This is a genomic window from Chryseobacterium sp. SIMBA_038 (genome assembly GCF_046535115.1).
Lineage (GTDB): Bacteria > Bacteroidota > Bacteroidia > Flavobacteriales > Weeksellaceae > Chryseobacterium.
This window is the reverse complement of the sequence record NZ_JAWRXH010000003.1, coordinates 346,030-576,715: the sequence shown is the minus strand read 5'-3', so window position 1 is coordinate 576,715 and position 230,686 is coordinate 346,030. Positions and strand designations below refer to the sequence as shown.

Here is a 230,686-nt window from a genome sequence, read left to right as displayed (position 1 = left end):
TGCGTATGCTTCAACCAAATTTGCTGTTATAGGACTTTCCGAAGCATTGGCGGAAGAAGTAAAAGCGTTCAATGTAAAAGTCACCGTTGTTGCCCCGGGATTTTTCAGAACCGACTTTCTAAACAAAGGCACTGATTTAATTTGTAAAAATCCAATATCCGAATATCGTATTGAAACTTTGTTGAATTGGCTAAATGAAAACAATGGCAAGCAGACAGGCGACCCGAAAAAATTAGCTAATCATTTGATTGAAATTACCAATCTGGAAAATCCTCCAATTCATCTTTTAATGGGACAAGATGCTTATCAAATCATCGCAGAAAAACGAAATGCAGAAAACGAAGAATTTGAAGTTTGGAAAGAACTGACATTTTCAACCAATATGGATACTACAAAAGATTAGGTGTTTTTAAATAAAAATGGCTTAAAAATAAAAAATGGGAAAACAAAAAATATGGTTTGTAACAGGAGCATCAAAAGGAATGGGGCTGTTACTGACAAAATTATTATTGGATAAAGGCGAAAAAGTTGCTGCTGCTTCTAGAAATACAAATCAATTAGAACAAAGTGTTGGCATTGAAAGCGATAATTTTCTGCCGATTCAATTAGATATTACTAACAGCGAAGATGTTAAACAGGCAATAAACAAAACAGTTGAACATTTTGGAGGATTAGATGTAGCCGTTAATAATGCAGGATTTTCATATATCGGTAGTTTGGAAGAATTAACCGATGATGAATTTAGAAAAGCATTGGACGTAAATTTATTCGGAACGGTGAATGTGATCAGGGCTTCAATGGCACAATTTAGAAAACAGCGTTCTGGGCATATTATCAATATAGCTTCTGCGGCAGGCTATATTGCAGGTGCACATATCGGAAGTTATGTTACATCAAAATTTGCAATGGTAGGTCTTACTGAATCATTGGCATTAGAAACTGCACCGCTTAATGTGAAAGCTACGGTTGTGCTGCCGGGTTCTTTCAGAACTAATTTTCTTGATAAAGGCTCAATAACTTACACAAGGCACAGAATAGAAGCATACGGTAGTGATCAAACGTTTCAAAGCTATTCAGAAAGAGCGGGAACACAGCCGGGAGACCCTAGAAAATTAGTAACTGAATTGTTTAATTTAGCTAATATGGAAAACCCACCTGTACATTTAATTTTAGGGGCGGATAGTTTTAAAATGATAAATGATAAGATGGCTAAAAACTTAGTAGAATTTGAAGCATTTAAGCACATTTCTACATCCACTAATTTAGAATAACTTTACTAAATGGAAAAACCATATAACATAAAATCGATTTCGGAGTATCATAGTTTGTTAGGTGTTGAAAAACCGAAACACCCTTTGATTGGCTTAATAAATCACGAGAATATAAGAAACTACAACGATGAAAGATTAAAAAATAAAACCTATAACTTTTTTACGATTAGCCGAAAAATCAACTATGACGGAACAATGAAGTACGGTCAGCAATATTACGATTTTCAGGAAGGTGCAATGGTATTTCACGCACCCAAACAAGTTATTGTATCTGAATTAGCGGATAATGTACAGTTGAGAGGCTGGACAATGTTAATACACCCCGATTTTTTAAGAACCTACCCTTTGGATAAAAATATTCAACAATTTGGTTTCTTTTCCTATGCTGTAAATGAAGCGTTGCATTTGTCTGATGAAGAATCAAAAATAATTGAAAGCGTAATGGATACTATCCGTAAAGAGTACATTTCGGGCATTGATGTTTACAGTCAGGATATCTTGATTTCTCAAATAGAATTACTTTTGAATTATTGCAACCGATTTTACAATCGTCAATTTATCACAAGGAAAGCGGTTAATAATGATTTGCTGGTTAGGTTTGAAAAATTATTGGCAGACTATATCAACAATGGACACCTACAGCAAAAAGGCATTCCGTCCGTTCAGTTTTTTTCTAACAAATTAAATATGTCTGCAAATTATCTGAGTGATATGTTGAGAAATCTTACAGGGCAAAGTACCCAACAACATATACAAGACATAATAATTGAAAGGGCAAAGTACATTCTCACTACAACAAATCTCACCGTTAGCGAAATTGCGTTTGAACTCGGCTTTGAATACTCTCAGTCTTTCAGTAAATTATTTAAAAATAAGACTAATCAAACACCTTTGGAGTTTCGGACTTCATTCAATTAAATATATAACAGTGAATAAAAATCTATGTATTTATCACCTCATGTCAAAAGAGTAAGTTAATGGCTGGTTCCCAGATAAGAAAACAAGAATAATCAACGTTGTTACATTTAAAACATTACCTGATTTAAACTTCCAAAAATTTTTTGAAATAAAAAGGATGCTAAAAAGCATCCTTCATTTGTTTATTAATCCAGTCAACATCTTTTTTTTCGTAAAGATGATAATCAAACCATTCCAAAATTCTGATCGACAAATCCTTTTGAGCCGGTACTTTCCCCAAAGAATGATTCTCATTCCTGTAGTTCAGCAAAACAACAGGCTTTCGATATTTACGTAAAACATTAAATATCGATATACTTTCCTGAGGATCGACATTTGTGTCGGCGGTACCCGCCCACAAAAGCATTGGCGCATTGATATTTGAAGCGGCATAAATCGGATTGTTGTCCAGATACTTTTGCCTCTGATTGACAAAACTCCCTTTCATTCTAAACTGTCCCTCTTCATAACGCCAGTAATCAGGTGAATTAAAATTATAATTCAGGGCATAAGAAGTATGAACAATATCCGATACGGAATTACCGGAAACAAAAGCAGAAAACCGATTGCTGTGACTTGCAATGAAGTTGGTTTCATAACCTCCGAACGACTGTCCTATCATTCCCACTTTGCTCATATCGGCGTAAGAAAACTTCTGCAATTCATCCAAAACATTATCAATGCATAGAAGAGCTGACAATCCGGGACCACGATCGCCGTAGGTTATATCAGGAAACATTACCAGATATCCCGATTCCAAAAGAAGTCTGGGATTAATGCCTCTGTTGTTTTTAAAAGTGGGTATCAAAAACTTGTTCATGAACCTTTGCTGCTTTTCATATACTGACAACACTACAGGATACTTTTTCGCAGGATCAAAATTTGCAGGCAGATACAAACTCGCTTCAATCTCCTCATTATTCGCTCCCCGATACTTCAAGGCAACTTTTTTAATCAATCCCAATTGTGAATCTGCACTATTGGATTTATATATAGCAACAGCATTCTTTGAGTCATTCTTGTATCTGATTGTAAAAGCCTTGTTGTAGTTGTCTTCAATCCAGAAAAAAGACCTGTAATCCGTATCAGCACCAAAAACCTGAATACGATCCGATGTTTCGGGAATAACCGTTTTTAATTGATTTTTGTTCAGAAATACATAGCTTGAAGTAAGAGCTTTACTATTCTTCCCAACGAGAATCAAATTTTTGTCCTGCTCCAAATACTCTGACAATCGGTACACACCCACCCCACTATGTATCACCTGAGGTTTGTACATTTCAATCTCTTCGGCTTCCACCGTCATCAGTTTCTTTTTTTTCAAACTCTTTAAATCCTGCTCCCAGATTTCATTTTTAAAAGTCCAGATAATCCTGTTATTTGAAGTGTAATAAGGCGACGAACCGTCACCCCAGCCCATATTCGTGGAAGTCAAATTCCCTGTATCAAATTTCACCCATCCTTCCCCGGTTTTGATCAAAAGAGATTTCCCCAAAGGATCGAAATTCATATGACCGTCATCAAAAGGCAAAAGAACATCCTTGCCGGTCTTAGAGTTCCACAGATAAATTTCTTTTTTGTGGAAACCGAACTGATCGTCATGGACATCGACCATGCTTTTGTCAATTCTCATTTTCAGGAACAAATTGTTTTTTCCTATTGCCGTGTACCCTGTAAAATTCTGATCAAAATCCAAAATTTTACCCGACTCAGGATACCATAAAACTTCCCTGATTGTATTTTGCTCCGTCGTATAATTCCTTAAATTCTGTTCCTTTCCATACCAGATATCTACAACAGAATTCTCTTTGGGCTTAACTTTCTGAAATCTCAGATAAACAGCAGCTCCATCAGACGACGGATTAATTTTCAAATTTGAAAAACCCTGCAAACCATCATCTTTAAGCTCAATAGCCTGAGCATCTCTCCTCACCCAATAAACACGAAGTCCCGTACTTGTTTTCGTTGTCACCACAAATCCTCCAAGATCAGAGTCGGATTCAACTGCGTCGTAAAATTCCTGTTTCGATGACCATAGCTTTACTCTGCTTTTTCCCTGATCCGTCAATTCATATACATGATTTTCACCATTCAGAATATCTTTTGTCAAAACCAAAACCGAATTGTTCCCTGTCGCCCATCGGATAACAGATTCAATCTGCTGAACAGGTTTAAAATTTGAATCGTAAATCTCCATTTTGTTACTCTGACCGGAATTAGAATGGACAAGCAGCAAACCGTCCTTTTTCATATACTCTATCCTCGAAACGTCTTTTTTTTCGGTTACCGAACCCGATTTCAAATCAATGATCTGCAAAACACCGGCAGTAAGCACAGCCGCCCTATCCGGACTGATAAAATAATAACCGTTCACTTTCTCTCTGACAATCTTCCTGAAAGGAGCCTTCGTTTCAATAATGGTCAGCGTTTTGGGCTTGCTTTCATAAGCTGTGTTAAAAGCTGCATACCTTCCGTCAGGAGAAGGGTAAACAGACATTACTTCCTCAGCGGATTCCGTCAGCTGTTTAAGATGATCCATATTGTGTTGTGCCTGCAGTCGTGGCAGTGTAGAAGTCAGCAATACAAAGAGTATCACGCAGACCAATTGTTGTACTAGTTTCATATCCCTCAATTTAATAACCTGTATTCTGCGGATTAAGATTAGGATTCACCAAAAGTTCCTTCTGCGGAAGCGGCCACTGCGAATGAAAGCTTTTCCAGTTTGGCTTCACGGAAGTGAGCCCGTCAAGCATACCCCAACGTTTGAGGTCGAAAAACCGAATGCCGTGTTCCGTAAAAAATTCCCTCCTCTTCTCTTCTTTCAACTGGATCATTGCCGCCGAAACAGTAAGTCCCATACTCAATGCAGGCAAACCCGCCCGTTGTCTTGAACGATTGATCAAAATAACCGCTTCACTCACTTTGTTCTGCTGCAATAAGCTTTCTGCCTGCATAAAATACACTTCGTCCAGACGGTAAACAATTGAATACTCAGTAGCATTGTTTACGGCAAGATTTTTATATTTCGCAGGCTTGTAATTGATCTGCTGACCGAAAGGAACCGCAGTAAAATAATGAACACGTCGAAGATCACCTGTTGAAAAAGAATTGACAAGATCAGGATTCATCGCAAAAGAAGTCGGTGCCGACGTAAAATTATACAATGAAGCTTCCTTCGTTGCATCATTGCTGTTTTTAGGTTTAAGCTGCCAGATGATGTGACCGCCCGTCTTCTGAAAAACTTTGCTGATATCATTCTGATAAGACAAACCCGGAGCCTGAACAATTGTAGTACAGATCACATCCGTTTCATTCCATTTTTTGAGAAGCATCTTCATCCTGGCCAACGCAACATAACCCGCATATTTGTTCGGATAAATCCTTTCACTGTTTCTGTAAGCAGAAGGAAGCAAATTGACCGCTTCGGAAAGATCGGTTTCCACCCTCGTCAAAAATTCATCTTTGGGCATTCTCGAAAGCTTGCTGTTGATCACATAATCCGTTGTAGCCGTATATGGAATTTCACCGAAAATCTGGTACAGATCCATATACAACATCGATCTTACCAACAACGCCTCGCCTCTTATCCTGTCTTTTACGGCAACCGACAACGATTTGGAGTTGGCAACGCCTTCCATAATACTGTTGGCATGATAAACCTGCTGATACGTACTCGTCCATAAAGCAGTAACCGCCGTATTGGTGGGTAATTGCTGATTGATGTAAAGATCCAGCACACCGTTGGAGGCACTGGTGTAAACACAAGTCAGATCATCGGTATAGGTTCCGAGCAAAGCACCCATTCCGTTAATCCCTCCCGAATACATGGAAGTTTCCCACAAGCTGGAATACAATCCCGCCAAAGCAGCTTCGGCAGTCTGCTCATCCTCGAATACCAGTTCGGACGGAATCTGGTTGTTCGGATAATCGGTCTCAATCATTTTCTCACACGAAATCGTAATGGACAACACCATCATCACAATGGATACGGTGATCCCATATTTTATTTTTAAGTTCATAATCTTTTTCTTTAATTTTAATTTCATTTTTTCCGCTTTACAACGCCTTACTTAAAATGTCAGCTGAAATCCCACAGCATAGGTTTTAAGCGGAGGCAGATAGCCTGTCAGCAGAAACTCCGGATCAAGCCCGAAATACTTTGTAATCGTCAGCAGATTCTGACCCTGCACATAGATCATCGCTTCTTTGATTCCAAAACGGCTCACCGGAATACTGTAATTCAGCTGAACATTTTTAAGACGGACAAAAGAAGCATCACCCACGGCAGCCGTCGAGTTCTGAAAGAAAGAATGCAGTGAGCTTTTCGCCGCAACAGTTCCCGAACTGTACGGCATATACGTTCCTGTCGGATTGGATGCCGACCATACGTCAAGCACTTCAACAGGCTGATTGTTCATTGAACCCGGAATAAGCATCTGTCGGTTGTAGTTCCAGTTTCTCTGCTTTACAAACTGCCACAGAAAAGAAGCAGACCACTGCCCATACCTGAAATTATTCGACCATCCCCCGAAAAACCTGACCCCAAGTCTCTCGATCACCTTATTGTCATCAGGAGACGTAATCTTTCCATCGTTGTTGTAATCCGTAAACTGATACAATCCCGTATCAGGATTAATACCTGCATACTGATAGACCTTTACCAACGTTGTCGGATAACCGATCACATATTGATTGGTATACGTAGATCCTTCAAGATTCGGAAACTCCAGCAATTTGCTGTCAGGTACCGAAAGATTCAATGAAGTATCATATTTGAATTTTCCACCCTTGAAAACCTGTACGGAAGTTTCAAACTCCCAGCCCGTATTCTGTACCTTAGCAGGAAGATTCGACTGTATCGATGAAAAACCTGTCGTGGCAGGAAGCGGTATTCCCACCAGCTGGTTGGAAGAAGTATTTTCATAATAAGCAGCCGAAAGATTCCAGCGGCTCTTAAAAAACGAAACCTCTGCGGCAACCTCTTTCTTCAACGTCTTCTCCCAACTGAAATCAGGATTGTACAACCGTGAAGGATTCAATGCCGTAATAGTATTATAGATATTGGAAGACACCGTATACGTATCCAGATACTGGTAATCACCTATCCTGTCATTTCCCGAAGTCCCGATACTTCCTCTCAGTTTGGCAAAACTCAGCCATGAGATATTTTTCATCCACTTTTCGTCCGACATCACCCATGCCGCACCGACAGCTCCAAAGTTTCCAAAACGATTTTCAGGACCAAACCTGCTGGAACCGTCCCTTCTGCCGGTCACATTGATGATATATCTTTTCAGGAACTTGTAGTTCAGCCTTGCAAAGACTGCGGTATAATTGTACTGATTCCTAACCTGATCACTGATAATCTTGGTCTTGGCGGCACCGATATTCTGAATCAGTGCATTGCTTTCAAAACCAAGTCCCTGCATCGAAGACTGATTGGTTTCAGATTTCTGCAAAGTGGCACCGATCAGTACATCAAAACTGTGATTCCCAAAAGTATAGGCACCCGTTATCTGAGGTTCAAGGATATAAGACAGAATCGAACTGTTGTTTTTGGACGAAGTAGAATTGGCACTCGTCAGATTTGCTGCAGGATTCGACATCGTATGCGGACGCAAGGAAAACTCTTCAAAATTCTGATGGGTAATACCCCCGTTGAACTTTAAAGAAATAAACGGAAAAAGTTTGTACGAAATCTGAGTTCCCGAATTAATAAAACTTGTAGAATTCAGATACTCACTTTTAAAAGCCCCGAGAGGATTCGTAAACGTGCTGTTCTCCCAGTTCAGGGAACCGTCAGGCTTATATAACGACGGCGCATTCGGACTCAGCGTGATACTTCTGCCCGTCACATCACTGTTCAGGACATTGTTGTCCTGAAAAGACAGCGTATTCGTCAGATTTACTTCCAGTCTGCGATCAGGTGTCCTGTAACTGAAATTCCCCGTCAGATTATTCGACTTATACTGAAAAACCGCCGGCAGAACCGTAGACTGCTCCGTATGCCCATAGCTGATAAGATAAGATGTGGTTTCAGATCCGCCACTCAGCGAAAGCTGCACCACAGAAGATTCGGCAGTCTTACCGATCAGTTCCTTCTGCCAGTCCGTTTCCCTCTCCTGACTCCAGGTATTCAGATCATACGCATTTGCAGGAATTGCAGAAATCCCGTCATTCTGAAAAGCAGTACGACGCATTCTCAGATAATCGGAAGTCCCCATCATCTGAAGACGGTTCGTCACCGTACTCAATGAATACGAAGTATTCAATTTAAGATCAGTTCTCCCCTTCTTCCCTTTCTTGGTCGTCACGATAATCACCCCGTTCGCTCCACGACTTCCATAGATCGCAGTAGCATCGGCATCCTTCAGCACCTCAAAACTCTCGATGTCATTCGGATTGATCGCATTCAGCGGACTCACCGAAGCATACGGAAGAATCGCAGCACTGTAAATAGACGGAGTTTCAGAAATCACTGGAATCCCGTCAATTATATACAACGGTTCATTCCCATCCCTTCGGATACTGTTCTTTCCCCTTATCTGAATATCGAACCCACCTCCCGGAGTCCCCGAGTTCTGAGTAATCGAAACCCCCGCCATTCGACCTTGCGCAGAAGCCAGAACATTAGTCACAGGCTGATTCTCAATATCCTTCACTCCAATCCGAGAAATACTTCCCGTCCTCTCCTTATCCTTAACCTTATAATATCCCGCATTCAGTACCACCTCCTCAATCCCCTGCACCTTCCCGGAACCAGAATCAGAACCAGAACCAGAACCAACCTCATCACCTCCACTTCCACTTCCAACAACCATCCCAACATCAACAACAGACCGATTCCCCAAAGAAACCCTCCGTTCAGAATAATCAGGATGCCTAAAGACCAGAACAGCACTCCCACCTCCATTCCCGTTCCCATTCCCATCCCTATTCTCAATCACATTCCCACCCCCATCATCTCCGGAAATCTCTAACCGATAAACACCTTGAGAATTAGTAACCGAAGTCTGGTCACTTCCTATTTGAGAAACACTGACTCCCGAAAGAGGTAAAATCTGATCTCCTTTAACAACCGTAACCTTTCCCGTAACGGTCTTGGTCTGAGCCTGAACTAAACCGCAAACAGCGGTTAATATCAAGGCAAAGCCCATACTTCCTATAGTATTATAGGATTTTTTCATAGTTTTGTAAAGTTTTTAATTAAACGATTCAATAATCATTGCTCCTTCCAAATTGTTTTAGTCGACTTATGGGAAGGGGCTTTTTTTTATTGAATACTTTTCTCCACAGGCTGAGCCTGTCGAAGTACTATTTCATTTTTCTATATTATCACTACCGAATTCATGTATTTGAAAACAAAACTTTCCTAAGTGCCTTTCAGTACAAAAAAAAAGACATGGTAAGGTCTAAACCAATGACCAAAAGACACCGGAAAGCATTAATTAATATGAATGAAAATTGTGTCCCGTGAAAGCTTAAAAAAAGCCGCAATAGGTTGTACACCCTACTGTATCATGCATTTCTAAATGAGAAACATTTACTGAAAATTAAAACAGCTCTAACCATCTGACCAATGCAGACCGTTCACATTTTTTATTTTTTGTATTAAATTCCCTTCGTGCTGAAAAATTATTTGGAAAATTAAAAGAAAGCCTGTACTTTTAAGGTGTGAGTTTAAAACGTAGTCTGACTTTCCTTTTACTATTAAAGGAATTTCGGAGTGTGGCGGTTATTAGTGAGGCTCTACCTCATCTTCCTGCATTATTGCGGGGAGTTATGGTATAGAGCTGTAAGTTTTTTATCTGCAATGCTTACGGACTACTCCGGTGGGCAAATAAGCAGCATGGTTGAAAATGTCGTCCTCATAAAATATTGTTTAATATTTGGAACGATGCTTTACAGAATAAGATTATGACATGCAAAAAAGCATGGGACGGTCTCATACTAAAGAGTCAAGGGCGACCAAACCCACTATAAACCAAAGTTTAAAGTTTCCATCTAAAGTACGTGAGAACCGCCCACATGCCGTATACAAAAGTAAGAAACTTTTAGACATGGAGCGATTTCACGAGTTTCTCGATGGAAAATTGGTCGTTTTGACTCGAGAAGACATCGTTTTATTAAACCTTTTAGGTTAATAATCAATTCGCTTTCACAAATATAAGAATAAAATTAAAATATCCAACTAGTTGGATAAAATAATTAATAATTGATGGAGAAAAATTTTACTATTGAAATAACTCAATTTGATTTTGATTTAATAAATCATATCAAAAATCTGAGAGAAAGTGCAGGCTACTCAAAAGAAGAGCTGAGTCTTAAGATGGGGTTGGCAAAATCATTTGTTGGAAACGTAGAATCGTACACGCAACGTCACAAATATTCTACACGCCACATTGCATTGTTGGCTAAAGCTTTTGGATTTCACAATCTTTCTGAATTGATGAATTTCCCTACTCCAGAGTTCGATAAAATAAGAGTTTCGTTAAAGCAAACCTATAATCAAAGCGAGACGAAGGTTGTCGAAGTGAAAGTTTTAAAAATTGAACCCAAGTAAATCGTAATTAAATGGCAGAAAATCTATGGGTATTAAAGAGTGTTTTGGAGAAAGATAAATCTTCACAAACAATTGAAAGCTATGAGGATAGCATTACGGAATATTACAATTATGATAATTTTGTTCAAAATTCAAGGCAGATCAAAGGAAATGATACTGTCATAATTATTGACAAAGAAAAAATTCTTGGATTTGCGCAAATAGGTGAAATTCACTCAAAAAAAGGCATTAAAACATTTCGAAGGTGTCCTATATGTCTAAGCACAAACATTACAATTAGAAACAAAAAAACACCAGTATATAGATGTAATAAAAAACATGAGTTTGATTCAACTATTGATGAAATACGCGATGTGACTAAATATAAAGCTATGTTAATAAATTTTATTTCTATTAGCCATGAATCGCAAAATTTAAAACAGCTGCGTCCATATTACATACAAGGTTATAATCAAAACCTGTCAATGCAGCGATTGGATTACAAAACTTTAGATCTATTTGATAATATTAAAGAGAATCTTCGTTCTGATAATTCCAGAACTTTTTTAGACGAGAATGAAAATATTCAAGATATGTATAACTATTTTCCTGATTCAAATGATGAAAGAGAAGATGTTTTGAGAGAAATTAAAGCTAGGCGAGGTCAAGAAGAGTTTAGAAAAAAACTACTAGATCTATACCAAAATAAGTGTGCAATTACAGATTGTAAAGTCATAGAGATTCTAGAGGCTGCACATATTAGTCCGTACCGGGGAGTGAAAGATAATCATCAATCAAACGGTCTTCTTTTACGGGCAGATATTCATACACTTTTTGATCTTAATTTAATAGCTATTAATCCTAAAAGTTTTGAGGTTGAATTATCCTCTAACCTTCTGACTTCTGAATATTTTATTTTCAATAACAAAAAATTGACAAAAGAAACAATTAGCTTAATATCTGTAGAAGCACTACATCAAAAATGGAAACAATTTAAAAGTGGTTATGTTCTTGAGATTTATAAGTAATAATTTTAATTTACATATATATCTAGGAACAACTATTTCTACTAAAACAATAAAATACATGGTCATTATTGCTTAGCTTAGTTTAAACTAAAAAAATATCAATTTATTCATATTAAACGGAGATCTCAGTATTTATAGGGAGTTATTGCAAGTAGAATAAAAAAGTTTATACAATGGTATATTTTCTACAAAAAACAAAACGGTAAAATTTCTACTCAGCAATTAAGTCATTCAAGTAAATTATGAAAAATGATATCATACTGCATTTAAACTATTGTTTATAGTGCTAATAGTATCGCTAATTAGTTGATCCTCAAAAGTCATCCATTCAACTTCCAATCAAACACCAAATTTTACAAATTACTTCTTAAAAAACACCAACTATTTTTCACCACGCTACCGCATCAATAAATTTATCTCGGAGTAATTATTTTCGATTTAAATTTAATACTTATGAAAATTCACTAATTACCTTCTGAAAAAATTCTAAAATAAAAATAGTACATTATTAATTGTCAAAAAATTTTCAGATGTCTGATTTATAAAAAACAATACAAATTTGCAATCGGCATTTACTTTCAGACAGCTAATGCTAAATCCGATCTCTTCAAATCTTTATTTCCATATAAAACAAAACTATCTTTATTGTGTTGCAACTCCATTGCTAATAAGATATCATCATCGTGTTTATCAAAGTGGCTATCAATTTGTTTATCAAAATTTATCATCATATTATTAAATGCGTCTTGTATTGTAATATCTGAATTAAAAAAATTAATTAAGCAATAATTTTCGCATTCAATATAGACTGAGTTCTTATCTTCGTACGTAGCAAAAGTATCTTTATTACAGCCAACATATGCAGAACAACCTTCAGCAATAAGCTTACCACCTAAAGTAATAGCTGTACTGCAGGCAGGTGTATAAAAAAGTGATTTATTAAAATGCGAAATGTTTTCACAACTTACATAAATGGAATTTTTTGTTAACAATTGTTCTTCATTTCCATGAGAAAGTCCAACAAAGACAAAATGCTTACCATCTAGGTGAAAAATTATATTTTCTTCGGAACAATCAAGTCCTCTTACTGGCAAAACAATTACTCCCTTTAGATTAGAAAGTATCTCATTAACTGTCTCAAAGCTTTCTTGAAAATATTCGCCTAAATCATCATCATTGTCATCGTACGCTATAATAACATTAGTCATTTAATAATAATTTTTGGCGGCTAAATAATTCAATGGCTAATTTTAGTAAGCTTTTTTCGAAATCTAAACCGATTTCTGTCTGCTTTCTTATACTTTCTAAAATATCGTTCATAGTATAATTCTGACCTTCTTTAGTTTTTAACATTATCTGCGTTCTTTTCTCTATTGGATGTCGCATTATCCACTCTTCAATTACTGCATCAACTCTGAGACTAGTATTTAAAACGGCATCATCAACTAAACTTATAATCCTAGATGAATCAGAAGTGAATGTTTCTAGTTTAAATAAATCTCTATTGATCAACATTTTCAGTTCATCTTCAGAAAATTCTGAGATACTATTTGCGGAAATAAGGACTACATATATTAGAGATGTTTTTTCTCTTATTTTTTCAAAAACTTCCAAACCAGAGATATCATTAACATCTTTAAAGTTTTTATCTAGAAGCACAACCATTTTTTGTCCCAAATTATCTAATATGTAAGCTAATCCTTCTTGTGAGTGTTTAAATAGAAGTACATTTTCTTCTAAATATTTTGCCTTAAGCATAATAATTAGGGGATAATCTTCATCCATATCGTCGTGAACGATTATAATTTTTGTTGGATTTGTTATTGAAGTATTCATAATTTACTAAATGGTATGGTTATCTTAAAAGTTGCTCCAGTAGGCTTAAATTCGTTTTCAATCACTTCGATTTTTCCATTTAAAGATTTTAATATTGTACTTACTATATATAATCCTACACCTGCTCCACCTTGCTCCGCAGTTCTTGTATTAAACAAACCAAAAACCCATTCTTTATCATCTTCTTTTATCCCATAACCATTATCAGAGAAATAGATTACAAAATTATTAAGATCAAGAAAACCTGTACATTTAATTATCTTAGTATTATTATTCTTCAAGGCTTTAATAGAATTTGAAACCAAATTTTGAAAAATATCTTGAAAAGCTTTTTTATTAGTCTCTATTACAAAATTATCTTTAATATCAATTTCCAATATAATGTTTTCTTTACGGAATAAAGAATCATATTGATTCTGTAATAAATCTGTTATCAAGTGAGATATATTAAACTCCTCGATTGACTCATCTATATTAGCAAAACTTAACATAAAATCAGTAACAGATATTAATGTATTCATTTCGTTATAAATTAAAGTCGCATATTGTATATAATACTTATCAAATGCTGCATTTGGATAGGTGTCCTTTATAAACTCGGCAAGGTGTTTTACTTTAGCGATTGATGTTCGGACTGCATGTGTTATCATTGATGCGTACTCTTGCATAGAAATAAGACTGTATAGCACTTTTTCTTTACGTTCAACCTCTTTTTGAAATTTCTTTTGTTCTGAAACACTTCTGTTTATAAGACCATGAATATTCATCACCTTACTTTTTAATTCGCTAACAATGCGATTAATAGATGGATTCTCTAATTCCTTGGTCTCCTTTACTAAATGCTCCAGTTCCTTTTCAAAATCTCGGATACCTCTACCTGTATCAATCAACTCTTTTTCAACTTTGGTTCGTTGAAATGTACGTTCATATATTTTAAGTTCTTCAAATGCTTTAAGTTGAGCAAGAATAAATTCTTTAAGCTCAGTATACTCTTCGTTAGCCGTGAAATCCTGTCGGTTCGTTGCGTCAATAATCTTGGGATTGTTTTCTTTAGTAATATCAACCACTCCGATTACTTCGCGAGTTCCAATAGTATCAAAAGTTCCCCTCCAACGGCGTTTATCTATTCCTAAAATGTCTCTACGTTTATCAGTGTCTGATTCATATTCTGCAAAAGGCGTTGCTATTACACCATCTCTATAAATTTTAATTCCATCTATTCGAGTGTCATCATTTTTATATGCTGCATTATACCTTCTTTTTGCAGATTCGTTAAAGTAAAAAATCTTGATTTTTACAGGACCAAATTTCTTTATAGGTATTTGTTTTTTCTCTATCTGACCAGAAGAATTATTAAAATAAAGTGTTTCTTGAACTTTATTTGATTCATCGAATGATATCTCTGCGTGATGGGAATAATATTTTATCGGTTCAGCTTTTATCTGATGATCTGTGAACTTAACAAAGTCATTTGATCTAATCCAAATATCAAAAGGGGGATTAAGCGGATAAAAAGGGGAAACTAACTTTGATAATTCTTTAGATAATCTTTCAATATCATTTTCTGTCCAAATTTCATTTATTTTAGTTATGATAATTGATGTACCATGTTCTTCCTTTAAACCCTCTTCGAAAGAATATTTGTTTTCAATCTCTGTAAATAATGATAGTTGTAGTGCTTTTTCTGAGCTCTTAGCTAAATTTTCATACTCATCCCAATTAATTTTAACTTTCAACCACTCTCCAACATCTTTCTCTTTAGTTTTAATTTCAACTCGTTCACCTAGCTTATCAACAGCAAATCTACCTATACCCTTTTCGCCGACATATTTTCTATTAAATGGAGCATCTGAGTATAATTTTGTACGTTTGCTATTAGTTCCAACTACCATCCACTTATCACGGATGTCTTTAAAGGACATACCTGTGCCATTATCCGCAATTATTATTTTACTTCCGACCGAAGCTTCTGATACATTTTCAAAATCAATATAGACTGTTGATGAATTCGCATCATAGCAATTTTTTACAAGTTCATATACGGCAGTAATTCGGTCTGTAATTAAATCACGACCCAAAAGCCTAAATGTATTGACATCAAAGCGCCATTTTAATATTTGATCAGTTGTAGGCATAACCTATTGTCTATTATTAATTTCTTGCAGATGCTGTTTAATACTTTTAGCTATTGCTACACCTAGCTCTACAGGAACAGCGTTACCAATTTGTCTTGCTATAGCAGGTGATGACATTGGTTTTGACGGATCTATGAAGTCATAATTCTCAGGAAAACTTTGAAATATTGCAGCTTCTCTTAAAGAGATTGCTCTATCCTGCTGCGGATGCCCAAATCTTCCATTTCCTAAACCAGTACAATAGGTAGTCATTGTTGGGGCAACATCGTCCCATTTCATTCTACCGTATACGCTTCTAAAAGATTTTCCTGATTCTTTTTTATGACATTCAAGCCAAAGACTTTCGTCCCAATCTTTCCAAGAACCACCTTCTTTTGTTGCCTGAATTCTTTTTTTATTTAAGTCATTTAACTTTCTTGCACGATGAAGCATATCATTTGGATGGGAAATTCCATCTTCGATAATAGGAAGATGCCCGATAGCATCTTTTACAGTAGTATATTTATTATTTTGAACCGTTTTATCAATTAATTTTATATCACCTAATCTAGATGCTAACAGCAAGAGCCTTTTTCGCCTTTGCGCAACACCAAAATCTTGCGCATTAACAACAGACCATGAAACATGATAATTATTTTCCTTTAGCTTTTCAACAAAATCATTAAAAACCTTCCCTTTATCAAATGTAACTAATAGTGGAACATTCTCCATAGATACTATATCAGGGAGGGTCTCCTCAATTAATCTTGCAAAAGAATAAAGAAGTTTCCATTTTTCATCTTGAGTCTTAATTTTATTTTTATTTGAACTTCTACTATTATAAATAGAGAAAGGTTGGCAAGGAGCGCATCCTACTAATATTTTGCGTTTCGTTTGATCAAATTTAGCATTTAGTTGTTCACTTGTAACATCAGTAATATCTTCGTGATAAAATTTCGCATTATTATTTTTTTCAAATGCATACTTGCATGAATTGTCGAAGTCTATTCCAGCCTCAACTTTAAAATTCTCTTTGACAAAGCCATGAGTTAATCCTCCTACTCCGCAAAAAAGATCAACTACAGAAAAGTCTTCTATATTAATACTCTTATCCTCTAATAGCATATTGATTTTTACAAATTAATTATACAAAATAACGTTTTTTTTTAAACCTGCAAAAGAAAACGGACTAAAATTTCCAGAACAGTCTTTTTATTATGTAATTTTAGGATTAAAAACAGATTATATTTATTTAAAGCATCTTATTATTGCCTTCTTTAAAAATAAAGAACCTTTTACAAGTGAAAAAAATTCCCACTATCCTAAAAATAACGTATTCACGAATAGCGTATGTGGCGAAGAAACCAAATTAATATCAAATTTTAATGAAGGTTCTATCCTAGAACTGGCATTATGTATTCGAAATGAAATCTGCCAACCTTCATTCAATGTTACAAGTAACGTTGTTGTAGAATTATTTTGATAGACTACTTCAATAAGCCTTGTGGGTAATTTTAATTTTGGGACTTTTGCTTTAGGTTTTACATTGGCAAACGGCAAATTTAAAGTGCCTTGCAAATTATACGCCTGAATCTCTACCTTTCCTTTGCCTTTTATAACTTTATAGAAATCCTGGTTCCCGATCAGATATTGAACTAATCTTTGGGCAACAATTCCCGGATTATCACGGTCTAAAGCAATCAATTCATCTTTGAATGCGTCTAATACGGGTAAATAGACGGATGAATGATAATCTCCAAGACTAGCCCAAGTTTTAGTAGCCTTACTCTCTTTCCGTAATTGTGTTAGCCCATTAAAAATAGGCTTAATCACTGTAAAATAGTTTTCTGAACAAGGAGTTCCCAGCCACTTTTCGCCAAAATCAATATCATTTGATAGTCTCGAATGCTTAACCGCACGATGGTTATTTTTAGCAGAAATTCCAATTTCCCATTTTTGTAATGATCTTATTGCTAAGACATCACGAACATCCCCCGACTGCCCTGCTTTATCAGCAACAATTTCAAGTTCCAAAATATCTTCCTCATTGATACCGTTTGAAAGGCGTGGCTCTAAATCTAATAAAAAGTTAACTGAGAAACTTGCATTTAACATATATTGGCTTCTTTCTTTTTCACCGAAACTTTCAAAACAACTTATAGCTGTTTTATAAGAAACATTATCAACGATTGAAACTTTAGTTACCAACTTTAATTTTTCATAAAATTCCAGTAATAGCGCATATTCGAATGCTTTTCCATTGATGGTCTGAGTTGCTATTTTTGCCATTATGCAGTAACTTTATTTACTATTTCCTGTAATTTTTGGATCACATTATTGCCATCAACTTTCGATATTTTTTTTATACCGTCCTTCGTTTTTAAGCTACTAAGGTCTTTGTAAATTTTATGCGCTAATATTTTACCCATTTCCACAGGTACAGCGTTCCCAATCATTTTATACCCGGCAACTACACTTTTGTATTCAAAAATGAAATTATCCGGGAATGTTTGGATGCGTGCACATTCACGAACACTGAGCCTACGGTATAGTTTCTCTTTACCTTTCTTAAATTCACGTACATCTTGTGCGACAAGAGTCATTTTAGGTGCTTGTGGATGCAATGGTGCATGCCTCCCTCCGGCTTGGATCGTGAATGAAACTTCATCCCATGACCTCACCCTATTCCTAGACATATAAATAGATGAAAAACCACCAATCATATATTCATGATTAAGGACTTTACATTTCGTCCCATTTGTGAAATTCCCCTCTTTAGCAGGCAATACTGTATTTTTCAGATCACCAATTGCCTTATCTAAAGTAACTTTATCTTCGATGGTCGTTCCTTTAGGGAACTCGAATTTGCGTTTTAAATCTTTGCGGTAACCGATAAAGAAAACTCTTTTCCTATCTTGTGGAACACCATAATCAGATACGTTCAAAAGTTGGAAAGATAAATCATATCCGATTTCCGTAAACATTTGTTTAATATTTTCCAAAGCTTCTTTATGTGCAGGTAATAACATACCTGACACATTTTCTGCTAAAAAAAACTTAGGCTTTTTATCTGCTAAGATTCGCATAAATTCATAAAAAAGCTGACCTCTCTTATCGGCAATGCCCTTTTTCGAACCAGCTTCAGACCAACTCTGACAAGGAGGACCTCCAATAATTCCATCACAATCAGGAACTTCTGCTGAAGGTATATTAACAATACTTCGTTTATCTAAAATTGTATGAGTATGGTTCTTCTCATATGTTGCCCAAATATCTTTATCATATTCATTTGCCCAAACAACATCAAAACCTGCCTGCTCAAAACCTAAATCCAAGCCTCCTGCACCTGCAAAAAAAGACACTACTTTCATAATTATACTCCCTAAATTTGTTTACAAAATTACCTATTAAAAAACAATTGGCCAAACTAAAATATCTGCGATACCGCTACTTTATCATTTGTGCACCGAAAAGGTCAGTCAAATTTTTCAGCTAAACAAATATAATCGGCTAATACGACAAAACGTGACGTATTATTTGCAGTAGCTAAAACTTATTGATACAAAGCGTAAAATTTTATGATAATAGTTTAAGTTCACTTGCAATATCTCTGGTTAATTTTGATAGAGGTCTTTTTGAAAAATCATTTTCCTGAATATAATTTCCAAAAACCATCCGCCTGACGTCATCTTCACTACTGAATAGGGTTCCATTATACTTATCGTAAAGCTCCTTTATGTAATCGTCATTATATATTACAGATTTTATAATAATTTCGTTTACATAATCTTTATGCAAGTTGTAAAGTTCAGTCAGTCTAAATGTTTTTATATTTTTAAATGCCGCCTTTGTCTTTTGGTTATTAATATTACTCAACTCATGCTTTCTAAAATTTATCCGGTAAGCACTACTTTTACCATTTATAAAATTTATATTCTTTGGTGTCAATGAAAAAACAATATTGTTTGAAAAACCTTCAATATATGGATGTATGTTATCATCAAGATTAAATTTTTTAGAACCTTTTAAATTAGAATTGCATATGTGGCAACTAGGCACAAGATTATAAAAACTCAAAGCTAAATATGGATAACGAGCTTTGTCAAAAAAGTGATCAAATTCAAATCTCGTTCCCTTCTTAGTATCTGTACCTAATATGAAGGTATAATTTCTATTACAGTAAGGACAAACATTTATCGAAATTTTTCGAGCTAAATCGTAAGCCTTCCATTTATCATAATTTTTATAATAAAAAGCTTTTAAAATATCATCTCTGTATGTTTTGTCTTTGCCTCCTTTCACAAAAGTATGAACAGTGTTTAAAATATTGTGATGATCTTTTTCAAATCTATCTCTAAACTTCTGAAGCTCATTAGGTGTAGCAGTTAAAATGGAAAATTGATTACTATCCTTCATTACACTTACTTTGAGATCCTTATACATATTACACAAATCTGGATTTGTAGCGGATAAATTAATTTCATTATCCAATAAATCAATTAAAGTATCTTCCTTCCCCCTTTTTATGGTCAAAATTTCATAGTGATGAGATAAAATTTTATTTACGTTCTTTAATTCAATCTTGATCATTTAATTTTTTTTCTATTGCGTCTAATCTTTCGTGAATATCTAGATTATATCTATCATTATAGATTTGCATCAGTTTAATTTTTAGAATAGGTTCACCGATTTGATGAATTAGTTTTCTTATTTCGCTCCTATCTTCAAATGGCAAATCTTGTCTTTTTGTTAGTTTATCAATAATAGTATTAATCTTATAACTTGCAAAATCTCCTATTAATCCGTCATGGACAAAAAATGAATCAGACAATAGAGTATGAATATTTGCTCCAAATGTATCCTTTTGCTCATTGAGACTATCCTTCACTACAGTAATTTCTTCACCTTTGCTATCAACCCCCTTTTCTAAAAAAATAGTATTGTAACTTAGCAAATCGGAAGCTGGTATTGGAGAGTTTGTTGTAAAGATTAATTGTAAATTTCTTTGCCTTCCAATCTTATTAATAAATATTATTGGTAAAAAATCTAATAATTCTTTTAAAAATCTTTTTTGCCACTCTGGATGCAAATACAAGTCACCTTCATCAATAATTATCAAAAGGTTCTCCTTTAAATTATCTAAAAGTTCCTCACCATCCACTATGGAGTAAAATCTTGAAAATATGTTGAAAAAAGCCCTTTCACCACTACTCATATTTCGCCATCTAAAATTAAAAAATGGTCTTATAATTACTGAATCTTGATAAAGTGACATAAAGTCTTCAAAAGTTTTAAAGTTATTGTTATTTATAATCATAACTAACTCTTCACCCTCAAATGATAAATTTTCAACTTGACTTATTATTTCAACCGAACTGATCATTTGTATCAATTTACTAATACTTTCAAAGTGACTCTTGTCGTCTTCAGTAAAACCATATTCAGAAAAAAATGTTTTTATAACTTGTATCTTTTTTAAAACTTCATTAACCGTAAATTTTTCAGTATCTTTTGATAAAATATCAACTAGTTCTATTTCTTTTAGAAATTGATGAGATAAATAAAAATCCGTAACAAAGCTTAAATAAATATTTAAAATCAAAAAATGCTTTGACCTATAAAGTGCATAAGACTTGCCTCTGTACATTTTTTTTTCTCTACTCACGACATTATTTATGTAATCTTTTAATTGACCGTCAGGCAAATTGTAATTAAAAGGAGTACTAAAATAATTATTTTTTATTCCTATATATAGTTTTGTTGGAATTGTAAATGGAAGCTTATGTGAATTGAAAAATTTATAAATAAATCTGACTTGACGATGAATTTCATTAATTAAGAAACTTGATAATGAATTATTATTACTACTTAAAACAGTCAAACCCTTTGTTTTAATTTCTCTATCATAATCTGCCAATAGTAAGTTGTTTGTAGAAATATCGTAAATCCCACTCAAATCAAAATATCCACCAGGAGAATCAAAGATGTTTGAGAAAAAGACTAGATCAGTATTGTCAAGTCCTCTAAAATCATAACCTAGATTTACAGTATAAGGCTCCCTAACCCCTTGTCCCGTAAGAATTTGAGTTCTAATGGAAATAGTGTTGATTTTAAAATTAAACTTTGATAAATCACTTTTTATACTTAATCCTTCCGTGATGTGAATTGTAAATTCGTCATTGTATTTGGTTACAAAAATAATGGGCGAATTCAGAGGCATACCATCTGCAAAGCAATTCATTATAAATTTTAAGATGGAAGTCTTTCCTGATCCGTTTTGACCGATTATGGATGTGACGTTAACAAACTTTGTAGAATCCTCTCCGTTTGAATAATGGTTTTTTATAAATCTGGCATTTTCTTCAACTTCCAAAGTTTGCCAATCTGCATGATATCTAAATATATATTCACTCCCAAAATTTAGATTTTGATTTACTATTTTATTATGCTCCTTTATAAAGAGAAAAACAAGTTCCATACTTTTACTTTTTCCAGTTATTTAATTTTTTATTTTTATCTTAAAATGCTGTCCTTTACTTTAAGCAGTAAGACAATTCTCAATTATCTTGTAAACGATTTTGATCCAACAACAGACTGTATTTCCAAAATATTTTTTACCTGATAATAAACTATTTATACACTATCACCAATAAGATTCTCTATTTTTAGTACTACATCTTCTATATTTTTATATTCCTCGTAAATATTTGCAGATTGTTCCTCTACTGAAATTAGGTGTTCCGAGGGTTTTAGTTTAATCATATAGCTATTAACCATCAAAGATGGATTGTTATCCCAACCGATCTCGAAGTGATAATTAACCTTTTCCAAATTTTTAAAATAAAACTTTTTAATATAAAAAGTAATTAGTTCATTAAAATATCCAATTGTTGATGAAGAATTGAGCTGATATGCGTAATGATCATTAAATAACTGTATTAAATTTTCCCTGCCAAAATTAAAGATTTCAGGAGACCTGATATATAACTCTTTGTAGTGCAATGAATCAAAATTTATGTTTTCTATTACATTGCTTGTGATATACTTCTGAATAATATTATTTAATGATGTTTCCAGATTATTATTATCATAATCAGTATCCAAAATCAAATTTTTAAGAATTTGACTTTTGTTATTATCATTAAAAATCTGTCTCCAGTTTTCATCTCTTTCTCGAACAGTTCCGAAAGTATTTTTTAAAAATGATTTCTTATTATCAGATTTTGAAATAAAATAATCTCCTTTGGTAAGAAGACTTCTTTGCAATAAAAAGGCTTCGTGACTTAAAATTTCTTTCCTAAATAAAAAATCTAACTTATCAAAAAAAACTTTAAAGTTAATTAAATCTTTACCTGAAAAATTTAGAATAAAATTTATTTGTCCATAGAAGTAAGGATGCTTTTCAGCAATTAAAATAGCTTCTACCCAGGCTGTATCTTTTTTTTGTAACAGTTGACATTTTACAATCTCTTCGTCTTTCTGGGTTTTACGAAAAGATGTTTCAGCTATTAAATTGGTTTGAAAAATTAATGACCTTGAAAGGTCTAGTGAATCAAGCAATATTTCGATTGAAAGTAAATTATTTTTAAAATCATCAGGAGAGTCTACGTAAGAATTAAAAATTAAATTTGAAATTATTCGGTTATAATCACCAAAACAACCCAATTCCTCTTCAGAATATTGTACTAGATACTTGTTAATTCGTAATACATAGCGTTGTATTGCAAAGAAATACAGTCTATTCCACCAACTTTTTGAAATTATACCGTCAGAAAAATAAAACTCGCTAAAAGATTCACAAAAGTCATTTTGATGATAGAAAGTGAAATATTCATCCAATACTAAATCTAAAATTTGCATATTAGACACGCCGGTAGTTTCCACTTTGCATAGTTCTAAAAATCTAAAATAGCTTTCAAGATTATTTTTGAAAATGTCATTATCAAAGAATTTTTCAAAATCAAAGTCAACAGACCTGTTAACAAGTAAATCTACTACTTCTGAATTAAGATACAACTCCGTAGGTTTTTTTTTGATGATAGAATTTTCTTTTGCTACATAATCTTTGATAAAATGACTTAGAAAACTCAGCTTGAAATATTCAAAGTAACTGGCATCAATTTCATAACTATTTTTGCTTTTGGCATTCCAAAAAATATCATTCCAGGAGATGTCAAAATTCTTGCTGTATTCGATCCACAAATCATCTTCTATTAAATCTTCCAGTTCAATTTTACTAAACAACCAAGCTTTAAAATTCTCAAAATCAGACAATTGCTTTCCTCTCGCATTCATTTTCACATAAAGATCATCTGAAAGATTAAAATCTTTCAAATCTAAAAAATCAAAGTAAATCAAATTTTCAATCGTGAGACCCTCATACAATCTTGATAAATCTTCTGCTGAATAGTTACGTTCAACAATCAATTGATGAAATTCTTCAATAACATTGAGCATAGAATTCACCGTAGGGTCATTCAGCCATGTATTAGAAAAACTTTCCTGATTGATAATCTCCTCTTTTAAATCTGTATTAAACTCTAGTTTGTCGGCATTGCATAATAACTGAATAAAACCTTCCGAACTTTTCCTAGTTTTGTATTTGAAATTTTTTAAGATGGATAAATCCTCTACCTTTCCTAGTCTCTTTATAAAGTACAAGTGTATGAGAAACAAGGTTGTCAATCTTTGCTGTCCATCTAAAGGAATCAGATAAACTAACTTTTGATCTTCAATTTTTTTTTCGTCAACAAAAGTTTCCCCAACAGTTAGATCAATAGAATTAGCATAAGTTTTTATACTTTGCAATAAGGCTTCTATGGCTTTTTTATTTCTCTTAAACTCTTCTTCATTCCTTAGACCAAAAATTTTTCCGTAAATAAAGTCAAGGCCTAATCTTTCTTTGAAATCAAGAGCATTGATAATTGCTTCAATGAACTTTTTCCTAATGATAGGAATCTTACCGTAATTTCTGCCTTGTGCGTAATCTCTTTGGATAGATGGTATTTCAACTCCCTGATCATTGAGAAGTTTCCAAAATGTATAATTTGATATTGACATTATTTAGTTTTTAGTTCGGTAAGAATTCTTTTAGTCTTTCTTCAATCCTTTTTTTATAAGTTTCTCCATCCTTATTTGTCCAGTGGGTGAAAGAAAGATGATCATTGAATGTTTTATTAAAAGCATTCAGAGTTTCGATTGGTATAAAAACAGGTATTTCTGAATCAGTTTGTCCATTTCTATCAAATCTCAAGATTTTTTTCCTTTTTTCTTCAAATAGATCATTTTGCAAGGCACTGTTGGTATGTATGTCTAGTAGTAGCAGATTGTTTAGTTGGTGTGTCCTTTTTGAAAATAGCTCGATCAGCATATTTATTTTTTCATTTAAAGTCTCATCCTCTTTCAAGTCTTCAAACGATTTTTTATTTTTTAAATCATTTACAACATTCACTTCCTGACGCTCTCTGCCTTCATACTGAAAATTAACTTGCTCTTCAAACCAATTTTTATAAAGTCCGAAATCTGTAATTTCTTTAGGACTTTGAGGGATAATATGTTCTATGCTCCATTTCATTCTTACATATAGTTCAAAAGGAAATTTGTTTTCAGAAATATTATTTATATAGTATAATACATTATGAAGTAACAAAACCCTTTGTGTCTCAACCTTATGTTTTTCAAAATGTAGATTTTCAAGTTTATAAATCTTGTAACTATTTTTATTGTCATCTTTCGCTTCTTTTTCAAAAGTCTTAATAATCCACGATTTGAGTATAGACTTGGTATCATTTTTATTTTTACCCTTGACCTCTCGAATTATTTCGTCAAGATTTTTGATATGCGAATTTGTCAAATAACCAATATAGTGGTAAAGTTCAGGATTTTTAAACCAGTCAACAATTTTGTTATAAAGCTGTGTTACTCTTTCCCATTCATCAGCAAATGAAGAAGACTGTTCTGTATTCTGGTTGTAATTTTTCTCGTAGTATCTATAAGCATAAAGATCATCCTGCATTTTCTCTTTATTAAGATGCAGATCAAACAGATAATCTATTCTTGTTCCTTCTATGTATAAGCTTTCATTAGGTTGTATGAAATACCAAAAACGATCATCCTGCAAAGATTTTTCAATAGCATCCCATTCCAGAGCAAACTGATTAACTTTGAGATCTGCCAATTCCTGAACTTCTTTTCTTTTGATATCTAAAATAAAAAGTGCCTTAATCAATTCAGAGCTTGTAAGCTTTATTTTACCCTTATTATTATTGAGGAAAACTTCAATTACCTTATCATTATTCATTGCTGAATCTAGTGAATACCAAATCACTTTAACATGGTTTAATAGTTTATTTACAAAATTATTAACAGATTTTTTATCTGTCAATATTATTTCACACCATTTACGAATAAAGAGGCTAACTACAAAAAAATGATAAACATCTACGGTATCGTGATCTTTGTGTTCTTCTATAAAAACCGACCAAAGTTCATTGACTCTATTCATATCACTGTAATCTCGTTCAGTAACATCTAAATCCTGAAGTGCCTCTATATTAAAATTGAAAAGTTCTGGGAGTTTTGTTTTGAGAAAAGCGCCACTGCGGGTTCTGGTTGAGAAATCAATTTCATACTTCCAAGTAGAATCTACCGCACCAATAGAATCTAAGTAAGACAAGAGTAAAAATAATGTAGTAGTTCTTTGTTGCCCATCTATCACTTCATTACTTATAACCACTTCAACAATTTCTCCATCTACTTGTAACTCTTTGGTTTCAGTACTGGTTGGTTTTAGAATTAGAGGTTGAAGACAATACAATCCTGATTCTGTCTTATAATCATTGATATCATTTAGGAGCTCTAATATTTCTTTCTTCCCCCATTTGTACCCTCTCTGATAATTGCCGATCTCAAAGGTTTTACCGCTTAGCTGACTGATAGGCAAAAGTAAAATAGTATTTTTATTCACATTTAGTTTTGTTTGTCTAATTGTAAAGCATTTTGATAGCTTTGTTGAGTACCTGAAAAGTTATTGGAGCAATTTTAATATGTACGATACTTTAACGACATTTTGAAGTCTTTGCATTATATATTTTCACCCGAGTTTATAACGAATATACTTCCAAATATTCTACCTCAAAGTCTATAACGTCTGTGAGATTTTTTCTCCAAGATTCTTCTTTTTCTGCAATTTTTCAAATATGCTGCATTGTTGCATAATTAAATATGCTCTTTAACAAAAACAATTTTTCAAATATATTGAAAAATATGTTTCACAATTACGTGAACCAGTAATCTTATTCTTTTTTCGAAAAAAATTTAAAGATTATTTCTTAATCTTACTCATTTTAGTAAAATCAATAACTATTACTATTTTACAAAGCATTTTTTTACATTAATTCTAATATTTGGTGATACGTTCATTTAATTTCTTTTACTAGTAAAATATATACTTTGCAACCTTTTTTCTAATACATAGTAAGCCAAGCCCAGCAATGTTTTAGAAATGTGGTTGCTCCAAACTCCGCAAAAATGCATTTCCGACCACAGGGAGGAATTGCATTTTTGCCGCCCTATTTTTTTTAAACTTAAACAAAGAAACCTGCAAAGTCAACTGACCTTACAGGTTGCTAAAAAAATTACATCCAATTTACTTACCCCTTTCTCCAGAATTCCCCAAAACTTCTAAAGCACTCCTATTTCTTCTTCGGATTCTTAAACGAAAACAAAATTCTCCCTGTCTCCTTATCAAAACGCATATAACCCTGATACTTCTTCCCCAACTCACTAATTAATCCACTTATATATGCCGTCTCCCCTACTATCAATTTCTCTATCTGCCATTTCCGAAGATACTTCCCTCTGAACATCGTGGGAACTTCGTAAACCCATTCCTCTTGAGAACTTTTCCGAAAATCTTTCAAAATTCGATCAAACAAAAACTCAACTGCTTGTTTGTCCGTACTGAACTGCAACGTCGCTGAAAACAGTCTGCCCTTCTTCGACAACATATTTTCAACAAACAGGCGTTTTCCTTCACGAAGAATCTTCCGTTGTTCCGAGCTCAACGTCACCCCGCAAATCACCTGCGGAATCCTGACAAAATCCATTCTTAACGAAATCAACTCATTGGTCAGCCTGTCCATACTTACCAACGACGAAACCAACTCCCCTGTCGCTTCATCAACCAACTCCACCACCCTTCCCATGTTTCCAAATTTCAAAAGGTTCATCTTGTCTTCCTTCGAAAATCGGTGACCACCAAACATCTTTTCAAAATCAGGTCTGTCCTGTACCCGATGAATACACACCAACACCTCACCCCTATTATCCAGTCTTAACTGCAAGCGAGCATCAATCGTATTTATAGAATTCTCATTCCTCAAAAGTATCGGAATCAACATCGGTGTCTTGTATCCTGTCAACAAAGATTCCAACGCACCTATACTTTCCAACTTTTTCCGATCAAGACCGATCTCAGCCAATCTTTCCCAGGGAACATTTTCAATCTGATATCGGTAGTTAAAATTACTCCGTAGTACGGAAGAATCGTCTTTAAAATCATTGTTCACAACAGAAGCTTCCCTGTCGGCATATTTTTTATTTCTGAAAGTTTCTACCGTTTCGATTGCAACGGCATACTTTTCCAAATCCTTTCTTTCCTCATCCGAAGAAGACTCAACATAGTTCTGCAAACTTATTGCAGTTTCTCTCGCCCAATATTCCCGCACTTTGAAAAATGAATACTCGGCAGGATTTTTCAGCTGATGATAAAAGTCCGCATAGAAATTCAAAAAAGAATCTTCCGAAGATTCGACACGGATTACGGTATCCGATTTATTTCTGTCAGGAAGCACATCAACAAGATTTCCGTATTGATTGACTTCCTGCACGATGCCGACCGAATTGTTACGGTGACGCAGTACCAACAAAGTACTCACTTCTGAATTTGCTGTATTGTTTCCTATTTTGTTCATGATGACTATTTTTATTTGTTTATTATTCTACTCAACATCTTCCCTCCACAAAAACCCACTCTTTGGCTGTATCAAATCCATATGATTCCACAACTCACTAAAAATCTCTTCAATCTGCTTTTCTGAAAGTTTGTTTAAAAGGATGGCATTCCTATAATCATCGTACATTATTATTTCTCGACTTGGAAAACTTCCTGTTGCTATTCTCACTACACTTCTTCCGCTCCCGGTACACAGATGCAACGTGCTGTCGTCCCATCCCTCATGACCGAGAATCAAAGTTTCATCCATGGCGACAGCTCCCGAAAAAGCTTTGTTTACAGTATCATCTTCAAAACTCAATTTTGCCAGACGGTTACACTTCTCTATTCCTTCATACTCCGCCATTTTTCTGGCAAACATAATCTGCTCAATATTCCCTTTGGGATTCTCAATCCCAAACAGCAAAGATTCAACTGAAAATTTCACTTTGGTCTTCATATTTTTACGCATTGCTTTAATTTTTTTTTAGTCAGTTCCCATCTTGTAAGATTAAACACGGTGCCGATAACCCTACACTGGGGAACTTTATGGTATTTAACTTTTGAGGATTAGAGATAGTATTCTGAAACTTCTCCCTCTTTAACTTTTCTCTTTCTTTCAGGATTTGAATTTTATTAGTAACCGCAAAAATTACTGCAGGTTTTCCAGAAATTTCTTTCCTCTTTTGGACTCTACAAATGCGCAGCGTATTTTTGCAGCTCGATCTTCACGATTTGATCCCGACCAACTTTTCAGATATCGTACACTATTGAGAAATTCCTCAGAAATTCCAAACTGAAGGCAAAGAAGCATTGAACCCATTTCGGCGATTAATTCCTCAAAAGAATAACTTGCTTTATCATCATGCCCTTGCAGATTTCTGTTGAGTCTTGTTTCGTGCCCGGTCCAATGTAAAATTTCATGAAACAAGGTGCTGTAATATTTTGAAGCTGAAATAAAATATTGCTTTTTCGGAAGCATCACGAAATCAGATCCAGGAGAATAAAAAGCAATTTCATGAATAGAATAACGCAAATTGAGATTTCCGTTTTTAATGATACGATAAACGAACTTTTCGCAATTTTCAATTTCTAAAATTTCCGGCTTTTCTTGATCGTCAATTTCAAAACTGATATTAATTTCTTCTAAATTTTCGATCTGTTCAGAATTAAAAACAACATAATTTCTGGCACATGGAATTTTGATAACATTTCTTTTTTCATCATCGTTCATCATTGCCACAATTTCTGCACTGATAATTTTACCGCTTTCCTTATCTTTAAAAACATAGGTGAAAAATTCGATTAAGCATCCCTTGGAACCTTTCTTTAATCGTCCTCCTGCTTTCGTAATACTGTTAAAAGTTGCATATCTTGCCGATGAAAATTTCTTCACGATCGTATCCAAATAAAGCGCTAAAATATTGTAGCCCTGATAACGTGTCCCTGTAAACAAATTTGATGGATATACAGCGCTCAGGTCGCTGTACATTTCCCAATCTTTTGCATTGACTTTATCAAGGTTCTCCAAAATTCTCCCAATGAATAAATCAGGTTTACTTTCCTTTTTGCCGGTTGAAACTTTTTTGTTTTCTGTAATATTTTGCATGATGTTACTTTTTAAATTAATATTAAATTGCTTTGAAATAATGTGATTTGATGAGTCTTTGTTACAAATGACCCTCATCGAGAAAAGAGTAATAGTGCTCAGAAGTCAGAATAATGTGATCGAGTACAGAGAAATCTAAAAACTTTGCCGCTTCTTTAATTTTCTCCGTTATTTTAATGTCTTCTCTTGAAGGCTTTAGATTTCCGGAAGGATGATTATGACAAACAATAATTGCACTTGCATTGCATAACAAAGCGCCTTGCATCACAATTCTGACATCCACTAACGTGGAACTGATTCCGCATTCTGATATTTTTTTGATGCCTAACACTTTATTTTTCTGGTCTAGATACAATGCGTAAAAACTTTCTTTGTAGTCGATCTGTTCCGCATCAAAATGGGCTCTGAACACTTCCGAAACATCATAGGAACTCATCACTGTTTTATCTGCGTTCCCTTTTCTTGAATAGCTTAATTTAATTTCGTTGACGATATTATAATTCATCTTTTTTGCTCCGAGTACGGCGGAGACCTATTTTTCCCGCACTTACATTAAAAATCTGTTGATTCTGTAAATTGCAGATTGAAGGAAATTTTGATCTTTTCTATTCTTTTTACTTAGGGTCCTATCATTTTAAACTGATTTATACCAAAAGAATAAGGATGATCTAAATTTCAATGAACTGCATTTGCATCTTGTGAGGTTTCTGACTTTTCTATGCAGATTACCATTCAGGCAGGCACAAGGAAAACTGCAATCAATTCCTTGAAAACAATAAGAAAGAACATTGATAAAGCTTGAAATATTTTTGTGGAGGGCTTGGAAAGCTCTGCTTTGCGGATACCCAAAAAGATTTTTTTACGCAGAGACAACGGAATATATTTGCTATAGAAAATCGGGTTACCTCAATGGCAAACGTTTTCTTTCAATTTACTACTGAATAATTTTGGTATTTAGAAAATATGCGCACTAATTCACTTGAATCTAAGAACAGATATTTCTTCTAAATTCATATATGCTTCATCAATTTTTTAAATCAATAAATATATCCCAACTCCATCAAAGAATTAAGTACATAAAAAAAACCGCTTTACAGCGGTTTCGTTTTATTGTCTTATTATTTTTACAAATTCACTTAATGAATTTCTGTCGATTAAATTTTGCAAAGTATGAACAAATTTATTAAGTTCTCTATTTAAAATATTCTGATACTCTTTTCCATTCTTTTTATATTCTTCAGGAAGTAGTTCTTTGATAGCATAATTAATTCCCGTCAGAGTTGTCGGAAAATCATGAATTTTAATTTCACCGGAACTAAGTTTTTCAACATTTACGTGGAATTTTCGATCCCTGCCCGAACATTTGATGACAGCCTCTTTAACACCAATCTTTTTTTTGATCATTTCAAATTGCATATTAATATCATCATCAATCCTATTTGGTATTATTATATCAAAACTACATGTTGTGAAGTTCGTACCTTCGATTTCTAAATCGCCGTCTGTTATTATTTTAGAGCAAATCGCTTTCACAAAGTTTTCAAAATAACCGTAAGCTAATGTATTTGAAGGAAAAAAATTAAAATCATTTGGATCGGTTTGTAAAAAGAAATCTTTAATTTCATCCACTTTTTCTTCAAGATCTTCATCACTATATCTCGAGAAAAAAATCCCATCTAAATCACTGACCTTTTTCACATCTTTATGAACCAAAAAGCATGTCCGCTGTAATCCAAGCCTGCCTATAAACAGTCCGAGTTCAAACAAAATATTATCTCTTGCCTGTAAGTAGGTCTTTTTCCTAACAACAACCTTATCATCAGGGGTGCCAATTAAAATTCCAAAATCAAATTTTAATGGTGCTTTCATTAAATCATGTAAAAAATTATGATTTAATTCAAAAACAGATCTATCCCACAAATTATCATCCCAAATTACAACATCGAAATCTTTTTTAAGCAAACGCTTAACTTGTTCAGCTGTTTCTTTTTCTTCAGATGAACTTCCAATAAAAATTCTCTTTTTCATACTACAAAAATCTTAAAGCAGTTGTGTTAGGTAATAAATCTTGGTAGACGTCCACTATTTCTTGATATAAGAGCCTTAAAAGTCTAATTTTCTCAGGTTTGTTATAAAATATATATTCAGTACCATCGATGGATTTTATAGAATTTCTATAAACTTCGTTTTCAGATATTTTTTTAAACTCCTGGTGAAGAACATACACTAACTGATAATAAGATAAATTAAAATATTGATGAATTGGGATGTTATAACATATCGAACAAATATCAAAACTTGAGAATCCTTTTAAATTTTGTTGAGAATCTGCTTTTAGTGTTTTAGTAAAACGTATCATTTTTTTTAACCTACCACCTGTCTCTTTACTTTTTTTATTGATTAAACTTATTTTAAGAAATGGAAAATCCACTGCCAGACTTTCATTTTTTTTCTTGTCGTAAATTTGTATTCCTCTTAAAATTTCATCTTCATTAAATTCAGAATCAACAGTTCTATACCAAGAAGCAGTGACTACATCTACAATTCTATTCGGCTCAGTTGGATTTACTTCAATGGATTTTGGCTTATCAATGTCCACATTTTTGTAGGTGCTAAACAAAACAACTTCTGCATTCAAACGCAATAGTCTTAAGTCAGTATTTGAATTGCCGGAGTAAGGCGTTCCATTAATAACATTTAAAAGTTTTTGCTTTTGACTGAATGACATATTTGGCTCAGAGAAATATCTGTTGCTGAAATTTTGAGCAATCTCATGGCTATAGAAAGAACTTGTAAGCTGAATCAGATCAATATCACTATGCCCTTTTATATGAGTATTGCTCATTACAGAACCTTGATATCTATAATCCACTGAGGAATTATTTTTCTTAAGATGACCTTTAACTTTATCTCCAGCTTCAATAGTCCTCTCGGTATATCTAGCCTCAACACCGTTCATTGATCTTTTAATATATTCAAGAACTTCTGTTCCTGATGACTTCAGTTGTCCAAGCTCATCGCTAAAAGACTTCTCAAACAATAATGACTCATTGATAGAATCAGGATTGCTTCTTTGCTTCACATTTTGAATTAAATTTGAGTAATTTTTTCTCATACTATAATATTTTAAATTTTTTATCCTTTACTTTTTTTTGGATCTTTCGATCTTGGATAAGTTCTTTCTTCCTGAAATTCGCCAGAATTTTTATGAATCCTGAGCGAACCACCGTTATGACTTACAATAAAATCCTTAGCTGATTTTATAGCCTCGATCTTATTTGTATCAAAAACTTTGGAAGACCTTTCTGCTCCTTCCTTTTTTAACTTGTACTTCCCATCTTCTTGGGTCAAATGAAAATTTTCCATAATAATGAAATTTAAATTTTAATAGCTTACGGAGCTAAGTTTACCGAGAATGGATGTTGAAATTTGTGAAAGAGAAATATTATAGTATTTTTGTAACACAAAAAAGTGGTTTCCATTCTAAACAAACCACTTTGCTTCAGAGAACAAAAGTCCTATCGGTCAGAGGTTGGGACTTTTGTCTTTTTTAAAACCTTTATCAAACAATCAAGTTTATAGTCTGAAATTTCAGTCGGCTTTAATATAAAGCAAATATATAATTTTTTTTTCATCCACCAGTATTTATTAACTTAATTTTAAAATATTATTAAAATATCTAATTACAATATATTTATATAGGTCGTTATAATTAGTAAAAAAATATTTGATTATAAATTGCATAAAAAATAAACACACACATATATACTCTCTATGCATGTAAAAAACCACACCCAATTGTTAGTAATGTATATATGGGTAAAGTGATTATCACTCCACTATTTCCGATGTATTTTTATGAAACCAAAAAAAACTCTAAATAAAAAAACAAACCCCAGTTATTGATATAACTGGGGTTTGTTTTTTTATTTTGTTAAATACCTCTTTCGGGATTATTTAACTTCGCTAAAACTTTATTTAGGATGACTTTCTCTTCTAGCTTACTTTGCTTTTCTTTGGTACTTTTTCTACGTTTCTCAGCCTGATAAATTAAATCTTCTAACGACATTTGGAAACTTACATAAAAACCTCTAGTATACCTGCTATAAGTCTTAAGTCCCCAATTTTGCTTTAATTCATTCTTAATCTTTTTTGTTTGGTATTCGCTGTTATATTTTTGAATATTTGGATCGAGTTCAGAAATATCCATAGATTTAGCTTTGCCGCTCATTCTCGACAACCAAAATTTGTTATCAATCTTACAATAGGTTTTTCTGCCGAGGATACTTTTAATTGCTAGAAATCCCAATAGACTAACTTTTTCAAATTCTGACTTTTGATTTTTGTAGAAGTCCCAAAAGGTTGCTATATTCAGACCACATTTGGGTGAGTCTTTATAATCATGGTAGAGTTTTTCCCCGATCTTTAAACACTCATGTTCATTGCCTAGTTTTACACTAAAAAATTCTGCACTTGATGTAATAAGTTCGAGATCATCACCAAATTCTAATTTTAAAGAATGGTGGTAAAGAGCATAGTAAAGTATATTCTTCAGTACTTTAGTAGAATCAGTCAAAAAACCATCTAGTAGAGTCACCGGAAAATTAAAATATTCTGGTTTGTTCAAAATAACTGTAATTATTTAACAAAGATAATTCATAAATATTAAACTCTTCTGTATGTAAAATTTATACCAAAATTAAACTGACAAAAATTGTTTACTACTATGTAATTAATAAATCATTTTAATTTGAGTATAGTCCTTAAATTAATTTGTGATGGTTAGATTTAAAAATAAAGAATTAAAAATTAGGGATAAACGATTCATTTTCTCTTAATTTACAAATAAAAACTCATATCATCGGATAAATAACAGAAACGGCGAAGATTTTTATTTTCCCACCGTCAATAATTGACCCTACAATAATTTGTGTGTTTATTTATTCAAGTAATTCACCCATCCCGAATAAGGCTAAACCTTTACCATACTGTTCTTCAACAGCTTTATTTGCTGCATTAATATATTCTCCTGTTATCGGATCAACAACCGTTCTCAAAGGTCTTTTGCCCTTTTCAGTACCAATAAGCTTTACGATGGCATCTGCAACATCCTGTGGATTGGTTTGATGAGCTTGAATAAGCCCGCCAAGAGCTGTCATCATCTTCTCGGGAATTTCTGCAATAGCACCATACCCTTCAAATACGGATTGATCTGAAGCATAACCAGTCTTTAGCGACATTTCAGTTGGAAAAGCGCCAGGTTCTACAATGGCAACATCTATTCCGAGGCGCTTAACTTCGTAGTGGAGTCCTTCGCTCAGTCCTTCCAATCCAAACTTCGAAGCGGCATAAACCGTTGCAAAAGGAAACGAAACCCTTCCAAATCCGCTGGTCACATTAATGATCAGCCCGTCTTCCTGTTTACGCATTACCGGTAAAACCTGTTTAATGAATCTCCATGGTGCAAATACATTCACATCAAACATTGCCTGTACGTCGGCAGTTGTAAAGCTTTCGGCTACACCATTCATTGAAAACCCTGCGTTATTGACCAATATATCAATAGCACCTTCTTTTGCAATAATAGTTTCTATAGCTTGATTTACGCTTTCATCGTCCGTAATTGTAACATCCAGAACATTTACATTTTCAATTGCTGAGAGCTCTTGTGCTTTTTCTGCATTTTTACCAACGGTATCTCTCATTGTTGCATAAACTTGATGTCCTAATGCTGCAACACTGTGTGCAGTAAGCCAACCAAAACCACTATTTGTACCTGTAATCAATACTACTTTTTTGCTCATCTTTTTATTTTTTAAATGACTGATGCAAAGGTTGGTGAACTGAGTCGGAAAACATTTACCATTTGGTAAAAAGCATCATTTAACGATATTTTTCCTAATTCTGCTAAGAGATTGCTGGGTAATCCCCAAATAAGAAGCCACCTGTGAAAGAGGAACACGATTCACAAGTCCCGGAAATTGACTGATGAACGACAAATAACGGGTTGTTGCATCCTCAGATACCAAAGGACTTCTGCGTTCGAGAGCTTTCATCAGACAGTTTTTGACAATAAGATTCTCCATATCTTTCCAGCCGACAATAGTATTTCCAATTTCGTCCCAGTTCTTTTTCGAAAAAACAAGCAATTCACAATCTGTTATAGCTTGGATATACTCCGAAGCGACCATTTGTGCCTCAAATCTTTGTTGATCAGAAACAAAATTATTCTCTTCAACAAAAGAGTGTGTAATCTCTTCGCTCTTATTATTATAATAACAGAATCGGGTAACTCCTTTAAGAAGAAATCCAACGTACCGCGGAATTTTACCTGCTTCTGAAAAATATTCATCTTTGCGAAGTTCCATTGTTTCCGCCTTGCTTAATATCAATTCAATCTGCTGACTGTTTAAATTACCGAACTGTAATATATAATTCACAAATTCTTCCATTTTACAAATTTCAGGTTTATCATTGAAAACCAATTTACCATATGTTAAAAAAATATCGCTGAACAAAAAACAATTTTTAAAATATCAATTATCAACTAATCAATCGCCCATAGTAGTGAAATACTGCTTGGTTAAGCGTATGATTTACGAGTAATCTCGGGTAAAAATCTAAATGCGATAAATAATTCCTGATCAATTTTTTCTTAATAAATCAACCATCTGTAAAATAATTTTATCCTCAATTGGGATACAAACAGTCTGAATCTGGATACAACTATCGATTCTTAAATAGTCATCTTTGCTGCATCAACTTTCAAACAATTAAAATTATGCAGACATATGAAAACAAGGTAGCTCTGATATCGGGGGCAAATACAGGTGTAGGATTTCAGATTGCTAAAGCACTCATTGAGAATGGATATATTGTGTATGTAGGCTCCCGTGACAAAAAAAAGGGCGAAGCTGCAACTGATCAACTTGGGGAATATGCACGCGCAATCCAGCTTGATATTACCGACCCTGAATCAATTAAAGCAGCAGTAGAAACAGTTGAGCGTGAATATGGATATTTGACACTGCTCGTAAATAATGCTGCGGTTTCTCACGCCGGTGAACAAGGTCGTACCATGGAAGAGATTCTGGACTCTCAACGCGCTTCAATTGTACCTATTACTGAATTGAAAACAGTCTGGGAGACGAATGTGTTTGGAACGCTTGCTTTAACTCAGGCTTTTATTCCATTATTGCATAGAGCAAAAAAAGCCCGGATTGTGACCATCTCAAGTGCTTTAGGGTCATTGACAATTAATTCAAATCCGGAAAACCCATATCGTTCCAGTTTTGACGCAGTCTACGGTGCTTCAAAAACTGCACTTAACGGTATTTTTCTTTCATTGGCAATCGATCTGGAAAAAACCGATATCAAGGTTCACTTGGTAAGTCCAGGATTTACCGCGACGGCACTCAATAACTTTCAGGGAACAGACTCCGTTGAGGTAGGCTCCATAGAGCCAATCAGGGTGGCTTTAGCTGAAGATCTTCCGACAGGTAGTTTTACAGGCCCTGAAAATTTCAGCGGAAATGATAATAATCTTGCGTGGTAATTTTTAAAACAAAAACCTATGATCAAATATCGTAGGTTTTTTTTACATTTATTATTATGAAAAGCAAAGAAGATAATTTGATACGCTTCATATCAATATCGGAAAGTCATCAAGCCTTTGGATTGCCTACCCCGCAACATCCAATGATAAGTCTTGTTCATTTCAATCAAGACAATCCTTTCAATATGGCAATGGCGCCTATATATAATGTTCTGAGTTTCTATAAAATCACCTTCATTACCAGGAATAGAGGAAGGCTGAAATATGGCCGTGATTACTACGATTACGATGAAGGTAGTATGCTGTTTTTGGCACCCAACCAATTGGTCGGAAGCACTGATTACAACAGTGAAACTCACTGTTATATTTTGCTGATTCACCCGGATTTTCTGCTTGGTCATCCCATAGCAAGGAAAATAAAAGATTATAGCTACTTTTTATACTCATCCAACGAAGCATTGCATCTTTCGGACTCTGAAAAAGAGATTATACTATCCATTTACAAAATAATGGAACAGGAACTCAGCCAACGTATTGATGAATTTAGCGAAGAGGTGGTAATTGCTCAAATTGAATTGTTGCTGAGCTATGTTAATAGATTTTACAAACGTCAGTTTATTACCAGAAAAATACCCAACAATGACATTCTTCAGAAGACCGAGACAATTCTTGATGATTACTTGAACAGTCAGGAAACTTTAAATCAAGGATTACCAACTGTCCAATATATTTCGGATAAGCTGAATATTTCACCCGGATACCTCAGCGACGTCTTACGTTCACTCATAGGAAAAAACACACAGCAATACATACGGGAGAAACTTACTGAAAAAGGAAAAGAGAGACTTACCAATACCAATTTTACTGTATCCCAAATAGCGTATGAATTGGGTTTTGAACATCCACAGTCTTTCAGCAAAATGTTCAAAACAGCAACCGGTCTTACTCCTTTGGAATTTCGCACCTCATTTAATTAATCTACGACAAATTATATTTGGCAGGAGAAAATAATTTGATTTGCAAGGTTTTCAAAAATTATGCACTTCAGGATACATAGAGCTGAGTCACTATCAATTCAAAATACGATCATTAAAATTAAAAAAACTCCTAAAAAGTAATTTTAGGAGTTCTTTAATGTATCAATAAAGTAAATTATTCCGTAATTCTTTCCAGAGTTTCGAATTTACCATAAGAAGCTCTCAATTTAACCAATTGATCTGCTACAACTACTGTACTTTGCGGACATAAATTTCCACTTTGCAAAGCTTCCTGATAAGCATCAATTGCAGCTTTTTCACCAAAAACAACATTCTCCAAAGTGGATTCTGCATGATCACCTCCAAAAGAATTTTTGATATCGATCCATGTTCTGTGCAATGCTCCTGCAGTTGTTGAGCTGTCATCCGGATTACCTCCTCTTTCGGTAATTAATCCCATCAGATCCGATTTCATCGTTTGAGATTCACGTACCATCTGGTCATAATCATTTTTTAGTCCGCTGTATGAATCCCATACTTTTTCTTCTACCTTAGCAAATCCTTGGATTCTGTCATTTGTAATGTTTAATAAATCATTCAGTGTCGATACTGTTTTACTGTTGTCCATAATAATATTTTTTGTTAGTGTACTCATGTATTTACAATGACTGTACCATGTGGTACCACCTCAAATGCTAAAGTTTTCTTAAATAAAGAAATTGCACAATCTTTTTTACACAGTAAGATATGAGTTGACGGAGTGTATAAAAAAATATTTATTCTCCAATTAAAATCTCCATCCGGTTAATTAATGAGCGTTCGTTACTTTCTCCTCAAAGTTATTACCAATTAGAATTCAGACGGCAAGCTCAAGGTAGATATCAATTTCAATCCAGATACTGAATGCTAATGCAAACAATAAAGTGTACCATAGCAAATCAATCTGTTTCCTCAGCTGTATTCCAAAAACGGCAACAAAGAAAAGAGGGCAGGTTATGAGATAAGTTAGAATAGCTGTACCAAAGACAACAAAAATATCATAGTAATAATCGCCCAACAATAGTGTAATTGCAAAGTGTATACACCAAACAACCAACGGCAATACGATGCATAAAATCCACTTCCAAAGTTTTTTCATCTGCAGTTTTTCTGCTACCTGACGATAATTTTTGATAAGCAGAAATGCAATCACAATACATAACAGAATAAGTATTGCAATCTGGATCAATTTGTATCGAGCAACATCTTCCCTCGTATTAACATAATCCGTTTTTATAACGCTTTCATTTTCAAACAGCTGTTTTTTTGTACGCTCACCGTTAACAAACGTTACTTTACTTGAAAACTTACCATTGTTATTTTGAAAAGTCCAGACAGAATCTTCAATACCCTTTTTATATAATCCTGTAATAACTACTCTCCCATCCTTTTTCCTAATAAATTTTCCATCCAAACGCCCACCATTGAATCGTACAGAATCCACTCCTTCAGGTGTTCTTATGTTTAAATAAGTGATTGTTCCAGGCTTAACTAATTGTACTCCATTGCCAATCATCAGCGAGACGGAATAATCCAAATTTTTAATGGCATCGTTCTTATTGTAGTCATCATATTTTATTGGCTGTTTTGACAAATCAAGCTCTTCGATTTTGACGACCAGTAATGAATCAAATCTGTAGTACTGCAAATGCTCGTAATCAATGATGTCAATAAGTTTGTTAGACTTCAAAAGTACATATTGCGGCTGATCAAATCTTTGTGTATATCTAGGTTTGCTTGTAGAATAAAATGAGAAAATCGCAATTGCTCCGATGATGTAAGGATTAGTTCTCTTCTGCCATAATGAATGTTCAGATCTCTGCTGATTTTTGTTCAGACTAATCCATGCTGCAAATAAAACGGGTAGAACAAAAAGATCCGTCAGATCAACCGTTCTTTCAATAACAAAAAATGTTTCACTAAAAAAATCGATAAACGGCTGGGAATAAGTACTTTTCCAATAAACAAAAAATAATGCCGTGGCAATGAAAATTGCAGATCTGTATCTCGGAAGCAAAACAGACCAAAAAATAGGAAATATAAAAAGCCCGCACAAATCTGACAGTTTTCCGGTAACGTGATTATGATAAGTTGTTTTAAGATAAAAATCATTCAGAATCAATAATCCTAAACATAAAATAAATGGGAAAGAAACTATTGGATTCAGACGTTGTTGCATAGTATTGAATTGGTATCGATCTTAAAACTAAATATTATCTCCTAACTTCTTTAAAATTAGATAAAAAACAATAGGCGATAATAAAAAGGTACAATTATTTTTAAGGATAAATCTTAAGACTATTCTTTCGTCAGTTCCACTCATCATCTGATAAGATCACAGTAAGATATTTCCTAACCAGAGTTATATAATGAATTATTTGGCTGATAGAATGATAATATTTTTCCCGGATTGTACAAAGTGACCGTTTCCTCGGTAGTGGATTGTTTTAGGATATTTTGGAACTTTTGCCACATGAGCTTTTACAATCTCAAAAATAAAAAAATTATAATCATTGACCAGCTTACTGTCATATAAACGACATTCGAAATTGGCATAACAGTTAACCAACAATGGTGCATTTACCATTTCTCCTTCTGCAGTATTCAAGTTAAACTCTTCAAATTTATCGATTTCCGTACCACTGCAATTTCCTATTGAAACCACTGTCTTGGACAACTCCAATGTTGGTAGGTTGATTACGCATTCTTTACTTTTTCTTATTAATTCGAAACTATGATTTCCACCAGAGATCATGCATCCAATTAATGAGGGAACAAATTCCATAATAGTGTACCATCCTAAAGTCATTACATTTCTTTCCTCTTTGAATGCAGATGTTAAAAGAACCGTAGGACTTGGTTCCAGATAATGACGAACATCTTCGATAGGATAATTTACTTTTTTATATTTTTTCATGATATAGTTTGCGCCATTACGGTCATTTCAAACAAGTCAATTTAATCTTTATTAATCCTTGCAATCCATTGAGTGAAAGCTTCAACGGCTGATCGTATAAACTTTTTGTTTTCTTCTTTTTTGATTTTACCTTCATCGTCAAACCATTCAGATATATTTGCAATATAAACTTCAGGTTGCTGCATTACTAATAAATTTAGAAAAACAAAACACTGGCGGAGATGATGATTAGCTCCAAATGCAGCAATATTTCCGGGTGAACTGCTAAATACTGCAGCCGGCTTATTATCCCATACATTTTGATCAGATGGTCTTGAGCCAATATCTACTGCATTTTTTAAACATCCCGGTATCGATCGGTTATATTCCGGGGTAATAAAAATAAATGCGTTTAATCCTTTAATTTTATTTCTGAAAACGGTGTATTCTTCAGGAACATTGTTAAAGTCGTCAAAATCCTGATTATAAACAGGAAGGTTATCGATGGACACGATTTCAAATTCAAATCCTCCGAGCTGGATATCTGCCACAGCATTCGCAATTTTTTTAGAAAAAGATTCTTTACGAAGACTGCCTACTATAATACCAATTTTATTTTCCATTGATCAATGATTTATGTCGTTGGTTCAATAACTACGCCATTCAAAATATATTTATTTCCAATCTACTTTTACATTGATTAAATTAATACATGATGAAATAAAAAGAGAGCTACATTTAGAGCTCTCCTTTATTTCAATCACTAATTTGTTATTTTGGGGTGGCTGCCTTATCATAGATTATTGATTCGTTCTTTAATTCATTCCAGAACTCCGAAGGTATATCAACCTCTAAAGCTTTGGCATTAGCAATAGCTTGCTCTGATTTTCCAGCTCCGGGAATGATCGATACAAACTCTTCTGCAGCCAAAACAAATTGAATTGAAGCATCTACAAGATCGACCTGATGCCTTTCAGCAATAATTTGTAACTTTTTATATTTCTCAGCAATATCTTTCGGTATCTGATCCTTATAATTATATCGTTTTCTTCCGGCTATATATCCTGAATTAAAACCGGCACCTGATACCAATTGGACACTCGCTTTTTTTACTGCGGGAAGAAGCCTGTCGACAGCATCTTCGTGCTCCAATATGGAATATTGTGTTGCAGAGAGACATATATCAGGATCTGCAGAATCAAGGCAGTCTAAAATTGGTTCAATTTTATTGACCCCCATTCCCCATGCTTTGATGACACCTTCATCCCGCAAAGCGGACAGAACTTTGAATGCACCGTTTTGAGCTTGTTTTAAAAAATATGGATAACGGTCTCCCACTTGATCTTCCGAAAGGTCATGAACATAAATGATATCAAAATATGGTAAGCCTGTTCTTTCCAGACTGTCCTCAATAGACCTTTTGATACCATCAGCCGTATAATCGTGTTTAAAATCATAATGAAACGGATTTTTCCACATGGTAGGCGGTACCTGATCCTTTGGAACCTCCTTGAACAGGCGACCAACTTTTGTGGAGAATACAAAATCTTCCCTTTTTTGAGACCGGAGATATTCCCCAAACCTCTTTTCACTTTTGGTCAATCCATACCATGGTGATGTATCAAAATATCTGATACCTTCATCCCAGGCAGATGATAAGATATCCCGCGCTTCATTATCCGAAATATCATTAAAAGCTGTTCCTATAGCGACCCCTCCCAATCCAATCTGATGTTTTTTTTCTAAAATTTCATTTTTCATATTAACTCATTAATTATTAGTGTTAGTACAAAGATGATGCAAACTATACGTTAGTCCGAGTAGTAATAGAGTTGGAAGATAGCTATTTCAAATATCTAAATGTAATAATGACTTTTTCAATTGTCTTTCAAATTGGTACGCTGTTGGTAACCAGTTCACCTAAACTTATAGTAAAAGAATTACAAGATCAATAATCTCAATGCCGAAAAAAACATATAATAAAGATGACTGAAAATCAGGAATCTTAAATGGAATATTTAAAATACAGAAATGTGAATATTATTTTATTTGACAAAGATGTTTCTCAGGAAACCATCAACAAAAATGCAGAAAACCTGAATATTGCTCAGCTTAATCTCTCAGATTTTAATGAAAGAATGGGTAAAAACTATGATCTCATATGCAAATTTACGAATGAGAATACCCGTTTTTTTCTAAAACAGGAATTAAGATATCCTGAAAATACAAACACCATCGCCAGCCAAATTAATTGGCTCCTAATGTGGAAAAGGGAAATCAACGACAGAGTCTATTTTAAAATATTCTTCAACGATATTGCACGGGAATTTGAAGAAATAAATCGATATAATTCCCCATACGTCCAGAAGGATAATATATACTATAAAATGGTTGACGATTTTAAAAGAAAGTATACAGATTACGCTCCTTTAGGATTTTTAAGCGAAGATGATGAAAAATACATAAAAGAAGAAATCAACAAAAAATTCTTACAAAAAATCAATTGAAATTAAAATCTTACTTTTATTACTTGTAGTTCCATTTGCAACTTATAGATGTAATATCTCATCATCTTAATTTATGACAATAGCTAAAGAAAAATTTTCAGCATTGGAATCGGAGATCAATCTCAGAGCTACTAATTTTGCAGCTGTTTTGGTATGGATTATTGTTGCATTATTTGCTGGTCTTGCCATGATCTGGGTAGACCAATTAATACGCCCCGATTTTCTTGAATATTACAGTAACAACATTCTAGATTTTTCAGCATCAATTATAATCATATTTTTATCAGCAGCAACGAGTTTCTTTCTTGCACGTTATCTTTTAACCAGAAAGTACAATAAATATACTGTATCGGTAAATGACCAGGGAGCTTTTATATTTGATCGCTATGGTAAAATTTCAGAACAGGTTCTTTATACTGATTTACACGCCACAACAGAAAAATATGATTCAGATATTAGTTTAGAATTCAACAGGAAATTAAACAAACAATGGTTTATCATTTATAAAAAAACAGAGTCAAATGAAGTCACAAAATACAATCTCAGGTTTCAGAAGGACTTTTATGCACTAAATAATAATTACGAGCTTTATCAACATTTCCTGAGAGGAGTACAAATATTTCGTCCTGATATTAAAATACATTATCATACGGCAATACACTTCAAAATAATATCACCAGGCGCACTGACTGAAAAGCAAAAAAAGAGTGATAAGATCTTTAAAAATGTATTTAATATTGTTCTGTGTATCATCCTACTATTTTTTATTTATGTGATATGGATGTTCATTCAAATATTCTCAAAATAAAAATTCCTATCTTCTATTTTTTAAATCTTAAAAAATGCCGTTACATAATTTAAAAACATTATTTTTAAAATATGGAAAAACGAGATCTTTTAATTATTGAATACCTTTCAAAAGGATTTAAAACCACCGAAATAAGTCAAAAGTTAATGACAGAGCATTCAATTAAGGTCAGCAAGATTCTCATTGAAAAAAGACTAAAAACATTAAGAACAAAGTTTCAGGCAAAAACACTTTTCCAATTAGCAGTCATTCTAAAAAACGAAAACATTATCTAATACTATGATCCTAAATATAATCAGGCATCATTAAAAACAGAGGTCTATGAAAAAGCTAATTATATTTTTTGCATTCGCATCTTTTATATCAAATGCTCAAAGCCGATTTATCAAATTAGATTCAGCTAAATTGATCAAACATGTGGAAAGCTTCATCTGGTTAACCGAAGTTAACTATGTGGCAGATAAAAATAGTTTTGACTGGGGTTACAACAATTACCAATTTGTTAATCCTAAAAATGAAAAAGATCTGTTTACAATCAGATTTGAACGAAGAGCTGATGGGTTTGATATAGTCAGAGTCAGTTGAACTTTTGATAGTCTTTTTAAAATCTGGAAAAGTGATTTCGATAGAAAAGCTGATGCTGACACAGTTAAAAACACAGGTTTTGCAATAGATGGCCGAACAAGATTTAACAAAAATAAAGATAGTAATTACTTGAGCATCAGCAGTTTATAGGTCATTGCCTTTACATACTTTATTTTTTTTTGTTTTTAAAATCTTTAATTTCATCTTACTACTCCTATACGAAACTTAATAAACTAATTGTTTCACATTCAAAGTGTATAATGCTATCAAAAATTTCAAACTTATTCATACATGATGATTAATAAATTACCGGAGATTTTAACAAAAGAAAAATATAATGAGAAGGACATCGAATTTTGAAATGCGTTATTCAATTTGGACAAGAACATAATCACCGATAACAATGCAGAATTCCTTACAACCATTTACCAGTCCACAAAACATCTCGACATCCGAAATAAAATATTAAAATTGTTGTATGATTTTAACTTTTCTGCCTTAAAGGAATTCTTTCTCAGCTCCTACAAAAAAGAGCGCTATCTGGATATGAAAATTTATGCTTTGCGGGGACTTTCACAATTTATTGAAGAAAAAGAAACTTTGGAGCAGGTAAACATTCAATACGATGCAATGCCTGATGCGTTTAAAGACCATTATACCGTTGATGAAACTGGTGAGATCGTAATGCTGAAAAGTCATTCAGAGACAAAAAGAATTATGGATAAATATTGGGAAAACGAAAAGAAAAATCTAGGGTAAATTTTAAAATCTAAGTTCATTTAAAGAGATTAGAATAATAATCAGCTCTCTTGATCCTTTTGCGGGAAGTCGATGATGAAGTAATTATTTTAGTATGTCTTTTGATATATCTAAACCATATTAAGAAAATACAGCAATTATGTTAAAAAAAGGAGACCATGTAAAGTGGAGGTTTCAGAATGGTGAAACACACGGTATTATAACTACAGTTCATACCAAAGATTTTGTTTTCATGAATAGACAAAGACGGGCATCTGAGGCTGAGCCACAGTATGAAGTCATCAGCGAAAAAACGGGAAAGAAAGCAGCCCATAAAGCTTCCGCACTAAAAAAGATTTAAATTACCAGAAGCTAAAAGTTAAGGACTTAAGCTCTATTTGCAATTTTCTGCGTAAGATAGATATAATTAAACATACAAAATGTCGCTATTACCCCGAAAGTATGCCATAAAAAATGTGTTCCGATATTGAGCTACTCCCACTTATCAGCGATACGAAAAGTAAGTGCAAAAGCAAATGACAGTAATGCAAATCCCACCCATTTCCCGGCTTTCCATTGCGTATAAATTAAATATCGTAAAACCGAGAAGAGAACAAATGATGCCATCATTCCATAATTTAAATTGATAAAAAGAGATGTATTATCAAGCAAAATCCAGTTTCTTAAAGCAAACATGAGAATTATATATACAAGAACTACAAAGACAGCATAAAACAATTTGGTGCTCTTCGCTATAAAGTAAAATCCTGCAGACAAGCATAGCAACATAATAGGTAGCCAATCCATCACAATAAATACCGACCATTGTCGGAATGAGTGATAAAACGTTCCACCAATAGCACCAATGTATAATAATATCAAGCAATAAACTAAAAATGGATACTCTTTAAAATGATCTTTGATTCTAATAGTCCAAAAAATAGCTGTGATGAGAAAAAACATCGCAGTAACTGCATTTAAAGGCTCAGGAAAAAGCTGACTCATATCTGTTTCCTTATAGAATATCCCTCCGTCCGGCGGCGATTGATTTATTGACATTCTTTTTATTTTTATTTCTTGGTGCAATATGCAAAGAGAACTCTTTCAATTAACTATTATTAAGATTAATGACAAGTTCTGCCATTTAAATTATCATAATGTTTACAACCATAAAAAAGTAAACTGTCAAAAATGACAGCTTACTTTTATTGTTAAATAAATTTTAATCATTTCAGAGCAGACTTCACTTTCTCAGACTCCTTCAAATGGTTTTCCAAAGTCGGAAGTGTTTTAGTTGCAAATGCTTTTACGTTAGCATCTGTACCATCTGTAGACTCCTTTTTAAATGCTGCAATATCTTTTTTATGATCGTTAACCATCATGTCGACATAAGCCTTGTCAAAATCGGCTCCTTTCTTTGCTTTTAGATCATCATGCATCTTTTGTTGTGAAGCATCTAAGGATGCGGGTAAGGAATAATTTACACTTCCCGCCCATTTTTTTAGTTCTTCGTTGGCAGCTTTATGATCTTTTGCAATCATTTGCCCTAAAGATTTCACAGAAGCATTGGTAGCATTTGCAGCAGCAAGTTCTCCCATCATAACTTCCATCATTCCCCCTTTAGCAGCAGCATCAACAAAAGTTTTGTCTTGAGTACTTAATGCTTTTGCATCAGGAACTGTACTTGAAACTGTAGCAGAATCATTAAGAGTCTGTGGGGAATCCATTGGAGCTGTTGAAGACATATCCGTTGAATCTGCGGAACTGTTTGTAGAAACAGAATCCTTTTTGTTGCAAGATACCATGGCAGCAACTGCCAACAATGTAAGAATTGAATTTTTCATAATAATTATTTGGTTGGTTAAAATTAAAAGCATTTTTATTATCTGCTTTGTGCTACAACTAACAATTTGTCTGCCAAAGATTTTGAGATAATAAATAGACAATCTACATCAGGTAAGTCTCAAATTTTTAATTGCCTTAACCCACTCTTTTCTCTCACAACGTCCTAAACTTCTTAAATCCCTGAAACGGTACATATGGAAAAAAACTAACTCTCAAAAAACAATAATTATGGACAACCATAAATTAACAGACGAACATATAATTTACGAAAATAACTGCCGAAAAATGTTCGTTGGACAGATAATTTGTGCTGTCATTTATGGAGAACTAAAGCACTATGCTGATGAAGACGGAAATAATATAAATCCAGAGCCATCTTACAAAACAAAGTATGAAGAAATTGACACTCTTGACCATTCTATTTATTTCAAAACAGAAGACAAAACTATTTACGTCTTTTGGGATAATACATTTATTTGCTACGGGCTGCAGTCGAAACAACTTGACCTAACAGAAACAACTAATGACTATGAACAAAAATGGGATGTTTCAAACGATACAAAATGGCATGGATTTATAGGACAAAAAATCACCGACTTTAAAATATTGTGGAAAGAAACGCGGACTTCAAACCTTGACGGTTCAAATAAAATTTATACAATATATCCGCAAACATTTGAAATTATTGTAGAAAACGGAAAATCAATTTTTGTATTAGCTTCTGAACTTAAAGAACACATAGACGAATATTATTCTCAAATGGACAATTGACTTGTCACAACAAATATAGATTTGCTCAAGAAATTAGAAAATATTGAACGACAAAATAAAGATAAACACAATTTTAAAAATTCTATATAGGCAAAAATATTCAGACAATAGAATGACATCCTGTAACAAGAGGTTCACTAGAAATTTGTATTTTAGTTGTAGGTTTCGGCTTCAATTTGCTCACTATCATCAATCCATGAAACGTTATTTATAGATTAAACTAAATCTCCAAAAACGATTTATATTTGATATGTATACGTTAGATAACTCTTTTAATTTGAATATTGATGGAAAACAACCTTGTTACATTCAATCATCAACAGTACAAATAAACCCCAACAAATGTCAGGGCTCCTATTTTTAGTCAATAATTTTTAGGGGTTGGAATACTAAAATTCTTTCCAATTTCTAACATTTATCTCAATTTATTTTGGTCGAAAATTCATTGACAAGTAATCGGGCTTTCGGCACTGAAGCTAGAAAATCATTAGCTTGATCTCTGTAGCCCAATGACATGATAACCGAGGCATGAAGACCCTTTTCTGACAAGCCTAAAACTTCATCGAACAATTTCGGATCAAACCCTTCCATTGGTGTTGCATCCACTTTAAGCTCCGCAGCAGCAATTAAGCCTGTTCCCAAACCGATATAGGCTTGTTTATCCGACCAGATCGTATTTTGTTCTGGCGTCTGGGTAGAAAAATAATCGATTAACGTATCCTCCAGCATTTTCAACGCTCCTTTTTCTAAATCTCGTTGTCGTTCCATCATCTCAACATATTCTGTGATGTAATCCGCGGTTATTTCATTGAATCCTGCAAAGACCAATAAGTGGGAAGAAGCATGGATCTGTGCATTGAATGAACCCTCGCCCAACCTTTGCCTTACCTCCGGGTTAGTAATGACAAACAATCGGTAAGGTTGTAATCCGCAGGACGAGGCGGTGAGATTGATTGCTTCAACAATTTGATCGACCTTATCTTCGCTGACCTTCTCATCTGAGTATTTTTTGACAGCATAACGCCATTTCAGGTTTTTGATTAATTCCATTTTGTTATTTATAAATTGAATGGGCAAAGTTATATCTTCAATGTGTATCTTTGTAACTAAGTGACAAAAAGTTATAGTGACAAACCGGTAACCAAGTGAATGGTATGGAACAAGAATTTGATTTAGTTAAGGATTGCAGCCAAAAAATATTGGCAATTAGTGATACAATGGAAATTTTAAACGGAAAATGGAAAATGTCCATCATTGCGTGTCTGTGCTATAAGCCAATGCGCTATTCTGAATTGCTGAAAGAGGTGAAAGGTATTTCCGGAAAGATGCTCAGTCGTGAATTAAAGGATCTTGAAATAAATGAATTGATCAATCGTCATGTCCTGAACACGGCACCAGTTGCAGTGGAATACCAGATAACAGACTACGGAAAATCACTGAAACAACTGACCAATACGATTGCAGATTGGGGATTTATCCATAGAAAGCGTATTATTTCCGGAATGAAGTTAAAAACTTAAAAGCAAATTATAAAATGATTTGTACACAAGCCGAACTATTAAAATAATCTTCTACGTACTTCTATAATAAATGGCCAACAATCATAAGTCAATTTACAGTGCACTTGCAGCCAATCTCTTAATAGCACTCACTAAATTCATCGCAGGAGCATTTACAAACAGCTCCTCCATGATCTCTGAAGGTATTCATTCAACAGTTGATACAACCAATCAGCTGTTATTATTGTATGGATTGAAAAGGAGCAGGAAACCGGCAGATGAATCCCATCCTTTCGGCTATGGCAAGGAGCTCTATTTCTGGTCGTTTGTTGTTTCTATATTGATATTTGGTCTTGGTGGGGCTCTGTCTATCTATCAGGGAATTTCGCACATCATAGAACCTGAAGTGATGAAAGATCCGTTCTGGAACTACATCGTTTTAGTGCTCTCACTTATTTTTGAAGGAACTTCCCTATTTATCGCCGTCAAAGAATTTAATAAGACCCGTAACGGTATGAAATGGTGGGATGCCATCATCAAAAGTAAAGATCCTGCAAGCTTTCTCGTCGTTTTCGAAGATGGTGCGGCAGTGGCAGGTTTGATCGTGGTGATGATATTGATGGGGATTAGCCACTCATTTCAGATTCCGGAATTGGATGGGCTTGCATCAGTCATTGTAGGATTGATCCTGGTATTTGTCTCTTTTATTCTTGCCAGAGAAAGCAGAAGCTTATTGATGGGTGAAGGGATAGCCCCCGAAACGAGAGAAAAGATCGCGAAACTGGCTGAGAAAGATATCGCTGTGGTCAAAACAAAAAGTATCCTATCTACTTATCAGTCACCGGAGGAAGTTGTACTGATGCTCATCATTGATTTTGAAGACCATCTTGATACTGAAGATATCACCGAAGCCATACATCGCATCCGTGAACATATCAAAAATGAATTTCCATTGGTTCATTTTGTCATTATTCAGCCGGAATAATTAATACCATCAGACTTTGGGATTTTTCGTTCCACGGAAAACCGTATCCAAGATACGGTGAGCTATTAAAAAACTTTTGCTAATATAAATCCGATAATCAATGCAAGAACAAATACAATAATAATCTTGACATAATCGGTTTTGCTGCTTAGGATTTCCTGATTCAGCCTTATATTTTCCTTTTTTAAGGTTTCCAGATCAACCTTTAAAGAAGCAGTCCTTTCATTGATGGCCGACTGGACATTTTTTTCGTGCAAGGCAGCAATCTCTTTTTTGTAGCTTTCCATTTCTGCCTGGCGTTGTTTCTGCTGCTCCTGAAAATTCTTCTGAAGATCTTCCAGTTGTTTGCCTGAAGTCACCTGAAGCTTTTGGAATTCCTCGTTTCTAACTTTCAGTTGGTCTGTAAAGGTTTTGTTATGGTTGTCTACCTGCTCTTTATAAGTTTTCTGAGCTTCAGCGAATTCTTCATTTTTCTTCTTCAACTGTTTTTCTAAAGTCTCTACCTGTTCCGAAAACTGCTTGGTGACATCCTTTTTGACCTCATCAATGAGGAGGGCCCTTGAATTGGATCGTTCGTGGGATAATTTTTCAGCAATGGTATGCAATCCTGCACCATAATCATGTGGTAAATGAAAACGCTTGTCGGCCAGCTTATCCAATAATGTTTCATCTACCGTATGACCGATAGCCGTAACAGTTACCGATTTCATTGTTATGAATAATTCGGATAAGCTCAGGTCATTAAAAGTTTCCATACTCTGCCTGTCACCTCCTCCCCTCACCAATGCAACAATATCGTAATCCAATGCTGAAATTTCTTTCAGTATAGAAATGATTGCTGTTGAAGAAGTGATATTGCAGCTGTGGTTATCAACATCAAAATATTGTGATGAAACATCCAGCCCTTCTGAAAAGTCCTTTTGCACGATCGCATTATTACCATAGATATTGGCGACTTTGACCTTTTCATCTTTAAGCATTTTATCTCTGATAAGCGTCTCAAGGTCCTTCGATCCAACTTTAAGTTTTTTCTGGATGAGTTCATATTTCTGCAACTCCTCCTCAGATATCGATCTTTCTTCCTGCTGAACGATTTCATCAACGACAAAACGCAGTTCAATCGAAGAATTCTTAATGCTCTTCTCAATAAAACCTCTGAGCGTATACACTTCATTATTGGTGATCTTACTCCTGAGCAAAGAAGAAATACGAATCCCTATCGAAGTGTTATCACCTTCTGAGAACAAAAGGTCATAATAATAATTCCCGTAGGATTTGCCACCACCATAGGCATATCTACCCTTCAGATAGATCAGATTGACCGTTGCATTCAGCTTCAGTGCATTACTGAAGATACCTATTACTGATGCCGGTGAATAGACCGGATAAGTTACTTCGTTGTCCTCCATTGATAAGATGATCATTTAGATCAAGATCGGATACAAAGATATTGCTTATGGGCATTGCTTGCAAAGGTTGAGGTAAATAGCAGCGATAAATACAAATTAAAAAATGAGACTGATGTAATGGGAGCAAAAAACTTTGCAAATGAAACGGAATTGCAATAAAAGAAATAAATAGATATGAGTTGGATCGTTTTACGGAAATCCGTAAAAAATGAACTATCAGGTTTAGTACTTTTGCTTGCATACATTTTTTAATCATGAAAAACTTTACTCTATTCTCAGTCCTATTTTTAATTTTATCCTGCAGCGCACCTACCCAAAGAAATACCCTCAAGTTCAATAAACATGACTATATAGGGGAATGGCCTTTCTCTGTCAATGAGATCGAGGTATACTGTTCGGGATACAAAGAGATCTATGGAAGAACTAACAACGGAAAGATCTATGCTCTCAATGGATCAGCGAAAGGAGCATCTCATAATGATCCGTCCATCAGCAAGGTTGAGGAGATCTGGCTGGATGATCCTAAATGGGCAGGTCTTAAGATATCCTATGGGGATTTTATAACGCAAGGTTTGACGATCTGCGAGAATAAGTAATTCCGTAAATACATTGATTACAATTATTTTATTATAACAATACCCTAGAAACGTCAGGTTTTTTTGTGATAAGCAATAATCAAGACTTTGGATATTCAAAAATCTTCCGTTTGTGGTTTTTTAATTTTTTCTGGTAGAAAATTAATCGGTTAGTAGACAGATTCAGAAACTCACAAGCATCCCGTTAGCCCAATATGAAGCATGGAGACCTTTTTCTGATAAGCTTAAAACCTCGGCAAACAATTTCGAATTTAAGAGAAATTTTATATTAAAGATAAAACAAAATCAGTATCGATAAATAACTTGGCCTACCAATAAAGCTCAGCTAAAATTAACAATTTATAGTTATGAAAATAGATATTATAACGAAAGAAGACCTGCAAGAATTCAAAACAGAATTGCTGGAAGAAATTAAAAACCTGTTTCAAATCAAAAACACCGAAAAGAAATTATGGCTGCGCTCAACGGAGGTCAAAGAACTTCTGAAAATTTCTACCGGAACATTACAGAACCTTCGTGTTAGTGGAACTTTGTCCTACACTCGTATCGGAGGTACGTTGTATTATAATTACAAGGACATCGAGCAGTTACTAAATAGTAAACCTAGTTAATTATTTCATTCTTGAACTTTTAACTGCGATAATCTAAATGGATATCAATAATTATTATTAAGCAAATGAACTATATCAAACATCTAACAGCTTTCTTTGTGAAAGTGGCTCAGGAGAATACGATAAATCCCACACATGTCAGCCTGTATATGGCTCTATTTCAATTCTGGAATTTCAATCGTTTTAAGAATCCAATCAATATCTCCAGAGATGAACTTATGCGAATTAGCAAAATACAATCAAAGGCCACGTATCATAAATGTATCAAAGATCTACATTCTTTAGGGTATTTTGATTACCAGCCTTCGTACAATCCATTTGAAGGTAGTCAAGTTTATATGTTTGATTTTGCCGGGGAATTAAAACCAACACCTAAGGCAAAAAGAATAGTATAGACATGAAGTTAAGTAAGAATAGATTGCAAAGACCATTGAAACCTGAATATATCAATCATCCAAGATTGGAATTTTTTTTAAATTAAATTGGACAAAATTCCGGAATTATTAATAACAGAAAAAGCGGACTAAGCCGCTTTCTATTTCTTTAATAAAAAATGAAATGAAATTTTCTAAATAAGTTTTAATAATTCCTCAGCCACCTTTTCAGAAGAAGCAGGATTTTGTCCCATAATCAATCTTCCGTCAACTATAGCATAGGGACTCCAATCTTCGATCTTACTGTACACTCCACCATTCTTCTTCAGCATATCTTCTACCAGAAAAGGAACAACATCAGTTAACTGTACCGCCTCTTCCTCAGTATTGGTGAATCCAGTCACATTTTTATCCTTTACCAGATACTCGCCGTCTATTTTCACATCTTTCAAAACCCCGGGAGCGTGGCACACAAATGCTACAGGCTTATCACTACTGTAGAAATCAACGATAAGCTGCTGCGAAACTTTATCTTCCGCCAAATCCCACAAAGGGCCATGTCCGCCCGGATAAAATACCGCATCAAAGTCTTCACTTTTAACTTCCGATAACTGATGTGTATTTTTTAATTTGTCCTTTAATGCATGGTCACCATCCATTCTGCGTGTAGCATCAGTCTGAGATGAAGGATCTTCACTTTTCGGATCAATTGGTGGTTGACCGCCCTTTGGAGATGCTAGTGTAATTTCTACCCCTTTATCGGACAATGCATAATAAGGAGCTGCTAATTCTTCTGTCCAGAATCCTGTCTTTAAACCTGTATTTCCTAATTCATCGTGACTCGTAAGTACGAATAAAACTTTTTTGCTCATTTTTATATCTCTTTAATTTAGTATTACAAAGTTGGAATTTTTCTATGTTTTAAGCGCAGGATCTAAATCACTATTTTCATGTGATCCGGATCACACTTTTTCTGATATGCAGACAAATTAAAATTACTTTATTTGTCATAGAGTTCCTTTATTTTGAAATACGCTTAGACTTTCTATCTTGTTATTGATAGTCTTATATACAATCTCAACCGAAAAACTTGACAGTTCATACAGTACAAACTTTAGTCCATCCTTAGAAGTTTCACTGATGACCTTTCCTTTGGCCAAAGCCAATTCGCATTGAGATTGCGTGGGTAGATTTTTAAAATCGTAGTACGAAATAGACATTAAACTATTATTTAATTTTATTTTTTATGATATTACAGTTCACTCACTAAACGAAAAGTCAAATTAATTCGCTCTTTCATATACAAAGCAGATTTAGCGATACGATGCTCCCAGTTTTCCTGCAAATCACCTTTCATCAAAAGCAAAGAACCATGTGGAAGTGGAATGCTGTATCTGCTTTGATGATGATTCAGTTTTCTAAAGTCAAACTTTCGAGTCTGTCCCAGGCTGAGTGATGCAATGACCGGTCTGTCACCGTATCTGCTTTCCTTGTCCCTGTGCCATGCCACAGAATCATTATTGTCCCGGTATAGATTCAGCAATACTGAATTAAATTCGTGACCAAAAACTTCTTCAATTTTTTTCTTTAAAGAAAGCAATTCAGGCGTCCAGGCATTTACCTCGAATTCACTTCCTCCTAATTTGTAGGACTTTTCACTGTCACCATACCATGCTGTCAGACGTGGAGTCAAAACTTTTTTGTCATAGATGGTTTGAGTCCGTTGCTTCCATGGAGTATTGTCAAGAAGTTGAGAAAAAAGCTGATCTGATTCGTCTAATGTCAAAAAATGTTCCCTGAACTCCAACAAGTCTTTTGGAAAATCATAAAATTCTTCTGCGCTAAATAAACTGAGTTGACCCATTGTTTTATTAACTTTTTTTATTATTTTTGAGTATCCCACAATGGGATTTTTTCATCATTTGTGTTTTTAAGCTTTCCCAGCAGGAAGGCTTTTTTCATATTTAATCAAAAATATATTCTCTACTAAATATTTTTATTAGAACTTCTGATCTCAGATCTTATTTCCTCGAACATGCTTCTTATCTCTTGGTATTCCAAGTTTTCAATTCTCAGTTCCTGGGTGTTGATGCTGCATGCAAACTCCCAGATCTCGTACACTTCTGACCATTTGATTTCATACGGTTCATAGAAAGAATTGTCAGAACTAACAAAACTTCCCGAATCATTCTGCTTGGAATATCTTTTGTAAACAATACCGTCTTTCGTGATAAAGATGTAGGTTTTTCCTTTTTTCAGATCCTTTTTATCCTCAAGATATTTTCCTACAATATAAGTTCCGTCATTATAAGGAGGCATGGAATCGCCATCTGCAGGAAACGCACGGAACTTTCCGTTTCTTAAAAAAGGAAGTGAAAGGTGTTGTAGTCCCTCCACAAATTCAGGATCATTATACCCGCTGAGGTATCCCATACTTGCTTTTTGGGGAACGATTTCAATTCTGTTTTCTCCTGTATGATCAACTTTCATTGGCAACAAAATTCTGTTGTTGGGAAGGTTGACGACATCATCCAGCGGGTACTTTCGCAAATCAACGGTTAGCAGCAAATCAATACTTACTTTATAGTATTTGGAAAGCTTAACCAACAGTTCAATAGGCGGCTCCGACCTTCCGTCTTCATAGGTGGCATACCTACCACGGGTGATTGAAATTTCATCACCCACCTTTTGTTGGGATGCTTTCATTTTGTCTCTTAAAAACCTGATGTTTTCTGAAAAAATTGACATTGCTATAAATTATAGCAACAAATATACAATAATTTGTAATAAAACGTAATAATTTTACAGCATGGAAAGAGCAATTGCACATATGGATTTGGATACTTTCTTTGTTTCCTGTGAGCGGCTGAGAGACTCTGTATTAGAGAAAAAGCCCGTAATCATTGGAGGTGGAGATCGTGGTGTAGTTGCCTCTTGCTCCTATGAGGCAAGAAAATTTGGCGTTCGTTCTGCCATGCCTTTAAAAATGGCTATTCGTTTATGTCCTGAAGCTCAAGTGATCAAAGGAGATATGGAATATTATTCCAATATGTCGCATCTAGTTACTGAAATCATTCAGGAAAAAGTGCCTGTTTTAGAGAAAGCCAGTGTAGATGAATTTTATCTTGATCTTTCTGGAATGGATCAATTTTTCGGATGCTATCAGTGGACAACTGAGGTTGCAAAGTCAGTCATGAAAAATACAGGTTTGCCGATAAGTTTTGCACTCTCTTCCAATAAAACAGTTTCAAAAATAGGAACAGGAGAAGCGAAGCCAACTGGAAAATTAGAATTAATAACACAGAATATCCAACCATTTTTAAATCCTCTTTCTATCAAAAAAATCCCAATGGTGGGTGACGTGACCTTCGAGTTACTTTCCAGATTAGGGGTTAGAAAAATAGAAACCCTGTCTAAGATGCCAGTTGATGTATTGCAGCAGCTTATTGGAAAAAATGGACTTACCCTTTGGAAAAAAGCGAATGGTATTGATGAAACTCCAGTGGTTTCTTATTCAGAACAAAAATCAATATCTACGGAAAATACTTTTTCTAAAGATACGATTGATATGCAGAAACTCGAAAGCACTCTTTCAGGAATGGTAGAACAGCTCTGTTATCAGCTGAGACACGAGAAATGGCTAACCTCAACGGTATCTGTAAGAATCAGGTATGCTAATTTCGATACAGAATTAAAACAATGCAAAGTTCCTTACACTTCAGCAGATCACACCTTGCTCAAGTATGTTTTGGAACTATTTAAGAAAGTGTATACCAGAAGAATGAGGATTCGTCTCGTAGGAGTCAAATTTACAGGACTTGTGCCGGGATGCTATCAGTTGGATCTTTATGAAGATACGGAAGAATGGATGTCATTATATCAGACCATGGATTATCTAAAGGATAGGTTCGGTCCTTCCAGTATTGGCAGAGCATCAAGTCTATTATATTAATTTTTATTATGTTTCTCAATTGCCACACTTACCACAGCTTACGTTATGGAACTATCTCTGTTGAAGATCTGGTTCAGCTGGCTGTTGACCATCAATTAAAAGTTCTGGCATTGACCGATATTAATACGGTGACTGGAATTTATCAGTTTTACAAGCTTTGTCAGGATAATGGTATTAAACCTATTGTTGGAGTTGATGTGCGGGTTGAAAATGAGCAATATTACATGTGCTTAGCTAAAAATCCCAAAGGTATTGCTGAAGTGAACAGACTGTTGACTCATCATAATTGTGAAGGAATTGAAATTCCAAAAGCAAATCCTCCGCTGGAAAATTGTTTTGTGATCTATCCATTACAAAACATTCCTGAAAAATTGTTGGAGCACGAATTTATAGGAATCAAACAGGATGAGTTAAATCTTCTAATCAATCCTAAACTGAAATCTTTAATTCATAAAATGGTCATTCTGCATCCGGTAACCTTTAAAATCGAGGAAGAATTTGAGCTTCACAAGATACTAAGAGCAATAGATGCTAATATTTTACTGAGCAGACTTACGGAAAAAGATTACTGTAAGAAAAATGAAACTTTTATTCCTAAAAAACTACTTTTAAATCAATTCGAACATTATCCTGAGATCATTGAAAATACGAAGCATATAGTCAATGAATGCAGTTTTGATTTTGATTTCAAGACACCAAAAAACAAAAAGCATTTTACTGATAGTAAAGAGAATGATTTTAAATTGTTGGTAAAGCTGGCTTATGAAGGCTTAGCCAGAAGATACCCTGATCATAATCAGCAAGCAAAAGACAGAGTTGAAAAAGAACTGACAGTGATTAATCAGCTTAATTTCTGTGGCTATTTTTTGATTACGTGGGATATTATTCAGTACAGCAATCGAATGGGTTTTATGCATGTCGGGAGAGGAAGTGGTGCCAACAGTATTATTGCTTATTGTCTGGGAATTTCTGATATATGTCCTTTAGAACTGGACTTATATTTTGAACGATTTCTCAACCTTAATCGTAAATCTCCTCCGGATTTTGATATTGACTGGAGTTGGAAGAACCGCGATACCATTTTGGAATATATTTTTGGCAAGTATGGTAAAGACCACGTTGCTTTTTGTGGAACCAATGTAGAATTCAAGAGAAAATCGAGATTCCGAGAGCTTGGAAAAGTATTTGGACTTCCAAAAGACGAACTGGATCAGCTTTCGAAAAAATCAAAAGAACAGCATGACCAAAATTCAGTTGTTCAGGAGATTTATAAATATGAGCAGTTATTGGTAGGATTTCCCAACCAGAGAAGTATGCATTCCTGCGGAATCCTGATTTCTGAGGAACCCATCATCAATTATTCTGCTTTAGAATTTCCTCCCAAAGAATTTCCTATCGTACAATTCGATATGTATACCGCAGAAGATATTGGATTGGAAAAATTTGATATTCTTTCACAAAGAGGATTGGGAACCATCAAAGATACGGTTCAGTTGATTGAAGAAAAAAGAGGAATAATGGTAGATATAGAAGATACAAGAATTTCGAAGAATGAAACCCTATGTAATGAATTTCTAAGCATTGGAAAAACAATCGGTTGTTTCTATATTGAATCTCCTGCTATGCGTGGATTATTAAGAAGACTCAAATGTGATAATTATAAAGTTTTGGTTGCTGCCTCTTCCATAATTCGTCCAGGGGTCGCTCAGAGCGGTATGATGAAAGAATACATCTTTCGTCATAACCATCCAGGTCAATTTGAATATTTCCATGAAGTGTTTGAAAAAGAATTGGGTGAAACTTACGGCATTATGGTGTATCAGGAAGACGTTATAAAAATCGCCATGCATTTTGGTGGTGTTTCTGCTGCCAATGGTGATGTTCTACGCAGAGCCATGAGTGGAAAGGGACGTTCTCTCTCTGCTTTACAGAAATTAAAAGATGAATTCTTTGAATCCTGTAAGACAAAAGGGCATCCTGAACAATTGTCTCAGGAAGTCTATCGGCAGATTGAATCTTTTGCAGGTTATTCTTTTTGTAAAGCCCACTCCGCTTCTTATGCTGTTGAAAGTTATCAGAGTTTGTACCTAAAAGCATACTACCCTATTGAATTTATGGTCTCAGCAATTAACAATGGCGGAGGGTTTTACAGAACTGAAGTCTATGTTCATGAAACCAAAATGTCGGGTGCAACTATTCACAATCCATGTGTCAACCTCAGCGAATTCCACACGACAGTATATGGAACAGATGTTTACTTAGGGCTTATGCATGTTGAAAAACTTGAAGCTTCGGTTAAACTTTTTATTCCTGAAGAAAGGAAAGAACATGGTGATTACAAATCCTTGGAAGATTTTGTCAAAAGAGTAAGCATTGGCATCGAGACTTTACAGATATTGATTTTTGTAGGTGCTTTCAGATTTACAGGAAAACAAAAGCGTGAGTTATTAATTGAAGCGAGATTTCTTTTATCAAAGAATCAGTACAAAACGAAAATCATATCGTTGTTTGATGAACCTCAGAAAGATTACCAATTACCAGTTATTGAAAGAAATCCTTTTGAAGATGCTTTTGATGAAATTGAAATATTGGGTTTTCCGGTTTCTTATTCCATTTTTGATTTACTAAAAACCAAGTACAGAGGTCACGTATTGGTTAAAGACCTTTTTAATTACCACAAAAAACAAGTAAAAATGCTGGCTTATTTGATTTCAAGAAAACATGTCCCTATTAAAAAGAGAGGTCATCTTGGACAAAAAGACGATATGTATTTCGGAACCTGGATTGATGCTGAAGGACAATATTTTGATACCGCTCATTTTCCGGACAGTCTTCGACAATTCCCCTTTAAAGAAGGAGGTATTTACCTTCTGCTGGGAACTGTGGAGGTAGACTATCATTTCCCAACCATTACAATCACAAAAATGTCTAAAATGCCACTCATTGCCGATCCTAGATATTCTATGGATGAAGATAAAGCAAAGAAAGTGGAAAACAGTCTTCGTGAAGATGTAATTATGACTTCCAGAAAACCTTATCCGCAAGAATATGAAATTGGACTTCCACGAAGAAAATGATCTAGAATATAAAGCTCAATAAAAAGCAACAATCTCTTACACGAAACTCAAAGCGATCATCGTTGATGAAACAAGTCCCGATCACAATTCCGTAATCGTATGTTTTGAAGATGGCAAAAATAAAAAGCATTATAAGGTTAAATGTTCATTCAATCCTTTTGTACATACAATGAGAAAGAGGAACAGCTGGGAAATAGTTATCAAATGGGACAGTGAAATTTACACCGATGAAAAATCCGGAAACAAATCGTATTTTACTTATTTCCTATTTGACAAAGCCTTTGAGATAAACTCACCCTACGGAAAAAATGATTGTATTGGATTTATTAAGAATGATAGATAAATAAATAAGTAGCTTTGTTACTTCAAAATTTCACTTCTGATTCTGCTCAAGGATTGTGGCGTTATTTTAAGATACGATGCGATATGTTGTTGCGGAACTTGCAAACTTAGTTCGGGATAGCGTTTAACAAATTCAAGATATTTGGTCTTTGCGCTTCCAAAATTTAAAAAATCATTATCCTTCAATTTATTTAGTAATGTAGATTCTGAAACACTCTTGAAAAAAATAAGCAGATTGGGAATTTCATGCATTAGTTTTTCAAAAACTGTAAAGCAGATCCAACATATTTTTGAAGAGATTACAGAGTCAATTGAATCTGCAGCAGGTTGTGCAGAATAATAACTTATCATATCTGCAAAGAACCGGTTTTCTCTAATGAAATATTTTGTCACGTCATTACCTTTTTCATCCCTGTGGTAAACTCTCAGGATTCCCTTCTCTACAAATACGATTTTATCGGCCGGATTTCCGGATTCTTGAAAATATTCTCCTGATTTTAGTTCTTTTATCCGGAAGGAATTTGCGACAATTTCAATATCTCTTTCAGAAAGAACACCGCCGAAAGATAATGCTTGTACTAATTTTTCCATTTAAATAACAATTTTACTTTCCAATACGCTTTCAGCACATGAAAGAATGGCTTCTTTCGCTGATAGCGGTTGCCAATTTAAGTCTTTTGCGGCTTTGCCCGAATTAATCTTTCGTGTTACATTTTCAAGCAATACAGGTTTCAATAATGGTTGAAAAATAGAAAATATTTTTGTAATGAAATCAGGAAGTAAAAAGGTGGGTATTGTTCTTTCAGGATATTGCTGTTTCAGGATTTGTGCGATTTCTTTATAATTGTAATGTCCGGCAGAAGCAATATATCTATTATTTGCAGCTTGCGGCATTTCCATAGCTTTTATTAATAAATCAGCCACAGATCGAACATCTACAATATCAAACTCAATTTTAGGTAACGCAGGAAGGCTTCCATTAAGAAGACCTATGATAATATTTGCAGATGTTCCGTAATCATTATCTATTACGGGTCCTAAAATAGCAGCAGGACAAATAGTAGTGAATTCCAACTTTGATTCTTCTTCAAAAAAATCCCATGCAGCTTTTTCAGCAATAGTTTTGCTTCTATAATAAGCTGTTGTATCTTTAAGATTAGATTCATCTGTCCAATCATCTTCATCAAAGACACTACTCAATTCCTCTTTTGTTTTACCGTAGGTTATGGTGCCCAAAGCAGAAACCATAACTACTCGCTTTACACTGTTTGCAGTAGCGGCTTTCAAAATATTTAACGTACCCCTTTTAGCTGGTTCGATCAGATCGTTTTCGTGTTTAGGGAGCTCGCGAGGAAAAGGTGAAGCAATGTGCAGTACATAATCTACATCTTTTGTGAGATCAAGCCAGATTTCTTCATCGCTTAAATCCGCTTCTGCAAAAGTTAGATTGTTAATGTTGGGTGAGTACTTTCCTATTGTTTCTCTAATAGAACTAATTCGATCCTTGCTTCTCAATGTTCCAATTACATCGAAATCTTTATTTAAAAGTCGAATAGTTGTGTGAGAACCTAAGAATCCTGTAACACCTGTTAATAATACTTTTTTATTACTCATATCCTAAAACTTTTTACAAAGTTCCAAATCAATTAATGCTCAGCAATTAACAATTGGTAAAAAATAACATAGTCTATTGCAAAACTGCTTATTGAATAAAATTTTTATAATGAATAAGAACCTAACATTCCGATATTGTGAAAACCGGATGCAAAGCCTAAACCAATTGCAGATATGATCAATGCTATTTCCATATCACATCATAGTCGAGTCGATAGTCAATTTTATTTTTTGTCCAGCTCAGTCTTAAAGTATAACCTCCGGCTTTTAATAGTGCTTTAGGAATAGTGAATGACTGATTACCATCTAATTTTATCACTTTTTTGATGTCTAAATTCTGGTCGTCTGATCTGTTTAAAACAAAACTGAACGTAGAATTTGTATTGTTAATATCCTGAGAAAATTTCAGAGTAATTCCGTCTGCTGACTGAGTATAAACCGGTTTTTCTGCTAGATTGTCTGCTCGTTTTTTAGCATCAATCACATTCTGATACTGAAGTTCTTCTTCGTAATAATATTCAGTTACCAGTTCGGAGTTTTTTTGCCCGTTCGGAAACAAGAATAACATTGATAAAATAAATATAATAAAAGAGGCAAGGGCTAAAACAATACCGTGTCCCCAAGTGAAATTTTTCATAATTTAAAATTTAAAACTGTAATTCAAAAAAACCTTCAAAATATGTTTGATAAGAGTCGACCAATTTTCCTTCATGTTGTAAACTCCAATGGTAACATTTTGTTTAGACAAATTCAATATATCCTCACTAAAAGATCTACTCTTTCATTTCGTCATCAAAAAGTATACGCACTGCCGGAGATTCATCATCTTCAAACTGGCCTCTGCGGGCGTTAATAATAAAGATAACGAGAAAAACAACCGCTAACGAAACGCTGCACAAGATCATTAAATATAAAATATCCATATTGCGACAAATTTATTTTTTTAGGAAATCTTCCGGTTAATTATACTGATCATTTTGATTATAACATCACCGGTTCGGAAGTTTTTTGAACAACTTCAGGTTCGATGAAGTCATCATCCTCATACTTTTTTATTCGCTTTTTATTAAAATATCTGCGTCCCAGAATCCAGGTGGACACTGTTGTAAAAGAAATGACTGTGATGGAACTCATTGGCATCAGGATAGCGGCAAACAAGGGTGAAATATTTCCGGTGACCGCAAAACTAAGACCCACAATATTATAAAGAATACTGATACCGAATGTCATTTTTACAACGGTGATCGAACCTTTGCAGACATTAAGATAATCATCAAGCCTTGAAACCCTGTCACCGTTCATAATCACATCAGAAGACGGTGTGAAGCTGTTGGTATCGTCGGAAACGGCAATCCCGACATTACTTTGCTTCAATGCTCCTGCATCGTTCAGTCCGTCTCCGAGCATGGCCACTTTCATTCCGCCGTCCTGAAGTTTCTGAATATAATTGAGCTTATCCTCGGGAGTTTGATTAAAAGCCATGGAAGCAACATTCGGGATGATTGTTTTCAGCTGACTTTCTTCGGAAGAATTGTCTCCGCTCAGGATAAATATCTTGTACAGGTTTAATTTGGCGAACAACTCTTTAAGATTTTCACGGTATTCATTTTTAAATACAAACTTCCCAAAAAAGAGCCCGTTTTTACTAATATAGACAGCAGTTTCAAGATTTTTCGATTCCCGTCCAATATATTTAGCTGATCCTATCTTGTATAAATTTCCACGAACATAAGCCTGATATCCCTTTCCTGAGATTTCAGAAAAATTTTCAACAGGAAAATAATCATCATTACAATCAATAAATTCATAGAGAGACTTTGACAAAGGGTGATTAGAGTTTTTCAGTAAAGTCTTTACATTCAACATATCAAATTCCTGCATTTCAATACCTTCAAATTTGATATTGGTTTTTTTCCTTTCGGTGATAGTTCCTGTTTTATCAAAAACAATAACGTCCAATTTTGAAATCTTCTCAATCGTCAACGTATCTTTTACGTAAAATTTATTTCTGCCCAGGATTCTCATAACATGTCCGAACGTAAAAGGCGAGGAAAGAGCCAATGCACATGGACATGCGATAATCAAAATTGCAGATACTACCTGATACATTTTCTCCAGATCAATAAAATACCAGTAGGTTCCGGCAATAATTGCGATCCCTACAATGATGAACGTAAAATATTTACTAATCTCATTGATCAGAGTATCAAGTCCTGTCTCATGCTTCTTAAAAGCTTCTTTGTTCCAGAGCTGAGTCAGATAACTCTGGTCTACATTTTTAATCACCTCCAATTCCAAAGACGATCCGATCTGCTTTCCACCCGCATAAATTTTATCACCGGGTTGCTTGCTGACGCTTTCACTTTCTCCGGTAATAAAACTGTTGTCAATATTACCGTCTCCATTGATCAATACGGCATCAACCGGTATGATCTCTTGGTTTCTGACCAGAATTCTGTCTCCTATTTTAACCTCAGATAACAAAATATTTTCCTGCTTTCCTCCAAAATCAACCTTAGTGACAGCAATCGGATAAAATGATTTATAGTCTCGATCATAAGACAGAGAACTATATGTTCTTTTCTGAAACATTTTCCCCATAAGCATGAAGAAGAGAAGTCCGCATAAAGTATCAAAGTATCCTGCACCATAATCTGTCAAAACCTCATAGACACTTCGTCCAAATAACACAAAAATCCCGAGAACAATGGGAACGTCAATATTGACGATCTTATTTTTCAATCCATACCACGCGGATTTATAATAATCTGAAGCCGAATAAAATACTACCGGAAGCGCTAACAAAAACATCAGGAATCTAAATAAGCCTTTGTAATGCTCCATCCAAAAATCTTCTCCCCCGATATATTCGGGAAATGCGAGAAACATTCCGTTTCCAAAACCGAATCCCGCAATGGCCAACTTTACGAGCAGTGATTTGTCCAAATGATCTTCATTTTTGTCGGCGGTTTCCAGGGTTATTGCCGGCCTATAGCCCAAATTGGTTAAAAATTTGGCTAATTCACTTAATTTCAAATTATTATGATTGAATGAAACCTTTACGGTTTTACGGGTAAAGTTTACCTGAGAATACTTTACATCCTTATTCAAAATATGAAGGCTTTCCAATAACCATATACAGGAAGAACAGTGGATGACAGGAATCTTAAAAGTAACAAGACTTGTACTTCCTTCCGAGAAGTCGGTAATCCTGTCAAATATTTCGGGAGTATCAAGATAATTAAATTGAGAAGTATTTTCATCACTCGGACGAATTCCCGCTTTTTTGTTTAGCTCGTAAAAATTTGTGAGATTATTGGTGTTCAATATTTCGTAGACCGATCTGCAGCCGTTGCAGCAAAAAATCTTTTCATCAAAAGGTATGCGTATCTTTTGAATATCCAGCCCGCAGTGAAAACAGTTTTCAATCATATGCCCAAATTATTGATACAAAATTATAACAATTTACATACGTACTGGTTGGTTTTATTTATTTTCTTTTATGATACTTATCATACTAATCAGTATGTAATTGAAATGTTACAACCTTGATCTTCTTACTACATAAATCAACAAGTTACAGACGTTTTAATGTTCATCAATAAGTAAGCAATATAAATTCTAATAGTTTATTCACTGCAGATCCACTCATTAAGATCATTAACATTTCTGTAAATAAAAGAGCAGTCTTCAACATTTTCATAAGTGTTTTTAATGATATTCTTGGATCTTTCACCTGCGGTATCATTATCCAGAAAAAGTGAAATTTTACTGTAATCCGATAATAAATTTTGGGCTTTAAAAAGCATGGTTACTGAATTCAAAATGAGACAATCGGAATAATCCAGCTTATCTGTCATCATTTTTTTGTAGGTCAGAAAATCAAAAAAGCCTTCGAAGACTACAATTTCATTTTCACTGTTCAGAATATTTTTATGCAGCGTTATATCTTTTTTTCCAAGACATATTTTTGCATATTGATTTCGGATTTCGAAACCTCCGGAATTGTTTTGAAAACCTACACCGAAATATGCTCTACTTTTTATTTGATAATGCACTTCTCTGACCCAATGCCTCTGCTCCGACACCTTCCTGGATTTTAAATACCTGATCAATGCGGGATGCTGAATCTCAGAAACTTTAGTAATATTGTAACGATGTGCTACCTGTTTTTCCGAACCTGAATGCTTTTCACTTATCACAATTCTATTTATATTTTCCAGAAAATTCAAAGCATCGGACACAGAGCATTTGTTGATTTGTCTCACTATAGAAATAATGTCGTAGCTTACCCCTGTTCCAAAATCAAATGCAGTATTTTTCACATAATCTACGAAAAAGCTCGGTGTTCTTTCTTCTCTGTCCAGAGCAAAATAAAATGCAGATCTGCCGTTTTCCTTGGCCGGAGAAAGACTAAACGACTCTAAAAGCATTCTAATGGAAATTCTTTGTTTGGCTTCTTCACAATTCATTTTTTTTCTTTTTAAGCAATTACTCAATCTGCTGTTTCTTTAAAATAGAAAAGACTTTATTCTTTTTTTTAGTTATGTTTTACAAATTACCCAAACCTAAGTTAAAGAGGGCTTAGTTACCATTTTTGATCGAGTGTAATTCCGAAATAGACATGAGCGAAAATCCGAACAAAACATGAGTGCCTTTCCGAAAAAACAGTCTCTTTCACATGACAGCAATTCCGAATTATGATGTAATAAAGGCAATACTTATCCACAACTTATATTATTATCACTGAAAGATGAGCGCAATTCCGAAAAAAGATTCTTTGAGGGTATATCTCTTTCATATTTTTTAGTTAAACGAGTGCAATTCCGAAATTGAGATGAGTGCAATTCCGAAGTGCGAATGAGCGCAAATCCGACTACACAATTACCGGATAACCATTAGGCAGCAGCTTCCCCATTTTTGTTTCTCGATACAACATAATAATTAGTTCCTGAATTTTGTATAAGAATTTGATCCCCTCATAATCTGTCGTTTTCTCCTTCCCTGCTCGTGACGTTCTTTTAAACTCCGAAAAAGCTTTCTCTATCATTTCTCTTGTTTGAGGTATCATTTTGTATTGATATTCGAATTGCTGTATTTCCTGTTCAAGAAGATTATATCTCTTTCGTAGATAACGCAATCTGTTGGTAATATCAGACTGCTTTGCCGAATCCTCCACTATCCGAGTCTGATCTGCGGGTAATCTGATCTGATAAGGAATGATAGAAATCAAATCATTTGAATATTTGAAATTGAATGACAGATTGTTAAAATTGTGAAGACTTGCCTTGGCAGGTTTCAAAAATTTAAAACAAAAATCATTTGCAGATTTGTAATTGAGTCCAAATTTTTTATTCAGTGTAGAAAGTCTGACTGTAGTTCCGTGATCGGGTATTTTTGCAAGCCAGATTGCGAAAATCACGTGTTTGTTATTTCGAATATTATACACCAGGTTGTAGAGTATATAATTGTATTCGGGTATCACCATTAATTTTTTCAGCCAATAACTGCTTATCAGAAATGTGGTGTACCCTCTCTCGTCATAACTCGGAGAAGATATAAGACCTCCGAAGGTCTTGATTTCCTTGCCTTTTGAATTCGTAGATTTATACCATCCCATTTTGAATTTGGTCAAAAATTCATAGGCATCAATAACCTGTTTGGTAGAACCACTTGGGGAAATTTTATTATTCCTTATTTTTATGCATGCAAAAACATTGTTGTCCGTTTCAAATTCTTCATCAAAAAGAGATAGTTGCTTGGGTCTGTCTTCGGGACGAAACTGTTCGTTTGCTATGATGATGATAATATTGAAGATTACTCTGAGGGCATTAATTGGAATATCTGCAGCTTCAGAATCTCCAAAAATAAAATCATCCACAAAATGATTGCCCAACCTTATTTGTTCGGGAATACGATCATTCCTGCTTTCAAACTTTTTCCTGATGAGTCTCAGATCTTTATCATAAAAAGACATAGTGTACAAATTTGATTTTTATCATTTGATTTCTGCTTGTATACCAACTTTAAATTTTGATATTTGAGTTATCCTATTTATCTCGTTGGAAATTATTACCATGTATATCACTGCTTTAATCTTTTTTCTTGACTTCAGTGAAAGCCATAATTTTCGACGAAAGCTCATTGTTATTGATTTTAATTGCGAGAAATGGAAGTATGCTTTTTAACGAAAGCTTCCAGTCTGCGATCGGTCGGTCTGCGCCATTTCTCCATTCATTTTCAAGCCAGTCTTTGTACTTAAGAATAATGGCTTCGTCCAAATGAGATGTATAGATATCGAATGTTTTTGCATGGCCTATAAATTCTTCCAATGTAGGTCGTTTGAATTCGTTAATATTTTGATTTGCTGTCAAAGTTTCGACCGTATTATCATTAGGAGCAGATAGAAAATCTTTTTCATATTGCATTGACGGATCATGTGACAAGAGATTATCTGTTTCGTCTGTAAAAAAGGAATATTCAGCGATACGATCTTCCGTTATGCCTTTTCTTTCAAACTCATCAATCGAATAATTCAACAGCAAACGGTAAAAACTTGGATGTCCGTTTCTGGTTTCAAACATAATTAAACCATGGTCACAAAGTTTTTGTTTAATTGATTTTACTGTTTTTCTTGTCAGACTCAAGTCCCTGCTCAGAATTAAATCCGAAACTTTAAAATCATATCTACCGTTTTCATATCCTGTCTTTAACAGATAAACGTACACCGCTACAACGTTGGCTCCGAGTTTTGACTTCTTGTTAAATTCCCAAAACTTATCCAAAAGTTCAAGATAATACATCACTTCTTTTTTCCAAATAACTGCAAAGCCAACTCCTTATCGATAATGATGATATTTCCGTTTTGAATAATTGCTTTATCAAGTATACCTGACGACTTTACCTCTGAAGCTTTCGAAACCGAACAACCAAGAATCTTCGCCAAGCCTTTAAGTCCGTATTCGTACTTCTTTTCTGAACTGATTTCTTTTGTGAGTAAAAGAAATTCTTCAACGGTGAGTTTCCAGATTGGAGTTTGAGGATCAATCTTTTTCATGAAATCGTATTTATATTTTTAAAGATAACTGTAGTTGTATTTACAAAGAGACTTCTCTAATCTTCGATATGAAGCAGATATTGTTACCTGTTTCTATAACTTTTTTGACCGTACATGCAAGAAGGCTTCGGCTGCTATTTCCGAATTTGATTTGCTACTGTTTTGCAACAACCACAAATCAATCTTTTTTCTTTCGAAGAACAATACTTTTCCCCCGGGTTTCGAATAGGGAATTTGCGCTGTATGTACCAACTTGTAAATGTAAGACCTGGTAAATCCGGTGTAATCCGATAGCTCCTCTACATTTAAAATTTCTTTTAAACCGAAAATAAACTTCTCAATACGATTTAGTTTCTGGATAATAATGTCGTTTTCCATAAATTCATTATTGATTTGATAGAACAAAAGTCAACATGAAAAACAACATATACAATACAAGCAAATCACTACAGTCTAAATAGTTATAAATAAGATTGATAACAAGTATAAGAATTCACTGGTACTACATTTCAAATGTTTTTAATTGAATTTGTTATTTGAAATCACCATTTATTAAACAGCAATGTAAAATGTATGTAAAATTTTAGTGTATGATTCATGTTTAATAAGCCCAGTCAATCTTATGGGATAATAATCGAGAAGATTCTATCAACAACTCTTTTATTTCATTGATTTATATATACAAATTTTGGGAGCAATTGAACTGCATACCGAAATGCAAACCTTGCAGTACATCTTATAAAAATAATTATCTTTAATTACCATAATTTTCACAATGTTAACAACCATACCCAAGCAGGAAATTGAAGATCGAATAAAAGCAATTGAATTCGATAAGAAAGCTCCTTTATCAATTTCCAAAAGACTGACATCACCTCATGAAATCACGACCGATACAAAGAATTGGTTTGAATCATCCAACAACTATTGGGAAAGGAAATCAAAAGACAAATTTGTATTTCCTTTATCAATTGACAAAAAATCTTTGTCAAGAGCTTTAAATATTGTTGATTCATTGGTGAAACTTTTTGAATACAGAGGTCATATATTTAAAAAAGATGCTAACAGCAATAATGTCATTCTTATGTCCGGACGGGAAATTAACATAAGTATGAGGAATGTAGGTAAATATCAGGATAATGATGACGGATCATACAGATCAAGAGATTTTGTAATGACAGATGTTTTGTGTGTTCAGATCTATGAAGACACCTGGCATCGAAAAGAATGGAAAGACACACCCTATTCTACACTGGAAGATAAGTTGATCAGAGTGGTCGCTTATACAGAGTTGTTCGCAGAGTATTCTCGAGAATATCACTTGCAGTTGGAGGAAAGATGGCGCAAGGATGCGATTATAAGAGAGCAGGAGCTTGAGAAAAAGAGAGAGGCTGAAAGAGAACAAGAAAAAATAAAACAATTGATCATTGATGCTGAAGCTTTTGATAAAGCACAGAAAGTTGAAAATTACTTATTAGAGCGGAAGGTTTATATGGAAAGGAACAATTTATATACCGATGATGAGCAAAAGTATTATGAATGGGGAATAAAACAAATACAAAACATAAATCCATTATTGGTCAAAAAATCCTGCGATCCTCTCCAAAATTAAAGATAATACGACTAGAAAAATACATATAATCCACATCTCAAATATTATATTAAGTATATAATATTGCTTGCTTTATGTAAAAGTGCTACATCCTGGCAATTTTCTAAATTATATTTTTAGGTCTAATTGAGGAATCAATTCAGATGCCTCTTTCATTTTCTGATCAACAATTTTGGCATAAATTGCGGTTGTTCTAATTTCTCTATGTCCTAACCTCTTTGAGACAGTATAAATATCAGCCCCATTTTCAAGCAGGAGCACGGCATTAGTATGTCTTGCGCTGTGAAAAGTAATATGCTTATTTACCTCTGCCCTATTGCACCAACGTACAATTTCATTATTGAAGCTTACACCATATTTTAATCCTTTAAAAACGCGATCCTGCCCGGACTTTCTATCTCCTAAAATTTCCCTTGCTTGCTTTGAAATATAAAGATATTCTACTCCGTCAGTCTTTTCCTGTCTAAAATTGACCCTGCTAATTTCGCCTTCCTCTCTGACTTCAGACCAGATCAGAGCATTAATATCAGACCATCTTAATCCTGTTAAGCATGAGAATATAAATGCTTTCTTCAAAACTTCATATTTGCAGGAAGCTTTAGCAAGCCTCTGAAGTTCCTGATATGTTAAATATTCACGTTGACTTTCTGACTGCTCAAAGGATTTCACTCTTGTGGCATAATTTATCGATAAATAACCCTCATCAAATGCATTTCTTAAGCACGCCTTGAATTTATTAAAATATGAATATTTAGAATTAAGAGATAGCGGAAGATCACTTTTGGTCTTAGCTTCGTTGTCAATGTAGTTCTTTACTTTTTTAATAAAATTCTCGTCTATCTCTTCAAAAAGAAAATTTTGCGGAATCACCTTTTTAAGATGCACTAATGTGGAAGTCCAGTTTCCATAATTATTTACCGAATTGATTTTTTCTTCTGTTATTTCGGAAAAGTAGTCAAGAAATCTTTTTTTATCTTTTGCTGTATTTCTAATTTTAAATTTACCTTGAACATATTCAGCTTTTCTGATTGCTAAAATATTTTCACCAAGTTTTTGAATTTCTTTATTTTCCTTTTTCTCAGCAGGTGTCTTCGGGTTATTATGAAGGTAAAGCTTCAAAAATTCAAAATCTCTGATATGAATACGCTTTCCATTTTCATCAACGCTTGAGCCTTTATAGAACTCAACATACAGACTTAATCGTCCATCATTTAATTTTCTATGCTTTAAAGTAATTAACATAACCAATTTATTAAATTTGTACAACTTTGTACAACTCCTCATTCACAAGATCTAAAAAGTTGTACAAACGTTGTACAAATATATAAAATAAAGGTTAATAACAGAAAACAAAATTCACATAACCAACTGTTAATCAAAGAAAAGGAAGAAAAAGAAACTATAAGAAAACATATTTATTTGCCGATACAAAACTTAGAAAAAATATTCCCCAACACCTCATCATTGGTCACTTCACCAGAAATTTCACCAAGATATTCCAAAGCATTTCTCAATTCATAAGCCAGTAATTCTGTAGAAATCTGAAAAGTAATCGCTTCCTTCACTTTATTCACAGCATCCAAAGACTTTCCTAAAGCTTCAAAGTGACGCTGATTGGTAATCACAACGTTATTTTCTGCAGATTTTAACTGTTCAACATAAGAAGATAACTCGTTTTTAAGGTCTTGAATATTTTGATTTTCAACGGCTGAAATTTTAATAAAATCAAATTCCTGAGAAATTTCGTTTCTGAAAATAGTTTCGACTTTTTCGTAGGTTGTCGGAGAAACTTCATCAATTTTTGTAGCACAAATAATCAGTTTTAAATCGTCGCGTTGCAATGATTTAATCATTTCAATATCGTCAGAAAAATCTTCCGTAGCAGCATCGGCTAAGTAGACCAAAATATTGGCATTTTCAACTTTTTCTTTGGCTTTTTTAACCCCGATTGCTTCAATTTCATCTTCTGTCTCACGTAATCCAGCCGTGTCTATTAGGCGGAAAGCATGACCTTTAATATGCAGAATTTCTTCAATTGTATCTCTCGTTGTTCCGGCAATGCTACTGACGATTGCTCTTTCTTCTTTTAATAAAGCATTCAGTAAAGTCGATTTTCCGGCATTGGGTTTTCCGATAATGGCAACGGCTGTTCCGTTTTTGATAGCATTTCCGTATTGGAAACTTTCGATCAGAGAATTTAATTTTAATTCAATTTTATCAAGCAACTGATTCAAAGCAGATCGGTCGGCAAATTCTACGTCTTCTTCCGCAAAATCAAGTTCCAGTTCAATTAAAGAAACAAAATTAAGTAAGTCGGTTCTTAAAAACGATATTTCATTCGTAATTCCACCTTTCAACTGATTGATTGCTACTTTTCTGGAAGCCTCATTTTCCGAAGCAATCACATCTGCAATCGCTTCAGCCTGAGAAAGATCAATTCTACCATTAATGAAAGCACGAAGCGTAAATTCTCCTGCTTTCGCCATTCTTGCTCCATTTTTGGTCAAGGTTTCAAGAATACGTTTTCCAATGTGCGGAGAACCGTGAAAAGCAATTTCCACAGAATTTTCAGTCGTAAAACTTTTCGGTGCCAGGAAAATAGACAGCATCACCTCATCAATCGCTTCATCACCATCCATAAAATAGCCGTAATGAATCGTATGAGACTTTTGTTTCGCCAAATTTTTCTTAGGAAAAGACTTCTGAACGACAGATAAAGCATCGTTCCCCGAAACTCTGATAATGCCTAAAGCACCTACTCCATTGGCCGTAGCCAGTGCACAAATGGTATCGTTATTCATGGTGCAAATTTACGATTTTTAATGGCACAGAACTATATCGTTTATCTATTGTGCTTATTTTTAGGAGCTATTTCCCGCTTTCCGTTACAATCTTTTTTTTCAAAAAAGGATTTTCTCTACAATCGGGGCTAGGGCATTCGTCACAGCATTACTTTTTGTCATTGCAAGGAGCGAAGCAATCTCTTAATAATCTTAACAACTTAAATAAATCTTAATGTTTAATTTTTTAACCATTAAGGTTCTTTTAAGACTTTAAGAAAGTTAAAAGTTGAGATTGCTTCGTCGCTTCGCTCCTCGCAATGACGATTTTCAGTGAAATTACATCTGTTTTACTCCCAATAATTTAATTTTCTCAAGCCATTTTTGGCGTTGTTTATCATCCGAAGTTCTTATAATTCCTACATAAGTAACTTTAACAGGTTTTATTCCACAAAATTCTAATACAGATTTTTTAAGTTGGTTCACACTCGGTCTTCCAAAGAAAATCCTATAGTAAAAACTTGGTTGATCTAATGTTGTGATGATATGAGCCGATTTTCCCTTCAACAATTTATCCCACCAAACTGAGTTTTCTCTGTATCTGAATGCAAAACCTGGCAGAAAAAGTCGGTCAATAAAACCTTTTGTGATGGCAGGTAAACCACCCCACCAAACAGGATGAATCCAAACTAAATGATCAGCCCATTGAATCTTTTCCCAAGCGTTAATTAAATCAGGCTCCAATTCTATTCTTTTTTGATATCCAAATTGCAGATTCGGATTGAAGTCTAAATCTGCAATTACAATTTCCTGAACTTCAGCTCCCGACTGCAACGCTCCGTCTTTATACGCTTTTGCAATTCCAAAGTTGAAAGAATCTTTGTTGGGATGACCATTAATGATTAGTATTTTTTTCATTCCGTTACTTGTATATTGATGGTTTCATAAGCATTTAATGATTCAAATAATGAAGAATCTCGATAAAGTTGATGACTGAAATAAATTTGAGTCTCATGATTATTTTTCAACAATTCTTCTACATGCAAAACAGCCGATAATGCGGTTAATTCAGCTTGTCCTTTTGTACTTTGTAAGCTTATTTTCTTATTCCCATTTTTAGTTTTTACTACAATTTCAAAAACTGACTGATCTCCATTTCCACTTGATCCGAAAATCATTTTTCTTTCCTTTAAAGATAAGATATTAAACAGTTTAATTTTCTGAAATGCACCCAACAACCAAGTAATAAATTTTGAATTATAAGTCATTTTTACCCTGACATTCGGTATTTTTTCAATTTGATTTAAAATATACAGATCAGGAACATCAAAATTATACGCCTGTCGTTTACTAATTCCAAAAGAAAATTCAAATGGTTCAGAATCTAGAAAATGTTTGATAGAAACAGGTTGGTTATTTTGATAATTGACAAAAGGTTTAGCCACATTTTCTGCCATAAAATGAGCCGAACTTTCTCCCGCCAGATCTTTCACAGAATAATAAACGAAAAGTTCAACACTTTGAATATCTTTCATTTCTATAGAAAATGAATTGATCAATCCGCTTACAATTCCGCCCATCCAACCTGAACTGAAAACGATTCTGCTGTTGATTGGTTGCTTTTTAGCAAAATCATAAGCTTTTGTAAGAGCCGGAGTCGGTTTTGTAATATCTAGGTAATCTATTTGATTTTCAATCGCGAAACGAAGAACATGATCGTCTTTATCATTCACAGAAAGGATGACCACATCGATTTTTTTATCGAGAATTATTTGAAATGTTTGAGGTTTTGTAACATCAATGATTAAATCATTTTCCGTTTTTCCTTGCTTTCTACCTCCGATGAAAATATTACTATTTGGATTTCTCGATGCAAATATGCGAGCAATGGTTTTTCCTACCATCCCATTTCCGCCGATAATTAAAATATTTGACTTCATATATTTTTTTCACAAAACTATAAAGCCAAAACTTCAATGTATAGGACAAATGTCTAAAAAGAAATCTCTTTTCGGATTCGGCTTAAATGTCGCTGTGTAATTCCCAAATAAGAAGCCAAATATTGTAGCGGAATTTCCTGAATATAATTAGGTTGATTTTCTAACAAAGTAACATACCGCTGTTTTGCATTGTCTCTTTGCAACTGAAAAAAACGTTTTTCCAATTCAAGATATTCCTGCTCGGCAATTATTTTTAAAAACTTCATCCAATTCGGATGTTTTTGAACCAATTCATCAATTTTATCTTTCTTTAAAATCAACAGATCAGCATCAGAAATAGCCTGCATCGTTTCCACACTTGGAGCACCGGAAATAAATGATGAATAGGAAGCCAACAAATCGTTAGGAAATCTGAAACAATACGTACTATCCTTTCCTTCCTCAGAAATATAATAAGAACGGAAAATTCCAGATCTGATTAATGCAATTTCTTTACATTTTTCACCTTCCTGTATAAAAATCTCGTTTTTATTCACTTTTCTGACTTCAAAAAGTTGGGAAAAATCTTCAATTTCATGTTCTGAAAATATATTAAAACTGCGAAAGAAATCCTGTATCATTTTAGACTGTGTGTAACTTTTTATCAAAAATAAGCAAAACTCAAAGGTTTAGTCATTAAAAAACAAAAATCACTTCATGAACTGAAGTGATTACCGCTTTTGAATTTACTAAGTATATATGAAGATATGAAAATGATGTCTTTTTGTTGATACAAAGATAGATCACGTCATATTTTAACCACTCAGGGGAATCCCTAGAAATTTATCCGTGAAAATACGGTTGTTTATATAAAAAAGCCTTGTAACAAGAGTCACAAGGCTTTTAAAATTTATCTAATATCTATTAATTAAAGTGGACTTACCAATTCTAAGAACCATTCTTTAACCTCACCTTCCAAATATGGAGAAATTTTTTCTTCACATGTTTGGTGATATTGATTTAACCAAGCTATTTCATTTTCTGAAAGAATTTCTTTCACGATCGTATCTTTAAAGAATGGACAGAAAGTCAATGTTTCAAATTCATAGAAAGTTCCGTGAATTGTTGTTTCTGCTTCTTTTACAGCGATCAAGTTCTCATGACGGATTCCGTAATCTCCTTCTAAATAATAACCCGGCTCGTTTGAACAAACCATTCCTACCAAAAGATCCTGAGGATTCAAATCTTTTCTGATATTTTGAGGACCTTCATGAACGTTCATGAAACTTCCCACACCGTGACCAGTTCCGTGGTTGAAGTCTTTTCCTTCCATCCACAATGGAAGCCTTGCGATTGCGTCAAGATGAACTCCTTTTGTTCCTTTCGGGAATTTCACCATCGATAAACGGATCAATCCTTGTAAAACTAAAGTCGAATTTCGTTTAAAATCATCAGAAACAGCTCCTAAAGAAAACGTTCTTGTAATATCCGTTGTTCCTTCAAGATACTGACCTCCTGAATCTACCAAAATACTTGCGTCGTTCGTAACCTCTTTGCTGCCTTCACTTTTCGCAGAATAATGCATGATCGCACCGTTATCTTTATATCCAACAATGCTTCCGAAGCTTTCGCCAACAAAATTTTCACCTTCTGCACGGAAACCTCTCAGTTTTTCGCCGATAGAAAACTCGGTCATTGCTTCTTTTCCGGCAGTGTGTCTTAGCCAATATAGGAATTTCACCATTGCAACACCATCTCTCACCATTACTTTTCTGAAACCTTCCAACTCAGTTTCGTTTTTCTGAGCTTTCATTAAGTTTCCGGGAACGGCAGCTTTGATGAATTGATTGTAAGATTTTAAAGCATCATAAATCGATTGATTACTGTTTGGAGAAACTAAAACCGTTTCGTTTTTAACCGTATTCAAATGATTGTAGAATTCTTCGTAAGGCATCATTTTTACGAAAGACTCATCCATTTGCTTTCTCGCTTCAACTTCTAATTTTTCAAGATCTGTGAATAAGATTGCATCATTTTTAGTGATAATAATATAACCTAAAAATACAGGATTACTTTCAACATCACTACCTCTTAAATTTAAAGTCCAAGCTACATCATCCAAGCTTGAAATGATATGAACCGTCACTTCCTGATCTTCCATTTTCTGTCGGATTGCAGAAATTTTATCTGTAACCGACTTTCCAGCCCATTTTACAGGATGCACGAATATTGGATTTTTTGAAGGTGTTCCTCTGTCTGTCCAAATGGTTTTTAAAAGAGGAAGATCAACAATCGTTATGTTTTTTGAATTTAATTTTTGAGAAAGCAATTCCCAGTTTGCGTGAGAAGTTGCTACAGCATTTACCGCTACTTTTCCGCTAGTTGGAATTTCTGAAATGATCCAGTCAATATAGTTGGGAGTTCCTTCCATACCGTCTTTGAAAAGATCGATTCCTGAACCGTCCAATTCCAGAGCAGCTTGTGTGAAATATCTTCCGTCCGTCCAAAGTCCGGCTTTATTTTGAGTAACAACCACAAAACCTGCTGAACCTAAAAATCCCGATAACCAAGACCTTTCCTGCCATTCTTCAGGCAGATATTCACTCATATGCGGATCTGCAGAATATACTATAAATGCATCAACATTATTTTTCTGCATTTCTTCACGAAGCGCAGCTACTTTTTCCTTTGAAGTCATTTTTTTATTTTTAAAACACCGAAAGTTACAAAATTTTTGAGTTTTGGAGGATGATTATATGAGTTTTTTAAACGCAAGGTTCGCAAGTTTTTTTTCAATTATTGAAAATGTTTTTCGATCGCAAAGGCGTTTCACTCAGCGAAGATTGAAAGTTTTTTGTCATCTATATTTGCATTAGTAAAACATAGGATGACTGGTATTTATAATTGTGACTACCACCCTAGCCCAGATAGAAACGGTTACCCCGCAACAAGCATTGGAAAAGGCGTTGGCGTGAGGAGTATGAGTGGATAGCTGGATTTAGCTTCTAAAAAATAAAATAATTGGAGATTGCTTCACTTTCGGTTCGCAATGACAGTTTTTGTGCGTTATCATACTCAAAAACAGCTTATAACATTATTAAGAATTTTCAATCATTTAAGACAATCAAACAACATTTAGGTACCACAAATATCAATTATTATTAAAAATTTAACTTTTTGGAAAGATTCTTGCTACATTTTACATTATGGAGAGTCAGAATTACAAAAATCACAGGAAATTTTATCCACCTCATCATTTCATTTATCTTCCATTATTAATTCTGTTGGAAGTTTTTGGAATCTATAAAATTTTTAATGACGAGGAACACAAGTTGACTTGGATACTGTTTTCGATTGTTATTTTTCTGATTTTTTATCTGGCTTTTATGCTTAGGCAACATTATGCCATTGGATTGCAAAACCGTTTGGTAAGGCTTGAATTTAAACAAAGATATTTTGAGATCTTCAGTCAGAGATCAGATGAAGTGGAGGAAAAATTAAGTTTTAGTCAGATCGCAGCACTCAGATTTGCTTACGATGATGAATTTAAAGACCTTTTATATAAGGCTTTACATGAAAAAATTTCAGGAGACGAAATTAAAAGATCCATTAAAAACTGGCGACCAGACCAGCACAGAATTTAGAATAATAAACATCAAAAAATAAATTATCATGAAAAAATTATCATTATACAGTATGACGATATTCAGTTTGTTATTATTAACGAGCTGTGAAGCAGTAGAAACAATCTTTAAAGCTGGAATGTGGTGGGGAATAATAGTAGTGGTAGGCGTAATAGCTATTATTTTGTGGCTATTTTCTAGGGGTAAGAACTCTTAACCAGATTTTATATGGACAATTCAGACTTAGACATCATTTCTCACCTCAAACCTTCTAAGATTGTTAAAATTATGAAAGATCCGGAGGCTTCTGCAAGGGCGGTAAATCTAATTTACACGTCCGACGCAGAATCTGCGGGTATTATTCGTAAAAAAAAGGGTAAAAAATACTCTTATTTTAAAGACGGAGAACGAATTAAGGATAAGGAAGAAATTAAACGAATCAATGGATTGGTCATTCCTCCGGCATGGGAAAATGTATGGATCTGCGCTTTGGATAACGGACATCTTCAGGCGACAGGTTTTGATGCTAAAAAAAGAAAACAATACCGCTACCACCCTCTTTGGAGCGCGTTGAGAAATCATACTAAATTTTACAGAATGTTGCAGTTCGGATATGCCTTACCTGAAATTCGTCTGCATATTGAACAGGATTTAGCGTTAAGAAATTTCGAAAAAAGAAAAATTTTAGCCTTGATTGTAAGTTTGATGCAACGCACCAACATTCGAATTGGAAATAATGCTTACGAAAAACTGTATGGTTCTTTTGGTTTAACTACTTTAAAAGATAAACATGTTAAAATTAAAGGACAAAAGATGACTTTTTCGTTCAAGGGCAAAAAAGGAATTATGCACAATATTGATCTTAAAAGCAGAAGACTTTCGAGATTGGTTCAAAAATGTAAGGATATTCCGGGGAAAGAACTTTTTCAGTTTTTAGATGAGGATGATAATCGCCATTCTATTGATTCGGGGATGGTGAATAATTACATTAAAGAAATCAGTGGTGAAGATTTTACGGCAAAAGATTTCAGAACATGGTCTGGAACGGTGAATGCTTTAATTGCTTTTAAAGAAATCGGTTATGCAGAAAGCAATTCTGAATACAAAAAGAAAGTAAAAGAAGCGTTAGAAATGGTTGCTTCTCATCTTGGAAATACGAGCACGGTTTGCAGAAAATATTATGTTCATCCTTTAGTTATTAATCTTTACGAGAATAATTCCATCAAAAAATATCTTGATGAATTAGAAAAGATTGAAGAAAATGATGGTAAAGCAGATCTTACTCAGGAAGAAAAGCTTGTTTTAAAAATCCTTGAAACTGAAAAAATGTAAGGTTAAAAGTGAATTGTTAATGGTCAATTTGCTTCGCTGTCAATTTTTCAGCTAAGTTAAAATAGATATTAATTCCCAGGAACAATTGGCGGAAAATTTTCACCTTCCGTCATCTCTATTACCTGTGCGTTTTCATCAAAAGAAACATCAACAGCTCCTGATAAAAATTCAGCTAAATTTTCAGCACATTTTTGTGCAAGTGATGTAAGTTTAAAAGGATGATATCCCATAGGCATCGTTGTGGTTCCATCATCTTTCATGATCTCATAAGTCCCTTTTATTAAACTTTTACAGTTTTTCTGATTAATATTAATCTGGAATTTATTTTTATCAACGAAATGTAATACATCAGGTTTCGTATTGTCTTTATTTAAAAAAAGCTTGCCTTCTTTATAATTTTTCATATCAAAATACCACTTTGAGCCTTTTAAAGTGCCATTCAACAATCGATCTTCGGGAGTCTTATATTCTTCTATTTGTGGCTTTAAAGGAATTTCTTCCATAGTTTTTTTCTTACGCTGTGCAAAAGCAGTTTGTGAAAAGCATAAAAGAATAAGAATTATTTTTTTCATTTTATAATATTGTAAGGATAAATCAAATATATCATTATTATAAACAATAAAATTGAAATAGTTTCTATCGATTTTTTGTCCAAATTAAATGTTGTAAATTTGTATCATTAGCAAATTAAAAAATAATACAACGTAATATGTCAAAAGCAATTTCGCAAGTACCATTTGCAGTAAATGAACCGGTAAATTCTTACGCACCGGGAACTCCAGAAGTTAAAAGCCTTATCGCTCAATACAAAAAAATGTGGGCAGAGAAGATAGAAATCCCAATGGTTATCGATGGTAAAGAAGTAAAAACTGGTGATACAGTTCAGCTTCAGTCGCCTCAGGATCATGCTCATGATTTCGGTTTTTACCACAGAGGTACAATGCAACATGTAGATGATGCCATCAATTCTGCATTAGCTGCTAAAAAAGAATGGAATGAGTTAGGTTGGGAACACCGTGCTGCAATCTTTTTAAAAGCTGCTGATCTATTGGCAGGACCTTACAGAGATGTAATCAACGCGGCTACAATGATCGGACAGTCTAAGAACGTTCATCAGGCTGAAATTGATGCAGCTTGTGAGTTCATCGATTTCTTGAGATTCAACGTAGAATTTATGACAGAAATGTATTCTGAGCAGCCGGTTTCTGATGCAGGAATCTGGAATCGTGTAGAATACAGACCATTAGAAGGATTTGTTTTTGCGGTAACTCCGTTCAACTTTACGGCTATTTCAGGAAACTTGCCAACTTGTATGGCAATGCTTGGAAACGTAGTGGTTTGGAAGCCTTCTGATAAGCAAATCTATTCTGCAAAAGTAATCATGGACGTTCTTATCGAAGCTGGTCTTCCAAAAGGAGTTATTAACATGATCTTTACAGACGGAAAAGAAACTGCTGAGAAAGTGTTGGCACACAGAGATTTTGCCGGACTTCACTTTACAGGTTCTACAAAAGTGTTCCAAGGAATGTGGAAAATGATTGGTGATAATATTCATAACTACAGAACATACCCAAGAATTGTTGGAGAAACTGGTGGAAAAGATTTCGTTATCGCTCACCCTTCTGCTAATGTAGAAGCTGTTGCAACTGGTTTGGTAAGAGGTTCTTTCGAATACCAAGGTCAGAAATGTTCTGCTGCTTCTAGAGCTTATATTCCTAAATCTCTTTGGGCTGATGTGAAAAAAGTAATGGAAACTCAGATCGCTTCAATTAAAATTGGTTCTCCTGAAGATCCTTCAAACTTTGTAAACGCAGTTATCGATAAAAATTCTTTCGAAAAATGTAAAGGATATATCGACAGAGCGAATGCATCAAGCGAAGCAAACGTTGTGATTGGTGGAAAAGTAGATGATTCTAAAGGATGGTTTGTAAATCCTACAGTAATCGAAACAACAAATCCTCAGTACGAAAGTATGGTTGAAGAAATCTTTGGACCTATCTTATCTGTTTTTGTTTACGAAGATGCAGACTGGTCAGAAACATTGAAAATTGTTGATTCTTCTTCTCCTTATTCATTAACAGGTTCTGTGTTCGCACAAGATCGTTATGCAGTAAATGAAGCTTTCAAAGCATTGGAAAATGCATCCGGAAACTTCTACATCAATGACAAACCAACTGGTGCAGTTGTTGGTCAGCAGCCTTTCGGAGGTGGTAGAGCTTCAGGAACTAATGATAAAGCAGGTTCTAAAATGAACTTACTAAGATGGACGTCTGTAAGATCTATTAAAGAAACTTTTGTTTCTCCTAAAGATTACAAATATCCATACCTAGGATAATAAAAGATAATTGATCATTGATAAATGATATACAGCCTCGGAATTTCGATTTCGGGGCTTTTTTATTTTTTTATTTATAATTGATAAATGGCTTTAAAAATTAAATATTATTTTGAAAACTAATTATTCTTCTATATTACAATCAATTTTTAACAAATTTTAAACTATTTTATTGATATTTTAATAATTAACAAACCTATTTCGGAATAGTTATTGAATACTTACTTATACACCAAAGGATAAATATTATGAAAAAGTTTTTGTTATTAAGTTTAGGTTTAGGAATAATTGCAGTGAGCTGCGGAACTAAAGAATCATCAATGTCGTCAAGTAGCTCCGATTCAGCTGCAGTAGATGCTAATACAATGCAATCTTCAAAATCTACTACAGACTCGACAGTTACCACGACAAATCCTGATAGTATCAAGATTAAGATGGACAGTGTTACTGCTCCTGCAACCAAATAAAGTAAAACATTAAGTCTAACTTTAACACGGAAAATCCACAGATGAAAGCTCTGTGGATTTTTTTATGCCCGTTTTTGAATATCTTAATTTTTTAATAGGATTTTATCCTATTCTTGGTTAAGTCGCCCCTTTGGGGCTCCCTGTTTGATTGGAGATTTATTTAAACATCTTTTATCTTTTATCTTTTATCTTTTATCTTTTATCTTTTATCTTTTATCTTTTATCTTTTATCTTTTATCTTTTAATCATTATATTTGATTACTACTAAACAATTAAAGAAATTATTATGAAAAAACTATGGATCGGAGCCGTTTTAGGCTTATTTTTTTTAGGAAGCTGTGCCGATAAAAAAGCAAACAGAGAAGAATTTAAAGATGAGCATGATAAAAGTGCGATGAGAAACGATATGGGAGATTCTGCCGTTGCTAATTCTGAACATGCCCCTGCCGACACAATGAAAGTAAAAACAGACACTGTAAAAACTAAATAAATAAAACAAAACCGCAGAAATTCTGCGGTTTTGCACTTAAAAAAACTTGACTGAAAAAACCGGGCAATCATCCCGATTGTATTGTATACGAACTTTATTGTTCTATTCTCCGCCTAAATAAATAAACGTATTTACAACCAAATACGCAGACCTGTTATCCAGAGAATCTCCGCTTCCACCTGTAGGAACAGTTGCAATCCCCGCCAACGAGTGTGTATGTGCTCCTCCGGTTGCTGTATTACCCATGATACCAACTCCACCCCAAGAGGTAGGCGTACTGTTACCCTGATAGTTTCCGGATCCGTTATTTCCTACCGTTGTTCCTCCTAAAAGAAAACCACCTTGTCCTGCAGCGTGGCTGTGTGCTCCACCACTCTCGGCGATACCGCTTACAACACCTACAAAATTAATATTAGGTAGATTTGATCGCTTAAGCGTTAATAAATTTTCTCCGCCTTCACTTCCTAGCATTTCGGTACCACTTCTACTTTTCAGCACTCTATCTGTAGCATCCGGTAAGCTTTCTGTAAAACCCAAACTTACCGCAGCCGACTGTGCTTCTGCTGGAAGTGTGGAAATATTTCTTCCATTCAATAAATACCATCCATTATGGTCAAATGATTTTACTGAATTTTTGATATCACCTGAACTTTTAGCATTCAGCGTCTTTTCATCTCCCTGCATCATTTTCTGCCAGATTTTTCCGTCGAAAAAATAAAGTCCGGGAGAAGTTACATTCGTTGTTTTTAAAGTTACTGAATTTACCGGAGCGGTTGCATAAACAATAGTTCCTGCATGTAAATCTGAGTATTTAGCATCTCCTGCTCTCATTTGATCTCCCGTAAGTCTCGGGGGCAAAATACCTTCCGCTGTTGATCCGTCGCGCTTTTTTGCGGCTACATCCAAGCTCGCTATTGGTTCAGCCGTATTAATTCCTATCTGCGCAAAGGCAAGATTTGATAATACAGATGCCATAACGACTGTTAAAGTTGTCTTCATCCGTTTAATTTGTTACTAGTTTAATGGTTATTGATTGGCGCAAAATACTCCTCAATATTTTACACCAGCTAGTAGTTTTTGGTTTTAGTGTTTAGGTGTGGTGTTACAAGACGTCCTTTAAAATTTCTAGAAAAATTGTGACAAACTGCAGTATAAATATTCGTCCCGTAAAACTGAGGCAAATATATGAAAGTGACCATCTTACGTAAAACAAATGGCTGTCTGTTTTCAGGAAAATAGAAAGAACCCGTTCATATTCAATTCATATGTTTAATTATTTTCCTGAAAATGAACACTATTATCTAATTGATTTTCAGCATCAAGCAATTTAATATAAGCAGAAGGAGAAAAATCGGTAACTGCCTTAAAGATCGAAGCAAATTTACTGTGAGAAGAAAAACCGCACTCTTCTGCCAGAATACTGATCTTATATTGCCTGTATTTTTCGTCATTAATGAGCTTATCAATGATATAATTAATTCTCAATCTATTGATATATGATTTAAAGTCAGCGCTTTTATGCTGGTTGATAACATAAGAAAGATATTTCGTATTCGTATTGAGCTCTCCCGAAAGGAAGGGAAGAGACATGTTTTTGTTGTTGTATAAATTTCCTTTTTCAAAATCATTAAGAAGTTCCAGAAGCTTGGTTTCTGTTTCCGCCGTCATCAAAGATTCAGTGCGTTTTTTACCGGTTTCATTTTCTTTATCATCAAGTTCTTCAACAGAAATATTGGAAAAATCGACATTCTGAGATTCTTCTTTATCTTTTTCAGTGAATTTTTGCTGACTTCTAATGATACTTCTAAGTTTTGAACGCTGTTTTTTCTGTTTTGATCTAAAAAATATGAACAATCCGCCCAACGCAATACACAAAATGACAATCGCAATGTTTTTCGCAATACTGATCTGAACATTTCTCTTACTAGATACTTCCGTATTTAGTTTTTCATTGGCAAACGCATTGTTTTTAGCATTAATCTGCTCATAGATCTTCACATATTTTACAGCGTATAATGAAGCATTTTCGGCATCTTCTATTCCCTCATAATAATCATTAATATTAGCATAAACACCTTTTCTGAGGTCTAACTGATGATTGTTTTCAGCAATTTTTTCAGCTTTAGTAAGATAAATTTCAGCTTCTTTCCATTGTTTTTGCTTTAAACGTATTCCGCCCAATCCATTATAGATCCATCCTAAAAGACATGATGGTTCTTTAAGCAAAACTTCGGCTTTTTTATAATAATTTTCGGCAAGATCATATTTATTCTGTTTAAAATAAACATCTCCCAGCAAACGGTAGGAAGCTGCGGTAACAACCTCCTCTCCTATTATTCCGACTTTTTCAAAAAAACTTAATGAGGTTTCAAGATATTTTACAGCATTTGAATAATTTCCAAGTTCCATTTCATAATGAGCCAATTCTTGGTTAAGAACTCCCTGAGTTTCGTTGTATCTCTTCGGATCCTGTATTTTTTTCGCTATTTCAAAACCTTTTATGATATATTTTTTTGATCTTTCATGAAGACCAACCAATCTGTATTGAAGGGCAAGAAATTCAGTGATACGGGAAGCAAGATCCGGATTGTTTACTTTAGCAACCATTACATCAGCATTTTCTGCATAACAGATCGCTTTCTTAAAATCTCCATTCTTTTGGTATAAATTGGCAGAAAGCATCAGGCTTTGGGCTTTATGCAAAGGACCTTTGGAAGACTGGTAAATTGAGTCTGCGGTTTTCAGCGCGCCCGATATATTTTTTTGAGATATTTTTGCTAACGTTTCATCATTGATACAGTCAATATGACTTTGAGCATATATTGGAGCCGTTGTGATTAAGAAAAACACAAGACTTTTCAGAATTTTGAGCATAAATTAATAAATTATTATTTGGATTTTATAATAATTCATCATTATCATGGTGTGTATTTTTAGTTTTTACAAAAGTAGCGATATTTTATTTTTTATTAAAACATTCTTAATGTTTAATTTTTTTAATTATAATTCATTTTTAAATTAATTTTAGTAATAAGACATGAATAGTAAATCCTTCTTTTCAAAAGAATTATTATTTCTGAAGAAAAGTAGTGTAACTATTTTTTATCTATATCGACTCATGTGTTTACATAATTATTACATTTGTAACAATAAAAAGTATACATGAAAAAATTAGCAATACTCTCTTCCCTATTTATCGGGGTTCTTGCATTCGCGCAGGGAATTAAATTTGAAGATTCCAACTTCGCTACTATTTTAGCAAAAGCTAAGAAAGAAAAAAAAATTGTATTTGTTGACGCCTATACAACCTGGTGTGGTCCTTGTAAGCTAATGGCGAAGAATATTTTTCCACTTCAAACGGTTGGAGATTATTATAATTCCCACTTTATCAATGCAAAAATTGATATGGAGAAAGGTGAAGGTATTGATATTGCAAAAAAATATGGTGTAAAAGCATTTCCAACCTACTTGTTTATTGATGGAAACGGAGAAGAAGTACACAGAACTTTAGGATATGTAGAAGAAAAAGATTTTCTACAGTTTGCAAAAGATGCAGAAGATCCAAGCAAAAGATTGGGCGCTTTAAAGCAAAAATTCGAAAAAGGAGAAAAAGATCCTGAATTTCTAAAAAACCTTGCAAAACTTACAATTTATACAGATTCTGAGTTTGCAGCAAAAGTTTTGGATCGAAAGTTCAAGCAAAATCCCAATTTAGATCAGGAGGATATGGAAATGTTACTTTCAGGAACGAGAAGTTCAGATGGTTCTTTCTATAAATTATTTCAGGAAAGGAAGGCTGATATCATAAAAGTATTTCCTGAAAGTGATTATAATAAATTTGATAAGAGTATAAAGACTGGTACCATTCTTAAAAACGCTTATAATATTGATACAAAATCTTATAACGATACTTACTTCTTTACAGAAGCTCAGAAATTTTTAAGTAAAGAAGAAGCTGAAAAGGCCTTAGGAAAATCAAAATCTACCAGAGCTTTATTGGCTAAAGATTTTACAAATTATGAAAAATTAAGTTTAGCTCTTTACAAAGATACTTCTACTGCAAGTTCAGACGAATTAAACTCAGTTGCTTGGAATTTCTTTGAAAATGTAAATACAAAATCTTCTCTGGAAAAAGCGCTTGTTTGGGCTCAGGAATCTGTAAAGAAAAACGAAAATTATGCGAACACAGATACAGTAGCTAATCTTTACAACAAAGTTGGAGATAAAAACAATGCTAAAATTTGGGCAGAAAAAGCGATCGAACTTGCGAAAAGTAAGGGAGAAGATTTTTCTGACACCGAGAAATTATTAAACAGTCTGTAAACAGACCGGTTATATATTATAAAAAGACGAGCTAAATTGCTCGTCTTTTTTTATAAAGATGATATTCTAATGATTAATTATTATATACTAAAACCTGCATTTTGGTAAGCAAAGCTTCATTATCTCCATTATATCCAGTATAATTACTTGGATCATGATTCACCCTTTGATCACCAGACCAAGCCGAATATTGAACTTTAAAAGTATAAGTTCCTGCAGAAAGTGTTACTGCCTTTAAAAATGTTACAGGAGCAGGAACATTACTTAAGCCAGTTCCTGACGCTGGAGTACCGGATTCACCAGATGAAGTATATGCCGAAGATATTTTCGTTCCATTTTGCAGCAAACTAAATACACCTTGCGTACCTACACCACCTTGTACAACTGACCTAATTGCGTATCCTAGAATATTAAACAAAAAGGTTTGAGATCTACCTGTTGGTACTGTTAAGGTTATTGTAACTCCCGGTACATCAGCTGTTGTACCTTGAGGAATATTCAATGCTGTAGTGCCTTGTACATAATTTGCGGAGGAAACTGTTCCGCTTACTGTATTAAGTGTTTGCCAGCTTGGTGCACTTCCGGATCCATTAGAAGATAGAATCTGCCCTGCAGTACCGGCGCTCCCAGCTGTAGAACCATTACCTCCTACGTTTAGTTCATTGGTAACCTGTAAAGAACCATTCACATGTAGAGTTTTTTGTGGAGTTTCTGTTTTTATTCCAACTTGAGCGTTTGCAAGTATAGCCATAGTTGTTAGCAATAGAATTGTTAAAATGTGTTTTTTCATCACTTAGTTGTTTAAAAGAATTGTGTTTAAAAATTTTAGGCAAAAAGAAGAAAAATTAGAATAAGCTCCAAAAAATCGATATACCATTTATATACTACTTTCCCATAAACAACTGAATTACAATTAATTAATTTTAAGCGATATATTTCACTAAAAAATGATATTTTAATTAAAATTATTAATTTTAATTATGATATACATACTATATATTCTAACTAATTTTCGAATATTAGATTTATTTTTTTAATGCTAAATTATTTGATCTAAAAAAAAACACATAAAAAAAACAAAAAGACAAATCAAATAATGATTTGTCTTTTTGTTTAAAATGATATAAAATTTGTTATTATTTAGCTTTTAAGGCCGAAACATCAGCTTGAAGTTCTTTTATCTTCTTGTTTTGTTCTTCAATAAGTTTTTGCTGCTCTTTAATGGCGTTAATCAAAGTATAAGTAAGTTCAGAAGAATCATATTGACGTTGATCACTAAAATCATCTGATTTTATTTTGGTAACCGTTGTCGGTAAAATTTTCTCAATTTCCTGTGCAATTACGCCTGTATATGTTTTTCCGTCTTCACTATAACCACCTTTTCCGTTATATTGAAAGGTAACCGTATTAATTTTCAAGATCTCAGGAAGTCCCTTTGTATAGGGCTGTACATTTTTTTTCATTCTGCTATCTGAAAAAGTATTCCAGGTACCACCTCCTACTTTATCCGCTGTACCGTTGACACTTAGCATAGAAGTAGGTGCGGTTGTATTGATTCCAATATCTCCATTTGGTCTTACCGTAAATCTTTTTAAATAATTTCCTCCATTACTATATAAAATATGAAAATTACTGTCCGTTACGTTTGTACTGTTCTGAACACTACCTATTCCCCATGTGGCACCTCCCGCATTATAAGAATTAAAACCAATATACGCTGTATTATTTAACGCCACCGGTGAGGTATTAATAATACGGAGCTGAGTCGCTTCGGATGTTCCTATTGGCTGTGCAACATCTAATCTCACACCAGGTGTTGAGGTTCCTATTCCGACATTTCCAGTTCCTTTAATACGCATTAACTCATTAGAGCTTGCTCCCCCAGTAACTGCTGCAAAGAATACATGATCTGTAGTGGTTCTGTCTGCCTGATAGCGTAAAATTCCGGAATTGACTCCAAAACCGTAAAATTCATGATCATTATCTCCTGTTTCATACATTACAATTTTACGGTTAACCACTGCATTTGCGAACTGTAATGGTCCGTGGGGAGTTGTTGTTCCAATTCCAACCCTATTATTCAGGGCATCTACGGAAAGAGTGCTTCCGTCTACAGAAAAACCATTAACAGCATTTGATGAAAAAGCCAAGGTATTTGTGCCCTGTGTTACAAGCCTGTTCCCTGTAAGACTACCATCTGCGTTGTAAATATTAACATCAGGAACTAAATTGGTTTTCAGCTTAACCCATGAGGTACCATCAAAGAAATAATATCCCACAGCATCAATATTAATAGCTACTCCTGTTTGTGTACCTGCAGGGAGAGCATTTACATAGATTAATGTTGAAGTAGGTGCCGTAGTCATATTCTGTGCTCTTTCTCTATCTACCCGTGGTATCAAAAGCCCATCGATATTAGTATTAGATCCTGTTGCATTCTTTGCTGTAATTTCTAATGTAGAAGCAGGTGTTGATGTATTAATACCTACTTGTCCGTTACTATGTACAGAGAATAGGGAAAAAGCAACAATAAAAGGTAATGTTATCCGTTTCATATTAGTTTTATTTTAGGTTATTATGGTAAATTTACAAATTTTTAACAAACATTCAATTAAAATATATTAATATGAATATATAAGTCGCAAATTTAAAATTAAATACCGTCAATATTGATAATTGATTTATAATATAAACTGATTACTAATATTTTTAAAATAAAATACACTAAAACATAAATTTTAATATTTCAGTTTATTAAAAAAATACGTATTAATACAAAAAAGAAAGAATTTCAATTAGTCATAATCTTGATTCTATATTATTTTTTCAATAAAAATCAAGTTTTAAAAATTGTATAATTTCAACCTAAAACAACAAAAGTATTTATTTTTTACTTCAAGAAATTTAAAGAAAATCAATAAAATAAAAAAAACAAAAGACGAACCGATGCTCGTCTTTTATTCTGAAGATTGTATAACTTGTTATTGTTATTTAGTTGAATAATAGAACTTGTAAATTATCATTTTTATGTGCTTTTAGAATCAGTATTAATCTATCCTTACAATATTAAGCGCAAAAGAGGCAACTATATTGGTAGAAGCTGGAGTAGACCCAAAACTAAGACCATCAAAAGTTAACGTATCTCCTGCATTCATTTTCACCACTGTTGAATGGGTATTGGAAATTGATGACGGCCCACCACTTGTCTCTGGTAATGGAACTTTCATATTTGATGTAAGACCAAATTGAGCTCCGTTTAAACTTACTCTTAGAAGCGACAGATACCCATCTCCATTATCTTCCGTGTTGGCTCTTTGAGGGAAATTACCTACAAAATCTACCTTATACAAACCCGTAGCCGAAGCAGTAAAAGTATTACTTGCAAACTCGTTTAAATTATCAAAAGTCTCTGCCGTTGTCCCAATATTTGTAAAGGTATTATTAACCGTTATTGTGATAGTGCCGCTAGCTCTCACCGCACTTATATTACTAGAAGTTTGAGATTGCACTACTCCGGTGCTATTTACAACTAAAGTACCAGTTTTACCCGATGCAGTCTGCAAACCCTCTAATCTTAAAGGATTTGTTCCGTTTATATGTAATGTATTAGTGGGAGCGGAAGTACCTATACCCACAAACCCATTTGAAGCAATCCTAACACGTTCTATATAATTAGAGCCTGTAGAATTTCCGATGAAAAATTCTTCTAAAGCTCCTGCAGTACGAATACTTCCTATACCCCAGGTTGCACCTCCACCTGTAGGTCCCGTATTAGAAAATCCTAGAAGCGAAAAATTTCCAGTTGCAGCAGGAGAAGTATTTCTTAAAGCCAAAATTGGGAGCGAATTAGTACTTACAGGCGCATCGAATAACATATACCTATTGGAAGTAGGAGTTGTACTTACTACCTGGAACTTATTTTCCGGAGCTGCAGTACCAATCCCAACTCTGTCGTTTGCAGCATCTACTGATAAGGTAGTTCCATCTACTGAAAATGCATTAACTGCAGTTCCCGTAAATGCTAAGGTATTTGCTGCCTGTGTTACAATTCTGTTTCCGGTAAGAGAACCGTCCGAGTTATAAATATTAAGATTTGCAGCCGGTGTCTGCCAGGTAGGAGCGGCACTTGCTCCTGCTGAAGTAAGAACCTGACCGGTCGTACCCGCACTTCCTGCCGTGGAGGCATTACCTCCTACATTCAATTCATTAGTTATCTGTAAACCACCATTAACATGTAATTTTTTTTGAGGGGTCTCAGTTCCAATTCCGGTATTTCCCGTATTGGGTCTTATTGTAAATACCTTACCAAACAACCCTCCACTACTATATAATATATTAAAATTATTATCTGTTGTCGTTGCACTGTTCTGAATACTACCTAAAGCCCAAGTCGCTCCTCCTCCGTTATAAGAATTGAATCCCATATAGGCAGTATTATTTGTTGCCACCGGAGAGGTGTTGATGATTCTAAACTGAGTAGCTTCTGATGTTCCAATAGCTTGTGCTACATCTAGCTTAACTCCAGGCGCAGTTGTTCCAATCCCAACTCTATCGTTTGCTGCATCTACTGATAGCGTGGTTCCGTCTACTGAAAAAGCATTCGCTGCAGTTCCCGTAAATGCTAACGTATTGGCTGCCTGTGTTACAATTCTGTTTCCGGTAAGAGAACCATCTGTATTATAAATATTTACAGAAGAAAAAGTAGAATTCGATGGATTATGCAATTTTACCCATGCCGTTCCATTAAAATAATAATATCCTTCCGCGTCAACATTCACTGTGGCACCTGCTTGCGTCCCAGTAACAGCATTGTTTACATAGATCATTGTAGAAACGGGAACTGATGCCATACTTTGAGCCCTCAGCCTATCTACACGGGGAACTAAAAGTCCGTCTACATTAGCGGTAGCACCTGTTGCATTTTTAGCAATAATATCTAGTGTTGAGGTAGGTGTAGTAGTATTAATACCTACCTGGGCGTTGCTTTTTATAGTAAATAGTGAAAAAGCAATAATAAGGGGTAATGATATTCGTTTCATCTTTTTTTAGTTTTATCCTTATAAAAGTACAAAATATAAATACACAATAAATAAAAAAAATACCAATTATGTAATTTTAAATTACAAAAAAGTCACAATAATCAGATATAAATTAATTATTATCAATAATTAACACATTTATTATTATTTATTTTAATTCAAAAAAATGTGACTTGAAATACCTTTTTTTAAGAATTTATCGATATTAGTTTCATATTTTACTAAAAAAACAATAACAATAAATCTCTATATTGTTATTTATATTATCTGTTTAAGAGGAATTTATTCGAACTATTCGTTTGTTTAAAATTGTTATTTTTTTCTTTATTTTTAGTAAAAAAATTAATGATTTTATCATAAAACAACATGCTGACACCTTAAAAAAATGCCTGAATTTTGCTATTAAAATCATTAAAACAGGCAAAACATTAAAATAATTGCCACTTTTATAAAATAACACTTATAAATCCACTTAAAATTTTATTATTTATGAGAGATCTTGAGACTATAAATAATGGCTAAAACTACAACAAGCCGATATGAATATCTTTTTATTAATTATGAATATCCGAAATCGTTCTGAATTAAAACAACTTAAGCTAAAAAAAATATAGTTTTAAAGTTGATTAAAAACCATATAAAAAACCAGCTATCGCAATAGCCGGTTTCATTTGTGTAATTAGAATCTGATATATAGAATTTAGGTTAATTAATATTTCGCTGATTTTTATATTAAATCATCTGGATCCTAATGAAAATAAATCAATAATTAATTTTCTGCTTTAAAGATTGAATAACAACATGTTACCATAATTTGAAAATTTATCATTTTAATTATTTTTTTTCTTTGAAGCCAACACATCAGCCTGAAGCTCTTTTATCAGCTTGGTTTGTTCTTCATTAAGCTTTTTTTGCTCTTCAATGAGCTTTTGCTGTTCTTTAATAGCATTAATTAAAGTATATGTAATTTCTGAAGAATCATATTTACGTTGGTCGTCAAAATCATTTGATTTTATTTTCGTTACAGTTCCCGGTAAAACTTTCTCGATCTCCTGAGCAATTACCCCTGTATATGTTTTTCCGTCGTCACTATAACCTCCTTTTCCATTATACTGAAAGGTAACTGTATTTATTTTTAAAATTTCAGGAAGTCCTTTTGTGTAAGGATGCACATTTTTTTTCATTCTGCTATCGGAAAAAGTTCCCCAGCTACCGCCTCCTATTTTGTCTGCTGTACCGTTAACACTTAAAAGAGAAGTAGGAGCATTGGTCCCAACACCTACAAATCCTCCGGCAGTAACTCTTAAACGCTCCGTATATGCACCTCCAGAAATACTACTACCAAGGAAAAATTCTTCTGCAGTAGCAGTACGTACACTACCTATTCCCCAGTTTGCTCCTCCACCTGTAGGACCTGTATTAGAAAAACCTATAAGAGCAAAATTTCCTGTTGCCGTAGGAGAAGTATTTCTAACGGCCATGATCGGAAATGAATTATTACTTGCAGGCCCGTCAATTAATGTAAATCTATTATTAACAGCTGCCGTAGTTACAACATGGAATTTATTTTCCGGAGCGGCAATTCCAATACCCACATTTCCTGTACTTTGTGTTTGCAAAACAATATTACCAATATTTTTTGCATTAAGAGTAAGATCTGCATTAGCATTTGTTCCTATAGACTGAATACCAGACCATCCAATTCCCACTCCCTGAGTAAGATTATTAGCCAAAACCGAAGCGATCCCTTGAAATTGATTGGCATTTGTAGCATCTACTATGGTTAGTTTACTTGTAGGTGCTGCACTTCCTATCCCTACTCTATTATTCGATGCATCTACAGAGAATGTAGTTCCATCTACAGAAAATGCATTCGTTGCAGTTCCATTAAATGATAATGTATTAGTACCTTGAGTAACCGCTCTGTTTCCTGTAAGAGAACCATCCGCATTATAGATATTAAGATTAGCAGGAACATTTTGCCAGCTTGGTGCAGCTCCTGCCCCACCAGATACAAGCATCTGGCCTGACGTACCCGCACTTCCTGCTGTAGTGGCATTTCCTCCAACATTTAATTCACTTGTAATCTGCAAATCTCCGTTAACATGCAATTTCTTTTGAGGTGTAGCAGTTCCGATACCTATAAGACCCGCTGAAGTAATTCTCAGACGCTCTAGGTAAGCACTACCTAAAGAATTTCCAAAGAAAAAATCTTCCTCAGACGCAGCAGTACGGATAGTACCTATCCCCCAAGCTGCTCCTCCACTTGTAGGACCAGCATTGGTGAATCCCAAAAGAGCATAATTCCCTGTTGCCGCAGGAGAAGAGTTTCTTAATGCCATGATTACCTGTTGATTATTACCTGAAGACCCATCAACCAATGTAAATCTATTGGAAACCGCTGCTGTACTTACTACATGAAATCTATTTTCTGGAGTTGCAGTTCCAACCCCAATTCTATCATTAGCAGCATCTACTGATAAAGTTGTTCCATCTACTGAAAATGCATTTGTTGCAGTTCCGGTAAATGCCAACGTATTAGCTGCCTGGGTTACAACTCTGTTTGCCGTAAGAGTACCATTTGCATTGTAAATATTAACAGAAGGCGCTGCTGTTTGCCAAGTAGGAGCTGCTCCTGATCCACCGGAAGTAAGTATCTGACCTATTGTACCTGCACTTCCTGCCGAAGTAGCATTTCCTCCAACATTTAATTCACTGGTTACTTGTAGGTCTCCATTTACATGTAAGGCTTTCTGAGGAGTTGCAGTTCCCAGCCCTAATCTGTTATTAGCTGCATCTACTGATAAAGTTGTACCGTCTACCGAGAATGCATTTGTTGCTGTTCCTGTGAATGCTAAGGTATTGGCAGCCTGAGTTACAATCCTGTTTCCTGTAAGAGAACCATCTGCATTATAAATATTAACAGAAGGTGCTGCGGTTTGCCAGGTAGGAGCTACTCCAGGACCGGCCGAAGTAAGTATTTGCCCAGTTGTACCGGCGGAACCGGCAGTAGTTGCATTACCTCCTACATTTAATTCATTTGTCAATTGCATATCTCCATTAATATGAAGCTTTTTCTGAGGTGTTACAGTACCAATACCTACATTACCACTAGGTAAGATATTGAAAAACTTCTGAAAAGAACCTCCATTACTATAAGCAATCTGGAAATTATTATCAATTGCTGTTGCACTGTTTTGCTGAGATCCTATTCCCCAACTTGCACCACCACTCCCGTTAGAAGGACTAAAACCAAGATAGGAAGTGTTATTAGCAGCTACAGGAGACGTATTTCTTAATACAACCAAAGGCACTTCTCCAACACTTGCAGGTGCATCAAATAAATTATACCTTCCTGCACTTGATGTAGCACTTACAACATGTAGTTTAGTTTCCGGGCTTGCAGTTCCTAATCCTACTCTATCGTTTGCCGCATCTACAGATAACGTAGCCCCATCTACTGAGAATGCATTTGTTGCCGTACCGTTAAAAGCTAAAGTATTGGCTCCCTGAGTAACAATTCTGTTTCCTGTAAGCGTACCATCTGCATTGTAAATGTTGACATTAGCGGCAGGTGTTTGCCAAGTAGGTGCAGCTCCCGCACCTCCAGAAGTCAATATTTGTCCAGTAGTACCGGCAGAACCTGCAGTAGCCGCATTACCTCCTACATTTAATTCATTAGTTACCTGTAAAGCTCCTGTAACATGTAATGCTTTTTGAGGAGTTGTAGTTCCTATACCTACATTTCCATTAGAGTGAACACGCATTTTTTCAGTTACAGCAGCACCTCCTAGTCCTGTCCAGAAAGATATAACTCCGCTTGTAGCAGCGTCAGGTCCCCACGATAAAAGCCTTGTTTGTGGTGCTATAAGAGTTGCATAATCAAGACCTCCAGCTGAAGTTTTATTTAAAGCTGTTTGTCCATTAAAAGCTACAGCCCCTCCTCTTACATCTAATTTCTCAACCGGAGCAGTAGTTCCAACTCCTAACCTATCATTAGCAGCGTCTACTGAAAGGGTATTTCCGTCTACTGAAAAAGCGTTTGTTGCTGTTCCTGTAAAAGCTAAAGTATTAGCTCCCTGAGTTACCGTTCTATTTCCTGTAAGTGTTCCATCTGCATTGTAGATGTTTACAGATGTCGGAGTCACAGGTGTCTGCCAGCTGGGAGCTACTCCAGGACCAGCTGAAGTAAGTATTTGCCCAGTTGTACCAGCAGAACCTGCTGTAGTTGCATTACCTCCTACATTTAATTCATTTGTCAATTGCATATCTCCATTAATATGAAGCTTTTTCTGAGGAGTTACAGTACCAATACCTACATTACCACTAGGTAAGATATTGAAAAACTTCTGAAAAGAACCTCCATTACTATAAGCAATCTGGAAATTATTATCAATTGCTGTTGCACTGTTTTGCTGAGATCCTATTCCCCAACTTGCACCACCACTCCCGTTAGAAGGACTAAAACCAAGATAGGAAGTGTTATTAGCAGCTACAGGAGACGTATTTCTTAATACAACCAAAGGCACTTCTCCAACACTTGCAGGTGCATCAAATAAATTATACCTTCCTGCACTTGATGTAGCACTTACAACATGTAGTTTAGTTTCCGGGGCTGCGGTTCCTAATCCTACTCTATTATTAGCTGCGTCTACAGATAAAGTAGTTCCGTCCACAGAAAATGCATTTATCGAAGTTCCATTAAATGCTAATGTATTAGCCGCCTGAGTTACTGTTCTATTTCCCGTAAGAGTACCATCTGCATTGTAAATATTAACAGAAGCTGATGCAGGGGTCGTTAATTTGACCCAAACACCACCACTGAAAAAATAATACCCTGTAGCATCAATATTTACTGCGGTACCCAATTGCGTTCCTGTTGCAATACTGTTTACAAAAATTAATGTGGAGGTAGGAACCGATGCCATACTTTGCGCTCTTTGTCGATCTACCCTTGGAACCAATAGTCCATCAACATTAGGGGTAGTTCCTGTTGCATTTTTGGCAGTAATATCCATTGTAGAAGCAGGAGTAGTAGTATTAACTCCTACCTGTGCATTTATGGTTGATAAAAAACCTGATAAAGCAATTAAAAGAGGGAGTGTTTGTTTTCTCATCACATTTTATTTTTTTAGATTAATAATACGATTACTGTTATCTAAAAATAATAAAAATATATTTACAATTATTAATTTTATATTTATAAATAATATTAATTACGAATAATATAAATAAATTAACAATTAATATTAAATAATTATAAAATAAATATTTAATATATTCAGTTAGGAAAAAGGTTATTTTGATACAGTTTTTAAATATGAAAATTAAAAAAATATAAGACCTCTATAAAATGTTAATTTTTTTAACATTTTCAACACAGAAAATTATCTTTTAAAACATCAACAAAAATGTTAAAATGGTAGACTTTATTATTGATATTTTTTTAGCGTTTTTCAATTTAAAAAACAGATTAAACATTTAAACAGGAAAATTTTATTCACTGAATACTGTCTCTAAGGTAAAAAAAAATGTTAAGTTCAGATTTTTAACTCTTTTAATTTTAATATATTGATAAAAAAATCTACACTAATTCTGACATATTTTAGTTTTCATAAAATAAAGAAAACATAGTTTAAAACAAATAAACCGAATAAAAATATTCGGTTTATTTGTTAATTAATCTAAAAGATCAAGTTATAGAAATACTTTATTAATAAAGTGATTTATTTTTTAGTTTAACCTAGTAATAACAGCTACGTACTGCCTTGTAACATTTCCATTATTTGTTACATTAATAGTTGATGAATTAGGCATTGTTACCGTATAATTTAAAGAATTACCATCTGCTCCATCTTGGCAATTAGGCTTCCCTGTCCAAGTAACAACAGTAGAAGTTCGAGTAGGCTCACTGATTGTCGGAACCTTGCTTGTACCATTACTTAAAAGCCCATTCAACCCTCTAATCGCAAAATTACTGTTTGCAACATATGTACTTACAAAAAATTCCATAATCGTATTATAAGCACAACCATCACCAACCGTTACTACAAATCTATATACACCACCATCCGTCAAACCATTAATCAATGTAGCAGTAGCACCACTTCCAACAACAACTGCTGAAGTAGAAGTTACACCCATATAAGTATTAGAAGCAGCTTTTACCAAATTACCGTTAGCATCAGAAAAAACAGGTGTAACAAGTGTTGATCCCGGAGCCACATTCATAGTCCTTACTCTCGCCGTACCTGAAACATCTAGTGTACTTGTAGGCGCTGTAGTTCCAACACCTAGGTTTCCACTGCCAGTAAGCACCATACCCGGTGCATCTGCTGCGGTAGAAGCAGCATGGAACTGAAGAAGCCCACCGCTTATCCCTAAGCCATAAAAATCTGTACCCGCCGCATCATTATAAACCGCCAATTTTTTTCCGGCAACATCCGTTACACTACTTCCTACGGAAGCTCCTAAATCTAATTTACTATTTGGTGTCGTAGTACCAATCCCCACATTCCCTGTATTTGGTCTTATTGTAAATAGTTTATTGTAACTAGCACCACCACTGTATAATATATGAAAGTTACTGTCAGTAGCACTCGTACTATTCTGAATAGAACCTATTCCCCAAGTTGCTCCACCTCCGTTATAAGAGTTAAATCCCATATATGCTGTATTATTAACAGCTACAGGAGATGTATTAAGTATACGCAGCTGAGTAGCTTCTGATGTGCCGATTGCCTGTGCAACATCTAATTTTACACCTGGAGAAGTAGTTCCAACCCCGACTTTATCATTAGCAGCATCTACCGATAAAGTAGATCCGTCAACAGAAAAAGCATTAGCTGCAGTTCCGTTAAATGCTAAAGTATTTGCTCCCTGAGTTACAACTCTATTTCCCGTAAGAGAACCGTCAGAATTATAGATATTAACACTTGAACCTGTTCCTGTTCCCAACTTTACCCAAGCAGTACCATTAAAAGAGTAATGACCTACAGCATCAATATTTACTGCAGTACCTGTTTGTGTTCCTGTAGCAATACTGTTTACAAAAATTAATGTAGAAGTAGGAACTCCGGTCATATTTTGTGCTCTTTCTCTATCTACTCTTGGAACTAAAAGTCCATCTACATTTTTTGATGTACCTGTAGCATTCTTTGCCGTAATATCTAATGTGGATGAAGGAGAAGCCACATTAATACCCACCTGCGCGTTTACGTTAATTGAATATGCTGAAGCAGCAAATACAATAGATAATACTATTTTTTTCATTTCTAAATTGTTGCGTGTTTTATTTATGCCACAAAGAGAATGAAAAAGATAACTTAACTCCAAAAAAGTAGTACACCATTGATATACCATTTTTTAATATATTAAAAATCAATATTTTACAATTTTAAATTACAGATAAATTATAGAAAGTAGTATATAAATGGTATATGAAAAACATGTCCTAAATATGTGAATAAAACTAATATTGTCATTAATTTCATGATTTTATTCGTCTTGATGTTAAAATCATGAAAAAAAATCCATTAAATTATATCTCTTGATAGAGATATGAAAACTTAACCTGTCTTATAATTATTAAAATAAACCAAATAAGATATAATTTGAAATAATATTTTATTTACAATCTATATAAAGGATATACATCAACTAAAAACATTTATTTAATGAAAATAAAAACTCAAATAATTTTCATATTCTATTAGAAATTGAGATTTTGTATTTTTATAACATCACAAAATTCTTTTTATATTTATTTTATTTAAAAGAAAAGCAGCCTATTTAAAATAAAATCTATTTAATAATCATTTTACTATTATAAAAACAAAAAAGTGGACATTCCTGCCCACTTTAATTTATTATTTGATTAAAATTTTAATATTCAAATAAAATACTTCCCCAAGTGAATCCACTACCGAAAGCTGAAAGAAGAACTAAATCTCCTCTTTTGATTTTACCTAACTCAATCGCTTCACTTAAAGCAATTGGAATAGATGCAGCGGTCGTATTTCCGTATTTCTGGATGTTATTGTGAATTTTTTCATCCGGCAATCCGAATTTCTGCTGAACAAACTGAGCAATTCTCAAATTCGCCTGATGCGGAATAAACATATCAAGATCTTCAATCGTTTTTCCTGCTTTATCTAAAGCTTCCTGCATCGTTTCAGGAAATCTTGTTACTGCATGCTTGAATACGAAATTACCGTTCATAATCGGATATACTTCTTTATTCGTCACATTTTCAGGCTCTTTTCTCATTCTGTCGCTCCATCCGTATTTAGAACCTGGGAACTGAGTACATAATTCGTCTGCATATTTTCCTTCAGAATGCATATTCATCGCTAAAATATCACCTGCATTGGCATCTTCACTTGCAGAAAGTACAACCGCACCAGCTCCATCTCCGAAAATTACAGAAACACCTCTTCCTTCATCAGAAAAATCTAATCCGAAAGAATGAATTTCAGCCCCAACAACCAATATATTTTTATACGTTCCCGATTTAATGAAAGCATTCGCAACACTCATCGCATAAACAAACCCTGAACATTGGTTTCTTACATCCAAAGCACCAATTGTATCACAACCTAACATATCCTGAAGTAAAACTCCACATCCCGGAAAATAATAATCCGGAGAAAGTGTTGCAAAAATGATATAGTCAATGTCTTTTGCTGTTAAACCTGCTTTTTCAAGTGCTTTTTCAGAAGCTTTAAAACCTAAATAAGCCGTAGTTTCCTGAGAATCATTTCTGTTTTTACGGTGTCTTCTTTCTTTAATACCCGTTCTTTCCGTGATCCATTCATCATTTGTGGTCATTAATTTAGCTAGATCATCATTCGTTACAACATTATCCGGCACATAAAATCCGATCCCTTTTATTGTACTTTTAATCATATAGTTTTTTAATTTTGGCAAAGATAAAACTTATTTAACACATAGTTTTTCAAAATATTAGTATTTTTACTTTATGCCAATTGATACGATATACAGAGACTCCCAGTGCGAATGGGTAGATGTAGAAGCTCCCACAGCGGAAGATATGAAATTTCTTCATGAAAGATATGAGATCAACAATCTCCTTTTAGAAGATACCTTAGACCCTAATCATTTACCAAAATATGAAGAGGACGGAAACGTGAAGTTCTTCCTCTTCCGTGAAAGCACTGAATTAGAGAGAAAAAACCTCAACACCATCAGCGATATCAGCACCAAAATTGGTGTTTTTCTTTTGGGTAATACCATTATTACCGTCCACAGGATGAAAACCAAAAGCATCAATGAAACAAAAAAGCAGCTTTCTTGCTCAACAACTGAAACAACTACGCAGAATATTGCTTTAAAGATCGCTTTATTGATGATGAAAAGTTTCGATGACGAGTCTGTAAGCTTAATGGAAACAATGGATAATATTGAGAATGAGATCTTTCTTAAAAATACAAATCACACCAATCAGATCCGAAGATTATACAAGCTGAAAAGAAAATCGGGGTTAAATTCCAGAGTGTTAACGATTTCTACAGATGCGATTGATAAATTTAAGCTTTTAGGATTACAGGATTCTGAAGTTGTCGATTTAAAGGATAAACATAAAGATGTTGTGGCAGATTTTGATCATTTAAACATACAGATCACCAACTTAATCGGGATGTTTTTAGCCCTTTCCGACCAAAAAGCGAATCAGGTGATGAAAGTTTTAGCGATTTATTCAGTTTATTTTTTACCAATTACCTTTATTGCAGGGGTTTACGGGATGAATTTCGATAATATGCCGGAACTGCATACGAAACATGGGTATTTTTACACTTTAGGCTTAATGGCTTTAATTGTAATCTGTACTTTTATATATGCAAGAAGAAAACAGTGGTAAAATCACTTAATGATTAGGGTGAAAATACGTATGTTTTTAAGATTGATTTTAATTAATTTTATACAGTAAATTTAATGTCATTGCGAGGAGCGAAGCGACGAAGTAATCTATTAATGTTCTTAATCTTTTAATGAAACCTAATGTTGTAAATTTTGAACCATTAAGTTTTTAATTAAGAATTTAAGAATATTAAGTTCAGTAATAATTTTTAAGAGATTGCTTCGTCGCTTCGCTCCTCGCAATGACACCAAACTTAGCGTTTATCCAATACAGCCAAAAAAAACTAAAAACCACCAAAACCATCATGAAAACCGAAATTCTTAACAAAATTCTTGATGAAAATGTACTTTCTCAGGAATCGAAAGACAAGCTCTCAGCTTTGCATGAAAATATTTCGTCCAAGGAATTTTCTGATCTTCTGGATGCTCACGGAAATCAATATGTAGAATTTGTGCAGGAAGGCGGTGGCGTTTGGGGAAGCGCATTGGTAGGCTATCTGTATGGTTTGGAAATCTTCGGCATTCGTTTTCTGAAAATTGCGGGAACGAGTGCCGGAGCCATCAATACGATGTTGATTGCAGCGTGCAGGACTAAAGAAGAAGCCAAAAGTGAGGTGATAAGAGAAATCCTTTTCAATTGGAACTTCGCCGATTTTATGGATGGGAAAACGTATATAAAAACTACCATTCATGCGATGCTGAATAACAAGAATTTTCTGAAAATAAATACCATTATTGCAACTGTTCTCATGATCATTCTGGTCATTATTCCGTTTGCGCTTTCTTCTGAAACGACTTTGAAGGCGAAACTGCTTTTCCTTGTTCCGCTCATTCCGATTATCATTGTGTTTTTTTGTGTTAAAAAGTTTTATAATGATTTCAGGAAACAAAACAGCGGACTTAATCCCGGAAAGGTTTTCCTAGATCAAATGACCGATGTGATGAACGGGTTTGGAATAAAAACCGTGGCAGAACTTAATGATAAATTTGTCCAAAAGGAACGTCAGCTTAACCTCAACTACCGTTACGGAAATGAGCAGGAATATTATGCCATCGCTCTGAACAGTATTGAAGAAATTAAGGTTAATAATTTAGAACATATCGACCAGACCCGTTACAGAATATTCTACGAAAGTGCCGTTAATAATGATTATTATAAAAACAATCCGTTCTATTTATTAAAATCAGAATACATTGTTATTACCACCGATATTAATGCTAAAATTAAGGTTGAACTTCCCACGATGGCCAATTTATACTGGTCTGAGGAGGAAATGAAACGTATCAGTCCAGCTGAGTTTGTGCGTGCTTCCATGTCGGTTCCTTTCTTTTTTCAGCCTTTTCAAAAGATGATCGATAAGAGTGATGATTCTGTGAAATACGCATGGAAATTCTGGATGAACACCAAGCCGGAAGACATTTACCCTTCCGGAGTTTTTATTGACGGCGGAAGTATTTCTAATTTCCCGATCGATCTTTTTCATTCGAGTGATGTTTTTTATCCGAGAATGCCTTTGTTTGGGGTACAGCTCACCAGCGACTCCGATATTCTGTCCGAAAAGGGGAAAACCAGCGAACAAATCCTGAAAACACCTTTCTCATTTGCAGGAAATATCCTCAGTACTTTAAAAGGTTTTAATGATAAATCTTTCCTTACGAAACATACTTTTTACCATTCTTTCAGCATTCAAACCGTGAATTGCGGTGAAAGCAGCTGGTTGAATTTCTTCATGAAAAGAGAGGAAAAAGAAGATCTTTTCAACAGAGGTTTTGTGGCCGCGCTGGATTTCCTCAATCAATTCGACTGGGAAAAATACAAATGCGAAAGAATGATGCTTTCTATGAAGGAGAAAAAGATTTTGAAGGAAGAGGATACGAAGACGGTGGGATAAGGAAATTTGAGTATTTTTAGCTCTTAATTATTTTTTAAAATAAATGAAAAAAAGATATTTTTTTATTCTAGGAGTTTTAATGATTCTAATTTTCATTTCAATTCCTATTATTCATGTTTTCAAAACTAAATGGGGAGAATCTGAAAATAAAATTACTATTCCAAATGGGTATACTAATGATGCTAGCCAGTTAAATTTAACCAAAATAGATACCTTAATAAAAGTTCCGGAAACTAAACCTGAAATAGAAAAACAGCTTCGCCAAATATTAAAATATGCAAAGGAAAAGAATTTAAAAATTTCAATTGCAGGTGCACAACACAGTATGGGAGGGCATTCTATTTATCCGAACGGAATTCTTCTCAATATGCTTCCTTACAAACAAATGGGGCTGGATACAAAAAATAATATTCTTACTATCGGTTCGGGTGCACTTTGGGAAGATGCTATCAAATATCTCGACAAGCACGGAAAATCAATTGCTGTGATGCAGGCTTTTAGTTCATTTTCAGTAGGTGGTTCTATGAGTGTAAATGGACATGGCTGGCAAAAAGATTCGCCTCCAATTTCTTCAAGTGTACTCTCATTTACTTTAATGAAAGAGAATGGAGAAGTGATTAATTGCAGTAGAAATGAAAATCCTGAACTTTTCAAATTAGTGATTGGAGGATATGGGCTTTTCGGAATCATTCTCGATGTCAAGTTAAAAGTAGTTGATAATCTTGCTTTACAATATAAATACATTCGTTTAAGTTCAGACAATTATGTTGATTATTATAAGAAATTCATTTCAGATAATCCGAATGTGAACTTAGTTTTTGGCAGATTAAAAATATCCAATAAACGTTTTCTGGAAAATGCAACGATTAATTATTTTGAAAAAACAGATGAAAAACCGTTATCACTTCCTGCACAAGATGCAAAAAATGAAGAAACAAAACGTCTAGTTTTTAGAAGTACTGTGAACAGCGAATATGGAAAAAGACTTCGTTGGGATTTGGAAACAGGAATGAACAGAGTTACAAAAAATGCTGTTTATTCGAGAAATGAATTATTGAACGACCATGTTTCCCTAATAGAAAATAAAGATCCAAATTCTACAGATCTGTTGCAGGAATATTTTATTCCAGCACGAAATTTTAACCAATTTATAGAAGATATAAAACCTATTTTAAAATTTTCTCAAATTGACTTACTCAACATCACCATTCGAGCTGTAAATAAAGATGAAGATAGCTATATGAACTATGCAAAGGAAGATGTCTTTGGCTTTGTTTTTTTGTTTAATCAAAAGAAAACAGATCAGCAAGAACATAAAATGAAAATTCTTACCAATAAATTAGTTGATGAAGCTCTTAAGAATGAAGGAACTTTTTATCTACCTTATCGACTTCACATAGACCGAGTAAAGATGAGAAAAGTTTATCCTCAAACTGATTCGTTTTTTCAACTCAAAAAAAAATATGATCCTAAAGAAATCTTTGAGAATAAGTTTTATCTCCATTATAAATAAAAAAATCTAATGACGAAATATATCTGCCAATGTTGCGGCGAAGAAAAAGAAGATTGGCCCGCAATAGCTTATTCTGCTCCATATCCGTATTTTCAATTGTCTGAAGAAGAATTGGAGAATTCTGAATTAACTTCAGATTTATGTATCATAAAATATTCTGATGAAACGTGCTACTTTATCCGAGCAGTTCTTGTACAGGAAGTGAATGATAGTTGCCAAGATCTTGAATATGGAATTTGGGTTTCATTAAGTGAGAAAAGCTTTAATGAATATGTTGAAAATTATGACAATAAAGATTTCGAAGGAGGATATTTCGGATGGCTTTCCAACTATCTTCCTAATTATGAATTTGAAAAAAGTATTCCTACCGATGTACTTGTCAATAATAAAATAGGAAGACCTTTTATTCATCCTCATGAAGGTTTTGAACATGCTTTTGTTGAAGATTTTTATAATGGAATTTCAAAAGAGGAAGCGGAGAAAAGGATTAATAAAATTCTAAAAAACTAATAATGGCAAGTTGCTTTATTATATTTAAAGATGGAAGATGTTTCTCAAGAAGATGGACAGGATATGATTGTATCATTAAAATTGCCATCCATGAATTATATCTGATTGAAAATGGAAAAGAGCTTGCGGCATGGCTGGAATTACAGATTCCTCCTGACGATGAAAACGAGTATGAAAGAGCAGAAAGTGGATATGGTTTTTACAGTGAACGAACAGACGAATGGATTAACAGAGATCTGGACACACGAAGTCTTACAGAAGAAAACCAAAAATTGTTCTGGAAAGCTATCGAAAACGGACGTCCAAAAGTACATGATCCAGAATTACCAGATTATACTGATCTAAATCCAGAATATTTTGAAATTTTTTATGAAATGTACAGACTTTCTGAGGAAGGAGCTCCACCGCTGGAATACTCCCACTGGGGAAGAGTAACGGAATGTAATTTCAAAAATGGGCCGGGCTGGGAAACAGAAATAAATGAATAAATTAATGCAGGAGCAATCTCTAAAAACTTATTGTTAAAATGAGATTCCTCCTGCATCGGCATGACAAAATCAAGGTCTACAACCCATCAATAAGCTCCAAATACAAAGGCACACTCTTTTCAATCGTCTCTTTGGAAGCATCCTGTTCAATTCCGTAAAAGACAAACGGTTCTTTGTAATCGGCTTTTATGTAATCGAAAGTCAGTTCAAAAGGAGTTGTTAATTCTTTCATTGTGTATTTATATTTCCCGGATGGGCTGTAGCCTTCTTCATCAATTCCGGCGGTGATTGCCAAAGAGATCTTCTTCCCTCCTACTTTGTAACCGCTTTTGCTTCCGTACGCCCAACCGTATAACAAGACCTCATCAAACCATTTCTTTAAAAGTGGCGGACTGCTAAACCAATAAAACGGAAATTGAAAAACTATTTTATCATAAGATTCTATCAATTGTTGTTCTTTTAGAATATCGAGCTTTTCATCTGGATATTCTTGGTATAATTGGTGAACTGTATATTTTTCGGGATATTTATTTAATTCATCGATCCATCTTTTATTGATTACAGATTTTTCGATAGTTGGATGAATGACAATAACTAATGTTTTCATTATATTTAAATTTCTACTACAAAAATAATATATGTAACTTACATTATAAACAGTAGTATCCCATTGTACGGTACTATAAAAAATGTAAGTAATGACTAAAATAAAGGAAACATCAACCAATTTTGCCAACAAAAAAGCACTTTCAAATGAGTGCCTTGAAATTTATGCTTCAAACGTCATTGGCGGACAATGGTCTTTGGCGATCTGCTGTTATCTCATCAACGGAAAACTAAGATTCGGTGAACTGAGAAAACGTCTTCAAAATATTACAGAACGCATGCTCACTCTTCAGCTTCGAAAACTGGAAGAAGATAGAATCATTACAAGAACCGTTTTCGCAGAAGTTCCTCCCCGCGTTGAATATGAACTGACTGAAATTGGTTATAAACTAAAACCTATCATTGAAGAACTCGAAAAATGGGGAAAAGAACATAAAGAAATCCTTAATACAGAAGAGTATAATTAACTAAAATAAGCTAATACAAATCATTATTAAACATTCACTTATCGTTAATAATTTTCGTAATTTTAAGTATTATTAAACACAAAATAAACTAATTACGATATGAAAAATTCAATTCTTTTATTCCTGTTTTTTGCAGTGATCTGCTTTGGAAATTCACTTAATGCTCAAAAAATAACAGATGGCCAGACCATAGATGTCAACGGCATGAGTGTTACTTTTAATATTACGAATAAAGAAAGCATTGAAGCTGGCGGAAAACCCTATGACCGCTACAAAGTTTCTGCTACGGTAAAAAATACGTCAGATAAATCCTATAATATCAGATTGTCTTCTTATCCGCAAATCGTCACCAATATTGGGCTTGTGGAATTAGACTGCATCAACGCAACCGGAGCAAAACTGACCTCAAAAAAAATCGAACTGAAAATGAAAGCGCAGATGATCAATGTAACTTATTCTGCTTATGATAAATCCGGAAAATTCACCAACGGGATTATTCCTGTGACGGGAAGTTATTATTTTGATGCCGGTGATACGATTAGTGATAATGCTATTTTTATTGTTCCACAGGGGCAGGCGCCTGATGTTTCTGTGAGAAGTTTGAAGTAAAACAATTCTTTTTTCCTCAAAAATATAACTTCACGTTGTCGGATTTTCCGACTATCTAAATCAAAACAGTTTGGCTTCGTCGGAAAGTCCGACAAAAAGAATATAAATAAGTTTAAATTCTCGGAAATTCCGATCATAAGAAATTAAACAAGTTCAGGCCGTCGGATTCTCCGACGGCCTGAACTTGTTTTTAGTGTAAAAATTCAAAAACTTATACCTTATTCCACATCGGATTATGCTTCAAAACATCCTTAAAAACAGGACAACTTTCATCATGGCATCCTTTTAAAAACCCAATGCTCATCAGGAATTCGTTGACAATTTCACCGCCAGTAAACTTGAATGTTTTTTTGAATATTTTCATCCATTCCTGTAATGTTTTTGGGTGATGATGCTCCAGCCATTTTTCGAAAGAGCCGAATTCTTTTTGTAATGTGATGATGGTTTTGGCATTTTCGATCGCGGCGTTTACTTTTAATTTATTTCTGATAATTCCGGGATCGGCCAAAAGTCTTTCACGGTCTTCTTCTGTATAAGCCGCCACTTTTTGAATATCAAAATTATCGTAAGCTTTTCTGAAAGTTTCTTCTTTCTTTAAAATAGTTTCCCAGCTCAATCCTGCCTGATTGATTTCCATAATTAATCTTCCGAACAATTCATTATCATCATGAATCGGAAATCCGTAATGGTTATCGTGGTAATTTTTGTGAAGCTCTCTCCTACTTTCTGGCTGCATTCCTGCTATGGCTGAACAATAACTCATTTTAATAAATTTTCTGTTTTGGTTAAAAACTTTTCTAAAGCTTCTTTCATATCAATTCCCGTTCGGTCTGCTAAGATAATCAGCCACCAGATATTTTCGCCTAATTTATGTTCAAGTTCTTCTGCAGCATTTGATTTTCCCCATGTTTTTTCATGCGACATTACGTCTCTTCCCACCAATCCCGCATCTGTAAGATAAGCTAAAGCGTCCTGTTCTAAAGTCCATTCTTTGCCATTTTGCTGAATTTCCAATTGATGGTATTTTTCTCTGATTTCCAAAGAGCGTTTTATGATTTCGTCGAAATTATTCTGACTCATTATTTTAGGTTTTAATAGGATAAAGATAAGGTTCTATTTTGACAACTGTTTGTCAGCAGTGTTTTTCATTTTAATTTGTTTAAAATTTATATCAATTAAAACCAAAATAATTTGAGCCTAAAATTTAATAAAAAGAATCTCAATTGTATAAAATAATCGCCACAATATCAATCATGCAAAATCATATTCTACAAACATTCATATTTAATAAAAAATTCAAACATAAGAGATAATTTTTGATTTATCTTTGCCAATATTAATAGATTTAAGTAAAAAAATATAAAATTTCAATCTAAAATAAGCTATGGCTAAAAATCTACTCTTCCTTATCTTTCTGTATTCTACCACAATATGGGCACAAAAAACTGATGATACTTTTGAACAGTTGTATATGAAAACGATATCCGAAACAGCTGCAAAAGATATGTCTCGTGCATTGAAAATTGCGGATTCCATGACTAAAGCCGCAACAACTCCCGAACATACAGGCAGAGGATTAATGTTGAGTGCCAGTCTTTATTTTCAACAAATGAAGTATGAAAAAAGCTTGCCTTTCGCTGAAAAAGCAAAAGATATATTCAATACTACAGAAAATTACGAACTACAGGCAAAAATTCATGGACTTTTAGCTACAGAATACAGATCTATGGCGCTTAATCATAAATCTAAAAAATATGCTGATGAGGGGTTAAAAATTGCTGATAACATACAGGATATACAAAAGAAAATGCAGGTAAAAGCCCTTTTCTGTCAGGAACTTGCTTATTACGACATTAACCAAAAAAAATACACAAGTGCAGAAAATAACCTGAAAGCTTCTTTGAATTATCTGTCAAAAGTTCCCGGGGATAAAATAACTCTCGGCAAATCTTATCAGCTTTTAGCCGAAGTTTATTGTATGTATCTTAATAATTACCCACTTGCAGAAGAATATTATTGGAAAGCTATAAAAATTCTACCTGAGTCCAACCCCTCTACTGCACTTTCCTATGATGGACTTGGCAAAGTAAAATATTTCCAAAAAAAATATGATGAATCTGAAAAATATTTTTTAAAAGCTTTAGAATTTGCAGAACACTCTGATCATCCGGAGTTGAAAAGAAGAGTCTACAGCAGTATGGCAGAGTTGTACGAAAAAACAAATCAATATCAAAAAGCTGTTGTTTACAGAAAAAAATACGTTGAAGTTTTTAATAAAATACAAGACAAATACAAAAATACAGTTGATAAAGATTATAATAAAATTGATACCGAAAATCAACAATATGCAAGCTGGAACAGTATAAAAAATATTGTTATCGGCATTGCTTCTCTGTTAATTTTGAGTCTTATCATCATCTTTCTCATCAATAAAAAGAAGCACAAAGCTGAATATTTAAAATTCAAAAATATTATTGATCATTACAAAGAGAAAGAAGAATATGTTCTGGAATCCAAAATTATAACCTCAGAAATTGAGGAAAAAGAAACGGAAGAAGAAAATATTTCAGAAGAAATTGATACCGAAAATAAACAGACTGATATTGCCATCAACAAAGAAACTGAGGCAAAAATTCTGGAACAGCTTGATCATTTTGAAAAAGATGAGATGTTCAATAACAGTTATATTTCGCTTTCTTTTTTAGCAACGGAATTCAGTACAAACAGCAAGTACATTTCTTATGTTGTTAAAAAGCACAAAAATGTAGATTTCAAAAGCTACATTAATAAGTTGAGAATCAATTATATTATTCACAAGCTGAATACCTCCCCAAAATACAGAAAATATAAGGTAAGTGCTTTGGCTGAAGAGTGTGGTTTTTCATCTCACAGTAAATTTGCCACCATTTTTAAATCGATTACCGGAATTTCACCGTCTACTTTTATTTCTTTTATCGAGCAGGAAGAAGCAAATAAGAAATAATTTTTATCAAATTAAATAACTCTTAGATAAAGTCTGCATCATTTTTTGGTGCAGACTTTTTTATGTCTTTTAAGTAGTAAAAAAATAATCACTAAACAAAGAGTTATAATTTATTTTAATTAAATTTAAAATACTAAAAATCAACACCTTAAAATCTTAAAACTTATCCTTTTCGGAAAACAGAAAGGTAATTTCTTTTTAAAGCTAATATCTCAGAATAACTTTGCGGAGTAACTCAAACATGATAAAAACTTTAAAAAACATGAAAAAAAAATCATTACTTCCCCTTTGTTTACTTTCTGTGTTTTGGGCTCAGGCTCAAATAGGTATTAACACTGCAAATCCTACCTCAACATTCGACATTACTGCAAAAAATGCAACCGGTACAACCAATAATGTAGATGGTCTTTTAATCCCGAGAGTTGACAGGCAAAGAGCCCAAAGCATGGCCTCTGTACCAACTTCTACCTTGATTTACATAAATGACCCTGCAACAGGAACATTGGCCGGAACTGCCATTAATATTGATGCCACAGGATATTACTATTTTAATGGCACAGTCTGGGCAAAACTAAATCCATCTTCATCAACCACCAGTTTTGAAAATATTTATAATGCAAATGGTACACTTACAGGAAACAGAATTGTAACACAGGGAACAAACTTTCTACGTTTTACACCAACCATTACGCATGGTTTCTCTGTAAACGGAACCACCCTTTCAGTAGATGGAGAAAATAACAGAGTCGGCATCGGAACCACTACTCCACAGAAAAAATTACATGTAACAGGCACTTTACAGGTTACCAATGAGATAAATGTAGGAGGCACCGGAACAACAACTGGAAGCGCAGGTACAAATGGACAAATCCTTACTTCCGGAGGAGCTGCAACAGCACCAAGTTGGGAAAACCCTGTCAATCTTTATGTTGCAAACGGAGCACTTACCGGCAACCGTGTTGTAACCCAGGGAACAAATACATTACGTTTTAATCCTACCGTTGTTAATGGTTTTTCCGTCGACGGAGTAACATTTTCTGTTGACGGCGCTGCTAACAAAGTCGGCATCGGAACAAATGCTCCGGAAACCAAACTGCATGTAGTTTCTAATGTGGAAAGTTCAGGCAGATATAATCTTATAGATGCTACTGCAAGTACAGACCAATATTTTATTCTTGCTTTGAGAAACACCTCTCCCATGGCAGTTGGAAACTATTCTCTTTTAGGATTTACCAATAGTGGCCCTGCCAATGGAGGAGCCAACTGGGCGATAGGTTCTCTCCGCACAGGAGTCGGAGTACAAACCGGAGCTCAGGAAGATTTCTTTGTAGGAGCCTCTACAGGAGGTGGTTTGCTTGAACGTTTAAGAATAAAATCAAGCTCAGGAAATGTTGGTATCGGAGTTTCTAATCCTCTCTACAGATTAGATGTGGAAGGAGTTATTAATGCTTCCGGAAATGTAAGAGCAAATGGCGTTGTTTTGACCTCTGATGCCCGTCTGAAACAAGACATTCATGATACTTCTTATGGTTTAAATACCGTCATGGCACTTCGTCCGGTAGAATATCAGAAGAAAAATAGTATTCAGGATAAAAATTATAACAAGCATGAAATTGGTTTCCTTGCTCAGGATATTGCTAAAGTGCTACCATCTCTTGTTACAAGTGGTTCGGACGAATATAAAACACTCGCTGTTTCGTATACAGAACTTATCCCCGTTCTTGCAAAAGCGATACAGGAACAGCAAAAACAAATCACTCAGTTAAAAATTGAAAACGAAAAGCTTGCAGATGCTGTAAAACGCACACAAATCTCAGAAAAAGATTACACAGCCTTAATTCAACAAGTAAAAGACATGCAGAAAATATTGGGTATGAAGAAAACAGAATCAGGCATCAAAATAGCGTCTAAATAATATGAAAAAATAATTGATTCTAATACACAAATGCAATACAAGCATCCTATATTTTTCAAACTCTGTTCCCAAAATAAGTGTGAAAAATATTTAAATTCAAAAAGAACAAAAGTTCAAAGTCATGTTTAATTATGTGGTTATTACAACTGCCTAATTTTCGAATGCTCTTTTTTAAGGGCATTCTTTTTTTTCCTTTTTTGAATTAATATTTTTAAAAAAAACTACTATTTTAATGATTCAAATATAAAAACTATCACCATAAACAGAATTACACTTCATTTTAAATCGAATATACAACATACTAGAAATCAAATTTTTAAACTCTAAAAACTTTCTCTTTTCCGAAAACGAAAACAGTACTTCTTTCCAGGCAATAAGTCTCTGAATACATTTGCAAAGTAATGTCACACATAATTAAACAACCACGACAATGAAAAAAATTACTTTACTTTTTTCCTTTTTTATCTTTGGCGGAATCAACTCGCAAGTGGGAATAGGAAACACGAGTCCTAAGGTAAATCTTGATGCAAGAGCTGCCACGGGAAATTCAGCTATTGCTTTCGGAAATACAAATCAAACCGCACCCACGGCCGGAGGCGGAGCCATGAAATATGATACAGGACAATTGTTCTACAGCAACGGAACATCATGGATTCCTTTATTAGAAAAACAGGCAGGTGTTTTTATCCCAAGAGTAGTGGCTTCCAGGAAAAAAACCGATACCCAGACAATGGGGCCTACCAATACCAACGAAACGTATATCTGGAATTTTCAGAATGCCATAATAGACGATGGAAACTGGAATTCAACTGCAATTGGGTATACAGTTCCTACCACAGGGTTTTATCAAATATCATTATTCGGAAAAATCTCTGTAAATGCAACTAATAATTCTTCGAACTGGACGATAAATGTGTATAATGGTGTTACAGAGAGCAGATATATTGTATCTACTCAGGCTATACCAACAGCAGGTGGTTCTATGGCAACCGGAGGAACATTAACTTTATATCTTACCGCGGGACAGGTCGTAAAACTTGGATCAGCACATTGTGATGGATGTGGAGCTGCAAAAACCTACACCGTTAGCCCGGACGCATCATTTACGATCACCCAACTAAGCAACTCATAAAATAAACACGTTTAACATAAAATTGAAGACAATGAAAAACAAGTTTATTTTATTACTATCATTTATCTCCTGCATATCTTTTGCACAGGTAGGACAAGTAGGAATAAATACAGCCGCCCCAAAAGTACATTTGGATGCAAGAGGTGCGACAGGAAATTCAGCCATAGCTTTTGGAGATACCAATCAGACCGCTTCTACAGCAGAAGCCGGAGCAATGAAGTACGATAACAGCGTAAATAATAACGGAATCTATTACAGTGACGGCATAGTTTGGCAGCAACTCATCGCATCAGGTACAGCTTCTCTTCCTAAAGTTGTGGCCGCCGGAAAAAAAAATGCTGATGAAACATTCTCTACCAATACATCAGACACTCATGTATGGCTTTTTCAGAATATTATCCTTAATGACGGTAACTGGAATTCAGCTGCAAACAGTTACACTGTTCCCAAAGACGGTCTTTATCAGATGTCCCTTGGCGCGCCTTTAAGGCCTACTCAACTAAACAATACTTCGGAGTACACTATTTTCGTATATGATTCCACAGGTACTATAGAAACACGGTCTTTTGTTTTCAGATCAATTGATATGTCTGTTGGTGGTGGTGCTTTCCGTGGAGGAACGATGACATTAGATTTAAAGAAAGACCAAATCGTTAAATTCGGTTCTACTCATTGCGCGATAGGATGTCTTGGTAATACTGTAGGATTTACAATTGGTTCGAGCGCTTTATTTACTATCGTTCAACTTTAGAAAATCCCTCATTTATAGATTGTAATGGAATTCCCCTCACTTTTCATTATAATTAAAAATACAAATGTCTATATAAAATTATTAGGATTCGATGTTTTCAATGTTAGTCAATCCCAGAGTTAGGTTATTAGTAAGTCTGTTCTTTTTTGAACAGGCTTTTTTATTTAAATATTATCTACTTAATCAAAAATAGGATATCAGTTTTTAATATTCATTAAAATTACTGATCCATTATTCTATTTTTGAAGAGATTGTTTATATTCGTTGGGCGTAATTTCTGTTTTCTTTTTAAATAATTTACTGAAAGACTGCGGATGCTCAAAACCGAGCTGATAAGCTGTTTCAGAAACCGAAAATTGAGATTCCGAAAGATATTCTTTAGCCTTTTCGATCAATTTATCATGAATATGCTGTTGCGCATTCTGTCCTGTATGATGGCGAAGCATATCACTCAAATATCTTGGCGTAAGGTTGAGTTGTGACGCTACAAATTCAACTGTCGGAAGCCCTTTTATTCCTTTTTCTTTATCGAAAAAATCATTCAGAAGATCTTCCATTTTAGACAACAAATCATTATTGACAGATTTTCTGGTGATAAATTGTCTGTTATAAAAACGATTGCTGTAAGTCAGCAACAATTCTATCTGAGAAATAATAACATCCTGACTGAACTGGTCTATCCTTTCATTCAATTCATTCTGAATATTTTCAAAAACATCAGAAATCGTTTTCTTTTCCTTTTCAGAAAGGTACAAAGCTTCCGCAGCAGAATAGGAAAAAAAAGTATAGTCTTTTATTTTCTTCAATAGAGAATAAGGTCTGATGAAATCGGGATGAATATGTAAAGACATTCCACTGTAATCGGCTTCTTCATTATCCATTCTGAGGATCTGACCGGGTGACACGAAAGACATTCCGCCATTTTCGAAATCATAATATCCTTGTCCGTACCGGATTTTTCCGTTGAATTTTGTTTTAAATGAAATTTTATAGAAATCCGATTTCGTTCCATTTTTAAAACTTTTAGGATCAAAACGTGTTTCTCCGTAATCAATAATACTGATCAAAGGATGCAACGGCGCCGAGATGCCCATTGCTTCATGCAAAACCGACAAAGATCGAAAATGAACTGGTGATTGGCTGGTTTTCATACTACAAATATAAGTTGAGATTGTGACAACTGTTTGTCTGGAGGGAAAAATTTTGGATGGATGTTGGAAGCGCGAAGCTAGAAGTATAAAGGCCACAAATTAACTTCAAGCTTCCGTCTTCTGACTTCTGACCTTTAAAACTTAAAATCCGATTTTATTTTCTGTACCTGAGCTTCGGCTCCGATTTCTGCTCTTTCGTTATATAAAGCATTGGCGTCTTTTCCTGCAACATATCTTAACTGATCTTTTCCGTCTGTAGCTGCTTCATAAACAACATTGGCAATATCTTCCGGTGTGGAATAATTTGCAACCTGTTCCGGACTGTATCCTTCCTGAACTTTACTCATTAATTTTTGATAAGCGTCATGTTGAGCTCCATCCAGAGAACGTCCGGCAAAATCGGTTTGTATTCCTCCGGGAGCTACTATTTTTACTTTAATTCCAAATTGGGCTAATTCGTAACCCATACATTCTGAAAATCCGTCAACCGCAAATTTTGTTGCGCTGTAAATGGAGCATGTTGGAAAACCAATCAATCCAAAACTTGAAGTAATATTGATCAAAACACCCTCTTTTCTTTCTCTGAAATAAGGTGTAAAAGCTTTTGTAATTCTGATAACTCCCATCAAATTGGTTTCAATCTGCAATTTGATCTGATCATCCGTAAAAGCTTCCAAAGGTCCTACCAAACCGTATCCGGCGTTATTTAAAGCTACATCCACCTTATAGTTTTCAAGAACATAATCAATCGTTTCTTTAAGTTCTTGTGGATTGGCAACATCAAGCTTTAAAACCGTTACGTTTTCCAGTTGGGTAAGCTCTGTTTCGGCTTCGGGATTTCTCATGGTTGCAATCACATTCCAGCCTTTACTTTGAAATAATTTCGCAGTTGCTTTTCCTAAACCTGATGAGGTTCCTGTGATAAAAATTGTTTTTTGCATTATAGTAAATTTTATACTGCAAAGTTGCTCAGAAGTCAGGATTTAAAAGTAGCCAAATTGAGTTTGGTTGTAGCTGTTTTGACGAAAATGGATTTTTTTGAAAACTATACTAAAAATAAGTATTTTAGCGATTAAAGTCACCAATGATAATTTGGCTTTCATATTTAAATAAAATTTAAAATGCTTCGATTATTTTTTCTACTCTTCATAATCATTTCAATAAACACTTTATCAGCTCAAACTATTCAGGAGTATGATAAAATTTTGAAAATCGAAAACCTGAAATTCAATACCAATGAGATTAGGGTTTATAAAAAATATGCTATTTCGACAGGTTTAGAACTATTCAGATTTTATCAAGACGACAAAGAAAACTGGAAAGCTGAACTTTATAAAACTTTTGTCATTTCAGGAAATAAAGAGGACAAGATTATTGTAGATAAAACAATATTAAATTCATTAAAAAATCCAAAATTAATTTGGGCTCAAATTTTAGATACTGATGTTGTTTGTCTTTCTAAATGGGAAACTTTTAAATATAAATTAAAAAAGCATATGCATGACTATGAAGTAATTGATGGAGAAGTTACATCTTCAACACAAACTACTCGTATTATGGATGGTATTTCATATACTGTAAAAATTAAAACTGGAGAAAATGAAAATGAATTTTCCTATTCAAATCCTGAAGATTATCTAAAAACATATCCTAACGTCGATGAATTAATTTCATTTAAAGAACTATTAGATCTATTAAAAAAAGACTTTAAAATATTCTCTAAATAAACCGTAGTTTTGTAAAGATGCCAATCACCAGAACCTATACTAATTTTTATAAAACAATTGTAGTCATTCTACTTTTGGCTTTCTCGTTGTCGCCATGTTCTGTAAAAAGAGATATTTTAGGTGTTTTTGACATTCAGCATCTCAGTACTTTAAACAAAGTAAAAACAACAGTTAGCCCAACGGTAAATTGTGATTTTGCTCATCATAATTTTTCTTCAAAAACTTCAGTTTCAAAGGCAGATTTTAAGTTTAATGAAGTTTTTACTTTTAAATTAAACTCAGTTTTACATTTTTCTGAGAATATTATTTTTCAAAACAAATATTCCGGAACGACTAGCGGAAACAGTCCGCCAAAATATATTTTATTTAAACAATTGAGGTTGAATTTGGTTTAGATTAAGTTCTAAGATCATTTTTTTAACAATCAATTATTTAGTAAAATATCAATTCAATGAAAAATAATACCAATCAGCCTACTGATATGGCTGGTTTATATACGTTGTCGATCCGTATGGTTATCGGGTGGACTTACTTCTCAGCTTTTTGGCGCAGACTCGTTCTTGAAAACAAACTCGATCCAGATGAAGCAGGATATATCGGAGAAAAATTTAATCATTTTTTACCCAATGCTTTAGGCATCAAACCTATTATCGAATATTTGGTGACCCATCCTGAAGCTCTGCACACTTCGATGGTTACTTTTACCATTGTTGAAGCGGTTGTCGGATTGTTTATTATTTTAGGGTTATTCACCAGATTAATGAGCATCGGGATTTTTGGTCTTGCGATGGGAATTTTATTAGGTTCAGGCTGGATAGGAACAACCTGTTTGGATGAATGGCAAATAGGAGTTCTGGGAATTGCAGGTGGATTTACCTTATTTTTAACAGGAAGCGGTTCTTATTCACTGGATCAATATTTCTTGAAAAAAGACTTTAATTTCACTCAGAAAATAGGGTTCAAATGGTTAGGTTCAGGGACATTTCCTATTTTGAATCCTAAGCTTTTTGTATTGATCGGATCACTCCTTATTTTTGGACTTACGCTTTATACCAATCAACATTTTCATGGTGGAGTTTGGGGAACTTTGCATAATAAATCGGTAAAACCAAAGATTGAAATTTCTAATATTTCGCTTAAAAATTCAGATTTAAAGTTTGAGGTTTACAGAACGGAAGGTGTGGATGTTTATGGCTCTTTCCTCATCGGAATTCATATTTTAAATGAAAAAGGAGATATTTTAAAAACATTAGATCAAACCGAACTTTCAAAGTTTTCAAAAGAAAATATTAACAATCATTATGTAGCAAAAGTGAAAAATGGTAAATATAGTTTGATTATTCCGCTTGGAGCAAAAGCTGATTTAACCATTAAAATTGATGAGATTTTTGCTCAAAAAGATGAGATTCATACGTTGAAATTAATTGATATTAGTGGAATTGAATGGACGGCGAGAATTAAATGATAGTTTTTTTGAACCATTAAGGTTTTGTTAAGATGTTAAAAATATTAAGTTTAGATCCTTCGACTTCGCTCAGGATGACATTGCTAATACTAACTGCATTATTCTAACCGTAAATTTTTAGCGATGTCATGCTGAGCGGAGTCGAAGCATTTCCATTAAATAAAACCTTTTCCCACAAAAAATCCTCCGAAAAATTTCGGAGGATTTGTATTTATTTCAATAAAATTTAGTGTACACCACTTAAATCTATTTTTTCTTTGCTTTTTCGCTCTTTTACTAATAAGATAAACGGAATACAAACCAGGAAAGCAATTCCTAAATAAAGGAAAACATCCATGTAAGACAACACTGTTGCCTGTTTTGTGACCGTAAGATCCAGCATTTTGTAGGCTGCATTCATTGCTGCATCGGGAGTCATTCCTTTTGCTATGAAACTTGCTTTTAAACCTGCCAATCTTTGCTGGACATCAAAATCATTGGAATCTAAATGGGAAACCAAGTTAACTCTGTATTTCTGGCTGGCATTCGCAATAAATGTTGTGATAGCCGCGATCCCGAAAGATCCACCTAACTGTCTCATCATCCCTGTAAATGCTGCTCCTTGTCCAATTTCCTGACCTTTCAAAGTACTTAATGATAAAGAGGTAATTGGAATAAACAATAATCCTAATCCTGCTCCTCTTACCATCAACATCCAGAAGAATGCATCTTTACCGGTATCCGGAGTTAGAATTTTATATCCCCAGAAGCTATAAACGAAAAACGTAAATAATCCTAACGATACTAAAATCTGCTGTTTTACTCCTTTCGAAAGCAACTTACCAATAATTGGCATCATGAAAGCGGTTGTTAATGCCGCCGGAATCATTAACGCTCCTGATTCTAAAGCCGTCCACCCCAAGATACTCTGAGTATATAAAGGAACAATAAATGTTGAACCATACAACCCAAATCCTAATACAAAGGACATCACCGTTCCGATTCTTAAATTACTGTTTTTCAAAACCCTAAGTTCTACAATCGGATATTTAAACGTAAGTTCTCGCCAGAGGAATAATATAAATCCTAAGACTGCTGATACGGTAAATAATACAATCCATCCACTCGCAAACCAGTCTTCTTCATGACCTCTTTCTAAGATATATTGTAATGAACCTACGGTAATCGCCAATAAAGCAATTCCTAACCAGTCTACATCTGAAGCTTTACGTTTTTCAGCATATTTCGGACTTTTTATAAACTGTAATGTCATTAAAGTCGCTGCAATCCCGATTGGAATATTAATATAGAAAATATACGGCCAACTAAAATTATCAACAATATAACCTCCTAATGGCGGACCTAACGTCGGGCCAATAATTACTCCCAAACCATAAATAGCCTGAGCCATACTTCTTTTTTCAATCGGATAAGATTCTGTGATAATGGTCTGTGATGTTACCAATAAGGCTCCACCTCCAATTCCCTGACATAATCTAAAGAATACCAACTCCCAAATATTATCTGCATTACCACATAAAAATGAGAACACAGTAAATATGATAATAGAAGCGGCAAAGTAATTTCTTCGTCCGAACTGTTGAGAAAGCCAACTCGTCATCGGCACCACAATTACGTTACCAATGGCATACGCCGTAATTACCCAACCCACTTCAGAAAGTGTAGATCCCAGGTTACCTTTCATCTCGTTCAGGGCAACGTTCACAATCGTGGAATCCACAATTTCAAGCAAAGCACAAAGAATAGCCGTGATCGTAATGATCACTCTTCGGGCTCCATATTCTACTAATGAATCTTCCATAGTTTTTTATAGGTATTAAAAAATTAAGAGATTATGAGATCTAGAAATTTTAGAAATAAGAACAAGCATTTTTACGAACTAACTTTGTTCTTTATTAAGCTCAGCAAATTATTAAATATTTAAATAATTCAAATCAAGCATCAATTTCTAAATCCCTTAATTCCTTATTATTTTTAATTATTTTTTAAAAGTGAATTGTCAGTTATTAATCAACTCCATGGTCAATTTTACGACTTCATTTTCCAACTTCATGATTGATTTTCATCTACAAAACCGATATCAACTTCGTTTGTCAGTTTTCAACTTCATATACTTCTCCATTGAACTCCATCTGCAACATCATCTTCATGACCTCATTTCCTTCTTCATCACTGAATCCTTCCACAAGATCGGCATCAAACTTCATCATCAACTTTACTGCTTCATTTTCTTTTCACAATTGACTTGCTTCAGCAAAATTGACAATCCACTTATTTAAATATTATTTCAAAGAAACTTCGGCTTTCACGTTCATTCCTGTTCTTAGTCTTTTAGCAACGTTTGGATCCAGTTTTACAAAGTCAATTTTCACAGGAAGTCTTTGTACAACTTTTACGAAGTTACCACTCGCGTTATCCGGAGGAAGAATAGAGAATGTAGAACCTGTAGCCGGAGAGAATGAACTTACGACTCCATCAAATTCTGTGTCTGGGAAAGCATCGATTTCGATTTTTACTTTCTGACCTTCTACCATTTTGTCAACCTGAGTTTCTTTAAAGTTAGCAACAACCCATTTTTGATCATTTTTAACTAAGCTGAATAACTGAGATCCTGCCTGTAAATACTGTCCTGCCTGAATTGGAACTTTTCCAACAAATCCGTCTTCCGGAGCAAGGATGATTGTGTAAGAAAGATTCAATCTTGCATTTTCTACGTCAACTTCTCTTTGTTTAGCTACTGAACCTGCAACACTGATTTGTTGAGAACTTGCAGCCGTTTGAGAAGAAGCGATGCCTGTTTGTTGAGCAATTTGATTTCTCTGATCAACCAAAACCTGTAATTGTCTGTCTGCAGATTGTTTTGCAGCTAAAGCCTGCTCATATTGTTGTTCTGTAATTGAGTGGTCTTTTACCAAAACAGAATATCTTTTCAAATCCTGATTTGTTTTCCAAACGTTTACTTTTGCAGCTTCGATTTGAGCATTTGCCGTTGTAACAGCCGCTTGTGAGCTTCCTATATTTTTAGACGTTGCTGTAGTACTTGCCTGAGCATTTGAAATATTGCTTTTTGCAGTCGTTAAAGCTGCTTCAGCCTGTACCAAAGCCATTTTTTGATCTCTGTTATCAAGGATAACCAAAGTATCTCCTTTTTTAACGAACTGATTATCTTTTACTTTCACCTGCGTTACATATCCTGAAACTTTAGAAATCACAGGACTCATGTTAGAAGCAATCTGAGCATCGTCAGTTTCTTCATGAAGCTGTCCGTAAGAATATGTTCTGTATCCGTAGATCCCTCCCACTACTACGACAACCGCTAAAATGATTGGGAAAACTAAACTTTTTTTCTTTTTAGGTTCAGTTACTGGTGTATTATTATTTTCCATTTTTGGTCTTAATCTTATTTAATTGTTAAAGTTCCTGTAGTTTGTAATAGTTTTCTGTAAGCCAATGCTGCATCTGCTTTTGCATTAATAACTCCAACATTTGAAGAAATCTGTGCTGCATCTGCATCCAACAATTCGGTCATGGTAGCCAAACCGTTGTCATATTTATTTTTTGTAATTCTGTAGTTTTCATTAGCCTGTTCAGCAGCTTTTTCATACACTGCGATTCTCTTTTTAGAATAATCTGTGTTTTGATATTCTCTGTTTACGTCAAGCTTAATATTGTCATTCAATAATTCATCGTTGGCAGCTAATTGCTTTTCTCTTGCCTGAGACTGTCTTAATGAAGAATTTTCTTTCCAAAGATTTGATAGATTATAAGAGATCCCAACTCCAACATTTACTGCATTGTAAAGGGTAAGAAATTTTGGAATATCTGCAGCTACATAACCACCTGTGAATGCAATTGAAGGAAGATTTTCAGCTTTTGCCGATTTAGATCCCAACTCAGCCGCTTTTCTTTGTTGAGCCAAAGCCTGTAAATCTTTACGGTTTTCTCTGGCTTCGTTTACATAGAAGTCAACTGCTTTTACATCAGAACCTTCGTCGATATAATTTTGATCAACTTCAATTTCCGTATTATCAGCTAATCCTAATAAAAGATCCATGTTGATATTGGCAATATTGTAGTTGTTTTTTGCTTCCAATAATTGCAATTCGATATTTGAAGTCTGAAGATTTGCCTTTAAACGGTCGTTTCTAGCGATAACTCCATTATTTTCAAGTTTAAGAAAAGTCTCGTCTCTTTTTTGAGAAGCAGTAAGATTTTCTTCTAAAACTTTAATTGACTGATTCGCCTTAAATAAATTATTATAAGCCTGAGCAACATTGTAAGCGATTGCTATTTTATCATTTTCTGTGCTTAATTTTGATGCTTCCACCAAATATTTTGCAGACTGAATACCATATTTAATTCTTCCACCATTGTAGATCGGAACACTAAGATTCACAGATCCATAAGCAACCTGATGTACTGTCGGGCTTTCTGCACCAGCACCTGATCCGGTCGAAAGTTTCAGATCAATCGTTGGTTTAATGGGAAGATACATATAGCTTCCGGAAACTTTCAATTCAGGAAGTTGTTTGTTCTTTGCTTCCAAAAGATCTGCGGTAGCTTCTTCAATTTTAGCTGCATCAATCTTTAGGCTCTTGCTGTTTTGGATTCCCAACTGCACAGCTTCATCGAGGGTGAGTTGTTTTTTCTCCTGAGCATTTATGTTTGCAATTCCTATAAATAGAGAAAGTGCAAGAACTGAATTATTTATTCTCTTCATAACCTAAAAGGTCTTTTAGTATATATTTAATATGTTTATTGAGTTCCGTGTAATATTTTTCATCAAAAACCTCTTCATCTTCAGTATCATTTAAAAATTCTTTATACATTTCTTTTGCATTGGATGCATAGAATAATGTCCCACTTACTGTTGTATGAAGCAGATAAATAGGAGGATTTTTTGTGAAGACACCTTTCTCTAAACCACTTTCTAAAATCTTTGAATACATGGCAATAAAACCCATTTTCGTTTGTTTAAGAAACTCAACGATCTGAGGATTCTCTGCATGTAACTGCTCTCTCTGCATGATTCTGTAAAAACATTTTTGATGTCTTATTCTTCCTGCAAACTGATCTACTATTTTTTCTATTTTTTCCCATTCATTAATGTCGGTTCTTTCCAAAATATCCTTGGAAAAGAATTGCCCTTCACTCATTCTGTATTCAACTAATTTTTCGTACAGTTTTTCTTTAGAACCAAAATAGTAAGATATCATAGAAATATTTACATTCGCGGCTTTTGCGATCTCCCGGGTGGAAGTTCCCTCAAAACCCTTCTCAGCAAAGAGCTTCTCGGCAGCGAACAATATATTTTCTTCTTTTGAAATCATTATACTCTCATTTTTCAAGGTGCAAATTTACACAAGATTTTCAATAAATCAAACGATTGATTGATTATTTAATTAAAAATTTAATATTCCTTAATGTAACTCACTGAATAGTATTAGATTTCCGTTAATTAAATTTAAACTGATATGAATAAAACATTATTAATTCTATCTATTGAATTATCCATTTTAAATAGAGACTATCCCCAAAATGTTAATCTGAGAAAGAAAATTGTGCTAAAAATGAATGATAAATAATTCTCTTTTAATGAAAAAAATAAACTCCGACAATAATGCCGGAGTTTATTTTTATGTGCTTTTATGAATATATCTTGATAATTTTATTCCTAAATCTGTCCAGATTATTTTAGGATTTCCGTTTCGGGTTAAATGTAAATCGGCTGTTGAAATTTCTTCCAGAATACTTTCGATATTGGCTCCGCTGATGAATTTTGAAAATCCTGCCCAGTTAAAACCGTTGGCGTCAATTTTTTTGTAAACAAGAGCTTCCGACTGATAATTTTGAAGTAAGGCCAATCTGAAAATCTCAGAACAGTAATTCAAAAAATTCTTTTGTTTTTCTCTGTTCCAGCCTGCAATTTCTCTTGCCCAAAGAATAATACTTTTAAGAAATTCAGGTTTCTTTTTCACCATAAATGCATCACGAACCCATTGAACAAATAATTTTTCAAACTCATCGCTTTTATTTTCTGAGTTTAAAAGCTTGATGGCATCATTCAAATCTCCCTGAGCCTGGTGAACAATTTCTCTAACCTTTTCATCAGATACAGAAAAATTCTTTTTAAGATAATTTTCTATGTCGTTATCATTAATTCTTGGGATCTCCACAACCTGCGTTCTGGAAAGAATTGTCGGAAGAATATCATTAATATCTTCAGCTGTAAGGAGAATAATTGTCTTTGCAGGTGGTTCCTCCAAAAATTTCAGGAACTTGTTGGAAGCTGCAATATTCATTTTATCTGCTCTCCAGACAATCAAAATTTTAGTTCCGCCTTCAAAGCTTTTAAGAGAGAATTTTTGATTTTGATCATCAACTTCATCTGCAGAAATAAAGAGTTGCTTATTTTCAGACTCCAGAAAAGCCGTCCAATCATCATAGCTTGCATACGGTGAAGCCATGATCATCTCTCTGAATTCTTCAAACTTATTTTTGCTTAAAGAGTTTCTGTTATCCGTAAAAACCGGGAAGCTGAAATGCAGATCAAGGTGATTTAAATGTTCCACTTTTGATGCTGCGTGCTCGTTTTCACCTTTCAAAATTTCTTTTGCATATGCCAAAACAATGGGGAGCGTTCCGTAACCCTCTTTTCCTATGAAAAGCTGGGCGTGGCTCACTCTATTTTCAGCGATACTGTCTTTAAGAAGTTTTTTCAGATTTTCCTGTCCGGCGATGTTCTCCCAATTCATGTTCCAAAGATAAAAAATCTTCGCTCAATTTTTAAAAATTAAACTCGATTTAATATTCAGAAAAACTATTGGCATTAATTTTTCATTGAAAATCTACATTATATTATAGGCTACATCAATAATTCAATTAGAATAAAATTTAAATTAAATTGCACGCAATTTAATTTTTAACAATAAATTTGCTTAACAATTTTCAATCAAAAAATTGCATCGTTTTAAATTTGCAATCATCAAAATAAATAAAAATGAATACAGAACTGGAACAGAAAATAAGAGAAATATTTGAAAAGCAAAAAGCTTTCTTTAAAACCAATCAAACTAAAGATATTGAATTCAGAAAAACTCAACTGAGAAAATTCAGAGAAGTATTTTTAAGTCATACTGATGCTCTTTGTGAAGCTTTAGATATAGATTTAGGGAAAAGCCGTAAGGAAGCAGAATATGTAGAAATCCAGATCGTTGTCAGTGAGCTTGATTATCTTTTAGAAAATGTTGACGAATGGGCAAAACCCGTTCCAGCAGAATCAAAACCACACTCTTCGGGAGCAGAAGTGACGAGTAAAATAATTCATGAACCTTATGGTGTTAATTATATTATTGGCCCTTTCAACTACCCTGTTCAGTTGACTTTCAGTCCGCTAATCGGAGCTTTGATCGCGGGAAATACAGCTATCTTAAAGCCTTCTGAAAATACACCTCATGTAGCGAAAGTTCTTGAAGATATTGTAAAAGAATCATTCGACGAAGCTTATGTAGCCGTAGTTCAGGGAGCTATTGAAGAAAACACTTTATTATTAAGCCTTCCATTTGACTATATTTTCTTTACAGGAAGTCCAAATGTTGGAAAAATCGTCATGAAAGCTGCGGCTGAACAATTAATCCCGCTAACTCTTGAATTGGGAGGAAAATCGCCAACAATTGTCCATAAAGATGCAGATCTTGACAAAGCCGTTGCAAGAATTTCTTACGGAAAATGGATCAATTGCGGGCAAACTTGCGTTGCTCCAGACTATATTTACATTCATGAATCTGTGAAGGATGCTTTTATTGAAAAATTTAAAGCTTATTTAAAAACAACTTACCCAGATGGATCTTTGGGGAAAATCGGAAAAATTGTTAATCAGAATCAAATTAAAAACCTTGCAGGTTACCTTGATGTAGCTCCGGAAAAAGTAATTTATGGCGGAAATTATGATCTTGAAAGTCGCCATTTCGAAGCTACTTTAATGGATAACGTAACTTGGGATGATAAAGTGATGCAACAGGAAATTTTCGGACCGATACTTCCAATTATGACATATTCTGATATTGATGAAGCTTTAGAGGAAATAAATAATCGTCCGAAGCCATTAGCATTATATATTTTCAGCGAAAATCAGGAATTTGCAGATGATATTCTGAACCGTACAACGAGCGGCGATGCAGAAATCAACAGTACAATTGTGCATGTTGGTTCTCATTATTTGCCTTTTGGTGGTGTAGGAACTTCCGGAATGGGAAAATATCACGGGAAATACAGCTTTGAAAACTTTAGTCACACAAGATCTGTGCTTCAGGTGAAATAATTTTTATCTTAATTAAAACTATATAAAGGTTGCTCTCATACGATGAGCAGCCTTTTTGATTTAATAAAATTGGCATTTCAAATTACTGAAAATTAGATTTTTTGCTTAAAGAGAAGCCCTTAACAAACTTTAACCTCATGAAACTTTTACAATTCATTAATATTTAAGATATTTGCGCATTATTTTAAAAATAAAGAATGAAAAAAATCTTTGTACTATCATTCATATCAGTTGGATACTTCCTTAATGCGCAGAGTCTGAGTAACTCACCTTATGCAACTTACGGAATTGGAGATGTAAAATATGATAATACGATTGAAACTGCTTCTATGGGAGGGATCTCCACAGCTTATATAAGTGACTTTACGAGTAGTTTCAACTTCGCAAACCCTGCAAATAATGCTAATTTCGAGCTTACAAGTATTAAACTGGAAGCTACCAACGAAAATAATTATTTCAAAACTGATTATAATAATACGAAGTCTACAAAACATTCTACGTATTTATCTAATATTTCATTGGCCTTTCCTTTATCTCCAAAGGTAAAGATGGGACTTTCTTATCAGCCGTACAGCTCTAAAAGCTATGACATCCTAAATTCTACAACTAGAGATAGTGACGGGGTCGTAATAGCTAACAGATTTAGAGGATCAGGTACATTGAACGCTGCACAGATTGCATTATCTTATAAAGTAGCAGATCAGTTCTCAGTGGGAGCTAGAGCTAATTATTACTTCGGTAATCTTTATGATACGAACGAGATTGCTTATTCTAATGCAGAGTTGATCAACGGTTATGAAACTAAAAACAGTATTAAAAACTTCAACTTTACATTAGGAGCAAGTTATCAAAAACTGGATACTCGTAACGACCGTAAGCTGACAATTGGTGCTACTACTACTTTTGGTAACACAAGTAATATGATGACTGACTATAAAAACAGTACATATTATTACACTACCGGAGATGTAAAAACCGGAGAGAGTATTATTGAAGAAAAAAGTACAAGCTCTAAAAACCTTTTACCTATACAGGCGTCTGTCGGTGTCGGATACGGTGAGGAAAACAAGTGGTTCCTTTCCGGTCAGGTAGACTATAAAAAAGGAGAATCAATTACCTATTTCGGAAAAAGTTTAGATCTAGAGGATTCTTACAGAATTTCTGCCGGAGGTTGGTATTTACCTAACTACAACAACTTTAGAAATTATTTTTCAAGAGTTGTCTACAGATATGGTGCTTTCTATGAAAAAGGAGCTCTAAAAATTGCAGGAACAAATATCAATAAATTTGGTATTTCTGCCGGAGTACTTCTTCCATTCAAAACAAGCAGCATAACAAGAATGAGCGGTCTTGAACTTGGTTTAGAAGTTGGAAAAAGAGGAACACTTGACAATAACCTGATTAATCAGAATTATGTTAACTTAAAAGTTGGTTTCAATTTTGCTGATAAGTGGTTCAGAAAGCGTTTACTTGAATAAAAAATGAAGTTTATAAAAAACATATCATATAAAAATATAGCATACCTTTTTAGTTGTGCTATATTTTTTGTTTTGACATCTTGTGAAGAGGATCTTACCAAATCCAAAGGCCTTCAAAGCAAAAACTTTCCTTCAACGATTATTTATGATGCTAAAATTGTTCAAAGAGATTCCGGTTTTATAAGCATGAAAGCGCTCGCTCCTATCATCGAAAAATATGAATTGATAGACAGTCCATATACTGTTGCTAGAAAAGGAATTAATATAGAATTTTTCGACAAGAAGAAACCTAAAGTTCCCGGAAGAATCACCGCGAAATATGCCCGAATTTTTGAATATAAAAAGTTCTATGAAGCAAAAGGCGATGTAAGAATCACTACAAATGAAGGCCAAAGGTTTGCTATGCAAAGTATTTTTTGGGATCAGAAAAAACAAAGAATATTTACGCGTGATACCGTCTTTGTAACAATGGAAGACGGATCTACTCTTATCGGAGCCAATGGAATGACGGCAAAAGATGACTTTTCTGAATATACTTTCTATAAAAATTCAGGAAACTTTAGTACTAAAAAGTTAGCTGAATCTAAAAAATAAATATCTGCTATGATCTTGCATGCAATAGGATTAATGTCTGGAACCAGCCTGGATGGCTTGGATATCTGCTATGCAACATTCGAGAAAGAGGAAACCTGGAGTTTTCAGATTATAAAGGCAGAAACAATTCCTTATCCCAAAATTTGGGAAGATAAACTCCGCAATTCGATTCATCTTTCTGCAGAAGAATTATTAGAACTTCATTCGGAATACGGTTTTTATTTAGGAAAACTTACTCAAGATTTCATTCAAAAATTTGAATTGAAAAATATTGACCTGATCTCATCCCATGGTCACACGGTTTTTCATCAACCTCAAAAGAAATTCACTTTACAAATTGGAGATGGAAGAGCTATTAAGATCGAAACTGACTTACCTGTAATTTATGATTTCAGATCTCAAGACGTTTTGATGGGTGGAAATGGGGCGCCTTTAGTTCCGATTGGTGATGAATTATTATTTTCTCAATACAATGCCTGTCTTAATTTAGGCGGTTTTTCTAATATTTCATTAAAAATCAATAACGAAAGAATAGCTTTTGACATTGCTCCCGTTAATATTGTTCTGAATAAATTAGTTCAAAAATTTAATAAAAGCTTCGATGAAAACGGAGATTTAGCGAAAACAGGAAAAATTGATGCCGAATTATTATTAAAACTTAATTCATTAGATTTCTACCAACAGTTCCATCCAAAATCATTGGGAATTGAGTGGTGTAACGAAAATATTTTCTCTTTATTTGAGAATATTGAAACGATTGATGTTTTAGCAACATTCACAGAACATGTGGCTCAGCAAATTTCTAAAGTTATTAATGAAAATAACTTAAAAAATATTCTTTTTACAGGCGGTGGAACTTATAATATTTATTTAATTAAAAAAATACGAGAAAAAACCACAGCCGAAATCATCATTCCTGAAAAAGAAATCATAGATTATAAAGAAGCACTGATCTTCGCTTTTATGGGTGTTTTGAGGCTTAATAATGAGATTAATGTGCTTGCTTCTGCAACGGGAAGTTCACAGGATCACAGCTCCGGAATTATCATTAATTAATTGCTATTTTTTACCTTGAGCCGCTGAGATAATCAGATCTGATACTTCTTTTGGATGAGTAATGTAAACACAATGACTGGCACCAGCTACTTCTATAGTTACACTTTTTGCTCTTTTGGCGTACATTCTTTCCAAATATGGGTTGATTATTCTATCTGATTTAGCTACAACATACCAACTTGGTTTTGTTTTCCATGCAGGATTTTTAATAATAGCTTTAAATGCAACATCCGCTGTAGGAGTCTGTGAAATCGCCATAAAACTTGCCATATCTTTTGTCACCCCACCCGCAAAATCTTCCGGAAATTTTTTCGGATCTATATAGTCAAATCCATCCTCGCCTTTTATCATAGATTTATAAGCTGGTGGATAAAGTTTTCCATTATTTCCTTCAGATTCTCCTTCATCCGGGGCATGAGCAGCTACGTAAACCAATCCGGCAACTTTTGGATTGTTTCCCGCAGTTGTTATGATAGCACCACCGTAACTATGGCCTACTAAAATACATTGACCGTCTAGCTGATCAATGATTCGATTGACACTCTCAACATCACTTTCATAAGATGTCAACGCCTGCTGTGTAACGGTAACATTATACCCTTTTTTGACCAGAATATCATAGACATTTTTCCATCCGGAACCGTCCACAAATGCACCATGCACAAGTACAATATTTTTTACTGACTGAGAATTTTGTGCGTAAGAGTAATTTGATAAAGAAATTACTACAATCAGCAATAATATATTGATCTTTTTTAAAATTGATCTAGATTTCATATGTGCTTATTTAATTTACTAACTAAGTTACTAAAAAAATGAAATCAAAATCAATCATAAAAAAAGTCCTGAGAACTTCAGGACTTTCTATTATTTATAAGCTTCGATCTTATCCGTTAAGGTATTGATGAAGTTTTGTAGAGGTTTTTCTACCATCATTTTGATAAATGGATTGAATTTTCCTTCAAAAAGCATCTGTACTTCAGTCTGATTTTCGCTGATCGGGTTTAAAGTTGCGGTTAAAGCAAAATCTAAACTTGAACTTGCAGACTTTAAAACTGCTTTCTGCTCTGTAACTTCATCTATTTTTAAAGCGATTTCCGGCATTCCCTGTAACCCGAATTTAAAGCCATCTTCTCTGGTTTCAAACTTTTGAAGACCGTCCGGCATAAAATCTTTATAATTTTCAGGGGTTTTTAGTATTTCGGATAATTCTTTAGATGATTTATTGACAATAATCTTTCGTCCTTCTAAATTCATTTTTTATTTTTGTATTTAAATTCTTAATTAATTACAAATGTATAAAGTTTTTGTGAACGAAAAAAAATTATTGCTGTCTAAGCAATCCGAAGAGCTCGAAAAAAAGATCAGCTACGAAAGTTTCACAACTTTGGAGATCGCTTTGGATCTTTTGGAGAATACATCTGTAAAAGAAATAAATGTATTCGGTGAAAATATTGATGAGATCTGGGCTGAGTTTCAAAATCTTTTTAGAATAATTGAGGCTGCGGGTGGATTAGTAAATAACGAAAAAGGCGATATGCTTTTCATCAAAAGACTCGGAAAATGGGATCTTCCGAAAGGTAAAATGGAAAAAGGAGAATCCAGAGAAGAGTCTGCAGTTAGAGAAATTGAGGAAGAAACAGGGCTGAGTAATGTTGAATTGGTAGATTTCATCAACACAACTTACCATATTTACATTGAAAGAAATGGTGATAAAGTCCTGAAATGCACGCATTGGTTTGACATGAACTTCTTTGGAGAAGACACTTCAAAACCTCAGATCGAAGAAGGTATTACCGAAGTAGCCTGGAAAAACACCACTCAAATAGAAAATGAGGTTTTCCCAAGCACTTTTAAAAATATTGAACTGATTGTAAAAGAATTCTGGAGTTCGAAGACTAAATAAAGTCGATCGCTTTTTCCAGAGAAATTCCTCTTGAAGCTTTTAATAGAATATTTTCTGATTGAATGTTATTCAGTTTTAAATATTCTATTAATTCTGCTGTATTAAGAAAAGCTGATGCTGAAGAATTAATATTTTTAAAATGTCCACCAACAGTTATTATTTCATTAAAACCAAGATCCTGAGCTAATTTCAGGATGTTTTGATGTTCCTTTTCACTCTCCTCTCCTAGTTCCAACATATCACCAATAATGATTGTTTTTGAACCTTCAAAAGTGATAAAATTATGCAAAGAAGCCGTCATAGAGCTTGGATTGGCGTTGTAGGTATCAAGAACCAATGTTCTATCCTCTTTTTTAACGATTTGAGAACGCATATTCGTTGGCGTATAATTTTGAATGGCTTGTTTAATTTTTTCAAAATCAATTCCAAAATGTAAGCCTAAACTCGCAGCAGCACAAAGATTAGTAAAATTGTATTCTCCTGTAAGCTTTGACAGCGCTTTATTGTTCTGGTAAAATAATCCTACAAAATGTTCTTCGGAAATAGATTCAAAATTATAATCTGAACTTTCTTTTCCAAAAGTAATTTTTGGCTGATAAGTCTCTGTTTTTTCTGACTGAATTGGATCATTTTCATTGACTAAAATAGTCTGATGCTGCTTTTTCAGATAATCATACAGTTCAGATTTACCTTTTATAACTCCTTCAAAGCCGCCAAAACCTTCCAGATGCGCCTTTCCAAAATTGGTAATATATCCAAAATTAGGTTGGCAAATGGTACAAAGTAATTCGATTTCTTTTTGATGATTGGCTCCCATTTCGATAACAGCCATTTCATGTTCAGGCTTGATAGAAAGTATCGTCAATGGAACACCAATGTGATTGTTGAGATTGCCATAAGTATACTGCACGTTGTATTTCTCAGAAAGAACAGCGTGAATAATTTCTTTCGTTGTGGTTTTCCCGTTGCTTCCCGTAAGTCCAATAATAGGAATCTGTAATTGATTTCTATGATGAATCGCCAGTTCTTGCAAAAACTCCAACGTAGAAGGAACATAGAAAATATTTTTGTCTTTATTTTCAAAATCTTGTTGCTCCACAATTACAGCTAAAGCACCTTCATTTATTGCTTTTTCAGCAAAGGTGGCAGCATTGAAATTTTCCCCGGAAAAGGCAAAGAAAATGTCATCTTTTCCTATTTTTCTGCTGTCTATGGTAACTCTGTTAGATTGTAAAAATAAAGAGTAAAACTGTTCTATATTCATAGTTCAAAAATAAAAAAACCTTCCAATAGTTTGGAAGGTTTTTGAAATTATTTTTGATAAATATTATCTTCTAGTTCTAGCTTTGTCATTAGCTCTAGCATCCTGTGCAACACGGAATCCGATCCATCCGTAAGCTTTACCTTGGCTCTTGTATCTTCTTTGACCCGGATCCAACCAATAAGCTGTATCTTGCCAAGAACCACCTTTTACTACTCTAACATCGTTGTTCATAGCAGAAGTTCTGTCCTTAGTATCTTTTTGCAATACAACTTTTCCGTTAGCATTTACAATAAACCTTGTTTTAGGAGAATTGTACATGTCGAAACCAGCAGCAGAATCACTTGCAGTTCTATAATCTAAAGATGATTGTCTGTCACCATCTCTATAGTCTCTGTAATCAGCAACAGTTTCTCTTTCAAACTGACCCGGTAAGTTTTTGTAAACCAATCTACCATCAGCTAAAGTATCATACTTAATGTTGCTTTCGTCAACCATTTTATAAGTTCCGTCTCCGTTCTTCACAACAGCTTGAGGCATGTTTCCTCTGTAGTAGTTGAAATCACTGAAGTTTTCGTCGATAATTGGTCTGTAAACATCGGCAGTCCATTCTGAAACGTTACCGTACATACCATAGATACCTAGGTCGTTAGAAGGATATGCTCTTACGTCTGCAGTTCTTGCAGCGCCGTCATTTTTCCATCCTGCGATACCTGAATAATCACCAGTACCCATTTTGAAATTTTCAAGGTACATACCTCTATCTTTTCCTTTAGTACCTCTTAGCAATTCAATTTCAGGTTTTTTACCTTTATATTGATTGTATTCTCTATTTTTAGCCATCCCAAGAGCTGCATATTCCCATTCAACTTCTGTTGGAAGTCTGAATTTCGTAACCATAGCAGCGTTTGGAGCTCTGTTTGCAGCAAGCAATCTTTGGTTGGTACTTTTTATACCAATTTTTTGCTGCATTCTTTTTTCGTTAATATATCCTTGGATTTCCGGATCATTCGACTTGAATTTATCCATGTTAAATGCAGTTCCTCCTTGGTTATTAGATTCATTGATGTATAAATCTTTAGCAATTACTCCTGCTTGCATTAAAGCTTTTTCGTTGGCTCTATCTGACAACCACTCGCAGTATCTGTTAGCCTGCGTCCAAGATACACCCACTACCGGATAGTAATCGAATTCAGGAGAACGGAAATACGTTTCGTTGAAATCGTTTCTGGATAGTTTGTTATCCCACAATAAGGTATCCGGTAAAGCACCGTTATAGATTTCCTTAAAGCTTGGATCACTTGGAGGGAATACATACTTCAACCATGTAAGGTATTCGCGGTATTCATAGTTAGTAATTTCTGTTTCTCCGATAAAGAATGAACTTACCTGCATTCTGCGAGGCGAGTTATTCCAATCGTGCATAACATCATCTTTCACTAATCCCATTGTAAAAGTTCCACCTTCTACATATACCATTCCTGGCCAACCTTTTTGCTTCTGTTGCTTTCCTGCAAAAAACCAACCCTGTTTTTCGTTTGGCTTCCAACCTGTCTTGCTGACAAATTTTTTAGTACCACCGCCTTTACTGGTACCTGACCCACCACAACTGGTTAATGCAAGTGTAGAACTCAATGCTATTAATGAAAACAACTTTAGTTTTTTCATAGTCGATTATAAATATTTTCAAAGTACAAAGAAAAAATAAATTATTCAATAAATCAAGTAAAGATTTGATTTTTTTGAAAAATGTTCACAAATTAATTTTATTGTATCGCAATTTAATTCTAAAATTTTCATTTATTTTGTAATTTAGAAATTTCAAAATCAAACATGAAACAAAAAATAACGCTTTTATTCCTATTAAGCTTTGTATCAGCGATTTGGGCTCAAAAAACGGCCATCGATTGGGATGGAGCCAAAATTCAAGATTTCGGTGAAACAAAACTGAATCTCCCAAACTTTAAAAATGAGGGTTTTTCGTATGGCCAAAATAATGTTTTTATCACAACCAAACAAAAAATTGGAGAAAAGCAGCTAAAAATTTCTAATCTGGTTTGGGAAGGTGTTTCCAACAGAGAGTTATTTGACTTAAATAAAGACTTATTACCCAACTACGAAGTTACAGATATCGCGTATTATTATCTTGAAGGTGAAAGATACGCAACCATCAACGTTTCTCTGTTTAAAAATGTAAAAGGACGTGTTCAAAGACTTTCATCATTTGATGTTGCTGAAACGTCTTTACCAAACAATTTTGGAAACGCAGCTAAAGTCGGAACAACAAACAACCCTCTTTCAACCGGTGGTTTTTATAAAATAAAAGTTGACAAGTCGGGGATTTTTAAAATTACAAGACAGTTTTTACAAGATAACGGAATTAACCCTTCTTCAGTAAATCCTAAAAATTTAAGAATGTACGGTAACGGCGGAATTATGCTTCCTGAACACAATCAGGATGTAAAATACAGCGCTTTGCAAGAAAACGCCATACAGGTTGTTGGTGAAGATGACAATGTGTGGAATGACAATGATTATGCTTTATTTTACGCACAAGGACCAACTGGTTACAATCTTTATGACACCGGAAATGGTAACGGTTTCAAGAGAGTAGAAACAAGAAATGACAGAGCAAATCATCTTAAAAACATTTATGATGATTTTTCATATTACTATATAACTTTCGACAAAGGAGTAGGAAAAAGAGTGCAGGCTGTAGATGCCAATTTACCTGCAACCGCTTTGATTACGAGATACGATAACTATCAGGTAATCGACAATGATCAAAAAAACTTACTAAAAGTTGGTAGAATATGGGTAGAAGACGCTCCGTTTACCACAGAAAAAACGATTACGCTTAATACCAACTCACCTATCCAAGGATCAGATATTATAAGATACGGAACCAGAGCAATTGGTTATAAAGCTCAACAAGATGTTCTTACAATCAGTATTAATAATCAAAATCCGATTCCGTTTAACGTACCTACTAATTCGTCCAATTATGTTTATGATTTTAACCCTATAAAATATGAAGGAACAATAACAGGCTTAACCGGAAATCAGATTACTTTTAAGTATACACCAAATATTACATTTAATCCTAATGGGACTTTCTATATGGATTATGTGGAGGTACAATACAAAGAAAATCTTAGCTTTAATGGTTCACAAATGAGTTTCAGAGATTTTTCTCTTGCGAGTGGTACCAATACTGGTTATGGTTTCAGTATTGCAAATACTTCTGCAATGGAGCAGGTATGGGATGTTACAGATATCACTAATGCTAACAGAAGAGTAAATAAAGCAACGGGTAATGCGACTTTTAACTTTGGATATATTACAGGGAATCAAGATTTTAATAATGAATTTGTAGCATTTAGAGCCGATGCAGCTTTTACACCTCAGTTTGTTGAAAGAATTGCTAACCAGGATCTTTCAGCGTTGCAAAATATAGATTATCTGATTCTTACGACTCCCGAAATGATGGGTCAGGCTCAAAGATTAGCTAGTTACCATCAAACAAAAAGCAACTTCACTGTTCAGATAGTAGATATTAATAAAGTTTATAACGAATTTGGAAGTGGAAGCAGAGATCTTACAGCAATAAGGGATTTTGTAACTAAATTAAATACCCCAGCTGGAAAATTAAAATATGTATTTATCCTAGGAGATGCATCTTATGATTATAAAAACAGAATTCCAAATAACTCAAATGTTGTTTCAAGTTATGAAAGTGAAGCATCCGGAGATTTTGTAAATTCTTTTGTTACGGATGATTATATTGTAATGACACAGCCTCAGACTGTTCAATATATCACGAGTAATCTTCCTGATGTACCGGTTGGAAGAATTCCTGCCGCAAACACAACGGAAGCTTCCAATATGATGGATAAGGTTTTGGCCTACTATAACAACCTTCCTAGCCAGTCTACTCCTTTTGGAGAATGGCGTATGAAACTGGATTTTGTAGTAGATGATGATCACGATGAAAACAGCAGTTCTACACCAATACCATTCCATACTACAATGAACAATGCTTTGGTAAGTGTTTTTGAACAGACAGGCCCTACTCTTAAGGAATATAATGTAAGAAAGCTATATCTGGATGCATTTCAAGCACAAAGTACAGCAGGAGGACAAAGATATCCACAGGTAAATCAGGCTATTTCTAATGATATTGGGAACAGTTTATATCTTTTCTATTTCGGACATGGAGGGATCAATGGATGGGCGCAGGAGAGAGTATTGACAACGGATGAAGTTCAAAACTCAAATAATTTCTCTAATATTTACAGCAGATTTCCATTTGTATCAACAATAACATGTGAATTTACATTATGGGATGATCCTGAGATCTCCTCTGCAGGTGAGCAATTTATTAAATTAAAACAAGGAGGAGTTTCTACCATGATCACATCAAGCCGTGCTGTAGGTATTGGTTATGGTATTTCATTCACTGATATTTATACGAAGGAAATCTTCAAAATGGTAGGTGATGATTTCGTTTCTTTAGGAGATGCCTATTTAAATGCTAGAAAATTAAAAGGAGCAGACTCCAATCACTTAAAAGTAAATTTACTTGGTGATCCTGCTATGAAATTAAGCAGACCTAAAAGATTAGTAATAATTGATAATATCGAAACTCCGGTTCCGGGATTGATCAGAGGTCTTGATTTTGTAAAAGTGAAAGGACATATCAATAATCCAAACGGAACAATTAACACTGGCTTCAACGGAAGAGTTGTTGTTAATATTTTCGATAAAAGATTAAATAAAAAAACATTAAATAATGATGGAAACCTTACCGTTCTTAATTATACAGAAGAAGGAAGTGCCATCGTAAAAGCATCAGGAACAGCTGTAAATGGAGTGTTTACCGTAGAATTCTACGTTCCGAAAGATATTAATTATGCTATCGGAGAAGGAAGGATCTTAGCTTATGCGGATAACAAAGCTACAGACGTATTCAACAATCAGGCAGTACAGGTTGGAGATATTAACCCTAATGGAATTAATGACAACGAACCTCCAAAAGTGAAATTATATATGAATAACACCAACTTCGCGAACGGAGGTATTACCAACCAAAGTCCGATGTTGTTGGCATGTGTTACAGACGACACAGGAATAAATTCTACAGGATCTGGTATCGGTCACGATATTACAGTATATTTGGACGGTCAAATTATCAATACAGTTGTTCTTAATGATTTTTATGCTTCAGGAGAAGGAAACGGATGTTTGAGCCCAAGTTTAGCAGATTACCAAAAAGGGAATGTAACCTACCCTTTCAGGAATTTAGCGATTGGTCAGCACCAATTAACGTTTAAAGTTTGGGACATAAACAATAATTCGACAACCTCTACGTTAGACTTTGAAGTTAAGGATGAAGCAGATCAGCATTTAACTATTAATAGACCACTAAACTGGCCGAACCCTTTTACAAACAAAACGTACATTCAGTTTGAGCATAATTGTGATGATATTTTGGATGTAAACGTTCAGATTTATACAATTACAGGAAAATTAGTAAGAACTTTATCTACACCTGTTGTTGCAGAACCGTTCCTACAGGGCTTTAGAACGCCACGTCAGGCAATAGAATGGGACGGAAGAGACGATTTTGGGTCAACAGTAGCAAAAGGTACGTATATTTTTAAGATATTTGCAAAAAGTCAAAACCAAGAAAAATGCAAAGGAAGTGCCACAGCTGTAGAAAAAATGGTACTTTTGAAATAAATTAAAATACTAATAGATAATAATATTAACAAAAAACTGATAATATATAAAAGACAACATATGAATTTAACTACTAAACTGCTTTTAGGAATTGGGTTAGGTGCTGGTTTTTTAGGGTATGCTCAAGATCTAAGTCTTGTAAGACCTGTGTTAACCGGAGCTCCATTTTTAAGAATCGCACCAGATGCTAGAGCCGGAGGTATGGGAGATCAAGGTGTAGTTACCTCTCCTGATGCGTTTTCTCAATTTTGGAATGCAGCGAAATATCCTTTTAGCAGATCAAGTTCTTCCGTAGGTATCAACTACACGCCTTACATGGGAAAACTTACCAATGATGTATTTTTACTATATGGTGCATTCCATAAGTTTCTAGGGCAGGAAGAAAGATCTACCATCTCTGCGAGTATTTATTACTTCAATATGGGTGAAGTAGATTTAACTCAATTAGTAGGTTCAGAAGTTACTTCTATGGGTACGTCTAAGCCAAATGAATTCTCAATTGACGTTGCGTACGGTCTAAAACTTTCAGATTCTTATTCAATGGCTGTAACGGGTAGATATATTCGTTCAGATTTGGCCGGAGGTTTCAACACAGATACAACTCTTAAGCCTGCAAACTCATTTGCAGTAGATATTTCAGCTTACTATACTTCTCCAAGATTCTCAAGTATCGGAGGGTATGATGGTAAATTGAATGCAGGTTTAGCAATCCAGAACTTAGGTCCGAAACTAGATTATACAGGAAACGAAGAATCTAGATCTTATCTTCCGACAATGGCAAGATTAGGTATCGGTTACGATATGTTCTTGGATGATGTAAACAGAATTGGTCTTAGCGTTGAAGGATCTAAACTTTTAGTTCCTGGTTCTGAGTTTATCGGAATGGATCCTAATACAAGACAACCAATGTACGCAGTACCAAACGTAGGTCCAATTGACGGTATCAGCAAATCTTTCAAAAACCCAAACAGTATCATGTATAGTGGAGCGCTGGAATATTCTTACAACAATGCATTTGCTGTGAGAGGTGGTTATTTCCATGAAAGTGAAGAACAAGGTGCAAGACAATTTGCAACTGCAGGTATTGGTTTAAAATACAACTCTTTCGGACTTGATATTTCTTACCTTATTAACATGTCTAAAATTAATACAGCTTTAGATAACACCCTTCGTTTCGGGTTAACTTGGAACATCGGAGATGAAACTTCTAATGTTGATAATTAATACAATATAACATACAGGTTTAAAAAAGCTCCATTTGATGGAGCTTTTTTTGTTTTTTAAAGAGCTTTTTCCCGCTCTCCGCACTCGCTATTTCTATGGTTTCGGCGCGGCGGCAAAGCCGCCGCGCCGAAACCATAGAAATGAGCTCAAACAAATGCTGCGATCGGGGCTAGGATTGCAGTCGTTGATTCAAATATTTGGAAATATCCAGAAAGTTTGTCATTCTGAAAGGATCTAAAGTATAGTATTAGTGATCAAATTATTTTGTGTTATTTGTGTGAAATTAGTGCCATTTGTGTTTAAAGAAAGAGATTGTTTCGTCACTTCGCTCTTAAACTCATTTTTAATACTATATTTAGATCCTTTCAGGATGACAAACTGAATGGAAAGTTATATCATAGAAAAACATTTAAAACAAATCAAGTCTTTTTATCAATGAAAAAAGGAGTTTTTCAATTGTCAATTCATTTTTTCCTGCTAAATTTAAATATGATATTAAAAAAAATTCACAATTCACTTACGAAGTAAAATTGGCAATTCACATTTAACCCTTATTTTTGCACAATGAACTATTCCGCGGAACTCAAAAAATTCGTAACCAGCCAATATGTATATTCTGCTATCAGGATTACACTGGCTACTGTTCTGCCATGTTTAGTTCTCGCCCACTTCGGAATTCTGAAAGAATACTTCCTCTTCCCTCTTGGAACCAGCTTTGTAGCACTTTGTGATCAGCCCGGACCATTTATTAGAAGAAGAAATGCGTTAACATTCGCTATTTTCTGCTTCGTTCTCGTTGCGCTTATTGCAAGTTTGGTGATGCATGTTAAAATTCTGGTCTTTCTCGAGCTTATTGTTTTTGGAATGTTTTTCTCCTTGATCGGAGTCTACGGACAAAGATTAGCCGCAGTTGGATCATTATCATTAGTTGTGATGGCGATCTTTATTGACGGTCATCTTACCGGAGCTAATATTTTTAAGAGTTTATTGATTTTTGCCTCTGGTTGTGCTTGGTTTTTATTGATATTCCTTATTGTTACAACAATTCAGCCTTATAAATTAGCCAGTCAGATGATTGGTGAAAACTACCTTCAGTTAGCTGAATTTTTAAAAATTAAAGCCAATTATTATCAAAAAAATCCGGATTTTGATAAACTGACAACTCAGGTTATCGCCAAACAGATCGGAATTAAAAACCTTCAGGAAGAAACTCGTGAAACCGTTTTTAAAACAAGAACCATCGTTAATGAATCTACAACAACAAGCCGATTGCTGATGTTGATGTTCCTTAATTCAATGGACTTGCACGAAAAATTAATGACTTCTGAAAGTGATTATCAAAAGCTCCAACAAAGTTTTGAAGACAGCACAATATTAGTTCATATCCACGATTATCTTAATTTATTGGCAGACGAAATTACCAATATTGGAATTTCCCTTCAAATCGGAACCCGTGCAAAACCGATGACCAATCTGGATTTAGCCCATAAAAATCTAAATGCCCATTATTTCGAACTTAGAAACAAACAATTATCTCCCGATACTCTGGAAAATTTCATGATTTTACGCCAAATATTAATGCGTATTAATGAGATTACAAAAGAGATCAACGAGATTTATAAAGTATTTTCACAAGATGTAAAGCTTGCAAAAAGTCTTTCAACCGGATTGGACTTAAAAAAATTCATGCCTAATGAAGAGAAACTTAATTTTAAAGTTTTAAGAAACAACATTTCTTTCTCTTCCTCACATTTCCGACATGCGTTGAGGATTACAATCGCTTTATTATTAGGATACCTTTTTTCAATGTTCCAATTCTTTGCAATTGGCCATGCCTATTGGATTTTAATTACAATAGTTGCTATTTTAAAACCTGCCTACTCCATTACAAAACAGCGAAATTTACTTCGTCTGTACGGAACCATTGCAGGAGCTTCCGTTGCGTATGGTATTTTGCATTTCGTACACATTAATGCAGTTTTATTTAGCATCCTGCTTTTAAGTATGATCATGTGTTTCAGTTTTCTGAAAGGAAGGTATTTCTGGGCAGTTTCATTTATGACAATTTATGTTTTCCTGAGTTTTAATTTTTTAAGTCCGGGGAAAGTTGACGTTATTTTTAAGGATAGAATTGTAGATACAATCGTGGCAGGAATCATTGCTTTTGTGGTTTCTTACATCGTTTTACCGGTTTGGGAGCATACGCAAAATTTAGATTTAATGAAAAAATCTGCGGCAAGCAATCTTATCTATTTTCAAAGCGTTATTTCTAAATTTTTGGAAGGAGATTTTGATATTGAAGATTATAAAGTAAAGCGTAAAAACGCTATTATTTCATTAGCGAACCTTTCCGACAACTTTCAAAGAATGATTTCTGAACCGAAAAATCAGCAGAAAAAACTGGAAGTTGTTCATCAGTTTGTGGCGACTTCGCATCTTATTACGGCTTACACCGCTTCCCTTTCTCAATATTCAAAAAACAATGAAGAATATCCTGAAATTGATGCTGAAAGTTGGAGTCGAAAAATAGAAGCCGAAATGCAGAAAGTTTCCGCTTTATTGAATGGTGATGAGATCAACGAAACCCTGAAAATGGAAAGTCGCATCGAACCCGAAGATTCTTCCATTGATGATTTGATGCTGAAAAGAAGAACCGAAATTGAAGAAAACGATATTGTAGACAGAAGAGACCCCGATAAAATTTCTCATTTAACGGAGTTGAAAAATATTCATGATGTGTTGGAATTGATCTTTGATGTTGCCAAAGAACAGAGAAAAGTGATCGAAAAATACAAAAGCGAATCCGAGACTACAGAAACTGTTAAGGCTATTCCTCAACAATCGTAAAACAGTAATCGTCGAAGAATTTCACTCGAGCCTTAAACTCATCAGAAAACTGATCATCATAAACTCTGCAGCTTATATCGTGAAGGTGTTTTAATTCAAAATCTTTTACTTCATAATTCTTCTTCAAAGACCAATATTTTGAATGATGGATTTTGTACATACTTTCTTTCACACTCCAGATAATGGTGTAAAAGGTTGTTTCATTATCAAAAGGAATAAAACCTCTTTCATTTTCGTAGGTAAATTTGTCGATTACCCTTAAAATTTTAGGATTGAATTTTTCAATATCAATTCCAATTTTATTTTTAGAAATCGCAATCGCAGCAAAAGGAAAAGAATGCGTGATGGAAATTTCTGCATCTTTAGGCGAAAGAAAAGGTTCTCTTTCCTTATATAATATCTTGGACTTTGGTTTTAAACCTTTCAAAAGTTTACGAACCATCAATACTTCCAACAATTTTTTCGGATGATAATCTTTTACTTTTTCGGCATTTTCGGGCTCCAGAAGTTTATGAATGTCCAAATCTTCGGTTTCATCGTATTTCCATACGAGAATCGTAGCATTGTCATCAGAAAAATCGCGATACAGAGGCATTGATAAATTTATTGAGTAAAATTAGTGAAAAAAATTGGGCTGGAAGCTAGGAGTTTGAAGATGGAAGTTTTTACTACTAACCGTTAAACGTGCGGTTCGTTATGTGAAAACATTTAAGGAATACTTAAATGTACAACGTTGAGATGCTTCCAGCATGACATACTGATCGCGAAAATTTAGATTGAAATTAAAAATTAAAACAAAAAAAAAATCACTTAAATCCTAAGACATAAGTGATTTTAATATTATTTTAAAGCTAAAAAATAAAGCAGTTAGTAGTAAAACTTCCCACTTCCATCCTCCAGCTTCCCTCTTAAAACTATTTTGATTGATGATTCACTTCATTTCTATGCTCCATAATTTCTAAATTTTCATCTACAAAATAAGCACTTCCGAATCCGTTCACATAAGAACCTTTAACCGGATGCAAACCAATAAGGATAAAATCTTTCATCTCAGCGATAACATCAACTACTTTTCCGTGAGTTTCTTTTAATTTACCTACAACAGAATTCCAGGTATCAGAATCTCTTTCAATTTGAGAAGTCGTTGCCTCAATTGTTAAACGCTCACGAGCATAGATCTGTTTTGTAGCAGATTCGTCTTCGATGAACATTACTGAAGTTTTTCTTCCGTCTGCAAGATTTTTTGTATGTTTTGCCATGAAAGAAACCAAAATATAGAATACATTCTCTTCCTGTACAAAAGGTGCATAGCTAGAATTAGGCGTTCCTTCAGCATCAACAGTAGCTAAAATTATACTTTTCGTATTAGCGATCAGTTCTTTTACTTTTGGAGTAAGAGGTTTTGCTTGTCTCTGAGCTTCGTCCTGTGTATTTGTATGATTCATAGTATAAAAATTTATCCCTGCAAAAATAGGTTATTTAGACTAAATAAACTTAATTTAAATAAAATTTCATCTCATTAAACGGAATCGGGTGTTTTTGTATCTTAATTATTAATTGTAATTTTGCATCTTATTATAATTCGAATTAAAAATTATTCATAACATATGAGTACAACAACACAATACGTTCCTTATAAAGTTAAGGACATTTCCCTAGCAGAATGGGGAAGAAAAGAAATTACCCTTGCAGAAGCAGAAATGCCAGGTTTGATGTCTATCCGTGAAGAGTACGGACCGTCTCAACCGCTTAAAGGAGCAAGAATCGCTGGATGTCTTCACATGACAATTCAAACAGCTGTGCTTATCGAGACTTTAGTAGCTTTAGGTGCTGACGTTACTTGGTCTTCTTGTAATATTTTCTCTACTCAAGATCACGCTGCTGCTGCTATTGCTGCTGCAGGAATCCCTGTTTACGCTTGGAAAGGTCTAAACGAAGAAGAATTTGACTGGTGTATCGAGCAAACTTTATTCTTCGGTGAAGACAGAAAACCATTGAACATGATTCTTGATGATGGTGGAGATTTAACAAACATGGTTTTTGATAAATACCCAGAATTCACAAAAGATATCAAAGGACTTTCTGAAGAAACTACAACTGGAGTTCACAGATTGTACGAAAGAATGAAGAACGGAACTTTAGTAATGCCTGCAATCAACGTAAATGATTCAGTTACTAAATCTAAATTCGACAACAAATACGGATGTAAAGAATCTGCAGTAGATGCTGTAAGAAGAGCTACAGACCTTATGTTGGCTGGAAAAAGAGTGGTAGTTTGCGGATACGGAGACGTAGGTAAAGGTACTGCTGCATCTTTCAGAGGAGCTGGTTCTATCGTTACTGTAACTGAAATTGATCCAATTTGTGCGCTTCAAGCTGCAATGGACGGTTTCGAAGTTAAAAGATTAGATACTGTTGTTGATAACGCAGATATCATCATCACAACTACTGGTAACTTCAACATCGTAAGAGGAGAACACTTCCTTAAAATGAAAGATAAAGCTGTTGTTTGTAACATCGGTCACTTCGATAATGAAATCGATATGGCTTGGTTGAACGAAAACTACGGTTCTACAAAATCTGAAGTTAAGCCACAAGTAGACATCTATACAATTGAAGGTAAAGAAGTTATCATCCTTGCAGAAGGAAGATTGGTAAACTTAGGTTGTGCAACAGGACACCCAAGTTTCGTAATGTCTAACTCATTCTCTAACCAAACATTGGCTCAGATCGAATTATGGACAAACTCTGCTGCTTACGGAAACGAAGTTTACATGTTACCTAAGCATTTAGATGAAAAAGTAGCTGCTCTTCACCTTAAGAAATTAAGCGTTGAATTGGAAGTTCTTTCTACTGAACAAGCTGAATACATCGGTGTTGACGTAAAAGGACCATTCAAACCTGAGTACTACAGATACTAAAAAATGTCATCCTTGTTTATAGTGAGCTTGTCGAGCTATCGAAGGATCTCAAAATAATAGAAACTCTCCAATTTTTGGGGAGTTTTTTGTTTTAACACCATATCATTTTAACTCAAAAATTCACAAGCAAAGCAAATTAACCATTCACAATTCACTTTTTAGAAGCTTAATCCGGCTATCCGCTCATACTCCTCGCTCCCATACTCTCCAACACCTAAACCCCCAAACCCTCCCACACCTTGCTGTGGGGTAACCGCTACTATCCGGGCTAAATATTACCGTATTTTTCCGATGTCAGGTTATATAAAAAATCGATATATTTGGCGTTTAACAAAAACAGTAAGTATGAAAAAACAAAATGTATCAAATGCATTTATAGCAGCATCTTGGGTTGCATTGGGAGCAGGAATGATAGGATTTATCGTAGGTCTTGTAAGAGCAGAAATGCTACTGAACGAAAAAGGATATTATTTCACTGTCCTACTCTACGGTTTATTTGCGGTTGTTTCTTTACAGAAAGCGGTTCGTGACAGATTAGAGAACATCAAAGTGACGGATATTTATTACGGTATCTGTTGGTTTGCTACTTTATCTTCCATCATTTTATTAGCCATCGGATTATGGAATGCCACCATTCTTCCTAGTGAGAAAGGTTTTTATGGATTTGCATTTTTACTGGCACTTTTTGGAGCCATTGCGGTTCAGAAAAATACTCGAGACAATATGCTTCAGGAATAATACAAGAACTCTCCAATATTTGGGGAGTTTTTTATTTAATAAAATTCATCATTTTTAACCTTTCAAAATGCATAATATTCGCATTATTACTATAAATAAGTTAAAAATTTGCTAAGTTTTTTATTTTTATTATCTTTATTTCACAAAATATTGATATGTTTAAAAAACTTTTACCATTCATCTTATTTCTATTTATTTTTAATTCAATAAAAGCTCAGAACGAGTTTATTACCATCTGGAAACCCAGTAATACAGGTAACGCTATTGTTAATTCTGCTCCTTCAACATCTAATCAGATTTGGTTTCCGGGGAAAGGAACTAATTTCCAGGCAAGTTGGGAAGAAATAGGATATCCTGCCCATACAGGAAACATCAATAATATTACCTCAACAAAAAATTTCCTGATTGATTTTGGAGTTTCTCATAATCCAAACCCAAATGATGCAACCTATCGTGTAAAAATAACGAATGGCAACGGAAATTTCCAGGCTATTAAATTTCCCGATGATGTCTATGTTTCCAATACGCTATGGCCTCTATTTTTGGGATACAATGGTGACAAGCAGAAAATAATAGAAGTTTCACAGTGGGGAAATATTGTTTGGAATACCATGGATTGGGCATTTAGTGAATGTACAAACTTAGATATTAAAGCTTTCGATGCTCCTAAACTTTCACAGGTTATAAGTACATTTGGTATGTTTTATGGCTGTACAGCTTTATATGGCAATTCGTCATTTAATACATGGAATACTTCTTCAATAACAAATATGAGCCATATGTTTGCCAGCGCAACCCAGTTTAATCAACCCATAGGAAATTGGGATACTTCCCATGTTACCAATATGAACTGGATGCTTCACTATCTTGATTACTTTAACCAGCCTATCGGAAACTGGGATACATCGAATGTTACAACCATGATCCACATGCTTCACGAATGTTATGCTTTTAACCAGAATTTATCCGGCTGGGATACCTCTAATGTAACGGATATGAGATCAATACTTGGTGATACACATAGCTTCAACTATAGTTTAGGCAGCTGGAACCTTCAATCTGTAATGCTAGCTGGAGGTATGATTACAGGTTCAGGGTTAAATTGTGAAAACTATGATAATACATTAATAGGCTGGGCAAATAATTCTCTTAATCCTTCCAATCTTACTATAGGAAATGTTTCTCCAATGAATTACTCTTCACAGTATGGAGCAAATGCTAGAAATCAATTGGTAAATAATAAAAATTGGATACTTACAGGTGATTCTTACAATCCTGAATGCAGATCAGAACTTTCAACTTCTGAAACGTTAATTAAAAGTGACATCAGTATTTACCCCAACCCTGCCACAGATTTTATTTTTATTAAAAATTTAAAAGGAATCAATACCTATAAGATCTTCGATACAAGCGGAAGAATCGTTCAGCAGAATATTTTAAATACAGAAAGTATCGATATTACTGCCCTTTCAAAAGGAAATTATATTCTACAGATTGTTTTAAAAGATAAGACACAGACTTTTAAGTTCATTAAAAAATAAACTATACCATGAAAAAACTTTTAACCTTTTTTTTAATCATATTATTATGCCAAATTAAGGCACAAAATGAGTTCATCACCATTTGGAAACCAACAATAACAACTATTCCGATAACTGTAAACGCACCATACCAAACAAATAATAACCAAATATGGTTTCCGGGAATTGGCACCAATTATAAGATCGTTTGGGAAGAAGTAGGATATCCACAACATAACGGAACGATGAATAATGTGACTACTGTGAATCAGGTTTTGATTGATTTTGGAGCCCCTTTAAATCCAAATCCGGTTGAAGCCACTTATCGAGTAAAGGTAAGCAATGGAAATGGGCAATTTCAACACATGCAGTTTAACTCACCCAATCAAATAATTGGAAATATTATTATAACATGGTTTACGCATGGAAGTGCTGATAAATTAACAGCGATTGAGCAATGGGGTAATATACAGTGGGACTCTATGTACAGTGCATTTTCAAGTTGTTCTAAACTACAGCTTACGGCCACAGATTTACCAGACCTTTCTAATGTTCAAGATATGTCATATATGTTCCGCCTTGCCAGGAATTTTACAGGAAATGCATCAATAGATGACTGGAACACTTCAGGAGTAAATAATATGAAGGGACTTTTTTCAGGAGCACAAGCTTTTAATCAACCTCTTGGTAATTGGGACACGGGTAATGTAACAGATATGTCTGCCATGTTTTTCCAAGCTTCGGTTTTTAATCATTCTATCAACAGCTGGAACACTTCAAATGTAACCAATATGTCTGAGATGTTTGCCTTTGCACTGGTATTCAACCAACCTTTAAATAATTGGAATACCTCAAAAGTGACCGATATGACAGCTATGTTTCATTTTATTACAAATTTTAATCAGCCGATTAACAATTGGGATACTTCCAAAGTAACTTCTATGGCTCATATGTTACATGGATGTACAGCGTTTAATCAACCTCTTGATAATTGGGACACAAGCGATCTTACAGATGCAAATACCATGCTCAACCTTGCAACAAGCTTTAACCAATCATTAGAAACATGGAATCTTCCTTCTCTGACTGCTGCAATGTTAATGTTAACAGAATCAGGAATAGACTGCACAAATTACAGTAAAATTCTTAAAGGCTGGGCAAATAATACCAACACTGCAGACAATATTAATCTAGGACCTCTTGCTCCTTTTACCTATTCAAGCGACGTTGCTAATGAAAGGAATACTCTTCTCTCAAAAGGCTGGATTATCGGTGGTGATTTGATGGGAGAATGTAGGATTTTGGGCTCACTAGAAACAAAGCTGAAAGATCAACCTTCTATTTACCCAAATCCGGCAACGGATTTTATTTATTTAAAAAATATTCAGGGAGTAAAAAGTTATATCATTTTAGATCTAAGCGGAAGAATTATCATGAAAGATTCTTTAACTAAGGATGAAATTAATGTACAAGCTTTAACAACTGGAAATTATGTTCTACAGATCATTACTAAAGACAAAGTTCATTCTTTAAAATTCATTAAAAAATAAACTAAAAAACGATAACCAAACTTAAATACTAATATGCTAAAAAAACTATCCTTACTCATTATTTTGAGCTTTTTATTTCAAACCATAAAGGCACAGAATGAGTTTATCACCATATGGAAACCAAGTACGAATTCTCCTACGGTCAGTGCTCCATTTCAGGCAGGGAATAATCAAATTTGGTTTCCGGGAATAGGAGAAAATTACAATATCACTTGGGAAGAAGTTGGCTATCCACAACATTCCGGAACGATGCTTAATATCACTTCTACCCAACAGGTTTTGATTGATTTTGGAACACCTATAAATCCTAACCAAACCTCAGCAACCTACAGAGTGAAAGTAAGCAATGGAAGCGGAACTTTCAAACGTATGAAATTTGGGATTCCTAATATGACTATTCCTTCCGGAATTGTATTGTCATGGACTTTATTCGGCACCTCAGAAAAGCTGATTGACATTGAACAATGGGGAAATATTCATTGGGATTCCATGAATGCAGCATTTGTTGATTGTAAAAATATGCAGATGACCGCAACAGATATTCCTGATCTATCGGGCGTTCAGGATGCTTCTTATATGTTTCATAATGCAGAAAAATTCTATGGAAATGCTTCAATGGCAGGTTGGAATACTTCCACTATTAAGAACTTCAGATCCATGTTTGGATATGCGATTAGCAGTAGTACAATTACACCTCCTGATTTCTTCAACCCTCCTATCGGCTCGTGGGATACTTCGTCAGCAGAAAATATGAGTTTTATGTTTAATATCAGAAAAGCATTCAACCAAAATCTCAATAGCTGGAATGTCTCGAATGTATCAAATTTCTCGTTCATGTTCGCATCTTGTGAGTCTTTTAATCAGCCTTTAGACCAATGGGATGTTTCTAATGCGACAGATATATCGTACATGTTTCATTTTATTCCTGTTTTTAATCAGTCTCTGGCTACTTGGAATACTTCAAAAGTTGTCAATATGGAGCACATCTTTCATGCAGATTCAGTTTTCAACCAACCTCTTGATACTTGGAACGTAAGCAGTGTTACCAATATGGACACTTCTTTTTCTAATGCCACAAATTTCAACCAACCTTTGGCTTCTTGGGATACCAGCAAAGTAACCAAGATGTCATCTTTGTTTTCAGATGCATCAAGCTTCAACCAATCTCTCGAAACATGGAATCTTAAATCCCTAACATCACCTTTATGGATGATCTCTCAAAGCGGACTGGACTGTACAAACTACAGCAAAACACTGAAAGGCTGGGCAGAAAATCCGGACACACCAAATAACATAGGCTTGGGACCACTTTCACCTTTTCTCTATTCTACCGACGTTTCTGCCTGGAGAAATACCCTTATTAGTAAAGGATGGGTTTTTATAGGTGATAACATTGGAGAATGCAGAATATTGGGAGTTTCTGATATTTCATCTTCTAATGCTCCGGCTATTTACCCAAATCCTGCAACGGATTTTATTTATTTAAAAAATATTCAGGGAGTAAAAAGTTACATTATTTTAGATCTAAGCGGAAGAGTTATTATGAAAGATTCTTTATCCAAAGATGAAATCAACGTACAAGCTTTAACAACTGGAAATTATGTTCTACAGATCATTACTAAAGATAAAATTCATTCTTTAAAATTTATTAAAAAATAGAAAAAGCCTCACAAAACGTGAGGCTTTTTAGTGAATTGTAAATGGTCAATTACCAACTTTAAAAATTGACAAGCGAAGCGAATTGACCATTCATCATTCACTTTATTTATCATATTGATTCGGATGTTGAGTTTTAATATCATCAACAGTTCCCAATACTTTATCTTTTAAAGCTTCCTGATATTTTTGAAGTTTTTCAGCAACCTCAGCATTACCCGTTCCAATAATTTTTGCAGCTAAAATTCCGGCATTTAGAGCGCCGTTCAACGCTACGGTTGCTACAGGAATTCCGCCCGGCATTTGAAGGATAGACAATACAGAATCCCAACCGTCAATAGAATTGCTAGACAAAATAGGAACTCCAATTACAGGCAAGGTTGTACAGCTTGCCACCATTCCCGGAAGATGTGCAGCACCTCCTGCTCCGGCAACAATTACTTTCAAACCTCTTTCCTGAGCGGTTTTTGCGTAATCAAACATTCTTTCCGGTGTTCTGTGAGCCGAAACCACTGTAAGCTCGTATGGAATGTCTAAAGATTTTAAAAAATTCGCAGCCTGTTCCATGATCGGCAAGTCACTCTGACTTCCCATAATAATTCCTACCATCTTCAATTTTATTAGATTTCAAAGATAAAGAATTTTAAAATTATGAGATAGGGAATTGTTAATGGTGAAATGATGAATAGTCAATAGTGAATTTTGCTTCGCAAGTGAAATTTTAACAATATTAAATCCCAATCTAATTTGCTAATAATTGAAGTTTCGGCGGCGGCAAAGCCGCCGCCGAAACCCATTATCTCTCTTATTAATTGTTTATTATTGAAATTTACAATTCACTTGTGAAACAAAATTGGCAATTCACTTTTAAAGATTTTCATTCCTAAATGCGGAAGGCGAAACTCCCTGCCTTTTCTTAAAGAAACGATTTAAGTGACTTTTATCTGTGAAACCAAATTCGTCGGCAATTTCATTGATTCTCATATCACTGTATTTCAATCGGTTTTCGATTAATTTCATTTTATAATCGGTAACGTATTCGTTTAATGTTTTTCCTGTTTCATTTTTAAAATAACGACCAACGTAGGTTTTTGAAATTCTGAATAGATTGCTGATATTTTCTCCTGTCAGTTTTTCAGGCTCATAAATATTTCCATGAACGTATTGAATAATATCTGCCGTTCTGTTTTCTGTTTTTTCATCAATGATCAAAGCTGTTTTTTGAATTAAATTTCTCGCAACGACAGTCAAAACCGACTGAACTAACAACTGAATAACCTCATCTGAATAGAGTTTTTTATTCTGCATTTCCAGAAACAGGTTTTTCATTAAAAATTCCAACACTTTTTCGTCTTCCATATTATCTACCACAAAGCTTTGGAAACCGTTTATGTTCGAAAAAACCTGTTCAATCCGTTTAAAAAATTTATTCTCGATTGTATTATTTTGGAAAAATATACGGTTGAATCGTATGAAAAACAATTGCGTTCTCGTCTCAAAAGTAAAACGGTGAGAATCTTCAGGTTTAAGTAAAAAAAGATTGCCTTCTCTGTAAGAAAAATTGTTACCATTAATATCCTGTGCCCCAATTCCTGAAACAATATAAACCAGTTCAAAAAAACTTACACTATGTTCGCCTCGAGGACAAATATCCATTGGTTCTTTTAAATCCAACTCAAATGGCTGTTGTAAATAATCTTTTCTCATGACAATATTATACCCTTTTATAATGTAAAAATACAACATTTAAAAATAAATACTTCCGAAATTTGTATCATAATTAATTCAATATCAAAATGAAAGCAATTGTATTAGAAGAATTTGGAAAACCATTAGTATTAAAGGAAATAGACAAACCTCAACCCAAAGACAATGAAGTTTTAATTAAAATAAAAGCAAGCGGACTAAATCCTTTGGATGTAAAAATAAAAAACGGACAGGCTGCCCATGCGCAAGTCAGTCTTCCGATGGTATTGGGAATCGATATGTCTGGAATTGTGGAAAAAATTGGTAAAACCGTCCAAAATTTTAAAGTTGGAGATGAAGTATTTGGCATGGTTGGCGGGATAGGCAACAATCCCGGAACTTTAGCAGAATATGTCACAGCCGATGCGGAACATTTGAGTTTAAAGCCGAAGAATATTACATTTCAGGAAGCTGCAGCGCTACCTTTAGTATTTATCACAGCTTGGGAAGCTTTGGTTGATAAAATAAATATCCAACAAAATCAAACCATTTTAATACACGGCGGAAATGGTGGTGTCGGACATATCGCTGTACAAATAGCCGTTGCTAAAGGATCAAAAGTATACACAACCGTAAAACCAGATCACGCAAAACAAATGAAAAACTACGGAGCCGAACCTATAGATTATACTACTCTTTCGGTTGATCAATACGTTCAAAAATATACAAATGGTATTGGTTTCGATGCAGTACTTGATACCGTGGGAGGAAGTGTTTTAGATGATTCTTTTAAAGCTGTAAAACAATATTCAGGTCATGTGGCAAGTATTTTGGGTTGGGGAACTCACAGTCTTGCTCCGTTGTCTTTTCGTAATGCAACATATTCAGGAGTGTTTACATTATATCCGTTGCTATCGGGAGAAGGAAAAAAACATCATGGAGAAATATTAAAAGAAGCATCTAAACTCATCGAATCAGGAAAGATTAAAGTAAAACTTCATGACACTTTTTATTCTTTAGAACAAATAAATGAAGCATATGACCTACTAGAAAACGGAAAATCAACCAGAAAAATAGTAATTACTATTTCTTAATTTCAAAGTGTTCAGGAGCTCTGTTTATATTTTTAAACCGAACTTCTGAACATTCTGTTCCCATTCAAATTCACCAAACTGTACCCATTCGTTTCATTTCAAAAAAGATATATTTGCTTACCACTTTTACTCTATTTTGAAAGATTACAAACTTATTTTTGCCGTCATTACAGTAGCTCTTGTTTGGGGCACAACTTTTCTGGCGATCCGTGTTGCGGTAGAAACTATTCCGGCTTGGTTTGTAGCTGGAATTCGACAGTTTTTGGCATCAATGATTATGTTGATCTTCCTACTTTCAAGAAAAGAATTTAAATGGATCGGTTGGAAAAACTTAGGTTATCAGATCATTTTCTCTTCATTAATGTTGGTTGTTGCCAATGGAATGACCACCGTTGCAGAAGAAACCGTATCAAGTAGTTTGGCTTCCCTTATAAGCGCGTCCTCTCCTATCCTAGTTTTTCTGGGAAGTGTGGCAATTGGTTTACAGAAATTTAGTTATAGAGCTTTTCTGGGTGTTTTGATGTGTTTCAGTGGAATATTATTCATTTTCTGGGACGGAATAAAAGACCTCGCCAATCCGGATTACAGAATGGGAATTATTTTCCTTTTTTGCGCTATTTCGGGATGGGCTTCGGGAACGATTTTCACTAAAAAATTAAATATTCAAAGTGGAAATATTTCATTGAATTTATTCTATCAATTTCTATTTGCCGGAATTGTTCAGATCATCTTTGCTTTCATTTTTTCCAACAATTATAATTTCGAAAATTGGACTTTAAAAAGTATTTCTGCAATGATATACCTATCAGTTTTCGGTTCTGTGGCTGCATTTTTTGCTTTCCATTATGCTTTAACCAAGATCTCGCCCGTTCAGGTTTCAATATTAGCTTATTTCAATACCATTATTGCTATTTTTCTAGGATGGCTCATTATGGATGAAAATATTACTATTAAATTTATCATGGCTGCCGTTTTAATTATCATGGGAGTTTTTATTATTAATTATAAACCTGAGATGTTTAGAAAACAGAAAGTTGTATAATTTTTATTAACTAAAACCTCCTATTTTCGGGAATTCAATTTCATCATTTGCGTTTTTTTGCTTATATTGTTTAGACCAATATACTCAGTATGCTAAAAAACACACTATTTATACTTCTGGCAATTCCATTCTTTTTTGTAAGCTGTAATGATAAGGAAAAAGAGAGCAGTCTCATTTCCAGAGAACAGCAATTACTTCAAAAAGAGAAACTCTTTGCCCAAAAAGAATCTGAATATCAGGCACTATTAAAAATGAGAGACAGTATTTTTTCAAAGAAAGATTCTGTTAAAATCGTGATGTGGCCTACAGAAATTTCCGGAGACTGGACAGGAAAAGTAATTTGTACAGAATCCAACTGCAGCGATTATGTCGTTGGAGATCAGCGTATAGATACCTGGGAATTTGATAATGATTCTACTCAATTGGTCACCAAAATTATCAACAATAATAATCTTGTAAGATTGTACGCAGGTAAATTCGATCATAACGAAATAAAGCTTAATTTCAAAACAGATTCTACCGCCAAAAAGAAGGTAGAAATGAATATTTTATTGAATGATATTTCTGACAACAAAATCAGAGGTACCAGAACCGTAACGGTAGACAATAGCTGTCTGGCCAAATTCTCTGTCGAGTTAGTACGTTCCACAAAATAAACACCTATGATCTTACTAAGCATACATAATCTGAGCCTTCCCATAGAAGATCCGGTATTAAAGTTCCTGTTGGTTCTTATCATTATTCTCGCCGCGCCGCTTTTGTTGAATAAAATAAAAGTCCCACATTTATTAGGACTTATCATCGCAGGAGCTGTGATCGGACCAAACGGCTTTAATGTTCTATCAAGAGACAGCAGTATTGTCGTGACCGGGACTACCGGTTTGCTGTACATTATGTTCCTTGCCGGACTTGAAATTGACATGGGAGATTTTAAGAAAAACAAATGGAAAAGTCTCACTTTCGGAATTTACACCTTTGTTGTTCCTTTTATTTTAGGTTTTCTGGGCGGATATTATCTTTTACATTTTAATATTTTAACGTCCGTACTTTTTGCCAGTTTATTTTCATCACATACTTTGATAGCCTATCCTTTGGTTAGCAAGTTGGGAATTGCAAAAAATCTGGCCGTGAATATTACCGTTGGCGGAACAATGATCACAGATGTTCTTGCCCTTTTGGTTCTTGCTGTCGTGGTAGGAATGTCGCAGGGAGATGTCGGGACTGCATTTTGGGTAAAATTATCGGTTTCGTTTATCGTTTTCGCTCTTATTGTTTTGTTGATATTCCCGATGATTGGGCGCTGGTTCTTCAAAAAAGTGGATGATAAGATTTCACAATATATTTTTGTATTAGTGATGATTTATCTGGCAGCAATGTTGGCAGAATTGGCAGGTGTAGAAGCCATTATTGGGGCATTTTTTGCAGGTTTGGCTTTAAACAGACTTATCCCGCACACTTCTTCGTTGATGAACAGGGTTGAGTTTGTCGGGAACGCCATTTTTATTCCTTTCTTTTTGATCAGCGTAGGAATGTTGATCGATTTTAAAGTTTTCTTTGAAAGTTTAGAAACCCTTGAAGTAGCCGGAATTATGCTTATTGCTTCCATCGGAGGAAAATATATTGCGGCTGTGGCAACTCAGAAAACATTTCGACTTTCAAAAGATGAAGGAAAACTTATTTTCGGATTGAGTTCTGCTTCTGCTGCTGCAACATTAGCTTCTGTAATGGTTGGTTATAACATCATTATTTCCGAAACCGAAACCGGAGAACCGATAAGATTATTAAATGAACATGTTTTGAACGGAAGTATTTTATTGATTCTTGTTTCGTGTACAATTTCATCATTTATATCGATGGCGAGTGCCCAAAAAATTGCAGAAAGCGACAATGAAGATACCGTTTCGGGAACGAACCATGAAGAAGAAAATATTCTGTTGGCCATTAATCATGAAAAAACTGTGGAAAGAATGGTCAATCTCGGGATTTTAATAAAGGCTCATTCCAATACCGAAGATCTATTTGCATTGAATGTTATTAATGAAGATAAAAATGAGTCTTCCGTAAAAAATGCAGAGAAATTATTGCATCAGGCAACCGATGCAGCCGCTGCCGCAGATGTGAAATTGCAGGCTTTGAAAAGATATGACAATGACGTCATCAACGGTGTACACAACGTCATCAAAGAACAAAATATCACAGATTTGATCATCGGATTGGAAGATGAAAAAGGCTTCTCCCCTTCTTTTGTCTATAATCTTTACAACGGTTATCTACAAAATGATGATGTGAATGTGTTAGTATATCATGCGGCACAACCTCTTTCAACTATCAAAAAATATGCAGTGATGATTCCTCAAAATGCTCATAAAGAAGCCGGATTTTTCCATGCCCTTCTCAGAGTTTGGAATATTGCCAGAAACTCCGGTGCTACGGTAGTTTTTTATACTCCTGAAAATATTTTGGAGATTTTACAAAAGATCATTAAAAAAGCCAATATTGAAGCTGAATTTATCATCATGAACAATTGGCGAGACGGAGAAAAAACCGCTGCACAATTAAAAGAAGATGAAGCGTTAATCGTTTTAATGGCGAAAAGAGGAATGCAGTCTTACATTCCACAAATGAGAATTATCCCGGAATTATTGAATAAATATTTAAATAATAACAATTATCTTCTTATTTTCCCGTTTTCGGAATTTGATAAAAATAATCCCGAAATACGATCTGTAGGAAATCATGGAGATTTTGTGGAGATCGGGAATGTTATTCAAAAGATTTTTAAGTAAAAACTATTTTATGAATTTAAAGTTTATAATTTTCATTGTATTATTTTTCCTATTCTGTGGCTGTAAAAAAGAAAATATCTCAGGGGCAAACTCAAAAGAAGTCATTCCAAAAGAAGTAAAATATGGTAAAACTTTCTTTGATTACGATCAAATTGATTATTACTCGATTAATTTAGGAGAAGGGAAAATTAAAGAGTTATATGAAAATCAGGATAAATCAAAAGTAGATAAATACAAATATACAGTCACTATTGATGAAACTCCTGAAACTATCACAGATCTTGATTTTTTAAATTATATGGAAATGATAGGTTATGTAAAAAAGAAAATAGACAAATCTAAATTCCCTCAAATCAACAAAATATTTGTTGAAAAAACAGCAAGTGACGGCTATGCGGCGGCTTGTATACCTGTTTTCAGGGATATATTGATATTCAAAAAACAAGAAAAAGTAATTGGAATTGCAAAAATATGTTTTAGCTGTCACCAATACAGAATTATTGGAACTCATGCTAATAAAGAAAACTTTGGAACAAATAACGATTATGAAAAACTTGAATTTATTTTAAACTCAATTAAATGAAAAAGACCATAATAATTATAGTTTCAATACTTCTTCTATTTGTAATTGCATTCACCGTTTATTGGAATTTACCTATTGAAATTACCCGAAAATCTGATGTACAATTTGGAAATCAATTAATCGAAAATATTGAAGCTTATAAAACAATCAATAAAAAACTTCCTGAAAATCAAGATTTAAAAACACTTGAAAAATTAGGTTTCAAAAAAGAAAATCAAAGTACAAAACCCAATTATGCAACAGATAATCAAGGTACGTACGAATTGATTTATATGGATGAATTTGATGGACCTTATCTGATGTGGAATTCTCAGGAAAAAAAATGGACGATCGATTATCCGAAAATTCATGAATAAAAAAAGACTGCTTTTCAGCAGTCTTTTCGTTTATTATTAAGCAAGTTAAGCAATTACTCTTACCATTTCTTTCACCTTCACCAATTTCTCCATCAGCTCTTCTTTTGAGTCTGCCAATACATTGATGTGACCCATTTTTCTTCCGGGTTTGGTTTCAGTTTTTCCATAAAGATGAACGTAGGTTTTTGGCATTTTCAGTACATCGTCCATTCCTTCATAAATTACTTTTCCTTCAAATCCTTCTGCGCCGACTAAGTTTAACATTCCACTGAAAGTTAGAGAATCAGTATCTGCTAAAGGTAAGTTTTTCACCACGCGGTACATTTGTTCGAACTGTGAATTAGCATTTCCCTCCTGACTTTGATGTCCTGAATTATGCAATCTTGGAGCCGTTTCGTTTACCCAGATTTTTCCTTCCTGATCTAAAAATAATTCGATCGCAAAAAGTCCGGGAGAATTTACAACTTCTAAAAATTTCTCTGTAATGGAATCAATCTGTTTCTGAATATCTTCACTTAAGAAAACCGGACAGATATTGAAATCCAATAAATTAAGTTTCGGATCTGCAACCATTTCCGTTACGGGAAAAGTCTTTGTTTCTCCGTTTTCATTTCTTGCAACAATTACAGAAAGTTCTTTATCAATATCAACTAAGCTTTCAATCACAGAAGCTTCCTGCCAAAGGTTTTGAAGATCAATTTCATTTTTAATTACCTGAACTCCTTTTCCGTCGTATCCACCCGTATTCATTTTTTGAACAAAAGGTAACGGCATTGTAATTTCTTCATCCCTGTTCCAAACTACCTGAAATTCAGGACTTGGAATGTTATGCGTTTTATAAAATTCCTTTTGAAGGATTTTTTGTTGAATAGTTTTAATAATATTAGAATTCGGAACTACTTTTACGCCTTGCTTTTCAAGTTCAGCCAAAGCTTCAGCATTTACATGTTCGATTTCAATTGTTACAACCTCTTTATCTTTACCGAAATTCAAAACCGTTTCATAATCATTGAAATTTCCTTGCGTAAAGTATGAGATGTTGTGACAAGGTGCATCAGAAGCGGGATCAAGCGTATAAAACTGATCATCATATTTCAATGCTTCCTGAATCAACATTCTTCCTAATTGTCCTCCTCCTAAAATTCCTATTTTCATTCTTTCTTTTTATTTTTTTCTATTAGATTTAATTTAAAGCTAATTTTATTTTAAACTTTATCGATTTTCAGATATCCCAATCCAATTTCATTTTCCTGATTTTCGGCATCGGATTTAATTAAAACAATCGAATATTTTTCTTTCATTTTTTCGGGCAGAATGTCATTTACATTAAAAATATCATCAATGTCTACTCCATGCTTATCGTCGACATGGCTTACAGCGCCTTCAAAACCCATTGTTTTATAAAACTCTGTATTTTTCGCTCTTTTAATGATCTCTCCCATCGATTTTCCGACCATCAAATGCTGTTCGTGAAATTCCTCAAAATGACCTCTTTTATATCCGCCTAAATTCAGGAAATACAATTGATCTTCTGAAGTTTCATCATTTTTTTCAACAATTTTCACCTCATAGCCATCTGCAAACTGTACTTTCTGATGACAATCTAGGTGAATTTTACCGTCTGCTTCCTTCCAAAAATCCTTCATATCCGGAACTAAATCTTTCAGGCTTTCCGCAATTCCGAAAAAAACATCATGCTGCTCAATATTTCTACCTTTAGGAGTTGCTCCCAAAATGACATAAAATAAATTCATTTCTCTCTACGTTTCTGCAAAATTACGTTAAAATAATCTTTTTTAAAAGTTTGTCAGACAACGCCAATAGTTTTATATTTGTAGCATGTCAGAAATCATTATTCTCTTTCTTGGAGCCATTTCGGCAGGGCTTTTAGGTTCGCTTACTGGTTTAGGAGGAGGAGTTATCATCATCCCTTTATTAACGCTGGGTTTCGGCGTTCCTATGCATTACGCAATCGGTGCTTCATTAATATCTGTGATCGGAACTTCTTCCGGTGCGGCCGTTGCTTTCGTTAAAGAAGGCTTCACCAATATGAGGATCGGAATGTTTTTGGAGATCGGAACAACAGCCGGCGCCATCATTGGAGCCTTAGTTTCGGGGATGCTAAATCCGAATACATTGGGAATTATTTTCGCAAGTATTCTTATTCTGACGGTTATTTTAAATCTTAAAGGAAAGCCCGACCATCAGGAACCTGTAATAAAAGGAAGTTTGGAAGAAAAACTGAAGTTATTCGGAACATTTCCTGACAAAGGCGTTTTGAAAAGCTATTCTGCAAGAAATACAGTTCCCGGATTTTTGATGATGATGTTTGCTGGGGCGATGTCCGGATTGTTAGGAATCGGTTCTGGGGCATTGAAGGTTTTGGCAATGGATAATATGATGAAACTACCTTTCAAAGTTTCTACCACGACAAGTAACTTTATGATTGGTGTAACTGCTGTTGCAAGTGCGATGATTTATTTCCAGAGAGGTGAAATTATTCCTGTAATTGCCGCTCCGGTATTGGTTGGCGTTGTAGTCGGAAGTTTCATCGGATCAAAAACATTAATGGTTTCTAAGACAAAAAAACTGAAAACATTCTTCGCAATTGTGATCACGATTTTGTCGATTTATATGATGTATAACGGTATCAATAAAAGTTTCAGATAATGAGAAAGAATTTCACTGATGTAGATCTGAACCGTTCCGTTGGAAATCTTCTGAGACTGGGCGTTATTTTATCTGTATTGACTTCAATGATTGGTTTTATCAAACTTTTTCTTGAAGGCTTTGAAATGCCTAAAAAATACACGAGTTTGGATGTAGGTTCTTCTTCCGAAAAGGTTTGGGGACAATTCTGGCATTCCCTGTGTGCAGGAGAAGGAATGGCCATTATTCAATTGGGAATTCTTATTCTGATCATCACTCCTTTGATGAGAATCGTTTTTGCCTTGATAGGTTATCTTAAAGAAAAAGACTACGTATATGTAGTCATTTCTTCGATTGTTTTAGCCATTATGGCGATCAGTTTCTTTACAGGTTATGCTCATTAATTTAATCTCTTAAACTTACATTTCATAAAACTCTAAGGGCAATTTGTCCGGATCTTGGGTAAAGAAAAATTCTTTTCCGGTGAATTCATCGATTCTTATTTCTTCACAGTTTAATCCTTTTTGAATTAATTCCTGACGTTTTTCGTTTACATTTTCAACCGAAAAAGCCAAATGCCTTAAACCACATGATTCCGGTCGGGACGGTCTTTCGGGTGGATTTGGAAATGAAAATAATTCGATTACGTAATGTTCTCCGATGGCTAAATCGAGTTTATATGATTGCCTTTCTTCACGATAAACTTCACGAATGATATTTAATCCTATTACTTCTGTGTAGAATTTTTTGGAAACTTCATAATCTGAACAAATGATGGCGATATGATGTATTTTCATTTTTAAATTTATTTTAAATTCTCACAGTTTTCTTTTCTTCTGGTATCAATTAAATATTGAATTTTCCAGACATTATTCTGTTTTACCAATTGAAAACTGTTCGCTCCACAATGTAAGAATTTTCCTTTATAATAGAATTGATACGGCGTAAAAACACTCGCTAAATTTCCGTCAACATGAATCGCTTCAATGGTTATTCTTTCATCAAGATCATCTTTTGAAACTTTAGAAATTGAAGAAATAAAATCTGGAATATTATCTGTTTTCACCGTTCCGTCTTTAGTAATTGTTTGAAGAATAGCGCTTTCCGAAAATACAGATTTCAACAACTCAGGATCTGCATTTTTCATGGCAAGAAATAAATTTCGGATAGGCTTTTCAACATCCTGATTTTGAGACTGCTGTCCAAAACAAAAAGTACTTAATAATAAAGTGAGAGCTACTATTTTATTCATATTATTTTTCGGTTAAATCATACAGAATAAAAATAGGAAAATAAAATATAAACCGTACATCAATTTAAAAACTAAAATCATACTTTTAACCCTTTATTCAAGAAATATGTGGAATGTTTATCTGATCTTAGTTGTACTGTTATTAATTTTAACGCTTTTGCCTAAAATTCAAAATTCACATTGGATATTTAGAGTTCCTGAATTTGGAAAGATCCAAATCACTTATTTCATTATTATTACATTTATTTTAGGCTTTTTGGCTGATTCTCATTCAGAATATTTCTGGTATTTTCAAGGTTTTTTAGGATTGATGCTTGTTCATCATGGCGTTATCTTGGTAAAATATACTCCTGCTTATCCTGTGAAAAAACATTCAAGACAGGAGAAATCATCTCAAAAGATACATTTTATTTCAGCGAATGTGTATCAATTCAACACAGAATACAGCAGATTTATCAAATTAATAGAAAAACATAAACCCGAAGTTTTTCTGACAATGGAAAGCAACAAAGATTGGGAAAAAGCGATGCAGTCTTTGGAAAAAGACTATCCCTATCATCATAAAGTAACGCTGGAAAATACTTACGGTATGCATTTTTATTCAAAAATAGAAATAAAGGAAGCTAAAACACATTATTTTGTTGCTGATGATATTCCGAGTATTGAAGTTCATTTAATGACTGAAGATGGATTTTCATTTGTCTTTTTCGGGGTTCATCCACCACCGCCAAGTCCTACTGAAGAGGAAACTTCAAAAGAAAGGGATGGTGATTTATTGAGTACCGCAAAACGCGTAACAAAAATTGATAAGCCCGTAATTGTTGTGGGAGATTTTAATAATGTTGCGTGGTCAAAATCGTCTATATTATTCAGAAAAACGAGTCATTTGATTGATCCTAGAATCGGTCGTGCTTTTGTTTCAACGTTTCATGCAAAATATCGAATGTTGAGATTTCCGATTGATCTGATGTTCCATAGTGAAGATATCTTTATTGAAAAACTTACAACTTTAGAGAATTTCGGTTCTGATCATCTCCCCGTTTATTGTGAGTTTTTTATAGATCACCACAATGATCAGCAGGAAGAAAGAATAGAACAAGCAACTACAGAAGAAAAAATTCAAGCTGAGGAAATGATTCAGAAAGGAAAAGAAGAGGATGGAGAGCGTGATGCGGTTGTGACTGAGGATTAATTTTAATATGTTTTGACTAAAGTCAATCGTATTTCTACACAACAAAAACGGGCTAAATCCCGTTCCTATTGATACTTAAGTATATTTTTTTATTGTAATTAAAACTTCATAATATCCTTCACTACTCCATTGTTTTGGGTGTGTTGTAATAATTCAGCTTCGATAAATGATTTAATTTTTTCTTCAGAACCGTCATTCGGGAATAAAAGATGAACGTTTGCACCTGCATCCAATGTAAAGAATAAAGGTAAATTTGTTTCTCTTCTAAAATCCCAGATCTTGTTGATCACTTCCAGTGTTCCAACTTTCATCAAAATAAAAGCAGGATCGCTCATCATCATCATTGCATGAAGCGTAAGAGCTTCATGTTCAACTAATTTGATAAAACTTTGTAAGTCACCACTTTTAAGAATTTCAATCATCGGAATGAAATTTTCTCTCGCTTCCTGAAATCTTCTTTCTGCATATGGATTTGTATTCATCAAACCGTGTCCAACCGTTGAAGAAACTGTTTTTTGACCTTCATGAATCAACAAAACCCAATCATTAAAATCCTTGAAGATCTCATGAATTTCATCATCCGGATATTGTACGGCATATAAATCTGAACTGCCTTTAACCTGAGATTGTCCCCAAACAACCAGTCCATTGTAAAGACTTCTGCAAGCACTTCCGCTTCCTAATCTAGCCAGAAATGACGCTTTTTTTAGTGATTCTTCATCAGATGTTTTTTCAGAAAAAACTTCATCCAATTTCATCAGACATTTTGCAATCGCTCCAAATCCTGAAGCTGAACTTGCTATTCCTGAACTGTGTGGAAACGTATTTTCTGTTCTGATGATGTATTTTCCTTCTAAAATCCAAGGCAAATATTGGTCGATATTTTTAAAATATTTTTCGATCTTTTCAGCAAATTTTATTTCTTCATTTCCTGCTAAAAAAGTTTGTACAGAAAATGGTTCTCCAGCTAAAAATTCTACTGTCGTATTGGTTTTACAATGATTTAAAGTATAACTGATACTCGGATTTGCAGGAATCTGATTATCATATTTCCCCCAATATTTAATTAAGGCAATATTCGACGGACAGCTTTCTGAAACTGTTTGTGAGCTTATCGTAAAGTCTTCTTTTCCTAAAAATTCTTGTGTTGTCATAATCTAATTTAAAATGATAAAACTTGTTTTTTAAACCACAAATAGCACAAATGCTTTTCACAAATTTCACTATATGCTGTGACCTTTCATCGTTTTATTTAATACATTTTCTCAATAATATCTGCATATTTTTTAAGAACTACGTTTCTCTTTACCTTCAAAGTCGGCGTGATCTCGCCTGTGTTGATATCGAATTCTGCAGGCATCAAGGTGAATTTCTTCACTTTTTCGTAATCAGACAAATCACGTTGCAGTTCATTGATTTTGTCTTTGTATAAATGAATAATTTCCTCTTTTTTCACCAATTCTTCCCAATTGGTAAACGGAATATTATTTTTCTTAATATAATCTCCTAAAAACTCAAAATTAGGAACAATCAGAGCCGAAACAAACTGTCTTCCCTCTGCGATCAAAACAATCTGACTTATATAATTATTGTTGGTCAAAAGGTTTTCGATCTGCTGTGGAGCGATGTATTTTCCGTTGGAAGTTTTCATCAGATCTTTGATTCTATCTGTAATGATCAGATTTCCTGCATCATCAATCTTTCCTGCATCACCAGTTTTAAACCAACCATCTTCCGTGAAAACTTTTTGCGTTTCTTCAGGCTTGTTGTAGTACCCTTTCATGATACCGTTTCCTTTAGCCTGAATTTCATCGTTTTCTCCGATTCTGATTTCAACTCCCGGCAAAGGTTTTCCGCTTGTTGCGTGTTCAAAATTCGTTAAAGGGAAAAGTGTCAAAGTTGCCGTAGTTTCTGTTAAACCATAACCTACCGTAACGTGAATTCCAACCGATTCGAAGAATCTAGTTACTTCGGGAGACAAAGAAGCTCCGCCACAAGGCAGGAACCACAGTCGGCCACCCATTTTTTCTTTGATTTTATTGAAAACAAGCATCTCTGCAACTGATTCTTTTAGCTTTAAACCAAAAGAAACCGGATTTCCATGCTGTCTTAATTCTCCTGTTTGCTTTCCTGTTTCGAGAGCCCAATTGAAGATTTTCTTTTTTAATGGTGAGCCTTCATTGGCCTTTTCTAATACTCCGGCATACACTTTCTGGAAAAATCTCGGAACGGCGCACATCATCGTAGGTTTTACCTCTTCCAATGCTTTTGCAATATTCTTTGGATCTTCCAGAAAATACACTCTCGCCCCTCCGTACAAACAAAGTAAGCTCCAGCATCTTTCGAAAACGTGACTTAATGGTAAAAATGCCAATGAAAGCTCTTCTTCGAAATTTTTAAACTTAAAAAATTCAAAATGAGCATCGAAAGCTTTGATGAAATTTCCGTGCGTCAACATTACGCCTTTTGGTGTTCCGGTAGTTCCTGAAGTATAAATCAATGTTGCTACATCTTCGTATTCTTTTTTGCAAAATTCTAATTTTGAAGAAGCTTTTGCAATAAAGTCTTCCAGATAAAAACTGCTGAATTCTTTTTTGATCCACACTGCTTTTTTAGAAACAATGATGGTTTGAAGAGTATTTTCTTCTTTATGTAAAACCTCCAGACAAGCATCATATTGCGCCTGATCTCCAACCAAAATAATTTTAGCCTGAGAATCATTGATGATATATTCTGCCTGTTCAGCGTTATTTGTTGAATAAATAGGAACCGTAATCGCTCCGATAGAAATGGCAGCCAAATCAAAAATCATCCACTCAGAAGAATTGTCTGAATAGATCGCGACCTTATCATTTTCCTGAATTCCTGCATTTTTCAGAGCATTGGCTGTTTTGAAAATCATTTCACCAAATTTCTTCCAGCTCAATTCCTTCCAGCCCTCTTTTTTCTTAAAACCAATGGCTGATTTTATGGGATGCTTTGCTACATTTTTATTGATAATTGCCTCTGCAAGATTCATTTATTTATTCAGCTTTTTGTCGTTACTATAATTATTAAGATGAAAATCAACACTTTCCTGTACGGGAACGAACTGATAATTCAGCTTTTCTTTAATTTTTTGATTGGAAATGGTATTCAGTGAAGTTACCGCTTCAATATTAGATCGGGTTGCCATTTTTAATTGTGGAATTAGCCATCCGAAAAAAATATTCAGCCATCTTGCCAAATTCAGTTGAGTATTGGAAAGAATTTTAGCGTCTTTCAAACCTAATTTATTTCTGACATAATTCCCCAAATCTGCATATTTTTTATTTTCAGAAATAAGAATAAAACGTTCTCCGAAAATATTCTTTTCCATTAATTCGATTGAAATTTTTGCTACATCAAAAACATCTACATAAGACGTTCCTCCTGAAAAGTTAAAACTATTCTTTTCAAAAGTTGAAAAAAGTTCGCCGCTGCTTTGGCTCCAATTTCCGCTTCCGATGATGATTCCGGGATTGATGATAATTGTATTTAAACCTTCCGCAGAAGCTCTCCAAACCTCCATTTCAGATAAATGTTTGGAAATTGCATACGCAGAATGTTCTATTTTCGGATTAAAATCAGACTCTTCATCCAATTCTCCTTTTTCATTAAAACCGTCTAAAACCGCAATAGAACTTACATGTAAAAATTTCTTAACATCGGAACCTTGACAGGCGAATAAGAGGTTTTCTGTACCTTTAATGTTAATATGGTACATTTCTTTCTCATCTTTAGGATTAAAACTTACTTTTGCAGCGCAGTGATAGACCTCATCTACTCCTTTCAAAGCATCTTGCAGAGAATTAATATCATTAAAATCTACATCGATCCATTCAATTTTATTAAAAAAATCGTCGGCACTTTCCGTATAAAATGTATACGAATGTTTTACTTCCTTTATATTGCTTGTAGGTCTTTTCGCAGCACGAACGTTTTTGCCCTTTTTAAGAAGCTCTAAAACAATTACTCTGCCTAAAATTCCGGTGGCACCCGTTACAAAAACCATCAATTATATTTCTACTTGATTGTTGACTAAATTATGACAATATTTTTTATTCAGCAATTCTTCATTTTGTTAAATAATTACCTAAAAATTGTATCTGCAAATTTGCGATTTTTAAAGGACAATTTCGGCCTAGTTTACTATTTAATTAATGAATTTGTTTAAATTTTAATGGAAAATATTTTGTTGGAGAAATCGCAAAGGCGCAAGGTTTTTATTCTTCATGCTATTTCTAAGGTGCAAGAAAATCTAAGATTTTCAGCAAGCGTTAAGTTTTATATTTTGGCTAAAGGCTTTATTGGGATTAAAATAAGAAAACGGGCTAAAGCCCGTTCCTATTGATATAAATTCTTGTGTAATTCGTGGAATTAATTTGTGATTTTTGTGTTTAAAAATCTAAGCTAAAACCATATTATTTCTTCTCGGAGCTTTGTCGCACAACACATCTGCGATGCTTTTTGAGATAAGATTTCCTTCTGTTAGATTATCCAACCAGAAAAACTCTCCCGCTGCATTGATCTCGATGAAATAATAGTCATCTTCAGGGGAAACGATGATGTCTAATGCTCCATAATCAACTTTGTAAACATCTAAAAGCTCTAAAACCTTTTCTTCAACATCTTTCGGAAGTTCGGTTGGAAGCCATTTATCAATTAAATTAACGCCATCTTTTCTCCAATCAACTTTGGCATCTTCAAATTGTTGAGAATCGATTTCAAAAGCATAAACGTCCTGACCAACAACGGTTACACGAAGTTCTCTTTTCTTTTGAATCATTTTCTGAAACTGCATCGGGCAGTATAAAAGTGACTCTAATTCTTCAAATTTATCTTCTTTAACAACGTTGGTGAACACAACACTTTCAACTCCATCTTCATAAATGGCGAATCCGGTCTGCATTTTTGCAACGACATTCTTGTGTTTTATGATAAACTGTTTTGCTTCTTCTGGATTATTAGTTAAGCAAGTTGCAGGAATTTTTAACCCAATTTTATCTGCTATTTTAAGCTGTTCTTCCTTGCTGTCTAACCTTCTGTAAACACTTGGTTTCCCCAAAGAATAACAATCAAAAGATTCAAGAAAACCGAAAAGCGTGTTGCGGATCTCTCCCATTGCCGCTCCATAGAATTTAGAATCCATTTCTTCTTTCAAACCGTTTCCGATATTGTAAGCTCTTCTGTACCAAACCGCTGCAACATCATCCACACGGATTTTCGCATCAGCAGTTTCAAGATAACTCACCCATTCTCCATCTTGGAAAATAGTGGATAATTTATTTTGTAAAGGATATAAATCGACATCGAAACGAATCACTTCACAGTTATTTTTTTCAATATATTCTGTTACTTTTTCGATTGAAAAATTATCTCCAGTATGCGTAATTATTAAAATTTTATTCATTGGTTATTTATTCTTTTTATAAGGTTATCGGCTATTCTTTCTGCAATGGGAAAATTGAGTTCTTTTTGCAGCATTCCCCACTCTCCCTGCGGATTTACTTCAAGAAAATAATATTTTCCATTTTTTCCTTTGATCATATCGATTGCTCCGAGATACAGTTTCATTTCCTTCATCATAGAAGTTAAATTTACTTTAATTTCTTCCGGAAGATCATATTCTGACCAAAGAAAATTTCCCTGAACAATTCTCCAATCGGCATTTTCACTGTTGTTTATCTTACCCGTGAAAAATTCGCCGTCAACATATACAATTCTCAGTTCGTATTCTTTTTCAATATAAGGTTGGAAAATCATTGGACAATAAGCAATGTCAGCAATGTGTTCTAAATTATTTTCATCAATAATGGTTGTTGAAAGAAAATTTTCCCCATTCATCGATTTTGTAATGACACCGTGAAGTTTTGCCACAGCTTTCCCATCACAGTTTTCATGAAAAAAGGTTAAAATCTTTTCTTCATCGTTTGAAAAAAGCGTTTTTGGGATGGTTAGATTAAACTTTTTAGCAATTTTAAGCTGATACATTTTGTTTCCATCAATCTTATTTTCAGATCCATATGGATTAATCCACGGGAGATCTTCCAAAATCGTGAAAAGATTGTAGCGAAGACTTCCGTATTCCTTCAGGAAAATTTTCTCGTAATCTTCATCAAGATCATCAGGAACAGTAATTCGCCAGGATTTTCTGTGCCATACAGCTTGTATATCTTTAGAATTTAAGACATTTCCAAACTCATCAGTCAGTTCAAATGAATCTTCATTAATGCTGATTTTCTGAAAATCATTAAGATGATCAGAATTAAGCCTGAAATAAGGGATATTTTTGGATCTCAGATAGTCGAAAAAGAGATCGATATTATAAAAATCGTTGGAATGAGTAATACAGAGAATCATTTGCCGCGTTTTATTAAAAAAGGAAACTTAAAGTTTAAGTTCCCTTTTAAATATGATTTTGTTAATATGTTTTAATTATAAAAACAACTCATTTTTATATAACCGGAGCATCATCATCTCCGTCAGATGGATATTTCTGAGTCTGAGCCATGTCATACTGAGGCTTTGTAACGGTATCTAATACTGGTTTTGTAACCGTATCTCTTTCAGGAATTGTGATATCCGTTCCTCCTGTTACTGTTTGAGGATCTTTAAGTTGTTTTTCTAGAAAAGAGGCAAAAAATGGCTTCTTTTTTGAATTTTCGTTTTTCATAATGTTTAGTTTGAGTTTGATTGTATTTAAATTGAATAAATCTTATTCCAATTCTCCGGATTCGTCACTATCAGAAGGATATTTCATTGTTACCTGATCATTTTGTCTATTGGTAACAGTATCTCTAAGAACTGATGTTGTTGGAGAATCCTGAAGTGCCGTCGTTATTGCTCCTCCTTTTACCGTTTGAGGATCCTGAATTTGCTTCTCTAAAAATGATGCAAAAAAGGGCTTCTTTAAATTTTTGTTTTTCATAATCCTTTTAGTTTGATGTTAAAAATTATGAAGCTTCTCCTGTTTCGTCGCCGTCAGAAGGATATTTCATTGTTACGTTGTCATATCCAGGCTTTGTAACAGTGTCTTGAAGCGCTGTTGTCACATTATCAAGAAGTTCTGAAGTCATAGCTCCTCCTTTTACTTTGTCAGAATTATTGATTTGCTTCTCTAGAAAAGACGCAAAAAACGGCTTCTTTAAGTTTTTGTTTTTCATGGTTTTTGAATTTGGTTTTAGTTTTAATTATTCAACAGAATCATCACCATCCGAAGGATACTTCATGGTTACGTGATCTAATCCAGGTTTTGTAACACTATCCGAAAGTGCAGATGTAACGTTATCTTTCGTAGGAATTGTAACAGAATCTTCAAGAGCTGTTGTTATTTCCTGACCTCCGTTTACTTTTTCCGGATTCTTAACTTGTTTCTCTAAAAACGAAGCAAAAAACGGTTTCTTTGAATTTTTCTGTTTCATAAGTTTATATTATTAGTTATTTGGTAAAACTAAATTACAAAAAATTCAACACCAGGAGAAATAAATATATTATTTAATAAAATTTTAACACAAATTCAACAATTGTAGAATTAAATTAATTTAAACCTAAAAATTCTCTAACAACATTCGCAAAATCAACAGGATTTTCTGCCTGAACCCAATGTCCTGCATTTTTCACCGTAACAATTTTAGCTTTCGGAAATTGCTGCTTGATCCCAAACTCATCCTGAGGAAGAATATAATTTGATTTCTCACCTGAAATAAATAATGCTTCTCCCTCAAAAACACCAAATTTGATGGCATTGGATACAAATTCTGTATATTTTTCAGATAAAGTTTTCAAATTAAACCTCCAGTTTAGTTTTTTATCATCATCCCAATATAAATTTTTAGCCAAAAACTGAATGGTAGATTTTTCAGGAATATATTGTGTTAAAACAGCTTCAACTTCATTTCGAGAGTTTACAGTATTAAAATCAACCGTTTCCAACGCTTTGATAATCCCTTGATGATGTGGAGGATATGCTTTCGGAGAAATATCAACAACAATTAATTTATCAACCTTTTCGGGATATTTTATTGCGAACTGCATTACCGCTTTTCCACCCAAAGAATGTCCTAGAATATGGGCTTTTTCGATTCCGTAATGGTTCATATAATTGGTGATATCGTCAGCTAAATCATCATGCGACATACTCTCGGAATGAAAGCTTCTTCCATGATTTCTAAGATCAATTAAATGAACGGGCAACTGCTCGCCAAGGTCTTTTCCAAAGCTTCCCCAATTGTCGAGCATTCCGAACAATCCGTGAAAAACCAAAAGCGGTGTAGACGAAAGATTTTCGCCAAATATTTTTGAATGTAGAATTTCCATAAGTTTTTATATAAGATGTTAGAAGTTAGAAACTAGATATTAGTAAAATGCACTGAAATACTAACGTCTAATTTCTAACTTCTAGTTTCTAATTATTCCATTTTGCCAATCTCTTTAAATACACCTGAATTGTATTTTCCATTCCCATGTACAAAGCTTCAGAAACCAAAGCATGACCGATGGAAACTTCCAATAAATTCGGGATATTATCTGCAAAATATTTTAAATTTCCTAAGCTTAAATCGTGACCTGCATTGATTCCTAAACCAAATTCATTTGCAACAACTGCGGTGTCATAATAAGGTTTTATAGCCTGTTCTTTATTTAGTAAATAATTTTTCGCGTAAGCTTCTGTGTATAATTCTATTCTATCAGCCCCGGTTTTTGCAGCATATTCTACCAATTCCGGTGTTGGATCAAGGAAAACAGAAGTACGGATTCCTGCATTTTTAAATTCAGCAATGATTTCTGTAAGAAAATCTAAGTGCTTTCTTGTATCCCAGCCTGCATTTGAAGTAATGGCGTCATCTGCATCGGGAACTAACGTTACCTGCTCAGGTTTTACTTCCAAAACCATATCGATAAACTCTCTGTGTGGATTTCCTTCAATATTAAATTCTGTCGTCACCAAAGGCTTCAGATCATAAACATCTTTTCTTGTAATATGTCTTTCATCCGGTCTTGGATGGATCGTAATTCCCTGTCCGCCAAACTCCTGAATTTTAATTGCAGCCTCCGTTACACTTGGCGTTTCGCCTCCTCTTGCATTTCTTATCGTTGCAATTTTATTAATGTTTACACTTAATTTTGTCATTTTTTAATCTGTTTTTAAGTTGGAAGATGGATGCTGGGAGTTGGAAGTCTATTACAACTCTGCATATTTCTATCTATGCCTACTTTTAAATATTTACAATGGAAGATTTATGCGGAATGAAGAAAAACTTCTAGCTCCCAGCATCCATCTTCCTACTTTTTATACTTTTATACTCACCTGCATTACCTGCAAATCAAATTCTTTGGAAGCAACCAGTAAATGGTCAAAAATATCGGCTTGGATTTGCTCGAAATGCTCCCATTTTGAATCATTTGCAAAACAGTAAATTTCCAATGGCAAACCTTGTGGAGTGATGTCCAACTGACGAACCATCATCGCACCCTCCTGATCAATGTCCGGATCGTTTTCGATATATCTTTGCGCATAATATCTGAAAACTCCGATGTTGGTAAGTTGCCTTCCATTAATGATTTTATCTTTGTGTTCCAGGCTTTCTTTTTCTTTTTTTAATTCGATAATCTTTGATTCCAGATAATCGGAAATTAAATTGATATCCTTTAAACGCTCAATTTCTTCATCATTTAAAAATTTAAAAGAATTGATATTAAAATAGATTGATTTTTTAATTCTTCTCGTGTTAGATTCAGACATTACCTGAAGATTTTTAATCTCAGTCGTCAACAAATCATAGGTTGGAATTGTAGAAATCGTTTTATCAAAATTATTGATTTTTGTCGTCAAAAGGCTTATATCAGCGATATTTCCCTCGATACTGTACTTGGGAATACTGACCCAGTCTCCTACTTTCAAGCTTTTTGAGGTCGCTACATGAATCCCTGTGACAAATCCTAAAATCGTATCACGAAAAACTAATACCAAAACTGCTGTAATAGCTCCTAAACTTCCTACAATTGTGCTCCCTTTTATTCCAAATATAACACAGATTCCAACAATTGAAAAAATGAAAATTCCCAGAATTTTAACGGTTTCGGAAATGGCATTCAAAGCCATGATGTTGTAGAAGTCCTGCTTGATAACGAAGTAATTTCGGAACGCTGTTAGTGATCGATAAAGCATCCCTGCAACGATCAAAACCAAACCAAGATTTACCATTCTTACAATAAAAAATGTGGTGCTTGGTAAATGACCGGTAAAGATGAAACTCTGTATTCCTCCCACAATCGTCAAAGCAATAAAATGAGCTAGAGAATTGGTGACTTTGGATGCTTTAATAGAATTCAGAATAGGATATTTTTCCTGATTATGAAAAAACCGTGAACTGCTATTAATAATCAACTTTAAAATGAAATCAATGATTAAAAATATTCCGATAAGCAAACCGATCTTTATAACAATATGAAGAATAAATTCCATCCCGGATGGCGCTATTCCTGTTATATAGTTATAAAGCACTTCACTCAGTTCCTGAATAAAATTCTTGGTATCTTGTATTTCGTCTTTCATTTACAGCAAATTTAGGAAATTTAAGGGTGATTTTAATCAAAACCTTTCTATCAATTTTCATCCCAAAACGATTTTTTTTTTAATATTTAATAAAAATTATCAATCATTATTTTTAAAATTGTTAAATCCTCTTAAACTTTGATTAATAAATGGAAAATTCGCCAAAAACCATCTTTAAAAATAAATAATATTGAAAATTTATCACATTTTATGATTTTATATTTAATTATTTATTAAATTTGATTAAAACTAAACAAATCAAAATCAATTAGATATGAGAAAACACTACTTATTTATTTTGTTGTGTGTATTCACACTTTTCACCAGTTGTGCAGGAGGAGACGATTCTCCAATAGTTTCCGAAAACGTTGGTTCTACGGTTGTAAAAACCGGAAAACTTACCGGAAAAGTAATGTCACAAAACGGAACCAAACCTATTGGCGGGGCTTCAGTTTTTACTTTTGATGACAAGTATAAAATCTATTACACCACTTCAGACGCAGACGGTAACTTCACGTTGGTAGCTCCGGCTGGAAACCAAACCGTTCATATTCAGACAGGTAACGGTAGTAATTTCCGTACAGAAATTTCTGCAACTGTAAAAGATAATGAAACTTTAAATCTCGATGCCAGTCAAACCAAACTGAATCAGGTTGCAAAAATTGCTTACGTAAAAGGAACGTATGATAAAATTGAAGATATTATTCAGACTTTAGGCTATACCGCCACCGAAATCACCAATAACGATCTTGCTAACCTGACTACTGTTGCACAGTATGACATCATATTTCTTAACTGTGGCTCTAGAAATAATTACTCTTCAAATCCGGGACTTTACACTGTAATTGATACGAATTTAGCCACTTTTGTTGCTAATGGAGGTAGTATTTATGCTTCAGATTGGGACGTTGCCTACTTGGTGGGTGGAACTACCAACACCAATAACTGTTCGCTTTCAGGAGGATTTGTTCCCGACACAAAATTATGTTCTAAAAACATCGGAAATGTAGGGATGGTAGGCGCTACGGTAAATAATGCAGGACTTACAACAGCTTTGGGATTCAATACACTTAGTATCAATTATGATTTAGGTGCATGGCAAAAAATAACTAACTATGATCCAGCATATTGGGAAGTTTTAGTTAAAGAAACTTCATCAAATGATGCTTTGATGATCAGAACCAATCATTTTACAGCAACGGGTGTGCCAACTACTCCGATAGGAAACGCTCCAAATTCAACATTTGTAACGGTTTGTATTACGCTACCGGGAAATATCCAGATCAGTCTTTCAGTTCCTCAGGCGTTAGTTCCTTATTTGGTTGCATTAGGTGCAACAGTGGGGCCTTGCTCAGGATCTTCAACAAGTGGATATATTTATTATACTACTTTCCACAATCATGCTTCAGGAAACATTGGAAACGCTGGCGTAATTCTACAATATGTAATCTTAAACTTATAGTAAATTTTTGACTTATATTGAAAGGTGGCTTTTTTAAGGCCACTTTTTTTTATCTTGCATCTATAATTTTTAAAAATGGATACAACATTAATTAATATTCTCTGTCTTGTTTTATTGTTCCTCGGAATGTTAGGAACTTTCCTTCCTGTTTTACCTGGATTATTATTAAGTCTTTGTGGTTTGCTAATCTATAAATATGGAACTGACGCTGATTTATCCATGATTTACATTTGGGCTTTTGGAATTCTGACGGCAGTTTCTGTCGTTTTAAGTTATGTAATTCCAGCCAAGACCAATCAAAAATATGGTGGAACACGTTGGGGAAGTATCGGTTCGATAATCGGAACTATTGTCGGGATGTTTTTACCAATTCCACTAGGCTTCCTAATTGGAATGTTTGCAGGAGTTTTCATCGGAGAACTACTTCATGACAGCAAAGATATGAATAAGGCTTTGAAGTCTACAAAAGGGGCTTTTATAGGATTTATTTACGGAACAGGATTTAGTTTGGTTGTAGGTGTGGCAATGTTTTTGGTAGTAGTATTGAATATGCTTAATATCATTTAAAACAAAAAATCATGCTACATAAAACCATCATATTTGGCTTAGGATTATTGACATTAGCCAACTGCAATGCCCAAAAGGAAACGAAAACCTCAACAAAAAATACGGTGACAGGCGAAATAAAAGACGTAAAATCAATGAATAAGGATGAAAACATCATTTATTTCAATGAGGGAGAAAATAAATTCCTCAAAGAATATGAAATGAATGTCACCTTCAAAGGTATTTCCGAAGACAGTCGTTGTCCTGAGGGCGTCAACTGTATGTGGGCAGGAGTTGCGGTGGCACAGATTGAAGTGATGGGAATTGCAACAAGACCAATGACCGTAAATATCGCCACCACGGAAAATGCAGGAAGAAATTATCATCAATCCACAGATTTCAATGGAAATACCATTTCATTGAAAGAAGTAAATCCTTACCCAACATCAAAAGACGGCACCAAAGGACTTGCCGGAAAATACAGAATCGGAATTGTTATCAAAAAAGGTGGCGAAAATTCTACCACGAAATAGGCTTCTTCCCTTTTGAAACTAAATATTCATTAATTTTTGAAAAAGGTTTGCTTCCGAAAAATCCTCTGTACACAGAAAAAGGTGACGGATGCGCAGATTTAATAATAAAATGTTTAGCCGGATCAATGAATTCGGCTTTTTTCTGCGCAAAAGCGCCCCACAATACGAAAACTACATTTTCTTTTTTATCTGAAATTTCTTTAATGATATAATTCGTGAATGTTTCCCAGCCTAAATCCTTGTGAGAGTTCGGAGTATGGGCACGGACGGTTAAAGTAGCATTCAGCATTAAAACGCCTTGTTTTCCCCAGTCGTCTAATTCTTTTGAAGTTCTTACAATTCCTAAATCGTCTTTCAGTTCAATGAAAATATTTTTCAGTGAAGGCGGTGCTGTAACCTGTTCAGAAACAGAAAAACATAAACCATTCGCCTGAAAGTCATTATGATAAGGATCTTGCCCAATAATCACGACTTCAATATCATCGAAAGGCGTAATTTCCAGCGCTCTGAAAATCTGATTTTTTGGTGGGAAAACTTTTGTTGTTGCGTATTCCTGTTTTACTTTCTCCCAAAGGGTTGTAAAGTAGGGAGTGCTTTTTATTGGGGCTAAAATTTCGGTCCAGGTCATATTGTTTAATTTGATAATGGTTGATAATTCAATTTTAGTGCCTTTAATTCAGATAACAAATGATCTATAAATTCAAATAAACTCTTTTCATTATTTAAATCATAATATTTTACAATATGTGAAACAACACCATTTTCTACATAAAAATCTTCTAAAGATTTAAAATTTCGAAATTTTTCTTTTGTATCAAAATCAGTAATTACTGGATTCCAAAATACAGCCCTGTATCCATTAATACTACAATTTATATCTAATTTAAAATATAATTTTTCGATTTCAAAACCTTCAAAAACAGCAATTGAATTACTATATCTCCATAGTTTAATGAAAGGAAAACATTTTTGTAAATACTTATCTTCAATTCTCAAAGCAAGATAAGCTGGTAAATCATTCAACATATTCTGAATTGAAATTGCAGTATTTAAATTATCTTGTTCTAATATTGTTTTATAAAATTTTTCTAAACTTATTGAATCCATCGAATTATAATTTAGGTATTGAATTAATTTTGAATATTGCCTAATCGTAGAATTAATATCTAAATCTCTTACTAAAAGCGTAGCTGGATTTAAAAAATCTTCCACAAGATTAGGAATCTTATCAATCATTGAAGGAATTAAGACAATTTTATCTTCTAATTTTTCTATCTCGTCTTCTGTCCAATCAAATCTATCTGGTGTTTTTGAAGAATCTAAAGTTAAATATACTATAGCAACTACATCATAATCTATTGAAATTCTATCAAAATATTTAGGTAATTGCCTTTCAGTATCAGAAGCATTATTAATTTTATTCTCGATTATTATAGCTTTTTTTGAAAAATCATCTAGAATTAAAATATCAATTCTTTCTTTTTCTCTGTAAAAAACGGCATTAGAAAAATCATCAGAATTAATATTCAGTCCAAATTTTGACGAGTTTAAAAATTTAATAAATAAATTAAATGTATCTGATTTTGTATTTTCCAAAATAGATTTTAATATATCACTATGAAAATTTTCTCGATAGTAGTAATTTGAAATTGTTGTAAATATATTATATCCTAAATCTAGTTTTCTACTCTTTTTTTCTTCATACTGTTTTGAAAGCAATACGCTTTTTATCAAAAATTCACTTATGTTGTAATTTAAATTTATTAATTCATCATTCCATAAATTTAAATATTCTTGTATTTTCATTAATAATAGATTTCTCCTTCGTCGAAATGACAAACGAAGTGTTATTTCTTCAAGCTAAAAACCAAATTATCAGGAAAACCTTCATCCTTTCTTTCCTCTTCTAAAATAAAATCATGCTTTAAAAGAATACCTTTCGAGTTTTCATTGAACTTATTGGTCATTGCGACAATTTCCTGCAAATTTAAAGTATTAAAACCAAAATTTACAACTGCAGTCAACGCTTCCGACATGATTCCTTTTCTGTGATAGTCGGGTAACAATTCATATCCAACTTCTGCCTGTTTTTTATCGTCTGAGAATTTCCACAGGCAAATTGTTCCGATAAGATTAGGTTGATCTTTTAAAGAAATTCCCCAATAAAACGTTTCATTATTTTGGGTTCTTTCTTTAATGGTTAAAATAAATTGCAGTGCATCATAATTATTTTTCGGAGAATTTCTCTGAACGAATTGATTGATTATTTCGTTACTCCGAATTTTCAGAATATCCTCAACATAGCTTTCGTTGATTTCTTTTAATTGTAGTCTTTCAGTTTCTAGTTTCATTTCTCAAATTTAATAATTAAACTAATAAATTTTAACCACAAAAGTCACAAAAGATTTTATTGAAAATAAGTTAATCAAAAACTTTTAAAAGTAAAAAAATCAAAGATTTTTAAAACTCATGTGTTCTTATTTGTAGTTTAATAATCAACTTAAGATAACTAATATGTTAATCTTTTGCAACTTTTATGGTTAAATAAGAATAAGTGTATTCTTTAAATTAGTTCATTTTCAAATTAAGATTCACATTTTCTCACTAAATTTGCACTGTGTATATAAATAAAGAAGATTTAAACGAATTAGAGTTTCCGCAATTGCTCGCGGAAATTTCTCCATTTGCGTATTCTCCGAAAACGAGAGACAAAATTCTTCAACTTCGTCCCATGGAAATTGACGAGGCAGGACTTTCACTGAAAAAAACTTCCGAATATTTATCGAGTTTTGAAAGTTCAAATGCGATTCCGTTTGATGAATACGAAGATATTGAAAGCGAATTACAACTAATGCTCATCGAGAATTACCGTCTCGAAAACAAAGCTTTCATCAAAATAAAAACGATTACCGAACAAATAGGAAGACTTCAAAAGTTTTTCCCGACCATGCCTGAAACGTTTCCAACTTTGATGGAAGACGCTTCTGTATTGGAATTTAAGAAAGAAATCATTGATAAGGTTGATAAAGTTTTCAACCGTTTTGATGAAGTAAAAAGTGAAGCTTCTCCAATCTTAAAAACCTTAAGAGCGGAAATTCAACATGCTAAAAAAGCGATTCAGGAAAATTTCAACCGTGTATTGTTCAATTACGCTCAAAGTGATTTTCTGGATGATATCCGAGAAAGTAATATTGAAGATATAAGGGTCTTAGCGGTAAAATCTGCTTATAAGAAAAGGGTTCCGGGAAGAGTGCTTGGACTTTCAAAAACAGGTTCTATCACTTATATTCAGCCTGATAGTGTCGTAAAACATTACTTTAAACTTCGCGAAAATCAGGAAGAGGAGAAAAAGGAAATTGATAAGATTCTGAGACAGCTTACTGCAGAATTGGCGGTATTTCAGCCTCAGCTTTGGAGATATCAGGCTTATATTTTTGATCTTGATCTTACGAGAGCCAAGTCTAAGTTTGCAGAATTAATTAACGGAGTTTTACCAAAAATCAACCGTCATAAAACGTTAAAATTAAGAGAAGCTTTCCATCCATTGCTTTGGTTAAGAAATAAAGCGGAGAATAAAACGATTTTCTCTCAAACATTATCTTTAACGGATCAAAACAGAATCATCTGTATTTCCGGACCGAATGCGGGAGGAAAATCGATCACGCTGAAAACGGTTGGATTACTTCAATTGATGATCCAGAGCGGAATTTTAGTTCCTGTTCACCCAAGATCTGAAATGTTTTTCTTTGATAAGATCATGACAGATATTGGTGATAATCAATCTATTGAAAATCACCTTTCCACCTATTCATCAAGATTGAAGAAAATGGGCGGAATTATCCGTGAAGCTGATGCCAATACTCTTTTATTGATTGATGAATTCGGAACGGGTTCAGATCCCGAATTGGGAGGTGCTTTGGCAGAAAGTTTCTTAGAGTTTTTCTATGACAAGAAGAGTTTCGCCATCATTACAACACACTATACCAACATTAAATTGGTTGTAGAAGAACTTTCTCATGCCGAAAATGCGGCTATGCTTTTTGATGAAGAAACCTTGGAACCGATGTATAAACTGGAGGTCGGACAGGCTGGTAGTTCATTTACTTTTGAGGTTGCCGAGAAGAATAAAATCCCAAGATTTATCATTCATTCTGCAAAGAAAAAAGTGGAACATGATATTGTGAATCTTGATAAAACCATCGTAAAACTTCAACAGGAAAAATTCGAGGTTGAAAAATTGAAAACCGATCTTGCCGAAAGAAAAGAATCCGTTGAAGACAAGCGCGATAATTTGCAAAAACTGAATGAACAGCTTCAACAAAAACTGTTCAATTTTCAAAAATTATACGAGGATGAACATCGAAAACTTCAGTTTGGAAATAAGATTGAAACCTTTATCGACGGCTACATAAAAGGAAGATCCCGAAAAGATGTTGTGAAAGATTTTGTAAAGATCTTAGAACAGGAAAAATTCAGGAAAATCGGAGCTGATAAAGATGAAACGAAAAGACTTCAGGTTGTAAAAAGAAAAATTACGCAACAGCTGAAAAAAGAAGACGTTATTGAAAAAATTACGGAAACTAACGAAAAAATAGAGGAAAAACGTCAAACTGACCGCGCTGTTTGGATGAAAATTGGTCAACGTGTTCGTATCACAGGAAGCACAAGTGTCGGGACGATTGAAAAGATATCCAGAAATAAAGTAATTGTGAATTACGGAACTTTCAAAACAACGATTAGTGCTGAGGAATTGGAGAGGATTTAATGATTAATGTATGACTGTAAAAACACAAATTACTTTCAAGGATTTTTGGAGTTTTTATTTAAAAGGTTCTTTAATAAGATTTTTTGGCTTTCCAATAATTGCTGTTTTACTTTTTATATTTAAAGGTTTTCTGGATGGCGATGAGCGGGATATTTTTCAAAATGCTTCCATTTGGTTACTTGTTTTATGGGTTTTCATGACTCTTAGAGGTTATTTTAGTATTAAAAAAGCTTATTATTCAGACAAAAAAATTCAGGAAAATATTTCGTATACTTTCGTTGAAGATAAAATTAAAACCGAAGGAGAGACATTTGAGAACGATTTTCATTGGAATACGGTTTCCAGAGTAAAAGAATTAAAAGATTGGTTTCTTATTTATCACAGTTTGCAAACCATGAATATGATTCCTAAAAAGGATTTTACAAAACAAGAAATTGTAACGCTCAGAACGATTATTAAAAATAATGGCGTAAAAGCGAAACTTAGAAATGATTAATATTATAGAAAAGAGAATGTTTATATGCATTCTCTTTCTTTTTATCATTAATACAATATATAATTATGTTCAGAAAAAGCATTTAATTTATATATTTGAAGAGTCAAAAATTTTTCATGATGATTTCCGCAAAAAAAGTATTTTATTTATCAATTTTCAGTGTTTTTTCTTTGAGCTTAATGAAAGGGCAAAATAAAGTTCCTTTTGGAGTTGTAAAAGCTGAAGAAGGCTATGCCATGGTACGTGTTGCTAAGGATAATTACCGAAAAATTGTGGATAAGATCCGTATGCGCCGAGGAGATGTTTTTGTATATGTAAAACCCGCTCCCGGAGAAACAGAATGGATATGGATCAAATACCCTGACAAAGACGACACTGAAAAACCTTTCGTAAGATACGATTCGTTAAACAAAGAAGGTATGGTTAATAAAGACCGTATCGCTTACATCGATCAGTTACCACCTTACACTCCATCAAAATCTAAAAACGGAAAATCTCTTATTTTCACAGATAATACTGATCCGAAAATTCCGGCTAATCAGAGAAGTAAAGTTATTATTGATGTTTACCCATCCACCGCGAGTTATCGTAAAAAGGAAAAAGATGCTAACGGAAAAATCCTTACCATTGATAAAGTAAGACCTTGGGGAATCGGTAATGAACTTCCTGAAGGTGTGACGGAAATTAAATCTATCAGGATTCAACAACCTGGAAGAGGTTCTGTTTTTGTGAGAGAAGCTATTAAAAATTTATTCCAACCAGCAATGGACTTCAATAATGTTGGAGTGACTTCTATCGATAATGATCATATTTTCCTTTACATGATCAATGGCTCAGGAGAAAACCGCTACACCACGCTTTGGACGATCAAAGAAGGAAAAGTTATCAGCCAGATCATCTATAATAATCCGGAATAATTCGTTTATCTTTCATATAATCCTTATTTTTGCAACGAAAAGTTATTTTGCTTTTGGCTTCTAGCTGATGGCATCTGGCTTTTTAGAAACTGGTTCTGCTTAACCGCAGATTAAAAGGGAATCGTGTGAAAATCACGAACTGTCGCGCAACTGTAAGTAACAAAAAGTCTTTATCAAGAATCCACTGTGCAAGGCATGGGAAGGAGATAAAGATGTTACGAGTCAGGAGACCTGCCTATTTCTTTAAGACAAAAACTTTCGCGATCTGAAGTTTATTGATCAATAGTTTTTTTCAGGAATTTCTATGTTCCTGTTATTTTCTGTTTGTTCTAATATCCTTTCTTTTCGCTTTAATTAATAATGAAATATGACTACAGAAGAAAGAATTAAAGCATCCGAAACCAGCATTTTTAAAGCCGTTTTCCCTAATACAACCAATCATTACGACACCCTTTTTGGAGGTACAGCGATGCAATTGATGGATGAAGTGGCATTTATCACCGCTACCCGATTTGCCAGAAAAAGAGTGGTTACAGTAAGCAGCGACAAGATTGATTTTAAAAGACCAATTCCTGCAGGAACGATTGTGGAGTTAATTGGTAAAGTTTCTCACGTCGGAACAACAAGTATGAAAGTAAATGTAGAAATCTACACCGAACAAATGTATTCTTACGAAAGAGAAAGAGCAATTGTGGGTGATTTTACTTTTGTGGCGATTGATGAATTTAAGAAACCAATTCAAATATTATAAATCCTTTTTATGGTTTCGGCGGCCAAAGGCCGCCGAAACCTCTTTTATTCTTAAAAAAATCTTCAATTTAGAGTCTTAAGTTTCTCCACAAAGTGGATTAGATTCCCTGCGGGAATGACAAAAATGATGTTAAAGTTGATGATTTATTTTAATATTTAGTATAAAATTATCTCACAACTTTCTCAGTTTCCAAATTTTTAATCATTAAATACTGAAAAGCCTCTCCCATTTCATCTGAAGCTCTGCTGATTGCATTTTCCAACATATTTCTGACTTGATTTTCAGTTACTCCGGCTTCTGTCCAGCTTTTTCCTGAGGTGTGAGAATTTAAAATGAAAGGCATAATTCTGTCGATCGCACAGGCAAAAATAGCATCAGGAGTTTGTTCTTCTTCAAATTCAAGCCAAAGATTGAAGAACTCAGTACGTAAAGGTTCATCTAAAATTCCGAAAATATTTTGAGCGGATTTTTTTTCCCTTTCAAATTTCCCGACCATTGCTGCTTCATCAAATAGGAAAGTATCTCCGGCTTCAATTTCTACTAAATCGTGAATGGAAAGCATTCTTATTACTCTTAACAAATCAACATCTGCCCTATTTTTCGCATATGGAAAAAGAATTTGAGCTAAAATAATAATCTGCCATGAATGTTCAGCGGTATTTTCTCTTCTCGAATCATCGGCATTGTAATTTCTTCTCTGTACATTTTTTAAAGCATCAACGGCTAAAATAAAATCGATCTCCTTCTGTATCTTCATTTTTAATTTTTATAGTATTTATTGATTGGATGCATCTCTTAATTCAAAATGATTTCGTCTAAATGTCACACCACGATATATTTAATTAAAATTCCAACCAAATAGTATCACAAAAATAAGGGTTTTGATTGTAAAGCTCATTTATGTAAGAGATTAATTGTATTTTTAATAGAAATATTTAACATGCATCCAGAGTTTAATTATCCGGCAGAAATTAAAGGAAAAAGAAAGCTATATTCTTTATTTAAAGGGCTTAACCATCCGTTGGAAGTCATCAGCGGAAACCATCTTTCTGTAGGTGATAATTATTATATTAGAGCAAGTTTTACTGATAAAAACTTCATCTTTTCTCAGGATAAAGAGTTTGTTGAATATATTTTAAAACAGAATCATAAAAATTATCAAAAATCTGAAATACAATCTGTCACTTTAGGAAAATATCTTGGAAAAGGTCTTTTGACCAACAACGGAAAGGACTGGCTGAAACAAAGAAGAGTGATTCAACCAGGTTTTGGTAAGGCAAAAATTGCCAATCTTGTTTCCATTATGGAAGAAGAAATTGATAAATCTCTTGAATCATTTAAAACTGAATCTGAGGTAGATTTATACGATTTTTTTCATTCTCTGGCATTCAATATTGTTGCTAAAACTCTTTTCAGTTCAGATGTTGATGAAAATACAGTGAATGAATTAAGCAAAATCATCACAGAAGTTCAGGAAGTTTCTACCAAAGAAGTTCGTTTACCTTTTTATACCAATATCTTAAATATTTTCGGCGTTATTGATAAAAACATTGAAAAAAGTAAGAGATCAAAAGCAATTATTCAAAGTGTTTTAGACAAAAGAAGAATTTCGGGTGAGGAAAAGAACGATCTTTTGGATATGTTGATTCAGACGAGATATGAAGACACACAACTTCCCATGTCGGACGAACAGTTGGTTGATGAAATGCTTATTCTCTTCATTGCAGGACACGAAACGACTGCCAATGCTTTAAGTTTTATCTTTTTTGAGATTAGTCAAAATCCAAAAGCTGAGGAAAAATTAAAAAAAGAAATTGAAGATGAAGGAGAAATGGTTTTTACTTCAGAAAACTTAATGAAGAAATCATTTACTGTAAATATCATTAAAGAAGCCATGCGTTTGCATTCTCCGGCTTGGGCGATCGACCGTGAGGCTTTAGAAGATGACAGTTTTAAAGAATATTCGTGGCCAAAAGGTACTTTAATTATCCTTTACATCAGCGGTCTTCACAGAAATCCAAAATATTGGGAACAGCCGGATTCATTTATTCCTGAACGTTTTGAGAATGAAAATTCTAAAAATTTCGCCTACTATCCTTTCGGAGCCGGCCCTCGACTTTGCATCGGTGAACATTTCGCCATGATGGAAATGGCTCTTATCGTTCGTAAATTCTACAAAAGGTTCACTTTTATATCAAATCAGAAAAAATTAGAGAAAAAAGCTCTTGTTACGCTAAGACCTATCAGCTTAAAAGGTAAAATTATCAATAATTTGACTTAATTTTTCTAAAACATTCAATTCCAAAAATTCGACATTAAAAATAATTAAACTGATTTTCAATTAGTTATATTATTTATTTATATTTTTTCACTACTTTGTATTGCATATTACCATTTTAATTACATATCTTTGTAATGTAAAATCGGAATAGGTTCAACTAGCTAGGAATTTTATTCTGATTGGATATAACTAATTAACAAAACTTATCAAAGATGAATACCGAAAATACCAAAGCGCAAATGCGAAAAGGAATTCTGGAATTCTGTATTTTAAGTCTCATCAATCTTCGTGAAATGTATGTTTCCGACCTAATAGATGAACTGAAAAAAGGAAAGCTGGATGTAGTAGAAGGAACCCTCTACCCTCTTTTAACAAGACTGAAAAACGGAGAGTTTCTCTCTTACAGATGGGAAGAATCTACAGGAGGGCCACCCAGAAAATATTACCAAATAACAGAAAAAGGCAAATTGTTTTTGGACGAACTTCAAAATACCTGGAAAGAATTAACAGATTCTGTAAACCAAATCACTCAAAAAATTTAAAAACAAAGCTATGAACAAGACACTCTCAATAGGACTCGCAGGTTTCTCTTTTACAATAGAAGAACACGCATATATAAAGCTTAGCGATTATCTTAATGCACTGAGAAGCTCTTTGGATGCTTCAGAAGCAGATGAGGTAATGCATGACATAGAAATAAGAATGGTTGAAATTTTCAGAGATTCTTTAGGAAAACGTGAAGTGGTAAATGATACCGATGTTGAAAGAGTAATCGCTCAGATCGGAACTCCGGAAAAGATCGAAGAACAGGAAGAAGCTTATTATTCTGAAAAAAATACTAAGAAAGCAAGCGCTTCAGGAACTGAATACACAGACAAAAAACAATTGTTCCGTGATCCAGAAAGACAAAAAATAGCAGGTGTTTGCGCAGGTTTAGCTCATTATGTTGGAATGGACATTACGGCGATGAGAGCAATCTGGTTAGGAATTTTCATCCTTGGAATCTTTACAGCAGCAATTTCTTCTTCATTAGTGGTATTACTTTACATCATTCTTTGGATCGTTTTACCAACTGCAGAAACTGCAGCAGATTTCCTGAAAATGAAGGGAAAGCCTATGAACTTCGACAATCTTAAGAATGAGTCTAATAAATTAGTACAATTCGCTAATGAATCTACTCAGAGAGTCGGAGAAATCTATATCGAAAGCAAACCTTACATCAACAATGCCGGAAGCGGGATTTGGAATGTAATAAGATATATTTTAGGAGGAATCTTTGCTTTAATGGCTTTTGGTTGCCTTATTGGTTCATTTGTAGGTTTCGGATTTATGGGAAACAGTGATTTTCCTCCAATCAGCCAAATGAATTACTATTTCGATAACGACGGAATGAAATATGTGATCATGGCAATGATCGTTCTGGGAAGCTTAATTCCTGCAATGATATTCGCATTGTTAAGTATCAAATTAATTTCTCCAAAAACGAAATTAAGAAATACAGGATGGGTTTTAGGAGCATTATTCCTTGGATTGATCGCAATTTCAACTTACTTCGGAATCAGCATGGCTAAAAAAGAAATGTTCTTAAAAGGTCATAAAGAAGATACAGAAGAGGTTTCTATTAATACAACTTCAGACAGTATTTATGTAGATTTCAAGCAAATAACAATCCCTCAGAACTTCACAGGTTACGATGATGATCTTTATTCTGACAAAGTATCTGTTTATGAAAAAGACTGGATTCATGTAGATGTAACAAGAAAAGCTGACATTAAAACTCCTTATTTAATCATTAAAAAAGAAGCTAAAGGATACAATCTTCCACTTAATGTAAGCGTTCCTGTAGAAATTGTTAACAATAAAGTTATCCTTCCAAATTACATCAAGTTCCCTTACGAACACAGATTCAGAGATTACAGCATCAATTATGAATTGGTAGTTCCTCAAAATACAATCGTAATCCCTGTAAAGAAAGACGGAATTGATTTTAACGGAGATCTAAACGCAGACGGAATGAATGACGACGATCAGGATAATGACTACAACAATGGAAATATCAGAATCGAGAAAAATAAAATCTCTGTAAACGGTTCTACTATTGAATACAGTTCTGATGATAAAGACAGCATCATCGTAAACGGAAAAAAAGTTCCTGCCAACCAGGCTGACAAAGTAATTGATTCAATGAAAACAAACATCAAAAAGATGAAAGGTGACGTTGATATCAAAGTAAACGACGGAAAAAACGAAATTTCTATCAAAACCAAATAATAAACTGAAGAGAGTGGCTGAAGGTGTGAATGGAAAGCAACAGTTTGAAATTCACACTCTTCTTCTCTCAAAAACAACAAAAAAACTAAATTTAAGTTCTGCATATCAAGAAATTATCTTATCTTCGTAAATAATTAATAACCCAAATCAAAACACTTACAAATGGTACAATTAGCACTAGAAATAGTAATCAAAATCGTAGATTTAATCAGCGGTTTGTTTTAAGAGCGATAATATTTCAATATATTTGTAAAGTATAACTATTTGGTTGTACTTTTTTTGTTTTTAAATCAAAGTATATGAAAAAACTGATTGGCAAATTGATGTTAAAAATGTTAGGTTGGAAGGTCGTCTTACAAGGCGATGTAAACAGTCTGGACAGATGTATTCTTGTTGTAGCACCACACACACACAACATGGAATATTTATTAGGAAATCTTGCCTATTGGTCTTTGGGGAAACCTCTAAAAATAATCATTAAAGATGCCCACACAAAAGCTTGGTACGGAAGCATAGTAAGAGGTTTGGGAGGCATTGGTATCGACAGAAGCCAGAAAAATGATTTGGTGAAATTTGTTGCAGATCAGTTTGCAAAAGAAGATTTCAGCCTTGTAATTACTCCGGAAGGTACCAGAAGCTGGGTTCCGAAATGGAGAAAAGGTTTTTATCATATGGCTCTGGCTGCAAAAGTTCCTATCGTTTTGGCTGCAGGAGATTTTAAAAGAAATATTGTATACCTAGGTTATACAATTCCTTATGAAAGATTGGCAAGTGCTCCCTTTTCAGAAATAATGAAAGAAATCCAAGATTATTATATCAAAAATGACATCGGTCCAAAAATTCCTGAAAACTGGAATCCTAATATTATGGGAAATGATGAAGTTAGAAGCTAGAAGCTAGAAGCAAAATTACTTACTCGAGTATCATTTATCAATCATCACTTATCATTTATTATAAAGCATGTCAAAAACTAAAGAAGAGATATTACAGTTTTTAAACAGTTGGGGCAACGATGTTACTTTAGCTAAAACGTTGGAAATACAATTCATCGACATCGATCTGGAAAATGAAACTTTGACCGCAACAATGCCTGTTCAGCCAAAAGTTCATCAACCTTTTGGGATTCTTCACGGTGGTGCAAGCTGTGTTTTAGCCGAAACGATGGGTTCCAGCCTGTCTAATATCTTCATTGATGGCAGTAAATATTATGGTGTTGGAACTAATATTAATTCCAATCATTTAAAAAGTAAAAAAGACGGTCTCGTGACTGCAGTCGCAAGATTTATCCGCAAAGGAAAAACAATGCACGTTTCAGAAATTGAAATTCGAGATGAAAAAGGAGTGTTGATTAATCATACAACAATGACCAACAATATCCTTTTAAAATAAGGTATATTTAAAATTAAAATACAAGACTCAAAAAAATTTGGGTCTTTTTTTATATACTTGCTGCAACCTTTTTTCTTTTCTGCATCTTATAAGAAAATAACGACCATGAAAACTTTATTAACACTATTTCTATTACTTTTTCTTTTCTCTTGTAGGCAAGATGATAATGAGGTTTTAGAAAAAAATATTGCCTCAGTAGATCTGTATGCTGCAGGAGCAGAAAATAGTAAAGCCTGCTATTGGAAAAATGGGCAAAAAATGATTCTTCCTAATGGTGATGGATTATATGTTCAGCAAATTATTGCGCAAAACAATAATATTTATGCTTTAGGAGGGAAAATTTCTGAGTTTGATAATTATGATTTTTCAAGACATCTTTATCTTTGGATCAATGGTATAAGACACAATCTTGATGAGTACCTTGAAGATGTTCCTGATCCATCTATCAATAGTATAAATTATAGCATAACAATGAAAATGCTTGTAGAAAATGGAGACATTTATTTTACAGGATCAATAGAAAATCCGAATCCCACATCAAACCTAGACAAATATCTTATATGTTCATGGAAAAATGGCTCTAAAACTTTAATTGAAACATCCGAACGAGCAGGCTTTATGGACTTAAAAATGATAAATAATGATTTATATATTTCAGCACCTATAAAAAATCTACATATAAATCCGGCTACCGGAACTTATACATGGGAAAATGGTTTTTATAAAAACAGTTCATACTCTGCTTTCACCAATGATATTACATTTCATGGATTTTATAATGATAACACAGGAATTTACGCTCTGATTAGTGATAAATTTGGAAAAAAAGATTTTAAAAATTTACAAACAGGAGCCATTTTACAAATGCCAAATATTACTCAGCAAATATTTAATTATGTATGGGATGGTAATGATAAATATTATGTAGGTAGAGATTTTTATTATAAAAACAATATTTTAATTCAAATGAATGACCCAAACAGTTATAATCAAATTGGCCTTTTTATGATTAAAGATCAAAATATCTATACTATTCGCTACCAGAATAATGCTAGCTTACCTGGTTTAGTTAAAGTTTTTATAAACAATGTAGAAGTACTTAGCACAGCAAATACGTCTATTTTTGGGTCTGATGTTGGAGGAATTTTATCAGTATATGTAGATTAATGAAAACAAACGATTGGCAAAAAATATACAGCGATTACTCCCCAAAACTCTTGGGGATTTGCCGCAGATATATACAGGATATTTACACTGCGGAAGATATTGTTCAGGACAGTTTCATTGCAGCGATACAGAATAAACATCAGCTTAGAGATGAAAAACTCCTCTTTGCTTGGTTAAAAAAAATCGTGGTGAATAATGCTTTACAATACATCCGAAAAAGCAGTAAAGAAATCTTCACTTCCACCGAAATTTCAGAAATCCCAGATACCCTTTCAGAGATGAGCGATCCTGTTTCAGAAGAAAAAAAACACATTTTTATATATGATTTCACGAGGGAAGAGTTGTTGTTGTCGATAGACCATCTGCCTTCTCATCACAAATCGGTTTTCAATTTATTTTGTATTGAAAATTATTCTCATGCAGAGATCTCAAGCGCGCTTGGGATCTCTGTTAACACCTCAAAATCTCATTTATTAAGAGCAAAAAAATCTATTCAAACCTTTTTGCTTAATAATATTGTAGATGAAAACACTCCGAAAAATAAAAAGAAATTGGCTCAATTGTTAGTGTTTTTAGGTTTTGGAGGATTATTATGGGCACAAACTTTCAGAAGTAAATTCTCGGATTTCAATATTGCACCTTCAAAAGAGTTTAAAATTCCAGAAAAAGGAATGAGTAATTTTGCGTCTTTTTCTCCAACTTCAAATCAGACCTGGAAAAAGAAAATTGTTATAAGTTCTACAATTTTATTGATTATTACTGCTTCAATTTTTATATTAAAACCTAAAAATAATTTACTTACAAAAGAAAATATTAGCATTACATCTGAAGAAATCTCACAAGATAAAAGCAATAATAATGAAAATGTTTCTCAAAAAAAGCCTGATATTTTAGAAGTGAATAATTCCAATGATGAAAATTTAAACCAAACCAATACCGAAACAACAACCTCAGAATCACAATTGATTTCAAAAGAAAAAAATGCAGAAGAAAACAAGAAATCAAAGAAAATTATTTTGAAAGATTCAACTAATGAAGCTCTCAAAAAAGTAATTGTTGTCAAAAAAATTATCCAAAGGGATACGATATTTGTAGAAAGATAAAAATCATTTATTCACCATGTTTTTGAAAAAACTAATTGTCATTTCATTGCTTATCATCGCTAATTTTTCTCTTGCCCAAAAGAGAAAAAAGATAGACACGGTATATGTTTATGAAAAAGTAATCGTTTATGATACGGTCTATTTGGAAAAGCCCATAAAGATGATATCTAAGGCAATATTAATACCTAAATATTCTATTACTGAAATAAAAATTAAAAATAATTTGAAAACGACCCAAAATAATGTAGAAATAAAATCATACCCTTTATTAGAATACGGAATTGAAGCAGGAATCGGACTAAAAAACAGCAATTGGGGAAAAGAACTTTCAACTAAAAAACAACAGTTTGGAGAAAATTTAGGAATTTGGGTCTCAAAAAACATCATCACTCCAAGGTTATCACTAATGCTTTCTGCTAATGTCTATTATTGGAATTCTTCATTCGATTTGGACGCAAATAAAGAAGAAACTTATCTCAACGGATATTATTTTACAACAGATAATCAACCTTTGCTTTTCCAAAGATTTAATAATAAACATTTTGAATACGCACTTCAGTTAAAATTATTCTACGAATGGAAAAAAATTCGTCCGTTTGTTGGATTTTTAGTCAATCGAAACACTTATAAAATGCAGTTTTTAGTTCCTGAAAACAATGTTTTAGATAAACTCGATGATTTTAAAACCACTCAAAACAATTACGGATTCACTTTTGGAGTTCAATATCGAATTTTAAAGCGTTTTTTACTGTCATTAGATTATCAGCAATACCAAATGAAGAATCTTTCCTTAAAAAACTCGTCATTTGATTTTGAGATTTTTAAGACTAGTAATACCTTTGCAGAAAGAAAAATCAATCTTGGAATCTCTTATACGATTTCCAAATAATGATTTTCGAAAAGCATTCAATCAATGATTTATTTCAAATTTCCTTTTGACGAAAAACTGTATTCAACAGATGAAAAAACAGGTAAAAATTCAATCAATTTTCATTCTTTTGACGGTTTAAGGCAAATCAGTTTTGATGGAGATATTATTGAGATAAATCAGGAAAATTTCGATAAAGAAATTATTACAAACGACTCTTTACCAGAAGACAAAAGCAATTTCATCGCTGAAACCAAGGATGAATATTTACAAAAATTAGAAGAAGTCATTGAAGTCATTAATAAAAATACGCTTCCAAAATTAGTCCTTTCAAGAAGGAAAATTTTTAATGATTTTAATCAAATTGATTTAAAAGAAAGCTTCAACAATTTATGTAAAACATATCCGAACGCTTTCAGATACATTTTCAACAATGGTGAAAATGCTTGGATGGGCGCCTTTTCAGAGGTCTTAGGGAAATTCAACAAAACGACTCATGAGTTTGAAACAATGAGCCTTGCGGGTACTCTACCGGTCTCAGAGGAGTGGTCCGAGAAAGAAATTGAGGAACAAAAGCCGGTTTCAAACTATATTAAAAATATCTTAACCAAATATGTCACTCTGAGCGGAGTCGAAGAGTCAAAAACGCACGATCATATTTCGGGGAATATCAAACATTTAAGAACAGATTTTAAAGCTAAAATACAATCTGAAGATTTGGATCGTCTTATTCAGGAATTACATCCTACTCCGGCTGTCTGCGGGATTCCGAAGGATTTTTGTAAAGAAAACATTCAAAAAATAGAAAAATTTCCGCGCGAATTTTATGCGGGTTATATCAAAATTGAAACAGAAGATACCGTTCAGTTCTTCGTTAATCTCCGTTGTGCAAAATTATATAAAAACGCTGTTCATCTCTTTGTGGGTGGAGGAATTACTTCCCAAAGCAATCCTGAAAAAGAGTGGATTGAAACAGAGTTGAAGTCTGAAGCGGTTTTGAAGAATTTGGTTGTTTCTTAGATTTGATAGTGGCTTCGAGAGCCTCAGCCACCAATAGGCGTTCTAACATTATTCAGGTATCAATAATCATTGTTTAGATTCATATGATATAAAAAAACCTCTTAAATTAGATTTAAGAGGTTTATATATTTTAATAATGTAAAGATTATTTTTTCAATCCAATCTTACTCCATGTGTTTAACACAAAAAGTAAAACAAGCCCGATAACGGCCGAAGCAATTGAAAATACAAACTTCAGATTATCCTCAGATAAAACATCCGACTGCCAGTCTAAAGCATAAAGATTTATGGCGATAAACACGATGAATAGTACTAAAAATACTTTATAAAACTTCTGCATGATTCTTAAAAATTAATATAGTTCTGCACCAATTGTGCAAAGTTTGCTGTAAATAATTTAATTGAAATTGCCAAAAGGATGATCCCGAAAACTTTCTGTAAGATAGACAAAGTAGCCTCTCCCATTTTTCTTTCCAGCCATTTTGCTGATTTCAGCACCAAATATACAAAAATTGTGTTGAGAACGATTCCCAAAATAATATTAATATCATGAAATTCAGCTCTCAGCGATAACGTCGTTGTTAAAGTTCCGGCACCTGCAACCAGCGGAAACGCAATAGGGACAATGGATGCAGCTTTTGCTTCCGTCGTTTTATTGATCTCAATTCCTAAAATCATTTCTAGTGCTATGATAAAAATCACAAAAGCTCCGGCAATGGCGAATGAATTTACATCTACTCCGATCAATTTTAGAATCTTATTTCCAACAAATAAAAATATGATCATGATAACTCCGGCAGTAATAGAAGCCCTTCCTGCTTCAATTTGCCCGAACTTCTGTTGTAAGCTTACAACAATGGGAACAGAACCGATAATATCGATCACAGCGAAAAGAACCATAAAACAGGTAACAATCTCTTTTATAGAAAAATCATTAAAAACTTCCATCTTTTTGTAATTAAAAATTTCGCAAAAATATGAAAAAAAATTGATTATTTGCTAATCTGAGAATACAAATTAACAATTGCCTTCAAAAGTTCATCCATTCCTTCGGAAGATTTTACAGGAGCATACTTCTCTATCTGTATCTTCTGCGAAAGAGTTCTGTATTCTTCGGCAACTGCAGAACCTTTGTCTCTTTCCAGAAACTTTCTGAAATCTTCTGCTGAGCTTTGGAAATACTGATTTCTAACTTCAGAATCCATCTCATCTACGGTTTGAAAGAACTTCTGATAATCTTCATTATCTTTAAGATTTTCTAAATAACTGAAATAATCATTGATATCAGTTTTTAAGCTTTGTCTTATTTCATTTTCGGTTTCTGCTACAGAACCTAAAGATTTTGAAGGTACAGTTTCTTTAACTAATGTACGTTTTTTTTGCCAAGTCTTAAATAAAAGATAAGTAATAAATAATCCTAGTAAAATGGCAGTATTGGTTAAAAGTACGCCCCAATTGAATTTACTTTTTTCTTTAACTTTAAATGAAGTTGTCTTTAAAACCGGAGTATTTACTGTCTCCAAAAAGCTGTTGGTATATTCATTTACCTTTTCAACCGTGGTTTTAGCTTCCATGATCTGATCATGTGAAAACGCGTTCACAGCCAACGTTTCCTGACCAAGATCTGTATATTCTTTACTCGCCGGATTAAAGAAAGCGAACTGTTCTGTTTTAATAAAAATATCACCTGCCTTTTTCGGAATGACAACATAATTTGCTAAGATCTCACCTTTAATTCCTGTAGTTCCGGGAGCTACATTTGAAGTAATTTTAGGCGCAAAAATCTCATAATCCGGAGATTCTACGATTTTTGGAAGTTCCATATCAGACAAGTTTCCTTCCCCTGAAACTTTTACGACAACGTTGATCGGTTTTTTAACCTCAACCTTTTCTTTTGAAGCATTATAAACGCTTACATTAAAGTTTCCTACAGCATTTTTGAAACATTCTGGAGAACCTTCAGGAAGCTTTCTTACATTAAGTTTAACCCTATTGGAAACTATTTTATTTTTATTTGAGTATGTGTTAACAGATGCAGAAACTGCCGGTACCTCAACATACCCTGCCTCATTTGGAAATACCATGAATACGGCCAAAACCTGTGAAGCCATATTACCGTAACTAGATGAAGGATCTATTTCTGATTTCGTGAAATTTACAGGATGTACATTGATATTATCCTGCTCAGGAAGACGGATATTCTTCACTTTTCTGAAGTTATCCATATTTTTAGAATATACTTTCAGAACAGCAACAGTTGGCTGATCCTGATAAACATCCCTGTCTTCGATTTCCATGTTCAGATAAACATCATTGGAAGCACTGGCAACAGCTTTCTTTTCAACATCTTTTACCAAAATATCGAAAGGTTCTGTTTTATAAATTTTATTATTAACCGTAACCAAAACGGATCCGATCTTGATCTTACCTTTTTGCTTAGGTTCAAGCGCAAGTTGGGAAACTCGTTGCGTAATTACAGTGTTGGTAGCAGGATCGATGTACGTATTATTTACAGATCCGGAACCAATGATATTAAATTTTGACAAATCAGGAAGACGAATTGGCGTTTGCTGATTGTACTCGCTACCATTCATTTCCAGCGTGATGGTAAGGTTTACAACATCTTTTCCCGAATAATCATTTTTATCAGGATTTACATTAATACTTACCTGTCCGTAAGAAATTACGGAAGAAAGGATAAATAATATGTAAATAATTTTCTGTTGCATCACCAATCTTTCTCGTTGCTTTGAGGCATCGAATAAGAATTTTTATTTAAAATCCTTTTGGCGGTTTCTTTCTCTTTATCGCTTACTTTATCTAATATTGCGTTTTCAAGATCTTTTGGCATTTTACCTTCATTATTCTGCTTTTGGTTCGGATCATTTCCTTGCTGACTTTCCCCCTGATTTTGCTGGCCTTTACCCTGATCCTGTTTTTGATCTTTGGTATCGCCTTTCTGATCATCATTTTTCTGTTGGTCTTTACCCCCGCCGCCTTTGCCTGACTTATTTTGCTGGTCTTTTTTCTGTTGGTTTTCTTTTTCCTTCAACTTGGCAATTCCGTAGTTTTTTCTTGTTGCTTCGTTGTAAGGATCCTGTTTTAGGGATTGCTTATAATAATCTGCAGCTTTGTCCGGCTGCTTCATCTGCATATAAGTATTTCCCAAATTGTGAAGAGCTGCTGCCTTGTCAGGAATTGTCTGAGAAAGTTTTTGTGCTTTTTCAAACTCAGCTTTTGCTTCATCATATTTTTTATTTTTATACAAAGCGTTCCCCAAATTATAGTGTGCCGTAAAATCCTTTTCGTTAGATTTTATAGCTTCCATATACTTAGAAGACGCTCCATCATAGTTTTTACCATTAAATTTCTGATTGCCCTCATAGACCAAAGTCCTATAGCTTTCCTGCCCGAAAACGACGCCTGAAAACGAAAAAGCAATTATAAACGATAAAAAAATGATTTTAGTATTCATTATATGCAAAATTATCCCTTTATATGTTAATAAACAGTGTCTTAATTGTTAAAGTTGGGTTAAAGTGGTATCGAAACTTTTCAAAGACAATTATGAGTATTAAACATTAAAATCTCTTTTAGGATTAAAAATATAAATTAAAAAGAAGAAAAGTATTGAAACAGCTAAAAAATATTGATAATAGTGATTAGCATTTTGAGATTTAATCAATGTTTCAGAAGAAGACATCTTCTTGCTTAGAGCATCCGAAATTCTGCTTGGCGCTTCATTGATATTATTTCCGTCAATATAAGTTCCGCCTGTGGATTCTGCCATCTTTTTGAGAGCTTCGGTTTGTCTTTTAGAAATTACCGTTTCTCCGGCTTGGTCGGTTTTGTAACCCATTAATTGTCCAAAAACATATTCCGGAACGGGTGCACCTTCATCTGAACCAATCCCTACGGAAGTAATCATTATTCCTTCTTTATTCGCCAATTTTATCGCTGCATTGTCATTTCCTTCGTTATCTTCACCATCACTCAATAAAACGATTTTTCTTGAGCCCTTGCTTACATTTTTAAATTTCTCAACCGCAACCTGCATTCCTTTTAAGAAATCAGTTCCCTGAATTTGCATAGAATTGGTTTCAATTGCATTAATATATGTTTCGGCCGAACTATAATCTGTTGTTAACGGCATGATAGAAACAGATTCTCCTGCAAATATCACAATCCCGACTTTATCGCTTTTCATCTTCTGCATCGTGTTGATCATCAGATTTTTTGCTTCTGTTAAACGACTCGGATTAATATCCTCCGCATTCATAGAGTTGGAAACATCAAGCATAAAAATCACATTGTTCATCCTTTGATTGCTTTTTACCTCTTCTGAACCATTTAATAAATCAATAATTGAAAATATTAAAAACAAAGTTCCCAAAAGATAAAGAGCAGGGAAAATTTTCACAAATCCTGATCTTTTTTCAAACAATTCTTCGTGAAACTGACTGTCCGCAAAAATGTTTCTTCTTTTATTATTCCATTTCAGAAAACGAATCAATAAAATAGCTAACAGCGGCAAAAGCAACAGCAACAATAAATACCAATAATTACCTAAATACCACTCCATCAGCTTAAAAATTTATAAAATACCCATCTCAGCAAAGCATCGATAATTAATATTCCTAAAGCAATCCAGAGGAAAATTTTAAAATATTCCTGATAATTGTAAAGCTTGGACACTTTTATATCAGATTTTTCCAATTGATTAATTTCATTATAAACCTCTTCCAGACTACTGTTTGAGGTAGCTCTGAAATATCTTCCGTTTGTAGTCTGCGCTACTTCTCTTAAAAGTTCTTCATCAATTCTCACTTCCGTTTCTGTAAACACCAAATCCCCGAAAATGTCCTGTTGAGTAGGCATTAAGGCATATCCATTCGTTCCAATTCCGATGGAATAAACTTTTATGTCGTTGTTTTCAGCCAATTCAGCAGCAACTTGTGCGGGCATTGCATTTTCAATCGTGTTAACACCATCTGTCATTAAAATAATGATCTTGCTTTTTGCTTTACTATTTCTAAGGTGATTTACGGCAACAGAAAGTCCTTCGCCAATCGCAGTTCCGGGTTGAAGTTCTAATGGATTAAGGTCTTTTAATTCATCAATTACAACCTGATGATCGGATGTTACAGGAACTTTTGTAAACGCCTCACCGGAATAAGTCACTAAACCTAATCGGTCATTCGGACGTTGATTAACAAATTTTATCGCAATTTCTTTCAATGCAGTCAAACGATCGGGCGTTAAATCTTTAGCCAACATACTCAATGATACATCGACAGCGAGCATAATGTCAATCCCTTTTGTATCGTCTCTGTCCTGAGAAACAGTGAACGTTCTTGGTCTCGCCATCGCAATGATTAGCGCGGAAAGAATAAGATATTTGGAGATTTTAAGTAAAAAAAGTACAGCTACAATTCCATTACTTCCTTCCATATTTTTTACGGTAGGAACTTTTATACCTTTCTTTTTCTGTTTGCTTACATCTCTGATAAAAAGAGGAATAAACAGTACAAAAAGCAGTAAAAACCACGGACTATAAAATTCAAAATTAAACATCCTTTCTCAAGTTTTCGAATTCTAAATCCTTTGATGATCTCTTCACAAATTCTCTTACGTCTGCAAAATCTTTTTCCATCGCGTCTTTATCGGGGAAAGTTTTGGCGAATTTCACCAAATCTCCTCTTAAAAATACATCTTCCACCACTTTTTCGTTTTCCTGAGAGATCGTATTGTTCTTTTTCATTAAATCTATTAAATCATCCGTCAACAAAACATCTGCAGGCAAATGGTATTGTTTGGTGATAAATTTTCTTGAAATCTCGATCAATTCAACATAAAATGAACGGTAATTTCCTTCTTCAATATATTTTTTCTTTTTAAGAGAATCTAATTCTTTCAAAGTCTGATTAGTTGCCACAGCAGGAGAACTTTTTGATTTTTTGCCCCATTTCATGTACATCACAATAGCAATGATAAGAGCAATAATTCCCAAAGCCGCTAAAATATAGAACTTATAAAGCTCCCAATAATCTTTCGCTTCAAGTTTTACTTCCTTATTGTTCATGATATCGTTGATCTGATCTGCTTTTTGAGCAGTATTCATCACATCAATCTCGTAAGGAATTGTTTTTAAAACTTGATTTCCAACCTTAAATTCCAGTTCAGGAATAGTAAATTTCCCTTCTTCATAAACGGCAAATTCGATCTTTCTTTCATATAAATTTTGATTCTGACCGATGCTGTCTTTTACTTCTTCAAAATGAAAAGGTAACAGCTCGTTTTTAGCGGCAGCAGTAACCGGTTTTCCGCTAAGATTGTCAATTTTTATAATTAAATGATTGACTTCTCCCAAAGCAAGCGTCTTCTTCTCAAGATTGGAAGAAAGTATCTGTGAAAAAGCGTTTGCACAGATTAAAAAACATAGTATAAGTAGTATTCTTTTCAACTTTTATTGATAAATTTTGGCTAAAGCCAATTGATTTTTTTAAAATTTATTTAAACTATTGATGTAATTATTTCTTCTGGAAATAACTATACAATAATTTTGAATAATCCGCACCTGTATTTACATTCATAAAACTGGCCGAACTGTTGGCAAAATCGTCTTCCAATGCTCTTACTTTTTGTTTCTGAGCTTCTGCAAAAGTATACCTCCATCTTGCACTTGAAGTATTTGCCCAAACCTGTTTTCCTGTTTCAGCATCATATAACAACGCGTATCCAACATCAGGAATTTCGTTGTCTTTTTCATCGTAAATTCTCATTCCAAGCAAATGGTGTTTTTTTGAAGCGACACGAAGCATTTTAGAATCATATTCATCTTCAAAATCTGAAAATAGGAAAACCAAAGATTTTCTCTTGAAAATTCCCATCATATATTCCATTGCTTTATCAATTTTGGAAACTGCCGGAACATAATCAGCCGTTAAAATATTACTTATGATCGACAAAATATGCTTCCTACCCTTTTGTGGTGGAATTACTTTATACACTTTATCAGCAAATAGAATCAGACCAACTTTATCATTATTTCCTGCTGCTGAAAAGCCTAAACTTGCTGCAATTTCTGCTACATATTCTCTTTTCAGCTGAGTTTTTGTTCCATAATCCATTGAAGCAGAAATATCAACCAAAATCATCATCGTCAATTCTCTCTCCTCTTCCATTACTTTAACGAATGGTTCACGGAAACGAGCGGTTTTATTCCAGTCAATTCTACGAATTTCATCGCCAAACTGATATGGACGAACTTCTGAAAAAGTCATTCCCTGCCCCTTAAAAGCACTGTGATATTGTCCCATCAAAGTAGCTTCCGTCTTCCTGCGAGTACGGATTTCTATTTGTTTTACTTTTTTTACAATATCTTTTATTTCCATGTCTACTTAATTAAAACTTCATCATTATTTACAGTAATCAATCTATAATAATCTAAATCGTAGTTTTCCGTTGTTAAGATAACTTCTTTGTTTAAAATTTTAGAAACTGATTTTAAATAATCTATAATTTGATTATGATGATCTAAACTTTCTATTTCCTTTGGTGTAATATCATTTTCTATTTCTTCTTCTGTAAAAAAGTAACATTTTAAAATAATTTCACCAATCATTATTGTCGCAGCTACAACAAATTCACTTACATTATCCCAATAATCGAAGATATATTTAGGAATAATTCGATCGCTCGATTTTAAATCTCCAGTTATATCACAATAAGTAAATCTGACTTCAAAATTTTCATTTATAAAATCTATCCATTTCAACCAATCAGATCTTGAAATATTTAAAACATAAATATCTCTTAATGATCCATCTGAGAAATAAATATTATCTTTTAAATATTGCCAATCCATATAACTCAATCCTTAAACTCAATTGAAACATTAAACCATTCATCATCAAACTTCGGACTGTATTTTTTATAGAAATTAATTGCTGGTTCGTTCCAATTCAATACTTGAAAAACCATTCCGCTGTATTGATTTGACTTTCCGTGTTCTAAGGTTGCTTCAAATAATTTCTTTCCAATTTGTTTTCCTCTCAGTTTTTCTGTCACCACTAAATCTTCCAAATATAACCTTCTTCCTTTCCAAGTTGAATATCGATCATAATACAATGAAATTCCAACAATATTTCCTTCAAATTCAGCAATAAAAGCGCCCCAAACTGGGGATTTACCAAAGCCATCTTGCGTAAATTGCTCTAACGTTAAAGTAACTTCATGTAAAGCTTTTTCATATTCAGCCAATTCTTTGATCAGCTCCAACATCGGAGCACAATCTTCCTGAACCGCTTTTCTGATGATAATTTCTTCCATTAAAAATTAAGGAGCTTGAATTTTTGCTAAAATTCTGTTAACAATTTCTTCTGTAGAAATCTCTTCTGCCTCAGCTTCGAATGTTAATCCAATTCTGTGTCTCAACACATCTTTCGCCAACTCTTTTACATCTTCAGGAATTACAAAAGCTCTTCCTTTTAAGAATGCATAAGCTCTTGAAGCTATGGCCAAGTTAATAGATGCTCTTGGAGAAGCTCCGAAACTGATATAATTTTTAAGTTCGGAAAGACCGTAATTTTCAGGATAACGGGTTGCAAAAACCATATCCAAAATATATTTTTCGATCTTTTCGTCTAAATAAATTTGATTAATTAATTCTTTAGCATCTACAATATTTTGCAGAGAAACCACAGGTTTTACTATTGGCTGATGAGAAGTAGAAACCATTCTCATTACCGTTCTTTCATCCTCAAATTTTGGATAATCGATCGTACATTTCAGCATAAAACGGTCGCTTTGCGCTTCGGGCAAAAGATAAGTACCTTCCTGATCGATCGGGTTTTGCGTTGCCAATACCAAAAACGGTTTTGGAAGCTTCATTGTTTCGTCACCAATTGTCACCTGCTTTTCCTGCATCACCTCCAAAAGAGCAGACTGCACCTTTGCCGGCGCACGGTTGATCTCATCCGCAAGCACGAAATTGGCAAAAACAGGCCCTCTTTTTATAGAAAAATCGTTCTCTTTAATATTATAGATCATCGTTCCTACAACATCTGCAGGCAATAAATCCGGCGTAAACTGAATCCTTGAAAATTCACCATGAACAGCATCCGCCAACGTTTTGATAGCTAACGTTTTTGCCAATCCGGGAACCCCTTCCAAAAGAACGTGCCCACCTCCTAACAGACCCACCAAAAGGCGGTCTATCATATATTCCTGGCCAATGATAACCTTGTTGATTTCCTGTCTCAGAAGTGAAAATAAATAGTTTTGTTCTTTTATCTTTTCCGTCAACTGACGAATGTCTTCTGCTTGATATGTATCTGACATAGTTTAAATTAAAATAAGTTGTAAATTTCTAATAAATACTTGCATTAATCAACATAATAAATGCCATTTTTGAGTTAAAGTTTGTTAAATATTCCGAGGATTTATGAGATCTTCAGCTAAGCGACTGAGATTTAATTTATATGATTCATTTGAGAGGTCAATTATTGATATGATAAAACGTTATAACTCGACAGAAAAAGCACCATGAAATTCTTAGTTATAAAAATTTCATGGTGCTTTTTATTTTATTTAATTAATAAAACCTAAATATAATAGTCTATTAAAGCTTAGTAATTGTAATGGTAAATACATCTTCCGGAACGTCGATTGTTTCTTCGTAAGAACCTACATTTATATAATATTCTGTTCCTGCCGTTGTTGGAATAGTAATCGTTTCCGTCGCAGCAGCACCGCCATTATCCATCGTCCCGACACATCCCAGAGCACTGCAAGTACCACTGTATACATCTACCTGAGGATCGAAAGTACTTCCTGTAGGCATGGTCACTTTAATAGTGTACTGACTACCATCTCCTATTAATTTAAACCAAGTTCCATCATTCGTTGCATCAGGGCAAACTGTTATATTTCCTGCATTATTAGTTGCAGAAACAGCATCACTTTGTGTGTATGAATAAGGAAAAGCAGAAGCCAATAAAGCACCTGAACACGCATCATTTACCGGCACAGGAGGAACAGTTTTAAAAACAACTTCTGTACAGCCTGAAGATTCAACTCCAGCTGAAACCGCAGTAACCTTTAAATAATAATTAGTGTCTGAATTAAGAGGAGTTGACGGAGTAAAATCAGTTCCTGTTACTAACTGTTGGTTAATAACATTCGTACTTCCAGAGCTTGTTCCGACTGAAATTTTATAAGAATCTGCTCCTGAAACCGGGAACCATTTAATATTGGGAGATAATGAAACAAGTTGGGCATTATTTGTTGGATAAGCAACGAAAGGACACGCAGGAGTAGATCTAGGCGTTAATCCTAAAATCGTTACTGATGATTTGTAATCTGCTCTTATTCCACCCGGTGGAGATGCTGGATCAACAACCGCATTGTCTCCTTTGTAATAAAGAGTTGAATATGGAAGATGTGAATAAACTTTAAATGCTTCATCAAAATTATTAATATCAATACTCGGAGCATTTTCTTTTGCTGCGATTACTAGATTATCTGTATTATTATAAGCAAATGGGGTTGTAAAAGTAAGTTCAACTTTATTATTATTTTTGGTCACCGTACCTGCAAACACTTGAGTTAGTTGCGAAGAGGGAACCCAATCCGTTCCAGATATGAAAGCTGTTTTTGTTGTGTGACCAAGATAAACAGTCCAATTTGAAGAATCAGAAATAGTTGAAGAAGGATCTATATAAAAAGTAAGACCTGTAATGTTTCCTGCAGCATTCGCATTTACTTCCTGCTTAGGATAAATTTGCTGAACATAAGAATAAGAGAAAAAACTGCTTATCGGAGCTGTCCCAACATTTGTACTTCCAATGTTTATATTTATTTGGGCATTAAACGCCAACGATATCAATAATAAAGATAAAAGTAAAATTCTTTTCATAATTAATAAATTCAATATGGAATATGGTGCTAATTTAGTACTAAAGTTTTAATTTTTATAATAAATATGATTATTTAATCACATACATTAATCTTAATAATACTTTAAACTCAAATCAACCATATCTCTTTAAATATTTATACAATTATCAACAAATCATTATTTGCTTTGAAAAATCGAACAACAAACACTAAATTTAAGTACATATTTTAATACATTTGTAACAAATACCAATTACATGTATAAAAAGCTATTTTTTTTGAGTCTCTTTTTCGCGGGACTTCTTCAATCACAAACCACAACGATGGTGAATGTGATTTCACAAGCAGTTTATTATGATGGTTATGCAGCAACAGTATCTGATCCGGTTCCTACAGGTCTGATCAGACTTGGAAACACAAGATATGCAAGAAAACTTACAGACGCAGAACTGAATTCTTTTAAAGCTAAAATCGCCATGAGAGTTTCCATCGGTGCTCTTTGTGACAATTATGACCGTCTGGGAGAGGTTTTCTTGGCTTTAGTCCCTAAAAATCAAGCTACTTACACTATAGACGATGTAAATGTAAAAAGAATGGAAGTTGGCAGATACATCACTCCTTTCATGAATAAAAACCGTACGCCTACGGAAGTGCCTTACACCTATAATTTAAGTAATTTATACAGTGTCTTTCACGATGCTGCGCTTCGTAGTACTTACGATATGTATATGGAACTAGATGTTTTTGGTGTTCCTTATGCTGCACAAACACAGGTTGCGGGATGTTCCGGAAGAATTGATGTTTTTTCAGGATCTCTTACTTTCTTTTCAACAGATGCGGGAGCAACACCTACAGATTACAACAGCCTTACTCCTCTTTTGAGTTACAGTAGAATCAATAATTATAATAGTACAGACGTTGCCGGGCAAACTGTTAGAATTGTAAATTTTAACTTACCTAATCCCGTTACCGATGCCCGCTTTTTTGTAATATCAACTCCTCATGGTGCAAATAGTGGCGGTGAAGAATATATTAGAAGACAAAACTACACGTATATAGATGATGTACAGGTTCTTACCTATACTCCAGGAGGAATTTCGTGCGAACCATTCAGAGTATACAATACACAAGGTAACGGAATTTACGGAACAACTCCGAAGACTGTTGCTGATTGGACTTCATGGAACAACTGGTGCCCTGGAAATTCTGTTCCTATCAGAGGATTTGTAATGCCTAACTTGACCGCAGGAAATCATACCCTAAAACACACAATACCGACCGCTGTTTTTAATCAGCAACAAGGAGATGTCTATTTATCTGTTTATATGCAGGGCAAAAGCAACGTCAATTTAAATGTAAATGATGTCAAAACAACGGATGTAAGTATTTATCCAAATCCGACTTCCGACTTTGTGAATATTAAATCTCCAGTAGATGTGATGTCTCTAACTTTATTCAGCATAGACGGAAGAAAATTATTTGAAAATTATAAAGAAAACAAGATTGATATTTCTTCATACAACACAGGAATTTACATCTTGAATGTTGTCTTAAAAGACGGAACATCTTTCAAACATAAGATTATCAAAAAATAAAAATATTCTGTTAAAAACAAGTAAAGAAACCTCCTTTCGAACATCTTCGCAGGAGGTTTTTACTTTTATAAAATTTGAATAGATTTTAAATTTCGCATTACAAATCAGCTTCAGCTTCGAAGTCATATTAGAATAGTCAAAAAAAGAAATACACTTCTTAAAATCAATTATTTTAACAAAGACTTTCCTTTAATAAACGAAAAACGAATACCTTTTTTAACATTTATTTATTTTAAAGGCATTATTTTAAATAATTTTAACCTTAATCTCACATTTAAAAATTGTCACTTCCACTTTATTAAACTATTTTTGGTGATTAAAAAATTTGTAAAATGAATTATCATTTTCAAGCCCACAGACAGGTGAGAAGAAACCTTCTGGATATTCTGCAAAATACATCTCATGAAGATCTTTTGCTGATTCCGGATGGCTTTAACAATAACATTTACTGGAATATTGCACATACAGTTGCTACAGAGCAGCTTTTGCACTATTACCTAAGCGGAAACCCTTTCAGAATTGATAAATATTGGATCGAGACATATAAGAAAGGAACTCTTCCGAACTTAAATGTACAAAAATCTGAAGTGGAAGATCTGGAGTTTTTATTAACCGAAACTTCAAAGATCTTAATGAAAGATTATGACAGCGATTTCTTCTCAGATTACACGCCCTACACCACGAGTTTTGGGATGGATTTGAAAAGTATTCAGGATGCCATCATCTTCAACAACATGCATGAAAGCTTACATTATGGCTATGCAATGGCTCAGAAAAGAGCAATTTTAGGAGAAAAAGGAAGATAGTTAAAAATGAATTTTACAATGCGTCAATTCTCAAATGTGACTCTTTAAACCACAGCAAATTGACCCACAAAGTAAAATTGATATTTAACAATTTCACTATTTAAATTATTAAAATGACAGATAAAAAAGACGATTTTATTTTCGGGCTTCGTCCCGTAATTGAAGCTATTGAAGCAGGGAAAACTATTGACAAGATCTTTGTACAAAATGCATTGCAAGGCGATATTTATGCCGAACTGAAAACAATTTTAGCTAAAAATAAATTACGTCCAAACTACGTTCCGGTTGAAAAACTGAACCGTTTTACAAGAAAAAACCACCAGGGTGTTGTAGCTTTTATTTCGGATGTTCCGTTTCATAGAGTGGAAGATGTTGTTCCTCAATTATTTGAAGAGGGAAAAACTCCATTTTTATTGATATTGGACAGATTAACTGACGTTAGAAATTTCGGAGCCATCTGTAGAACTGCAGAATGTGTAGGAATTGACGCTATTATTATTCCTGAAAAGGGAGGCGCACCTATCAACTCTGACGCTATAAAAACCTCAGCAGGAGCACTTTATAATATTAAAATCTGTAAAGAACCAAATTTAGCGCACGTTGTAGATTATCTTCAACAAAGCGGAATTTCTGTATTTGCAGCTACCGAGAAAGCTCAAAAACTGATCTATGATGTAAGTTTCACAGAACCTTGCGCTATCGTAATGGGTAATGAGGAAACCGGAATTTCTAAAGAAGTTTTACATCATGCAGATGAAAAAATAAAATTACCAATTGAAGGAAAAACACAATCTTTAAACGTTTCTGTTGCTTGTGGAGCGATTTTATATGAAGCAACAAGACAGAAATTAGTGAAAGTAAATTAATCGATAACACATTCAAAATCAATTCAAATGAAGAACATTGCAGCGCTTGCGCTTATATCATCTATAGCTTTAGTTTCTTGTAAAAAAGAAACAACGACCGTAACAAAAGTGGATCCGAAAACAGGAAAAACAATTACCGTTGAAGTTCCTGCTGATTCTGTAGCTAAAGTTTCAGAAAACCCTGCAATTAAGGACTCTGCAGGTGTTTATACTCAAACTTTCAAGCTTGAAAAAGGAAAAACATATCCTCTTACAACTTACCAGAGAGATGTAAAAACGATGACAGATCCTCAAGGAAAATCTCTAAACGGGACAAGTGAATCTACTGACGAAATGACTTTCACCGTTAATGATATCAAAGGAAATGTTTATGATTTGACTCTTAATCTTATCGGAAAAAGAAATTCTCAAACTGCTGACGGAAAGACAATTGTAGTAGACACCAAGCTTCCAATTCCAAAAGAGGATGATCTGAAAATGATCTGGAATGTCAACAAAGCTCTTACAAGCAATAAACTGAACATGAAAATGGACACGAAAGGAAATGTACTTTCGATTACAGGTTTCGATGCAGTTTATACTAAAGTTTCTAATGCTGTAGGAACTCTTATTAAAGATAAAAACCAAAAAGAAAGCGTTGTTGCAAGTCTTAAACAAAGCTTTAACGAAAAGGTATTAAAAGATCAGTTCAACAAAAACCTAACAATTATTCCTAAAAAAGGAGCAAAAATCGGTGAAAAATGGACAAGTTCTGAAAATGCAGATCCAAGCGGAGCTGTAAAAGTTACTTCAAACTATGTATTGAAAAGCGTAGGAAACGGTATTGCAGAAATTGGCGTATCTGGTGGAATCCCTAAGAAAACTGAGAAAAAAGCTCAGGATAAAATCACCCACAGTTTAAGCAGTGAGCTTGTACAGAATGGTACCATTAAATTTGATCAAAGCACAGGATGGATCACCAATCAGAATATTAATGTAGAAACTACTCAGATTGAAACAATTTCAGACGGAAAACAGTCTCAGTCTATGAAAAGCGTTTCAAAATCTTCTGTAATGGTAAATCCTTCTGCTAAAAAATAATGTCGAAGTTTTTAAAATAAAAAATTATGAAGTTTATTCTTGAGTTAGTACTCACCGCTATTATTATTTTCTTTGTATGGAATATTTTGAAAAGATTATTTTTTAAAACATTCTACAGTTATTTGTTTAAAAATATCAAACAAAATAGTAATCAGCAGGATATCAACAATTCAAACAAGGATAAAAACCCGAAGATCCATTGGGATGCAGAAACCGTGGACTATGAAGAGGTAAAAGAAAATAAAGACAAAAGGTAAAATATACCCAAGAAAATAAAAGATAATAACCAAAATGGCGAAAAATAAAAACTTAATTTATATTGCGGCTTCATTAGTTGTATTTATAGTTTTAGCATTTTTATATTCCACACCTGTGTTTACAGGAAAACAGCTTTTCCAGCATGATATTGTTCAGTACAGAGGAGGCGCAAAAGAACTTCTGGACTACAGAGCAAACACTGGAGATGAAACGTATTGGAGTGATTCCATGTTTGGTGGAATGCCAACTTATCAGATGGGAAGCCAGTTCAAAGGAGATATTATCAAAAAAATTGATAGTAATCTGAACTTTTTTCCAAGACCTGTTAATTATCTTTTCTTACTTTTTGCAGGATTTTTCCTTTTAGGAATGGTTGCGGTCAGAAACTGGAAATATGCTCTTTTGGGAGCCACTTTCTTCGGACTTTCAACCTATTTTTATATTATTATTGCAGCGGGACACAATGGTAAAGTGAATACTATTGAATATTTCGCGCCACTTTTAGCCGGAATATTACTCGTTTATATACGGAAAAGTTACATCTGGGGATTCATTGTCACGACCCTGTTTATGGGACTTCAGATAGCGGCGAATCACCCACAGATGACGTATTATCTTTTCATTGCGCTAGGATTTTTATTCTTATCTGAATTAATCCGAGCAATCCAAAAGAAAACGCCGATGAAGCACTTCTTAATTTCTTCAGGAATTATTGCTGCTGCTTGTGTCATCGGAGTTGGAATGAATTCTCAAAGAATTATGGCCAATGCCGAATACGTAAAAGAAACTGTTCGTGGAAAACAAATTTTAGATAACGATACTCATACCTCAGGAGAATCCGGAATGGATAAAGAAAGTATGCTGATGTGGAGCTACGGAAGACTGGAAACTTTAAACCTTTTCATCCCAAGATTGATGGGTGGCGGAAGCCAAGAACCTGAGGCAAAAGACATCATGAATAAAGTTCAGGAACTTGTTCAGGAAAATGTGACATCACAAGCCGAAATGGATCGTGTTTCTAAAGGTTTCGGAAGCGTAACATACTGGGGCGACCAACCGGGAACTTCGGGACCTGCTTATCAGGGAGCGATTGTTTGTTTCCTTGCTTTATTAGGTTTCTTTTTTGCTTGGAAAAAATACCGTTACTGGATTTTAGGAGCTTCAATTCTTACCGTTTTATTGGCTTGGGGAAGCAACTTTATGCCTTTATCGGACTTCTTTATAGACTTTGTTCCGATTTACAATAAATTCAGAGCCCCATCTTCTATCCTAGTTATCGTAGAACTTTTACTCCCTTTAATCGCGATTATTGGATTGTATAGATTCTTTACAGACGAAAAATTAACGGAAGAATACAAAAAGAAAATTCTTCTTTATGTTGGTGGCGGAACATTAGGATTTTTATTAATTCTATTAATTTTCGGAAAATCTTTATTAGGTTTCCATACAGAAAATGAAAAAACATATCTTCCTCCTTTCCTATTGGATTATTTGGTGGATAAAAGATTCAAATTGTTCAGAATTGATGCAATCAAAGCATTTATCTATGTTGCCATCGCAGCAGGAGCTTTATTTATGGTTTTAAAGCAAAAATTAAATCAAAATATAGCTTTGATCATTATCGGAGTCGTGAGTTTATTTGATCTTTGGACAGTAAACAAACGTTATTTGAATGATGAAAATTATGTAGATAAAGTTTTTGCTGAAAACCCTTTCCAAACAGAAACCTCAGATCTTTTGGCTGAAAAAGTACAGGCAAATCCTAATTTGGGTTCAATTTTAGCCAATGTTCAGGTCAACAAAACATTGGAAACGATTGCTGAAAAAGATAAAACTCATTACAGAATTTTTAATAATCTTTTAGGAACATTCAGCGAGACGAATACGTCTTATTTTAAATCTTCAATCGGAGGTTATCATGCTGTAAAATTGAGAAGATATGATGACGTTATCAATGAATATTTTCAGGTAATGGATTCTGTGAAACTTCCAAATGTTCTTAATTTACTGAACGCTAAATATTGGGTTGCTGGCGATCCGGAACATCCTCAGGCAATGCCAAATCCAAAAGCTAACGGAAATGCATGGTTTGTAAGCGACTTGAAATTTGTGAACAGTCCAAACCAAGAAATTAAATCTATTGGAGTAATCGACAGCAAGAAAACAGCCGTTATTGCTTCTTCAGATAAAGAATATTTCAATAACAAACTAGTTCAGGCAGATCCGACAGCATTTATTAATTTAACGAAATACCAACCGAATGAATTAGAATTCAAATCTGAATCTAAAACTCCACAGTTGGCAGTATTTTCTGAAATTTACTATCCTCACGGCTGGAAAATGTTCGTAGACGATAAGGAAGTTCCTTACATCAAAGCTGATTATTTAATTCGTGCAGTACATGTTCCTGCAGGAAAACATAACATCAGAATGATTTTCGAACCGGAAGTTATTGAAACAGGGAAATGGATTTCTTTATTGAGCTTTGGATTATTCATTATATTAAGTGGTTTCGGGATTTATTGGATGAATAAAAACAAGAAGAAGGAAATTCTAATAGAAAAAGTTTAACCTCAATTTTGTCATTCTGTAGGAATCTAAGCAATTTTAAAAGCTCTGTCCAGATTCCTACGGAATGACAAAACACTCCAATATAAATGGAACAAAAGAAAATATTAATCATCACCTATTACTGGCCACCTGCGGGAGGTCCCGGTGTTCAAAGATGGTTAAAATTTGTAAAATATTTACCTGAATTTGGATGGAAACCCGTTATTTTCACACCAGAAAATCCGAGTTACCCGTTGTTGGATGAAAGTTTAATGAAAGATATTCCTGAGAATATTGAAATCGTTAAAACCAAGATTTGGGAACCTTATCAACTCGCTGAAAAGCTTGATAAAAGTAATAAAAAGTTCAAAGCCGGACAGTTTGATGTCGGTAAAAACCAAAGCTGGAAATCGAAGCTTTCGATTTGGGTTAGAGGAAATTTTTTCATTCCTGATGCCAGAGTTTTTTGGGTAAAACCTTCCGTAAAATTTTTAGAACAGTATTTAAAAGAAAATAAAATTGATGTTGTGGTCACTTCGGGACCTCCACATTCTTTGCATTTGATAGGTTTAAATTTAAAAAAGAAACTTCCTAATTTAAAATGGATTGCTGATTTCCGTGATCCATGGACAGAAATTTCTTATTATAAACATTTAAAACTAACCAAAAGTTCCGATAAAAAGCATCGACAATTAGAAAGTGATGTTTTTAAAAATGCTGATATTACTTTAGCTACAAGTTATACCGACGCTGAAAATTTCCGTAAAAATGGAGCAAATGCGGTTTGTATTACCAATGGATTTGATGAAACAGATGCTTCTCAAACTATCAAATCCTCAGACTCTCAGACTCTCAAACAAAAATTTACATTAAGTTATATTGGAGTTTTAGAACAGCTCAGAAATCCTGAAAATCTTTGGAAAGCTCTTGATGATTTGGTGAAAACGAATTCCGATTTTGCTGAAAGTTTTTCATTAAAATTTGTGGGCAGAATTGATGATAAAATTTTAAATACAATTGAAAATTCTGGTTTAAAAAATCATATTTTAAATTTAGGATATATTTCTCATGACAAAGCGATCATAGAAATGCAAAATTCTGATATGCTTTTAATTACAAATTTCCCCAATGAATCTTCGAAAGGTATTATTCCAGGGAAAATATTTGAGTATTTAGCGACAGGAAAACAGATTATTTCTTTTGGTCCGGATCAGGCTGATGTTTCAAAAATCTTAAATGAAACTCAGGCAGGAAAACATTTTGGTTATCAAGATTCCGAAACAATAAAAATCTTTATTTTAGAGAAATTTGAATTGTGGAAAAATGGAAACCTTCTTGAAAACAGCCAAAATATTGAACAGTTTTCAAGAAAAAATCTTACAAAAAAATTGGTTGAGATTTTATAATTTTTTGACGCAATGCTTTATTTATATTGCTCCTTTTTTTAAGAAGGCAAAGAAACTAATCAATTTCATTGATTTGATTAAGCTTGCTTCACCAGCAACTTTATCGCCTTTCTTAGCTTCCTTAAATAAATAGAGTCTAATTAAAAACTTTGCGTCTATATAAAATTTAAATAGTCCATTGATCGTTAATCACTCCAACTAAATAATACTTTCCATTAAATTCTTCAAATACAAAACGAAGTGTTTTCCAATCCATTTCGCCATTTTTTTCGGTGCCTTTGATGTAATTTTCCGTGAAATTAAGTTTAGGATACATTTTTTCTAAATTGTTTAAAGAATTTCCGCCACCCTGAAATTTATCCAAAGAAAATTGAGATGCAGTAAAGTCTTTTGAGAAAACCCATTTTCCTAAATAGTCATTAATTGTTGTTCTGTAAGGATCTCCCGAACCATCATGAGTGCCCCAAGTGAAAAGAGTTTTGGTTGGTTGATATTTTTCAAAATCAGTTTTAGAAAATTGCTTATCCTCTTTCGGATCTACAAAAGCATACATTGAAAACCGAACGCCTTTTTCGGGATGAATGAATTCTGCAAATCTTTTGTAGTCTTTATTTTTAAGGGTTTTCAAAACCTCGTCATTAGCTTCTTTTATGATTTCTTCTCTGGTTATGGTAGTCTTACTAGGATTTGAAGTTTGGACAGTTGTTTGGATTGTAGAATCAACTTTATGATCGGTAGCTTTACTTGGTTCTTTTTTACACGCAACAAGACTTATAACGAATATGGATAGTAATAATTTTTTCATTTTTTAATATTAATCAATGAAAATGTCCAAAAGTGATGCCAGCTTTCTAAATAATTTTTAATTCAAATTTTAGATTAAGTGTATTATATCATCTTACTTTTTATGAATTGAAAATCTTTTTCAAGAATTTCTAAAAAACCAAATCTAAAGGAAAATCCCCATCTCTTCTTATCAATAATAAAATCTAATTCATCAATTAAAGGAATAATTGACACTTCTTTACACTTATAAAAATCTACATTTCTACGAAACGGTTGAAAACCTGCAGCCATAATACCTTGATAAATTTCCTCATCCTTGATCTCACCTATCGCAGTAAAACACTGGCATTTTTCATCTTTCTCGAAATATCGCTTGGGTGAATAAAAAATGATTCCATCTCCTGTTCTTAGCCTTTTTAAAGAAGCGGCTTTTCCATGATTAGCCTGCATAAATCCACCTTCGACTCCTCTTTCGATATGATCTTTTGATGCAACAGCAATATAATATTTCATTGTTTGATATTCATGAATTCAATTAAAGGTAAGAAAGTTTTTCAATATCTTAGCATAATGGAAATTTTAGATATTCTCATTGTCGGAGCCGGTCCCATCGGACTTAATTGTGCTCTTGAAGCTAAAAAAAATAACCTGAATTATTTAATTATAGAAAAAGGAACCATTGTAAATTCGTTATACAATTATCCTTTATATATGCGATTTTTCTCTACTGCTGAAAAATTAGAAATCGATGAAATTCCATTTATCACAACCGCTCCAAAACCAGGAAGACAAGATGCTTTGGAATATTATCAAGGAATTGCCCGACAGAAAAATATCAATATTAATCTGTATGAAAAAGTTCTAAATATTTCTAAAGATGACGATATTTTTAAAGTTGAAACTTCTAAAGGAGAATATTTAGCCAAAAATGTAATTATCTCAACAGGATTCTATGACATTCCAAATTTGATGGATATTCCCGGAGAAAATCTGGAAAAAGTAAAACATTATTATACCGAACCTTATCCATATGCAAAACAGAAAATTGTGGTTGTGGGTTCTAGCAATTCATCCGTAGATGCAGCGTTGGAAACGTATAGAAAAGGAGCTGAAGTCACGATGATCGTTCGTCATTCTGAAATATCAAAAAACGTAAAATATTGGGTAAAACCTGATATTGAAAACAGAATAGCCGAGGGAAATATTACCGCTCATTTTAATTCTGAAATTATTGAAATAAAAGAAAATTCTGTTATTTTTAAAGATGAAAACGGACAAATTCATGAAATTGAAAATGATTTTGTATTAGCTATGACAGGCTATCTTCCCGATTTTGAGTTTTTAAAAAATTCAGGAATTGATTTGCAGGGAGATTGTTTAAATCCGATTTATAATGCCGAAACAATGGAAACAAATGTCAAAAATCTCTATTTGGCCGGCGTTGTCTGTGGCGGAAAAGACACGCATCTTTGGTTTATAGAAAATTCAAGAATTCATGTAGAAATGGTTATAAAAAATATTCTCCAAAACAAATAATTGTCTTGGAGAATATGCTATTAATTAAATCTAATCCTGTAAATATTTATATTACCTCTTCCATTTCTTTATTATCTTTCAACATCCATGGAACAATAAAGTAAAAAGCGATTGCAATAAATGTTGCTAAAACTCCGGTTCCGATCCACAAAGCATTAAATCCAAACTTCTCGGCCAGCAAAGTTCCCAAGTACGGAGTAATGATAAACGCTGCGGAAAAAGAAATCCCGTTCAGTCCCATATAAGCTCCTTTATTGTTTTTCCCGGAACGTTTTGCAGTGATTGTCGACATGAAAGGTAACGTCCAAATTTCTCCGATACAAAGCACTGTCATTGAGATGACCAATGTAATTATGCTATAATCAAAAGCCATCATTGCATAGGCAATTCCACAAATGAAAGTCCCAAAAAGCATGGTAAAAGCCAGATTAAAATACTTTTCAGCAATCTGTACAAATCCCATTTCGAGTAAAACGATCAGGAAACCACTGTACCCTAAAATGTAACCGATATTTTCTTGACTCAGCTTTGCAACATCTTTATAAAAGATTGTCAATGTACTGAATAACTGGAAAAAGCACATCGAAAACAACAAACAAAAGAAACAATAAATCAAGAATTTACCATCTCGGTAAGGCGAATTTTCTTTTTTAACCTCAATTGCTTCTTTCACTTTTGTGATTTTTACTTTTGCTAATTTATTTCGTTTATAAAAGAAAGAAATGTACAATATTCCAGCTAGTAAAGCCGCTAAAGCATTACTGTAAAATAAAAAATTGTACGAAATAGCAGATAAAATCCCACCCAAAGCAGGGCCAACAGAGAATCCCAAATTAACTGCCATGCGATTCAATGAAAAAGCTCTCGTTATATTTTCAGGTTTCGCATATTTTGTAATCGCCACCGAGTTGGCAGGACGAAAAGTATCACTTACAATACTTTGCAGTAAAATGATTGCTGCCACTCCAATTTCTGTTTTAAAAACTGGAATTAAACAAAACAACGGTACGCTTAATAACAAGCTCATATACTGAACTTTATACTCCCCTATTCTATCCGTAATGAATCCTCCCAACCAAGATCCGATTACAGATCCGATCCCGAAAAAGCTTAAAACAATTCCTGTATTTTCTATGCTAAAATGTAAATGGCTCGTCATATAAACTCCCAAAAACGGAAGTACCATTGAGCCCGCACGGTTGATGAGCATTACCAACGCGAGCATCCAACTTTCCTCAGAAAGTCCTTTGAATGAATTTGTATATATGTTTATTAGTTTCACAATTTCTTACGTTTTAATTAATAATTTGTATTTGTTTTTTTATTTAAACACAAATGGCACGAATGTTTTTCACGAATAACACAAATTTGGATTGTGCAATTTGTGAGAATATTTGTGTTTTAATGTTTAAAACAAAAAAACAGGACTTAAAAAATTAAGCCCTGTTTCATTTATATTGATATAAATAAGTTTTTACTCCGGCTTATAAGAGTCTTTTAATGTTACAGTACGGTTGAATACCAACGTAGTATCCGTAGAATCCTGATCTTTCGTAAAATATCCAATTCTTTGGAACTGAAGAGGTTCTCCAACAGCAACATCCTTTAAACTAGGTTCTGCAAACCCTTTAATGGTAGAAACAGATTCAGGATTAATGAAATTCAAGAAATCCACATCTTTCTCAGCATCAGGCTGTTCCACAGTAAATAAATGATTGTAAATTCTTACATCTACAGGAAGTGCGTGTTTCGCAGAAACCCAATGTAGCGTACCTTTTACTTTTCTTAAACTTTCCTCTGTTCCGCTTCCAGACTTAGATTTTTCGTCATAAGAAGCATAAATTGTCGTGATTTCTCCATTTTCATCCTTCTCCACTCTTTCAGCTTTGATGATGTAAGCAGATTTTAAACGGACTTCTCCACCTAATTTCAACCTAAAGAATTTATTGTTAGCTTCTTCTTTAAAGTCTTCACGCTCAATATATAATTCTCTTGAGAAAGGAACTTGTCTTGTTCCGGCATTTTCCTGCTCAGGATTGTTTTCTGTTTCTAACCACTCTTCGTTTCCTTCAGGATAGTTCTCAATCACCAATTTGACTGGATCTACCACTGCCATCACACGTTTAGCTACTTTATTCAAGTCTTCACGAACACAAAAATCCAATAATTGAATTTCAATTAAGTTTTCCCTTTTTGCAACCCCAACTTTATCAATAAAATTCCTGATTGAAGTTGGCGTAAAACCTTTTCTTCTCATTCCGGAAATCGTAGGCATCCTTGGATCATCCCATCCGGTTACTGCATTTTCAGCGACAAGCCTTTGCAATTTCCTTTTGGAAGTGATCATATAAGAAACGTTCATCCTTGCAAATTCTCTTTGCTTGTTTTTAACCCTTCCTTCTTCATACACCTGATCTAAATACCAGTTGTAAAGCGGTCTATGGTTTTCAAACTCTAAAGAGCAAAGCGAGTGCGAAATTTGTTCGATATAATCAGATTCACCATGTGCCCAGTCGTACATTGGATAAATTTTCCAATCTGTTCCTGTTCTGTGGTGAGGTTTATTCAAAATTCTATACATAACAGGGTCACGCATATTCATATTTGGCGAAACCATGTCGATTTTTGCACGAAGAGACATTGAACCGCTTTCGAATTCACCATTTTTCATCCTTTCGAACAAATCTAAAGATTCTTCAACAGGACGATTTCTGAACGGAGATTCAACTCCCGGTTCAGCAGGATTCTTTCTTTGTTCTGTAATTGTTTGAGAAGGCTGCTCATCAACATAAGCTTTTTTATCTTTAATCAACTGAACTGCCCAATCATAAAGCTGCTGGAAGTAGTCTGATGCATACAAAACTTTATCCCACTTGAAACCTAACCATTCAACGTCTTTCATGATAGAATCTACGAATTCCTGCTCTTCTTTTTCAGGGTTCGTATCGTCGAAACGAAGGTTTACGGGAGCATTGTATTTTTCACCCAAACCGAAGTTGATGCAGATCGCTTTTGTGTGACCTACATGCAGATAACCGTTTGGCTCAGGCGGAAAACGGAAACGGATCTGATCATTTTTAAGACCGTTTGCCAAATCATCTTCTATAATTTGCTCAATAAAATTGAGAGATTTTTTTTCTTCTTCCATTAAAATTCGCTTTAAATGTCGAATAATACGACAATTTGCAAATTTAGGAAATTTTAAGGGTTTACGGAAATTATAATTTAAAACTATAATTGTTAATAATTCAATATTTTTATTTAACTTAGAATTAACTAAGAACCCGTTTCTCAAATAACAACAACATGGCTGTTTATATCCTAAGCAATCGAAAAATTGTTCGCCATAAAGGTGAAAAAGCAGATTCATTTTCTAATGATGAATACTCTATTCCTAATTTCAGGATAGCAAAATGTGATTTTGATAACTATAAGGAACCTACTGCTGCAGCAAAAAAGAAAAAAGACTACACCAACCGAAATATTGTAAACTATAAACTCTTTTCTGAGCCTGAAAAACAAGGTTATCAGGATGTTTTGGATGTTTTATTGAATGAAAAAGGCATCAAAAAATCTACTTTGACGGCCAATAATCTCGGTGGAAGCCAAAGAATGTTCTATGAATTATACAAAGATATGTCTTCTACAAAGGATAGAAGTGATGTTTTGATATTTATTCATGGCTACGCTTATGATTTTGATGATGAATTGAAAGCCATTGTTGATCTTAAAAAACTGTTCATTGATAATCCGGCATCGCCTGTCCAGCATATTTTATTTGTGAGCTGGCCGGCTTCGAGCAGCATTGTTCCTATGACTTATTTTGATGATAAAGCTTCGAGCATCAATTCCGGAGCTTCGTTGATGAGATTATTTTACTTTTATACACAGTTTTTAAAGGATATTTTTTCGAATCGTGATCTCATTCCCTGCAATCAGAGAATTCATTTGATGGCTCATTCCATGGGAAATCGGGTGCTTCAAAGCATGTTGTACAGTTTGAAAAAAGAAAACATTTTGAGAGTTATCGATCAGGTTCTATTATTGAATTCTGACGTAACTTATAAAGTTTTTGAGGACTCAGAAGATTCATTTAATAAGTTACCATTGTTGGCTAATCGGATTTCAATTTATTTAAACAGAAAAGATACCGTTCTTGGAGTTTCACAGTTCACAAAGAATATTTTGACCCCAAGATTAGGTAAAAATGGGCCGAGTGACATTGAAAAATTCAAAGATATTGTTTCTATCATCGATTGTACTTTTGTTCAAGATGATGTATTGACCGGATTAAAATATAACATCGGAAATCATTGGGGATACCTTTCCAGTTCGCAAGTTCAAAATGATATTTTTCAAAATTTATATGGTGTGGATAGGAATCTTATCACCAACAGATTGAAGAATAACGAAAATATTTTCACAATTATTTCACAATAATATATTAAAATTAATCATATCGTAAAGCCTTATGTTAAACCCTAAAACAAGTGCTCATGTTGGCATAAAGATTGCAAAATCATTAAACAGAGAAATACTAAATTTTTTATCATGAAAAAAGTTAAAAGCAAGTTTTCTTATTTATTACAATATATTAAGAAAGCTATTTTCGTAAAAGACGTGATTTAACGAACTGATTATTAACTCAAAAACTATAAATTATTCGACTATAAAATTACTATTTCAAAAAACTCTTAGTTATTAATTTGCCTCCAATGTTTTATAAAGCGTTGGAGATAATCTTTTTTCTACTATTTTAATAGAATCAATATATTTTATTTCACACAACGGAGTGTTAATTAAAGTTAAAAACATTGCATATTAAAAAAAAGTCCTTCATATTTACTTTACAAATCAAATTAAATCTTTATTATGAAAAATTTAAAAAAATTGAACAAAAGTGAATTGAAAACTATTAAAGGTGGTTCCGTTCCCTTAGGATGCATTAGTTGGGATCCTAGAGCAAGATGTTGTAGATCTTGGGATGATGAAAATCAAAACAAACCAACATGTCCTACTCCATAATACTATTGCTTATACCAGATTAATTCACATTTCAAATCAAGATTTGAGTCAAAATTATTGACAAATAAAGATCCAGTGCCCAAACCTTGAGGCATTGGATTTTTTTTGGTAAAGGTATATTGAGCAATCGCATTCAAACCAATATTGCTTTCAAGAGCTGATGTAATCCACCAACCAATATTAAGTTCTTCTGCAAGAGAAATCCATTCATCAGAACCGGAAAAACCTCCTACCAAAGCTGGTTTTAAAATAATATATTGAGGATTTATTTCTTGTAAAAGCTTCTTTTTTTCATTAAAATCAATAACTCCGATTAATTCTTCATCTAAAGCGATTGGAGTTGGAGTTTCAGTACATAACTCTGCCATATCCGCCCAGTTTCCGTCTTTTATTGGCTGTTCAATGGAATGAATATCTAAATCAGCCAACTGCTGTAAAACAACCTTTGCTTCTTCTTTATTGAAACCTCCATTTGCATCAACACGCAGTTCCAATTTCTCTTTTGAGAATTTTTTTCTTAATTTTTGAAGAACTTTATGCTCGGATTTCCAGTCGACACCGATTTTTAATTTAATACAGTGAAAGCCTTTTTCAAGTTTCTCCTGAATCTGTTCTTCCATATAATAAATGTCCCCCATCCAGATCAATCCGTTGATAACTATTGGAGATTTACCTTCTGTAAATTCACTTGGAAAATAGAGATTTTCACCATGTTTTAGATTCAAAACGGCCTGTTCGTATCCAAACCAAATAGAGGGAAATTCTTTTAATTCTTCTTTTAAAAATTCAGAATCTTTTTGAATATTTTCACAAAGCCATTGCAGTTTTTCTTCATAATCCGGTCTGTCATCAAAACTCAATCCTCTGAAAATGGCACATTCTCCTATTCCTTTTTTTTCGTTTTCTGAAATTTCAAGAATAAAAGTTTCCTTTTCATGCAAAACGCCGCGAGATGTTCCACTCGGGCGCTTGAATTCTAATAAATATTTAAAATATTCTGCTTTCATTTATTTTACACTGTCAATTCGCATAAATTCTTCTGCTTTTTCAACCATATTGACGCTTCCACAGAAAAACGGAATTCTTTGATGAAGTTCTGTTGGTTCAATTTCCAAAATTCTTCTAAAACCGTCTGTTGCCTTTCCACCAGCTTGTTCAGCTAAGAAAGCCATTGGATTACATTCATAAAGTAATCTCAATTTACCATTCGGAGCTTGTGAATAAGATGGATAAATATAAATTCCACCTTTCAACATATTTCTATGAAAATCAGCAACTAACGAACCAATATATCTTGAAGTGTAAGGACGATCACCTTCTTCCATCTGACAATATTTAAGATAATTTTTAACTCCTTGAGGGAATTTTATATAATTTCCTTCGTTGATAGAGTAAATTTTACCCGTTTCTGGAAATTTCATATTCGGGTGAGAAAGATAATAAGTACCCAATGATGGATCTAGTGTAAATCCGTTCACGCCATTTCCTGTTGTGTAAACAATCATCGTTGAAGAACCATAAATAACGTATCCCGCTGCAATCTGATTAATTCCTTTTTGTAAAAAATCTTCAAGCTGAACTGGCGTTCCTGGCTCTGTTACTCTTCTGTAAATTGAAAAAATAGTTCCTACAGAAACATTTACGTCAATATTTGAAGACCCATCCAAAGGATCGATCAATACAACATATTTGCTTAAATGTCCGTTTTCTCCACATTTAATGTCAATAAAATCGTCATTTTCCTCGGAAGCGATACCACAAACTACCTCTCTTTGAGACAATGCCGTAATAAAAATGTCATTGGCGATCACATCAAGTTTCTGCTGTTCCTCTCCCTGAATATTTTCATTTCCTGCTTTCCCAATGATATCTGCAATTCCCGCCTTATTTACTTCCCTGTTTACTACTTTTGAAGCTAGTCTTATTGCGCTTAAAAGACGTGAAAATTCTCCTGTAGAATATTGGAAATCGTCCTGCTTATCAATAAGAAATTCTCCTAAAGTCTGTAATGGTTGATCTGACATATTTTTCTTTTTACGTTTTGCTCAAATTTCGTAAAATTTACAACATTATAGAGAATTTTCTTTTAAAATACATTAAGCACTGTATATCAAATCAATACATCATAAATAGTGGTACTTATCATAAATTTCAACATGAAAATGAATCACCAATTTAACCTGCTAAGGAATGAAAAATTCAATAAATAGTGTTAATTTTTAATTTTAATAAAATCTTAAGTAGGTCTACCCGCTCGGCTCTTTCATATCTCGTTGTAAATTTATAATTTTGACCTCCGTAAAAAACTCAATTAAATTTTATCTAACAATTTTATTTTTAACAATTTAATGAAAATTTTCAAGTTTGGTGGAGCATCGGTAAAAGATGCTGAAAGTGTAAAAAATGTGTCCATGGTATTAGAAAGCCAAGGATTTGCCAAATGTCTGCTGGTAATTTCAGCGATGGGCAAAACGACTAATGAATTGGAAAAAGTTGTAGAACTTTATTTCAAGAAGGATAACTATCAAACCGAAATTGAAAAGATAAAACGAAAACACATGGAAATCGCGGAAGGTTTATTTCCTGAAAATCATGCGGTTTTTGCAGAAATCGATTTGTTTTTTGATGATATTGATTCTTTTTTACGAAGAAATAAATCACCGAATTACAATTTCGTGTACGATCAGGTTGTAAGCTGTGGAGAAATGATCTCTACAAAGATCGTAAGTGAGTATTTAAATGAGATACAGTTTACTAATCAATGGTTAGACGCCAGAGATTATATAAAAACCGACAATTCTTACAGAGACGGAAACGTAGACTGGAAAAGAACGGAAGAATTTATGTCAACTTTAAATCCTGAAATCTGCTATGTAACGCAAGGTTTCATTGGATCTGATGATAATAATTTCACCGTAACTTTAGGAAGAGAAGGTTCAGATTATTCTGCCGCGATCTTTGCTTATTGTTTAAATGCATCTGCAATGACAATCTGGAAAGACGTTCCGGGAGTGATGACGGGAGATCCGAGAAAATTCAAGGATGTTACGCTTCTTTCTAATATATCTTATGAAGAGGCAATCGAGATGGCATATTACGGAGCAAGTATCATTCACCCGAAAACATTACAGCCTTTACAGCAAAAAGATATTCCTTTTTATGTGAAATCTTTCGTAGATCCCACAAAAGAAGGAACAAAAGTAGGTGCTTCAGATAAAAATGAATTTCAGGAGTCATATATTTTAAAGGAACATCAAACTTTATTGAAAATCTCTACTAGAGACTTCTCTTTTGTAGCAGAGGATCATATGAGTTTGGTTTTTAGCTTTTTAGCAAAATATAAAATTAAAGTTTCTTTGATGCAGAATTCTGCAATTTCACTAGCTTTATGTCTGGAAGATAAATTTGACAAAATAGACGAGCTTAATGAAGAACTTCAGAAAATATTTAAAACTGAAGTAGTTAAAAATGTATCTTTATTTACCGTGAGAAATGCGAAGATGGAGAACATTGATAAATTTTACCAAGAAAAAAGTGTATTATTGGAACAGATTTCCAAGAATACGCTTCAAATGGTAACACAATAAAACTAATTGCGACTAAACACACATGAGTTTAATTTCGAAAAACGATTTAATTCAAGCTTCCGGCTTAAGCAAAATAGGATTTCTAAAGAATCCGGTAGCATCTGCTGTGATGAGCATTGCTAAAATAAATGAAGTTAATAGATTATACGATAAACTAAAAGATAAGGAAGGTAAAGACTTTTTCGACTCATTTGTGAGAGAAAGAAACTTGAGCTATGTCGCATTTGAAGAAGATCTCGCAAAGATCCCAAAAACGGGACCATTTATTTTGGTTTCGAATCATCCGCTTGGTGCGATAGACGGGATTTTAATGTGCAAGATCTTATCAGAAGTACGTCCGGATTTCAAAGTAATGGGTAATTTCCTTTTGGAAAAAATAAAACCTATGGAACCGTACGTGATTTCTGTAAACCCTTTTGAAAACAGAAAAGGAGCTTACAGCAGTTCTTCCGGAATGCGCGAAACATTGAAGCATTTGCAGGAAGGAGGTTGTGTAGGTATTTTCCCGGCAGGAGAAGTTTCAAACAAAAACAATCCTTACGGAGAAATTCTAGATAGAGAATGGGAAAAACCGGCCCTTAAGCTTATTAAAATGGCAAAAGTGCCGGTAGTTCCTATGTATTTCCATGCAAAGAACAGCCGTCTTTTTTATCAGGTGGCCAAACTTCACCCTAACTTTCAAACATTGATGCTTCCTGCTGAAATGATGAATGACAGGGAGAAACCGATCCGTATCAGAATCGGAAAACCTATTGGTCTAAAGGCAATGGATGAGATGGAAAACATTGAAGAATTAGGTGAATTTCTAAAACGTAAGGTTTATATGATGAAATCTTACTATGAAAAGAGAAAATCACTGGCTCAGGCTATTAATCTTCAAAATTTATATGTAAAATTTCCTTTACTTAGAGAAGAAAATATTGTTCAGAATATTATTGATGAAACTCCGAAAGAAGACATCATTAATGATATTAGCAAACTGAAAGGCACCGACAAAATGCTTTTCAGCAATGGTAATTACGAAATATATTTCACTGCTTACGAGGAAATCCCTTCTGTAATGAGGGAAATCGGGCGTCAGAGAGAGCTTACATTCCGTGCCGTGGGAGAAGGAAGTAACCTGCCTTTTGACCTTGATGAATATGATAAGCACTATCATCATCTTTTTCTTTGGGATAATGCCGAGGAAAAGCTGGTTGGGGCTTACAGAATGGCTTTAGGTAAGGAAGTGATGAAAAAATCCGGGATTAAAGGCTTTTACACCAGTTCTTTATTTGAATTTGAACAAGACATCCATCCTTTCTTTAAAAAAGTGATTGAAATGGGGCGAGCATACATCTGTCAGGAATATCAGCAGAAACCGCTTCCACTTTTCCTTTTATGGAGAGGAATTGTGCATGTTTGTTTAAGAAACCCTGATCACAAATTTTTGATGGGAGGTGTGAGTATTTCCAACAAATTCTCTGAGTTTTCAAAATCATTAATGATTGAGTTTATGCGTTCGAATTATTATGATTCTGCAGTAGCTCAATACATTACCCCAAGAAACGAGTATAAAGTAAAACTTCGCGAAAGGGATAAAAACTTATTCTTCGAGGAAATGGAATCTGATTTAAATAAATTAGATAAAATCATCGATGATCTTGAACCGGAATTGAGATTACCAGTTTTAATTAAAAAATATATCAAGCAAAACGCAAAAGTTATTGCATTTAATGTAGACCCAAACTTCAATGATGCCATTGACGGATTGATGTATATTAGAATAAGTGACCTTCCGGAAAGCACGATAAAACCTGTATTAGAGGAAATGAGTGAGCAAATTAGAAAGGAACAGGAAAATAATTCTCCTGAGAATCAGTAGGTTTTTATTTTTATTAGAAAAAAGTACTGTTAATACTTGCTTCATATATTAAAACTTACTACTTTTGCATCACTTTAAAACAACGAAGTAAGTCAAACAAAAATATACGGTTTCTTAGCTCAGTTGGTAGAGCAATGGATTGAAAATCCATGTGTCCCTGGTTCGATTCCTGGAGAAACCACAGACCGCCTTGCGAAAGGCGGTTTTTTATTCCAAAGCAAAAAAAGATTTGCACGGTATAAGAAAAATTATTATTTTTGCACCCACTTTGAACAACGAAGTAACAAACCAAAACATACGGTTTCTTAGCTCAGTTGGTAGAGCAATGGATTGAAAATCCATGTGTCCCTGGTTCGATTCCTGGAGAAACCACAAACCACCTTAATCAAGGTGGTTTTTTTATGCCCAAATTCTTCATTTTAAATTTAAAGATTCTAAACTAGATCAAGATTAGGTTCTGTTTTCTAGTTTTTGTGTAATTTTAATCGCAAATTGGGATTTATACATTAATTAAAATACTTTTAGGCCCACATTTACGATGAAGCACCTTATTTTCTTATTCTTGTTTATTTTATCATCAGGTCATCTTCTTGCCCAAAAAGATGACACGACAGCACATTGCGATGCTTTAATAAAAAAAGGAATTGATGCTTTATATAAAAAAGATCATTCTACCTCTTTAGAAATTTTTGCCGAAGCCAAAAAAATTGCCGAACAAAACAGCCTATATCAACAACAATTTATCACCACAAACTGTATTGGACTTAATTATTACCAGATGTCCGATTACAGCACAGCCTTAGATTATTATTTGGAAGCCTACTCCATTGCTGTAAAATATTTGAAGAGCGATCGTGAAATGACGGTTTTAAACAACATCGCCCTCGTTTATCTCCAACAGGGAAAATATAAAGAATCTGAAAAGCATCAAAAAAGAGCCTACGATCTTGCGGTTGCCAATAAAGATCAAATTGGCATTGCGATTTATTCTAGTAGCTTGGCCGATCTTTATAACACAACTCATCAACTCGATAAAGCGTTGGAATACATTAAAATCTCCAGAGAAGCTTTAAAAATGGTAAATGACGCAAGAATCGACATTGATCTAGATCTAGCAGAAGCTAAAAATTTTGTTGAAAGAAACGAATTCGATAAAGCCCTCAATATTCTGGAACCTCTTTTACAAAAACTAAAAAGCAAAGAATATATTGATCACAGAATTTCGGCATTATTA

The 230,686-nt window shown here is 34.0% G+C and carries 209 protein-coding genes, 2 tRNA genes and 1 riboswitch (2 of these 212 running past the window's edge); of the genes, 94 read left to right on the top strand and 117 right to left on the bottom strand.

Annotated elements, in window-relative coordinates; translation table 11 throughout:
- The 3 genes in view from SB689_RS13575 to SB689_RS13565 are tightly spaced (at most 34 nt apart) and all read left to right on the top strand, a layout consistent with a single transcriptional unit that may run on beyond the window.
- Window positions 1-403, top strand: the 3' end of a protein-coding gene (locus tag SB689_RS13575; RefSeq protein WP_410692666.1) for an SDR family NAD(P)-dependent oxidoreductase. 437 nt of this gene lie to the left of the window's left edge; the window shows 403 of its 840 coding nt (coding positions 438-840); the start codon falls outside the window, past its left edge; it ends in the stop codon at window positions 401-403.
- A gap of 34 nt (window positions 404-437) precedes the next feature.
- Window positions 438-1,271, top strand: coding sequence for an SDR family oxidoreductase (locus SB689_RS13570; RefSeq protein ID WP_410692665.1), 834 nt, complete (start codon window positions 438-440; stop codon window positions 1,269-1,271).
- Window positions 1,272-1,280: 9 nt separating this feature from the next.
- Window positions 1,281-2,189 (top strand): helix-turn-helix domain-containing protein, encoded by a 909-nt coding sequence (locus SB689_RS13565; protein ID WP_410692664.1) that lies wholly within the window; start codon window positions 1,281-1,283, stop codon window positions 2,187-2,189.
- A 160-nt stretch (window positions 2,190-2,349) separates the two neighbouring features.
- Here SB689_RS13565 and SB689_RS13560 read toward each other — a convergent pair whose 3' ends face one another.
- From SB689_RS13560 to SB689_RS13550, 3 genes are read right to left on the bottom strand one after another with little or no spacing between them, the layout of a single operon-like run.
- Window positions 2,350-4,851, bottom strand: coding sequence for an alpha/beta hydrolase family protein (locus tag SB689_RS13560; RefSeq protein ID WP_410692663.1), 2,502 nt, complete (start codon window positions 4,849-4,851; stop codon window positions 2,350-2,352).
- Window positions 4,852-4,861: 10 nt separating this feature from the next.
- Window positions 4,862-6,274, bottom strand: coding sequence for a RagB/SusD family nutrient uptake outer membrane protein (locus SB689_RS13555; RefSeq protein WP_410692662.1), 1,413 nt, complete (start codon window positions 6,272-6,274; stop codon window positions 4,862-4,864).
- 24 nt (window positions 6,275-6,298) lie between these two features.
- On the bottom strand, window positions 6,299-9,415 hold the full coding sequence (locus tag SB689_RS13550; protein ID WP_410692661.1) for a SusC/RagA family TonB-linked outer membrane protein: 3,117 nt from the start codon (window positions 9,413-9,415) through the stop codon (window positions 6,299-6,301).
- 1,031 nt (window positions 9,416-10,446) lie between these two features.
- Between SB689_RS13550 and SB689_RS13545 the strand changes: the two genes are divergently transcribed.
- Both SB689_RS13545 and SB689_RS13540 read left to right on the top strand, forming a co-directional pair.
- A complete protein-coding gene (locus SB689_RS13545) occupies window positions 10,447-10,791 on the top strand; it encodes a helix-turn-helix domain-containing protein (RefSeq protein ID WP_410692660.1) in 345 nt (114 codons plus the stop codon).
- Window positions 10,792-10,802: 11 nt separating this feature from the next.
- Complete coding sequence (locus tag SB689_RS13540) at window positions 10,803-11,798, top strand: HNH endonuclease (protein WP_410692659.1); 996 nt, start codon at window positions 10,803-10,805, stop codon at window positions 11,796-11,798.
- A 578-nt stretch (window positions 11,799-12,376) separates the two neighbouring features.
- On the opposite strand, the gene SB689_RS13535 is transcribed toward SB689_RS13540, so the two are convergent.
- The 20 genes from SB689_RS13535 to SB689_RS13440 form a co-directional block, all read right to left on the bottom strand.
- Window positions 12,377-13,006 carry a hypothetical protein gene (locus SB689_RS13535; RefSeq protein WP_410692658.1) on the bottom strand — a complete coding sequence of 210 codons (630 nt, stop codon included), beginning with the start codon at window positions 13,004-13,006 and terminating at the stop codon, window positions 12,377-12,379.
- Complete coding sequence (locus SB689_RS13530; protein WP_410692657.1) at window positions 12,999-13,634, bottom strand: hypothetical protein; 636 nt, start codon at window positions 13,632-13,634, stop codon at window positions 12,999-13,001. The genes SB689_RS13535 and SB689_RS13530 overlap by 8 nt, the downstream gene beginning before the upstream one ends.
- Window positions 13,631-15,769, bottom strand: a complete 2,139-nt coding sequence (locus tag SB689_RS13525; protein WP_410692656.1) for a sensor histidine kinase — start codon at window positions 15,767-15,769, stop codon at window positions 13,631-13,633. Before SB689_RS13525 ends, SB689_RS13530 begins: the two co-directional genes overlap by 4 nt.
- 3 nt (window positions 15,770-15,772) lie before the next feature.
- A complete protein-coding gene (locus SB689_RS13520) occupies window positions 15,773-16,873 on the bottom strand; it encodes a DNA cytosine methyltransferase (protein ID WP_410692655.1) in 1,101 nt (366 codons plus the stop codon).
- A gap of 192 nt (window positions 16,874-17,065) precedes the next feature.
- Window positions 17,066-18,037: a HaeIII family restriction endonuclease gene (locus tag SB689_RS13515; RefSeq protein ID WP_410692654.1), complete on the bottom strand. Its 972-nt coding sequence runs from the start codon at window positions 18,035-18,037 to the stop codon at window positions 17,066-17,068.
- A complete protein-coding gene (locus tag SB689_RS13510) occupies window positions 18,037-19,119 on the bottom strand; it encodes a DNA cytosine methyltransferase (RefSeq protein WP_410692653.1) in 1,083 nt (360 codons plus the stop codon). Before SB689_RS13510 ends, SB689_RS13515 begins: the two co-directional genes overlap by 1 nt.
- Window positions 19,120-19,324: 205 nt before the next feature.
- Window positions 19,325-20,338: a hypothetical protein gene (locus SB689_RS13505; protein WP_410692652.1), complete on the bottom strand. Its 1,014-nt coding sequence runs from the start codon at window positions 20,336-20,338 to the stop codon at window positions 19,325-19,327.
- Window positions 20,325-22,226 (bottom strand): AAA family ATPase, encoded by a 1,902-nt coding sequence (locus SB689_RS13500; protein WP_410692651.1) that lies wholly within the window; start codon window positions 22,224-22,226, stop codon window positions 20,325-20,327. The genes SB689_RS13505 and SB689_RS13500 overlap by 14 nt, the downstream gene beginning before the upstream one ends.
- Window positions 22,227-22,381: 155 nt before the next feature.
- On the bottom strand, window positions 22,382-24,808 hold the full coding sequence (locus SB689_RS13495) for a DUF262 domain-containing protein (protein ID WP_410692650.1): 2,427 nt from the start codon (window positions 24,806-24,808) through the stop codon (window positions 22,382-22,384).
- A gap of 10 nt (window positions 24,809-24,818) precedes the next feature.
- Window positions 24,819-26,714 (bottom strand): DUF262 domain-containing protein, encoded by a 1,896-nt coding sequence (locus SB689_RS13490; RefSeq protein WP_410692649.1) that lies wholly within the window; start codon window positions 26,712-26,714, stop codon window positions 24,819-24,821.
- A 727-nt stretch (window positions 26,715-27,441) separates the two neighbouring features.
- Entirely contained in the window at window positions 27,442-28,722 is a 1,281-nt protein-coding gene (locus tag SB689_RS13485; protein WP_410692648.1) for a DUF3945 domain-containing protein, read from the bottom strand.
- A gap of 27 nt (window positions 28,723-28,749) precedes the next feature.
- Window positions 28,750-29,202, bottom strand: coding sequence for a hypothetical protein (locus SB689_RS13480; RefSeq protein WP_410692647.1), 453 nt, complete (start codon window positions 29,200-29,202; stop codon window positions 28,750-28,752).
- 192 nt (window positions 29,203-29,394) lie between these two features.
- Complete coding sequence (locus tag SB689_RS13475) at window positions 29,395-30,351, bottom strand: zincin-like metallopeptidase domain-containing protein (RefSeq protein WP_410692646.1); 957 nt, start codon at window positions 30,349-30,351, stop codon at window positions 29,395-29,397.
- A 61-nt stretch (window positions 30,352-30,412) separates the two neighbouring features.
- Window positions 30,413-30,856: a JAB domain-containing protein gene (locus SB689_RS13470; RefSeq protein WP_410692645.1), complete on the bottom strand. Its 444-nt coding sequence runs from the start codon at window positions 30,854-30,856 to the stop codon at window positions 30,413-30,415.
- 602 nt (window positions 30,857-31,458) lie between these two features.
- Complete coding sequence (locus SB689_RS13465) at window positions 31,459-32,379, bottom strand: STING domain-containing protein (RefSeq protein ID WP_410692644.1); 921 nt, start codon at window positions 32,377-32,379, stop codon at window positions 31,459-31,461.
- 1 nt (window position 32,380) lies between these two features.
- Entirely contained in the window at window positions 32,381-33,466 is a 1,086-nt protein-coding gene (locus tag SB689_RS13460) for a hypothetical protein (RefSeq protein WP_410692643.1), read from the bottom strand.
- 20 nt (window positions 33,467-33,486) lie between these two features.
- Complete coding sequence (locus SB689_RS13455) at window positions 33,487-33,717, bottom strand: DUF2188 domain-containing protein (protein WP_410692642.1); 231 nt, start codon at window positions 33,715-33,717, stop codon at window positions 33,487-33,489.
- A gap of 568 nt (window positions 33,718-34,285) precedes the next feature.
- Window positions 34,286-34,978, bottom strand: coding sequence for a hypothetical protein (locus tag SB689_RS13450; protein WP_410692641.1), 693 nt, complete (start codon window positions 34,976-34,978; stop codon window positions 34,286-34,288).
- Between the two features lie 313 nt (window positions 34,979-35,291).
- Window positions 35,292-36,155, bottom strand: a complete 864-nt coding sequence (locus tag SB689_RS13445) for an SDR family oxidoreductase (protein WP_410692640.1) — start codon at window positions 36,153-36,155, stop codon at window positions 35,292-35,294.
- Window positions 36,156-36,230: 75 nt separating this feature from the next.
- The gene (locus tag SB689_RS13440) at window positions 36,231-36,803 is read right to left on the bottom strand and encodes a Crp/Fnr family transcriptional regulator (RefSeq protein WP_076561705.1); all 573 of its coding nucleotides are present in this window, start codon (window positions 36,801-36,803) and stop codon (window positions 36,231-36,233) included.
- Between the two features lie 329 nt (window positions 36,804-37,132).
- Between SB689_RS13440 and SB689_RS13435 the strand changes: the two genes are divergently transcribed.
- Together SB689_RS13435 and SB689_RS13430 are read left to right on the top strand one after the other, a co-directional pair.
- On the top strand, window positions 37,133-37,906 hold the full coding sequence (locus SB689_RS13435) for an SDR family NAD(P)-dependent oxidoreductase (protein ID WP_410692639.1): 774 nt from the start codon (window positions 37,133-37,135) through the stop codon (window positions 37,904-37,906).
- A gap of 77 nt (window positions 37,907-37,983) precedes the next feature.
- On the top strand, window positions 37,984-38,883 hold the full coding sequence (locus SB689_RS13430) for a helix-turn-helix domain-containing protein (protein ID WP_410692638.1): 900 nt from the start codon (window positions 37,984-37,986) through the stop codon (window positions 38,881-38,883).
- 175 nt (window positions 38,884-39,058) lie between these two features.
- Here the strand turns inward: SB689_RS13430 and SB689_RS13425 are convergent, their stop codons facing one another.
- The 5 genes from SB689_RS13425 to SB689_RS13405 form a co-directional block, all read right to left on the bottom strand.
- Window positions 39,059-39,538: a PA2169 family four-helix-bundle protein gene (locus tag SB689_RS13425; RefSeq protein WP_245365488.1), complete on the bottom strand. Its 480-nt coding sequence runs from the start codon at window positions 39,536-39,538 to the stop codon at window positions 39,059-39,061.
- A 201-nt stretch (window positions 39,539-39,739) separates the two neighbouring features.
- Complete coding sequence (locus tag SB689_RS13420; RefSeq protein ID WP_410692637.1) at window positions 39,740-41,101, bottom strand: hypothetical protein; 1,362 nt, start codon at window positions 41,099-41,101, stop codon at window positions 39,740-39,742.
- A gap of 195 nt (window positions 41,102-41,296) precedes the next feature.
- On the bottom strand, window positions 41,297-41,839 hold the full coding sequence (locus tag SB689_RS13415; RefSeq protein ID WP_410692636.1) for a flavin reductase family protein: 543 nt from the start codon (window positions 41,837-41,839) through the stop codon (window positions 41,297-41,299).
- A gap of 41 nt (window positions 41,840-41,880) precedes the next feature.
- Window positions 41,881-42,441, bottom strand: coding sequence for an NADPH-dependent FMN reductase (locus SB689_RS13410; RefSeq protein WP_410692635.1), 561 nt, complete (start codon window positions 42,439-42,441; stop codon window positions 41,881-41,883).
- Window positions 42,442-42,589: 148 nt separating this feature from the next.
- The gene (locus SB689_RS13405; RefSeq protein ID WP_410692634.1) at window positions 42,590-43,579 is read right to left on the bottom strand and encodes an aldo/keto reductase; all 990 of its coding nucleotides are present in this window, start codon (window positions 43,577-43,579) and stop codon (window positions 42,590-42,592) included.
- Between the two features lie 248 nt (window positions 43,580-43,827).
- On the opposite strand from SB689_RS13405, the gene SB689_RS13400 reads away from it, so the two are divergent.
- The 6 genes from SB689_RS13400 (at window position 43,828) to SB689_RS13375 (ending at window position 46,817) form a co-directional block, all read left to right on the top strand.
- Window positions 43,828-44,325: a hypothetical protein gene (locus SB689_RS13400; protein WP_410692633.1), complete on the top strand. Its 498-nt coding sequence runs from the start codon at window positions 43,828-43,830 to the stop codon at window positions 44,323-44,325.
- Window positions 44,326-44,398: 73 nt separating this feature from the next.
- The gene (locus tag SB689_RS13395; RefSeq protein ID WP_410692632.1) at window positions 44,399-45,133 is read left to right on the top strand and encodes a hypothetical protein; all 735 of its coding nucleotides are present in this window, start codon (window positions 44,399-44,401) and stop codon (window positions 45,131-45,133) included.
- Window positions 45,134-45,204: 71 nt separating this feature from the next.
- Window positions 45,205-45,408, top strand: a complete 204-nt coding sequence (locus SB689_RS13390; protein WP_410692631.1) for a hypothetical protein — start codon at window positions 45,205-45,207, stop codon at window positions 45,406-45,408.
- 46 nt (window positions 45,409-45,454) lie between these two features.
- Window positions 45,455-45,718 carry a hypothetical protein gene (locus tag SB689_RS13385; protein ID WP_410692630.1) on the top strand — a complete coding sequence of 88 codons (264 nt, stop codon included), beginning with the start codon at window positions 45,455-45,457 and terminating at the stop codon, window positions 45,716-45,718.
- A 375-nt stretch (window positions 45,719-46,093) separates the two neighbouring features.
- The gene (locus SB689_RS13380) at window positions 46,094-46,477 is read left to right on the top strand and encodes a hypothetical protein (protein ID WP_410692629.1); all 384 of its coding nucleotides are present in this window, start codon (window positions 46,094-46,096) and stop codon (window positions 46,475-46,477) included.
- A gap of 139 nt (window positions 46,478-46,616) precedes the next feature.
- Window positions 46,617-46,817, top strand: a complete 201-nt coding sequence (locus tag SB689_RS13375; RefSeq protein ID WP_076561602.1) for a DUF2945 domain-containing protein — start codon at window positions 46,617-46,619, stop codon at window positions 46,815-46,817.
- A 131-nt stretch (window positions 46,818-46,948) separates the two neighbouring features.
- Here the strand turns inward: SB689_RS13375 and SB689_RS13370 are convergent, their stop codons facing one another.
- Window positions 46,949-47,515 carry a hypothetical protein gene (locus tag SB689_RS13370; protein WP_410692628.1) on the bottom strand — a complete coding sequence of 189 codons (567 nt, stop codon included), beginning with the start codon at window positions 47,513-47,515 and terminating at the stop codon, window positions 46,949-46,951.
- A gap of 167 nt (window positions 47,516-47,682) precedes the next feature.
- On the bottom strand, window positions 47,683-48,300 hold the full coding sequence (locus SB689_RS13365) for a DUF4142 domain-containing protein (protein ID WP_410692627.1): 618 nt from the start codon (window positions 48,298-48,300) through the stop codon (window positions 47,683-47,685).
- Window positions 48,301-48,529: 229 nt separating this feature from the next.
- Between SB689_RS13365 and SB689_RS13360 the strand changes: the two genes are divergently transcribed.
- Complete coding sequence (locus SB689_RS13360; RefSeq protein WP_410692626.1) at window positions 48,530-49,072, top strand: hypothetical protein; 543 nt, start codon at window positions 48,530-48,532, stop codon at window positions 49,070-49,072.
- A 420-nt stretch (window positions 49,073-49,492) separates the two neighbouring features.
- Here the strand turns inward: SB689_RS13360 and SB689_RS13355 are convergent, their stop codons facing one another.
- Window positions 49,493-50,122: a nitroreductase family protein gene (locus SB689_RS13355; RefSeq protein WP_410692625.1), complete on the bottom strand. Its 630-nt coding sequence runs from the start codon at window positions 50,120-50,122 to the stop codon at window positions 49,493-49,495.
- A 167-nt stretch (window positions 50,123-50,289) separates the two neighbouring features.
- Between SB689_RS13355 and SB689_RS13350 the strand changes: the two genes are divergently transcribed.
- Both SB689_RS13350 and SB689_RS13345 read left to right on the top strand, forming a co-directional pair.
- Window positions 50,290-50,592 carry a winged helix-turn-helix transcriptional regulator gene (locus SB689_RS13350; protein WP_410692624.1) on the top strand — a complete coding sequence of 101 codons (303 nt, stop codon included), beginning with the start codon at window positions 50,290-50,292 and terminating at the stop codon, window positions 50,590-50,592.
- A 70-nt stretch (window positions 50,593-50,662) separates the two neighbouring features.
- Window positions 50,663-51,556, top strand: a complete 894-nt coding sequence (locus SB689_RS13345) for a cation diffusion facilitator family transporter (protein WP_410692623.1) — start codon at window positions 50,663-50,665, stop codon at window positions 51,554-51,556.
- A 65-nt stretch (window positions 51,557-51,621) separates the two neighbouring features.
- Here SB689_RS13345 and SB689_RS13340 read toward each other — a convergent pair whose 3' ends face one another.
- Window positions 51,622-52,965, bottom strand: a complete 1,344-nt coding sequence (locus SB689_RS13340; protein WP_410692622.1) for an exodeoxyribonuclease VII large subunit — start codon at window positions 52,963-52,965, stop codon at window positions 51,622-51,624.
- 254 nt (window positions 52,966-53,219) lie between these two features.
- Here SB689_RS13340 and SB689_RS13335 point away from each other — a divergent pair, with 254 nt between their 5' ends.
- Window positions 53,220-53,561 carry a DUF2511 domain-containing protein gene (locus tag SB689_RS13335; protein WP_410692621.1) on the top strand — a complete coding sequence of 114 codons (342 nt, stop codon included), beginning with the start codon at window positions 53,220-53,222 and terminating at the stop codon, window positions 53,559-53,561.
- Between the two features lie 347 nt (window positions 53,562-53,908).
- The gene (locus tag SB689_RS13330; RefSeq protein ID WP_410692620.1) at window positions 53,909-54,172 is read left to right on the top strand and encodes a helix-turn-helix domain-containing protein; all 264 of its coding nucleotides are present in this window, start codon (window positions 53,909-53,911) and stop codon (window positions 54,170-54,172) included.
- A gap of 568 nt (window positions 54,173-54,740) precedes the next feature.
- On the opposite strand, the gene SB689_RS13325 is transcribed toward SB689_RS13330, so the two are convergent.
- From SB689_RS13325 to SB689_RS13310, 4 genes are all read right to left on the bottom strand, one after another.
- A complete protein-coding gene (locus tag SB689_RS13325; RefSeq protein WP_410692619.1) occupies window positions 54,741-55,418 on the bottom strand; it encodes a type 1 glutamine amidotransferase domain-containing protein in 678 nt (225 codons plus the stop codon).
- Between the two features lie 135 nt (window positions 55,419-55,553).
- The gene (locus SB689_RS13320) at window positions 55,554-55,766 is read right to left on the bottom strand and encodes a hypothetical protein (RefSeq protein WP_410692618.1); all 213 of its coding nucleotides are present in this window, start codon (window positions 55,764-55,766) and stop codon (window positions 55,554-55,556) included.
- 32 nt (window positions 55,767-55,798) lie between these two features.
- Window positions 55,799-56,410 (bottom strand): alpha-ketoglutarate-dependent dioxygenase AlkB family protein, encoded by a 612-nt coding sequence (locus tag SB689_RS13315; protein WP_410692617.1) that lies wholly within the window; start codon window positions 56,408-56,410, stop codon window positions 55,799-55,801.
- A gap of 122 nt (window positions 56,411-56,532) precedes the next feature.
- Window positions 56,533-57,294 carry an XRE family transcriptional regulator gene (locus SB689_RS13310; protein ID WP_410692616.1) on the bottom strand — a complete coding sequence of 254 codons (762 nt, stop codon included), beginning with the start codon at window positions 57,292-57,294 and terminating at the stop codon, window positions 56,533-56,535.
- Window positions 57,295-57,355: 61 nt separating this feature from the next.
- Here SB689_RS13310 and dinB point away from each other — a divergent pair, with 61 nt between their 5' ends.
- On the top strand, window positions 57,356-58,498 hold the full coding sequence (gene dinB / locus SB689_RS13305) for a DNA polymerase IV (protein ID WP_410692615.1): 1,143 nt from the start codon (window positions 57,356-57,358) through the stop codon (window positions 58,496-58,498).
- 8 nt (window positions 58,499-58,506) lie between these two features.
- Complete coding sequence (locus tag SB689_RS13300) at window positions 58,507-61,575, top strand: DNA polymerase III subunit alpha (RefSeq protein WP_410692614.1); 3,069 nt, start codon at window positions 58,507-58,509, stop codon at window positions 61,573-61,575.
- Window positions 61,576-61,935: 360 nt separating this feature from the next.
- Here the strand turns inward: SB689_RS13300 and SB689_RS13295 are convergent, their stop codons facing one another.
- The 10 genes from SB689_RS13295 to SB689_RS13250 all read right to left on the bottom strand — a co-directional run bounded on the left by SB689_RS13295 (window position 61,936) and on the right by SB689_RS13250 (window position 70,966).
- Window positions 61,936-62,508 (bottom strand): Crp/Fnr family transcriptional regulator, encoded by a 573-nt coding sequence (locus SB689_RS13295; protein ID WP_410692613.1) that lies wholly within the window; start codon window positions 62,506-62,508, stop codon window positions 61,936-61,938.
- A complete protein-coding gene (locus SB689_RS13290) occupies window positions 62,509-63,531 on the bottom strand; it encodes an SDR family oxidoreductase (protein ID WP_410692612.1) in 1,023 nt (340 codons plus the stop codon).
- Between the two features lie 184 nt (window positions 63,532-63,715).
- On the bottom strand, window positions 63,716-64,168 hold the full coding sequence (locus SB689_RS13285; RefSeq protein WP_410692611.1) for a FixH family protein: 453 nt from the start codon (window positions 64,166-64,168) through the stop codon (window positions 63,716-63,718).
- Between the two features lie 136 nt (window positions 64,169-64,304).
- Complete coding sequence (ccoS, locus tag SB689_RS13280) at window positions 64,305-64,454, bottom strand: cbb3-type cytochrome oxidase assembly protein CcoS (RefSeq protein WP_410692610.1); 150 nt, start codon at window positions 64,452-64,454, stop codon at window positions 64,305-64,307.
- Window positions 64,455-64,512: 58 nt separating this feature from the next.
- Complete coding sequence (locus tag SB689_RS13275; protein ID WP_410692609.1) at window positions 64,513-66,963, bottom strand: heavy metal translocating P-type ATPase; 2,451 nt, start codon at window positions 66,961-66,963, stop codon at window positions 64,513-64,515.
- A 197-nt stretch (window positions 66,964-67,160) separates the two neighbouring features.
- Window positions 67,161-68,003: a toprim domain-containing protein gene (locus tag SB689_RS13270; protein ID WP_410692608.1), complete on the bottom strand. Its 843-nt coding sequence runs from the start codon at window positions 68,001-68,003 to the stop codon at window positions 67,161-67,163.
- Between the two features lie 404 nt (window positions 68,004-68,407).
- Complete coding sequence (locus SB689_RS13265; RefSeq protein WP_410692607.1) at window positions 68,408-69,508, bottom strand: hypothetical protein; 1,101 nt, start codon at window positions 69,506-69,508, stop codon at window positions 68,408-68,410.
- Between the two features lie 115 nt (window positions 69,509-69,623).
- Window positions 69,624-70,334, bottom strand: a complete 711-nt coding sequence (locus SB689_RS13260; RefSeq protein ID WP_410692606.1) for a hypothetical protein — start codon at window positions 70,332-70,334, stop codon at window positions 69,624-69,626.
- The gene (locus SB689_RS13255; RefSeq protein WP_410692605.1) at window positions 70,334-70,588 is read right to left on the bottom strand and encodes a DUF3853 family protein; all 255 of its coding nucleotides are present in this window, start codon (window positions 70,586-70,588) and stop codon (window positions 70,334-70,336) included. Before SB689_RS13255 ends, SB689_RS13260 begins: the two co-directional genes overlap by 1 nt.
- A 93-nt stretch (window positions 70,589-70,681) precedes the next feature.
- Complete coding sequence (locus SB689_RS13250) at window positions 70,682-70,966, bottom strand: helix-turn-helix transcriptional regulator (RefSeq protein ID WP_410692604.1); 285 nt, start codon at window positions 70,964-70,966, stop codon at window positions 70,682-70,684.
- A gap of 397 nt (window positions 70,967-71,363) precedes the next feature.
- Here SB689_RS13250 and SB689_RS13245 point away from each other — a divergent pair, with 397 nt between their 5' ends.
- Window positions 71,364-72,200, top strand: coding sequence for a hypothetical protein (locus SB689_RS13245; RefSeq protein WP_410692603.1), 837 nt, complete (start codon window positions 71,364-71,366; stop codon window positions 72,198-72,200).
- Window positions 72,201-72,308: 108 nt separating this feature from the next.
- On the opposite strand, the gene SB689_RS13240 is transcribed toward SB689_RS13245, so the two are convergent.
- The 6 genes from SB689_RS13240 to SB689_RS13215 all read right to left on the bottom strand — a co-directional run bounded on the left by SB689_RS13240 (window position 72,309) and on the right by SB689_RS13215 (window position 79,597).
- Window positions 72,309-73,466, bottom strand: coding sequence for a site-specific integrase (locus tag SB689_RS13240; protein ID WP_410692602.1), 1,158 nt, complete (start codon window positions 73,464-73,466; stop codon window positions 72,309-72,311).
- A gap of 149 nt (window positions 73,467-73,615) precedes the next feature.
- The gene (gene mnmE / locus SB689_RS13235) at window positions 73,616-75,001 is read right to left on the bottom strand and encodes a tRNA uridine-5-carboxymethylaminomethyl(34) synthesis GTPase MnmE (RefSeq protein ID WP_410692601.1); all 1,386 of its coding nucleotides are present in this window, start codon (window positions 74,999-75,001) and stop codon (window positions 73,616-73,618) included.
- A 318-nt stretch (window positions 75,002-75,319) separates the two neighbouring features.
- Entirely contained in the window at window positions 75,320-75,898 is a 579-nt protein-coding gene (locus tag SB689_RS13230) for an NAD(P)H-dependent oxidoreductase (RefSeq protein WP_410692600.1), read from the bottom strand.
- Entirely contained in the window at window positions 75,895-76,920 is a 1,026-nt protein-coding gene (locus SB689_RS13225; protein WP_410692599.1) for a saccharopine dehydrogenase, read from the bottom strand. Before SB689_RS13225 ends, SB689_RS13230 begins: the two co-directional genes overlap by 4 nt.
- 53 nt (window positions 76,921-76,973) lie before the next feature.
- Complete coding sequence (locus tag SB689_RS13220) at window positions 76,974-77,540, bottom strand: Crp/Fnr family transcriptional regulator (protein WP_410692598.1); 567 nt, start codon at window positions 77,538-77,540, stop codon at window positions 76,974-76,976.
- A 287-nt stretch (window positions 77,541-77,827) separates the two neighbouring features.
- On the bottom strand, window positions 77,828-79,597 hold the full coding sequence (locus SB689_RS13215) for an aminopeptidase P family protein (RefSeq protein ID WP_410692597.1): 1,770 nt from the start codon (window positions 79,595-79,597) through the stop codon (window positions 77,828-77,830).
- Window positions 79,598-80,105: 508 nt separating this feature from the next.
- Between SB689_RS13215 and SB689_RS13210 the strand changes: the two genes are divergently transcribed.
- Both SB689_RS13210 and SB689_RS13205 read left to right on the top strand, forming a co-directional pair.
- Window positions 80,106-80,543, top strand: a complete 438-nt coding sequence (locus SB689_RS13210) for a DUF6526 family protein (protein ID WP_410692596.1) — start codon at window positions 80,106-80,108, stop codon at window positions 80,541-80,543.
- Window positions 80,544-80,750: 207 nt separating this feature from the next.
- The gene (locus tag SB689_RS13205) at window positions 80,751-81,854 is read left to right on the top strand and encodes a DNA topoisomerase IB (RefSeq protein ID WP_410692595.1); all 1,104 of its coding nucleotides are present in this window, start codon (window positions 80,751-80,753) and stop codon (window positions 81,852-81,854) included.
- A 68-nt stretch (window positions 81,855-81,922) separates the two neighbouring features.
- Here the strand turns inward: SB689_RS13205 and SB689_RS13200 are convergent, their stop codons facing one another.
- Window positions 81,923-82,426, bottom strand: a complete 504-nt coding sequence (locus SB689_RS13200) for a hypothetical protein (RefSeq protein ID WP_410692594.1) — start codon at window positions 82,424-82,426, stop codon at window positions 81,923-81,925.
- 137 nt (window positions 82,427-82,563) lie between these two features.
- Here SB689_RS13200 and pruA point away from each other — a divergent pair, with 137 nt between their 5' ends.
- The 3 genes from pruA (at window position 82,564) to SB689_RS13185 (ending at window position 85,146) form a co-directional block, all read left to right on the top strand.
- On the top strand, window positions 82,564-84,189 hold the full coding sequence (pruA, locus tag SB689_RS13195; RefSeq protein WP_410692593.1) for an L-glutamate gamma-semialdehyde dehydrogenase: 1,626 nt from the start codon (window positions 82,564-82,566) through the stop codon (window positions 84,187-84,189).
- 248 nt (window positions 84,190-84,437) lie between these two features.
- Window positions 84,438-84,656, top strand: a complete 219-nt coding sequence (locus SB689_RS13190) for a cytochrome C551 (RefSeq protein WP_410692592.1) — start codon at window positions 84,438-84,440, stop codon at window positions 84,654-84,656.
- Window positions 84,657-84,942: 286 nt separating this feature from the next.
- Window positions 84,943-85,146 (top strand): hypothetical protein, encoded by a 204-nt coding sequence (locus tag SB689_RS13185; protein ID WP_410692591.1) that lies wholly within the window; start codon window positions 84,943-84,945, stop codon window positions 85,144-85,146.
- Window positions 85,147-85,248: 102 nt separating this feature from the next.
- On the opposite strand, the gene SB689_RS13180 is transcribed toward SB689_RS13185, so the two are convergent.
- Together SB689_RS13180 and SB689_RS13175 are read right to left on the bottom strand one after the other, a co-directional pair.
- Entirely contained in the window at window positions 85,249-86,145 is an 897-nt protein-coding gene (locus SB689_RS13180; RefSeq protein ID WP_410692590.1) for a hypothetical protein, read from the bottom strand.
- Between the two features lie 270 nt (window positions 86,146-86,415).
- Entirely contained in the window at window positions 86,416-88,020 is a 1,605-nt protein-coding gene (locus SB689_RS13175; RefSeq protein ID WP_410692589.1) for a tetratricopeptide repeat protein, read from the bottom strand.
- A gap of 288 nt (window positions 88,021-88,308) precedes the next feature.
- On the opposite strand from SB689_RS13175, the gene SB689_RS13170 reads away from it, so the two are divergent.
- The gene (locus SB689_RS13170) at window positions 88,309-89,469 is read left to right on the top strand and encodes a thioredoxin family protein (RefSeq protein ID WP_410692588.1); all 1,161 of its coding nucleotides are present in this window, start codon (window positions 88,309-88,311) and stop codon (window positions 89,467-89,469) included.
- 73 nt (window positions 89,470-89,542) lie between these two features.
- Here SB689_RS13170 and SB689_RS13165 read toward each other — a convergent pair whose 3' ends face one another.
- From SB689_RS13165 to SB689_RS13140, 6 genes are all read right to left on the bottom strand, one after another.
- The gene (locus SB689_RS13165) at window positions 89,543-90,259 is read right to left on the bottom strand and encodes a hypothetical protein (RefSeq protein ID WP_410692587.1); all 717 of its coding nucleotides are present in this window, start codon (window positions 90,257-90,259) and stop codon (window positions 89,543-89,545) included.
- 346 nt (window positions 90,260-90,605) lie between these two features.
- The gene (locus tag SB689_RS13160; RefSeq protein ID WP_410692586.1) at window positions 90,606-92,024 is read right to left on the bottom strand and encodes a tail fiber domain-containing protein; all 1,419 of its coding nucleotides are present in this window, start codon (window positions 92,022-92,024) and stop codon (window positions 90,606-90,608) included.
- 492 nt (window positions 92,025-92,516) lie between these two features.
- A complete protein-coding gene (locus SB689_RS13155) occupies window positions 92,517-94,508 on the bottom strand; it encodes a beta strand repeat-containing protein (RefSeq protein WP_410692585.1) in 1,992 nt (663 codons plus the stop codon).
- 830 nt (window positions 94,509-95,338) lie between these two features.
- Window positions 95,339-99,625 (bottom strand): tail fiber domain-containing protein, encoded by a 4,287-nt coding sequence (locus SB689_RS13150; RefSeq protein WP_410692584.1) that lies wholly within the window; start codon window positions 99,623-99,625, stop codon window positions 95,339-95,341.
- Window positions 99,626-100,241: 616 nt separating this feature from the next.
- Window positions 100,242-101,780 carry a hypothetical protein gene (locus SB689_RS13145; protein ID WP_410692583.1) on the bottom strand — a complete coding sequence of 513 codons (1,539 nt, stop codon included), beginning with the start codon at window positions 101,778-101,780 and terminating at the stop codon, window positions 100,242-100,244.
- A 612-nt stretch (window positions 101,781-102,392) separates the two neighbouring features.
- The gene (locus SB689_RS13140) at window positions 102,393-103,415 is read right to left on the bottom strand and encodes a 3-oxoacyl-ACP synthase III family protein (RefSeq protein WP_410692582.1); all 1,023 of its coding nucleotides are present in this window, start codon (window positions 103,413-103,415) and stop codon (window positions 102,393-102,395) included.
- Window positions 103,416-103,488: 73 nt separating this feature from the next.
- Between SB689_RS13140 and SB689_RS13135 the strand changes: the two genes are divergently transcribed.
- From SB689_RS13135 to SB689_RS13115, 5 genes are all read left to right on the top strand, one after another.
- Window positions 103,489-104,388, top strand: a complete 900-nt coding sequence (locus SB689_RS13135) for a CorA family divalent cation transporter (protein WP_410692581.1) — start codon at window positions 103,489-103,491, stop codon at window positions 104,386-104,388.
- A 304-nt stretch (window positions 104,389-104,692) separates the two neighbouring features.
- Window positions 104,693-106,279, top strand: coding sequence for a patatin-like phospholipase family protein (locus SB689_RS13130; RefSeq protein WP_410692580.1), 1,587 nt, complete (start codon window positions 104,693-104,695; stop codon window positions 106,277-106,279).
- Between the two features lie 43 nt (window positions 106,280-106,322).
- On the top strand, window positions 106,323-107,792 hold the full coding sequence (locus SB689_RS13125; protein ID WP_410692579.1) for an FAD-dependent oxidoreductase: 1,470 nt from the start codon (window positions 106,323-106,325) through the stop codon (window positions 107,790-107,792).
- 9 nt (window positions 107,793-107,801) lie between these two features.
- A complete protein-coding gene (locus SB689_RS13120; protein WP_410692578.1) occupies window positions 107,802-108,302 on the top strand; it encodes a DUF2199 domain-containing protein in 501 nt (166 codons plus the stop codon).
- A gap of 2 nt (window positions 108,303-108,304) precedes the next feature.
- The gene (locus tag SB689_RS13115) at window positions 108,305-108,790 is read left to right on the top strand and encodes a hypothetical protein (RefSeq protein WP_410692577.1); all 486 of its coding nucleotides are present in this window, start codon (window positions 108,305-108,307) and stop codon (window positions 108,788-108,790) included.
- A gap of 76 nt (window positions 108,791-108,866) precedes the next feature.
- Here SB689_RS13115 and SB689_RS13110 read toward each other — a convergent pair whose 3' ends face one another.
- Entirely contained in the window at window positions 108,867-109,397 is a 531-nt protein-coding gene (locus SB689_RS13110; RefSeq protein ID WP_410692576.1) for an NAD(P)H-dependent oxidoreductase, read from the bottom strand.
- 91 nt (window positions 109,398-109,488) lie between these two features.
- Between SB689_RS13110 and SB689_RS13105 the strand changes: the two genes are divergently transcribed.
- Entirely contained in the window at window positions 109,489-109,863 is a 375-nt protein-coding gene (locus SB689_RS13105) for a winged helix-turn-helix transcriptional regulator (RefSeq protein WP_410692575.1), read from the top strand.
- 99 nt (window positions 109,864-109,962) lie between these two features.
- Window positions 109,963-110,472 carry a hypothetical protein gene (locus tag SB689_RS13100; RefSeq protein ID WP_410692574.1) on the top strand — a complete coding sequence of 170 codons (510 nt, stop codon included), beginning with the start codon at window positions 109,963-109,965 and terminating at the stop codon, window positions 110,470-110,472.
- A gap of 211 nt (window positions 110,473-110,683) precedes the next feature.
- Here SB689_RS13100 and SB689_RS13095 read toward each other — a convergent pair whose 3' ends face one another.
- Window positions 110,684-111,235: a DNA-3-methyladenine glycosylase I gene (locus SB689_RS13095; protein WP_410692573.1), complete on the bottom strand. Its 552-nt coding sequence runs from the start codon at window positions 111,233-111,235 to the stop codon at window positions 110,684-110,686.
- Window positions 111,232-111,552, bottom strand: a complete 321-nt coding sequence (locus SB689_RS13090) for a MazG-like protein (protein ID WP_410692572.1) — start codon at window positions 111,550-111,552, stop codon at window positions 111,232-111,234. Before SB689_RS13090 ends, SB689_RS13095 begins: the two co-directional genes overlap by 4 nt.
- Before the next feature lie 304 nt (window positions 111,553-111,856).
- Here SB689_RS13090 and SB689_RS13085 point away from each other — a divergent pair, with 304 nt between their 5' ends.
- From SB689_RS13085 to SB689_RS13070, 4 genes are all read left to right on the top strand, one after another.
- Window positions 111,857-113,455: a tetratricopeptide repeat protein gene (locus tag SB689_RS13085; protein ID WP_410692571.1), complete on the top strand. Its 1,599-nt coding sequence runs from the start codon at window positions 111,857-111,859 to the stop codon at window positions 113,453-113,455.
- Between the two features lie 262 nt (window positions 113,456-113,717).
- Complete coding sequence (locus SB689_RS13080; protein WP_410692570.1) at window positions 113,718-115,370, top strand: tail fiber domain-containing protein; 1,653 nt, start codon at window positions 113,718-113,720, stop codon at window positions 115,368-115,370.
- Between the two features lie 430 nt (window positions 115,371-115,800).
- The gene (locus tag SB689_RS13075) at window positions 115,801-116,502 is read left to right on the top strand and encodes a hypothetical protein (protein ID WP_410692569.1); all 702 of its coding nucleotides are present in this window, start codon (window positions 115,801-115,803) and stop codon (window positions 116,500-116,502) included.
- A 31-nt stretch (window positions 116,503-116,533) separates the two neighbouring features.
- Complete coding sequence (locus SB689_RS13070; protein WP_410692568.1) at window positions 116,534-117,253, top strand: hypothetical protein; 720 nt, start codon at window positions 116,534-116,536, stop codon at window positions 117,251-117,253.
- A 236-nt stretch (window positions 117,254-117,489) separates the two neighbouring features.
- Here SB689_RS13070 and SB689_RS13065 read toward each other — a convergent pair whose 3' ends face one another.
- Together SB689_RS13065 and SB689_RS13060 are read right to left on the bottom strand one after the other, a co-directional pair.
- Window positions 117,490-118,404 carry a helix-turn-helix domain-containing protein gene (locus tag SB689_RS13065; RefSeq protein WP_410692567.1) on the bottom strand — a complete coding sequence of 305 codons (915 nt, stop codon included), beginning with the start codon at window positions 118,402-118,404 and terminating at the stop codon, window positions 117,490-117,492.
- A 134-nt stretch (window positions 118,405-118,538) separates the two neighbouring features.
- Complete coding sequence (locus tag SB689_RS13060; protein ID WP_410692566.1) at window positions 118,539-119,345, bottom strand: SDR family oxidoreductase; 807 nt, start codon at window positions 119,343-119,345, stop codon at window positions 118,539-118,541.
- A gap of 264 nt (window positions 119,346-119,609) precedes the next feature.
- Between SB689_RS13060 and SB689_RS13055 the strand changes: the two genes are divergently transcribed.
- The 3 genes from SB689_RS13055 to SB689_RS13045 are packed head-to-tail and all read left to right on the top strand — an operon-like array spanning window position 119,610 to window position 121,596.
- Entirely contained in the window at window positions 119,610-120,131 is a 522-nt protein-coding gene (locus SB689_RS13055; RefSeq protein ID WP_410692565.1) for a hypothetical protein, read from the top strand.
- A 17-nt stretch (window positions 120,132-120,148) separates the two neighbouring features.
- A complete protein-coding gene (locus tag SB689_RS13050) occupies window positions 120,149-120,526 on the top strand; it encodes a hypothetical protein (RefSeq protein WP_410692564.1) in 378 nt (125 codons plus the stop codon).
- Between the two features lie 56 nt (window positions 120,527-120,582).
- A complete protein-coding gene (locus tag SB689_RS13045) occupies window positions 120,583-121,596 on the top strand; it encodes a TQO small subunit DoxD (RefSeq protein ID WP_410692563.1) in 1,014 nt (337 codons plus the stop codon).
- A gap of 226 nt (window positions 121,597-121,822) precedes the next feature.
- Here SB689_RS13045 and SB689_RS13040 read toward each other — a convergent pair whose 3' ends face one another.
- The 5 genes from SB689_RS13040 to SB689_RS13020 form a co-directional block, all read right to left on the bottom strand.
- Complete coding sequence (locus SB689_RS13040) at window positions 121,823-123,397, bottom strand: DHA2 family efflux MFS transporter permease subunit (RefSeq protein WP_410692562.1); 1,575 nt, start codon at window positions 123,395-123,397, stop codon at window positions 121,823-121,825.
- Between the two features lie 481 nt (window positions 123,398-123,878).
- Window positions 123,879-124,982 carry an HlyD family secretion protein gene (locus tag SB689_RS13035; protein WP_410692561.1) on the bottom strand — a complete coding sequence of 368 codons (1,104 nt, stop codon included), beginning with the start codon at window positions 124,980-124,982 and terminating at the stop codon, window positions 123,879-123,881.
- Window positions 124,983-124,996: 14 nt separating this feature from the next.
- Window positions 124,997-126,316 carry a TolC family protein gene (locus SB689_RS13030; protein WP_410692560.1) on the bottom strand — a complete coding sequence of 440 codons (1,320 nt, stop codon included), beginning with the start codon at window positions 126,314-126,316 and terminating at the stop codon, window positions 124,997-124,999.
- Window positions 126,300-126,926: a TetR/AcrR family transcriptional regulator gene (locus SB689_RS13025; protein WP_410692559.1), complete on the bottom strand. Its 627-nt coding sequence runs from the start codon at window positions 126,924-126,926 to the stop codon at window positions 126,300-126,302. Before SB689_RS13025 ends, SB689_RS13030 begins: the two co-directional genes overlap by 17 nt.
- A gap of 306 nt (window positions 126,927-127,232) precedes the next feature.
- Window positions 127,233-128,351: an ATP-binding protein gene (locus SB689_RS13020; protein WP_410692558.1), complete on the bottom strand. Its 1,119-nt coding sequence runs from the start codon at window positions 128,349-128,351 to the stop codon at window positions 127,233-127,235.
- Between the two features lie 245 nt (window positions 128,352-128,596).
- Between SB689_RS13020 and mdlD the strand changes: the two genes are divergently transcribed.
- The 4 genes from mdlD to SB689_RS13000 all read left to right on the top strand — a co-directional run bounded on the left by mdlD (window position 128,597) and on the right by SB689_RS13000 (window position 133,044).
- Window positions 128,597-129,916, top strand: a complete 1,320-nt coding sequence (gene mdlD, locus SB689_RS13015) for an NAD(P)-dependent benzaldehyde dehydrogenase MdlD (protein ID WP_410692557.1) — start codon at window positions 128,597-128,599, stop codon at window positions 129,914-129,916.
- Window positions 129,917-130,113: 197 nt separating this feature from the next.
- A complete protein-coding gene (locus SB689_RS13010) occupies window positions 130,114-131,394 on the top strand; it encodes a hypothetical protein (protein WP_410692556.1) in 1,281 nt (426 codons plus the stop codon).
- 3 nt (window positions 131,395-131,397) lie between these two features.
- Window positions 131,398-131,988, top strand: coding sequence for an LPS export ABC transporter periplasmic protein LptC (gene lptC / locus SB689_RS13005; RefSeq protein ID WP_410692555.1), 591 nt, complete (start codon window positions 131,398-131,400; stop codon window positions 131,986-131,988).
- 9 nt (window positions 131,989-131,997) lie between these two features.
- Complete coding sequence (locus SB689_RS13000) at window positions 131,998-133,044, top strand: anhydro-N-acetylmuramic acid kinase (protein ID WP_410692554.1); 1,047 nt, start codon at window positions 131,998-132,000, stop codon at window positions 133,042-133,044.
- A gap of 3 nt (window positions 133,045-133,047) precedes the next feature.
- On the opposite strand, the gene SB689_RS12995 is transcribed toward SB689_RS13000, so the two are convergent.
- Both SB689_RS12995 and SB689_RS12990 read right to left on the bottom strand, forming a co-directional pair.
- Window positions 133,048-133,821, bottom strand: coding sequence for an alpha/beta hydrolase (locus tag SB689_RS12995; protein ID WP_410692553.1), 774 nt, complete (start codon window positions 133,819-133,821; stop codon window positions 133,048-133,050).
- A 90-nt stretch (window positions 133,822-133,911) separates the two neighbouring features.
- Complete coding sequence (locus SB689_RS12990) at window positions 133,912-134,301, bottom strand: SRPBCC family protein (RefSeq protein WP_410692552.1); 390 nt, start codon at window positions 134,299-134,301, stop codon at window positions 133,912-133,914.
- Between the two features lie 37 nt (window positions 134,302-134,338).
- On the opposite strand from SB689_RS12990, the gene SB689_RS12985 reads away from it, so the two are divergent.
- Window positions 134,339-134,950: an NUDIX hydrolase gene (locus SB689_RS12985; RefSeq protein ID WP_410692551.1), complete on the top strand. Its 612-nt coding sequence runs from the start codon at window positions 134,339-134,341 to the stop codon at window positions 134,948-134,950.
- On the opposite strand, the gene SB689_RS12980 is transcribed toward SB689_RS12985, so the two are convergent.
- A complete protein-coding gene (locus SB689_RS12980) occupies window positions 134,943-136,214 on the bottom strand; it encodes a UDP-N-acetylmuramoyl-tripeptide--D-alanyl-D-alanine ligase (protein ID WP_410692550.1) in 1,272 nt (423 codons plus the stop codon). The genes SB689_RS12985 and SB689_RS12980 overlap by 8 nt on opposite strands.
- A 63-nt stretch (window positions 136,215-136,277) precedes the next feature.
- Window positions 136,278-137,879 carry a gliding motility lipoprotein GldJ gene (gene gldJ, locus SB689_RS12975; RefSeq protein WP_410692549.1) on the bottom strand — a complete coding sequence of 534 codons (1,602 nt, stop codon included), beginning with the start codon at window positions 137,877-137,879 and terminating at the stop codon, window positions 136,278-136,280.
- Window positions 137,880-138,044: 165 nt separating this feature from the next.
- Here gldJ and porU point away from each other — a divergent pair, with 165 nt between their 5' ends.
- The 3 genes from porU (at window position 138,045) to SB689_RS12960 (ending at window position 146,024) form a co-directional block, all read left to right on the top strand.
- A complete protein-coding gene (gene porU / locus SB689_RS12970) occupies window positions 138,045-141,953 on the top strand; it encodes a type IX secretion system sortase PorU (protein WP_410692548.1) in 3,909 nt (1,302 codons plus the stop codon).
- Between the two features lie 60 nt (window positions 141,954-142,013).
- Window positions 142,014-143,177: a type IX secretion system outer membrane channel protein PorV gene (gene porV / locus SB689_RS12965; protein ID WP_123979700.1), complete on the top strand. Its 1,164-nt coding sequence runs from the start codon at window positions 142,014-142,016 to the stop codon at window positions 143,175-143,177.
- A gap of 564 nt (window positions 143,178-143,741) precedes the next feature.
- Window positions 143,742-146,024: an FUSC family membrane protein gene (locus tag SB689_RS12960; protein WP_410692547.1), complete on the top strand. Its 2,283-nt coding sequence runs from the start codon at window positions 143,742-143,744 to the stop codon at window positions 146,022-146,024.
- Here the strand turns inward: SB689_RS12960 and SB689_RS12955 are convergent.
- Window positions 146,005-146,619, bottom strand: a complete 615-nt coding sequence (locus SB689_RS12955) for a 4'-phosphopantetheinyl transferase superfamily protein (RefSeq protein WP_410692546.1) — start codon at window positions 146,617-146,619, stop codon at window positions 146,005-146,007. The two genes, SB689_RS12960 and SB689_RS12955, sit on opposite strands and share 20 nt — an antisense overlap.
- 319 nt (window positions 146,620-146,938) lie before the next feature.
- Window positions 146,939-147,469, bottom strand: a complete 531-nt coding sequence (locus SB689_RS12950) for a HugZ family protein (protein WP_410692545.1) — start codon at window positions 147,467-147,469, stop codon at window positions 146,939-146,941.
- A 162-nt stretch (window positions 147,470-147,631) separates the two neighbouring features.
- Between SB689_RS12950 and ahcY the strand changes: the two genes are divergently transcribed.
- From ahcY to SB689_RS12925, 5 genes are all read left to right on the top strand, one after another.
- A complete protein-coding gene (gene ahcY, locus SB689_RS12945) occupies window positions 147,632-148,945 on the top strand; it encodes an adenosylhomocysteinase (protein WP_115949029.1) in 1,314 nt (437 codons plus the stop codon).
- Between the two features lie 345 nt (window positions 148,946-149,290).
- On the top strand, window positions 149,291-149,683 hold the full coding sequence (gene yiaA, locus SB689_RS12940) for an inner membrane protein YiaA (RefSeq protein ID WP_123979710.1): 393 nt from the start codon (window positions 149,291-149,293) through the stop codon (window positions 149,681-149,683).
- Window positions 149,684-149,838: 155 nt separating this feature from the next.
- Window positions 149,839-151,224 carry a BspA family leucine-rich repeat surface protein gene (locus SB689_RS12935; RefSeq protein WP_410692544.1) on the top strand — a complete coding sequence of 462 codons (1,386 nt, stop codon included), beginning with the start codon at window positions 149,839-149,841 and terminating at the stop codon, window positions 151,222-151,224.
- 8 nt (window positions 151,225-151,232) lie between these two features.
- On the top strand, window positions 151,233-152,753 hold the full coding sequence (locus SB689_RS12930; protein ID WP_410692543.1) for a BspA family leucine-rich repeat surface protein: 1,521 nt from the start codon (window positions 151,233-151,235) through the stop codon (window positions 152,751-152,753).
- A gap of 33 nt (window positions 152,754-152,786) precedes the next feature.
- Complete coding sequence (locus SB689_RS12925; RefSeq protein WP_410692542.1) at window positions 152,787-154,412, top strand: BspA family leucine-rich repeat surface protein; 1,626 nt, start codon at window positions 152,787-152,789, stop codon at window positions 154,410-154,412.
- Between the two features lie 102 nt (window positions 154,413-154,514).
- Here SB689_RS12925 and purE read toward each other — a convergent pair whose 3' ends face one another.
- Window positions 154,515-155,018 (bottom strand): 5-(carboxyamino)imidazole ribonucleotide mutase, encoded by a 504-nt coding sequence (gene purE / locus SB689_RS12920; protein ID WP_410692541.1) that lies wholly within the window; start codon window positions 155,016-155,018, stop codon window positions 154,515-154,517.
- Window positions 155,019-155,276: 258 nt separating this feature from the next.
- Window positions 155,277-156,116 carry an AraC family transcriptional regulator gene (locus tag SB689_RS12915; protein WP_410692540.1) on the bottom strand — a complete coding sequence of 280 codons (840 nt, stop codon included), beginning with the start codon at window positions 156,114-156,116 and terminating at the stop codon, window positions 155,277-155,279.
- 89 nt (window positions 156,117-156,205) lie between these two features.
- Here SB689_RS12915 and SB689_RS12910 point away from each other — a divergent pair, with 89 nt between their 5' ends.
- The 6 genes from SB689_RS12910 to SB689_RS12885 all read left to right on the top strand — a co-directional run bounded on the left by SB689_RS12910 (window position 156,206) and on the right by SB689_RS12885 (window position 161,956).
- Window positions 156,206-157,189, top strand: coding sequence for a zinc-dependent alcohol dehydrogenase family protein (locus tag SB689_RS12910; RefSeq protein WP_410692539.1), 984 nt, complete (start codon window positions 156,206-156,208; stop codon window positions 157,187-157,189).
- Between the two features lie 136 nt (window positions 157,190-157,325).
- Complete coding sequence (locus tag SB689_RS12905) at window positions 157,326-158,231, top strand: DMT family transporter (RefSeq protein ID WP_410692538.1); 906 nt, start codon at window positions 157,326-157,328, stop codon at window positions 158,229-158,231.
- Window positions 158,232-158,320: 89 nt separating this feature from the next.
- Window positions 158,321-158,887 carry a hypothetical protein gene (locus tag SB689_RS12900; protein WP_066756469.1) on the top strand — a complete coding sequence of 189 codons (567 nt, stop codon included), beginning with the start codon at window positions 158,321-158,323 and terminating at the stop codon, window positions 158,885-158,887.
- A gap of 6 nt (window positions 158,888-158,893) precedes the next feature.
- Complete coding sequence (locus SB689_RS12895) at window positions 158,894-161,017, top strand: cation:proton antiporter (RefSeq protein ID WP_410692537.1); 2,124 nt, start codon at window positions 158,894-158,896, stop codon at window positions 161,015-161,017.
- A gap of 10 nt (window positions 161,018-161,027) precedes the next feature.
- Complete coding sequence (locus SB689_RS12890; RefSeq protein WP_410692536.1) at window positions 161,028-161,600, top strand: hypothetical protein; 573 nt, start codon at window positions 161,028-161,030, stop codon at window positions 161,598-161,600.
- Complete coding sequence (locus tag SB689_RS12885) at window positions 161,597-161,956, top strand: hypothetical protein (protein ID WP_410692535.1); 360 nt, start codon at window positions 161,597-161,599, stop codon at window positions 161,954-161,956. Before SB689_RS12890 ends, SB689_RS12885 begins: the two co-directional genes overlap by 4 nt.
- A gap of 45 nt (window positions 161,957-162,001) precedes the next feature.
- Here the strand turns inward: SB689_RS12885 and SB689_RS12880 are convergent, their stop codons facing one another.
- Window positions 162,002-163,111 carry a 5-(carboxyamino)imidazole ribonucleotide synthase gene (locus SB689_RS12880; protein ID WP_410692534.1) on the bottom strand — a complete coding sequence of 370 codons (1,110 nt, stop codon included), beginning with the start codon at window positions 163,109-163,111 and terminating at the stop codon, window positions 162,002-162,004.
- A gap of 50 nt (window positions 163,112-163,161) precedes the next feature.
- Entirely contained in the window at window positions 163,162-163,710 is a 549-nt protein-coding gene (locus SB689_RS12875; protein ID WP_410692533.1) for a DUF1543 domain-containing protein, read from the bottom strand.
- Between the two features lie 85 nt (window positions 163,711-163,795).
- On the opposite strand from SB689_RS12875, the gene SB689_RS12870 reads away from it, so the two are divergent.
- Window positions 163,796-164,626, top strand: a complete 831-nt coding sequence (locus tag SB689_RS12870; RefSeq protein WP_410692532.1) for a sulfite exporter TauE/SafE family protein — start codon at window positions 163,796-163,798, stop codon at window positions 164,624-164,626.
- Window positions 164,626-165,009, top strand: coding sequence for a DUF1634 domain-containing protein (locus SB689_RS12865; RefSeq protein WP_410692531.1), 384 nt, complete (start codon window positions 164,626-164,628; stop codon window positions 165,007-165,009). Before SB689_RS12870 ends, SB689_RS12865 begins: the two co-directional genes overlap by 1 nt.
- A gap of 15 nt (window positions 165,010-165,024) precedes the next feature.
- Here SB689_RS12865 and SB689_RS12860 read toward each other — a convergent pair whose 3' ends face one another.
- Both SB689_RS12860 and SB689_RS12855 read right to left on the bottom strand, forming a co-directional pair.
- Complete coding sequence (locus SB689_RS12860) at window positions 165,025-165,402, bottom strand: VOC family protein (protein WP_410692530.1); 378 nt, start codon at window positions 165,400-165,402, stop codon at window positions 165,025-165,027.
- An 8-nt stretch (window positions 165,403-165,410) separates the two neighbouring features.
- On the bottom strand, window positions 165,411-165,857 hold the full coding sequence (locus SB689_RS12855) for a nuclear transport factor 2 family protein (RefSeq protein ID WP_410692529.1): 447 nt from the start codon (window positions 165,855-165,857) through the stop codon (window positions 165,411-165,413).
- A gap of 157 nt (window positions 165,858-166,014) precedes the next feature.
- Here SB689_RS12855 and SB689_RS12850 point away from each other — a divergent pair, with 157 nt between their 5' ends.
- Window positions 166,015-167,049, top strand: coding sequence for an endonuclease/exonuclease/phosphatase family protein (locus tag SB689_RS12850; protein WP_410692528.1), 1,035 nt, complete (start codon window positions 166,015-166,017; stop codon window positions 167,047-167,049).
- A 98-nt stretch (window positions 167,050-167,147) separates the two neighbouring features.
- Here the strand turns inward: SB689_RS12850 and SB689_RS12845 are convergent, their stop codons facing one another.
- From SB689_RS12845 to SB689_RS12790, 12 genes are all read right to left on the bottom strand, one after another.
- Window positions 167,148-168,203: a diphosphomevalonate/mevalonate 3,5-bisphosphate decarboxylase family protein gene (locus SB689_RS12845; RefSeq protein WP_410692527.1), complete on the bottom strand. Its 1,056-nt coding sequence runs from the start codon at window positions 168,201-168,203 to the stop codon at window positions 167,148-167,150.
- 98 nt (window positions 168,204-168,301) lie between these two features.
- A complete protein-coding gene (locus SB689_RS12840) occupies window positions 168,302-170,068 on the bottom strand; it encodes an AMP-dependent synthetase/ligase (RefSeq protein WP_410692526.1) in 1,767 nt (588 codons plus the stop codon).
- The gene (locus SB689_RS12835) at window positions 170,069-171,082 is read right to left on the bottom strand and encodes an NAD-dependent epimerase/dehydratase family protein (protein ID WP_410692525.1); all 1,014 of its coding nucleotides are present in this window, start codon (window positions 171,080-171,082) and stop codon (window positions 170,069-170,071) included.
- Window positions 171,083-171,475: 393 nt separating this feature from the next.
- A complete protein-coding gene (locus tag SB689_RS12830) occupies window positions 171,476-172,480 on the bottom strand; it encodes an MvdD family ATP-grasp ribosomal peptide maturase (protein WP_410692524.1) in 1,005 nt (334 codons plus the stop codon).
- Window positions 172,477-173,430 carry an MvdC/MvdD family ATP grasp protein gene (locus SB689_RS12825; RefSeq protein WP_410692523.1) on the bottom strand — a complete coding sequence of 318 codons (954 nt, stop codon included), beginning with the start codon at window positions 173,428-173,430 and terminating at the stop codon, window positions 172,477-172,479. The genes SB689_RS12830 and SB689_RS12825 overlap by 4 nt, the downstream gene beginning before the upstream one ends.
- Before the next feature lie 94 nt (window positions 173,431-173,524).
- The gene (locus tag SB689_RS12820; RefSeq protein WP_410692522.1) at window positions 173,525-173,743 is read right to left on the bottom strand and encodes a microviridin/marinostatin family tricyclic proteinase inhibitor; all 219 of its coding nucleotides are present in this window, start codon (window positions 173,741-173,743) and stop codon (window positions 173,525-173,527) included.
- Window positions 173,744-173,785: 42 nt separating this feature from the next.
- Window positions 173,786-173,998 carry a microviridin/marinostatin family tricyclic proteinase inhibitor gene (locus SB689_RS12815; protein WP_066756412.1) on the bottom strand — a complete coding sequence of 71 codons (213 nt, stop codon included), beginning with the start codon at window positions 173,996-173,998 and terminating at the stop codon, window positions 173,786-173,788.
- A 25-nt stretch (window positions 173,999-174,023) separates the two neighbouring features.
- On the bottom strand, window positions 174,024-174,233 hold the full coding sequence (locus SB689_RS12810; protein WP_410692521.1) for a microviridin/marinostatin family tricyclic proteinase inhibitor: 210 nt from the start codon (window positions 174,231-174,233) through the stop codon (window positions 174,024-174,026).
- A gap of 27 nt (window positions 174,234-174,260) precedes the next feature.
- Window positions 174,261-174,491, bottom strand: coding sequence for a microviridin/marinostatin family tricyclic proteinase inhibitor (locus tag SB689_RS12805; protein WP_066756407.1), 231 nt, complete (start codon window positions 174,489-174,491; stop codon window positions 174,261-174,263).
- A gap of 115 nt (window positions 174,492-174,606) precedes the next feature.
- Window positions 174,607-175,386, bottom strand: a complete 780-nt coding sequence (locus SB689_RS12800; protein ID WP_410692520.1) for an alpha/beta fold hydrolase — start codon at window positions 175,384-175,386, stop codon at window positions 174,607-174,609.
- Window positions 175,387-175,474: 88 nt separating this feature from the next.
- Window positions 175,475-176,200 carry a pyridoxine 5'-phosphate synthase gene (locus SB689_RS12795; protein ID WP_410692519.1) on the bottom strand — a complete coding sequence of 242 codons (726 nt, stop codon included), beginning with the start codon at window positions 176,198-176,200 and terminating at the stop codon, window positions 175,475-175,477.
- Window positions 176,201-176,359: 159 nt separating this feature from the next.
- Window positions 176,360-177,625: a mechanosensitive ion channel family protein gene (locus SB689_RS12790; protein WP_410692518.1), complete on the bottom strand. Its 1,266-nt coding sequence runs from the start codon at window positions 177,623-177,625 to the stop codon at window positions 176,360-176,362.
- 274 nt (window positions 177,626-177,899) lie between these two features.
- Here SB689_RS12790 and SB689_RS12785 point away from each other — a divergent pair, with 274 nt between their 5' ends.
- From SB689_RS12785 to SB689_RS12775, 3 genes are all read left to right on the top strand, one after another.
- The gene (locus SB689_RS12785; protein ID WP_410692517.1) at window positions 177,900-179,087 is read left to right on the top strand and encodes a carboxypeptidase-like regulatory domain-containing protein; all 1,188 of its coding nucleotides are present in this window, start codon (window positions 177,900-177,902) and stop codon (window positions 179,085-179,087) included.
- Between the two features lie 75 nt (window positions 179,088-179,162).
- A complete protein-coding gene (locus SB689_RS12780; protein ID WP_066756387.1) occupies window positions 179,163-179,654 on the top strand; it encodes a DUF456 domain-containing protein in 492 nt (163 codons plus the stop codon).
- An 11-nt stretch (window positions 179,655-179,665) separates the two neighbouring features.
- Window positions 179,666-180,166 carry a hypothetical protein gene (locus SB689_RS12775; protein WP_410692516.1) on the top strand — a complete coding sequence of 167 codons (501 nt, stop codon included), beginning with the start codon at window positions 179,666-179,668 and terminating at the stop codon, window positions 180,164-180,166.
- Here SB689_RS12775 and SB689_RS12770 read toward each other — a convergent pair.
- From SB689_RS12770 to SB689_RS12760, 3 genes are read right to left on the bottom strand one after another with little or no spacing between them, the layout of a single operon-like run.
- Window positions 180,153-180,794: a uracil-DNA glycosylase gene (locus tag SB689_RS12770; RefSeq protein WP_066756382.1), complete on the bottom strand. Its 642-nt coding sequence runs from the start codon at window positions 180,792-180,794 to the stop codon at window positions 180,153-180,155. The two genes, SB689_RS12775 and SB689_RS12770, sit on opposite strands and share 14 nt — an antisense overlap.
- Before the next feature lie 5 nt (window positions 180,795-180,799).
- Window positions 180,800-181,972: a hypothetical protein gene (locus SB689_RS12765; RefSeq protein ID WP_410692515.1), complete on the bottom strand. Its 1,173-nt coding sequence runs from the start codon at window positions 181,970-181,972 to the stop codon at window positions 180,800-180,802.
- A gap of 41 nt (window positions 181,973-182,013) precedes the next feature.
- Window positions 182,014-182,517, bottom strand: a complete 504-nt coding sequence (locus SB689_RS12760; protein ID WP_410692514.1) for a GNAT family N-acetyltransferase — start codon at window positions 182,515-182,517, stop codon at window positions 182,014-182,016.
- Window positions 182,518-182,783: 266 nt separating this feature from the next.
- Between SB689_RS12760 and SB689_RS12755 the strand changes: the two genes are divergently transcribed.
- The 4 genes from SB689_RS12755 to SB689_RS12740 all read left to right on the top strand — a co-directional run bounded on the left by SB689_RS12755 (window position 182,784) and on the right by SB689_RS12740 (window position 187,095).
- Window positions 182,784-184,931 carry an endonuclease MutS2 gene (locus SB689_RS12755; protein WP_410692513.1) on the top strand — a complete coding sequence of 716 codons (2,148 nt, stop codon included), beginning with the start codon at window positions 182,784-182,786 and terminating at the stop codon, window positions 184,929-184,931.
- Between the two features lie 10 nt (window positions 184,932-184,941).
- The gene (locus tag SB689_RS12750; protein ID WP_410692512.1) at window positions 184,942-185,427 is read left to right on the top strand and encodes a YcxB family protein; all 486 of its coding nucleotides are present in this window, start codon (window positions 184,942-184,944) and stop codon (window positions 185,425-185,427) included.
- Between the two features lie 116 nt (window positions 185,428-185,543).
- A complete protein-coding gene (locus SB689_RS12745) occupies window positions 185,544-186,344 on the top strand; it encodes a hypothetical protein (protein WP_410692511.1) in 801 nt (266 codons plus the stop codon).
- 73 nt (window positions 186,345-186,417) lie between these two features.
- Window positions 186,418-186,598, top strand: a riboswitch (cobalamin riboswitch).
- 113 nt (window positions 186,599-186,711) lie between these two features.
- The gene (locus tag SB689_RS12740) at window positions 186,712-187,095 is read left to right on the top strand and encodes an acyl-CoA thioesterase (RefSeq protein ID WP_072409841.1); all 384 of its coding nucleotides are present in this window, start codon (window positions 186,712-186,714) and stop codon (window positions 187,093-187,095) included.
- Window positions 187,096-187,261: 166 nt separating this feature from the next.
- Here SB689_RS12740 and SB689_RS12735 read toward each other — a convergent pair whose 3' ends face one another.
- A complete protein-coding gene (locus SB689_RS12735; RefSeq protein WP_410692510.1) occupies window positions 187,262-187,852 on the bottom strand; it encodes an HD domain-containing protein in 591 nt (196 codons plus the stop codon).
- A 183-nt stretch (window positions 187,853-188,035) separates the two neighbouring features.
- Here SB689_RS12735 and SB689_RS12730 point away from each other — a divergent pair, with 183 nt between their 5' ends.
- The 9 genes from SB689_RS12730 (at window position 188,036) to SB689_RS12690 (ending at window position 197,194) form a co-directional block, all read left to right on the top strand.
- Complete coding sequence (locus SB689_RS12730; protein ID WP_410692509.1) at window positions 188,036-189,376, top strand: cytochrome P450; 1,341 nt, start codon at window positions 188,036-188,038, stop codon at window positions 189,374-189,376.
- A gap of 212 nt (window positions 189,377-189,588) precedes the next feature.
- Window positions 189,589-189,918 (top strand): PadR family transcriptional regulator, encoded by a 330-nt coding sequence (locus SB689_RS12725; protein WP_066756355.1) that lies wholly within the window; start codon window positions 189,589-189,591, stop codon window positions 189,916-189,918.
- A 10-nt stretch (window positions 189,919-189,928) separates the two neighbouring features.
- On the top strand, window positions 189,929-191,647 hold the full coding sequence (locus tag SB689_RS12720) for a PspC domain-containing protein (protein WP_410692508.1): 1,719 nt from the start codon (window positions 189,929-189,931) through the stop codon (window positions 191,645-191,647).
- A gap of 299 nt (window positions 191,648-191,946) precedes the next feature.
- Window positions 191,947-192,540, top strand: coding sequence for a 1-acyl-sn-glycerol-3-phosphate acyltransferase (locus SB689_RS12715; RefSeq protein WP_410692507.1), 594 nt, complete (start codon window positions 191,947-191,949; stop codon window positions 192,538-192,540).
- 67 nt (window positions 192,541-192,607) lie between these two features.
- Window positions 192,608-193,036, top strand: coding sequence for a PaaI family thioesterase (locus SB689_RS12710; RefSeq protein ID WP_066756345.1), 429 nt, complete (start codon window positions 192,608-192,610; stop codon window positions 193,034-193,036).
- A gap of 105 nt (window positions 193,037-193,141) precedes the next feature.
- Window positions 193,142-194,203, top strand: a complete 1,062-nt coding sequence (locus tag SB689_RS12705) for a hypothetical protein (RefSeq protein ID WP_410692506.1) — start codon at window positions 193,142-193,144, stop codon at window positions 194,201-194,203.
- Window positions 194,203-195,306: an RNA polymerase sigma factor gene (locus tag SB689_RS12700; protein WP_410692505.1), complete on the top strand. Its 1,104-nt coding sequence runs from the start codon at window positions 194,203-194,205 to the stop codon at window positions 195,304-195,306. The genes SB689_RS12705 and SB689_RS12700 overlap by 1 nt, the downstream gene beginning before the upstream one ends.
- A 22-nt stretch (window positions 195,307-195,328) precedes the next feature.
- Complete coding sequence (locus tag SB689_RS12695) at window positions 195,329-196,195, top strand: hypothetical protein (RefSeq protein ID WP_410692504.1); 867 nt, start codon at window positions 195,329-195,331, stop codon at window positions 196,193-196,195.
- A gap of 24 nt (window positions 196,196-196,219) precedes the next feature.
- A complete protein-coding gene (locus SB689_RS12690; protein WP_410692503.1) occupies window positions 196,220-197,194 on the top strand; it encodes a chorismate-binding protein in 975 nt (324 codons plus the stop codon).
- Between the two features lie 145 nt (window positions 197,195-197,339).
- Here the strand turns inward: SB689_RS12690 and SB689_RS12685 are convergent, their stop codons facing one another.
- The 12 genes from SB689_RS12685 to SB689_RS12630 all read right to left on the bottom strand — a co-directional run bounded on the left by SB689_RS12685 (window position 197,340) and on the right by SB689_RS12630 (window position 208,112).
- Window positions 197,340-197,534, bottom strand: a complete 195-nt coding sequence (locus SB689_RS12685) for a hypothetical protein (RefSeq protein ID WP_066756330.1) — start codon at window positions 197,532-197,534, stop codon at window positions 197,340-197,342.
- Window positions 197,535-197,539: 5 nt separating this feature from the next.
- Window positions 197,540-198,142: a MarC family protein gene (locus SB689_RS12680; protein WP_410692502.1), complete on the bottom strand. Its 603-nt coding sequence runs from the start codon at window positions 198,140-198,142 to the stop codon at window positions 197,540-197,542.
- 44 nt (window positions 198,143-198,186) lie between these two features.
- Window positions 198,187-199,923, bottom strand: a complete 1,737-nt coding sequence (locus SB689_RS12675) for a BatD family protein (RefSeq protein WP_410692501.1) — start codon at window positions 199,921-199,923, stop codon at window positions 198,187-198,189.
- Entirely contained in the window at window positions 199,923-200,669 is a 747-nt protein-coding gene (locus SB689_RS12670) for a tetratricopeptide repeat protein (protein ID WP_410692500.1), read from the bottom strand. The genes SB689_RS12675 and SB689_RS12670 overlap by 1 nt, the downstream gene beginning before the upstream one ends.
- 99 nt (window positions 200,670-200,768) lie before the next feature.
- Window positions 200,769-201,776: a vWA domain-containing protein gene (locus SB689_RS12665; RefSeq protein WP_410692499.1), complete on the bottom strand. Its 1,008-nt coding sequence runs from the start codon at window positions 201,774-201,776 to the stop codon at window positions 200,769-200,771.
- The gene (locus SB689_RS12660) at window positions 201,776-202,768 is read right to left on the bottom strand and encodes a vWA domain-containing protein (protein ID WP_410692498.1); all 993 of its coding nucleotides are present in this window, start codon (window positions 202,766-202,768) and stop codon (window positions 201,776-201,778) included. The genes SB689_RS12665 and SB689_RS12660 overlap by 1 nt, the downstream gene beginning before the upstream one ends.
- Window positions 202,761-203,657 carry a BatD family protein gene (locus SB689_RS12655; protein WP_410692497.1) on the bottom strand — a complete coding sequence of 299 codons (897 nt, stop codon included), beginning with the start codon at window positions 203,655-203,657 and terminating at the stop codon, window positions 202,761-202,763. Before SB689_RS12655 ends, SB689_RS12660 begins: the two co-directional genes overlap by 8 nt.
- Window positions 203,658-203,724: 67 nt before the next feature.
- The gene (locus SB689_RS12650; RefSeq protein WP_410692496.1) at window positions 203,725-204,588 is read right to left on the bottom strand and encodes a DUF58 domain-containing protein; all 864 of its coding nucleotides are present in this window, start codon (window positions 204,586-204,588) and stop codon (window positions 203,725-203,727) included.
- 2 nt (window positions 204,589-204,590) lie between these two features.
- Window positions 204,591-205,061, bottom strand: a complete 471-nt coding sequence (locus SB689_RS12645) for a hypothetical protein (protein WP_410692495.1) — start codon at window positions 205,059-205,061, stop codon at window positions 204,591-204,593.
- Window positions 205,062-205,066: 5 nt separating this feature from the next.
- The gene (locus SB689_RS12640; RefSeq protein ID WP_410692494.1) at window positions 205,067-205,525 is read right to left on the bottom strand and encodes a GNAT family N-acetyltransferase; all 459 of its coding nucleotides are present in this window, start codon (window positions 205,523-205,525) and stop codon (window positions 205,067-205,069) included.
- Between the two features lie 6 nt (window positions 205,526-205,531).
- Window positions 205,532-206,536: an AAA family ATPase gene (locus SB689_RS12635; protein ID WP_066756308.1), complete on the bottom strand. Its 1,005-nt coding sequence runs from the start codon at window positions 206,534-206,536 to the stop codon at window positions 205,532-205,534.
- Between the two features lie 280 nt (window positions 206,537-206,816).
- Window positions 206,817-208,112, bottom strand: coding sequence for a hypothetical protein (locus tag SB689_RS12630; protein WP_410692493.1), 1,296 nt, complete (start codon window positions 208,110-208,112; stop codon window positions 206,817-206,819).
- 259 nt (window positions 208,113-208,371) lie between these two features.
- Between SB689_RS12630 and SB689_RS12625 the strand changes: the two genes are divergently transcribed.
- The 7 genes from SB689_RS12625 (at window position 208,372) to SB689_RS12595 (ending at window position 216,654) form a co-directional block, all read left to right on the top strand.
- Window positions 208,372-209,688 (top strand): peptide-N-glycosidase F-related protein, encoded by a 1,317-nt coding sequence (locus SB689_RS12625; protein WP_410692492.1) that lies wholly within the window; start codon window positions 208,372-208,374, stop codon window positions 209,686-209,688.
- 332 nt (window positions 209,689-210,020) lie between these two features.
- A complete protein-coding gene (locus tag SB689_RS12620; RefSeq protein ID WP_123979806.1) occupies window positions 210,021-210,494 on the top strand; it encodes a DinB family protein in 474 nt (157 codons plus the stop codon).
- 113 nt (window positions 210,495-210,607) lie between these two features.
- Window positions 210,608-211,360: a 23S rRNA (guanosine(2251)-2'-O)-methyltransferase RlmB gene (gene rlmB, locus SB689_RS12615; protein WP_410692491.1), complete on the top strand. Its 753-nt coding sequence runs from the start codon at window positions 210,608-210,610 to the stop codon at window positions 211,358-211,360.
- Between the two features lie 27 nt (window positions 211,361-211,387).
- On the top strand, window positions 211,388-212,440 hold the full coding sequence (locus SB689_RS12610) for a DUF6263 family protein (protein WP_410692490.1): 1,053 nt from the start codon (window positions 211,388-211,390) through the stop codon (window positions 212,438-212,440).
- A 26-nt stretch (window positions 212,441-212,466) separates the two neighbouring features.
- Window positions 212,467-212,697, top strand: coding sequence for a hypothetical protein (locus tag SB689_RS12605; RefSeq protein WP_410692489.1), 231 nt, complete (start codon window positions 212,467-212,469; stop codon window positions 212,695-212,697).
- A gap of 34 nt (window positions 212,698-212,731) precedes the next feature.
- Window positions 212,732-215,269, top strand: a complete 2,538-nt coding sequence (locus SB689_RS12600) for a YfhO family protein (protein ID WP_410692488.1) — start codon at window positions 212,732-212,734, stop codon at window positions 215,267-215,269.
- An 86-nt stretch (window positions 215,270-215,355) separates the two neighbouring features.
- The gene (locus tag SB689_RS12595) at window positions 215,356-216,654 is read left to right on the top strand and encodes a glycosyl transferase family 1 (RefSeq protein ID WP_410692487.1); all 1,299 of its coding nucleotides are present in this window, start codon (window positions 215,356-215,358) and stop codon (window positions 216,652-216,654) included.
- Between the two features lie 166 nt (window positions 216,655-216,820).
- Here SB689_RS12595 and SB689_RS12590 read toward each other — a convergent pair whose 3' ends face one another.
- Together SB689_RS12590 and SB689_RS12585 are read right to left on the bottom strand one after the other, a co-directional pair.
- Entirely contained in the window at window positions 216,821-217,459 is a 639-nt protein-coding gene (locus tag SB689_RS12590) for a hypothetical protein (RefSeq protein WP_410692486.1), read from the bottom strand.
- A gap of 83 nt (window positions 217,460-217,542) precedes the next feature.
- A complete protein-coding gene (locus SB689_RS12585; protein WP_410692485.1) occupies window positions 217,543-217,953 on the bottom strand; it encodes an EVE domain-containing protein in 411 nt (136 codons plus the stop codon).
- Between the two features lie 57 nt (window positions 217,954-218,010).
- On the opposite strand from SB689_RS12585, the gene SB689_RS12580 reads away from it, so the two are divergent.
- On the top strand, window positions 218,011-218,976 hold the full coding sequence (locus SB689_RS12580) for a YpdA family putative bacillithiol disulfide reductase (RefSeq protein ID WP_410692484.1): 966 nt from the start codon (window positions 218,011-218,013) through the stop codon (window positions 218,974-218,976).
- A 46-nt stretch (window positions 218,977-219,022) separates the two neighbouring features.
- Here the strand turns inward: SB689_RS12580 and SB689_RS12575 are convergent, their stop codons facing one another.
- Window positions 219,023-220,201: an MFS transporter gene (locus SB689_RS12575; protein WP_410692683.1), complete on the bottom strand. Its 1,179-nt coding sequence runs from the start codon at window positions 220,199-220,201 to the stop codon at window positions 219,023-219,025.
- A gap of 249 nt (window positions 220,202-220,450) precedes the next feature.
- Window positions 220,451-222,124: a glutamine--tRNA ligase/YqeY domain fusion protein gene (locus tag SB689_RS12570; RefSeq protein WP_066756271.1), complete on the bottom strand. Its 1,674-nt coding sequence runs from the start codon at window positions 222,122-222,124 to the stop codon at window positions 220,451-220,453.
- A gap of 158 nt (window positions 222,125-222,282) precedes the next feature.
- Here SB689_RS12570 and SB689_RS12565 point away from each other — a divergent pair, with 158 nt between their 5' ends.
- Together SB689_RS12565 and SB689_RS12560 are read left to right on the top strand one after the other, a co-directional pair.
- Window positions 222,283-223,416 (top strand): alpha/beta hydrolase, encoded by a 1,134-nt coding sequence (locus SB689_RS12565; protein ID WP_410692483.1) that lies wholly within the window; start codon window positions 222,283-222,285, stop codon window positions 223,414-223,416.
- Window positions 223,417-223,848: 432 nt separating this feature from the next.
- The gene (locus tag SB689_RS12560; RefSeq protein WP_410692482.1) at window positions 223,849-224,001 is read left to right on the top strand and encodes a bacteriocin-like protein; all 153 of its coding nucleotides are present in this window, start codon (window positions 223,849-223,851) and stop codon (window positions 223,999-224,001) included.
- 2 nt (window positions 224,002-224,003) lie between these two features.
- Here the strand turns inward: SB689_RS12560 and menC are convergent, their stop codons facing one another.
- Window positions 224,004-225,008 carry an o-succinylbenzoate synthase gene (menC, locus tag SB689_RS12555; RefSeq protein ID WP_410692481.1) on the bottom strand — a complete coding sequence of 335 codons (1,005 nt, stop codon included), beginning with the start codon at window positions 225,006-225,008 and terminating at the stop codon, window positions 224,004-224,006.
- Window positions 225,009-226,025: a class 1 fructose-bisphosphatase gene (gene fbp, locus SB689_RS12550; protein WP_410692480.1), complete on the bottom strand. Its 1,017-nt coding sequence runs from the start codon at window positions 226,023-226,025 to the stop codon at window positions 225,009-225,011. It abuts the gene before it with no gap.
- A 324-nt stretch (window positions 226,026-226,349) separates the two neighbouring features.
- On the opposite strand from fbp, the gene SB689_RS12545 reads away from it, so the two are divergent.
- The 5 genes from SB689_RS12545 to SB689_RS12525 all read left to right on the top strand — a co-directional run.
- The gene (locus SB689_RS12545; protein ID WP_410692479.1) at window positions 226,350-227,588 is read left to right on the top strand and encodes an aspartate kinase; all 1,239 of its coding nucleotides are present in this window, start codon (window positions 226,350-226,352) and stop codon (window positions 227,586-227,588) included.
- 22 nt (window positions 227,589-227,610) lie between these two features.
- Window positions 227,611-229,452: a lysophospholipid acyltransferase family protein gene (locus SB689_RS12540; protein ID WP_410692478.1), complete on the top strand. Its 1,842-nt coding sequence runs from the start codon at window positions 227,611-227,613 to the stop codon at window positions 229,450-229,452.
- 108 nt (window positions 229,453-229,560) lie between these two features.
- Window positions 229,561-229,633, top strand: a tRNA-Phe gene (locus SB689_RS12535).
- A gap of 118 nt (window positions 229,634-229,751) precedes the next feature.
- Window positions 229,752-229,824, top strand: a tRNA-Phe gene (locus tag SB689_RS12530).
- 166 nt (window positions 229,825-229,990) lie between these two features.
- Window positions 229,991-230,686, top strand: partial view of a tetratricopeptide repeat protein gene (locus tag SB689_RS12525; protein WP_410692477.1) — the 5' end (the start) only. The gene runs 942 nt beyond the window's last position; only the first 696 of its 1,638 coding nucleotides appear in the window; the start codon lies at window positions 229,991-229,993; its stop codon lies beyond the right edge, outside the window.

What these genes read in the sequence shown, in the direction of transcription:
- SB689_RS13570 (WP_410692665.1), top strand. Translation starts at nt 438, where the DNA reads ATGGGAAAACAAAAAATATGGTTTGTAACAGGAGCATCAAAAGGAATG.
- SB689_RS13565 (WP_410692664.1), top strand. Translation starts at nt 1,281, where the DNA reads ATGGAAAAACCATATAACATAAAATCGATTTCGGAGTATCATAGTTTG.
- SB689_RS13560 (WP_410692663.1), bottom strand. Translation starts at nt 4,851, where the DNA reads ATGAAACTAGTACAACAATTGGTCTGCGTGATACTCTTTGTATTGCTG.
- SB689_RS13555 (WP_410692662.1), bottom strand. Translation starts at nt 6,274, where the DNA reads ATGAAATTAAAATTAAAGAAAAAGATTATGAACTTAAAAATAAAATAT.
- SB689_RS13550 (WP_410692661.1), bottom strand. Translation starts at nt 9,415, where the DNA reads ATGAAAAAATCCTATAATACTATAGGAAGTATGGGCTTTGCCTTGATA.
- SB689_RS13545 (WP_410692660.1), top strand. Translation starts at nt 10,447, where the DNA reads ATGGAGAAAAATTTTACTATTGAAATAACTCAATTTGATTTTGATTTA.
- SB689_RS13540 (WP_410692659.1), top strand. Translation starts at nt 10,803, where the DNA reads ATGGCAGAAAATCTATGGGTATTAAAGAGTGTTTTGGAGAAAGATAAA.
- SB689_RS13535 (WP_410692658.1), bottom strand. Translation starts at nt 13,006, where the DNA reads ATGACTAATGTTATTATAGCGTACGATGACAATGATGATGATTTAGGC.
- SB689_RS13530 (WP_410692657.1), bottom strand. Translation starts at nt 13,634, where the DNA reads ATGAATACTTCAATAACAAATCCAACAAAAATTATAATCGTTCACGAC.
- SB689_RS13525 (WP_410692656.1), bottom strand. Translation starts at nt 15,769, where the DNA reads ATGCCTACAACTGATCAAATATTAAAATGGCGCTTTGATGTCAATACA.
- SB689_RS13520 (WP_410692655.1), bottom strand. Translation starts at nt 16,873, where the DNA reads ATGCTATTAGAGGATAAGAGTATTAATATAGAAGACTTTTCTGTAGTT.
- SB689_RS13515 (WP_410692654.1), bottom strand. Translation starts at nt 18,037, where the DNA reads ATGGCAAAAATAGCAACTCAGACCATCAATGGAAAAGCATTCGAATAT.
- SB689_RS13510 (WP_410692653.1), bottom strand. Translation starts at nt 19,119, where the DNA reads ATGAAAGTAGTGTCTTTTTTTGCAGGTGCAGGAGGCTTGGATTTAGGT.
- SB689_RS13505 (WP_410692652.1), bottom strand. Translation starts at nt 20,338, where the DNA reads ATGATCAAGATTGAATTAAAGAACGTAAATAAAATTTTATCTCATCAC.
- SB689_RS13500 (WP_410692651.1), bottom strand. Translation starts at nt 22,226, where the DNA reads ATGGAACTTGTTTTTCTCTTTATAAAGGAGCATAATAAAATAGTAAAT.
- SB689_RS13495 (WP_410692650.1), bottom strand. Translation starts at nt 24,808, where the DNA reads ATGTCAATATCAAATTATACATTTTGGAAACTTCTCAATGATCAGGGA.
- SB689_RS13485 (WP_410692648.1), bottom strand. Translation starts at nt 28,722, where the DNA reads ATGAACAAAATAGGAAACAATACAGCAAATTCAGAAGTGAGTACTTTG.
- SB689_RS13480 (WP_410692647.1), bottom strand. Translation starts at nt 29,202, where the DNA reads ATGAAGACCAAAGTGAAATTTTCAGTTGAATCTTTGCTGTTTGGGATT.
- SB689_RS13475 (WP_410692646.1), bottom strand. Translation starts at nt 30,351, where the DNA reads ATGCAAAATATTACAGAAAACAAAAAAGTTTCAACCGGCAAAAAGGAA.
- SB689_RS13470 (WP_410692645.1), bottom strand. Translation starts at nt 30,856, where the DNA reads ATGAATTATAATATCGTCAACGAAATTAAATTAAGCTATTCAAGAAAA.
- SB689_RS13465 (WP_410692644.1), bottom strand. Translation starts at nt 32,379, where the DNA reads ATGAAAAAGAGAATTTTTATTGGAAGTTCATCTGAAGAAAAAGAAACA.
- SB689_RS13460 (WP_410692643.1), bottom strand. Translation starts at nt 33,466, where the DNA reads ATGAGAAAAAATTACTCAAATTTAATTCAAAATGTGAAGCAAAGAAGC.
- SB689_RS13455 (WP_410692642.1), bottom strand. Translation starts at nt 33,717, where the DNA reads ATGGAAAATTTTCATTTGACCCAAGAAGATGGGAAGTACAAGTTAAAA.
- SB689_RS13445 (WP_410692640.1), bottom strand. Translation starts at nt 36,155, where the DNA reads ATGAGCAAAAAAGTAGTATTGATTACAGGTACAAATAGTGGTTTTGGT.
- SB689_RS13440 (WP_076561705.1), bottom strand. Translation starts at nt 36,803, where the DNA reads ATGGAAGAATTTGTGAATTATATATTACAGTTCGGTAATTTAAACAGT.
- SB689_RS13435 (WP_410692639.1), top strand. Translation starts at nt 37,133, where the DNA reads ATGCAGACATATGAAAACAAGGTAGCTCTGATATCGGGGGCAAATACA.
- SB689_RS13425 (WP_245365488.1), bottom strand. Translation starts at nt 39,538, where the DNA reads ATGAGTACACTAACAAAAAATATTATTATGGACAACAGTAAAACAGTA.
- SB689_RS13420 (WP_410692637.1), bottom strand. Translation starts at nt 41,101, where the DNA reads ATGCAACAACGTCTGAATCCAATAGTTTCTTTCCCATTTATTTTATGT.
- SB689_RS13415 (WP_410692636.1), bottom strand. Translation starts at nt 41,839, where the DNA reads ATGAAAAAATATAAAAAAGTAAATTATCCTATCGAAGATGTTCGTCAT.
- SB689_RS13410 (WP_410692635.1), bottom strand. Translation starts at nt 42,441, where the DNA reads ATGGAAAATAAAATTGGTATTATAGTAGGCAGTCTTCGTAAAGAATCT.
- SB689_RS13405 (WP_410692634.1), bottom strand. Translation starts at nt 43,579, where the DNA reads ATGAAAAATGAAATTTTAGAAAAAAAACATCAGATTGGATTGGGAGGG.
- SB689_RS13400 (WP_410692633.1), top strand. Translation starts at nt 43,828, where the DNA reads ATGGAATATTTAAAATACAGAAATGTGAATATTATTTTATTTGACAAA.
- SB689_RS13395 (WP_410692632.1), top strand. Translation starts at nt 44,399, where the DNA reads ATGACAATAGCTAAAGAAAAATTTTCAGCATTGGAATCGGAGATCAAT.
- SB689_RS13390 (WP_410692631.1), top strand. Translation starts at nt 45,205, where the DNA reads ATGGAAAAACGAGATCTTTTAATTATTGAATACCTTTCAAAAGGATTT.
- SB689_RS13385 (WP_410692630.1), top strand. Translation starts at nt 45,455, where the DNA reads ATGAAAAAGCTAATTATATTTTTTGCATTCGCATCTTTTATATCAAAT.
- SB689_RS13375 (WP_076561602.1), top strand. Translation starts at nt 46,617, where the DNA reads ATGTTAAAAAAAGGAGACCATGTAAAGTGGAGGTTTCAGAATGGTGAA.
- SB689_RS13370 (WP_410692628.1), bottom strand. Translation starts at nt 47,515, where the DNA reads ATGTCAATAAATCAATCGCCGCCGGACGGAGGGATATTCTATAAGGAA.
- SB689_RS13365 (WP_410692627.1), bottom strand. Translation starts at nt 48,300, where the DNA reads ATGAAAAATTCAATTCTTACATTGTTGGCAGTTGCTGCCATGGTATCT.
- SB689_RS13360 (WP_410692626.1), top strand. Translation starts at nt 48,530, where the DNA reads ATGGACAACCATAAATTAACAGACGAACATATAATTTACGAAAATAAC.
- SB689_RS13355 (WP_410692625.1), bottom strand. Translation starts at nt 50,122, where the DNA reads ATGGAATTAATCAAAAACCTGAAATGGCGTTATGCTGTCAAAAAATAC.
- SB689_RS13350 (WP_410692624.1), top strand. Translation starts at nt 50,290, where the DNA reads ATGGAAATTTTAAACGGAAAATGGAAAATGTCCATCATTGCGTGTCTG.
- SB689_RS13345 (WP_410692623.1), top strand. Translation starts at nt 50,663, where the DNA reads ATGGCCAACAATCATAAGTCAATTTACAGTGCACTTGCAGCCAATCTC.
- SB689_RS13340 (WP_410692622.1), bottom strand. Translation starts at nt 52,965, where the DNA reads ATGGAGGACAACGAAGTAACTTATCCGGTCTATTCACCGGCATCAGTA.
- SB689_RS13335 (WP_410692621.1), top strand. Translation starts at nt 53,220, where the DNA reads ATGAAAAACTTTACTCTATTCTCAGTCCTATTTTTAATTTTATCCTGC.
- SB689_RS13330 (WP_410692620.1), top strand. Translation starts at nt 53,909, where the DNA reads ATGAAAATAGATATTATAACGAAAGAAGACCTGCAAGAATTCAAAACA.
- SB689_RS13325 (WP_410692619.1), bottom strand. Translation starts at nt 55,418, where the DNA reads ATGAGCAAAAAAGTTTTATTCGTACTTACGAGTCACGATGAATTAGGA.
- SB689_RS13320 (WP_410692618.1), bottom strand. Translation starts at nt 55,766, where the DNA reads ATGTCTATTTCGTACTACGATTTTAAAAATCTACCCACGCAATCTCAA.
- SB689_RS13315 (WP_410692617.1), bottom strand. Translation starts at nt 56,410, where the DNA reads ATGGGTCAACTCAGTTTATTTAGCGCAGAAGAATTTTATGATTTTCCA.
- SB689_RS13310 (WP_410692616.1), bottom strand. Translation starts at nt 57,294, where the DNA reads ATGTCAATTTTTTCAGAAAACATCAGGTTTTTAAGAGACAAAATGAAA.
- dinB (WP_410692615.1), top strand. Translation starts at nt 57,356, where the DNA reads ATGGAAAGAGCAATTGCACATATGGATTTGGATACTTTCTTTGTTTCC.
- SB689_RS13300 (WP_410692614.1), top strand. Translation starts at nt 58,507, where the DNA reads ATGTTTCTCAATTGCCACACTTACCACAGCTTACGTTATGGAACTATC.
- SB689_RS13295 (WP_410692613.1), bottom strand. Translation starts at nt 62,508, where the DNA reads ATGGAAAAATTAGTACAAGCATTATCTTTCGGCGGTGTTCTTTCTGAA.
- SB689_RS13290 (WP_410692612.1), bottom strand. Translation starts at nt 63,531, where the DNA reads ATGAGTAATAAAAAAGTATTATTAACAGGTGTTACAGGATTCTTAGGT.
- SB689_RS13285 (WP_410692611.1), bottom strand. Translation starts at nt 64,168, where the DNA reads ATGAAAAATTTCACTTGGGGACACGGTATTGTTTTAGCCCTTGCCTCT.
- ccoS (WP_410692610.1), bottom strand. Translation starts at nt 64,454, where the DNA reads ATGGATATTTTATATTTAATGATCTTGTGCAGCGTTTCGTTAGCGGTT.
- SB689_RS13275 (WP_410692609.1), bottom strand. Translation starts at nt 66,963, where the DNA reads ATGATTGAAAACTGTTTTCACTGCGGGCTGGATATTCAAAAGATACGC.
- SB689_RS13270 (WP_410692608.1), bottom strand. Translation starts at nt 68,003, where the DNA reads ATGAATTGTGAAGAAGCCAAACAAAGAATTTCCATTAGAATGCTTTTA.
- SB689_RS13265 (WP_410692607.1), bottom strand. Translation starts at nt 69,508, where the DNA reads ATGTCTTTTTATGATAAAGATCTGAGACTCATCAGGAAAAAGTTTGAA.
- SB689_RS13260 (WP_410692606.1), bottom strand. Translation starts at nt 70,334, where the DNA reads ATGTATTATCTTGAACTTTTGGATAAGTTTTGGGAATTTAACAAGAAG.
- SB689_RS13255 (WP_410692605.1), bottom strand. Translation starts at nt 70,588, where the DNA reads ATGAAAAAGATTGATCCTCAAACTCCAATCTGGAAACTCACCGTTGAA.
- SB689_RS13250 (WP_410692604.1), bottom strand. Translation starts at nt 70,966, where the DNA reads ATGGAAAACGACATTATTATCCAGAAACTAAATCGTATTGAGAAGTTT.
- SB689_RS13245 (WP_410692603.1), top strand. Translation starts at nt 71,364, where the DNA reads ATGTTAACAACCATACCCAAGCAGGAAATTGAAGATCGAATAAAAGCA.
- mnmE (WP_410692601.1), bottom strand. Translation starts at nt 75,001, where the DNA reads ATGAATAACGATACCATTTGTGCACTGGCTACGGCCAATGGAGTAGGT.
- SB689_RS13230 (WP_410692600.1), bottom strand. Translation starts at nt 75,898, where the DNA reads ATGAAAAAAATACTAATCATTAATGGTCATCCCAACAAAGATTCTTTC.
- SB689_RS13225 (WP_410692599.1), bottom strand. Translation starts at nt 76,920, where the DNA reads ATGAAGTCAAATATTTTAATTATCGGCGGAAATGGGATGGTAGGAAAA.
- SB689_RS13220 (WP_410692598.1), bottom strand. Translation starts at nt 77,540, where the DNA reads ATGATACAGGATTTCTTTCGCAGTTTTAATATATTTTCAGAACATGAA.
- SB689_RS13215 (WP_410692597.1), bottom strand. Translation starts at nt 79,597, where the DNA reads ATGACTTCAAAGGAAAAAGTAGCTGCGCTTCGTGAAGAAATGCAGAAA.
- SB689_RS13210 (WP_410692596.1), top strand. Translation starts at nt 80,106, where the DNA reads ATGGAGAGTCAGAATTACAAAAATCACAGGAAATTTTATCCACCTCAT.
- SB689_RS13205 (WP_410692595.1), top strand. Translation starts at nt 80,751, where the DNA reads ATGGACAATTCAGACTTAGACATCATTTCTCACCTCAAACCTTCTAAG.
- SB689_RS13200 (WP_410692594.1), bottom strand. Translation starts at nt 82,426, where the DNA reads ATGAAAAAAATAATTCTTATTCTTTTATGCTTTTCACAAACTGCTTTT.
- pruA (WP_410692593.1), top strand. Translation starts at nt 82,564, where the DNA reads ATGTCAAAAGCAATTTCGCAAGTACCATTTGCAGTAAATGAACCGGTA.
- SB689_RS13190 (WP_410692592.1), top strand. Translation starts at nt 84,438, where the DNA reads ATGAAAAAGTTTTTGTTATTAAGTTTAGGTTTAGGAATAATTGCAGTG.
- SB689_RS13185 (WP_410692591.1), top strand. Translation starts at nt 84,943, where the DNA reads ATGAAAAAACTATGGATCGGAGCCGTTTTAGGCTTATTTTTTTTAGGA.
- SB689_RS13180 (WP_410692590.1), bottom strand. Translation starts at nt 86,145, where the DNA reads ATGAAGACAACTTTAACAGTCGTTATGGCATCTGTATTATCAAATCTT.
- SB689_RS13175 (WP_410692589.1), bottom strand. Translation starts at nt 88,020, where the DNA reads ATGCTCAAAATTCTGAAAAGTCTTGTGTTTTTCTTAATCACAACGGCT.
- SB689_RS13170 (WP_410692588.1), top strand. Translation starts at nt 88,309, where the DNA reads ATGAAAAAATTAGCAATACTCTCTTCCCTATTTATCGGGGTTCTTGCA.
- SB689_RS13165 (WP_410692587.1), bottom strand. Translation starts at nt 90,259, where the DNA reads ATGAAAAAACACATTTTAACAATTCTATTGCTAACAACTATGGCTATA.
- SB689_RS13160 (WP_410692586.1), bottom strand. Translation starts at nt 92,024, where the DNA reads ATGAAACGGATAACATTACCTTTTATTGTTGCTTTTTCCCTATTCTCT.
- SB689_RS13155 (WP_410692585.1), bottom strand. Translation starts at nt 94,508, where the DNA reads ATGAAACGAATATCATTACCCCTTATTATTGCTTTTTCACTATTTACT.
- SB689_RS13150 (WP_410692584.1), bottom strand. Translation starts at nt 99,625, where the DNA reads ATGAGAAAACAAACACTCCCTCTTTTAATTGCTTTATCAGGTTTTTTA.
- SB689_RS13145 (WP_410692583.1), bottom strand. Translation starts at nt 101,780, where the DNA reads ATGAAAAAAATAGTATTATCTATTGTATTTGCTGCTTCAGCATATTCA.
- SB689_RS13140 (WP_410692582.1), bottom strand. Translation starts at nt 103,415, where the DNA reads ATGATTAAAAGTACAATAAAAGGGATCGGATTTTATGTGCCGGATAAT.
- SB689_RS13135 (WP_410692581.1), top strand. Translation starts at nt 103,489, where the DNA reads ATGCCAATTGATACGATATACAGAGACTCCCAGTGCGAATGGGTAGAT.
- SB689_RS13130 (WP_410692580.1), top strand. Translation starts at nt 104,693, where the DNA reads ATGAAAACCGAAATTCTTAACAAAATTCTTGATGAAAATGTACTTTCT.
- SB689_RS13125 (WP_410692579.1), top strand. Translation starts at nt 106,323, where the DNA reads ATGAAAAAAAGATATTTTTTTATTCTAGGAGTTTTAATGATTCTAATT.
- SB689_RS13120 (WP_410692578.1), top strand. Translation starts at nt 107,802, where the DNA reads ATGACGAAATATATCTGCCAATGTTGCGGCGAAGAAAAAGAAGATTGG.
- SB689_RS13115 (WP_410692577.1), top strand. Translation starts at nt 108,305, where the DNA reads ATGGCAAGTTGCTTTATTATATTTAAAGATGGAAGATGTTTCTCAAGA.
- SB689_RS13110 (WP_410692576.1), bottom strand. Translation starts at nt 109,397, where the DNA reads ATGAAAACATTAGTTATTGTCATTCATCCAACTATCGAAAAATCTGTA.
- SB689_RS13105 (WP_410692575.1), top strand. Translation starts at nt 109,489, where the DNA reads ATGACTAAAATAAAGGAAACATCAACCAATTTTGCCAACAAAAAAGCA.
- SB689_RS13100 (WP_410692574.1), top strand. Translation starts at nt 109,963, where the DNA reads ATGAAAAATTCAATTCTTTTATTCCTGTTTTTTGCAGTGATCTGCTTT.
- SB689_RS13095 (WP_410692573.1), bottom strand. Translation starts at nt 111,235, where the DNA reads ATGAGTTATTGTTCAGCCATAGCAGGAATGCAGCCAGAAAGTAGGAGA.
- SB689_RS13090 (WP_410692572.1), bottom strand. Translation starts at nt 111,552, where the DNA reads ATGAGTCAGAATAATTTCGACGAAATCATAAAACGCTCTTTGGAAATC.
- SB689_RS13085 (WP_410692571.1), top strand. Translation starts at nt 111,857, where the DNA reads ATGGCTAAAAATCTACTCTTCCTTATCTTTCTGTATTCTACCACAATA.
- SB689_RS13080 (WP_410692570.1), top strand. Translation starts at nt 113,718, where the DNA reads ATGAAAAAAAAATCATTACTTCCCCTTTGTTTACTTTCTGTGTTTTGG.
- SB689_RS13075 (WP_410692569.1), top strand. Translation starts at nt 115,801, where the DNA reads ATGAAAAAAATTACTTTACTTTTTTCCTTTTTTATCTTTGGCGGAATC.
- SB689_RS13070 (WP_410692568.1), top strand. Translation starts at nt 116,534, where the DNA reads ATGAAAAACAAGTTTATTTTATTACTATCATTTATCTCCTGCATATCT.
- SB689_RS13065 (WP_410692567.1), bottom strand. Translation starts at nt 118,404, where the DNA reads ATGAAAACCAGCCAATCACCAGTTCATTTTCGATCTTTGTCGGTTTTG.
- SB689_RS13060 (WP_410692566.1), bottom strand. Translation starts at nt 119,345, where the DNA reads ATGCAAAAAACAATTTTTATCACAGGAACCTCATCAGGTTTAGGAAAA.
- SB689_RS13050 (WP_410692564.1), top strand. Translation starts at nt 120,149, where the DNA reads ATGCCAATCACCAGAACCTATACTAATTTTTATAAAACAATTGTAGTC.
- SB689_RS13045 (WP_410692563.1), top strand. Translation starts at nt 120,583, where the DNA reads ATGAAAAATAATACCAATCAGCCTACTGATATGGCTGGTTTATATACG.
- SB689_RS13040 (WP_410692562.1), bottom strand. Translation starts at nt 123,397, where the DNA reads ATGGAAGATTCATTAGTAGAATATGGAGCCCGAAGAGTGATCATTACG.
- SB689_RS13035 (WP_410692561.1), bottom strand. Translation starts at nt 124,982, where the DNA reads ATGGAAAATAATAATACACCAGTAACTGAACCTAAAAAGAAAAAAAGT.
- SB689_RS13030 (WP_410692560.1), bottom strand. Translation starts at nt 126,316, where the DNA reads ATGAAGAGAATAAATAATTCAGTTCTTGCACTTTCTCTATTTATAGGA.
- SB689_RS13025 (WP_410692559.1), bottom strand. Translation starts at nt 126,926, where the DNA reads ATGATTTCAAAAGAAGAAAATATATTGTTCGCTGCCGAGAAGCTCTTT.
- SB689_RS13020 (WP_410692558.1), bottom strand. Translation starts at nt 128,351, where the DNA reads ATGAATTGGGAGAACATCGCCGGACAGGAAAATCTGAAAAAACTTCTT.
- mdlD (WP_410692557.1), top strand. Translation starts at nt 128,597, where the DNA reads ATGAATACAGAACTGGAACAGAAAATAAGAGAAATATTTGAAAAGCAA.
- SB689_RS13010 (WP_410692556.1), top strand. Translation starts at nt 130,114, where the DNA reads ATGAAAAAAATCTTTGTACTATCATTCATATCAGTTGGATACTTCCTT.
- lptC (WP_410692555.1), top strand. Translation starts at nt 131,398, where the DNA reads ATGAAGTTTATAAAAAACATATCATATAAAAATATAGCATACCTTTTT.
- SB689_RS13000 (WP_410692554.1), top strand. Translation starts at nt 131,998, where the DNA reads ATGATCTTGCATGCAATAGGATTAATGTCTGGAACCAGCCTGGATGGC.
- SB689_RS12995 (WP_410692553.1), bottom strand. Translation starts at nt 133,821, where the DNA reads ATGAAATCTAGATCAATTTTAAAAAAGATCAATATATTATTGCTGATT.
- SB689_RS12990 (WP_410692552.1), bottom strand. Translation starts at nt 134,301, where the DNA reads ATGAATTTAGAAGGACGAAAGATTATTGTCAATAAATCATCTAAAGAA.
- SB689_RS12985 (WP_410692551.1), top strand. Translation starts at nt 134,339, where the DNA reads ATGTATAAAGTTTTTGTGAACGAAAAAAAATTATTGCTGTCTAAGCAA.
- SB689_RS12980 (WP_410692550.1), bottom strand. Translation starts at nt 136,214, where the DNA reads ATGAATATAGAACAGTTTTACTCTTTATTTTTACAATCTAACAGAGTT.
- gldJ (WP_410692549.1), bottom strand. Translation starts at nt 137,879, where the DNA reads ATGAAAAAACTAAAGTTGTTTTCATTAATAGCATTGAGTTCTACACTT.
- porU (WP_410692548.1), top strand. Translation starts at nt 138,045, where the DNA reads ATGAAACAAAAAATAACGCTTTTATTCCTATTAAGCTTTGTATCAGCG.
- porV (WP_123979700.1), top strand. Translation starts at nt 142,014, where the DNA reads ATGAATTTAACTACTAAACTGCTTTTAGGAATTGGGTTAGGTGCTGGT.
- SB689_RS12960 (WP_410692547.1), top strand. Translation starts at nt 143,742, where the DNA reads ATGAACTATTCCGCGGAACTCAAAAAATTCGTAACCAGCCAATATGTA.
- SB689_RS12955 (WP_410692546.1), bottom strand. Translation starts at nt 146,619, where the DNA reads ATGCCTCTGTATCGCGATTTTTCTGATGACAATGCTACGATTCTCGTA.
- SB689_RS12950 (WP_410692545.1), bottom strand. Translation starts at nt 147,469, where the DNA reads ATGAATCATACAAATACACAGGACGAAGCTCAGAGACAAGCAAAACCT.
- ahcY (WP_115949029.1), top strand. Translation starts at nt 147,632, where the DNA reads ATGAGTACAACAACACAATACGTTCCTTATAAAGTTAAGGACATTTCC.
- yiaA (WP_123979710.1), top strand. Translation starts at nt 149,291, where the DNA reads ATGAAAAAACAAAATGTATCAAATGCATTTATAGCAGCATCTTGGGTT.
- SB689_RS12935 (WP_410692544.1), top strand. Translation starts at nt 149,839, where the DNA reads ATGTTTAAAAAACTTTTACCATTCATCTTATTTCTATTTATTTTTAAT.
- SB689_RS12930 (WP_410692543.1), top strand. Translation starts at nt 151,233, where the DNA reads ATGAAAAAACTTTTAACCTTTTTTTTAATCATATTATTATGCCAAATT.
- SB689_RS12925 (WP_410692542.1), top strand. Translation starts at nt 152,787, where the DNA reads ATGCTAAAAAAACTATCCTTACTCATTATTTTGAGCTTTTTATTTCAA.
- purE (WP_410692541.1), bottom strand. Translation starts at nt 155,018, where the DNA reads ATGGTAGGAATTATTATGGGAAGTCAGAGTGACTTGCCGATCATGGAA.
- SB689_RS12915 (WP_410692540.1), bottom strand. Translation starts at nt 156,116, where the DNA reads ATGAGAAAAGATTATTTACAACAGCCATTTGAGTTGGATTTAAAAGAA.
- SB689_RS12910 (WP_410692539.1), top strand. Translation starts at nt 156,206, where the DNA reads ATGAAAGCAATTGTATTAGAAGAATTTGGAAAACCATTAGTATTAAAG.
- SB689_RS12900 (WP_066756469.1), top strand. Translation starts at nt 158,321, where the DNA reads ATGCTAAAAAACACACTATTTATACTTCTGGCAATTCCATTCTTTTTT.
- SB689_RS12895 (WP_410692537.1), top strand. Translation starts at nt 158,894, where the DNA reads ATGATCTTACTAAGCATACATAATCTGAGCCTTCCCATAGAAGATCCG.
- SB689_RS12890 (WP_410692536.1), top strand. Translation starts at nt 161,028, where the DNA reads ATGAATTTAAAGTTTATAATTTTCATTGTATTATTTTTCCTATTCTGT.
- SB689_RS12885 (WP_410692535.1), top strand. Translation starts at nt 161,597, where the DNA reads ATGAAAAAGACCATAATAATTATAGTTTCAATACTTCTTCTATTTGTA.
- SB689_RS12880 (WP_410692534.1), bottom strand. Translation starts at nt 163,111, where the DNA reads ATGAAAATAGGAATTTTAGGAGGAGGACAATTAGGAAGAATGTTGATT.
- SB689_RS12875 (WP_410692533.1), bottom strand. Translation starts at nt 163,710, where the DNA reads ATGAATTTATTTTATGTCATTTTGGGAGCAACTCCTAAAGGTAGAAAT.
- SB689_RS12870 (WP_410692532.1), top strand. Translation starts at nt 163,796, where the DNA reads ATGTCAGAAATCATTATTCTCTTTCTTGGAGCCATTTCGGCAGGGCTT.
- SB689_RS12865 (WP_410692531.1), top strand. Translation starts at nt 164,626, where the DNA reads ATGAGAAAGAATTTCACTGATGTAGATCTGAACCGTTCCGTTGGAAAT.
- SB689_RS12860 (WP_410692530.1), bottom strand. Translation starts at nt 165,402, where the DNA reads ATGAAAATACATCATATCGCCATCATTTGTTCAGATTATGAAGTTTCC.
- SB689_RS12855 (WP_410692529.1), bottom strand. Translation starts at nt 165,857, where the DNA reads ATGAATAAAATAGTAGCTCTCACTTTATTATTAAGTACTTTTTGTTTT.
- SB689_RS12845 (WP_410692527.1), bottom strand. Translation starts at nt 168,203, where the DNA reads ATGACAACACAAGAATTTTTAGGAAAAGAAGACTTTACGATAAGCTCA.
- SB689_RS12840 (WP_410692526.1), bottom strand. Translation starts at nt 170,068, where the DNA reads ATGAATCTTGCAGAGGCAATTATCAATAAAAATGTAGCAAAGCATCCC.
- SB689_RS12835 (WP_410692525.1), bottom strand. Translation starts at nt 171,082, where the DNA reads ATGGTTTTTGTAACGGGTGCCACCGGAATTTTAGGCAGAGTAATTGTT.
- SB689_RS12830 (WP_410692524.1), bottom strand. Translation starts at nt 172,480, where the DNA reads ATGAATAAAATTTTAATAATTACGCATACTGGAGATAATTTTTCAATC.
- SB689_RS12825 (WP_410692523.1), bottom strand. Translation starts at nt 173,430, where the DNA reads ATGATTCTCTGTATTACTCATTCCAACGATTTTTATAATATCGATCTC.
- SB689_RS12820 (WP_410692522.1), bottom strand. Translation starts at nt 173,743, where the DNA reads ATGAAAAACGAAAATTCAAAAAAGAAGCCATTTTTTGCCTCTTTTCTA.
- SB689_RS12815 (WP_066756412.1), bottom strand. Translation starts at nt 173,998, where the DNA reads ATGAAAAACAAAAATTTAAAGAAGCCCTTTTTTGCATCATTTTTAGAG.
- SB689_RS12810 (WP_410692521.1), bottom strand. Translation starts at nt 174,233, where the DNA reads ATGAAAAACAAAAACTTAAAGAAGCCGTTTTTTGCGTCTTTTCTAGAG.
- SB689_RS12805 (WP_066756407.1), bottom strand. Translation starts at nt 174,491, where the DNA reads ATGAAACAGAAAAATTCAAAGAAACCGTTTTTTGCTTCGTTTTTAGAG.
- SB689_RS12800 (WP_410692520.1), bottom strand. Translation starts at nt 175,386, where the DNA reads ATGGAAATTCTACATTCAAAAATATTTGGCGAAAATCTTTCGTCTACA.
- SB689_RS12795 (WP_410692519.1), bottom strand. Translation starts at nt 176,200, where the DNA reads ATGACAAAATTAAGTGTAAACATTAATAAAATTGCAACGATAAGAAAT.
- SB689_RS12790 (WP_410692518.1), bottom strand. Translation starts at nt 177,625, where the DNA reads ATGAAAGACGAAATACAAGATACCAAGAATTTTATTCAGGAACTGAGT.
- SB689_RS12785 (WP_410692517.1), top strand. Translation starts at nt 177,900, where the DNA reads ATGAGAAAACACTACTTATTTATTTTGTTGTGTGTATTCACACTTTTC.
- SB689_RS12780 (WP_066756387.1), top strand. Translation starts at nt 179,163, where the DNA reads ATGGATACAACATTAATTAATATTCTCTGTCTTGTTTTATTGTTCCTC.
- SB689_RS12775 (WP_410692516.1), top strand. Translation starts at nt 179,666, where the DNA reads ATGCTACATAAAACCATCATATTTGGCTTAGGATTATTGACATTAGCC.
- SB689_RS12770 (WP_066756382.1), bottom strand. Translation starts at nt 180,794, where the DNA reads ATGACCTGGACCGAAATTTTAGCCCCAATAAAAAGCACTCCCTACTTT.
- SB689_RS12765 (WP_410692515.1), bottom strand. Translation starts at nt 181,972, where the DNA reads ATGAAAATACAAGAATATTTAAATTTATGGAATGATGAATTAATAAAT.
- SB689_RS12760 (WP_410692514.1), bottom strand. Translation starts at nt 182,517, where the DNA reads ATGAAACTAGAAACTGAAAGACTACAATTAAAAGAAATCAACGAAAGC.
- SB689_RS12750 (WP_410692512.1), top strand. Translation starts at nt 184,942, where the DNA reads ATGACTGTAAAAACACAAATTACTTTCAAGGATTTTTGGAGTTTTTAT.
- SB689_RS12745 (WP_410692511.1), top strand. Translation starts at nt 185,544, where the DNA reads ATGATGATTTCCGCAAAAAAAGTATTTTATTTATCAATTTTCAGTGTT.
- SB689_RS12740 (WP_072409841.1), top strand. Translation starts at nt 186,712, where the DNA reads ATGACTACAGAAGAAAGAATTAAAGCATCCGAAACCAGCATTTTTAAA.
- SB689_RS12735 (WP_410692510.1), bottom strand. Translation starts at nt 187,852, where the DNA reads ATGAAGATACAGAAGGAGATCGATTTTATTTTAGCCGTTGATGCTTTA.
- SB689_RS12730 (WP_410692509.1), top strand. Translation starts at nt 188,036, where the DNA reads ATGCATCCAGAGTTTAATTATCCGGCAGAAATTAAAGGAAAAAGAAAG.
- SB689_RS12725 (WP_066756355.1), top strand. Translation starts at nt 189,589, where the DNA reads ATGAATACCGAAAATACCAAAGCGCAAATGCGAAAAGGAATTCTGGAA.
- SB689_RS12720 (WP_410692508.1), top strand. Translation starts at nt 189,929, where the DNA reads ATGAACAAGACACTCTCAATAGGACTCGCAGGTTTCTCTTTTACAATA.
- SB689_RS12715 (WP_410692507.1), top strand. Translation starts at nt 191,947, where the DNA reads ATGAAAAAACTGATTGGCAAATTGATGTTAAAAATGTTAGGTTGGAAG.
- SB689_RS12710 (WP_066756345.1), top strand. Translation starts at nt 192,608, where the DNA reads ATGTCAAAAACTAAAGAAGAGATATTACAGTTTTTAAACAGTTGGGGC.
- SB689_RS12705 (WP_410692506.1), top strand. Translation starts at nt 193,142, where the DNA reads ATGAAAACTTTATTAACACTATTTCTATTACTTTTTCTTTTCTCTTGT.
- SB689_RS12700 (WP_410692505.1), top strand. Translation starts at nt 194,203, where the DNA reads ATGAAAACAAACGATTGGCAAAAAATATACAGCGATTACTCCCCAAAA.
- SB689_RS12690 (WP_410692503.1), top strand. Translation starts at nt 196,220, where the DNA reads ATGATTTATTTCAAATTTCCTTTTGACGAAAAACTGTATTCAACAGAT.
- SB689_RS12685 (WP_066756330.1), bottom strand. Translation starts at nt 197,534, where the DNA reads ATGCAGAAGTTTTATAAAGTATTTTTAGTACTATTCATCGTGTTTATC.
- SB689_RS12680 (WP_410692502.1), bottom strand. Translation starts at nt 198,142, where the DNA reads ATGGAAGTTTTTAATGATTTTTCTATAAAAGAGATTGTTACCTGTTTT.
- SB689_RS12675 (WP_410692501.1), bottom strand. Translation starts at nt 199,923, where the DNA reads ATGCAACAGAAAATTATTTACATATTATTTATCCTTTCTTCCGTAATT.
- SB689_RS12670 (WP_410692500.1), bottom strand. Translation starts at nt 200,669, where the DNA reads ATGAATACTAAAATCATTTTTTTATCGTTTATAATTGCTTTTTCGTTT.
- SB689_RS12665 (WP_410692499.1), bottom strand. Translation starts at nt 201,776, where the DNA reads ATGGAGTGGTATTTAGGTAATTATTGGTATTTATTGTTGCTGTTGCTT.
- SB689_RS12660 (WP_410692498.1), bottom strand. Translation starts at nt 202,768, where the DNA reads ATGTTTAATTTTGAATTTTATAGTCCGTGGTTTTTACTGCTTTTTGTA.
- SB689_RS12650 (WP_410692496.1), bottom strand. Translation starts at nt 204,588, where the DNA reads ATGGAAATAAAAGATATTGTAAAAAAAGTAAAACAAATAGAAATCCGT.
- SB689_RS12645 (WP_410692495.1), bottom strand. Translation starts at nt 205,061, where the DNA reads ATGGATTGGCAATATTTAAAAGATAATATTTATTTCTCAGATGGATCA.
- SB689_RS12640 (WP_410692494.1), bottom strand. Translation starts at nt 205,525, where the DNA reads ATGGAAGAAATTATCATCAGAAAAGCGGTTCAGGAAGATTGTGCTCCG.
- SB689_RS12635 (WP_066756308.1), bottom strand. Translation starts at nt 206,536, where the DNA reads ATGTCAGATACATATCAAGCAGAAGACATTCGTCAGTTGACGGAAAAG.
- SB689_RS12630 (WP_410692493.1), bottom strand. Translation starts at nt 208,112, where the DNA reads ATGAAAAGAATTTTACTTTTATCTTTATTATTGATATCGTTGGCGTTT.
- SB689_RS12620 (WP_123979806.1), top strand. Translation starts at nt 210,021, where the DNA reads ATGAATTATCATTTTCAAGCCCACAGACAGGTGAGAAGAAACCTTCTG.
- rlmB (WP_410692491.1), top strand. Translation starts at nt 210,608, where the DNA reads ATGACAGATAAAAAAGACGATTTTATTTTCGGGCTTCGTCCCGTAATT.
- SB689_RS12610 (WP_410692490.1), top strand. Translation starts at nt 211,388, where the DNA reads ATGAAGAACATTGCAGCGCTTGCGCTTATATCATCTATAGCTTTAGTT.
- SB689_RS12605 (WP_410692489.1), top strand. Translation starts at nt 212,467, where the DNA reads ATGAAGTTTATTCTTGAGTTAGTACTCACCGCTATTATTATTTTCTTT.
- SB689_RS12600 (WP_410692488.1), top strand. Translation starts at nt 212,732, where the DNA reads ATGGCGAAAAATAAAAACTTAATTTATATTGCGGCTTCATTAGTTGTA.
- SB689_RS12595 (WP_410692487.1), top strand. Translation starts at nt 215,356, where the DNA reads ATGGAACAAAAGAAAATATTAATCATCACCTATTACTGGCCACCTGCG.
- SB689_RS12590 (WP_410692486.1), bottom strand. Translation starts at nt 217,459, where the DNA reads ATGAAAAAATTATTACTATCCATATTCGTTATAAGTCTTGTTGCGTGT.
- SB689_RS12585 (WP_410692485.1), bottom strand. Translation starts at nt 217,953, where the DNA reads ATGAAATATTATATTGCTGTTGCATCAAAAGATCATATCGAAAGAGGA.
- SB689_RS12580 (WP_410692484.1), top strand. Translation starts at nt 218,011, where the DNA reads ATGGAAATTTTAGATATTCTCATTGTCGGAGCCGGTCCCATCGGACTT.
- SB689_RS12575 (WP_410692683.1), bottom strand. Translation starts at nt 220,201, where the DNA reads ATGCTCGCGTTGGTAATGCTCATCAACCGTGCGGGCTCAATGGTACTT.
- SB689_RS12570 (WP_066756271.1), bottom strand. Translation starts at nt 222,124, where the DNA reads ATGGAAGAAGAAAAAAAATCTCTCAATTTTATTGAGCAAATTATAGAA.
- SB689_RS12565 (WP_410692483.1), top strand. Translation starts at nt 222,283, where the DNA reads ATGGCTGTTTATATCCTAAGCAATCGAAAAATTGTTCGCCATAAAGGT.
- SB689_RS12560 (WP_410692482.1), top strand. Translation starts at nt 223,849, where the DNA reads ATGAAAAATTTAAAAAAATTGAACAAAAGTGAATTGAAAACTATTAAA.
- menC (WP_410692481.1), bottom strand. Translation starts at nt 225,008, where the DNA reads ATGAAAGCAGAATATTTTAAATATTTATTAGAATTCAAGCGCCCGAGT.
- fbp (WP_410692480.1), bottom strand. Translation starts at nt 226,025, where the DNA reads ATGTCAGATCAACCATTACAGACTTTAGGAGAATTTCTTATTGATAAG.
- SB689_RS12545 (WP_410692479.1), top strand. Translation starts at nt 226,350, where the DNA reads ATGAAAATTTTCAAGTTTGGTGGAGCATCGGTAAAAGATGCTGAAAGT.
- SB689_RS12540 (WP_410692478.1), top strand. Translation starts at nt 227,611, where the DNA reads ATGAGTTTAATTTCGAAAAACGATTTAATTCAAGCTTCCGGCTTAAGC.